192 protein-coding genes, 2 tRNA genes and 2 CRISPR repeat arrays are annotated in these 222,748 nt (G+C 70.4%); of the genes, 94 read left to right on the top strand and 100 right to left on the bottom strand.

Translation table 11 applies throughout. The annotated features are described in order from the left end of the window. Positions 1 to 687: 687 nt before the first annotated feature. A CRISPR array of direct repeats spans positions 688 to 2,119; the repeat unit is 29 nt; unit sequence GGGTTCATCCCTGCGGGGGCAGGGGCGAC. A gap of 407 nt (positions 2,120 to 2,526) precedes the next feature. The 5 genes from cas6e to RC1_RS20920 are packed head-to-tail and all read right to left on the bottom strand — an operon-like array spanning position 2,527 to position 7,866. Further along, on the bottom strand, positions 2,527 to 3,315 hold the full coding sequence (gene cas6e, locus RC1_RS15975) for a type I-E CRISPR-associated protein Cas6/Cse3/CasE (protein WP_012568474.1): 789 nt from the start codon (positions 3,313 to 3,315) through the stop codon (positions 2,527 to 2,529). After that, positions 3,312 to 4,154, bottom strand: a complete 843-nt coding sequence (gene cas5e, locus RC1_RS20355) for a type I-E CRISPR-associated protein Cas5/CasD (protein ID WP_012568475.1) — start codon at positions 4,152 to 4,154, stop codon at positions 3,312 to 3,314. Before cas5e ends, cas6e begins: the two co-directional genes overlap by 4 nt. Then, positions 4,151 to 5,458: a type I-E CRISPR-associated protein Cas7/Cse4/CasC gene (locus RC1_RS15985; RefSeq protein ID WP_012568476.1), complete on the bottom strand. Its 1,308-nt coding sequence runs from the start codon at positions 5,456 to 5,458 to the stop codon at positions 4,151 to 4,153. Before RC1_RS15985 ends, cas5e begins: the two co-directional genes overlap by 4 nt. Beyond that, complete coding sequence (gene casB, locus RC1_RS15990) at positions 5,451 to 6,071, bottom strand: type I-E CRISPR-associated protein Cse2/CasB (RefSeq protein ID WP_012568477.1); 621 nt, start codon at positions 6,069 to 6,071, stop codon at positions 5,451 to 5,453. Before casB ends, RC1_RS15985 begins: the two co-directional genes overlap by 8 nt. Further along, on the bottom strand, positions 6,064 to 7,866 hold the full coding sequence (locus tag RC1_RS20920) for a type I-E CRISPR-associated protein Cse1/CasA (protein ID WP_012568478.1): 1,803 nt from the start codon (positions 7,864 to 7,866) through the stop codon (positions 6,064 to 6,066). The genes casB and RC1_RS20920 overlap by 8 nt, the downstream gene beginning before the upstream one ends. 115 nt (positions 7,867 to 7,981) lie before the next feature. Here RC1_RS20920 and cas3 point away from each other — a divergent pair, with 115 nt between their 5' ends. Next, positions 7,982 to 10,840 carry a CRISPR-associated helicase Cas3' gene (gene cas3, locus RC1_RS20360; protein WP_184446354.1) on the top strand — a complete coding sequence of 953 codons (2,859 nt, stop codon included), beginning with the start codon at positions 7,982 to 7,984 and terminating at the stop codon, positions 10,838 to 10,840. Between the two features lie 27 nt (positions 10,841 to 10,867). Here the strand turns inward: cas3 and RC1_RS16005 are convergent. Next, positions 10,868 to 10,944: transfer RNA gene (locus RC1_RS16005), tRNA-Arg, on the bottom strand. 165 nt (positions 10,945 to 11,109) lie between these two features. After that, positions 11,110 to 11,556: a hypothetical protein gene (locus RC1_RS21565; protein WP_148213479.1), complete on the bottom strand. Its 447-nt coding sequence runs from the start codon at positions 11,554 to 11,556 to the stop codon at positions 11,110 to 11,112. Positions 11,557 to 11,904: 348 nt separating this feature from the next. On the opposite strand from RC1_RS21565, the gene RC1_RS20365 reads away from it, so the two are divergent. Next, on the top strand, positions 11,905 to 14,385 hold the full coding sequence (locus RC1_RS20365) for an ATP-binding protein (protein WP_148213480.1): 2,481 nt from the start codon (positions 11,905 to 11,907) through the stop codon (positions 14,383 to 14,385). A gap of 32 nt (positions 14,386 to 14,417) precedes the next feature. Here the strand turns inward: RC1_RS20365 and hppD are convergent, their stop codons facing one another. Then, positions 14,418 to 15,551 (bottom strand): 4-hydroxyphenylpyruvate dioxygenase, encoded by a 1,134-nt coding sequence (gene hppD, locus RC1_RS16015; RefSeq protein ID WP_012568481.1) that lies wholly within the window; start codon positions 15,549 to 15,551, stop codon positions 14,418 to 14,420. A gap of 278 nt (positions 15,552 to 15,829) precedes the next feature. Between hppD and RC1_RS16020 the strand changes: the two genes are divergently transcribed. From RC1_RS16020 to RC1_RS16040, 5 genes are all read left to right on the top strand, one after another. Further along, on the top strand, positions 15,830 to 16,303 hold the full coding sequence (locus tag RC1_RS16020; protein WP_012568482.1) for an Lrp/AsnC family transcriptional regulator: 474 nt from the start codon (positions 15,830 to 15,832) through the stop codon (positions 16,301 to 16,303). Positions 16,304 to 16,409: 106 nt separating this feature from the next. After that, positions 16,410 to 17,411: an alpha/beta fold hydrolase gene (locus tag RC1_RS16025; RefSeq protein WP_012568483.1), complete on the top strand. Its 1,002-nt coding sequence runs from the start codon at positions 16,410 to 16,412 to the stop codon at positions 17,409 to 17,411. A 256-nt stretch (positions 17,412 to 17,667) separates the two neighbouring features. Further along, complete coding sequence (phhA, locus tag RC1_RS16030) at positions 17,668 to 18,612, top strand: phenylalanine 4-monooxygenase (protein ID WP_012568484.1); 945 nt, start codon at positions 17,668 to 17,670, stop codon at positions 18,610 to 18,612. 183 nt (positions 18,613 to 18,795) lie between these two features. After that, positions 18,796 to 22,176 (top strand): SIS domain-containing protein, encoded by a 3,381-nt coding sequence (locus RC1_RS16035; protein WP_012568485.1) that lies wholly within the window; start codon positions 18,796 to 18,798, stop codon positions 22,174 to 22,176. Positions 22,177 to 22,300: 124 nt separating this feature from the next. Further along, positions 22,301 to 22,915, top strand: a complete 615-nt coding sequence (locus RC1_RS16040) for an ATP-dependent Clp protease proteolytic subunit (RefSeq protein WP_012568486.1) — start codon at positions 22,301 to 22,303, stop codon at positions 22,913 to 22,915. Between the two features lie 27 nt (positions 22,916 to 22,942). On the opposite strand, the gene RC1_RS20370 is transcribed toward RC1_RS16040, so the two are convergent. The 5 genes from RC1_RS20370 to RC1_RS16065 all read right to left on the bottom strand — a co-directional run bounded on the left by RC1_RS20370 (position 22,943) and on the right by RC1_RS16065 (position 28,581). Continuing rightward, a complete protein-coding gene (locus RC1_RS20370; protein WP_148213482.1) occupies positions 22,943 to 24,898 on the bottom strand; it encodes a sensor histidine kinase in 1,956 nt (651 codons plus the stop codon). Positions 24,899 to 25,030: 132 nt separating this feature from the next. Beyond that, positions 25,031 to 25,699 carry a methionine ABC transporter permease gene (locus RC1_RS16050; RefSeq protein WP_012568488.1) on the bottom strand — a complete coding sequence of 223 codons (669 nt, stop codon included), beginning with the start codon at positions 25,697 to 25,699 and terminating at the stop codon, positions 25,031 to 25,033. Then, a complete protein-coding gene (locus RC1_RS16055) occupies positions 25,696 to 26,712 on the bottom strand; it encodes a methionine ABC transporter ATP-binding protein (RefSeq protein WP_012568489.1) in 1,017 nt (338 codons plus the stop codon). The genes RC1_RS16050 and RC1_RS16055 overlap by 4 nt, the downstream gene beginning before the upstream one ends. After that, positions 26,709 to 27,527 (bottom strand): MetQ/NlpA family ABC transporter substrate-binding protein, encoded by an 819-nt coding sequence (locus tag RC1_RS16060; RefSeq protein WP_012568490.1) that lies wholly within the window; start codon positions 27,525 to 27,527, stop codon positions 26,709 to 26,711. Before RC1_RS16060 ends, RC1_RS16055 begins: the two co-directional genes overlap by 4 nt. A 160-nt stretch (positions 27,528 to 27,687) precedes the next feature. Then, positions 27,688 to 28,581, bottom strand: coding sequence for a LysR family transcriptional regulator (locus RC1_RS16065; RefSeq protein WP_012568491.1), 894 nt, complete (start codon positions 28,579 to 28,581; stop codon positions 27,688 to 27,690). 122 nt (positions 28,582 to 28,703) lie between these two features. Between RC1_RS16065 and RC1_RS16070 the strand changes: the two genes are divergently transcribed. Both RC1_RS16070 and RC1_RS16075 read left to right on the top strand, forming a co-directional pair. After that, complete coding sequence (locus RC1_RS16070; protein WP_012568492.1) at positions 28,704 to 29,696, top strand: aldo/keto reductase; 993 nt, start codon at positions 28,704 to 28,706, stop codon at positions 29,694 to 29,696. A 49-nt stretch (positions 29,697 to 29,745) separates the two neighbouring features. Next, a complete protein-coding gene (locus RC1_RS16075) occupies positions 29,746 to 30,810 on the top strand; it encodes an NAD(P)-dependent alcohol dehydrogenase (protein WP_012568493.1) in 1,065 nt (354 codons plus the stop codon). 89 nt (positions 30,811 to 30,899) lie between these two features. Here RC1_RS16075 and RC1_RS16080 read toward each other — a convergent pair whose 3' ends face one another. Together RC1_RS16080 and RC1_RS16085 are read right to left on the bottom strand one after the other, a co-directional pair. Further along, entirely contained in the window at positions 30,900 to 32,489 is a 1,590-nt protein-coding gene (locus RC1_RS16080) for a hypothetical protein (RefSeq protein WP_012568494.1), read from the bottom strand. Beyond that, the gene (locus RC1_RS16085) at positions 32,486 to 33,397 is read right to left on the bottom strand and encodes a hypothetical protein (RefSeq protein WP_012568495.1); all 912 of its coding nucleotides are present in this window, start codon (positions 33,395 to 33,397) and stop codon (positions 32,486 to 32,488) included. Before RC1_RS16085 ends, RC1_RS16080 begins: the two co-directional genes overlap by 4 nt. Positions 33,398 to 33,914: 517 nt before the next feature. Between RC1_RS16085 and RC1_RS20375 the strand changes: the two genes are divergently transcribed. From RC1_RS20375 to RC1_RS16105, 4 genes are all read left to right on the top strand, one after another. After that, a complete protein-coding gene (locus RC1_RS20375) occupies positions 33,915 to 36,614 on the top strand; it encodes a bifunctional diguanylate cyclase/phosphodiesterase (RefSeq protein ID WP_012568496.1) in 2,700 nt (899 codons plus the stop codon). A 220-nt stretch (positions 36,615 to 36,834) separates the two neighbouring features. Continuing rightward, positions 36,835 to 37,599 (top strand): phosphoribosylaminoimidazolesuccinocarboxamide synthase, encoded by a 765-nt coding sequence (purC, locus tag RC1_RS16095; protein WP_012568498.1) that lies wholly within the window; start codon positions 36,835 to 36,837, stop codon positions 37,597 to 37,599. A gap of 84 nt (positions 37,600 to 37,683) precedes the next feature. After that, positions 37,684 to 37,926: a phosphoribosylformylglycinamidine synthase subunit PurS gene (purS, locus tag RC1_RS16100; protein WP_012568499.1), complete on the top strand. Its 243-nt coding sequence runs from the start codon at positions 37,684 to 37,686 to the stop codon at positions 37,924 to 37,926. Between the two features lie 41 nt (positions 37,927 to 37,967). Beyond that, positions 37,968 to 38,213, top strand: a complete 246-nt coding sequence (locus RC1_RS16105) for a SlyX family protein (protein WP_012568500.1) — start codon at positions 37,968 to 37,970, stop codon at positions 38,211 to 38,213. Between the two features lie 98 nt (positions 38,214 to 38,311). On the opposite strand, the gene acnA is transcribed toward RC1_RS16105, so the two are convergent. Further along, entirely contained in the window at positions 38,312 to 41,020 is a 2,709-nt protein-coding gene (gene acnA, locus RC1_RS16110; RefSeq protein ID WP_012568501.1) for an aconitate hydratase AcnA, read from the bottom strand. 570 nt (positions 41,021 to 41,590) lie between these two features. Here acnA and oppB point away from each other — a divergent pair. The 7 genes from oppB (at position 41,591) to RC1_RS16145 (ending at position 48,233) form a co-directional block, all read left to right on the top strand. Next, positions 41,591 to 42,514 (top strand): oligopeptide ABC transporter permease OppB, encoded by a 924-nt coding sequence (oppB, locus tag RC1_RS16115; RefSeq protein WP_012568502.1) that lies wholly within the window; start codon positions 41,591 to 41,593, stop codon positions 42,512 to 42,514. Between the two features lie 116 nt (positions 42,515 to 42,630). Then, positions 42,631 to 43,542 carry an ABC transporter permease subunit gene (locus RC1_RS16120; protein WP_012568503.1) on the top strand — a complete coding sequence of 304 codons (912 nt, stop codon included), beginning with the start codon at positions 42,631 to 42,633 and terminating at the stop codon, positions 43,540 to 43,542. Positions 43,543 to 43,558: 16 nt separating this feature from the next. Next, positions 43,559 to 44,599, top strand: a complete 1,041-nt coding sequence (locus tag RC1_RS16125; RefSeq protein ID WP_012568504.1) for an ABC transporter ATP-binding protein — start codon at positions 43,559 to 43,561, stop codon at positions 44,597 to 44,599. Between the two features lie 5 nt (positions 44,600 to 44,604). Then, positions 44,605 to 45,330, top strand: a complete 726-nt coding sequence (locus RC1_RS16130; protein ID WP_012568505.1) for a hypothetical protein — start codon at positions 44,605 to 44,607, stop codon at positions 45,328 to 45,330. A gap of 136 nt (positions 45,331 to 45,466) precedes the next feature. Further along, positions 45,467 to 46,465, top strand: coding sequence for an ABC transporter ATP-binding protein (locus RC1_RS16135; protein WP_041785459.1), 999 nt, complete (start codon positions 45,467 to 45,469; stop codon positions 46,463 to 46,465). A 131-nt stretch (positions 46,466 to 46,596) separates the two neighbouring features. Next, positions 46,597 to 46,986, top strand: coding sequence for a hypothetical protein (locus tag RC1_RS16140; RefSeq protein WP_012568507.1), 390 nt, complete (start codon positions 46,597 to 46,599; stop codon positions 46,984 to 46,986). 167 nt (positions 46,987 to 47,153) lie between these two features. Continuing rightward, entirely contained in the window at positions 47,154 to 48,233 is a 1,080-nt protein-coding gene (locus RC1_RS16145) for a TerC family protein (RefSeq protein WP_012568508.1), read from the top strand. A 30-nt stretch (positions 48,234 to 48,263) separates the two neighbouring features. Here the strand turns inward: RC1_RS16145 and RC1_RS16150 are convergent, their stop codons facing one another. The 4 genes from RC1_RS16150 to RC1_RS16165 all read right to left on the bottom strand — a co-directional run bounded on the left by RC1_RS16150 (position 48,264) and on the right by RC1_RS16165 (position 50,645). Beyond that, on the bottom strand, positions 48,264 to 49,274 hold the full coding sequence (locus tag RC1_RS16150) for an alpha/beta hydrolase (protein WP_012568509.1): 1,011 nt from the start codon (positions 49,272 to 49,274) through the stop codon (positions 48,264 to 48,266). Positions 49,275 to 49,361: 87 nt separating this feature from the next. Then, a complete protein-coding gene (locus tag RC1_RS16155) occupies positions 49,362 to 49,907 on the bottom strand; it encodes an NUDIX hydrolase (protein WP_012568510.1) in 546 nt (181 codons plus the stop codon). Positions 49,908 to 49,980: 73 nt separating this feature from the next. Continuing rightward, positions 49,981 to 50,154 carry an entericidin A/B family lipoprotein gene (locus RC1_RS16160; RefSeq protein ID WP_012568511.1) on the bottom strand — a complete coding sequence of 58 codons (174 nt, stop codon included), beginning with the start codon at positions 50,152 to 50,154 and terminating at the stop codon, positions 49,981 to 49,983. 239 nt (positions 50,155 to 50,393) lie between these two features. After that, positions 50,394 to 50,645 (bottom strand): hypothetical protein, encoded by a 252-nt coding sequence (locus RC1_RS16165; protein WP_012568512.1) that lies wholly within the window; start codon positions 50,643 to 50,645, stop codon positions 50,394 to 50,396. 211 nt (positions 50,646 to 50,856) lie between these two features. Between RC1_RS16165 and RC1_RS16170 the strand changes: the two genes are divergently transcribed. The 3 genes from RC1_RS16170 to RC1_RS16180 all read left to right on the top strand — a co-directional run bounded on the left by RC1_RS16170 (position 50,857) and on the right by RC1_RS16180 (position 53,205). Beyond that, entirely contained in the window at positions 50,857 to 51,177 is a 321-nt protein-coding gene (locus RC1_RS16170; protein ID WP_012568514.1) for a DUF2934 domain-containing protein, read from the top strand. A 167-nt stretch (positions 51,178 to 51,344) separates the two neighbouring features. Then, entirely contained in the window at positions 51,345 to 52,724 is a 1,380-nt protein-coding gene (locus tag RC1_RS16175) for a sodium-dependent transporter (RefSeq protein WP_202795548.1), read from the top strand. A 49-nt stretch (positions 52,725 to 52,773) separates the two neighbouring features. Next, positions 52,774 to 53,205, top strand: coding sequence for a YccF domain-containing protein (locus tag RC1_RS16180; protein ID WP_012568516.1), 432 nt, complete (start codon positions 52,774 to 52,776; stop codon positions 53,203 to 53,205). Positions 53,206 to 53,225: 20 nt separating this feature from the next. Here RC1_RS16180 and RC1_RS16185 read toward each other — a convergent pair whose 3' ends face one another. Next, complete coding sequence (locus RC1_RS16185) at positions 53,226 to 54,290, bottom strand: patatin-like phospholipase domain-containing protein (RefSeq protein ID WP_012568517.1); 1,065 nt, start codon at positions 54,288 to 54,290, stop codon at positions 53,226 to 53,228. Between the two features lie 613 nt (positions 54,291 to 54,903). Here RC1_RS16185 and RC1_RS21870 point away from each other — a divergent pair. From RC1_RS21870 to RC1_RS16195, 3 genes are all read left to right on the top strand, one after another. Beyond that, positions 54,904 to 55,077 carry a hypothetical protein gene (locus tag RC1_RS21870; RefSeq protein ID WP_012568518.1) on the top strand — a complete coding sequence of 58 codons (174 nt, stop codon included), beginning with the start codon at positions 54,904 to 54,906 and terminating at the stop codon, positions 55,075 to 55,077. A gap of 154 nt (positions 55,078 to 55,231) precedes the next feature. Continuing rightward, positions 55,232 to 56,422, top strand: a complete 1,191-nt coding sequence (locus RC1_RS16190) for a phosphoglycerate kinase (protein WP_012568519.1) — start codon at positions 55,232 to 55,234, stop codon at positions 56,420 to 56,422. A gap of 135 nt (positions 56,423 to 56,557) precedes the next feature. Next, positions 56,558 to 57,070, top strand: coding sequence for an MgtC/SapB family protein (locus RC1_RS16195; RefSeq protein ID WP_012568520.1), 513 nt, complete (start codon positions 56,558 to 56,560; stop codon positions 57,068 to 57,070). Between the two features lie 21 nt (positions 57,071 to 57,091). On the opposite strand, the gene RC1_RS16200 is transcribed toward RC1_RS16195, so the two are convergent. Continuing rightward, on the bottom strand, positions 57,092 to 57,883 hold the full coding sequence (locus tag RC1_RS16200; RefSeq protein WP_012568521.1) for a M48 family metallopeptidase: 792 nt from the start codon (positions 57,881 to 57,883) through the stop codon (positions 57,092 to 57,094). 643 nt (positions 57,884 to 58,526) lie between these two features. On the opposite strand from RC1_RS16200, the gene RC1_RS16205 reads away from it, so the two are divergent. After that, entirely contained in the window at positions 58,527 to 59,489 is a 963-nt protein-coding gene (locus RC1_RS16205; RefSeq protein WP_012568522.1) for a DMT family transporter, read from the top strand. 1 nt (position 59,490) lies between these two features. Here the strand turns inward: RC1_RS16205 and RC1_RS16210 are convergent, their stop codons facing one another. The 5 genes from RC1_RS16210 to radC form a co-directional block, all read right to left on the bottom strand. Next, positions 59,491 to 60,150 carry a phosphoribosylanthranilate isomerase gene (locus tag RC1_RS16210; protein ID WP_012568523.1) on the bottom strand — a complete coding sequence of 220 codons (660 nt, stop codon included), beginning with the start codon at positions 60,148 to 60,150 and terminating at the stop codon, positions 59,491 to 59,493. Further along, a complete protein-coding gene (locus tag RC1_RS16215) occupies positions 60,129 to 60,950 on the bottom strand; it encodes an arylamine N-acetyltransferase family protein (RefSeq protein WP_012568524.1) in 822 nt (273 codons plus the stop codon). The genes RC1_RS16210 and RC1_RS16215 overlap by 22 nt, the downstream gene beginning before the upstream one ends. A 55-nt stretch (positions 60,951 to 61,005) precedes the next feature. After that, the gene (gene purB, locus RC1_RS16220; protein WP_012568525.1) at positions 61,006 to 62,301 is read right to left on the bottom strand and encodes an adenylosuccinate lyase; all 1,296 of its coding nucleotides are present in this window, start codon (positions 62,299 to 62,301) and stop codon (positions 61,006 to 61,008) included. A gap of 150 nt (positions 62,302 to 62,451) precedes the next feature. Further along, positions 62,452 to 64,404 carry a M10 family metallopeptidase gene (locus tag RC1_RS16225; RefSeq protein WP_012568526.1) on the bottom strand — a complete coding sequence of 651 codons (1,953 nt, stop codon included), beginning with the start codon at positions 64,402 to 64,404 and terminating at the stop codon, positions 62,452 to 62,454. Between the two features lie 102 nt (positions 64,405 to 64,506). Then, the gene (gene radC / locus RC1_RS16230) at positions 64,507 to 65,316 is read right to left on the bottom strand and encodes a RadC family protein (RefSeq protein WP_083759347.1); all 810 of its coding nucleotides are present in this window, start codon (positions 65,314 to 65,316) and stop codon (positions 64,507 to 64,509) included. A gap of 253 nt (positions 65,317 to 65,569) precedes the next feature. On the opposite strand from radC, the gene RC1_RS16235 reads away from it, so the two are divergent. Then, positions 65,570 to 65,983, top strand: a complete 414-nt coding sequence (locus RC1_RS16235; protein WP_041785462.1) for a hypothetical protein — start codon at positions 65,570 to 65,572, stop codon at positions 65,981 to 65,983. On the opposite strand, the gene map is transcribed toward RC1_RS16235, so the two are convergent. The 3 genes from map to sfsA form a co-directional block, all read right to left on the bottom strand. Continuing rightward, positions 65,926 to 66,792 (bottom strand): type I methionyl aminopeptidase, encoded by an 867-nt coding sequence (gene map, locus RC1_RS16240; RefSeq protein ID WP_012568528.1) that lies wholly within the window; start codon positions 66,790 to 66,792, stop codon positions 65,926 to 65,928. The genes RC1_RS16235 and map overlap by 58 nt on opposite strands. A 144-nt stretch (positions 66,793 to 66,936) precedes the next feature. Then, complete coding sequence (locus tag RC1_RS16245) at positions 66,937 to 67,908, bottom strand: glutathione S-transferase family protein (protein WP_012568529.1); 972 nt, start codon at positions 67,906 to 67,908, stop codon at positions 66,937 to 66,939. Positions 67,909 to 68,038: 130 nt separating this feature from the next. After that, positions 68,039 to 68,740: a DNA/RNA nuclease SfsA gene (sfsA, locus tag RC1_RS16250; RefSeq protein WP_012568530.1), complete on the bottom strand. Its 702-nt coding sequence runs from the start codon at positions 68,738 to 68,740 to the stop codon at positions 68,039 to 68,041. Between the two features lie 135 nt (positions 68,741 to 68,875). Here sfsA and RC1_RS16255 point away from each other — a divergent pair, with 135 nt between their 5' ends. The 3 genes from RC1_RS16255 to RC1_RS16265 all read left to right on the top strand — a co-directional run bounded on the left by RC1_RS16255 (position 68,876) and on the right by RC1_RS16265 (position 70,972). Further along, a complete protein-coding gene (locus tag RC1_RS16255; RefSeq protein ID WP_012568531.1) occupies positions 68,876 to 69,670 on the top strand; it encodes a competence/damage-inducible protein A in 795 nt (264 codons plus the stop codon). A 236-nt stretch (positions 69,671 to 69,906) separates the two neighbouring features. Next, positions 69,907 to 70,443, top strand: a complete 537-nt coding sequence (locus RC1_RS16260) for a hypothetical protein (protein WP_012568532.1) — start codon at positions 69,907 to 69,909, stop codon at positions 70,441 to 70,443. Next, positions 70,433 to 70,972, top strand: coding sequence for a hypothetical protein (locus RC1_RS16265; protein ID WP_012568533.1), 540 nt, complete (start codon positions 70,433 to 70,435; stop codon positions 70,970 to 70,972). Before RC1_RS16260 ends, RC1_RS16265 begins: the two co-directional genes overlap by 11 nt. Positions 70,973 to 71,022: 50 nt before the next feature. On the opposite strand, the gene RC1_RS16270 is transcribed toward RC1_RS16265, so the two are convergent. The 4 genes from RC1_RS16270 to RC1_RS16285 all read right to left on the bottom strand — a co-directional run bounded on the left by RC1_RS16270 (position 71,023) and on the right by RC1_RS16285 (position 74,547). After that, positions 71,023 to 71,511 carry a type II toxin-antitoxin system YhaV family toxin gene (locus tag RC1_RS16270; protein WP_012568534.1) on the bottom strand — a complete coding sequence of 163 codons (489 nt, stop codon included), beginning with the start codon at positions 71,509 to 71,511 and terminating at the stop codon, positions 71,023 to 71,025. Then, positions 71,502 to 71,828, bottom strand: a complete 327-nt coding sequence (locus tag RC1_RS16275) for a type II toxin-antitoxin system PrlF family antitoxin (RefSeq protein ID WP_012568535.1) — start codon at positions 71,826 to 71,828, stop codon at positions 71,502 to 71,504. Before RC1_RS16275 ends, RC1_RS16270 begins: the two co-directional genes overlap by 10 nt. A 115-nt stretch (positions 71,829 to 71,943) precedes the next feature. After that, positions 71,944 to 72,873: a 2-hydroxyacid dehydrogenase gene (locus tag RC1_RS16280; protein WP_012568536.1), complete on the bottom strand. Its 930-nt coding sequence runs from the start codon at positions 72,871 to 72,873 to the stop codon at positions 71,944 to 71,946. A 228-nt stretch (positions 72,874 to 73,101) separates the two neighbouring features. Then, positions 73,102 to 74,547, bottom strand: coding sequence for a porin (locus RC1_RS16285; protein ID WP_012568538.1), 1,446 nt, complete (start codon positions 74,545 to 74,547; stop codon positions 73,102 to 73,104). 370 nt (positions 74,548 to 74,917) lie between these two features. Between RC1_RS16285 and RC1_RS20380 the strand changes: the two genes are divergently transcribed. Then, on the top strand, positions 74,918 to 77,050 hold the full coding sequence (locus RC1_RS20380; RefSeq protein ID WP_012568540.1) for an ATP-binding protein: 2,133 nt from the start codon (positions 74,918 to 74,920) through the stop codon (positions 77,048 to 77,050). 30 nt (positions 77,051 to 77,080) lie between these two features. Here RC1_RS20380 and hisN read toward each other — a convergent pair whose 3' ends face one another. Together hisN and RC1_RS16300 are read right to left on the bottom strand one after the other, a co-directional pair. Further along, entirely contained in the window at positions 77,081 to 77,902 is an 822-nt protein-coding gene (gene hisN / locus RC1_RS16295; RefSeq protein WP_012568541.1) for a histidinol-phosphatase, read from the bottom strand. Between the two features lie 199 nt (positions 77,903 to 78,101). Further along, positions 78,102 to 78,704, bottom strand: coding sequence for a c-type cytochrome (locus tag RC1_RS16300; RefSeq protein WP_012568542.1), 603 nt, complete (start codon positions 78,702 to 78,704; stop codon positions 78,102 to 78,104). A gap of 232 nt (positions 78,705 to 78,936) precedes the next feature. On the opposite strand from RC1_RS16300, the gene RC1_RS16305 reads away from it, so the two are divergent. Both RC1_RS16305 and RC1_RS16310 read left to right on the top strand, forming a co-directional pair. After that, on the top strand, positions 78,937 to 79,710 hold the full coding sequence (locus RC1_RS16305; RefSeq protein WP_012568543.1) for a 3-deoxy-manno-octulosonate cytidylyltransferase: 774 nt from the start codon (positions 78,937 to 78,939) through the stop codon (positions 79,708 to 79,710). 10 nt (positions 79,711 to 79,720) lie between these two features. After that, positions 79,721 to 80,593, top strand: a complete 873-nt coding sequence (locus RC1_RS16310) for a prephenate dehydratase (protein WP_012568544.1) — start codon at positions 79,721 to 79,723, stop codon at positions 80,591 to 80,593. 33 nt (positions 80,594 to 80,626) lie between these two features. Here RC1_RS16310 and RC1_RS16315 read toward each other — a convergent pair whose 3' ends face one another. Together RC1_RS16315 and RC1_RS16320 are read right to left on the bottom strand one after the other, a co-directional pair. After that, the gene (locus RC1_RS16315) at positions 80,627 to 82,567 is read right to left on the bottom strand and encodes a hypothetical protein (RefSeq protein ID WP_012568545.1); all 1,941 of its coding nucleotides are present in this window, start codon (positions 82,565 to 82,567) and stop codon (positions 80,627 to 80,629) included. Between the two features lie 294 nt (positions 82,568 to 82,861). Next, on the bottom strand, positions 82,862 to 83,353 hold the full coding sequence (locus tag RC1_RS16320) for an RNA pyrophosphohydrolase (protein ID WP_012568546.1): 492 nt from the start codon (positions 83,351 to 83,353) through the stop codon (positions 82,862 to 82,864). A gap of 496 nt (positions 83,354 to 83,849) precedes the next feature. Here RC1_RS16320 and RC1_RS16325 point away from each other — a divergent pair, with 496 nt between their 5' ends. After that, a complete protein-coding gene (locus RC1_RS16325; protein ID WP_012568547.1) occupies positions 83,850 to 85,130 on the top strand; it encodes a hypothetical protein in 1,281 nt (426 codons plus the stop codon). A gap of 159 nt (positions 85,131 to 85,289) precedes the next feature. After that, entirely contained in the window at positions 85,290 to 86,336 is a 1,047-nt protein-coding gene (locus RC1_RS16330) for a hypothetical protein (RefSeq protein ID WP_012568548.1), read from the top strand. A gap of 38 nt (positions 86,337 to 86,374) precedes the next feature. Here the strand turns inward: RC1_RS16330 and RC1_RS16335 are convergent, their stop codons facing one another. The 5 genes from RC1_RS16335 to RC1_RS16350 are packed head-to-tail and all read right to left on the bottom strand — an operon-like array spanning position 86,375 to position 93,214. After that, entirely contained in the window at positions 86,375 to 88,444 is a 2,070-nt protein-coding gene (locus RC1_RS16335; protein ID WP_012568549.1) for a membrane protein, read from the bottom strand. Further along, positions 88,441 to 90,153 carry a DUF4159 domain-containing protein gene (locus RC1_RS22285; protein ID WP_234703785.1) on the bottom strand — a complete coding sequence of 571 codons (1,713 nt, stop codon included), beginning with the start codon at positions 90,151 to 90,153 and terminating at the stop codon, positions 88,441 to 88,443. Before RC1_RS22285 ends, RC1_RS16335 begins: the two co-directional genes overlap by 4 nt. Further along, a complete protein-coding gene (locus tag RC1_RS22290) occupies positions 90,116 to 91,216 on the bottom strand; it encodes a BatA domain-containing protein (protein WP_234703786.1) in 1,101 nt (366 codons plus the stop codon). Before RC1_RS22290 ends, RC1_RS22285 begins: the two co-directional genes overlap by 38 nt. After that, positions 91,216 to 92,148, bottom strand: coding sequence for a DUF58 domain-containing protein (locus tag RC1_RS16345; protein WP_012568550.1), 933 nt, complete (start codon positions 92,146 to 92,148; stop codon positions 91,216 to 91,218). Before RC1_RS16345 ends, RC1_RS22290 begins: the two co-directional genes overlap by 1 nt. Before the next feature lie 52 nt (positions 92,149 to 92,200). Further along, entirely contained in the window at positions 92,201 to 93,214 is a 1,014-nt protein-coding gene (locus RC1_RS16350; RefSeq protein WP_012568551.1) for an AAA family ATPase, read from the bottom strand. 313 nt (positions 93,215 to 93,527) lie between these two features. Here RC1_RS16350 and RC1_RS21180 point away from each other — a divergent pair, with 313 nt between their 5' ends. The 4 genes from RC1_RS21180 (at position 93,528) to RC1_RS16370 (ending at position 96,431) form a co-directional block, all read left to right on the top strand. After that, positions 93,528 to 94,028, top strand: a complete 501-nt coding sequence (locus RC1_RS21180; protein ID WP_012568552.1) for a DUF1285 domain-containing protein — start codon at positions 93,528 to 93,530, stop codon at positions 94,026 to 94,028. After that, complete coding sequence (locus RC1_RS16360; protein ID WP_012568553.1) at positions 93,983 to 94,663, top strand: CoA pyrophosphatase; 681 nt, start codon at positions 93,983 to 93,985, stop codon at positions 94,661 to 94,663. Before RC1_RS21180 ends, RC1_RS16360 begins: the two co-directional genes overlap by 46 nt. Before the next feature lie 57 nt (positions 94,664 to 94,720). After that, positions 94,721 to 95,056 (top strand): DUF6111 family protein, encoded by a 336-nt coding sequence (locus RC1_RS16365; protein ID WP_012568554.1) that lies wholly within the window; start codon positions 94,721 to 94,723, stop codon positions 95,054 to 95,056. Positions 95,057 to 95,192: 136 nt separating this feature from the next. Then, complete coding sequence (locus RC1_RS16370) at positions 95,193 to 96,431, top strand: CCA tRNA nucleotidyltransferase (protein ID WP_234703787.1); 1,239 nt, start codon at positions 95,193 to 95,195, stop codon at positions 96,429 to 96,431. A gap of 34 nt (positions 96,432 to 96,465) precedes the next feature. Here RC1_RS16370 and hemF read toward each other — a convergent pair whose 3' ends face one another. Beyond that, the gene (gene hemF, locus RC1_RS16375) at positions 96,466 to 97,395 is read right to left on the bottom strand and encodes an oxygen-dependent coproporphyrinogen oxidase (protein ID WP_012568556.1); all 930 of its coding nucleotides are present in this window, start codon (positions 97,393 to 97,395) and stop codon (positions 96,466 to 96,468) included. Between the two features lie 103 nt (positions 97,396 to 97,498). Continuing rightward, positions 97,499 to 97,960: a tRNA (cytidine(34)-2'-O)-methyltransferase gene (locus RC1_RS16380; RefSeq protein WP_012568557.1), complete on the bottom strand. Its 462-nt coding sequence runs from the start codon at positions 97,958 to 97,960 to the stop codon at positions 97,499 to 97,501. Between the two features lie 330 nt (positions 97,961 to 98,290). Here RC1_RS16380 and petA point away from each other — a divergent pair, with 330 nt between their 5' ends. The 4 genes from petA (at position 98,291) to RC1_RS16400 (ending at position 101,780) form a co-directional block, all read left to right on the top strand. After that, positions 98,291 to 98,860, top strand: coding sequence for a ubiquinol-cytochrome c reductase iron-sulfur subunit (petA, locus tag RC1_RS16385; RefSeq protein WP_012568558.1), 570 nt, complete (start codon positions 98,291 to 98,293; stop codon positions 98,858 to 98,860). Positions 98,861 to 98,891: 31 nt separating this feature from the next. Then, the gene (locus tag RC1_RS16390; protein ID WP_012568559.1) at positions 98,892 to 100,196 is read left to right on the top strand and encodes a cytochrome b; all 1,305 of its coding nucleotides are present in this window, start codon (positions 98,892 to 98,894) and stop codon (positions 100,194 to 100,196) included. After that, positions 100,196 to 100,990, top strand: a complete 795-nt coding sequence (locus RC1_RS16395) for a cytochrome c1 (protein WP_012568560.1) — start codon at positions 100,196 to 100,198, stop codon at positions 100,988 to 100,990. Before RC1_RS16390 ends, RC1_RS16395 begins: the two co-directional genes overlap by 1 nt. A gap of 232 nt (positions 100,991 to 101,222) precedes the next feature. Then, positions 101,223 to 101,780: a DUF924 family protein gene (locus tag RC1_RS16400; protein ID WP_012568561.1), complete on the top strand. Its 558-nt coding sequence runs from the start codon at positions 101,223 to 101,225 to the stop codon at positions 101,778 to 101,780. Positions 101,781 to 101,839: 59 nt separating this feature from the next. On the opposite strand, the gene ychF is transcribed toward RC1_RS16400, so the two are convergent. The 7 genes from ychF to RC1_RS20385 all read right to left on the bottom strand — a co-directional run bounded on the left by ychF (position 101,840) and on the right by RC1_RS20385 (position 107,331). Beyond that, complete coding sequence (ychF, locus tag RC1_RS16405; protein ID WP_012568562.1) at positions 101,840 to 102,937, bottom strand: redox-regulated ATPase YchF; 1,098 nt, start codon at positions 102,935 to 102,937, stop codon at positions 101,840 to 101,842. A 130-nt stretch (positions 102,938 to 103,067) separates the two neighbouring features. After that, complete coding sequence (locus RC1_RS21875) at positions 103,068 to 103,265, bottom strand: (2Fe-2S)-binding protein (protein ID WP_012568563.1); 198 nt, start codon at positions 103,263 to 103,265, stop codon at positions 103,068 to 103,070. A gap of 339 nt (positions 103,266 to 103,604) precedes the next feature. Next, on the bottom strand, positions 103,605 to 104,096 hold the full coding sequence (gene bfr / locus RC1_RS16415; protein ID WP_012568564.1) for a bacterioferritin: 492 nt from the start codon (positions 104,094 to 104,096) through the stop codon (positions 103,605 to 103,607). A 102-nt stretch (positions 104,097 to 104,198) separates the two neighbouring features. Beyond that, on the bottom strand, positions 104,199 to 104,657 hold the full coding sequence (locus RC1_RS16420) for a cupin domain-containing protein (protein WP_012568565.1): 459 nt from the start codon (positions 104,655 to 104,657) through the stop codon (positions 104,199 to 104,201). 5 nt (positions 104,658 to 104,662) lie between these two features. Next, a complete protein-coding gene (locus tag RC1_RS16425; RefSeq protein WP_012568566.1) occupies positions 104,663 to 105,274 on the bottom strand; it encodes a glutathione S-transferase N-terminal domain-containing protein in 612 nt (203 codons plus the stop codon). Between the two features lie 67 nt (positions 105,275 to 105,341). Beyond that, positions 105,342 to 106,115 carry a hydroxyacylglutathione hydrolase gene (gene gloB, locus RC1_RS16430; protein ID WP_012568567.1) on the bottom strand — a complete coding sequence of 258 codons (774 nt, stop codon included), beginning with the start codon at positions 106,113 to 106,115 and terminating at the stop codon, positions 105,342 to 105,344. Between the two features lie 64 nt (positions 106,116 to 106,179). Continuing rightward, positions 106,180 to 107,331 (bottom strand): GGDEF domain-containing protein, encoded by a 1,152-nt coding sequence (locus tag RC1_RS20385; protein ID WP_012568568.1) that lies wholly within the window; start codon positions 107,329 to 107,331, stop codon positions 106,180 to 106,182. Between the two features lie 254 nt (positions 107,332 to 107,585). Here RC1_RS20385 and RC1_RS16440 point away from each other — a divergent pair, with 254 nt between their 5' ends. The 3 genes from RC1_RS16440 to RC1_RS16450 all read left to right on the top strand — a co-directional run bounded on the left by RC1_RS16440 (position 107,586) and on the right by RC1_RS16450 (position 109,987). Beyond that, positions 107,586 to 108,614, top strand: a complete 1,029-nt coding sequence (locus RC1_RS16440) for an NADP-dependent oxidoreductase (RefSeq protein WP_012568569.1) — start codon at positions 107,586 to 107,588, stop codon at positions 108,612 to 108,614. A 183-nt stretch (positions 108,615 to 108,797) separates the two neighbouring features. Next, entirely contained in the window at positions 108,798 to 109,451 is a 654-nt protein-coding gene (locus RC1_RS21185; protein ID WP_012568570.1) for a hypothetical protein, read from the top strand. Next, positions 109,448 to 109,987, top strand: a complete 540-nt coding sequence (locus RC1_RS16450; RefSeq protein ID WP_012568571.1) for a GAT domain-containing protein — start codon at positions 109,448 to 109,450, stop codon at positions 109,985 to 109,987. Before RC1_RS21185 ends, RC1_RS16450 begins: the two co-directional genes overlap by 4 nt. 520 nt (positions 109,988 to 110,507) lie before the next feature. Here RC1_RS16450 and gcvA read toward each other — a convergent pair. Continuing rightward, entirely contained in the window at positions 110,508 to 111,422 is a 915-nt protein-coding gene (gcvA, locus tag RC1_RS16455) for a transcriptional regulator GcvA (protein ID WP_012568573.1), read from the bottom strand. A 551-nt stretch (positions 111,423 to 111,973) separates the two neighbouring features. On the opposite strand from gcvA, the gene RC1_RS16465 reads away from it, so the two are divergent. Beyond that, positions 111,974 to 113,815 carry an autotransporter domain-containing protein gene (locus RC1_RS16465; RefSeq protein ID WP_012568576.1) on the top strand — a complete coding sequence of 614 codons (1,842 nt, stop codon included), beginning with the start codon at positions 111,974 to 111,976 and terminating at the stop codon, positions 113,813 to 113,815. A 34-nt stretch (positions 113,816 to 113,849) separates the two neighbouring features. On the opposite strand, the gene RC1_RS16470 is transcribed toward RC1_RS16465, so the two are convergent. Continuing rightward, positions 113,850 to 114,485 carry an efflux RND transporter periplasmic adaptor subunit gene (locus tag RC1_RS16470; RefSeq protein ID WP_012568577.1) on the bottom strand — a complete coding sequence of 212 codons (636 nt, stop codon included), beginning with the start codon at positions 114,483 to 114,485 and terminating at the stop codon, positions 113,850 to 113,852. Between the two features lie 198 nt (positions 114,486 to 114,683). Here RC1_RS16470 and RC1_RS16475 point away from each other — a divergent pair, with 198 nt between their 5' ends. Beyond that, on the top strand, positions 114,684 to 115,454 hold the full coding sequence (locus RC1_RS16475; protein WP_083759352.1) for a TetR/AcrR family transcriptional regulator: 771 nt from the start codon (positions 114,684 to 114,686) through the stop codon (positions 115,452 to 115,454). 102 nt (positions 115,455 to 115,556) lie between these two features. On the opposite strand, the gene RC1_RS16480 is transcribed toward RC1_RS16475, so the two are convergent. From RC1_RS16480 to RC1_RS16500, 5 genes are all read right to left on the bottom strand, one after another. Next, positions 115,557 to 117,923, bottom strand: coding sequence for an efflux RND transporter permease subunit (locus RC1_RS16480; protein ID WP_012568579.1), 2,367 nt, complete (start codon positions 117,921 to 117,923; stop codon positions 115,557 to 115,559). Positions 117,924 to 117,977: 54 nt separating this feature from the next. Continuing rightward, complete coding sequence (locus RC1_RS16485) at positions 117,978 to 118,979, bottom strand: WD40/YVTN/BNR-like repeat-containing protein (protein ID WP_012568580.1); 1,002 nt, start codon at positions 118,977 to 118,979, stop codon at positions 117,978 to 117,980. Positions 118,980 to 119,047: 68 nt separating this feature from the next. Further along, positions 119,048 to 120,388 (bottom strand): DUF1329 domain-containing protein, encoded by a 1,341-nt coding sequence (locus tag RC1_RS16490; RefSeq protein ID WP_012568581.1) that lies wholly within the window; start codon positions 120,386 to 120,388, stop codon positions 119,048 to 119,050. Positions 120,389 to 120,434: 46 nt separating this feature from the next. Next, complete coding sequence (locus RC1_RS20390) at positions 120,435 to 122,585, bottom strand: DUF1302 domain-containing protein (protein ID WP_012568582.1); 2,151 nt, start codon at positions 122,583 to 122,585, stop codon at positions 120,435 to 120,437. Positions 122,586 to 122,958: 373 nt separating this feature from the next. Further along, positions 122,959 to 125,781 (bottom strand): EAL domain-containing protein, encoded by a 2,823-nt coding sequence (locus tag RC1_RS16500; RefSeq protein ID WP_148213486.1) that lies wholly within the window; start codon positions 125,779 to 125,781, stop codon positions 122,959 to 122,961. A gap of 306 nt (positions 125,782 to 126,087) precedes the next feature. Here RC1_RS16500 and RC1_RS16505 point away from each other — a divergent pair, with 306 nt between their 5' ends. From RC1_RS16505 to panE, 3 genes are read left to right on the top strand one after another with little or no spacing between them, the layout of a single operon-like run. Next, on the top strand, positions 126,088 to 127,503 hold the full coding sequence (locus tag RC1_RS16505) for a YcjX family GTP-binding protein (protein WP_012568586.1): 1,416 nt from the start codon (positions 126,088 to 126,090) through the stop codon (positions 127,501 to 127,503). 44 nt (positions 127,504 to 127,547) lie between these two features. Continuing rightward, a complete protein-coding gene (locus RC1_RS16510) occupies positions 127,548 to 128,501 on the top strand; it encodes a YcjF family protein (protein ID WP_234703788.1) in 954 nt (317 codons plus the stop codon). Between the two features lie 53 nt (positions 128,502 to 128,554). Further along, positions 128,555 to 129,478: a 2-dehydropantoate 2-reductase gene (panE, locus tag RC1_RS16515; protein ID WP_012568588.1), complete on the top strand. Its 924-nt coding sequence runs from the start codon at positions 128,555 to 128,557 to the stop codon at positions 129,476 to 129,478. 26 nt (positions 129,479 to 129,504) lie between these two features. Here the strand turns inward: panE and RC1_RS16520 are convergent, their stop codons facing one another. Then, positions 129,505 to 130,755: a DUF445 domain-containing protein gene (locus RC1_RS16520; protein WP_012568589.1), complete on the bottom strand. Its 1,251-nt coding sequence runs from the start codon at positions 130,753 to 130,755 to the stop codon at positions 129,505 to 129,507. A gap of 382 nt (positions 130,756 to 131,137) precedes the next feature. Here RC1_RS16520 and RC1_RS16525 point away from each other — a divergent pair, with 382 nt between their 5' ends. Beyond that, a complete protein-coding gene (locus RC1_RS16525) occupies positions 131,138 to 131,566 on the top strand; it encodes a CBS domain-containing protein (RefSeq protein ID WP_012568590.1) in 429 nt (142 codons plus the stop codon). Between the two features lie 49 nt (positions 131,567 to 131,615). Here the strand turns inward: RC1_RS16525 and RC1_RS16530 are convergent, their stop codons facing one another. Beyond that, the gene (locus tag RC1_RS16530; RefSeq protein ID WP_012568591.1) at positions 131,616 to 132,422 is read right to left on the bottom strand and encodes a PRC-barrel domain-containing protein; all 807 of its coding nucleotides are present in this window, start codon (positions 132,420 to 132,422) and stop codon (positions 131,616 to 131,618) included. Positions 132,423 to 132,614: 192 nt separating this feature from the next. On the opposite strand from RC1_RS16530, the gene RC1_RS16535 reads away from it, so the two are divergent. Next, positions 132,615 to 133,592, top strand: coding sequence for a magnesium transporter CorA family protein (locus RC1_RS16535; protein ID WP_012568592.1), 978 nt, complete (start codon positions 132,615 to 132,617; stop codon positions 133,590 to 133,592). 16 nt (positions 133,593 to 133,608) lie between these two features. On the opposite strand, the gene RC1_RS16540 is transcribed toward RC1_RS16535, so the two are convergent. Further along, positions 133,609 to 134,166: a DUF3224 domain-containing protein gene (locus RC1_RS16540; protein ID WP_202795549.1), complete on the bottom strand. Its 558-nt coding sequence runs from the start codon at positions 134,164 to 134,166 to the stop codon at positions 133,609 to 133,611. A gap of 232 nt (positions 134,167 to 134,398) precedes the next feature. On the opposite strand from RC1_RS16540, the gene RC1_RS16545 reads away from it, so the two are divergent. The 5 genes from RC1_RS16545 (at position 134,399) to RC1_RS16565 (ending at position 139,450) form a co-directional block, all read left to right on the top strand. Beyond that, entirely contained in the window at positions 134,399 to 135,223 is an 825-nt protein-coding gene (locus RC1_RS16545; RefSeq protein ID WP_012568594.1) for a DUF1194 domain-containing protein, read from the top strand. Between the two features lie 303 nt (positions 135,224 to 135,526). After that, positions 135,527 to 136,363, top strand: a complete 837-nt coding sequence (locus tag RC1_RS16550) for a response regulator (protein ID WP_012568595.1) — start codon at positions 135,527 to 135,529, stop codon at positions 136,361 to 136,363. 343 nt (positions 136,364 to 136,706) lie between these two features. Next, complete coding sequence (locus RC1_RS16555; protein WP_234703789.1) at positions 136,707 to 137,375, top strand: N-acetylmuramoyl-L-alanine amidase family protein; 669 nt, start codon at positions 136,707 to 136,709, stop codon at positions 137,373 to 137,375. A 160-nt stretch (positions 137,376 to 137,535) separates the two neighbouring features. After that, entirely contained in the window at positions 137,536 to 138,114 is a 579-nt protein-coding gene (locus RC1_RS16560; RefSeq protein WP_012568597.1) for a BON domain-containing protein, read from the top strand. Beyond that, complete coding sequence (locus tag RC1_RS16565; RefSeq protein WP_184446327.1) at positions 138,101 to 139,450, top strand: hypothetical protein; 1,350 nt, start codon at positions 138,101 to 138,103, stop codon at positions 139,448 to 139,450. Before RC1_RS16560 ends, RC1_RS16565 begins: the two co-directional genes overlap by 14 nt. Before the next feature lie 69 nt (positions 139,451 to 139,519). Here RC1_RS16565 and RC1_RS16570 read toward each other — a convergent pair whose 3' ends face one another. After that, complete coding sequence (locus tag RC1_RS16570) at positions 139,520 to 139,969, bottom strand: hypothetical protein (protein WP_012568599.1); 450 nt, start codon at positions 139,967 to 139,969, stop codon at positions 139,520 to 139,522. Positions 139,970 to 140,368: 399 nt separating this feature from the next. Here RC1_RS16570 and RC1_RS16575 point away from each other — a divergent pair, with 399 nt between their 5' ends. Continuing rightward, positions 140,369 to 140,854, top strand: coding sequence for a YajQ family cyclic di-GMP-binding protein (locus RC1_RS16575; protein WP_012568600.1), 486 nt, complete (start codon positions 140,369 to 140,371; stop codon positions 140,852 to 140,854). A gap of 24 nt (positions 140,855 to 140,878) precedes the next feature. Here the strand turns inward: RC1_RS16575 and RC1_RS20395 are convergent, their stop codons facing one another. The 3 genes from RC1_RS20395 to RC1_RS16590 all read right to left on the bottom strand — a co-directional run bounded on the left by RC1_RS20395 (position 140,879) and on the right by RC1_RS16590 (position 144,576). Next, positions 140,879 to 142,843: a hybrid sensor histidine kinase/response regulator gene (locus RC1_RS20395; protein WP_012568601.1), complete on the bottom strand. Its 1,965-nt coding sequence runs from the start codon at positions 142,841 to 142,843 to the stop codon at positions 140,879 to 140,881. 158 nt (positions 142,844 to 143,001) lie between these two features. Continuing rightward, positions 143,002 to 143,766 (bottom strand): metallophosphoesterase family protein, encoded by a 765-nt coding sequence (locus RC1_RS16585; protein ID WP_012568602.1) that lies wholly within the window; start codon positions 143,764 to 143,766, stop codon positions 143,002 to 143,004. Positions 143,767 to 143,829: 63 nt separating this feature from the next. After that, positions 143,830 to 144,576 carry an invasion associated locus B family protein gene (locus RC1_RS16590; protein ID WP_012568603.1) on the bottom strand — a complete coding sequence of 249 codons (747 nt, stop codon included), beginning with the start codon at positions 144,574 to 144,576 and terminating at the stop codon, positions 143,830 to 143,832. Between the two features lie 323 nt (positions 144,577 to 144,899). On the opposite strand from RC1_RS16590, the gene RC1_RS16595 reads away from it, so the two are divergent. Beyond that, positions 144,900 to 145,265, top strand: a complete 366-nt coding sequence (locus RC1_RS16595; RefSeq protein WP_012568604.1) for a hypothetical protein — start codon at positions 144,900 to 144,902, stop codon at positions 145,263 to 145,265. Next, a complete protein-coding gene (locus RC1_RS16600) occupies positions 145,262 to 145,699 on the top strand; it encodes a hypothetical protein (RefSeq protein WP_148213489.1) in 438 nt (145 codons plus the stop codon). The genes RC1_RS16595 and RC1_RS16600 overlap by 4 nt, the downstream gene beginning before the upstream one ends. A 15-nt stretch (positions 145,700 to 145,714) precedes the next feature. On the opposite strand, the gene dgcA is transcribed toward RC1_RS16600, so the two are convergent. Continuing rightward, positions 145,715 to 146,719 carry an N-acetyl-D-Glu racemase DgcA gene (gene dgcA / locus RC1_RS16605; protein ID WP_012568606.1) on the bottom strand — a complete coding sequence of 335 codons (1,005 nt, stop codon included), beginning with the start codon at positions 146,717 to 146,719 and terminating at the stop codon, positions 145,715 to 145,717. A gap of 163 nt (positions 146,720 to 146,882) precedes the next feature. On the opposite strand from dgcA, the gene RC1_RS16610 reads away from it, so the two are divergent. Continuing rightward, positions 146,883 to 147,716 carry a hypothetical protein gene (locus tag RC1_RS16610; protein WP_012568607.1) on the top strand — a complete coding sequence of 278 codons (834 nt, stop codon included), beginning with the start codon at positions 146,883 to 146,885 and terminating at the stop codon, positions 147,714 to 147,716. Between the two features lie 47 nt (positions 147,717 to 147,763). Here RC1_RS16610 and RC1_RS16615 read toward each other — a convergent pair whose 3' ends face one another. From RC1_RS16615 to RC1_RS16630, 4 genes are all read right to left on the bottom strand, one after another. Then, complete coding sequence (locus tag RC1_RS16615) at positions 147,764 to 149,635, bottom strand: DUF885 domain-containing protein (protein WP_012568608.1); 1,872 nt, start codon at positions 149,633 to 149,635, stop codon at positions 147,764 to 147,766. A 130-nt stretch (positions 149,636 to 149,765) separates the two neighbouring features. After that, a complete protein-coding gene (locus tag RC1_RS16620; RefSeq protein WP_012568609.1) occupies positions 149,766 to 151,112 on the bottom strand; it encodes a CRTAC1 family protein in 1,347 nt (448 codons plus the stop codon). 112 nt (positions 151,113 to 151,224) lie between these two features. After that, positions 151,225 to 151,650 carry a hypothetical protein gene (locus RC1_RS16625; protein WP_041786759.1) on the bottom strand — a complete coding sequence of 142 codons (426 nt, stop codon included), beginning with the start codon at positions 151,648 to 151,650 and terminating at the stop codon, positions 151,225 to 151,227. Positions 151,651 to 151,659: 9 nt separating this feature from the next. Continuing rightward, positions 151,660 to 151,914 carry a type II toxin-antitoxin system prevent-host-death family antitoxin gene (locus RC1_RS16630; protein WP_012568611.1) on the bottom strand — a complete coding sequence of 85 codons (255 nt, stop codon included), beginning with the start codon at positions 151,912 to 151,914 and terminating at the stop codon, positions 151,660 to 151,662. A 258-nt stretch (positions 151,915 to 152,172) separates the two neighbouring features. Here RC1_RS16630 and RC1_RS16635 point away from each other — a divergent pair, with 258 nt between their 5' ends. The 13 genes from RC1_RS16635 (at position 152,173) to cas2 (ending at position 172,022) form a co-directional block, all read left to right on the top strand. Continuing rightward, on the top strand, positions 152,173 to 154,038 hold the full coding sequence (locus tag RC1_RS16635) for a ribonucleoside-diphosphate reductase subunit alpha (RefSeq protein ID WP_012568613.1): 1,866 nt from the start codon (positions 152,173 to 152,175) through the stop codon (positions 154,036 to 154,038). A 368-nt stretch (positions 154,039 to 154,406) separates the two neighbouring features. After that, positions 154,407 to 155,918, top strand: coding sequence for a Wadjet anti-phage system protein JetA family protein (locus RC1_RS16640; protein WP_012568614.1), 1,512 nt, complete (start codon positions 154,407 to 154,409; stop codon positions 155,916 to 155,918). 19 nt (positions 155,919 to 155,937) lie between these two features. Then, positions 155,938 to 156,612: a DUF4194 domain-containing protein gene (locus tag RC1_RS16645; RefSeq protein WP_012568615.1), complete on the top strand. Its 675-nt coding sequence runs from the start codon at positions 155,938 to 155,940 to the stop codon at positions 156,610 to 156,612. After that, positions 156,609 to 160,058: an SbcC/MukB-like Walker B domain-containing protein gene (locus RC1_RS16650; RefSeq protein WP_012568616.1), complete on the top strand. Its 3,450-nt coding sequence runs from the start codon at positions 156,609 to 156,611 to the stop codon at positions 160,056 to 160,058. The genes RC1_RS16645 and RC1_RS16650 overlap by 4 nt, the downstream gene beginning before the upstream one ends. A gap of 3 nt (positions 160,059 to 160,061) precedes the next feature. After that, the gene (locus tag RC1_RS20400; RefSeq protein WP_012568617.1) at positions 160,062 to 161,195 is read left to right on the top strand and encodes a Wadjet anti-phage system protein JetD domain-containing protein; all 1,134 of its coding nucleotides are present in this window, start codon (positions 160,062 to 160,064) and stop codon (positions 161,193 to 161,195) included. Positions 161,196 to 161,815: 620 nt separating this feature from the next. Next, a complete protein-coding gene (gene cas10, locus RC1_RS20935) occupies positions 161,816 to 163,918 on the top strand; it encodes a type III-B CRISPR-associated protein Cas10/Cmr2 (RefSeq protein WP_083759355.1) in 2,103 nt (700 codons plus the stop codon). A 15-nt stretch (positions 163,919 to 163,933) separates the two neighbouring features. Continuing rightward, positions 163,934 to 165,025, top strand: coding sequence for a type III-B CRISPR module-associated protein Cmr3 (cmr3, locus tag RC1_RS16665; protein ID WP_083759356.1), 1,092 nt, complete (start codon positions 163,934 to 163,936; stop codon positions 165,023 to 165,025). Continuing rightward, complete coding sequence (gene cmr4 / locus RC1_RS16670; RefSeq protein ID WP_012568620.1) at positions 165,018 to 165,914, top strand: type III-B CRISPR module RAMP protein Cmr4; 897 nt, start codon at positions 165,018 to 165,020, stop codon at positions 165,912 to 165,914. The genes cmr3 and cmr4 overlap by 8 nt, the downstream gene beginning before the upstream one ends. Continuing rightward, positions 165,911 to 166,579 carry a type III-B CRISPR module-associated protein Cmr5 gene (gene cmr5 / locus RC1_RS20940; protein WP_188346934.1) on the top strand — a complete coding sequence of 223 codons (669 nt, stop codon included), beginning with the start codon at positions 165,911 to 165,913 and terminating at the stop codon, positions 166,577 to 166,579. The genes cmr4 and cmr5 overlap by 4 nt, the downstream gene beginning before the upstream one ends. Continuing rightward, positions 166,554 to 168,836, top strand: a complete 2,283-nt coding sequence (gene cmr6 / locus RC1_RS20945) for a type III-B CRISPR module RAMP protein Cmr6 (protein WP_012568622.1) — start codon at positions 166,554 to 166,556, stop codon at positions 168,834 to 168,836. The genes cmr5 and cmr6 overlap by 26 nt, the downstream gene beginning before the upstream one ends. A 107-nt stretch (positions 168,837 to 168,943) precedes the next feature. Continuing rightward, the gene (locus tag RC1_RS20950) at positions 168,944 to 170,548 is read left to right on the top strand and encodes a TM1812 family CRISPR-associated protein (RefSeq protein WP_012568623.1); all 1,605 of its coding nucleotides are present in this window, start codon (positions 168,944 to 168,946) and stop codon (positions 170,546 to 170,548) included. 10 nt (positions 170,549 to 170,558) lie between these two features. Further along, a complete protein-coding gene (cas1, locus tag RC1_RS16690; protein ID WP_012568624.1) occupies positions 170,559 to 171,611 on the top strand; it encodes a CRISPR-associated endonuclease Cas1 in 1,053 nt (350 codons plus the stop codon). Positions 171,612 to 171,641: 30 nt separating this feature from the next. Then, complete coding sequence (cas2, locus tag RC1_RS16695) at positions 171,642 to 172,022, top strand: CRISPR-associated endonuclease Cas2 (protein WP_012568625.1); 381 nt, start codon at positions 171,642 to 171,644, stop codon at positions 172,020 to 172,022. 225 nt (positions 172,023 to 172,247) lie between these two features. Continuing rightward, positions 172,248 to 174,325: a CRISPR direct-repeat array (repeat unit 37 nt; unit sequence TCCGCAGCCCTCTCCCCGCTACCGAGGGGACTGAAAC). 39 nt (positions 174,326 to 174,364) lie between these two features. Here the strand turns inward: cas2 and cas6 are convergent. From cas6 to RC1_RS16735, 8 genes are all read right to left on the bottom strand, one after another. Beyond that, positions 174,365 to 175,273 carry a CRISPR system precrRNA processing endoribonuclease RAMP protein Cas6 gene (gene cas6, locus RC1_RS16700; protein ID WP_012568626.1) on the bottom strand — a complete coding sequence of 303 codons (909 nt, stop codon included), beginning with the start codon at positions 175,271 to 175,273 and terminating at the stop codon, positions 174,365 to 174,367. Between the two features lie 165 nt (positions 175,274 to 175,438). Then, positions 175,439 to 176,014, bottom strand: coding sequence for a GNAT family N-acetyltransferase (locus RC1_RS20405; protein WP_012568627.1), 576 nt, complete (start codon positions 176,012 to 176,014; stop codon positions 175,439 to 175,441). Further along, on the bottom strand, positions 176,011 to 176,499 hold the full coding sequence (locus RC1_RS16710) for a DUF29 domain-containing protein (RefSeq protein WP_012568628.1): 489 nt from the start codon (positions 176,497 to 176,499) through the stop codon (positions 176,011 to 176,013). Before RC1_RS16710 ends, RC1_RS20405 begins: the two co-directional genes overlap by 4 nt. 157 nt (positions 176,500 to 176,656) lie before the next feature. Then, positions 176,657 to 178,804, bottom strand: a complete 2,148-nt coding sequence (locus tag RC1_RS16715; RefSeq protein WP_012568629.1) for a prolyl oligopeptidase family serine peptidase — start codon at positions 178,802 to 178,804, stop codon at positions 176,657 to 176,659. A 128-nt stretch (positions 178,805 to 178,932) separates the two neighbouring features. Then, positions 178,933 to 179,379, bottom strand: a complete 447-nt coding sequence (locus RC1_RS16720; protein ID WP_012568630.1) for a type II toxin-antitoxin system YhaV family toxin — start codon at positions 179,377 to 179,379, stop codon at positions 178,933 to 178,935. A 14-nt stretch (positions 179,380 to 179,393) separates the two neighbouring features. Beyond that, entirely contained in the window at positions 179,394 to 179,753 is a 360-nt protein-coding gene (locus tag RC1_RS16725) for a hypothetical protein (protein WP_012568631.1), read from the bottom strand. A 96-nt stretch (positions 179,754 to 179,849) separates the two neighbouring features. After that, complete coding sequence (locus RC1_RS16730) at positions 179,850 to 180,818, bottom strand: ribonucleotide-diphosphate reductase subunit beta (protein WP_012568632.1); 969 nt, start codon at positions 180,816 to 180,818, stop codon at positions 179,850 to 179,852. Between the two features lie 124 nt (positions 180,819 to 180,942). After that, positions 180,943 to 181,578, bottom strand: coding sequence for an EF-hand domain-containing protein (locus tag RC1_RS16735; RefSeq protein ID WP_012568633.1), 636 nt, complete (start codon positions 181,576 to 181,578; stop codon positions 180,943 to 180,945). Positions 181,579 to 181,898: 320 nt separating this feature from the next. On the opposite strand from RC1_RS16735, the gene RC1_RS16740 reads away from it, so the two are divergent. Next, complete coding sequence (locus RC1_RS16740; protein WP_012568635.1) at positions 181,899 to 182,534, top strand: HAD hydrolase-like protein; 636 nt, start codon at positions 181,899 to 181,901, stop codon at positions 182,532 to 182,534. A 114-nt stretch (positions 182,535 to 182,648) separates the two neighbouring features. Continuing rightward, positions 182,649 to 183,476 carry a 3-methyl-2-oxobutanoate hydroxymethyltransferase gene (panB, locus tag RC1_RS16745; protein WP_012568636.1) on the top strand — a complete coding sequence of 276 codons (828 nt, stop codon included), beginning with the start codon at positions 182,649 to 182,651 and terminating at the stop codon, positions 183,474 to 183,476. Between the two features lie 54 nt (positions 183,477 to 183,530). On the opposite strand, the gene minE is transcribed toward panB, so the two are convergent. The 4 genes from minE to RC1_RS16765 all read right to left on the bottom strand — a co-directional run bounded on the left by minE (position 183,531) and on the right by RC1_RS16765 (position 186,059). Continuing rightward, positions 183,531 to 183,824, bottom strand: coding sequence for a cell division topological specificity factor MinE (gene minE, locus RC1_RS16750; protein WP_012568637.1), 294 nt, complete (start codon positions 183,822 to 183,824; stop codon positions 183,531 to 183,533). Continuing rightward, positions 183,821 to 184,636, bottom strand: a complete 816-nt coding sequence (gene minD, locus RC1_RS16755; RefSeq protein WP_012568638.1) for a septum site-determining protein MinD — start codon at positions 184,634 to 184,636, stop codon at positions 183,821 to 183,823. The genes minE and minD overlap by 4 nt, the downstream gene beginning before the upstream one ends. Before the next feature lie 40 nt (positions 184,637 to 184,676). After that, positions 184,677 to 185,468, bottom strand: coding sequence for a septum site-determining protein MinC (gene minC / locus RC1_RS16760; protein WP_041785477.1), 792 nt, complete (start codon positions 185,466 to 185,468; stop codon positions 184,677 to 184,679). Positions 185,469 to 185,837: 369 nt separating this feature from the next. Further along, positions 185,838 to 186,059 (bottom strand): hypothetical protein, encoded by a 222-nt coding sequence (locus tag RC1_RS16765; protein ID WP_041785479.1) that lies wholly within the window; start codon positions 186,057 to 186,059, stop codon positions 185,838 to 185,840. A 393-nt stretch (positions 186,060 to 186,452) separates the two neighbouring features. On the opposite strand from RC1_RS16765, the gene RC1_RS16770 reads away from it, so the two are divergent. Then, positions 186,453 to 187,184 carry a PhoH family protein gene (locus RC1_RS16770; RefSeq protein WP_012568641.1) on the top strand — a complete coding sequence of 244 codons (732 nt, stop codon included), beginning with the start codon at positions 186,453 to 186,455 and terminating at the stop codon, positions 187,182 to 187,184. 68 nt (positions 187,185 to 187,252) lie between these two features. Here RC1_RS16770 and RC1_RS16775 read toward each other — a convergent pair whose 3' ends face one another. Beyond that, entirely contained in the window at positions 187,253 to 188,194 is a 942-nt protein-coding gene (locus tag RC1_RS16775) for an L-lactate dehydrogenase (RefSeq protein ID WP_012568642.1), read from the bottom strand. 274 nt (positions 188,195 to 188,468) lie between these two features. Here RC1_RS16775 and RC1_RS16780 point away from each other — a divergent pair, with 274 nt between their 5' ends. The 7 genes from RC1_RS16780 to RC1_RS16810 all read left to right on the top strand — a co-directional run bounded on the left by RC1_RS16780 (position 188,469) and on the right by RC1_RS16810 (position 192,744). Continuing rightward, entirely contained in the window at positions 188,469 to 189,104 is a 636-nt protein-coding gene (locus RC1_RS16780) for an SCO family protein (RefSeq protein WP_012568643.1), read from the top strand. Between the two features lie 14 nt (positions 189,105 to 189,118). Next, complete coding sequence (locus RC1_RS16785; RefSeq protein ID WP_012568644.1) at positions 189,119 to 189,694, top strand: copper chaperone PCu(A)C; 576 nt, start codon at positions 189,119 to 189,121, stop codon at positions 189,692 to 189,694. Between the two features lie 236 nt (positions 189,695 to 189,930). Beyond that, the gene (locus RC1_RS16790) at positions 189,931 to 190,335 is read left to right on the top strand and encodes an AtpZ/AtpI family protein (RefSeq protein ID WP_012568645.1); all 405 of its coding nucleotides are present in this window, start codon (positions 189,931 to 189,933) and stop codon (positions 190,333 to 190,335) included. Continuing rightward, a complete protein-coding gene (locus tag RC1_RS16795) occupies positions 190,328 to 191,074 on the top strand; it encodes a F0F1 ATP synthase subunit A (protein WP_012568646.1) in 747 nt (248 codons plus the stop codon). The genes RC1_RS16790 and RC1_RS16795 overlap by 8 nt, the downstream gene beginning before the upstream one ends. 71 nt (positions 191,075 to 191,145) lie before the next feature. After that, positions 191,146 to 191,370, top strand: a complete 225-nt coding sequence (locus RC1_RS16800; RefSeq protein ID WP_012568647.1) for an ATP synthase subunit C family protein — start codon at positions 191,146 to 191,148, stop codon at positions 191,368 to 191,370. Positions 191,371 to 191,530: 160 nt separating this feature from the next. Next, a complete protein-coding gene (locus RC1_RS16805; protein ID WP_234703790.1) occupies positions 191,531 to 192,262 on the top strand; it encodes a F0F1 ATP synthase subunit B family protein in 732 nt (243 codons plus the stop codon). Beyond that, positions 192,262 to 192,744: a F0F1 ATP synthase subunit B family protein gene (locus RC1_RS16810; RefSeq protein ID WP_012568649.1), complete on the top strand. Its 483-nt coding sequence runs from the start codon at positions 192,262 to 192,264 to the stop codon at positions 192,742 to 192,744. The genes RC1_RS16805 and RC1_RS16810 overlap by 1 nt, the downstream gene beginning before the upstream one ends. Before the next feature lie 142 nt (positions 192,745 to 192,886). On the opposite strand, the gene RC1_RS16815 is transcribed toward RC1_RS16810, so the two are convergent. The 4 genes from RC1_RS16815 to RC1_RS16830 all read right to left on the bottom strand — a co-directional run bounded on the left by RC1_RS16815 (position 192,887) and on the right by RC1_RS16830 (position 197,176). Next, a complete protein-coding gene (locus tag RC1_RS16815; RefSeq protein ID WP_012568650.1) occupies positions 192,887 to 193,867 on the bottom strand; it encodes a glucokinase in 981 nt (326 codons plus the stop codon). Continuing rightward, a complete protein-coding gene (gene otsA, locus RC1_RS16820) occupies positions 193,864 to 195,276 on the bottom strand; it encodes an alpha,alpha-trehalose-phosphate synthase (UDP-forming) (RefSeq protein WP_012568651.1) in 1,413 nt (470 codons plus the stop codon). The genes RC1_RS16815 and otsA overlap by 4 nt, the downstream gene beginning before the upstream one ends. Before the next feature lie 488 nt (positions 195,277 to 195,764). Next, complete coding sequence (locus tag RC1_RS16825) at positions 195,765 to 196,307, bottom strand: GNAT family N-acetyltransferase (protein ID WP_012568652.1); 543 nt, start codon at positions 196,305 to 196,307, stop codon at positions 195,765 to 195,767. Next, the gene (locus tag RC1_RS16830) at positions 196,304 to 197,176 is read right to left on the bottom strand and encodes an N-formylglutamate amidohydrolase (protein ID WP_012568653.1); all 873 of its coding nucleotides are present in this window, start codon (positions 197,174 to 197,176) and stop codon (positions 196,304 to 196,306) included. Before RC1_RS16830 ends, RC1_RS16825 begins: the two co-directional genes overlap by 4 nt. Positions 197,177 to 197,529: 353 nt before the next feature. Between RC1_RS16830 and RC1_RS16835 the strand changes: the two genes are divergently transcribed. From RC1_RS16835 to RC1_RS16845, 3 genes are all read left to right on the top strand, one after another. Further along, positions 197,530 to 197,604, top strand: a tRNA-Val gene (locus tag RC1_RS16835). 261 nt (positions 197,605 to 197,865) lie between these two features. Continuing rightward, complete coding sequence (locus RC1_RS16840; protein ID WP_012568654.1) at positions 197,866 to 198,348, top strand: helix-turn-helix domain-containing protein; 483 nt, start codon at positions 197,866 to 197,868, stop codon at positions 198,346 to 198,348. Positions 198,349 to 198,398: 50 nt separating this feature from the next. Continuing rightward, on the top strand, positions 198,399 to 198,953 hold the full coding sequence (locus RC1_RS16845; protein WP_041786779.1) for a VapC50 family PIN domain-containing toxin: 555 nt from the start codon (positions 198,399 to 198,401) through the stop codon (positions 198,951 to 198,953). A gap of 21 nt (positions 198,954 to 198,974) precedes the next feature. On the opposite strand, the gene RC1_RS16850 is transcribed toward RC1_RS16845, so the two are convergent. From RC1_RS16850 to RC1_RS16870, 5 genes are all read right to left on the bottom strand, one after another. Further along, positions 198,975 to 200,822, bottom strand: a complete 1,848-nt coding sequence (locus tag RC1_RS16850; RefSeq protein WP_012568656.1) for an AMP-binding protein — start codon at positions 200,820 to 200,822, stop codon at positions 198,975 to 198,977. A gap of 47 nt (positions 200,823 to 200,869) precedes the next feature. Beyond that, complete coding sequence (locus RC1_RS16855) at positions 200,870 to 201,688, bottom strand: enoyl-CoA hydratase (protein ID WP_012568657.1); 819 nt, start codon at positions 201,686 to 201,688, stop codon at positions 200,870 to 200,872. Between the two features lie 186 nt (positions 201,689 to 201,874). Then, positions 201,875 to 203,260: a spinster family MFS transporter gene (locus tag RC1_RS16860; RefSeq protein WP_012568658.1), complete on the bottom strand. Its 1,386-nt coding sequence runs from the start codon at positions 203,258 to 203,260 to the stop codon at positions 201,875 to 201,877. A 129-nt stretch (positions 203,261 to 203,389) separates the two neighbouring features. Further along, a complete protein-coding gene (locus tag RC1_RS16865) occupies positions 203,390 to 205,597 on the bottom strand; it encodes a TonB-dependent receptor (RefSeq protein WP_148213491.1) in 2,208 nt (735 codons plus the stop codon). A gap of 40 nt (positions 205,598 to 205,637) precedes the next feature. Then, the gene (locus RC1_RS16870; protein WP_012568660.1) at positions 205,638 to 206,489 is read right to left on the bottom strand and encodes an alpha/beta fold hydrolase; all 852 of its coding nucleotides are present in this window, start codon (positions 206,487 to 206,489) and stop codon (positions 205,638 to 205,640) included. A 152-nt stretch (positions 206,490 to 206,641) separates the two neighbouring features. Between RC1_RS16870 and RC1_RS16875 the strand changes: the two genes are divergently transcribed. The 3 genes from RC1_RS16875 to RC1_RS21985 are packed head-to-tail and all read left to right on the top strand — an operon-like array spanning position 206,642 to position 209,752. After that, the gene (locus RC1_RS16875) at positions 206,642 to 207,400 is read left to right on the top strand and encodes a TetR/AcrR family transcriptional regulator (protein ID WP_012568661.1); all 759 of its coding nucleotides are present in this window, start codon (positions 206,642 to 206,644) and stop codon (positions 207,398 to 207,400) included. Positions 207,401 to 207,449: 49 nt separating this feature from the next. Then, positions 207,450 to 208,961, top strand: coding sequence for an acyl-CoA synthetase (locus RC1_RS16880; RefSeq protein ID WP_012568662.1), 1,512 nt, complete (start codon positions 207,450 to 207,452; stop codon positions 208,959 to 208,961). Beyond that, complete coding sequence (locus RC1_RS21985; RefSeq protein WP_012568663.1) at positions 208,958 to 209,752, top strand: MaoC family dehydratase; 795 nt, start codon at positions 208,958 to 208,960, stop codon at positions 209,750 to 209,752. Before RC1_RS16880 ends, RC1_RS21985 begins: the two co-directional genes overlap by 4 nt. Before the next feature lie 16 nt (positions 209,753 to 209,768). On the opposite strand, the gene RC1_RS16890 is transcribed toward RC1_RS21985, so the two are convergent. Genes RC1_RS16890 through RC1_RS16920 form a run of 7 tightly spaced genes read right to left on the bottom strand, consistent with a single transcriptional unit; the run spans position 209,769 to position 218,978 of the window. Next, positions 209,769 to 210,650: a beta-keto acid cleavage family enzyme gene (locus RC1_RS16890; protein ID WP_012568664.1), complete on the bottom strand. Its 882-nt coding sequence runs from the start codon at positions 210,648 to 210,650 to the stop codon at positions 209,769 to 209,771. 31 nt (positions 210,651 to 210,681) lie between these two features. Beyond that, a complete protein-coding gene (locus RC1_RS16895) occupies positions 210,682 to 211,545 on the bottom strand; it encodes an SDR family oxidoreductase (protein WP_012568665.1) in 864 nt (287 codons plus the stop codon). Between the two features lie 11 nt (positions 211,546 to 211,556). Continuing rightward, positions 211,557 to 213,491, bottom strand: a complete 1,935-nt coding sequence (locus RC1_RS16900; RefSeq protein WP_012568666.1) for an acetyl/propionyl/methylcrotonyl-CoA carboxylase subunit alpha — start codon at positions 213,489 to 213,491, stop codon at positions 211,557 to 211,559. After that, on the bottom strand, positions 213,488 to 214,345 hold the full coding sequence (locus RC1_RS16905; protein WP_012568667.1) for an enoyl-CoA hydratase-related protein: 858 nt from the start codon (positions 214,343 to 214,345) through the stop codon (positions 213,488 to 213,490). The genes RC1_RS16900 and RC1_RS16905 overlap by 4 nt, the downstream gene beginning before the upstream one ends. 5 nt (positions 214,346 to 214,350) lie before the next feature. Then, on the bottom strand, positions 214,351 to 215,967 hold the full coding sequence (locus tag RC1_RS16910) for an acyl-CoA carboxylase subunit beta (protein ID WP_012568668.1): 1,617 nt from the start codon (positions 215,965 to 215,967) through the stop codon (positions 214,351 to 214,353). Next, positions 215,967 to 217,157 (bottom strand): acyl-CoA dehydrogenase family protein, encoded by a 1,191-nt coding sequence (locus RC1_RS16915; RefSeq protein ID WP_012568669.1) that lies wholly within the window; start codon positions 217,155 to 217,157, stop codon positions 215,967 to 215,969. Before RC1_RS16915 ends, RC1_RS16910 begins: the two co-directional genes overlap by 1 nt. Before the next feature lie 54 nt (positions 217,158 to 217,211). Beyond that, entirely contained in the window at positions 217,212 to 218,978 is a 1,767-nt protein-coding gene (locus RC1_RS16920) for an AMP-binding protein (RefSeq protein WP_012568670.1), read from the bottom strand. Between the two features lie 325 nt (positions 218,979 to 219,303). Here RC1_RS16920 and RC1_RS20960 point away from each other — a divergent pair, with 325 nt between their 5' ends. Both RC1_RS20960 and fusA read left to right on the top strand, forming a co-directional pair. Beyond that, positions 219,304 to 220,074, top strand: a complete 771-nt coding sequence (locus RC1_RS20960; RefSeq protein ID WP_012568671.1) for a TetR/AcrR family transcriptional regulator — start codon at positions 219,304 to 219,306, stop codon at positions 220,072 to 220,074. 274 nt (positions 220,075 to 220,348) lie between these two features. After that, complete coding sequence (gene fusA, locus RC1_RS16930) at positions 220,349 to 222,490, top strand: elongation factor G (protein ID WP_012568672.1); 2,142 nt, start codon at positions 220,349 to 220,351, stop codon at positions 222,488 to 222,490. Positions 222,491 to 222,748: the final 258 nt, after the last annotated feature.

Raw genomic sequence — 222,748 nt, forward strand, 5'->3', positions numbered from 1 at the left:
TAAGTCCGACCGCTCGGCGCCGGGGTTCATCCCTGCGGGGGCAGGGGCGACGGGAAAGGGCATCCCCGACCGGACGGGCTAGAGGGTTCATCCCTGCGGGGGCAGGGGCGACCGGCCGATGCCGGGATCGACGAAGACCTGATGGGGTTCATCCCTGCGGGGGCAGGGGCGACCGCTGCGCGGGGGCGGCGGCCATTTCCTTGTCATTGCGGCCTCAGCCCCCAACCCCTACAATATCCTGGGGCACGAGGCCGCCCATCTGAACCTGCGGGAGGGACGGGTCGATGACGGACAATACGGACGGTTCTTCCGCCAGGACGCCGGCTGGATCGACGAACGGTATCGACTGGACGAGGGTCTCTATCCACCCCGCCGGCTCGGCGAGGAGCGCTACGCACACCTCGCCGGGGAATTCATCGGCGGATGGGCCCCCGTTGGAGATCGTGGGCACGCTGTCGGCCCGCAGGACCTATCCCCTGAGCGACTGACCCCCCACCGGGATCTCCTGGAGGATCTGGGCAGCGGCCGTACCGGCGCGCTGGCTGGCCGGCCGGCGATCCGCGACGCCTACATCCACGAAGTCACGCGGGGCGTGGGCCCAGACGATCCGCGCCTGCCTACCCCCGGCCAAGTGGCCCGGCTCGGCCTCGGCGTCGGGCGCGGCGTCGGCTCCGGCGATCGGCCCCAGGGTGCATCCCTGCGGGGGCAGGGGCGACATCCGGCATTTCCTCAATCAGGCCGGACACCAGGGTTCATCCCTGCGGGGGCAGGGGCGACACCCTGCTCTGGCCGCGCCCGGTGCCTGTACAGGGTTCATCCCTGCGGGGGCAGGGGCGACTCCTCGGGGTATCGGTCCGTCTCGTCGCAGGCGGGTTCATCCCTGCGGGGGCAGGGGCGACGCCACCCTGACCGGCGTCACCCCGCGCATCCTGGGTTCATCCCTGCGGGGGCAGGGGCGACAGTTCCTTGGCGATGGCCTTCATGGCGCCGGTGGGTTCATCCCTGCGGGGGCAGGGGCGACTCCATGGTGACGCCGTAGATCCAGCTCTTCGCGGGTTCATCCCTGCGGGGGCAGGGGCGACCTCGTGGAGCGGTCGGAGGTGCTGACTGTCGGGGGTTCATCCCTGCGGGGGCAGGGGCGACGCAGGACGTGTCCATGGCCGCAGCCCCGCCGTCGGTTCATCCCTGCGGGGGCAGGGGCGACAAGCTGGTGCCGGTGGGGCTTACGCCGGCCATGGGTTCATCCCTGCGGGGGCAGGGGCGACGGTCTCGGCAGCGCGCATACCGCAGGCTTCAGGGGTTCATCCCTGCGGGGGCAGGGGCGACTGGATCTTCGACCGCGGCATCACCCAGGAGCAGGGTTCATCCCTGCGGGGGCAGGGGCGACCTGCGCGTCTCGAACTGCTTGCGCCCGGCGAAGGGTTCATCCCTGCGGGGGCAGGGGCGACGCGAGCACGTCCTCATAGGTGACCTGTCGCAGGGGTTCATCCCTGCGGGGGCAGGGGCGACGAACCACTCCCGGACCTTCGCGGCGTCAGTCAGGGTTCATCCCTGCGGGGGCAGGGGCGACCCCGAGCCCGGCCGCGCCTCACGCCCCCACCAGGGTTCATCCCTGCGGGGGCAGGGGCGACTCAAACAAACCCACTGTCCCGCGGGACGACCAGGGTTCATCCCTGCGGGGGCAGGGGCGACATCACGGTCATCGACCAGGATGGCCGGACCCTGGGTTCATCCCTGCGGGGGCAGGGGCGACAGCCGGCGCGTTCGGCCGCGCGGGCGATGATCGGGTTCATCCCTGCGGGGGCAGGGGCGACTCGGCGTCGTCCGCCTCCAGCACCGCGACCTGGGGTTCATCCCTGCGGGGGCAGGGGCGACCGGATCTGTTGTGCGACAGCCTCAGCGCCTGCGGGTTCATCCCTGCGGGGGCAGGGGCGACCATCGGTCGCCCTCCATGGCGTCCAGGAACGAGGGTTCATCCCTGCGGGGGCAGGGGCGACGATCTGGCCCGGACCGAACACGACCTCCGGCGGGGTTCATCCCTGCGGGGGCAGGGGCGACCCTTAGCGGCGCACGGCATGAAAAACACCCGCCGGTTCATCCCTGCGGGGGCAGGGGCGACTGTGGCGGCAAGGGGTTGGTCCAGAACAAACTTTCAAAGGAAGTCTTGCCTGTTCTATCCCCTTGTCCCGGGTTCTGCAAGTCTGGCAAGTCATGAGCGCTGTCGGGAGGTCGGGGTCCCGGTCCGGGGAGCGGGGATGGAAGTCTTTGCCGGGGTCTGGTCCTGGTTGTTTCTTTCCCTGCCGAACCGCGACGGGCAATGCCCCCAGGCCATCACCCCCAGGCCATCACCCCCAGGCCATCAACCCCAGGCCATCACCCCCGGATCATCACCCGGGGGCCGCCGCCCGGCGGGGATCGGCCGGGCGGCGGAGGGTCGGTATTCACGATGTCCAGGACCCGGTGCCCGCGCGCGCCGTGCCCCGTCCCCCTGCCGTCGGGCAGCGCCCGGCGGACAGGCGGCGGGGATCAGCGGGCGGGGGCGATCTGCATCAGGCCGTTGCCATAGGCGCGACCGGCGCCCAGACCCTGGACCAGCGTGGCGCGGAAGGCCTGCGGGTCCGTCACGGTCAGCAGGCCTTCATAGGTGACGGCGCCGAAGCGGATGGAGCGGTCGCGTCCGCCCAGCTTCGCGCCGGCGCGCAGGCTGGCACGGTCATAGTCCAGCACATCCACGGCCCCCTCGACGGGGGCGAAACCGCCCCGCCGGCCCTGGCGGGCCAGCCAGTCCAGGGCCGCGTGCTCTGCCGTCTTCTCCAGATTCTCCGGCGTGCGCTGCTCCTCCGGCAGGTCGCGCCAGGCGGCGACGATCACATCCTGCCGCCGGCCGCGCCGCTCGCCCGGCCGGGGCTGCCAGCGGCTGGCGACGGCCCTCAGGTGGAAGCGCAGGGTCAGGCCCGGCGCCAGCGCCGGGTCGAACGGCCGGGTCGTGATGGTCCAGATGCCGCCCAGCCCGTCCTCCGGCGGCACCCGCGACCGGACGATGGCGGAGAAGGGCCGTGTTCCCTCCACATGGAACAGGAACAGCCCCTCCCGCCGCGCCGTCGGGCGGTCGGGGAACAGGGTCCAGAGCATGCGGTGCGCGAACTGCCCGTCCTGGCGCCGCATGTCGGGTCCCAGGATGGACTGCAGGGCCGCCGGGCTGCGCGGGGCCAGGACGACCCGGCTCTCCCAGACGGGTCCCGTCACCGCCGGCACCCCGTCCGGCCAGCGCCCGGATGCCGTCTCCGGTGCGTCCTCCAGGTCGATGTCCGTCATGCCGCCCCTCCTGTCGTCGCCGCGGGTCGGGGCAGGGTGGCCACCAGCTCCGTCCGCTCCTGGAAACGCTGATAGATGCGACCGCCCGGCAGCGGCAGGGGATCGGGCCGGTCCCGCCGCCGCAGGGCGCGCAGGGCGCCCGTCGCCGCGTCCGCCACGGGCGCACCGGGATAGTCCTCGTCGACAGCCAGGGTCTGTACGGCCTCTGCCGCCTCCACCGCCCTGCGCAGCAGGAACAGCGGCCGGTCCAGGCCGGGCTTCCGCTGCCACGGCCAGCCATAGTCCAGCAGGACGGACAGGGGGCCGGGGCCGGTCCGCACCTCCGGATCGGGGGGCAGGCCCAGGGTGCAGGCCTTGCGCCCGGCATAGAGCGGCCAGTGCGGCGTGCGCAGCGCCTGCGCCAGCCGGTCCAGCGGCACGCCGGCAGGGTTCAGGGTGGCCACCGCCACGGTCCACAGGCCCAGGGACCAGTATTCCCGCCGGGACAGGAGCGCCCCCTCCTGTTTCCCGCCCGCCAGCGCGGGGCGCAGCTCCTCGAACCGGGACCAGTGCTCCCGCCCCTCCGGCCGGTGGGCGCGGCTGATGGTGTGGTAGTCGGGCTGCGGGTCACGGGTCGGGCGGATGCCGGTGCGCACGGCGAACCGCAGCGCCTCCGACAGGCGGCCGAGATGCGCCCGCTCCAGCCCCAGCGCCGCCCCCAGCAGGCCGGTGAGCGCGGAGCGGGACGGGTCCAGCTCCGTCGCCTTCCAGGCGGTGGTGGCCGACGACTGCGATGCCGCCCCCCAGGCGCCGTAGGGCGCCGCCAGCGTGAAGCACAGATGCGCGACCGGCTCCGTCATGCGCCCCGCCCCTGCACGAACCGCCGGAAGTCCTCCACCGTCCAGACCTCCGGCGCCCGGGGAGCGTCGTTGCCGCGGGCGGGGGGATAGGCGTTCAGAACGCAGACCGCGTTGCCCAGGCCGTAGGCGGCGGTCAGGGCGCGGTGGAAATCCGTCAGGCGCCGGATGGACGCGCACATCAGGTCAGTGACATCCTCCGTCGCCTTCACCGGGTCCAGGAAGGCCAGCCCCAGATTCAGGGCCGGATCGCCGCCGCGGGTCGCCAGGACATAGCTGGCGGCCACGTCGCTGGCGTGGCTGTTGCACTTGCCGCGCGGCTGGGAGAACAGCAGGCCGGTCAGGAACGTGTCCACCGCCTGTACGGTCAGCCGCTCCGCCTCTTCCGCGCTGCGGCCCCGGGACAGGGTGGTGCGCAGGTGGCCCCGGTCCAGCACCGCATGCTGATAGTAGACGCCGCCGCCGAAGAAGGCATAGCCGGTGATGACAGCCCCCGTGCCGCCCAGCACCTTCAGCTCCTCCCCGGCGGAGAAATAGTCCCCCTCCAGGGCGAATCGGTGGGTGGTGAAGGCATGGCCGACGGCGCAGGCGGCCTCCACGTTGAAGTTGGCGTTCGCCGCCACCATGCGCCCGAACAGGGCGGTGTCCAGGTCGTGGTCGGCCTTGGTCAGCAGGCTTTCCTTGCACACCTGCCGGACCCAGCCCTCCAGCACGGCGGGGAAGCCGTCGCGGTCCGCGGCCCAGGCGGCGGTCAGGTGGGCGATGCCCTCCTCGATCCGCGCGAATTCCCGGGTGGAGATGACGAGGCCCTGTTCCGTGCCGACCTGTCCGGTCAGCCACTCCTGTTCCGCGGCGGCCCGGTCCAGCCCCCGCTTCTCCATCATATCGGTGACGGCCTTTTCCTTCTTCTTGTAGGCGTCCTCCTGCTTCTTCGGATCGGGGGCGGCGATGGCCTGGGCATCCTCCGCCTTGGGGGGCTTGCCGCCGCCGCCGGTGGCATGGTTGACCGCCAGCGCCGCCCAGACGGCGGAGGTGGTGTCGATCCCGGCCGCGGTCAGTTTCAGGAAGGTGTGGATACCCGCCTTGCGCGTGCGGGTGGCGCGCTGGGCCGTGGGGAAATGGGGGGCCAAGCGCAGGGCCCGCTTCTTCGCCTGGCTGGAGATGCGGCCCCGCGTCACCCCGCCCAACTGGCAGGTCTTGGGCCGCCCGTCCTCGTCCCGGTTGACATTGTGCGGCGGGAACGCGGTCAGCACATGGAACTGGATCATGTCCGCGACGGCCACGGGGGGCAGCAGGCTGTCAGGCATCGTTGGGCTCCATCAGGTCGGCGAAGGCGTCATGGTTGGTCTGGAAATAGGACAGCAGGATCTGGCGCCGGGCCGCATCCCGGGCGGCCGGCCGGTGCCAGGCCTCGACGACACGGGCGATGTCGGCGACGGGCGCCTTTTCCTTCTCCAGCAGGCGGATGGCGCCGCGCAGCAGGCGCAGGAACTCGTCCGGGTCGTCCGCCGTACAGATCAGGCGCAGCCGGTCGCCGCTGACCCGCGGCTTCCCCGTGTCCTGCCTGCGCACGGCGAAGGCGCGGCCCAGAGCGGCCCCGGTCCGCACCGCCATCGCGCCCGTATCCTCATCCACCGTGGCGAGCGCCATGGCGATGCGGGCCACCGTCTCGGCCTCGGGGTGACGATCCATCCGGGCGTCCGCCATCAGGGCGGCGGGCAGGGCATAACTGGCGGGCACCATGCAGGCCTCCGTCACGGTCTGCGCCCGGCGCAGGGCGGCGCGGTCGCCGCGGGCCAGCGGCTTCTGCAAGGCGGCGAACCAGCGTTCGACCGCGGTGCCCTTTCTCTTCTCGGGCGTTCTCTTCTCGGGCGTTCCGTCCGGCGGGGTGTCCGCCGGGTCCTTTCCGGTCTCACTCATGTGTCGGACCCCGTTCAGTCGTCGGATTCACGATTTTTGCAAGTTCTTTCAGCAGCCAGTTGCGCACTGCCGGGATGGGGTGGCGCTCACCGGACGTCACTTCTTTGTCCTTGAGCTCTTTCGGAATCGTCTTGTCCGTTATGCCGGTCCAGTCGATGGGGAAGGTTTCGTCGAACAGCGCCAGCGCCAGACGGCCGGTCCGCTTCAGCAGCTTGGTCCGCGACTCCGCCGCCCCGGCCTGCCGCGTCGCCCGGTCGGGGATGTCGCGAGCCAGGGCGGCCAGAGTGGCGGCGTGCTCCGTCGCCTGCCCGTCCACCGCAGCCAGCAGGGCATCGTACAGAGCGTTGTCGAGTTCCAAGGATTGGTTGTTGGCTTTTTTCTTTTTGTTGTCTTTGGAAAGATTTTTTACGGCTTTCTTCAAATTTTCAGCGATGCGAACCAAACGGTCAACGTCTTCAGAGACAATTTCCCCCAGCCATGATTGGCCTTCATCTGGCAGGTGCCAGACGGGCAGTTCGTACTGGCTGGTTCCTCCTATATTTGATGACCCGTAACAATACTGCGCAAAACAGCGTACCTTTATGGCTCCGTCTTCAATAATAGCTGTTGTGCGTCTTCCATGTTCAGATAATTCTTCGGATGCTGAAAAAACACTTCTGAACTGACGCAGTGATGGAGGTTGGTGTATGATTATTTTTGAATTTTTGTTCTTCGCGTTGCTGAATATCGCTGTTTCAATCCAGTCATTGAATCGCAGTGGCCCGTTGGCAGACAGGAACTGAGGTTCATCGGGTTTCTTGGGGTTCTCGAGCCTGACCGCTGCGTAAAACCACCAATCCGGCGTCTCATACTGAAGTCCGCGCGGCCATCTGCTGAAAGATTTGAACGCTGGCCCGTCCATGCCTGTAAGATCGCAACGATCGATTACTGGCGGCGCCAGTAGGTACCGGCGGGTCATGGGAATATGAGCGGGGTGCAAGGTAGCGCGGCTCATCGACCGCGTGGCGCGCGCGTTGTTGCTGTCCAGTGACATGTCGCGCAGACCAGAATCCAGCCAGGGAAAGGCCGTGGGATCATCCGGCCGGGCTGGCCAGACAGCATCGCCGCCGCCCTCCGTCCCCCGGGTCAGGACGTTCAGCCAGATCGTTTCCCATAGAGTGCGACCAACCAGTTGAAATAATATGCAGGTGCGGCCATGTGGCAGAGAATAGTAAGACCCCTTCTTGTCAATAAATAAGACTTGGTTAGCATATAATATTGGTAGGACAGCGCCTGCGCCTATTGTTCTTATGCTGCCGCGTCGTGTAAAAAAATCCTTGTTTCGTTTTTCCGCATTTTTGGTGGGGAGATCCGGCAGCAATGCGCCTATCCCAACTGGTCCTTCCTCCTCCTCCTCCTCTCCGTCCTCTTCCGCCTCGGGCGCGGGTTTGCGCGATCCGGCCGGTTTCTTCGCGTCCGCCTCCGCCAGACGCTCCGGGGCGGGGCGGACCTGCAACGCCGGATGGGTCGGGTGGTCCAGCCGGAACGTCTCCCGGTAGGGTGCCAGGGCCGCGGCCAGCGCCTCCGGCCCCGGCGGCTCGACCAGCATCCGGCGCCACGCCGTCGCATCCTCCGGCGCCAGGGCCGCCTGCAGGATGTCCCGCATCAGGAACTCGAATCCCCGGTCCGCCAGCGGGTGCCCCAGGCGCACCCCCAGGATCGGGTCGTCCCCGTGGCGGGAGGTCAGCTCCAGCGGCGTGGCGACGCCGGGGCCGGAGCGTCGGTCAACGGGAATTTGGCAGTCGAACCAGTACATATCGCCCCCGTTCGTCGTCTGTTCACACTAAAGGCGGATGCGGTGGTAAAAGGGTACGTACTATGGTGGTAGGATGCGGCGCCGAAATATGCGGCGCAATGCCCAGGTGTCGGTGATGGCGGATATGTTCTCCCGCTGGGGCAAGGCCCGCAGCGGTCTGCATCTCCTGGTGTTCCATCTTCTGGACGTTGCCGCTGTTCTGGATGCGGGGTTCGAGCGGCGGCCGGCGCTGCTCGCCCGCCTTGCGGACGGGCTGGGCCTGGACCGGGATGCCGCGCGGGCGATGCTGCTGACCGTCCTGGCGCTGCACGACATCGGCAAGGTGGCGACCGGGTTCCAGGCCTCGGACCGGGAGGCGGCCGGGGCGCTGGGCCTTGCCCTGGCCGGGCAGGAGCGGATGCGGGAGCATCACAGCGCGGTCGGTCAGGCGCTGCTGCTGCGGCTGCTGACCCGGCACCGCGCCGGATCGGGCCTGCCCGACGGGGGCGCGGCGGCGCTGCCGGTGATGGAGGCGCTGTTCGCCCTGTCCACCGGCCATCACGGGCGGCCCGTCCTGGGCCTGCCGAAGGTCAGTCTGCTGATGGAGACGGGGGCGCTGACCGATGACGACATGGACATCGCCGCGACCCTGGTCCGGGCGGTGGCGGGGCTGTTCGGCTGGCGGCAGGGGATTCCGGACCGGGAGGGGCTGACGCGCCTGTCGCCGCTGCTGAACGGGCTGTTCACGCTCTGCGACTGGCTTGGCTCCTCCGACCATTTCGCCTGCCGGAACCAGCCGCAGGAGCTGCGCGCCTATTACGAGGGCACGGCCCTGCCGACGGCGCGGCGGATGCTGGACACCATCAGGCCGACGCCCTTCGGACGGCTGACGCCGCGGCCGCCCGCCGGCTTCGCCGCGCTGTTCCCCCGGCTGGGCCGGGACGGGGCGCCGGCGGTGCCGACGCCGTTGCAGGCCCTGGCCGACCGGCTGTTCACGGCCGACGCCCTGCCCGACGGACCGCTGCTGACGATCATCGAGGACCTGCCCGGTGCGGGAAAGACGGAGGCCGGGGACCTGATCACGCACCGGCTGATCGCGCTTGACCGGGCAGACGGCGCCTATGTCGGCCTGCCCACCATGGCGACCGCGGACGCCGCCTTCGCCCGCAGGTTCGACCGCGACGGCGGCCTGGATTTCGGGGCCGCCCTGTTCACGGAGGTGCCGCAGGTGGTCCTGGCCCACAGCCGCCGCCACCGCACCCCGGGTTACGCCGTCACCCCGACCCGCGCGGGCCTGGAGGAGGGGGAGGGCTATGCCCTGGACTGGTTCAACCGCTCCTCCCGCCGGGCCCTGCTGACGGATCTGGGGGTGGGCACGGTGGACCAGGCGCTGGCCGGCGCCCTGCGCGCCCGCTACGCCACGGTGCGGCTGGCGGGGCTGTGGCGCAAGGTCCTGCTGGTGGACGAGGTCCACGCCTATGACAGCTACATGCAGACGCTGCTGCACGCGCTGCTGCGCTGGCAGGGCCGGATGGGCGATCCGGTGGTGCTGATGTCCGCCACCCTGCCCGCCCGCCTGCGCCAGGACCTGATCCGCGCCTATGCCGAAGGGGCGGGCTGGGCCGACGTGGCGGCCATGGCGGAGCGGACCCGGCCGGGCGCCTATCCCCTGCTGACCCTGGTCAGCGGACAGGGCATCGCCCAGCACCCGCTGGCTCCCGTGCCCGGCCCTGGCACCCGCCCCGTGCGGTTCGAGGCGGCGCACGACCTGGACACGGTGGAGGACCGCCTCCGCGGCTGGCTGGCGCAGGGCCGCTGCGTGCTCTGGTTCCGCAACACGGTGGGCGACGCGGTGGCGGCGTGGGAGCGGCTGTGCGACCTCGATCCCCTGCTCTACCACGCCCGCTTCCTGCCGGCGGACAGGTCGCGGATCGAGGCGGCGCTGCTGGATGCCGTCGGCAAGGACAGTTGTCCGGCGGCGCGGCGGGGCCGCCTGGTCATCGCCACCCAGGCGGCGGAGCAGAGCCTGGACCTGGATGCGGACGAGATGGTGATCGACCTCGCCCCGGCGGACGCGGTGGTGCAGCGGCTGGGGCGGCGGCGGCGCCATGCCCGGATGCCGGACGGCGCGCCCGCCCCCGACGGGGTCGAGCGACGGCCCGACGGCCCGGTCCTCCTGCTGACGCCGCGGCCCGACCGACCCGGCCCGGCCTGGTACCGCAGCCTGTTCGGCGGGGCGGCGCAGATCTATGCCGACGATGCGCGGCTGTGGCTGACCGCGCGCTGCCTTCTCGATCCGGGCGCGATTCCAGGCCGTCGCCCCGGCCTGCCGCCCGATGCCCTGATCCTGGCCGACGATCTGCGCCCGCTGATCGAGGCGGTCTATGCCGCGGAACCGGCCGGGGTCCCCGATGCCCTGGCGGCCCGGCACCTTGCGGCGGAAGGCGCCGATATCTCCAGGAAGCAGCGGGGCCGGGTGGCGCGCCTCTCCTTCCGCCAGGGGCTGTGCGAGGAATGGGCGCAGTCCGGCGAACAGGCGGAGCCGACGGAGGACGACCCGCGGACCCGCCTGATCGACAGCCACACCGTCCTGCTGGCGACCTACGGCGACGGGCCGCCGCGCTTCCTCGGGGCCGGGGACGACCGGGCGCTCAGCGTGGTGGAAGCCTCCGAATGCCGCTGCCCCCGGCGGCTGGAGCCGCTCAGAGGCCAGGAGGCCCTGGTGCAGCAGCTTCTGACGGGCGGACTGGACGATACCGACCGGCGCAAGGCCGGCCGCGCGCCCGTGATCTGGCTGCGACCGGCGGGCGACGGCCTCTGGCGCGGCCGCGCGCTGGACCTTTCCGATGCGGAGGAAACCGGGTCTCGGCCGGGGTCACCGGCAGCCGCGACGGAGGTCATCGTCGAATACTGCCGGACACGGGGCCTGCGGGTCCTGCCGCAACGGCAGGCGGAGCCGCCGGCGCGTAGCGGGAAGGAAGCAGGGAAAGTGTAGTGGGAAGGGCTAAGCCCTTGAAGAAGCTGGCGGACCCGGCGAGATTCGAACTCACGACCTCTGCCTTCGGAGGGCAGCGCTCTATCCAGCTGAGCTACGGGTCCATGCCACGGGGCGAGGCGGCCGGGGCGCCGGCCGTCGCTGTGGCGCGGACCATAGCGCATCGTTCCGGCCCATGCAAACACTCCGATGCACTTCTCCTTACATCGCTGCCCAACGCAGCTTCCAAGGCTCCGCGTGGAGCAGCCACATCGGCATTGCGGGCGCTGTTATCCTTTGGCACTCATGATGGCATTCCCCAGCTTAGCTACATCCTCCTTAATCGCAGATTCGCCATCGCTTAATCTAATGATCATATAGTATACTCTGGGTGGAGCTCTGTTTGTTTGGAATCTGAATTTTTCATATAAAATATCCGGCCTTTCAGCTATAAATGTTTGATCGTCCATGGCGTCTTTTCTATTAAAATTGGAAAGGCTCTGTCTGCAAAGAAAATACTTACTGTCATATTTTGCCAGAAATCCAAGCTTATTGTGGTCGTGATCTGGAAATGGTATGGAAAATTTAACATTTCCCGGCTTCATGATGATGACAAAATTTTCAGAATTCTCTTTTACACTGAAGCGATAATTACCAAAATCCATATTTTTTAAAGGGCTTATTGATGCATAGATTTCATCTTTATTTGTTACTCGAACTACATTGCCAATTATCATAAATTTTCTCCGTTTTCAATTAGCGATGGCGCGTGTTGTCTGGTTTGGCAATACTCAAATTGCCTGTTTTTTCAAAATTGATCGACTGAGCGCCTCCATTTTGAGTTTTGGATATATGTCTAAAAAATTCTACATTGATACTCTACCGACTTTCCTCTGGTCTGTCGACTCTCACTACGGAGTTCTGTTCCCTTTCCTCCCCGCACCGCCATCCTGCCCCGGCCGGGGCGGTGCGCAAGGAGTGCGGTAACCCTTATTGGGGAGGGAAGCCTGCCGGACGGATACTGGAGACGGGAGAAGCGTCGTGCCATCTAGGGTACTCGTTTCCGCGTCCCCGTGGAGACCGATGTGAGGTGTACTCCGTCGAGCCTGCTCGACTTTCTTTCCGCCGCCGGGCGCCGCCTGGAGGCGTCCCTCGATCCCGAGGAGACGATCCGGGCCGTGGCCGGGCTGGCCGTTCCCGACCTTGCCGACGGTGCCGTCCTGGACCTGCTGGAACCGGGCGGGGGCCGCCGCCGGGCTGCGGTGGCGCACCGCCGGGCCGACGCCCTGGCTGCGCTGGGGCCGGTGCCGGCGGCCGTCGCCGCGGACGATGCGCTGGCTGCCCTGGCGCCCCTGGCCGACGGGATGCGGCCGCCGCCCTGCCTTGCCGATACCGGGCCGGGGGTGGCCGGACCGGGGGTGGCCGAGGCGGTGCCGGGCACGGCCTCGGCCCTGGCCGTGCCGGTGGAGGCCCGTGGCGAGATATTCGGCGTGCTGACCCTGCTGCGCGACCGCCGGCGCGCCCGTTTCGGGACCGAGTCGCTGGCCCTGGCGGCGGAGCTGGGCCGCCGCGCCGGTGCGGCCCTCGCCCAGGCCCGCGACCACCGCAAGGCACAGGACAGCGAGGCCCGCGAGCGTACCCTGTCGCTGGAACTGTCGGCACTGATGGCGGCCGTCCCGGCCGCCGTCTGGATCGCCGGCGACCGCGGCGACCGGGTCTGGATGAACGGGACGGCCGCGCGGCTGCTGCACCTGTCCCAGGCTGCCCCCCAGGGCGACCCTCAGGGGGCTTCCCAGGGCGTCGTGGCCGATCCGGACGTGGTGCTCCGCCAGGTGCGCCGGCTGCGCCGGGGCGGCGAGGATCTCACGCCGGCGGACCTGCTCGCCCATCTGGTCAAGCCGGACTGCCCGGAGGGCGGGCAGCGCAACGTGGAGCTGGAGCTGCGTGCCCGCGGCGGCAGCGTGCGTCACCTGCTGGGCAACGTCGCTCCCCTGGCCGGTCCGGCGGGCGGCTCCCGCGGCAGCATCGCCGCCTTCGTCGATGTCACGGCCATGCGCCGGGCCGAGCGGACCCTCCGGGCCAACGAGCACCGCTTCCGCGAGATGGCCGACATGGTGCCGGCCGTGGTCTGGACGGCCGACCGCCATGGCCGGGTCACCTATGTGAATGCCCGCTGGAGCGACTGGACCGGCACCCCGGCCACGGCCGCCGCGGCCGGCCGCTGGGCCGACTGCGTCCATCCCGGGGACCGCGACCGCGTGCTGGACCGCTGGCGGGCCTCGGTCGCCGACGGCAGCCCGTTCGAGGTCGAGTACCGGCTGCGGACGGCCGACGGCGGCAGCCGCTGGCACCTCTGCCGGGCCCTGCCGCTGCGCGGCGCCCGCGGTGGCATCGCCGCCTGGTTCGGCACCAGCGTGGACATCGAGGACCGCCGCGTCGCCGAGGAGGAACTGCGCGAGGCGCGCCGGGTGGCCGAGCAGGCCGACCGCGCCAAGTCGCAGTTCCTGGCCGCCGCCAGTCACGACCTGCGCCAGCCCTTCCAGGCCATGCGGCTGCTGCTGCACCTGCTGACCGACCGGCTGGACCGGCCCGAGCAGCGCGAGCTGGCGCACAAGCTCTCGGTCGCGCTCGGCTCGGGCGAGGAGCTGCTGCGCGCGCTGCTGGACATCTCCATCCTGGACGCCGGCACCGTCTCGCCCGCCATCGCCCCGGTGGAGCTGACCCCGCTGCTGGTCCGGCTGGTGTCGGAGGCGAAGCCGCAGGCCACGGCCAAGGGGCTTCGGCTGCGGCTGCGCATCCGCTCGGCCGCTGCCCTCACGGATGCGGTGCTGCTGGAGCGGATGCTGCGCAACGTGCTGTCCAACGCAGTCAAGTACACCGCCGCGGGCGGCATCTTGGTCGCCTGCCGGCCACGCGGTGACCGCGTGCGGGTGGAGGTCTGGGACACCGGCCGCGGTATCCCAGAGGACCGGCTGGACACCGTGTTCGAGGAGTTCGTGCAGCTCGGCAACCCGGAGCGCGACCGCAGCAAGGGGCTGGGGCTGGGACTGTCGATCGTGCGCCGGGCGGCGCGCATGCTGGGCCATCCGATCCGGCTGATCTCCCGCCCCGGCCGGGGCACGGTCTTCATGATCGAGCTGCCGGCCGCACGCAGCGCCGTGCGCACCCTGCCGCCGACGCCGACGAAGGCGGCGGCGCTGGCCGGCACCGTGCTGGTGGTGGAGGACGACGCGCTGCAACGGCTGGCGATGCAGCAGCTTCTGGTGAGCTGGGGGCTGACCGTGCGGGTCGCCGGTGCCGTGGCGGCGGTGCCGAAGGCGGTCGCCGGGATCGTGCCCGACCTCATCATCACCGATCTGCGCCTGCCCGGCGAAGCCAACGGCTTCGACGCCATCGCGGCGGTGCGGGCCGCGGCCGGCCGCCCGGTTCCCGCCCTGGTGCTGACGGGGGAGACGGGGGCGGCGGAACTGCGGCAGGCGGCGGAGCGGGGCCACCGCCTGCTGCACAAGCCCTACAGCCCGCGCGAGCTGCGCCGGGTGCTGGAGGATCTGCTGCCACGCGCGTGAACAGGGCGCGTGAGGGGGCGGCGGGGCCGGCCCTACTCCGCCACCTTCAGCACGCCGCGGCGGATCTGGTCGCGCTCCATGCTCTCGAACAGGGCCTTGAAGTTGCCCTCGCCGAAGCCCTCGTCGCCCTTGCGCTGGATGATCTCGAAGAAGATCGGGCCGATCACCGTCTCCGTGAAGATCTGGAGCAGGTACTTGCCGTCCTTGCCGTCCAGCAGGATGCCGCGGCGGCGCAGCTCCTCCACCGGCTGGCCGTGGCCGGGCAGCCGCTCCTCCAGCATCTCGTAATAGGTCTCCGGCGGCGGCGTCATGAAGCGCACGCCCGCCTCCTTCAGCGCGTCCCAGGTCTTCAGGATGTCCTGGGTCAGCAGGGCGACGTGCTGGATGCCTTCGCCACGGTACTGCTCGATGAACTCCTGGATCTGGTCCACCCGGTCGGAGCCCGGCTCCGACTTCGACTCGTTGATCGGAATGCGGATGCGCCCGCACGGCGCCGTCAGCGCCCGGCTGGTCAGGCCCGTATACTCGCCGGTGATGTCGAAGTAGCGGATCTGGCGGAAGTTGAAGAGGCGGCCGTAGAAGTCCGCGAAATGGTCCATCCGGCCCTTGCGCACATTGTGCGTCAGGTGGTCGATCACCTGCAGCCCGGCGCCCGCGGGACGCTGGTCCACACCGGGCAGGGGCACGAAATCCATGTCATAGAGGGTGGGGGCGCCGGACGGGTGGCCGTCATAGCGGTCCACCAGATAGAGCAGGCTGCCGCCGATCCCCTCGATGGCCGGGAGGGTCAGCTCCATCGGCCCGGCCTCGGGCGCGACGGGGGTGGCCCCCATCTCCACCGCGCGGCGCAGGGCCGCCGCCGCGTCGCGCACGCGGAAGGCCATGGCGCAGGCGCCGGGGCCGTGGGCGCGGGCGAACTCCGCGGCGCGGCCGGTCTTCTCCCCGTTCAGGATGAAGGTGATGCCGCCCTGGCGGTACAGGCCGACATCCTTGGTCCGGTGCCGGGCGACCTGGGTGAAGCCCATGGCCACGAACAGCCGGTCCAGGGCGCCCGTGTCCTCGGCCGCGAACTCCACGAACTCGAACCCGTCGGTGCCCATGGGGTTCTCCCACAGGTCGCCGTCCGTCCTGTCAGCCTCGTCGCGTCGTGCGGTCGCCGTGGTCATCGTTTCCTCCGGTGGTCCTGCTCGGGGGTATCCCCCGGTTTCCCTCAGGGGATTCCCCTCGGGAGACCGTCCGCCGCTTCTCATGCCCGGTCGGCCTCGGTCCGCGAAGCGTCCGGGCGGTCAGCGTGACGGCAGGTCGCACCCCCGGGATCGCCGATCCGGAAGCCCGACCGTTTCACATGATACGGTCTTCCCGGGGGCATTTCCTTGCGAATCGCCCGCCCGCCGGGCACGATCGCGCAACAATCAGCCCCGACCCGGAGGGAGGCCGGCAGAACATGGGGAAATCCGCGCTCGATGCGGCAGATCTGCGCATCCTGGAGGCGTTGCAGCGCAACGGCCGCCTGTCCAACGTGGATCTGGCGGACCAGGTGGGGCTGTCGCCCAGCCCCTGCCTGCGCCGGGTCCGCGACCTGGAGGAGGCCGGCTACATCCAGGGCTACGCCGCGATCCTGGATCGCCGCCGGCTGGGGCTGGGCGTCGTCGCCTTCGTGGAGGTGAAGATCGACCAGAACGCCGAGGGCGACACCGTCTTCCGCCGCGCCGTGGAGCGCATCCCGGAGGTGGTGTCCTGCTTCGTCATGACCGGCACCATGGATTATCTGCTCCAGGTCGTGGTGCCGGACCTGGACGCCTATGCCGAGGTCAGCATGAAGCGGCTGTTGCAGATCCCCGGCGTGAAGGACGTGCGCTCCAGCTTCGTGCTGGACGTGGTCAAGCACTCCACGGCCCTGCCGCTGCCGCCGGTGTGAGGGCGCGGCCCCGTTCCCGCGCCCCGTTCCCCGCCGGCCGCGTTATCCTGGGGCCGCCCGGTCCGTTATCCTGACACCGGGTGTCCCCCGACCGCGGAGACTGCCCATGCCCGCCGATCCCGCGCCCGCCCCGCCGGGGCCAGCCGTCTCTGACCCGCCGGGTTCCGCCGGGCCGGTTCCCGACCGGCGCGACGGGGTGCTGCGGCTGCCGGACGGGCGGTTGCTGGGCTATGCCGAATACGGCGATCCGGCGGGGCCGCCGCTGCTCTACTTCCATGGCTATCCCAGCTCGCGGCTGGAGGCCGGCCTGATCCCGCTGCACCATGTCCGGCTGATCGCGCCGGACCGGCCGGGCTACGGCCTGTCCGCGCCGAAGCCGGGCCGGCGCCTGCTGGACTGGCCGGCCGACGTGGCGGCGCTGCTGGACCATCTCGGCCTCGCCCGCGCGGCGGTGCTGGGCATGTCCGGCGGCGGCCCCTATGCCGCGGTCTGCGCCCATGCCCTGCCCGACCGGGTGACGGCCACCGCCATCGTCTGCGGCATCGCCCCGCCGGACGGGGAGGGCGACGGAACGGGGGAAAGGCCGGAGGACGGAACGGGCGACGGGCCAGGGAAGGAGACGGACTGGGCCGGCGGCAGCCCGGCCGGCTTCCTGCTGCGGCTGGGCCGCCGGCCGGTGGCGCTGCGGCTGGCGGCGGCGGCAGTGCGGCAGGTCGTGCGCAGCACCGACCCGCTGGCCGTCGCCACGATGCTGCGCGCCCGCGCCGGGCTGCCGGCCAGCGACCGGGTGCTGCTGGGGCCGGGCGTGGGCGACCGGGTCGTCGCCGGCTGGCGGGAGGCGCTGCGCAGCGGCATCGCCGGCCCCCTGTCGGACGCCGCCATCTATGCGGCCCCGTGGGGCTTCGCGCTGGAGGACATCCGGGGCCGGGTCGCCGTCTGGCACGGGACGGCGGACACCACCGTGCCGCTGGCGGCGGGCCGCCGCTTCGCCGCCCGCATCCCCGGGGCGACGGCGCACTTCCTGGCGGGGGAGGGGCACTTCTCCCTGATCTTCAGGCACCACCCCGCCATCCTGACGGACCTGCTGGGGGCCGACCGGCCGGCCTGACCGGCAGGGGTGAACGGCAGGCCGGTCGGGCAGGTCCTGCCGCGGCGCAGCGTTCTCCGCGGCAGGACGTTGCCGGCGGCGGGCTGCCGTCGGCACGATCTTGCCCGTGCGGGGGCACCGCCGGGGCCGTTCGCAAGGAAATGGCCCCCTTTCCGCGATAAACTTGCCGAACTTGCATCGGAAAACCGACCCTGCGCGGTAAAGCGGGGCGGCAGATCGGTGCGGCAGATCGGTGCGGTGGACAGGGGAGGACGCCATGGGTAACGGCAGTGCGGCAGCAGGTAACACCGCAGGCGGCGGCGCAGGCGACGGCTTCAAGCAGCGCACGGCTGGCTCCGGCAAGACGGCGAAGGAACTGCGCGGCGACTATTCCGCCATCGCCGGGGACTTCACCGTCGATCAGGGCTGGGAGCGCTACACGGTGGAGGAGCACGCGCTCTGGCGGGCGCTCTACCGGCGGCAGTCGCGCCTGCTGCCCCGCTACGCCGCGCCGGAATTCATGGACTGCCTCGCCCGGCTGGAGGCCGAAGACGGCATCCCCGACTTCCGCCGCGCCTCCGACCGGCTTCAGGCGGCGACCGGCTGGCGCCTTGTCGCGGTGCCCGGCCTGATCCCGGAGGACGCCTTCTTCGACCATCTGGCCGCGCGACGTTTCCCTGTCAGCACCTGGCTGCGCCGGCCGGAGGAGATGGACTATCTGGAGGAGCCGGACGTCTTCCACGACTTCTTCGGCCATGTGCCGCTGCTGCTGCATCCGGTCTTCGCGGACTATCTCCAGGCCTATGGCGAAGGCGGGCAGCGGGCCCTGCGGCTGGGCCGCATCGAGCATCTGGCCCGGCTCTACTGGTACACGGTGGAGTTCGGGCTGATCGCCGGGGCGGACGGGCTGCGGGTCTATGGCGCCGGCATCCTCTCCTCCGCCGGGGAGACGCCCTTCGCGGTCGAGAGCCCCAGCCCCAACCGCATCGGCTTCGACCTGGAGCGGCTGATGCGGACCCGCTACCGCATCGACGACTACCAGCAGACCTATTTCGTGATCGACAGCTACCAGCAGCTCTTCGACGCCACCGCGGTGGATTTCGCGCCCGTCTACGACCGCATCGCGGACCGGCCCGACCTGCCCCCCGACGCCGTGCTGGCGGGCGACCGCGTGCTGACCCGCGGCACCCAGGAACGGGTGCGGGCCCCGGCGGCGGAATAACGCCCCCGCCTGCGGCCGGTCCGGCCCTGTCCTGCCCCGTCCGCACCTTCCCCTTCGGGGCGGACCCGTCGCCGCGCGCACGGCACGGTTCCGCTTACGGGCCTTTGCGCCCGGCCGGACCGCGGTCTATCAAGTGGGACAAATCCCACACCGTTCCACGCCCAGCCCGCGGGGGTCCAGGTCATGTGCGGCATTGCCGGCTTCCTTTCCAACCGCCACTGGACCGCCGATCCGGACCTGTCCTGGCTGGACCGCGCGGCGGACGCGCTGGCCGCCGCCACGCCCGACGATCCGGCGGGGATCGATGCGGCGCTGGACCTGCTGGCCGGGCGCTTCGACGCGCTGATGTCGTTCGGCACGCATCTGGCCGCCGCCACCCGTCCCGCGGTCCGCGCCCGGCTGGAGGCGGCGGCGGTGCGGGCACAGGCGCTGGAGGCGGCCCTGCGCGCCGGCCCCCGCGCCCGCGAGGAGGCGGTGGAGCGGGTGGCCGAGCGGTTGCGCGACTACGCCTGGCAGCTCGGCACCGAGGTGGTCGCCAACATCGACCGCACCCTCGCCCTGATGCCCGACGCCTCCGCCGCCAACCGGGCGCAGCATCTGGTCGCCTGGGGCATCGGGCAGACGCTGGAGAACCTGGACCGGCTGGAGGTGCGCGGCCGCGACAGCGCCGGCATCGCCGTGCTGCTGCGGCTGGCGCCGGCGGCCCCCTTGCGCGACCTGCGGTCCCTGCAGGCCGTGGCGCGCGAGGCGGGACGGGAGTTCGGCGACCAGGACGGCGGCATCGCCCTGCACGCCCTGGCCGATGGCGGCCTGACCGCGCGCTTCACCTACAAGGTGGCGCAGCTCATCGGCCGGCTGGGCGACAACGGCGCCAGCCTGCGCGCGCGGGTGCGCGGCGACGCCCTGCTCTGGCGCCTCGCCGCCCAGGCCGAGGGGCTGAGCGCCATCGCGCACACCCGCTGGGCCTCGCACGGGGCGATCAACCTGACCAACTGCCACCCGCTGAACGGCAGCCTCGCCGGGGAGGCTGCCACGGAGCTTTCCGCCGACGCCGACGCGGTGGCGGTGCTGAACGGCGACGTGGACAATTACCGCGCCCTGAAGGAGACGCTGGTGGAGGCCGCCGGCCACGCCATCGCCGCCCCGGTGACGACGGACGCCAAGGTGATCCCGGTGCTGTTCCGGCTGCACCAGGGCAACACCCCGGTGGAGGAGCGGGTGCTGGCGACGCTGCGCCGGCTGGAAGGCTCCATGGCCATCGTCGTGCAGCACCCCGACGACCCCGAGCGCCTGCATCTGGGCCAGAAGGGCAGCGGCCAGAGCCTGTTCGTGGCCGAGGGGCCGGACGGGCTGATCCTGGCATCGGAGAATTACGGGCTGGCGCCGCGCGCCCGCGCCTCGGTGGCGCTGGCGCAGGTGGAGCGCGGCGGCCTTGCCGTCGTGCTCTCGACCCGGCCGGGCGACCCGGCGCTCGCGGCCCGCGGCATCGACGACGGCGCGCCGGCCGCGCTGAAGGCCGAGCCGATCGAGATCTTCTCGCGCGACATCTTCCGCGGCGGCTTCGAGCACTTCTTCGAGAAGGAGGTGCACGAGGCTCCCGCCAGCGTGCGCAAGACGCTCGCCGGGCGCTACCGCCGCGGCGGCCGCGAAGCCGCCTTCGAGACGGGCGAGGGCAGCCCCTGGGCCGCGCTGCGCCGCCGCCTGTCCGATCCCGACCGGCCGGCGGTGCGGCGCATCTGGGTCACCGGCCAGGGCACCGCCGCCATCGCCGCCATGGGGGTGGCGCACCTGATCCGGCAGGCCCTGCCGGGCAGCGGCATCCAGGTGGAAAGTGCGAAGGCGTCGGAACTGTCCGCCGACCTGGAGGGGGCGGGGCTGGAGGACGCGCTGGTCGTCGCCATCAGCCAGAGCGGCACGACAACCGACACCAACCGCACCGTTGATCTGGCCCGCGCGGCCGGCGCCTGGATCCATGCCATCGTCAACCGGCGCAACAGCCCGCTGGTGCGCAAGTCCGACAGCCACCTGTTCACCAGCGACGGCCGCGACATCGAGATGGCGGTCGCCAGCACCAAGGCCTTCTACAGCCAGGTCGCGGCCGGCAAGCTGACGGCGCTCTGCCTCGCCGACGCATCGGGAACGCTGCCGCCGGGCCAGATCCATGACGAGCTGGTCTGCCTGGAGTCGCTGCCCGCCCGCATCCAGGAGGTGCTGGACGAGGAGGCGGAGATCGCCCGCTGTGCGGAGGCCTATGCGCCCTTCAACCGCTACTGGGCGGTGGTCGGCAACGGCCCGAACAAGATCGCGGCGGAGGAGATCCGGATCAAGCTGTCGGAACTCTGCTACAAGTCCATCCCGGTGGACTACACCGAGGACAAGAAGCATATCGACCTCTCGACCGAGCCGCTGACGCTGGTCATCGCCAACGACATGCCGGCGCAGCTCGCCCAGGACACGGCGAAGGAGGTCGCCATCTTCAAGGCGCACAGCGGCAAGCCGATCGTCTTCTGCGCCAAGGGCGAAACCTGCTTCGACGCCTATGCCGAGGCGGTGGTGCGGCTGCCCTCCGCCGGGGCCGGGCTGGACTTCGTGCTGGCCACCGTGGCGGGGCATCTCTGGGGCTTCCACGCGGCCCGCGCCATCGACGCCCGCGCCCATGTCTTCCGCGAACTGGCCTCGGTGGTGAACGAGCGCGCGGCCCGGGACGATGCGCGGCTGGACGACGTGGCCGACCGGCTGGAGGCGGAGCTGGAGCGCATCGCCGCCGGCGAGATGGATGCCGCCCTGCCGCCGCGGCTGGCCGCCGGGCTGGCGCTGCTGGCGCCGAAGCTGCGCGGTTTCCACCAGCTTCCCCGTTGCGGCGCCGCGGAGCGCGAGGCCCTGGCCGGGCGGGCGGAGGCGCTGCTGCGCGCCGCCTTCGAGGAAACCAGCCGCCCGATCGACACGATCCGCCATCAGGCGAAGACGGTGACGGTGGGCATCAGCCGGCCGGGCAAGGAGATCGGGCCGGTGCTGCTGGCGGCGCTGGCCGCGCTCGAGGTCGCGCCGACGGCGCTGGCCGAGCACGACCGCCGCATGCTGGCGGCGCTGTCGCCGCTGGTGACGGCGGTGCCGGGCGGCATCCTCTACCGCCAGACGGGGGAGGGACCGGACGGGGCGCCGCTGTTGCAGGCCGCGCGCAAGTGCGGTCGCTCGGCCGTGCCGTCGGGCTACGACCGGCCGCGGCCGGCGGCGGGCAGCAAGCGCCGCGCCCTGCGCCTGGGCCGCGCCATCCTGTCGGGCGGGCCGCACGGGCGGGAGAGCCTGCTGCTGGTGCCGGTGTTCGACGAGGCCGACTGGGAGGTCACGGGGCTGGTGCTGCTGCATGCCGAACTGGCGCCGCAGGCGTCCCTGCAGCAGAAGACGGCGCTGCTGAAGGACCTCAAGCTCTACGAGGACCTGCTGGACGCCTTCAGCGAGACCAGCCACGCCACCGGCCGCACCGACTTCCCCGCCTTCGTCGCCGCGGCCAGCCCGCGCGACCTGCTGTTCCGCCCCGCTGCCGACCTGCTCCGCCAGCCCTGACGGGGTAGGCCGGCCGGGCGGGTCCGGCCTGCCGGGGATCGTTCCGCCCCGCGAAAGGTGAGGGACGTTAACGAATGGGCAATCTCCATCCGGGCACTCTGGCTTTGCCATGCCGGAGATTGCCATGCGACTGCCCATCCTGGTCACTCTGTTGCTCGTTGCCGCCGCCGCCACCGCCGCGCCTGTCCGGGGTGACGAAAGGCCGCTGCCGACCGCCAGGGTCAGCGTGCAGGAGGGCGGGCAGGCCACGGTGGTCCGCATCGACGGCATCATCACCCCGGAACTGGGGGACCGTTTCGCAGCCGTAATGGATGCGCTGCCCCCCGGCCGGCCGCTGCTGCTGGAACTGAACAGCCCCGGCGGCTACACCAGCGCCGGCTATGCCATGATCGACCGCCTGCTGGCCGAACGCGACCGGGGCCGGCGCATCGCCACCCGCGTCAAGGGCGGGGAGAACTGCGAGAGCATGTGCGTCGGGCTGTTCCTGGCCGGACGGCCCCGTTATGCCAGCGCCGACGCCGTCTTCATGGTCCACGCCCCCCGCGGGCTTTATTCCGGAACCGTAACGGTCAAGTCCACGGGCCGGATGATCGAGCGGCTGGTGGGCCTCGGCGCCTCCGCCGCCTGGATCGAGCGGGTGAAGGAACAGGGCGGCTTCAGCGGCAGCGTGGACCACCGCGAGACGGCGGCACAGCTCGTCGCCAACGGCTCCAACATCGTCACCGACCTGACCCCCTGAGGGGAAGGCCCCCGCGGTCCGCTCCCGTCAGAGGGGCGTCTGTGACGGGTGGCGGCGGTCCTCCGACGGGGCGGTCGCCAGCGGCACGGTGAAGCTGACGGTCGTGCCGCGCCCCACCTCGCTCTCCACCCGCAGGTCGCCGCCGTGGCGCAGCACCAGTTCGCGCACCAGCGTCATGCCCAGCCCCGTGCCCTGTTCCCCGCGGGTGCCGGGGCGAGAGCCCTGGCCGCCGCTGCCGGCCCGCAGCAGTTCCGCCACCTGCGCCCGCTCCATGCCGATACCGTGGTCGGTGACCGCGACCTCCACCCGGTCGCCCTCGGCGCGCGAGGTGACATGGACGACCCCGGCGGGGTGGCTGAACTTCACCGCGTTGACCAGCAGGTTGCGCAGCACCGCCAGCAGCATGGTGCGGTCGGCCAGGACCCAGCGGTCGCCCACCGCGTCCAGCAGGGCCACCTGCTTCGCCGCGGCCATGGAGGCGACGTCGCCCATCGCGTCCGTGACCACGGCGCGCAGATCGAACACGGCCGGGGCGAAGGGCTTGCCCGACATCTGCACGCGCGACCACTGCAACAGGTTCTCCAGCATGTCGAACGCCTTGCGCGCCGAGTCGTGGGTGCAGCGGGCGAAGTCGGCCACGGCGTCGGGGGACATCCGACCGGCATGGTCGGCCAGTTCCTGGGTCATGCCCAGCAGCGCGTTGAAGGGGCCGCGCAGGTCGTGGGAGATCAGGCTGAAGAAGCGGGTCTTCTCCCGGTTCAGGAAATCCAGCTCGTCATGCGCGGCGCGCAGTTCCTCCAGCGTCTTCTCCGCCTCGGCGCGGGCCGCGCGCTCGGCCGCGGCGGCCTGTTCGCGCTCGCGCAGGATGCGCTCCATCAGCCGGTAGGCCAGCAGCAGCGACCCCAGCAGCAGGGCCAGCACCGTGCCCAGCGACAGCACCGTCTCGGTCAGCACGGCCATCCGGAAGCCGCCCACCGGCAGTATCAGCACCAGCCGCCAGGGGGCGGCGTCCAGGACCTGTACGGCCACCAGACTGTCGCCGCTGCGGCTCAGCCCCGGGCCGTCAGGCAGCGCCTCCGCGCCGGGCAGCCGCTCGCCGGGGGCCGGTGCCGTCCGGCCCGGGGCAGCGTTGGCGGCCAGCACGGTCCCGTCGCGGTCCAGCAGCGCCAGCACGGTGCCCGGCGCCGGGGCGGCTCCCGGATCGGGCAGCGGCACCTCCTGCGCATAGATGCCCAGGAACAGCCCGTCCTGGTCCACCGGCGCCACGGCGGCGGCCAGCCGCCCCCCGGCCGTGTCGCTCAGCACCGTCCAGAACGGCCGGCGCAGCGGGTTCACCTCGGGGGCCGCGCGGCGGAACGGCTCCTGCGCCGCGAAGCCGTCCAGCAGGGCGGTCGCCCCTTCCGTATCCCCGGGATCGACATGCACCAGCCCGGCGGCGGAGGCGTAGTAGATCCGCAGCGTGTCCGGGTGGGAGGTACGGATGGCGTCGGCCAGCGGCGCCAGAGTCAGCGCCATCGCCGCCTCCCGGTGCCAGGCGACGGGATCGGGCCGGTACAGTCCGGTGCGGCGGCGGGCGGCCACCGTGGGCAGCGCCAGCAGGGTGCCGATGGTGCGGGGCGACGGGTCCAGCGAGAACAGGCGGTCTGCTGCCTCGTCGGGGTTGCTTTCCAGGAAGCGGGCAAGCGGGGAACCGGGAGCCGCCACCACGGGCGGCGGGTTCTGCGCCAGGAACAGCGCGGCGCGGCGGCTCAGCGTTTCCATCTGGCGCAGCCGCTCCGAGAGGATTCCGTCCAGCGCGACGGCCCGGATCTCCAGGGCCTGCACCAGACGGGCCCGGCGGTCCGCCAGCGTCTGCATGGCGTGGCCGTACAGCAGCGCCGTGCCCAGCAGGGCACAGGCGAGCATGCTCAGGGCCAGAATCCGGTCGGGACCGATTCTGCTGCCCCAGGGCGCCCCCAGCCGCATGATCTTACCGTAAGCCACCCCCACAGGATCGTTAGCGCTAGCACGACCGGTCGGGCATGGCAACGCCGTGCCCCGCCGCGGTCCGGTTCAACGCCTGTACGCCGGCCGGCGCCCCTGTCTCAGCGTCTGTGCGCCAGCCGGCGCACTGTCTTACCGTCTGTGCGCCAGCCGGCGCACGGCCCGGTCCCCCAGGGACTGCAGGAGCTGCACCAGCAGGACCAGCACCACGACGGTGGCCACCATCACCTCCGTGTTGAAGCGCTGGTAGCCGTAGCGGATGGCAAGGTCGCCCAGCCCGCCGCCGCCGACCACCCCGGCCATGGCGGAGAAGCCGACCAGCATCACCAGGGTCAGCGTCACCCCCGCCAGCAGCGCCGGCAGCGCCTCCGGCAGCAGGACCATGAAGATCAGGTGGCGCAGGGTGCCGCCCATGGCGACCACTGCCTCGATCCGGCCGCGGTCCACCTCGCGCAGGGCGGCCTCCACGACGCGGGCGAAGAAGGGGATGGAGCCCAGGGTCAGCGGCACCACCGCGGCCGAACTGCCCAGCGAGGTGCCGACGATGGCGCGGGTCAGCGGGATCACCGCGATCAGCAGCACGATGAAGGGCAGCGACCGGCCGATATTGACCAGGGTGGACAGCGGCCGGTGCAGCCAGGGCAGCGGGCACGGCCCCGCCGGCTCGATCAGGTAGAGCGCGACCCCGGCCGGCAGGCCGACGGCCAGCGTCACCAGCCCCGACAGCCCGACCATGTAGAGGGTCTCCAGCGTGGCGCCGGCCACCAGGTCCAGAAGTTCGCTCCAGCTTTCCGGGTTCATCGCGGCACCGCCCGTACCTTGTGGGCCGAAAGAAGCGACAGGGCCGCCGGCAGGTCGGGCGGCCCGCCGGCGCGCGACAGCGCCAGCAGCAGGCGGCCGACGCGGCAGCCGCCGATGCGCTCGATGCCGCCGCCCAGCAGGGTGACGTCCAGCCCCAGCTCGCGCGCCAGCGCCCCCAGCACGGGGCCGGTCGCCAGCGTGTCGGCCAGGGTCAGCTCGACCAGCCGGGCGTGCGGCGGCAGCTCCCCGGCGGGGACCGGCTCCTGCGCCGGCGGCAGCAGCCACTGCCCCAGGCGGGAGGCGGGGTCGGCCAGCAGGGCGGGCAGCGGCCCGCTCTCGCGCAGGCGGCCCGCCTCCAGCAGCGCGGCCCCGTCGCAGACCGCCTTCACCACCGCCAGCTCGTGGGTGATCAGCACCACCGTCACCCCCAGCCGGCGGTTGACGCTGTGCAGCAGCTCCAGGATCTGGCCCGTCGTCTCGGTGTCCAGGGCGCTGGTCGGCTCGTCGCAGAGCAGCATGTCGGGGTCCGCGGCCAGGGCGCGGGCGATGCCGACGCGCTGCTTCTGGCCGCCGGAAAGCTGCGACGGCCAGGCGTCGGCGCGGTCGGCCAGCCCGACCAGATCCAGCAGCTCCGCCACCCGCCGACGCCGCTCCGGTGCCGGCACGCCGGCAATCTCCAGCGGGGCCGACACGTTGGCGGCGGCGGTGCGTGCGTGCAGCAGGTGGAAGTGCTGGAACACCATGCCGATGCGCCGCCGCTGCCGGCGCAGCGCCGCCGGGTCCAGCGCCGCCAGATCGACGTCGCCCAGCAGGATGCGGCCCGCGGTCGGGCGCTCCAGCAGGTTCAGGCAGCGGATCAGGGTGGTCTTGCCGGCGCCGCTGTGGCCCAGGATGCCGAAGATGCTGCCGGACGGGATGTCCAGGCTGACATCGTCCAGGGCGACGACGGTGCGGTCGCCCTGGCGGTATTCCTTGCGCAGCCCCTCGATCCGGATGGGCGCGTGCTGGCTCATGAATGGACCGGGATCACGGACCCGGCATAGCGTTCGCGGATGAAGGCGGCCACCTCCGGCCCCTCCAGCAGGCGGGACAGGCGCTGGATGCGCGGGTCCTCGGCCTTTTCCGGCACAGTGACCAGCAGGTTGGCGTAGGGGTTGCCTTCCGCCGGTTCCAGCGCCAGCGCGTCCTTCGCCGGCACCAGCCCGGCCTGGAGCGCGTAGTTGCCGTTGATGACCGCCAGGGTCACGTCGTCCAGCGTGCGCGGAAGCTGCGCCGGCTCGATCTCCAGCAGCTTCAGCCGGCGCGGGTTGTCCACGATGTCGCGCGGCGTGGCGAGCTGGCGGCGCGCCGGGTCCAGGTCGGGGCGCAGCCGGATCAGGCCGGCGGCCTGCAGCAGCACCAGACCCCGGCTCAGGTTGGTGACGTTGCTGGAGAGCGAGACGGCGGCGCCTTCCGGCACCGCGTCCAGACCTGTCACCCGGCGGGAATAGATGCCCAGCGGTTCGATATGGACCGTGGCGGTGACGGCGAACTTCGTCTTCAGGATCGCCTCCTCCGTCTCCAGGAAGGGGCGGTGCTGGTAGAAGTTGGCGTCGGCGTCACCGGCCAGGGTCAGTTCGTTCACCCGCAGTTCGCCGGTGATCTCGATGATCTTCAGCCTGAGATCCGGCGCCAGCCTGCGCTGCACGAAGGTCAGGATTTCGGCATGCGGCACGGCGGAGGCGAGCACGCGCAAGGGCGCGTCGCCGGCACGGGCCGGCAGTACCGGCAACAGGGTGAGGGCGGCGGCGGACAGCAGCAGGTGCCGCCGGGTGGGACGATGGACCATGGCTCTGCGGAACCTCGGGCGGATGGGAACGGAACATCGGGGAACGCATCGGCCGACCATCCAACCACTGCCGGCGGACAAAATCCAGATCAATCGCGTTCTTATCAAAGAACAACACAAAAAGAATGTGCTATTATCTCCCGGCCGTCCCCCTGCCACCTCAGCCCCGGTGGCGCAGGGCTTCCACCAGCACGGCGAAGGCCGGGGTCGGCTGCCGCCGCGACGGGTAGTAGAGATGGTAGCCGGGAAACGGCGGGCACCAGTCCTCCAGCAGCACGACCAGCCGCCCCGCGGCGAGATCCGCCGCCACCATGTCCTCCGGCAGGTAGCCGAGCCCGAACCCGGCGAGCGCCGCCTGCCGGATCATCTCCAGGCTGTTGAAGACCAGCGGCCCCTCCACCCGCACCCGCAGCTCCCGCCCGTCGCGGGCGAATTCCCAGGCATAGAGCCCGCCCGAACTGGGCAGGCGGAAGTTGATGCACTCATGCCCGGTCAGTTCGTGCGGGGTCCGCGGCGGCGGCCGGCGGGCGGCACAGGCGGGGGCCGCCACCACGACCATGCGCAGATCGGGGCCGATCCGCACGGCCACCATGTCCTTGGCCACCTGCTCGCCCAGCCGGACGCCGGCGTCGAACCGCTCCGCCACGATGTCGGTCAGGCGGTTGTCGATGTCCACCTCCACCCGGATGTCCGGGTAGCGGGGCAGCAGCCGGGTCAGGGCCGGCCAGAGCAGGGAGGTCGCGGCATGCTCTCCCGCGGTCAGGCGGACGGTGCCGGCCGGCGTCTCGCGCAGGGCGCTCAGCGCGGCCAGTTCCGCCTCGATCTCCGCCAGCCGGGGACCGGCGCTGCGGAACAGCCGCTCCCCGGCTTCCGTCGGGGCGACGGAGCGGGTGGTGCGGGTCAGCAGCCGCAGCCCCAGCCGCTCCTCCAGGCCGCGGATGGTGTGGCTCAGGGCGGAGGGGGAGACGCCCAGCCGCGCCGCGGCCCGGGTGAAGCTGCGCTCCTCCGTCACCGCGATGAAGGCCAGCAGGTCGTTGACGGTGCCGCGCTGCATTGATGAATCCTGTTCACAGGTTCATGCGGATTTTACCAGCTTCTCCCATGGACGGGGGACTCCGATCATGCGGCCGCTCCGGAGCGCACCGCTTCCGGGACGCAGCACCGCGGAGGCATGGCATGGAAAAGCGCATTCTGGGACGCAGCGGGCTTGAGGTCTCGGCCCTCGGCCTCGGCTGCATGGGGTTCGATTTCGCCTACGGTCCCGCCACCGACCGGCAGCAGGCGGTGGCCGTGATCCGCGCCGCGGTGGAGCGCGGCGTCACCCTGTTCGACACGGCCGAGATCTACGGCCCCTTCAGCAACGAGGAACTGGTGGGGGAGGCGCTGGCGCCGGTCCGCGACCGCGTCGTCATCGCCACCAAGTTCGGCTTCGACATCGACCCCGCGACCGGGAAGCAGCGGGGCGTGGACAGCCGGCCCGCCCACATCCGCGAGGTCGCGGAGGCGTCGCTCAAGCGCCTGGGGACGGAGGTGATCGACCTGTTCTACCAGCACCGCGTCGATCCCGCCGTGCCGATCGAGGACGTGGCCGGCACGGTCGGCGACCTGATTCGCGAGGGCAAGGTCCGGCATTTCGGCCTGTCCGAGGCGGCGGCCGGGACGATCCGCCGGGCCCATGCGGTGCAGCCGGTCACCGCGCTTCAGAGCGAGTATTCCCTCTGGACCCGCGATCCGGAGCGGGAGGTCCTGCCGGTGCTGGAGGAACTGGGCATCGGCTTCGTGCCCTACAGCCCGCTGGGCCGGGGCTTCCTGACCGGCGCCATCGACCAGTCCACGGACTTCGCGGCCGACGATTTCCGCGCCCGCTCGCCCCGCTTCGCGGCGGAGAACCGCGCGGCGAACCTGACCCTGGTGGAGCGGGTGAAGGCGCTGGCGGCGGCCAAGGGGGCGACGCCGGCCCAGGTGGCGCTGGCCTGGCTGCTGGCCCGGAAGCCCTGGATCGTGCCGATCCCCGGCACCACCAGGCTGCACCGGCTGGAGGAGAATCTCGGCGCCGTGGACCTTGTCCTGACGGCGGAGGACCTGCGCGGGATCGACGCGGTACTGGCCGGCATCGCCGTGCAGGGGGACCGCTATCCGCCGCAGGCCCAGGCCCTGGTCAATCGCTGACCGATCCCCATCTCCTGCCCATCCCCCTCTGCCCTTCGACGGACTTTCCATGAAGACAATCGGTTACGCGGCCCAGGCCGCCGGCAGCCCGCTCGCCCTCTTCAGCTTCGAGCGTCGCGCCCTGCGGCCCGGGGACGTGGCCATCGAGATCCTCTACTGCGGCGTCTGCCATTCCGACCTGCATCAGGTCCGCAACGACTGGGGCTGGGCCCGCTTTCCCCTGGTGCCGGGGCACGAGATCGTCGGCCGCGTGGTCGCGGTCGGGGCCGACGTCGTCGGCTTCCAGCCGGGCGACCCGGTGGCCGTCGGCTGCATGGTGGACAGTTGCCAGGAGTGCGACCAGTGCCATGCCGGCGAGGAGCAGTTCTGCCGCAACGGCATGACCCAGACCTATGCCGACCGCGACCGGATCACGGGAGAGCTGACCCAGGGCGGCTATTCCCGGCACATCGTCGTGCGCCAGGAATTCGTGCTGGCCGTGCCGGAGGGGCTGGACCTCTCCCGCGCGGCGCCGCTGCTCTGCGCCGGCATCACCACCTACTCGCCGCTGCGCCAGTGGGGCGTGGGGCCGGGCAGCCGGGTCGGCGTGATCGGGCTGGGCGGGCTCGGCCACATGGCGGTCAAGCTGGCCGCGGCCCTGGGGGCGCACGTCACCGTCATCAGCCGCACCCGGGCGAAGGAACAGGACGCGCTGGCCCTGGGGGCGGACGCCCTGCTGGCCTCCGGCGACACGGCGGCGATGAAGGCGGCGGCGTCCGCCTTCGACCTGATCATCGACACGGTGCCGGTGCGCCACGACGTGACGCCCTACATGCCGCTGCTGGACGTGGACGGCACGCTGGTCATCGTCGGGCAGGTCGGACCGCTGGAACCGCCGGCGACGGTGCCCTTCATCATGGGCCGGCGCCGGCTGGCCGGCTCGCTGATCGGCGGCATCGCCGAGACGCAGGAGCTGCTGGATTTCTGCGGCCGCAAGAACATCCTGCCCGACTGCGAGATGATCCGCATGGATGAGATCGACACCGCCTTCGAGCGGATGGAGCGGGCGGACGTGCGCTACCGCTTCGTGATCGACATGGCCTCGCTGCCGGTCCCGGCGGACGCGGGTTTCTGATCCGGGGCGGCCTGCCTCCGGGCGGACAGGGAAACGGCGGCCGGAGCGATCCCGGCCGCCGTTCTCATGTCAGGGGTGTGCGCTCCGGCCTACTCGTCCAGGGCGGCGATGGCGGCCCCGGCGTCGGACGGGGTGCCCAGGCCCGGCAGGTGCAGGTCGCCCGCGCCCACCGTCACCAGCCGCGCCGCGGCTTCCGGTGCTCCGACATACTCGCCGTAGGCGGCGACCTCGTCCTCGCCCGGCACGCGGTCCAGCCAGCCGTTGCCGTAGATGACGACCGGGACGGCGATGCTGCCCGGCCGCGTCTGCTCCACCATGGCGGCGGCGTTCAGCAGCGAGCGCCAGACCGGGTAGCGCGGCGGCGAGGAGGGATGCTCCGTCGAGTTCAGGCGGCCGCCGTCGGCCGACAGCTCCCAGCCCTGGGCGCACAGATCCTCCACCGCCAGCAGGGCCACGACCAGCCCGCGCGGCCGCTCCCCGGTGCACAGCGCGACCAGGCCGGAGCCCTTCGCCACCTGCGGGGTGCGCACGCTGTCGTCCAGCCGGGTGGCGAGATGGGCCAGCGTCTCTTCGACCGTGCGGGTCAGGGCTTCGGCGCCCTGCGGCTGGCTCAGCCGCGGCCAGGCGGCGAAGATCAGCGTCGCCACGTCGCTGGGGGAGAAGGTCGGCTCCGTCACGGGCTCCAGCGCCGCGACCGGGGCGCGTGCCGGCGCGGCGACGGGCACCACGACCGGCGGCAGGGGCAGGGGCGGGGGAGGAGGAGGCGGCGGGGCCGTGACCTGTTCCGCCAGGGCGGCGACCGTGTCCTCCTGCGAGTCCAGCCGCTCGACCAGCCCCTGGAGCCGCGTCGCCTGCGCATCCAGCCGGCTGCCCAGCGACTCCAGCCGGCGCTCCAGCGCGGCGGCGTCGATCGCCGGGGCCTGGGTCATCACGGCAGGGCCGGCAGCACCGACGGCAGGGGCCACGGCACCGTTGCGCAGATCGCGGATGTCGAGCTGCATGTCGCGCACGGCGCCGACGACGCGCAGGATCGACTGGTGGAGCTGGTCAACCGCGCGGTCGAACTGATCCAGGGAGACGAGCCCGCCGCCCGTGCCGGCGCTCGGCAGCAGCGGCACCACGTCCTCCTCCTCCTCGCCCCCTGCAGCGGCGCGTCGGGCAGCGGCGGCAACCCAGCCCTCCAGCCCGTGGACCCGCTGCAACAGGTCGTTGACGGCGCGGACCAGCCGTTCCGGCTCCTCCGGGGGGCGGGAGGCCTGCTGGCTGACCACGCCGGCCAGATGCGCCACGCGCTCGCGCAGTTCCTGGATGCTCTGTCCCAGGGCCGGCAGCCGCATCTGCTCGGGAAGCTGGACGATGGCGTTGTGCATGGCCATCAGATCGGTCCGGAAGTCGCGCAGGCGCGTGCCGACATGCAGGGCCAGATCGCGGACGATGGCCTCGGCATAGTCGAAGGGATCGACCGTCTCATGGATCTCCCCGTCCATCGGCCGGCCGGCGTCCGTGGCGGCCACGGCCGTTCCCGCAGCCGCGTCGGAGACCGCCGGGGCATCCCCGGAGACCGCGTCCGGAGCGGGCGCCGCTGCGGCCTGTGCCGGGGCGATCCCGTCCCCCCCGCCCGGCGCCTGGGGCTGGCCGGCGGGGCGGATCTCCTTGGTGTCCGTGGACTGGATCGTCATCGGGATGTCTCGCTGGCGGAGAGGTGGTCCGTAAGGGTGTCGAGCAGGCGGGCGCGGCGTGCATCGGCCGCGGTGCGGGCCAGACGGGGGAGCAGGGCCGGTTCGTGGGCGGGCCGGGGATGCGGCAGCGCCGGCACGACCTCCTCCTCCGCCGCGGCGGCGGCCGCGAGCGGGGGGACCGGCAGCACCGCCGGCGGTTCCGGCACCGGGGGCAGGGCAGCGTCCGGGCCGGATGCCGCCGGGGTCTTTTCCGGGGGCGGGGCGCCGGCTTCCGTCTTCCCGGACGGGTCCGACGGCAGGTCCGTGCCGGTGTCAGCGCCGTCCGCTCCGTCTGTTCCGGGCAGTCCGGCCGTTCCGGTCTCCGGAATGTCCGCCTCGGAGCCGGCCCGGCGGGGCTCTCCGTCGGCACCGTCGGCACCGTCGGCATCCGCCGTGGGGTCCGAGTCGGTCCCTGCGGCGGCGTCGCCCTCCGCTTCCGCGGGGCGGTCAGGCCCCGGTTCGGGCGTTGCGATGCCGGCCAGTTCGTTCAGCGTGCGGCGCAGGCTGGCGGCCTTCACACCTTTTCCGCCGGCTGCCCGGTTGATGCAGTTCTGCACCAGCTCGGGACCCACGCTGATCTGAAGGAAGGCGAACTGATCCTTCGTCAGCCCGGCCAGCCGGTAGTCCAGATCCTCGACCGACTCGGCGCCAGCGGCGAACTTGCGCAGCGTCTCGATGGCGCCGGTCACGACCGCCGCATCCCGCACGGCGCGGGAGGAGAAGACGGGGCCGCGGCGCCGCACGCCCGGTTCGGCGGGCGGGCGCGGCGGCGGCGGTTCCGCCGCCGGGGCGGGCTCCACCACCGGCGCCGCGCGGGGCGGTGCCTCCGACGGGTTACTGCGCAGCCAGCTCAACACGCGGCCGAACATCTGCGTCCTCCGCCCGCTGCCATATCCGCAGCCATGCTGTGGGCGCGCAGAAGGGGCCGCCGGAGCGTCCGTTCCTGCGCCGCTATACTGTTGTCGCGCCCTGTCCACTGTGCCATGACGCTATCGTTATCATGTGGAACCGAACTATTCAATTTGGCTACCCAGCCAGGAAAGGGCGTCCCCTTGCGGAAGGAAGCGTTTTGTCACCGGCGATGCGCCCACGCAACTGCCGCGAAGACGCTTGAAATCCGGTGCGGGCTGGTCGAAAAGCTTCTGTCAACGGGGTGTTAATGGATCGGTCGGATGGTTTCGGGTCTTCCGGCCCGCCTGACCGGGGCCGGTCCGACGCTCCCAGGGGGTGTCCGAGTGACCAGGGTGCTCAAGTGATCCGGCAATCCAGAACGGGCGGAAACCCGCATGTCCGCTGTACAGGAGCGGGGCCGGACCTGCGGAGGATTTCTCCTTGACGCACGGAGCCGACGCATCGCCCGGACCGACTGCCCCCGGGGCCCTTCCGATGATCCAGCCCCACGGCTGGCTTCTTGTCCTTGACCGCGACACCGGGCGCATTGTCCAGGTCAGCGCCAACATCGCCGAGCTGACCGGCCGGGCTGCGGCGGATTGCCTGGGGCTGACGGTGGCGGACCTGCTGGGGCCGCCGGTGGCCGACCCGCTGGCCCGCGCCATGCTCGGTGCCGGCGACTCGGTGGGGCCCTTCGACTGCCGCCTTCCTTGCGGCGACAGGCCGCGGGAACTGTGGGGGCTGGGGCACCGTCAGCCGACCGGCCTGCTGCTGGAACTGGTTCCGAACGAAGACCCGGCGAATACCGGTCCCCTCCTGGCCGGCCTCTGCGGTGCCGTCCGTACCTACCGCTCCAGCCCTGGCATCGACGCCCTGCTGCGTGCCGCGGTCGCGGATCTGCGCCGCACCATCGGTTACGAGCGGGTGCTGGCGATCCGTTTCGACCGCCAGGGCAACGCGCTGATGGTCGTGGAGGATTCCGCCGTTTCCGCCGGCAGCATGCTGGGCGAACGGGTGGCCGCGGCGCTCATCCCGGCGGAGAGCCGGGCGCACTGGGAAACCACCCGCCTCTGTGCCGTTCCCGACGTGACGGAGGCGACGGTGCCGCTGGTGCCGGCACTGAACCCGTTGACCGGGGAGGCGCCGGACATGGCGCGGCTGACCCTGCGCCCCGGGTCGCCGGGCCTGTGTGCCTATGTGCAGGAGCGCGGCATCCGGGCCGTGCTGCTGGTGTCGCTGATGTCGGGCGGGCGGCTCTGGGGACTGCTGGCCGGCTTCGATCCGCAGCCCCGCCGGCTGTCCCCGTCGGTCTGCGCCCTGGCCGAAGCGCTGGGCGAGATCGCCGCGGCCCAGATCAGCGTGATGGAGGAGCGCGTCTCCGCCGGGGCGCGGCTGGCGGCCAGCCGGTCGATCGAACGGCTGGCGGCGGCCTTGCGCGCGAATCACGATCTGGCCGCTGCCGTGGAGGAGCGCCGCGACGACCTGCATGTCCTGTTCGCACCGGACGCCTGGGTCGCCTACATCGACGGCGAGATGCGCAGCGAGGGGACCCCGCCTTCTCCCGGCTGGCTGATGGAGATGCTGGAGCGCACCGACGTGGAGCGGCGCGACGGCGTCGTCGCCGCCTGCGGACCGGAGGCGCCCGGGGACTACCGCGCGGTCCTGCGGATCGAGGCAGCCCCCGATGCCTGGCTGCTGATCCTGCGCCGCTCGCCCGAGCCGTGGACCGCGGGCGATCTGGATTCAGCCCAGGAACTGCACCGCCTGATGGTGGAGCGCCACGCCGAACTGTACCGCGTGCGGACGGAGATGCGGCTGCACCGGCTGGCCTTCTACGACCCGGTGACGGAACTGCCCAACCGCAGTTTCCTGTTGCAGGACCTGCAACGCGCCCTGGCCGTGGGCGAGGATCCGGCCCTGCTGATCATCAGCCTGGACCGCTACAAGACCCTGGCCGGCAGCCTGGGCTTCACCGCCGCCGACCGGCTGGTCGCCGCTGTCGCGCGCCGGCTGGAGGGCTGCCTGGGGCCGGGCGACAAGCTGGCGCGGGTGGACGGCGGCGAGTTCGCCGTGCTGGTTCCCGCCACCCGCGGAGCGGAAGGGACGGGTCTCATCAGCCATGCCGTCCGCGAGGCGCTGCGCAACCCGGTGGAGGTCGAGGGGCGGGAGGTGTTCGTCACCGCCAGCCTGGGCGTCGTCTCCTCCGCGCAGGCGCACGGCCTGCCCATGGAGGTGCTGCGCAACGCCGAGATCGCGGCGCTGGAGGCGGAAAGCTCCGGCGGCGGCACCCGCTCCTTCGAGGCGGCCATGCGTGCCCGCCTGACGGAACGCTACGACCTGTACGACCGGCTGCGCCGCGCCGTCTATTTCAGCGGCGGCATCCGCACCGCCTATCAGCCCATCGTCGATCTGGCGGACGGCCGCCTGCTGGGGTTCGAGGTGCTGGCCCGCTGGCAGGACCCCGACCGCGGCGAAATCTCCCCCAGCGAGTTCATCCCGATCGCGGAGGAGACGGGCCTGATCGTCCCGCTGGGCAACCAGATCCTGATGCAGGGCTGCCGGCAGGTCGGGCGCTGGAACAAGCTGCGGCCGGACGCTCCGCTCTATGTCTCGGTCAATCTCTCCCCCTATCAGATGGACCCTGGCCGGATCGATCTGGCCCGCTGGGTCCGCGGCGTGCTGGAGCTGACCGGCGCCGACCCCTCCTGGGTCAAGCTGGAGATCACCGAGAGCGGCCTGATCGCCAATGCCAGCAATGCCGTGGAGGTGCTGCACCGGCTGCGGGACCTGGGCGTCGGGCTCGCCATCGACGATTTCGGCACCGGCTATTCATCGCTCTCCTACCTGCAACGCCTGCCGGTGGAATCGATCAAGATCGACCGCAGCTTCATCGCCGGCATGGGCGAGTCCGTGCAGGGCACGGAGCTGGTGCGCACCATCGTCCAGCTTGCCCGCATCCTGGGCTTCAGCGTCGTGGCGGAGGGGATCGAGACTCCCGACCAGCTCGAACAGGTGCGAGCCCTGGGCTGCGGCCGCGGCCAGGGCTTCCATTTCGCCAGGCCGCTGACGCCCGGGGAGGCCGAGGTGCTGGTGCAGGGGGCCGCTCCCTGGATCGGCCCCCTGGACACGGCGTCCGTCGCCGCTGCCTGTGCGGAGACCTCCGGTCTGGCCGGCGGCCGTCTGGCCCGGGCCTGACCGGCGGGACGGTGGCGTCCGTGATCCTTCGGGGACGTCCGCGCGCGCCGGCCCTGCCCTGCGCCCGGCGCGATTGTTTCGGAGGCTTTTGCTTGCTATATCCTGCCCCGATCGCACAGGGACCCGCGAGGCAGCCGCCCCGCGGGTCGTTGTTGCTTGTGGAACACCCCTTTCCAGCGCATCCCCGCCGCGGGGGCGCGCGAAGCTCGGACCGCGAACCATGACCCGACGCCGGCGCATTTACGAGGGCAAGGCCAAGATTCTCTTCGAGGGCCCGGAACCCGGCACCCTGGTTCAGTACTTCAAGGACGACGCCACCGCCTTCAACGCGCAGAAGAAGGGCGTCATCACCGGCAAGGGCGTGCTGAACAACCGCATTTCCGAGTACCTGATGATGAAGCTGGGGGAGATCGGCATCCCCACCCACTTCGTCCGCCGCCTGAACATGCGCGAGCAGCTCATCCGCGAAGTCGAGATCATTCCCATCGAGGTGGTGGTCCGCAACGTTGCCGCCGGCTCGCTGACCAAGCGCTTCGGCATTCCCGAGGGCACGCAGCTCCCCCGCTCCATCGTCGAGTACTACTTCAAGAACGACGAGCTGGGCGATCCCATGGTCTCGGAGGAGCACATCACCGCCTTCGGCTGGGCGGCCCCGCAGGACCTGGACGACATGCTGGCGCTGGCGCTGCGCGTCAACGACTACCTCTCGGGTCTGTTCCTCGGCATCGGCCTGCGGCTGGTGGACTTCAAGGTGGAGTTCGGCCGGCTCTGGGAGAACGAGGAGATGCGGATCATCCTGGCCGACGAGATCAGCCCGGACAACTGCCGCCTCTGGGACGTCAAGACCAACGAGAAGCTGGACAAGGACCGCTTCCGCCAGGATCTCGGCAATGTCGCCGAGGCCTACCAGGAGGTGGCGAAGCGCCTGGGCATCATGCCCGAGGCCGGACCCGGCGACATGAAGGCGCCCAAGCTGGTGCAGTGACGCGCCGGCCAGCAGCAACCCCCGCCGGCGGCCCCCCGGGCCGCCCGGCCGGTCTTCCCTCCCGCGATCCCGGATGAACACCCCATGAAGGCCAAGGTCATCGTCACCCTGAAGAACGGCGTGCTGGACCCCCAGGGCAAGGCCATCGGCCACGCCCTGCATTCCCTCGGCTTCGAGGGCGTGGGCGAGGTGCGGCAGGGCAAGCTGATCGAGCTGGACCTGGCCGAGACCGACCGGGAGAAGGCCCGGGCCGCGGTCGAGGAGATGTGCCGCAAGCTGCTGGCCAACACGGTGATCGAGAACTACGCGATCGAGCTGGTCGGCTGACGGCGGCCCGTGCCGCCGCCCAGAGCAGGGAACCCCGATCCGTGGATACCCGAACCGGCGACACCCGAACCGGCGATGCCGAGGCGCTGGCCGCGCGCGTGACCGAACTGGAAATCCGGCTGACCCACCAGGAACGCACCCTGGAGGAACTGTCGGACGTGGTGGCCGCCCAGGCCCGCACGATCGACACCCTGACGCGGCGCCTGCGCCTCGTGACCGAGCGCCTGCGCGACGCCGAATCCTGGCGCCCCAGCCCCCAGGACGAAAAGCCGCCCCCGCACTACTGAGGGGGCGCGTCCCTTCTTACCGGCATGGCGAGGAAAAGGCCGGCGGGATCGCTCCCGCCGGCCTTCGCATGTCCGCTTCCGCAGGAACGGTTGCGCCCTTACTCCGCCGCCACCTTCGGGGCGGCGAGGCTGCGCAGCACGTACTGCAGGATGCCGCCGTGCTTGTAGTAGTCCACCTCGTCCAGCGTATCGATCCGGCAGAGCAGGTCCACCGTCTGCTTGCTGCCGTCGGCGCGGGTGATGGTCAGGGCCAGGGTCATGCGCGGCTTCAGGCCGGCCTCCACGCCCGCGATGTCGAAGGTCTCGCTGCCGTCCAGCTTCAGGGTCTGGCGGTTGACGCCGGCCGGGAACTGCAGCGGCAGCACGCCCATGCCGACCAGGTTGGAGCGGTGGATGCGCTCGAAGCTCTCCGCCACCACGGCGCGGACGCCCAGCAGGCGCGTGCCCTTGGCCGCCCAGTCGCGCGACGAGCCGGTGCCGTACTCCTGCCCGGCGAACACCACCAGCGGGGTGCCCTCGGCCTGGTACTTCATGGCGGCGTCGTAGATCGGCATGACCTCGCCCGTCGGCACGAAGCGGGTGACGCCGCCCTCCACGCCCGGCACCATCTCGTTCCTGATGCGGATGTTGGCGAAGGTGCCCCGCATCATGACCTCGTGGTTGCCGCGGCGGGCGCCGTAGCTGTTGAAGTCCACGACGCCGACGCCGTGCCCGGTCAGGTACTCGCCGGCGGGGCTCGCCTTCTTGATGCTGCCGGCCGGGGAAATGTGGTCGGTGGTGATGCTGTCGCCCAGGATGGCCAGCGCGCGGGCGCCCGTCACGTCCGACACGTCGCCCGGCACCGGGGCGATGCCGTCGAACAGCGGCGGCCGCTTCACATAGGTGGACGCGCCCTCCCAGCGGTAGGTCTCGCCCTCCGCCGTCCGGATCGCCTGCCACTGCTCCGGGCCGGCGAAGACGTTGGAATAGCGGCTGCGGTACATCTCCGGCGTCAGATACTGCGCGATGGTGGCCTCGACCTCATGGTTGCTCGGCCAGATGTCGCGCAGATAGACGGGCTGGCCGTCCTTGCCGGTGCCCAGCGGCTCGCGGGTCAGGTCCAGGTTCATGCTGCCGGCCAGGGCATAGGCCACGACCAGCGGCGGGCTGGCGAGGTAGTTGGCGCGGACCTGGGCGTTGACGCGGCCCTCGAAGTTGCGGTTGCCCGACAGCACCGAGGCGACGGTCAGCTTGCCGTCGTCCACCGCCTTGCTGATCGGGTCCGGCAGCGGGCCGGAATTGCCGATGCAGGTGGTGCAGCCGTAGCCGACCAGATTGAAGCCCAGCCTGTCCAGCCAGCCCTGCAGGCCCGACGCCTCCAGATATTCGGTGACGACCTGGCTGCCCGGTGCCAGCGAGGTCTTCACCCACGGCTTGCGGGTGAGGCCCTTCTCCACCGCCTTCTTCGCCAGCAGCCCGGCGGCCACCAGGACGGAGGGGTTGGAGGTGTTGGTGCAGCTCGTGATGGCGGCGATCACCACATGGCCGTGGTCGATCGCGTAATCCGTGCCCGGAACCGGGGTGGGCTGGCTGGCCGGCCGGCCGGCCACGTCCTTCTCCAGGAAAGCCTTGAAGTCGGCGCAGGCGTCGGAGAGCTGCACCCGGTCCTGCGGCCGCTTCGGCCCGGCCAGCGAGCTTTCCACGGTCGAGAGGTCCAGCTCCAGCGTATCGGTGAAGACCGGCTCCGCCGCGTCGGGGGTCCACCACATGCCCTGGGCCCTGGCATAGGCCTCCACCAGCTCCACCCGGTTCGGGTCGCGGCCGGTGAAGCTCAGGTAGCGGATCGTCTCGGCGTCGATCGGGAAGATGCCGCAGGTGGCGCCGTACTCCGGCGCCATGTTGGCGATGGTGGCGCGGTCGGCCAGCGTCAGGTGCTCGATGCCGGGGCCGTAGAACTCCACGAACTTGCCGACGACGCCCTTCCTGCGCAGCATCTGCGTCACGGTCAGCACGAGATCGGTGGCGGTCGCCCCCTCCTTCAGCTTCCCGGTCAGGCGGAAGCCGACGACCTCCGGGATCAGCATGGAGATGGGCTGGCCCAGCATGGCCGCCTCGGCCTCGATGCCGCCCACGCCCCAGCCCAGCACGGCCAGCCCGTTCACCATGGTGGTGTGGCTGTCGGTGCCGACCAGCGTGTCGGGATAGGCGACCTCGGTCCCGGTCTGGTCGGTGTCGGTCCAGACGGTCTGGGCCAGGTACTCCAGGTTCACCTGATGGCAGATGCCGGTGCCCGGCGGCACCACGCGGAAGTTGGCGAAGGCCTTCTGGCCCCAGCGCAGGAAGGCGTAGCGTTCGCCGTTGCGCTGGAACTCAAGGTCCACGTTCTCCTGGAACGCGGTCGGGCTGCCGAAGGAATCCACCATCACGGAATGGTCGATGACCAGATCGCAGGGCGTCAGCGGATTGATCTTCTGCGGGTCGCCGCCCAGCGCCTGCATCGCCTCGCGCATCGCGGCCAGATCGCAGACGGCCGGCACGCCGGTGAAGTCCTGCATCAGCACGCGCGCGGGGCGGTAGGCGATCTCCCGGTCGCTGCGCCGGTCCTTCAGCCACTGCGCCACGGCCTTGACGTCGTCCACGCTCACCGTGCGGCCGTCCTCGAAGCGCAGCAGGTTCTCCAGCAGCACCTTCATGGAGAAGGGCAGGCGGGACAGGTCGCCCAGGCCCGCCTTCTCGGCGGCCTTCAGGCTGAAATAGTCGTAGGTCCTGCCCCCGACGTCGAGTGTGCGGCGGGTCTTCAGGCTGTCTTGGCCGGTGATCGTGGACACGGGGGACTCCTCCATCGGGTCGTCTGGTGTGCCACCTGGAACGGCGCTGGCGGCTTCCGGCTCCAGCGTCCGGAACGCGCACCCCCCAGGGATTCTCGCGGGCGTGATGTAGCGCGTTTTCCAGGTCGGATCAAATGCGCCGGGGATAGCTTGACAGGCACATCCGGACCTCTCTGCGGCATGAACCGGCGGTGTTCCCGGGTGTCACGGCGGGCGACGGGACTTCCCTGCAGGATTGCCGATCCCCTAGGGGCTGCCCGTCCTGCGTGTCTTGCGGGGCTCCGGACAGGGCGTCAGGGCATCGCGGCCGCTGCCGTCGGGCGCATCCTCCAGACCCCGCCCGGCAGCTTGTCCGGGCGGCAGATATGGCGTTTTCTTTCGTGTCGGGACGGGTTCCGGCGCGGCCGATTGCGCGGATCTGCGGTCGTTCCGGAATCTTGTTCTTCTGGCCCGGTTGCGGTTGACACCGGCCAAAATTTAACAGAAAGGTCACCGGCCGAGCGGGTTGCGCGTCTTGCATGCCTCTTGTGTGAAAAGCTACGGCGCGCGCGGGCGGAGGATTCCGAAGAGATGTTGTCCTATGCGGTCCGGCGTCTGCTGGAAGCGATCCCCACATTGCTGGTCATCGTCGCGCTGGCCTTCTTCCTGATGCACGCGGCGCCGGGCGGCCCGTTCGACGGCGAGCGCGTGCTGCCGCCGGAGATCGAGGCCAACCTGAAGGCGGCCTACAATCTGGACAAGCCGATCTGGCAGCAGTTCCTGATCTATCTGGGCAACGCGCTGCAGGGCGATTTCGGGCCCAGCTTCACCTATAAGGACTTCACGGTCAGCGAGCTGATCGGGACCGGCTTCCCTGTCTCGCTGCGGCTGGGCCTGTCGGCCATCTTCCTGGCCGTCGCCATCGGCTGCACCCTGGGCGTGCTGGCCGCCATGCGGCAGAACTCCCGCACCGACTATGCGGTGATGGGCGTCGCCATGGCCGGCATCACCATCCCGAACTTCGTCATGGCGCCCTTGCTGACGCTGGTCTTCGGCATCTATCTGGGCTGGCTGCCGGTGGCCGGCTGGGGCGACGGGTCGATCCAGAACATGGTGCTGCCGGTGATCGCGCTGGCGCTGCCGCAGATCGCCATCATCAGCCGCCTGACCCGCGGCGGCATGATCGAGGTGCTGCGCTCCAACTTCGTGCGCACGGCGCACGCCAAGGGGCTGCCGGAGCGCCTCATCATCTGGCGCCACACGCTGCGGGCGGCGCTGCTGCCCGTGGTCTCCTATCTCGGTCCGGCCATCGCCGGGCTGGTGACCGGCTCGGTCGTGATCGAGCAGATCTTCCAGCTTCCCGGCATCGGCCGCTACTTCGTGCAGGGCGCCATCAACCGCGACTACACGCTGGTGATGGGCACGGTGATCACCTACGGCTCGCTGATCGTGCTGATGAACCTGATCGTGGATCTGGTCTACGGCCTGCTGGACCCCCGGGTCCGCTATGACTGACGCGGGCGACCGGCCGCCGCCGGCGGCCGCCCCGGCGACGATCCCAGCCTTGATCCCGTCATGCCCGGCCCGGGCGGTGGCGGCAGAGTGACGGTAAGGGCGGAGTGACGGAAGCGATGGCACAGTTCAGCATCCGGGGCGGGGGCTCCGACCTGATGGAGAAGGCGACGGCGGAGGTCCAGGGCCGGTCGCTCTGGGACGATGCGCGCCGGCGCCTGTTCGCCAACAAGATGGCGGTCGCCAGCATGGTGGTGCTGGCGCTGATCGCGCTGATGGCGATCTTCGCCGACGTGTTGAGCCCGCACGAGTACGACGCCGTCTACTGGGAGGCGATCGGCATTCCCCCGACCTTCGAGAACAGCCACTGGTTCGGCACCGACGCCAACGGCCGCGACCTGTTCATCCGCACCCTCTACGGCGCGCGCGTCTCGCTCATGGTCGGCATCGTCACCACCCTGGTGGCGCTGATCATCGGCGTCAGCTACGGCGCCATCGCCGGCTATGTCGGCGGCCGGGTGGACAACATCATGATGCGCATCGTGGACGTGCTCTACTCGATGCCGCTGATGTTCTTCGTCATCATCCTGGTGGTGGTGTTCGGCCGCAACATCCTGCTGGTCTTCGCCGCCATCGGCTGCGTCGAGTGGCTGACCATGGCGCGCATCGTGCGCGGCCAGACCCTGTCGGTGAAGCGCAAGGAGTACATCGAGGCGGCCCGCGCCGCCGGCGTCTCCAACGCCTCCATCATCCGGCGCCACATCATCCCCAACGTGATCGGCCCGGTCATCGTGTTCATGACCCTGCTGGTGCCGGTCGTGATCCTGGTCGAAAGCTTCCTCAGCTTCCTGGGCCTGGGCGTGCAGGAGCCGATGACGAGCTGGGGCGTGCTGATCTCCGAAGGGGCGGCGCAGATGGAGAACGCCCCCTGGATGCTGGTCTTCCCGGCGGTGTTCCTGGCTGTGACCCTCTTCTGCTTCAACTTCATCGGCGACGGGCTGCGCGACGCCCTCGACCCGAAAGACCGCTGACCGGGGATCGCCAGCCATGACAGCCGTGCTCGAAGTCCGCGATCTCCAGGTCCGCTTCGCCACCCCCGACGGCGAGGTGAGCGCCGTCAATTCCGTCTCCTTCGACGTCAACGAGTCCGAGTGCGTCGGCATCGTCGGCGAATCCGGCTCGGGCAAGAGCCAGCTCTTCATGGCGGTGATGGGGCTGCTGGCCCGGAACGGCCGGGCCCTGGGCTCCGCCCGCTACCGCGGGACAGAGCTGGTCGGCATGCCGGTGGCGCAGCTCAACCGCATCCGTGGCGACAAGATCGCCATGATCTTCCAGGACAGCATGACCTCGCTGACGCCGCACATGCGGGTCGGCCGCCAGATGACCGAGGTGCTGATCCAGCACAAGGGCATGACCGAGGGTCAGGCCCGCGGCAAGGCGCTGGAGATGCTGGAGCTGGTCCGCATCCCCGAGGCGGCGCGGCGGCTGAACCAGTACCCGCACGAACTGTCGGGCGGCATGCGCCAGCGCGTGATGATCGCCATGGCGCTGCTCTGCGAGCCGGAGCTGCTGATCGCGGACGAGCCGACGACGGCGCTGGACGTGACGGTGCAGGCCCAGATCCTGGAGCTGATGGCTGATCTCAAGCGCGTCACCAAGGCGGCCATCGTGCTGATCACGCACGATCTCGGCACCGTCGCCGGCCTGTGCGACCGGGTCCAGGTGATGTATGGCGGCCGCTTCATGGAGACGGGCGACGTCCGCCAGATCTTCTACAATCCGCAGCACCCCTACACGCAGGGCCTGCTCTCCTCCATGCCGCGGCTGACCGAGGACCGGCGGGAGAAGCTCTATGCCATTCCCGGCCAGCCGCCGAACCTCCAGCGCCTGCCGGCCGGCTGCCCGTTCCAGGAGCGCTGCACCTTCGTCCATGAGCGCTGCGCTGCCGAACTGCCGCTCCTGCGCACCGCCGGCCCGGGCGGCCAGATGAAGGCCTGCCACCTGGACAGCCTGCAACACCCGGTTGACGACCCCGCCGCCGCGGCGATCCCGGCGGAGGCGCTGCCGCCGGTGAACGCCAGAGGCTGATCCCGATGGACTTCGCGCCCAGGGTGCCTTGGCCACCGGATTTTCCGGACGTCTTCGTGCATACGACCGTCAAGCTCCGGGACGGGCACCCCGATTATGCCGCCGCGAAGTCGGGCCGTGCGGATGCCGCCTTGCGGCTGGCCGCGGACATCATGGACGGGGCCGTGATCCGGGAACTGGGGGCGTTCTGTTCGGAAGACGCGCGCCTTCTGCCCGTATCGGCGAAGGAATCGACGGGCTTCAACGGCATCCCGGATGCCATGGCGGCGATCCTGTCGCGGACGCTCGGCATTCCGGCGGACCGGGATCAGGTGGTGCAGACCAACGTGGTTTCCCACACCCGTGCCGACGGCTGGCATCGCCTGAGCTCCCCGGCGACCTTCGACGGTGCGGTGCAGCCCGATTGTGCCTATATTCTCGTCGACGACCATGTCGGCCTGGGCGGGACGCTGGCGAATCTCCGTGGGTATGTCGAGACGCGGGGCGGCCGTGTGGTCGCGGCCACGACGCTGACCAAGAGCCGCGACAGTGACAGGCTGGCCCTGCGGCGGGAAACCCACGACGCGTTGCACGCACGATTTGGAGGCGACCTTGACGACTTCTGGCGCGAGATCTTCGGCCACGGACTCGACTGCCTCACCGAACCGGAAGCGGGCTATCTCCTCCGGAGCGACGGCCTTGACCGAATCCGAGATCGTCTGGCTCCGGGCGAGGAAGCGGGAAGTGCATGACGTCGCCGCGGCGTTCCCTCTGAGCCACGGTCGCATCGCGGATGTGGCTGTGTCCGGCCGGACAGGCTCCGGGTCCGGAGCCGACGAATAGTCCCTGTCAATCTCTTCTGCATCTGGAACAGTGGTGCCCGCCCCCATGACCGATCTCCTCACCGTCCAGGACCTGAAGGTCCATTTCCCCATCCGCACCGGCGGTCTGGTGATCGGCAGGTACACGCCGCTGAAGGCCGTGGACGGGGTCAGCTTCAGCCTGAAGGCGGGCGAGACGCTGGGCATCGTGGGCGAGTCCGGCTGCGGCAAGTCCACGCTGGGCCGCGGCATCCTCAAGCTGATCCCGCCCACGGCGGGCCGCGTCGTCTGGCTGGGCACCGACCTGGCCGGGCTTGAGGGGGAGGCGCTGCGCGCCAAGCGGGCAGAGATGCAGATCGTCTTCCAGGACCCGCTGGCCAGCCTGAACCCGCGCATGACCATCGGCGACATCATCGCCGAGCCGCTGACCGTGTTCCAGCCCCGCCTCTCCGCCGCCGAGCGGAAGGATCTGGTCAAGGACATGATGGCGAAGGTCGGCCTGCTGCCGCAGATGATCAACCGCTACCCGCACGAATTCTCGGGCGGGCAGTGCCAGCGCATCGGCATCGCCCGCGCCATGATCCTGCGCCCGAAGATGGTGGTCTGCGACGAGCCTGTGTCGGCGCTGGACGTCTCGATCCAGGCGCAGATCATCAACCTGCTGATGGATTTGCAGGAGGAGATGGGGCTGTCGCTGCTGTTCATCAGCCACGACCTCTCCATCGTCCGCCATGTCAGCCACCGGGTGATGGTGCTCTATCTCGGCAAGGTGATGGAGATCGCGGACCGCGACGCCATCTATGCCGAGCCGCTGCACCCCTACACCCAGGCGCTGATCTCCGCCGTGCCGATCCCGGACCCGGACCTGGAGAAGTCCAAGCAGCGCATCGTCCTGGGCGGCGACCTGCCCAGCCCGATGAACCCGCCGTCCGGCTGCGTCTTCCGCACCCGCTGCCCGCGGGCGACGGAAATCTGCGCGCAGGAGGTGCCGGTGCTGGAGCCGAAGCGGCCGGGCCATCAGGCCGCCTGCCACCACTGGGGCCCGCCGGAGCAGGCCCTCCTCTAGAGCCTCCGGAACGGCTTCCGCACCGCGTCCATCCACAAGCGTGGTGGGGGCCGGGGACAAGGCGGGGACGTTGACAGGGCCTTAAGACTTGGGGCGCAGGGTCGGAGCCGTCTTCGACGGAGGTCCGAGCCTTGTTCTTCCAGCTTCCCGGCGCCACCCGGGTCGAGGTGGCATCCCTGTTCGCCGTCATCGCCGCACCGGCCCTGGCCGGCTTCGGCGTCGCCGCCACGCTGCTGCTGCTGTCGCCGGAGGTGATGGCGGACAAGCCCTGGCCGGTCTTCGCGCTCAACATCGTCAAGCTCTGCTATCTTGGCACGGCGGCGGCCCAGCTCGGCCGCTGGATCGCCGAACACACCGACGGCGGCCCGGGGAACCCGGGCTGGTGGCGCGGCGATCATGACGACCTGCCGGGGACGCCGGCCCGCGCCGATGCGACCGCCGCCTGGGCGCCGTTCCCCAATGCGCTGGACGCCAGCCTGCTGGCCGTGGCCCTGACGACCCTGGCGCACCGGCTGGGGTAGGCTCTGGCGCAGACGCATCCGGGGAGCGGCCGCGGCCGGGCTTGACGCTCCGGTCCCGGTTCCTACCTAAGAGGCGGTCCGGGCCCCTCTGGCAGTCGAGGCGTCGGCTGTGATGTCGGACTATTTCCTTCATCGCCGACGCACGGCATGTCCGCAAGAGGCATCCCTTGGAAGCTCTGCTCCTGCTGCTGTCCACCCCGATCCTGGGAAAGGCGGCCTGGCTCTGGTTCCTGTTCATCGGCATCGTCGCGGCACTCCTGGTCTTCGACCTGGGCGTGCTGAACCGCAAGGACCATGAGATCGGCGTGAAGGAAAGCCTCTGGCTTTCCGCCTTCTATATCCTGATCGCCGTCGCCTTCGGCGGCTGGCTCTGGTGGTACATGGGCCCGACGCCGGGCATGCAGTACTTCACCGGCTTCGCGCTGGAGAAGGCGCTGGCGCTGGACAACGTCTTCGTCATCTCCCTGATCTTCAGCTACTTCGCCATCCCGCGCCTGTACCAGCACCGGGTGCTGTTCTGGGGCATCCTGGGCGTGATCCTGCTGCGCGGCCTGATGATCGGGCTGGGGGCGGCGCTGGTCACCCGGTTCGACTGGGTGCTCTACATCTTCGGCGCCTTCCTCCTGGCGACCGGCGTGAAGATGCTGCTGATGAGCGGGGAGGAGGAGACCGACCTCTCGAAGAACCGGCTGCTCATGGCCCTGAAGCGTCGGGTGCCGGTGACCGACCGTCTGCACGGCAATTCCTTCTTCGTGCGGGAACCCGATCCGGTCAGCGGCCGGCTGAAGCGGGTGGCCACGCCGCTGTTCCTGGCCCTGCTGATGGTGGAGATCGCCGATCTGGTCTTCGCGGTGGACAGCGTGCCGGCCATCTTCGCCATCACGACCGACCCGTTCATCGTCTACACCAGCAACATCTTCGCCATCCTGGGGCTGCGCGCGCTCTATTTCGCGCTGGCGGCGATGGTCCACCGCTTCAGATATCTGAAGTACGCGCTCTCGCTGGTGCTGGTCTTCATCGGCGCCAAGATCTTCTGGAACCAGATCTACGGCAAGGTGGACCCGGCCATCTCGCTGTCCGTCACCTTCGCCCTGCTGGCCTCGGGCGTGCTCTACTCCCTGTGGAAGACCGGCCGCGGTCCCACCGACACGGAACACCTGCCGGTGCAGGACGCCCGGGCCGAGGGGACGCCGGACCGGCTGGCGCAGCCCCGGCCGGAGCAGGCCCGCGGCGGGGCGGCCGAGTAAGCCGCACCGGGGTTGCCGACCCTGTCCCGCCTACCGGGACAGGGCTTCGGCCAGGAAGGGCAGGCTGCGGTCCATCCGGTAGTCGATGCCGGAGTGATCGTCGCCGAATTCCTCGTAACGGTGGGCGATGCCCATGCCGTCCAGGAGCCGGTGCATGCGGCGGGCACCGTAGACCAGGTTGTACTGGTCGCGGTCGCCGCAGTCGATGTACAGCCCTTTCAGCGAGCGCAGCGCGTCGGCGTGCGCCTCCGCGATCACCACCGGGTCCCAGGCCAGCCAGTTGACCCAGCGGTCGGCGATCAGCTCGCAGGTGTCCAGCGTCACCGGCAGCCGCACGCCGAAGGGCTGCGACGGGTCGGGGTCGTAGCTGGCCGCCATGGCCAGGATCATCAGGGCATGGGTGTCCTTGCCGTCCACCTTGTCCGCCGTCTCCAGCGCCTGCATGAAGCGCTCGACGGAGCCGCCATGCTTCGCCAGCGCCCGCAGGGTGGCCGGCATGTCCGGCAGGTAGCAGAGGTCGAAGGCCATGTCGCCGGAATGGCAGGCGGCGGCCGACCACACGTCGGGCCGCTTCATGGCGTGGATCATGGCGCCGTAGCCGCCGGAACTCTTGCCGAAGATGCCGCGCCGGCCCGGCCCGCCGCAGCCCACCGCCGCCTCCACCGCCGGCAGCATCTCCGCGCACAGGAAGTCCATCCAGCGGCCCATGGCGGCGGAGTTGACGTACTGGTTGCCGCCCAGCCGGGTGAAGCAGTCGGGAAAGGCGACGACGACCGGCGGCAGGGTTCCCGCGGCGATCAGCCGGTCCAGCCGCTCCGGCACGTTCTCCCCGAAATTCTTCCAGTTGGTGTGCGACAGGCCCGAGCCCGTGTAGCCCACCACGTCCACCAGCAGCGGCAGGCCCCGCCCGTCATGCCCGTGCGGGACGTAGACGTCCACGGCGCGGGCGGGCAGGTCGCCCAGCAGGTTGCCTTTCAGCACCTCGCTGACGACGGTCAGGCGCTGGACGGTGCCGCGGGGCGTGTCGGGCGAACGGTGCATGGTCGGTATCCGGTTCCGGAGGGAGGGAAGGGAGGAAAGGGAAAAGAACGGCAGGAGGGAAGGCGTCGCGTCCGTGACGCGCCGCGGTCAGAGGCCGTGAACCGGGTCCGGCGGATTGCCGCCGGGCGGGAAGTCGCGCTGACCCAGCCGGGCGCGGTGTTCGTTCAGGGACCAGACTACGCTGGGGAAGGCGAGCTGGCTCCAGGGGATGTCGTCCCAGGCGAACAGGCCGACCTCCACGCTCTCCGGGCCGGGCTCGATCGCGGGCGAGAGCAGGCGGGCGCGGAAGATGAGCTGGACCTGGCTGATGCGGGGGATGTCGTAGACCGCCAGCAGGCAGTCGATCTCGATGCGGGCGCGGGCTTCCTCCCACGCCTCGCGGGCGGCGCCGGCCGCCGAGGCCTCGCCCAGCTCCATGTAGCCGGCGGGCAGGGTCCAGAAGCCGCGGCGCGGCTCGATCGCGCGGCGGCACAGCAGGATGCGTCCGTCCTCCCAGGTGGTGACGGAGCCGACGACGATCTTCGGGTTCTCGTAGGCGATGTAACCGCAGTCGGGGCAGACCAGCCGCTCGCGGTCCTCGCCTTCGGGGATGGTGCGGACGCTGGGTCCGCCTTGTTTCTGGCCGGGCGTCATGGCCCCCAGTGTGGAACGGGCGCGCCGGCCGGGCAAGGCCGGTGCGCGCCGTTCGCGGCGGGAAGTCCGCCCGTCAGTTCTTCACGTCCTTGGCCGTGTCCTCGACCGCGCGGCCGCCGGCCTGCAGGTCCTCGCCGGCCCCCTCGACGGTGTTGCAGGCGGACACGCCGCAGGCGGCAAGGAGAAGCGCCGCGGCCCAGAACTTCCTCCAGGAAAAATGCGTTGCCCAAGCGAGATGCGTCGCCATGTCTGTTCCTTTCGTTCGTGCCGGAGAGGCTCGTCCGGGTCCGTCGCGGCATCGGCCGCGGGACGGTCAAAGGAACGGCGGCTTGTCAACGAGGTTCCGGTGACCTTCCTGGGGTAAGACCCTCGGAAGGGGACGCCTCCGGAAGCGGACCCGGCCCATGGCGCCGGATGGCCGGAGCGCGTAACCGCAGCTCCGATGGCCGACGCCGGCCATCGGGCAATGTCAGTGCAGGCGGAGGATCAGGCCCGGATGTCCAGGAAGGCGCCGCGGCTGCGGCCCTGGTCCAGCGCCTGCTGGCGCTCATCCTCGCTGGGCGTGCCGGCGAAGGCCTGGACCTGACGCTCCTGCTGGTCGTCCTGCGCCTGCTGGGCGGTGGCCGCCGGATCGACCGGCTGCACCGGGGTGCGGACGAACTGCTCCGCCGGGCGGACGCCGTTCGCCTGGAAAGCCGACCCGTAGCCGGCCGAGTTGAAGATCGAACCCACGGCCATGATACACCTCACTCAGTTATCCCGAGTCTTACTCCAATAGATGGGCACGGTAAAGTCGCCCTTCACCCTGTATCCGGAAGTGTTCCGGCATGGCTGGCCTGCACGGCCCTGCGCGGATCCCGGCACCATGGCCGGAGCCCGACCCCGGCTCCGGCTGTTTACCGCCCGGACCCGCCCCGATCCTTCGGGGCCGACTGACAGGAGAGCCGTCATGGACGCCGCCCGGGAGCAGGAACACGAGGAGCGTATCCGCCGCAAGGCGCACGAGATCTGGGAACGCGAGGGCCGGCCGGAGGGCCGCGCCGCGGAACACTGGGACAAGGCCGCCGAGCTGGTGGCGCAGGAGGAGGGCACGACGGCCACGCTCCGGCGCAACCCCTCGCACGGGCCGGACGACGTGGCCCGGCGCGACCAGCCGGTGGAGCCGCTCCTGGCCGTGGAGACTCTGGGCGATCTGCCCAACCTCGCCGACCAGGGAGAGGAGCGCCAGTTCCCCGCCCCCGATCGCCGTACCGCCCGGGAAGAAGGCTGACCGCCGACCCGTCCCCGCCTGTCCGCCCCGCAGCGGCCCGGACACGCAACCGGACGGAACCCGGACAAGGGGTATGGCCCCCACGCCCGCAGTGGCGCTATTGTCGCGCACCAAGCGGTCCGGTTCATGCCGGCTGCCGGCAATAAAGCGTCTGGAGGGACGGGCAATTGACTAAGGTTGGTTCGGAGGGCGCGGAGGACGGGGTGGCCGTGCCGCACTGGTCGTCGCGTTTCGCCTTCATCATGGCGGCGGTGGGCTCCGCCGTCGGGCTGGGGAACATCTGGAAGTTCCCCTACATGACGGGCACGGGCGGGGGGGCCGCCTTCGTCCTTTTCTATCTGGGCTGCGTGCTCATGGTCGGGGTCCCCGTGCTGGTGGCGGAGCTGATGCTCGGCCGCCGGGCCCAGCGGGGGCCGATCGGGGCCCTGGTCGCGCTGGGGCGCCGCTACGGCGGCACCCCCGCCTGGGGGCTGGTGGCCGGTATGGGGGTGGTGGCGGCGTTCCTCATCCTCAGCTTCTACAGCGTCATCGCCGGCTGGGCGCTGGCCTACATCCCCAAGCTCGCGGTCGGCGCCTTCGCCGGGGCCACGGCCCAGGCCACCGGCGCCGTCTTCGACGGGCTCCTGGCCGACCCGGTGGCGATGGCGGGATGGCATACCCTGTTCATGGCCCTGACCGTGGTGATCGTGGCGCAGGGCGTGACCGGAGGCATCGAGCGGGCGGTCACGCTGCTGACTCCCGCGCTGTTCGTGATGCTGGTGATCCTGGCCATCTATGCCTCGGTGACCGGCGACTTCGCGCGCGGCATGGCGTTCCTGTTCACGCCCGACTTCTCCAAGCTGACGACGGAGGTGGCGATCAGCGCCGCGGGACAGGCCTTCTTCTCCCTCTCCATCGGGTTGGGCACCATGCTCGCCTACGGTGCCTATGTGGGGGACAATGTCTCGCTGCCGAAGATGACGCTGACCATCGCCGGCGCCGATACCGCCTGCGCGCTGGTGGCGGGCGTGGCGATCTTCCCCATCGTCTTCGCCAGCGGGCTGGACCCGGCGGGCGGTCCGGGGCTGGTGTTCGTGACCCTGCCCGTGGCCTTCGGTGCCATGCCCTTCGGCTCGCTGTTCGGGGCGGTCTTCTTCGTGCTGCTGGCGGTGGCGGCGCTGACCTCCTCCGTCTCCCTGCTGGAGCCGATCGTCGCCTCTCTTCAGGAGCGGGTGCGGCTGCCCCGCATCGTGCTGGCGCTGGGTGTCGCCTGCCTCTCCTGGGTCCTGGGCTTCCTCACCATCTTCTCCTTCAACCGCTGGAGCGACATCCACCCGCTGGGCGGCGGGCGCACCTTCTTCGACCTGATCGACTACGCCACCACCAACATCATGTTGCCGCTGGGCGGCGTGCTGCTGGCCGTGTTCGCCGGCTGGGTGCTGACACGGGAGGCGCGGGTGGAGGAATTCGGCATGGGCGAGGGCGTGGTCTACCGCGTCTGGCTGTTCCTGGTCCGGTTCCTGGCGCCTGCGGCCATCGTCATAGTGGCCCTCGACGCCCTGTTCTGACGGCGGCTACAAGGGGGGAGGTGATTCCCCCCTTGCGCCGGAGGTGCCGATGCTGACCCTGCTGCTCAACGTGCTCTGGCTGGTGCTGTTCGGCTTCGCCGCCGCGATCGGCTGGTTCACGGCGGCGCTGGTGATGCTGATCACCATCGTCGGCATTCCCTGGGCGCGCTCGGCCCTGACCATCGGCGTCTTCATGCTGTGGCCGTTCGGGCGCACGGCGGTGGACCGCCGCCTGCTGACGGGGGAGGAGGACATCGGCACCGGCGCGCTGGGCACGCTGGGCAACGTCCTCTGGTTCCTCTTCGCCGGCTGGTGGCTGGCGCTGGGGCATCTGCTGATCGGTCTGGCCTTCTGCCTGACCATCATCGGCATCCCGTTCGGCTTCCAGCACTTCAAGTTCGCCGGCCTGTCGCTGGCCCCGATCGGCAAGGAGATCGTGGACGCCCCGGTGGTGGACGCGATCCGCGCCCGCTACCGCTGACGCCGGCGGGGCTCCTCCCATCAGCCGGGCAGCGGCTCCAGCAGGTCGGGGGCGCGGCCGGTCTCCACCGCCTCGCTCCAGGCATCGGCCAGCCGCTGCGTCTCCGCCACCGCGGCCCGCCAGACGCGCAGCCGCTCCGGCGTCGGCAGGCGCCGGAAGTCGGTGCGGTCCGGCACCTTGCCGCCGGGCAGGGCGGCCAGGAACGCCGGGCTCGGGCAGACCAGCAGCGTGCGGGACAGGTTGCGCGGGTCCGGCCGGCGCCAGCGCAGGGCCTTGTCGAACCAGCCGGGCACGATCCGGTCGGAGAAGTGCGGGTACAGCACCAGCCCGGGTGCCTGATAGGGAATGTCCAGGTGGTAGTCCATGATGCCGCCGTCCAGGTACAGGCCCGGGCGCGCGCCGTGCAGCTCCGGCACCGGCTCGAAGACGAAGGGCACGGCGCCCGAGGCCAGCAGCGCCGGCACCAGATTCTGCGGCGTCAGCGGCACCGGCTGGGTCGGGAAACCCCGGTGGCAGTCGAAGGGCGGCCGGCTGCGGGCGTCGTAGATCAGGGTGCGCTCGAAGAACAGCGGCAGGCTGCGCCGGCTGATCCCGTTGGCGAGCGCCGCCGCGGCCAGTCCTGCGCCCATGCCGAGCGGATGCGGCCGGCCGATCGGCCCCTTGCCGCGCACCGCCAGGATGGCCAGCCGCATGGCGGGATGGGACAGGATCTCCTCCGCCCCCGTCTCCCCCAGGATCACCTCCAGGATGCCGCGGCAGTCCGCCGTCAGCCGGGCCGGGGTGACCGGCGGCTCCACCGTGTAGTCCAGATAGTACTCCTCGAAGCGGCGGCAGGCCTCCACCGGGTCGCGGCGGGCCACGCAGGCGAAGCGCCAGCCGCCGATCGAACTGGCGACCATGGCCAGCGGCCGGGTGCGCTGCCGGAACCAGCGGCCGAAGATGGCGCGGTCCAGCCGGGTCAGCGACAGCCACTTCGGTCCGCCCGAGGCACCGGCCACCACGTCGAACAGGTCCTCGTGCAGGCCCTCCTCCCGGATGCGCCGGATAGCCTCGGGTCCTGCGAGAAGGCGGAGCGGACGGTCCATGCGCCGGCGGTCCCATGCTGCGCTGCGGAAGGGCGCAGGGTAGGGCAGCCGCCGCGGCCCCCGCAACCCCGGCACAGGGGGGGCCGGCCGGCAGGCCCGACAGGCGGCCGGGAGGGGATCGGCGGGGGGAAGGTTGGTGCGGACGGCGGGACTCGAACCCGCACTCCCTTACGGGAACCAGATTTTCGTACCACTTCGGCTTTCGCCGCCGCGGGGGCCGTTCCTGCCGGGCCGGTCCCGCGTTCGTGGTCTGGACTATCCCTTCACCCTAGCCGCTTGCCGGCCTTAGGTGCCGCCCGTCTAGTCTCTACACCTTCCCGCCGCCGGGGTTGCCCCGGGGGCGGCGGGCTTGACTCGGGATCGGCATGGGTCCTGGGACCCGAAGCTTTCCCCGACTTTGGGCGGTTCTACTCCCCCGGTTTCCCGGGGGGCACTCCAAATCAAAGTCTGCTGCGTCTACCGGTTTCGCCACGTCCGCACCGAGGCGGGGGACCATGCCACAACCCGAACCGGATTTCGAGGGGCAGCGCCCGGCCCGGCCCGCCGGCGGGACCGGATGCCGCGGACCCCGCCTCCTTGATCCGCGGGGCCGGCGGGGCCATCTCGGCAGACCATGACCGAATCCCAATGGATGAGCCTCGTCTACGCATTGGCCCTGCTGGTCCTGCTGGTGCCGGCCTTCCTCCGGCTGCGCATGCCGGGGCAGGTGCTGCTGCGCAACATCGCCCTCTGGCTGGCGGCCTTCGCGGCGCTCGGTCTGATCTACAGCCTGTTCGGGCCGTTCTGACGGGAGACCGTGCCGCGCTGCGGAAGCCGCACATCCGCCGGTCGATGCCGCGCGGCGCTGGTTGAAACGGTCCGGGGGCTGTGCTTCCCTCGCGGCCGCGAACGGCACATCGCCAACCAGAATTCAACCAATCTCAAACACGGGGAACGCAGTCATGGCCTTCAAGACGCTCGACGACCTGTCCGTTGCCGGCAAGACCGTGCTGGTGCGCGGCGACCTCAATGTCCCGGTGCAGGACGGTCGGGTCAGCGACACCACCCGGCTCGACCGGCTGGCGCCGACCCTGAAGGAACTGGCGGGCAAGGGCGCCAAGGTCGTCGTGCTGTCGCATTTCGGCCGGCCCAAGGGCGGGCCGGACGCCAAGAATTCGCTGCGTCAGGTCGTGCCGGCGCTGGAGGCGGCGCTGGGCCTTCCCGTCGCCTTCGCCGAGGACTGCGTCGGCGAGTCGGCCCGGGCCGCGATCGCCGCGATCGAGCCGGGCCAGGTGGTCCTGCTGGAGAACACCCGCTTCCATGCCGGGGAGGAGAAGAACGATCCCGAGCTGGCGCGGCAGATGGCCGCACTGGGCGACATCTACGTCAACGACGCCTTCTCCGCCGCCCACCGCGCCCATGCCTCCACCGAGGGCATCGCGCACCTGCTGCCCAGCGCCGCCGGCCGGCTGATGCAGGCGGAGCTGGAGGCGCTGGGCAAGGCGCTGGCCCGGCCGGAGCGGCCGGTCATGGCCGTGGTCGGCGGCGCCAAGATCTCCACCAAGCTGGACCTGCTGCTGAACATGGTCACCAAGGTGGACATGCTGGTGCTCGGCGGTGGCATGGCCAACACCTTCCTGTTCGCCCAGGGCCGCCCGGTCGGGAAGTCGCTGGCCGAGAAGGACATGGCCGATCAGGCCCGCGCCATCATGGAGAAGGCCGCGGCCTCCGGCTGCGAGATCCTGCTGCCCCAGGACGGCGCCATGGCGAAGGAGTTCAAGGCCGGCGCGCCGCACCGCGTCGTCCCGGTGGAGCAGATCGCCGACGACGAGATGATGCTGGACGTCGGTCCGGCCACGGTGGAGTTCGTCGGGCTGAAGCTCCAGGGCGCGAAGACGGTGGTCTGGAACGGCCCGATGGGCGCCTTCGAGATCCGGCCCTTCGACAGCGGCACCAACGCGGTGGCCGGGCTGGTCGCCGCCCTGACCGGCGATGGCCGCGTCCTGTCGGTCGCCGGTGGCGGCGACACGGTGGCGGCGCTGGAACAGGCCGGCGTGGCCGGCCGCTTCTCCTACGTCTCCACCGCCGGCGGGGCGTTCCTGGAGTGGCTGGAAGGCAAGGAACTGCCGGGCGTGAAGGCGCTGGGCGCCTGATCCGGCCTCCGCGGCGGATGGATTTCCGAGGGGCCGGGCGGCGACGCCCGGCCCTTCCCCTGTCCGGTGTGCGGCGGGGATCGTTCCCCGCAGTCGGGTGTTGACCGGGGACCGTCCGCCACCGCCCGGTCGCCCATGCTCCCTGCCGAGATCGCTCCCGCCGACCTTGTCCACACGGCGCACCTGCCGCTGGCCGATGTCGCCCTGCGTCTGGGGACGGCCGCGCTGCTGGGGCTGATGCTGGGGCTGAACCGGGAACTGCGGGGCAAGGCGGCGGGGCTGCGCACCCATACGCTGCTGTCCGTCTCCGCGGCGGTGGCGACCCTGGTCGCGCTGGAACTCTACTACGACCTCGGGAGCGACGGGCAGGGCAACCCGCCGGACCCGATCCGCGCCATCCAGGGCGTGGCCCAGGCCATCGGGCTGATCTGTGCCGGCATCATCATCCAGGGCCGCGGCACCCGCGTGCGCAACCTGACGACGGCTGCGACGCTGTGGATGGCGGCGTCGCTCGGGCTCGCCTGCGGCGCCGGTCTCTACGGCATCGCCCTGCTGTCCGGCGGGATCGCGCTGGCCCTGCTGCTGACGCTCAGCGTTGTGGAGCGGCGCTTCTTCGGCGACAAGGAGGAGGAGGACGCGACGGACTGACGGCGGGGGGCTCCCGGGGCATCAGCCGTAGCGGTGCAGGCCCGCGCCGTGCGCCTTCAGCCAGGCGCGGGGGCCGTCCACCTCCGCCGTCAGGCTGGCGCACAGCGCCCAGAAACGCGCGGAGTGGTTCATCTCCCGCAGGTGCGCCACCTCGTGCGCGACGACATAGTCGAACACCGGCTCCGGCGCCAGGATCAGCCGCCAGGAGAAGGACAGCCGCCCCCCGGCCGAACAGCTTCCCCAGCGCGAGCGGGTGTCGCGCACGCTGACGGCGGTGACCGTGGCGCCCAGCCCCGCGGCCTTGGCCCGGGCGCGCTCGGCCAGCCGCCGCCGCGCCTCCGCCTTCAGCCACTCGCGCACGCGCCGGGACAGGAACTCCGCCCCGCCGCCCACGCGCAGCTCCGGCCCCTCCGGTCCCGCCAGCGGCCGCGGGGCGCCGCGGTGGCCGGGATCATGGCGGATGCGGTGCGGCACGCCCAGGATCGGCACCAGGGCGCCGTCGGCGAAGGGAAGCCGGGGCGGGATCGCGGCCAGCCGGCCGCGCACCCAGTCCAGGTGCCGGCCGACGAAGCGGGCGATCTCGGCATCGCCGACCCCGGCCGGCGCCACCACCTGGACCAGCTCCCGCGCCGCGTCCACCCGCAGGCTCAGGCGCCGGGCGCGGGGGGACAGGCGCAGTTCCAGGGGGGCCGGCACGCCGTCCACGGCCAGCGCGCGCACCTGGGGGCGCGGCGGCGTCCGGGCGGGGGATTTCGCCGCGGGCGTCCGCCGCGGCGGCGCCTTGGCGCGGGGTTTCAGCAGGCGTCCGAACATGCGTCCTCGGGCTGGCGCTTGCGGGCGGGCGGCAACGGGGGACAGGCCAGGGAAGGGCACTCTATCCCGGCGCCGCGCGGCGGGGAACCGGCCGGTCCGGGCGGCCCGGTCCACGCGGATACGCAAGCCGGCCCGCGCGCACACGCAAAGGCCCCCGGCGCATCTAGGGCGCCCGGGGGCCGGTTTGCGGACTGTATTCCGCGCCCGGACAGACGTCCGGGACCATATCCTGCTTGCTATCGGCTGGCCCGCTCACGGGGTCAGCCACACCTTATCTGGAAGAACCATGCCTTTATGCACCCTCCTCTCTTGTATTCTGAGCAGGAGTACTGGCGCTTCAAGCGCCCCGGTGACTGTCGGGGGGAGTAATGTCTTCCACGACACCCTCCTTCTGTTTTCCATGGACTTATGCTGCCCCCGTCGCTCACGGCCGTCAAGGGCTATTCTGTCAGCGGTCGTGGATGGATTACCCACTCCGGTATGCTTGCCGCGACGCCCCGTCCGCCGGCCCCTCCGGCCATCCCGCCCGCCGCGGCAGGGCCGGCGCGCCCGGCCGCAGGGCAGGCATCGCAATTTCCGGGTCGCGCCACCCCGGCCCTGTCCCTAGTGTCGCAGGGCCCGGACCGACCCGAGAGGCCCGCCGATGCACGCCCCCAGCGCCCAGGCTCCCGCTGCCCAGACGATGCGCGCGTCCGACTGGGGGCTGCTGTGCTTCCAGTCCGTCCTGTGGGGCGGCTCCTTCCTCTGGATGGGGCTGGCGATCCGGGAACTGCCGCCCTTCACCATCGTCGCCTGTCGCGTCTCCCTGGCCGCCGCCGCGCTCTACCTCGCCGCCCGCGCCATGGGACAGGCCATGCCGCGCGACAGGCAGAGCTGGCGCGACTTCTTCGTCATGGCCGCCGTCAACAATCTGGTGCCGTTCAGCCTGATCGCCTGGAGCCAGTCGCAGATCACGGTCGGCCTCGCCTCCATCCTGAACGCCACGACCCCGCTGTTCACCGTGGTGCTCATGTGGCTGCTGGCCGGGAACGAGCGGCCGGGACCGCTGAAGATGGCGGGGCTGGCGGCGGGCTTCGTCGGGGGCGCCGTGCTGCTGGGGCCGAAGGCGCTGACCGGGGCCGACATGGCGCTGCTGGGCTGTGCCGCCGTGCTGACGGCCAGCTTCTGCTACGGTCTGGCCGGGGTCTGGAGCCGCCGCTTCGCCGGGCAGCCGCCGATCGTCTCCTCCACCGGGGTGCTGGCCGCGGCGGCGGTGCTGACCGTGCCCCTGTCGCTGGCGGTGGACCGGCCGTGGACGCTCGACCCCTCCTGGGTGACGGTCGGGGCCGTGGCCATGCTCGGCCTGTTCAGCACGGGGCTGGCCTATCTGATCTACTACCGCATCCTGCGCACGGCGGGTCCCGGCAACGCCTCGCTGGTCACCTTCCTGGTGCCGGTCAGCGCCATCCTGATGGGGGCGGCGGTGATGGGGGAGAGGCTGGGGCCGAACGCCTTCGCCGGAATGGGGCTGATCTTTCTGGGGCTGGCCGCCATCGACGGCCGCCCGGTGGCCTGGGTCTCCGCCCGGCTGACCGGCCGGCGCGGCCGTCCCGTCACGGGGGCCTGAGTCAGACCGCCCCCAGGGCGGCGACCAGCGCCTCCAGCCGGGCCGGGTCCAGCCGGCCGTCCGTGCGCACGCCGGAGCAGAGGTCGATGCCGAAGGGCCGCACAGCCCGGACCGCGTCGGCCACGTTGGCGGCCTTCAGCCCGCCGGCCAGGAACACCGGCACCGGGCTCCCGGCCACGATGCGGGCGCTCACGGCCCAGTCGTGGACGCGGCCGGTGCCGCCCAGCTCCTTCACCGCCAGCGACGGCCGCCCGCTGTCCAGCAGCAGGGCATCGACCTGCGGGGCCACCCGCCGGGCCTCCTCCAGCGCCGCCTCGTCCTCCACATGCAGGACCTGCACGATGCGGACGGCGGGACAGTGCCGGCGCAGGGCGGCATAGGTCTCCGGCGCCACCGCATCCACGAGCTGCACCGTGTTGGTGCCGCAGCGCCGGACATGCTCGACCACGCCGTCGGGATCGGTGCGGCAGGTCAGCAGGAAGGTGGCGACGGGCGGGGGCACCGTGGCCGCGATCTCCGCGATCGCCTCGTCGGGGATCGGGCCGGGGCCGGACGGCATGGCGGCCACCAGCCCCAGCGCGTCGGCGCCGGCGGCGACGGCGATCCGCGCCTCCTCGACCGAGGCGATGCAGCAGACCTTCAGGCGGGTTCGGCGGGCCATGGTTTCAGCCTCATCTCTTCGGGCAGCACAAGCTGGAATTCCTCGACCAGGATACGGCGGTACTCTTCCCCGTCCGTGACGGCGCGCACGCTTGTCACCCCGTCGCGGGTGATCTTCAGTTCGCCGTCGTGCAGCGAGCGGCGGCAGCCCGGCGTGGCGCGCGCCACCACCCGGCTTTGCATGAACCGCGAGTCCGGGTGGCTGGACATGTAGTGGTTGGCGATGGCGATGTCGGCGTCCAGGGCCGGCTCGTCCGGGTCGAAGCGGTAGAGCGGCGCCCACACCCCGCCCAGCCGGACCTGGAGTTCCAGGTCGCGCGCCGTCACCGGCAGCAGCCGCCAGCTCTCCCCGTGCCGCACCGTCTCCACACCGGGCTCCAGGGGCAGGGGGCTGATCAGCCCGTGGCGGCCGAAGCCGGCGTCGGCCAGCCAGGGGCGACCCCCGGCCTCGACCAGCAGCAGCATGTGGGTGCGCCCGCCCGGCACGCCGGTCTTCCAGGACACCCGCGCCATCACCGGCCGGCAGGGCAGGCCCAGCGCCGTCAGCACGGCGCGCAGCAGGCCGTTCTGTTCGAAGCAGTAGCCGCCGCGCCGGCCCGCCACCAGCTTGGCGGCGATGCCGGCGGGGTCGATCCGCACCGGCCGCGGCGGGTCGGCCGCCACGTCCAGCGCCTCGAACGGGATGGCGCCGACCTGGGCGACGTGCAGGGCGTCCAGCGTGTCGGCGTCGGCCCGCAGCGGACCGGCAACGCCGATCCTCTCCAGATAGGCGTCCAGATCGACGCTTGGCATCTCTGTCATCGCAGTTCCCCGCGGCGGGGCCGCGTCATTCTCCGAAGACGCGGCGCGGGCCGCGTCACTCTCCGAAGACGCGGCGGAAGATCGTGTCCACATGCTTGGTGTGGTAGGCGAGATCGAACAGGTGGTCGATCCGCTCGGCCGTCAGGTGGCGCATCACCTCGGCATCGGCCTTCAGCAGGGAGCGGAAGTCCTTGCCCTCCAGCCAGACCGGCATGGCGTTGCGCTGCACGGCGCGGTAGGCGTCCTCGCGGCTCATGCCCGCCTGGGTCAGCGCCAGCAGCACGCGCTGGGAATTGTGCAGCCCGCCCAGCTTGTCCAGGTTGGCCTTCAGGTTCTCCGGATAGACCACCAGCCTGTCCACCACGCCGGTCAGGCGGACCAGGGCGAAGTCCAGGGTCACGGTGGCGTCCGGGCCGATCATCCGCTCCACGCTGGAATGGCTGATGTCGCGCTCGTGCCAGAGGGTGACGTTCTCCAGCGCCGGGGTGACGTAGGCGCGGACCATGCGCGACAGGCCGGTCAGGTTCTCCGTCAGCACCGGGTTGCGCTTGTGCGGCATGGCGCTGCTGCCCTTCTGGCCGGGGCTGAAATACTCCTCGGCCTCGCGCACCTCGCTGCGCTGGAGATGGCGGATCTCCGTCGCCAGATTCTCCACCGACGCGGCGATGACGCCCAGCGTGGCGAAGAACATGGCGTGGCGGTCGCGCGGGATCACCTGGGTGGAATGCGGCTCCACCGTCAGGCCCAGCTTCGCCGCGACATGCTCCTCCACCCGCGGGTCGATGTTGGCGAAGGTGCCGACCGCGCCGGAGATGGCGCAGGTGGCGATCTCCGCCCGGGCCGCCTCCAGCCGGGCGCGGTTGCGCGCGAAGGCGGCGTAGTGGCCGGCCAGCTTGACGCCGAAGGTGGTCGGCTCGGCATGGATGCCGTGGCTGCGGCCGATGGTGGGGGTGTGGCGGTGCTCGAAGGCGCGCCGGCGCAGGGCGGCCAGCAGCGCGTCCAGATCGTCCAGCAGCAGGTCGGCGGCCTGCTTGAGCTGCACCGCGAGGCAGGTGTCCAGCACGTCGGAGCTGGTCATGCCCTGGTGGACGAAGCGCGCCTCCGGCCCGACATGCTCGGCCAGATTGGTCAGGAAGGCGATGACGTCGTGCTTGGTCTCGCGCTCGATCTCGTCGATCCGGGCGATCTCCCACTTGCCGCGCTGCCAGACGGCCTCGGCCGCGTCCTTCGGCACCACGCCCAGCGCCGCCATGGCGTCCATGGCATGGGCCTCGATCTCGAACCAGATGCGGAAGCGGTTCTCCGGCTCCCAGATGCGGGTCATCTCGGGGCGGGAATAGCGCGGGATCATGGGCGGACTCTTCGCTCGGGTCGGCACGGAACGGCGCGACCATAGGGGCAAGCCGGCGCTTTGGGAAGCGCACCCGACGCAAGGGCGCCCCGCCCGCGGGGGTGGTTCTCCGGGTTGCCCGTGCCGGTGCCGTGCGGCCTCTCTGCCGGCCTAGGCGAGCCAGAGGCCGGTGTCTGCGGCGGTGGCGATGCGGTTTTCGCCGATGCCCCAGACGAGCCAGTGGCGCAGGGGATCGATGCCGGCGTCGGCGACATCGGGGTTGCGCTGAAGATAGGCCGACAGGTCGAACCAGGCGGAGGGATCGCGGTCCTCGCGCCAGCCGGAGTTGAGATAGTGCTCGTAGCCCGAGCGGACCTGCCCGGCCTCCACCGCCGCGCGCACGTCGGCCCAGCGGGCCAGGTACGCCTCTTCGTCGAACAGCGGGGTCGGGTCGCGCCCCTCGGCCTGACCGAACGCCAGATAGTGCTCCAGGCCGCTCATGACCTGCCCGGCATTGACCGCGGCCCGCACGTCCGCCCACCGGGCGAGGTAGAAGGCCTCGTCGAACGCCCCGCCACCGTCCGGCTGCACCGCCTCGAAGCGCACCGGCAGGGTGACATAGACCACCTGGTCGTCGAACCGGATCAGTTCGACCCCGCTGGCCACGTCCGTGCCCGTCGCCGCCCCGCTCAGCCGCACGCCCCAGGGGCCCGTCGCCTCCAGCGTCACCGCCGAGCGCGCCGCCTCGATGCGGATGACATCGACCCCCGAGCCGCCGTCGATCGTGTCGTCCCCCGTCCCGCCGGAGAGACGGTCATCGCCGGCGCCGCCCTCCAGCAGGTTCGCCGCGGCGTTGCCGATCAGCGTGTCGTTGCCCGCGCCGCCGCGGGCATTCTCGATCACGGCGCCGTAGGCGATGGCGAGGTTGTCGCGTCCGTCATAGGTCGGGGTGGTCAGATAGTCGGCATCCGCCGGCAGGTCCATGCGCTTCTGCGCCTCCGTCGCCCGGATGGCGATGGAGCTGAAATGGCCGTCGCGCAGGTCGATGACGCAGTCCAGCGTCTGGGCGGAGGCGTCGACCGTGTCCGTCCCGCCGCCGTCCCAGATCGTCTCGAAGAATCGCTCGTTCGGTTGCCAGGAATAGACCGTGTCGCCCGCGCGCGTGGCGGTGTTGACGCCATAGAGATACTGGACCGCCAGGATGTCGTAGAGCATCAGCGTGCGCGGCGAGACCAGCGCCGAACCCCACCTGTCCGGGTATTCCACCCAGATTTCCGAATTGTCCGGATAGGTGTAGGACATCACCGTGTAACGCACGCTGTCCTCTGCCACGGAGACGGAGGGCACGCCCTCGAACGGGTGCTTCAGGCCCAGCGCATGGCCCAGCTCGTGGATCACCGTGTTGAAGGCGTCCGTGCCCGGTGTGGGCGCGGCGTTCGCCGCGGAGGCCGCCAGCCAGGAATCGCCCGCGATCCCGCTGGGTGTCGCCGCGGTGATGATGTCGTCCGAGGTGCGGACGGCGAAGGAAGGGTAGTAGGCGTAGCCGGCCAGCGAGCCGTCCATCGCATGGCTGCCGAAGCGCAGCAGGGCGGCCTCCTCGTCCGTCACCTCGGTGAAGCGGATCAGGGAGACCTCTTCATACTGCGCCAGCGCCAGCCGGGTCGCCGCCCGCTGTGCTTCCGTCAGGGTCACGAAGGTCGCGGCCGTCGGCCTGTCGGGGTCCTGGAGCGTGTCGTAGTCCGCCGGCACCGCGGTCAGGAAGGCGTAGGGCACGGTGACGGCGGTGCCCAGCGCCACCGTCGGGGTGAGCGGCTGACCGACGGCGTTCAGCAGGTTCCAACGCGCCGTCGGCGAATCGTCGATCGCTGCCACCAGCGCGTCGATGCCGATCTGTCCCGTGGCGGGGATGGTGGCAAGCCCCCCCTTCGTCTGACGCTCGGCCCCGGCCACGCAGCCCGGGCAGCCGCAGGCCAGCCCCTCATACGCGGTCGTCCTGGTCAGCGCCTGCATCAGCAGGGTGCCGGCTTCCCAGACCGGCGGATCGGCCGGGTCCTGCGGCCGGGAGGAAGGGGCACTGCCGTCAAACGTGCTGCCGTCAAACGCGCTGCCAGTCTCGAAGGCCATGATCCGGTCCGGGACGGAAAGGGGATGCCGAGTATCCCTGTGCGGGAGAGGGACCTCAATCCGTTTGATCCGGTGTGTCCGTGCGGCGATTGCGACTGCGCCCTACATCAGCCCGATGCTCTTGAAGCTGACATGCCGGCCCTTGCCGATGATGACATGGTCGTGGACCACCACGCCCAGCGCCGTGGCGGCCTGGATGATCTGCTTCGTCATCTCGATGTCGGCGCGGCTGGGCGTGGGATCGCCGGACGGATGGTTGTGGACGAGGATCAGGGCGGTTGCGTTCAGTTCCAGCGCCCGCTTCACCACCTCCCGCGGATAGACGGGGGTATGGTCCACGGTGCCGCGCTGCTGCACCTCGTCCGCGATCAGGGTGTTCTTGCGGTCCAGGAACAGGATGCGGAACTGCTCCACCGGCTCGTTCGCCATCGCCCCGGCGCAGTAGTCCAGCAGCTTCTGCCAGGAGGACAGGACAGGCTTGCCCAGCACCTCCTGCCGCGCCATGCGCAGGCCGATGGCGCCGGCCACCTTCAGCGCGGCCACGGCGCCCTCCGTCATCTCCCGCTGGCGGCGCAGGGCGTCGGCCGGGGCGCTGACGACGCCCCAGAGCGAGCCGTGCGCCTTCAGCAGCGCCTTCGCCAGTGGCTTCACGTCGCGCCGCGGGATCTGGAACAGCAGCAGCTCCAGCAGCTCGTAGTCCTGCAGCGCCTCAGCCCCCTGCTCCAGGAAGCGGGCGCGCAGGCGTTCGCGGTGGCCGTGGTAGTGCGGCGCGTCTTCACCGGCCGCGCCTGAGCCTGCCTCCGAGGCGTCCGTGCCGGCCCCGCCGCCTGCGGGTCCGTCGGAGCCGTCGGTTGCCGGCAGGGGCGGGTCCTGCTCCTCCACGCGCGACGGGCGCCTGCGACTGCCTCCCATGCGGGGAATACTCCGGATCGGCTGCACCTGCCGGGAAGTCTAGCAGCAGGGCCGCGCCCCTTCCAGCCGCGGCGGCCGCGGCTGCTGCCAGCATCCCCTTGCGGCCGGCGGCGGTTTCCGGAATTCCGTCGCAGCCTGCGAGCGGCGGCGGCGGCCGTCCCGGAACTCCGCGGCATCCGGCAGGGCACGGCGCTTGCAGGAAACGGCGGATGGCCCGGTCCCCCCGCAGGGGACCCGCATTCCAGGACCTTCGATGACCGACTGTCGTGAGCGTCTCTTCCTGTCCCACCTGTCCGCCCTGTCGCCCGCCCGGCTGGACAGTCTGGCGCGCGAGCGCGGCCCGGCCGTGGTGCAGGAGGCCCTGGCCCGGTTCGAGGTGCTGGTCGTGGAGGAGGGGCGCGGGCTGGTGCGGGCGCTGGAGGCCGGCGGCGGGCCGGAGGCGCGCCGCCGCGCCTTCCTGCTGGAAGGCGCGGCGCTGGAGATCGGCGGGCAGCGGCTGGCCCGCTGCTGCCGCCTGCTGATCGAGCAGCCGGTGGCCGGGGATGCCGCCGCCCTGGTCACGGAGATGCTGACGGAGACGCTGGCCGCCACCGCGCAGGTGCGGTGGCGCTACGCGGTGGCTGCGCTGCCGGATGCCGTGGCGGCGCCGGTCGAGCCGGTGTCGTAGGGCGGCCTGTGCAGCCCGGCGGGGGAGAGGGTGAAGATCTCCACCCCGTCGGCCGTCACGGCGACGGAATGCTCGAACTGGGCCGACAGGCTCTTGTCCCGCGTCACGGCGGTCCAGCCGTCGGACAGCACCTTCACGTCGAAGCGGCCGGCGTTGATCATCGGCTCGATGGTGAAGAACATGCCTTCCTGCAACACGGTCCCCTCGCCGGGCTGGCCGAAGTGCAGGATGCTGGGCGCGTCGTGGAAGACCCGGCCCAGCCCGTGGCCGCAGAAGTCGCGCACGATGGAGAAGCGCTGCGCCTCCGCGAAGCTCTGAATGGCGTGGCCGATGTCGCCCAGCGTGGCGCCGGGGCGCACCACGGCGATGCCGCGCATCATCGCCTCATAGGTCACGTCCACCAGCCGCCGCGCCTTCACGCTGGCGTTGCCGGCGATGTACATGCGGCTGGTATCGCCGTACCAGCCGTCCAGGATGACGGTGATGTCGATGTTCAGGATGTCGCCGTCCTGCAACCGCTTCGGCCCCGGGATGCCGTGGCAGACGACATGGTTGATGGAGATGCAGGTGGCCTTGGGATAGCCCTTGTAGCCCAGCGGCGCGGGCACGGCGCCATGGTCGCGGATGAACTGCTCGCAGAGCCGGTCCAGCTCCTCCGTCGCGGCGCCGGGCACCACATGGGGCGTGATGAAGTCCAGCGTCGCCGCGGCCAGCCGCCCGGCCCGGCGCATGCCCTCGAAATCCTCGGGCGGGTGCAGGGGGATCTGGCGGTCGTCGGTCTGCGGCTCGGCCTCTGCGGCTCTGGTCATCGTCTCGGGTCCAACTGCGAAGGCAAGAAAGGCGGCGGCACGGGCGGTCCTGTGCGGGCCGCCCGCCGCGCGTGGAAATGGGAGAGTACCCTACACGGCCGTTCCCCCGCCGCAACGGCTAATCGCGGGGGCTAATCGCCGGGTCTAACCGCCGGCCAGCCGTTCCCGGCCGTGCGGCGTCCCGAAGTCGATCTCGGGACCGATGGGCACCACCTGCGACGGGTTGATCGTCCGCTGACTGACATAGTAGTGCCGCTTGATGTGGTCCAGGTTCACGGTCCCGGCCACGTCGCGGGTCTGGTACAGGTCGCGGACATAGCCCCAGAGCGCCGGATAGTCCCGGATCTGACGGCGGTTGCACTTGAAATGTGAATAATAGACAGTGTCGAACCGCACCAGCGTCGTGAACAGCCGCCAGTCCGCCTCCGTCGGCCGGTCGCCCAGCAGATAGCGGCGGGTCTCCAGGCGCTGCTCCAGCCAGTCCAGCGTCCCGAACAGGGCCTCCGCCGCCTCCTCGTAGGCGTCCTGGGCGGTGGCGAAGCCGGCCTTGTAGACCCCGTTGTTCACGGTGTCGTAGATGCGGGCGTTCAGCGCGTCGATCTCCGCCGCCAGCGCCGGCGGGTAGAGGTCCGGCACCGTGCGGGTGGCGACCGCGTCGAACTCCCGGTTCAGCATGCGGATGATCTCGCCGGACTCGTTGTTCACGATGGTCCGGCGCTGCTTGTCCCACAGCACGGGCACCGTCACCCGGCCGGACAGGCCGGGCCGGGCGGCCAGATAGACCTCGTACAGGTAGCGCGCACCCGTGAGCGGATCGCGCGCGTCGCTGCCGGGCGGGCCGAAGGCCCAGCCATGCTCCAGCATCAGGGGATCGACCACGCTGACGGTGATCGCCTCCTCAAGCCCCTTCAGGGCGCGGTAGACCAGGGTGCGGTGCGCCCAGGGACAGGCCAGGGAGACGAACAGGTGGTAGCGCCCGGCCTCGGCCGGGAAGCCCGAACTGCCGTCGGCCGTCACCCGGTCGCGGAACTGGCTTTCCGAGCGGACGAAGCGGCCCCCGGTCTTCGCCGTGTCGTACCATTCGTCATGCCAGATGCCGTCCACCAGCAGTCCCATGGTGCTCTCCCGTTCGGTTGCGCGCCGTCCTCTTGTCGAGGCTCCTTTCCAGATGGGCGGTGCGGCGCCCGGTGGCAGCCGCCGGCCTGCGGGACGCAGCGTCCCGCCGTCGGCAACGATCGCCCGCCCGTCAGGCCGACAGGCGCAGCGTCCGGTCGATCCCGATGCCGTCCGGCGTGAGGGCGCAGCCCAGCACCAGCGCCTCCACCCCGTGGTCGAGCGCGACGCGCAGGCCGGCGGCATAGGCCGGGTCGATGTCGGCGGCGATGCGGAACGTGTCGCAGTCGGCCCGCTGCACCAGATAGACCATCACCGCCCGGTGCCCGGCGGCCACCATCGCCGCCAGCTCCTCCAGGTGCTTGGCGCCGCGGCTGGTGACGCAGTCTGGGAACTCCGCCAGCCGGCCCTGGCGGCGCAGATGGACGTTCTTGACCTCGACATAGGCGCTACCGCGCACCGGGTCCTCCAGCAGGAGGTCGATGCGGCTGTTGCGGCCGTACTTCACCTCCCGGCGCAGCGTGGCATAGCCGGCCAGCGCCGGGATCTCGCCGGCCGCGACGGCCTCGGCGACGATGCGGTTGGGGTGGGCGGTGTTGCAGCCCACCAGGGTGCCGTCCGCCTCCACCAGTTCCAGCGTGTAGGGCAGCTTGCGCGCCGGGTTCGGGCTGCGCGACAGCCAGACCGGGCTGCCGGGCGCGTCGATCCCCAGCATGGTCCCGGAATTCGCCACATGCGCCGTCGCCGCCGTGCCGTCGGGCAGCAGCACGTCGGCCAGGAAGCGCTTGTAGCGCCGCACCAGGGTGGCGGGGATCAGCGGGGTCGGGAAGCGCATGGCGGGCCGGGCTGTGGTCGGAGCATGTCCGGGGCGGGCAGACAGCAATGTCCGCAAACCGGCCGGCGGTCTATATCCTTGTGGTCCCGCCCTCCCCGTAACCGCGCCGCGCAGGCCGCCCCCCGGAACCGCACCATGACGACCGAGAGCCAAGCCCCCGCCGCCGCCGATCCGGCGTCCTCCCCCACGGCCGCCCTTCTCATCATCGGCAACGAGATCCTGTCCGGCCGCACGCAGGACGCGAACCTCGCCCACATCGCCCGGACGCTGGGCGGGCTGGGCATCCCGCTGCGCGAGGTGCGGGTCGTGCCGGACCTGGAGGCGGAGATCGTGACGGCGGTGAACGTCCTGCGCACCCGCTACACCTACCTCTTCACCACGGGCGGCATCGGGCCGACGCACGACGACATCACGGCGGCGAGCATCGCCAGGGCCTTCGGCGTGCCCGTGGTCCGGCATCCGGAGGCGCAGGCCCGGCTGGAGCGGCACTATGCGGGTACGGGCATGCTGAGCGAGGCCCGGCTGCGCATGGCGGACACGCCCGCGGGCGCCAGCCTGATCGACAACCCGGTCAGCGCCGCGCCGGGCTTCCAGATCGGCAACGTCTTCGTCATGGCCGGGGTGCCGGTCATCATGCAGGCCATGCTGGCCGGGCTGGTGCCGCGGCTGGTGGGCGGCCCGCCGGTACTGTCGAAGGCCGTCGTCTGCGGCGTGCCCGAAGGCACGCTGGCCGATGCGCTGCGCGCCATCCAGGCCGACCATCCCGATGTGGATATCGGCAGCTATCCCGCCTTCCGGCAGGGCCGCGTCAGCACCAGCCTGGTCCTGCGCGGCACCGATCCGGCCCGGCTGGAGGCGGCGACGGCCCGCGTGGCGGCGATGGTGCGGGCGCTCGGCGACGAGCCCTCGGTGCAGGACGGGACCGGCTGATGGGAGCGGCAGGCGGGGGCGCTACCTGAGTGTAACGGTGCAGCTTTCGCGTCCGGGGGTGCAGTCCTTGCTCGCCAGTTCTTGCTCTGTGTTTATGCGTTAACATGCTGCGCAGAGTTGATGCCTGCCCGGCGTCAAATAGACCGGGGCAGTTGTTGACATCTCCAGTGGGATTTAAATAAATACAAAGAGACCGTCCTTCGACCGGGCGGCAACCATTTCCTGGGCTCTCCGCCGTGCCGTCCAGCCTCATCGAACCGATTCTCCTGATCTCGCTGCTGCTGTTCATCGGCGCGGCCTGCTGGCGTTACGGCGTCGGGTTGCTGTTCGAGATGCGCGGCCTGCAACGCTCCCGCGAGCTGGAGCGGCTGGTGGCGGAGACGAAGGGGATCGTGCGCCAGGCCGCGGAACTGGATCTCGCCTACCGGGAGCAGCGCCAGAAGGCCGATGCCATGCGGCGGGAGACCGGCATCATCAAGCGTCAGGTCGCCGATCTGGCCCGTAACCGCTTCACCATCGTGCAGCCGCTGGGCCGGCCCGCGCCGGAGCGGCGCTGCTTCGTCTTCGAACTGCTGCGGACCGACGCGCCGGGCGCCCGGCAGCCTCCGGGGCAACGCCCGCTGGCCGATCCGCGGTTCTGGCTGCACCGCAGCTATGCCGAAGTGTGGTCGGAGGATGCCCGCACGGCGGCCCGCCTCGTCGAACTGACCTTCGATGCCCGGTCCGGCTTCCGCCGGTCCTCGCTGCTGGAGGAGCGCGCCTTTGGACGCTGACATCGGACTCGGCCTGTTCGCCCTGCTGCTGGTCTGCGGGGCCACCTATTTCGGCATCCGCGCCTTCGTCGCCCTGGCCGAGGGGCGCGCGCGGCTGCGCCGGCTCGATCTCGACCTCGTGGATGCCCGCGCCGAACGGGCGGACCGCGAGGCGATCCGCCAGCGCAACGAGACCCTGCTGCGCACCACCGGAGAGCAGGTGGCCCAACTCACCGTCCAGCTCGAAACCGCCCGCGCCGAGCTGGAGGAGGCGAGGGCGCACAAGCCTGTCCGCGTCCATCTGCTGTCGCGCAAGGTGGAACCGTCCTGGCCCCTCTACATGGCCCAGGTGGATGCCGCGGCCGGCTTCGAGCCGGAACCGGGCAGCCGCGCGGACAGCCGGATCTATGCCGGCCCCGCCCCGGACGAGGCCGCCTTCCGCGAGGAACTGGCCACCCGTTTTCCCGCCGCCGGCGGCTTCACGGTCGGCAGCGTCAGCCTGTTCATGCCCTCGGAAACCGCCCTGGCCGCCCGCCGCGCCGTTGCCTGACGGCGGCGGCCCTGCTGCCTTGGAAAGAGGGGGCCGTCCTCCGGTGCGGATCAGGGACCCGGATCCCGTAACGCCCCCAGCAGGTCGTCGGGAAGCTCCTCCGCTGCCTTCAGCAGGTGGGGCCAGTCGTCGGGCGGGGTACCGCGCCCGAGCATGGCTCTGAACACCGCGTAGGGGTCGGTCCGGCTGCCGCGGGCGCGCAGGGTGTTCTCGTCGTTCACCCAGGCGAACACGATGATCCGGGCCCGGCTGTCGTAGCGGAAGAAGAGCCGGAACCGCTGGCCGAATTTTGCGCGCGACCAGTGCCGGTACGCCTCTCCCATCGTATTGCCGATGCGGTAGTCCGGTTTTCCGGGATCGGCCGGAATGATCTCCAGGACCAGCCTGGCCACGGCAGCCAGCACCCGGACATTGGCGTTCGCCCGGTAACCGTCCGGGTCCGAAGCCCGCGCCCGCGCACAGGCCTCGCTCAGGGAGCGGATCTGGCCGATCATCATGCCGTGGAAGAGCAGCGTCCAGCCGCCCGCGGTCAGAGGCACACGTCCCCCTCGATGGGGGCGTCGAGATCGACCTCGATGCCGTCCAGCGCCTGCCGCAGCGCATCGGTCAGATCGTCGGGCAGCCGCTCAACCCGGCCTGCGGCGATGTCCGCGGCCATCATGGCAAGGAAGGCGCCGATGGCGGGGTCGGTATGCTCCTCCTCCACCGCCTCCAGAACGATCCGGCGCTCTTCCGTCCGGACGCGGATGCGTCCACCGTCGGGAACGCCGAGCAACTGCCGGATGGCCAGCGGAAGCGTCGTCTGCCCTTTGCTGGTCACCGTGCAGATCTTCTCGATCCGTGCCGCAGGCGCCATGACATCCTCCCTGTCCGAGGGGAGAAAGGGTAATGGGAATTCATTACCTGTCAAGGCGCCTGTTGCGGGGCACGGTCCGCGGGGCGGCCACCCCGGGGATGGCCGCCCTCCGGTGTCAGTAGCCGCGGTCGCGGTCCACCACATGCTCCAGCGGCAGGCCGGCGCGGTGGCGGCGGATGCCCTCCACCACCTGCGCCACGGCCGTGCGCGGCTGGGTGATGGCGGCGATGTGCGGGGTGACCACCACCTTCGGGTGGCTCCAGAACGGATGCGTGTGCGGCAGCGGCTCCTCCCGGAAGACATCCAGGGTGGCCCCGGCAAGCTGGCCGGAATCCAGCGCCGCCAGCAGGTCCTGTTCGACCAGATGGCGGCCGCGGGCGGCGTTGATGACGACGGCCCCGCGCGGCAGGGCGGCGAACAGCCGGCGGTCCAGGATGCCGTCCGTCTCCGGCGTCAGCGGCAGCAGGCAGACCAGGATCTCCGTGCGGGCCAGGAACGCGGCCAGCCCCTCCGGCCCGTGGAAGCTCTGCACGCCGGGCAGGGACTTCGGGGTACGGCTCCAGCCGGCGACGTCGAAGCGCAGCGCGGCCAGGGTCCGCGCGGCGTCGGCGCCCAGGGCACCCATGCCCAGGATGCCCACCTTGCGCTCGCGCGCCAGCTTCTGGTGCAGCACGGGGCGCCACACCGCCTCGCGCTGCTGGCGCGCGAACAGGGGACCGCGGCGGTGCCAGGCCAGCACCTGCTGGCAGACATAGTCGGTCATGCCCTCGGTCAGGCCGGGCTCCACCATCCGGACCAGCGGCACGCGCGGCAGGTCGGGATCGGCCAGCAGCGCATCGACGCCGGCACCGACGGAGAACACCACCTTCAGGTTCGGCAGGGTGGCCAGAAGGCCGGGCGGCGGCGCCCAGACCAGGGCGTACTCGACGGCGTCGGGATCGGGCAGTTCCGGCCAGACCCGCAGCGGCACCTCGGTGAGCCGGGTGCGCAGTTCCGCCGTCCAGGCGGCGGGGTCCTCATGCGTGGAAACGAACAGAAGCGTCATGGCAGCAAGCCGTTAGCGGAGGAACACGTCACCGCTTATCCCACACGGGGGCGGAACGGGAAACCCCTGCCGGCCGGGGTCGGTCGGGGGCCTATCCGGGCGGATACGGCGCTGCTTTCCTGGTTGCGGTCTGAACCGGAACCGGATCGCTGCCGCCAAAGAAGAACCCCGCCGGGCAGGCCGGCGGGGTTCAAGGCTGCCTGATCGGAGCGGCCGATCAGAACCGCATCAGAACTGGAACTGTACCCGGGCGGCCAGGATGTCGGCCTCGACGTCCTTGCCGGTCGGCTTGTCGCTCTCCGCCATGATGTAGTTCAGCATGAAGCGGATGGCGGCGTTCGGATACCAGTTCAGGCCGAAGGTCCAGAGCGTCTCCTTGCCCGGCCGGTCGAAGGAGGAGCCGCTGCTGCCCGCACCGGCCGAGGCGTCCACGAGGTCGGCCTGGCTGTAGCGGACGGCCACTTCCCAGGCGCCGATGCCGCCGGTCGGGGTGAACGGCCACGCCGGCTTCACGCCGGCGAACTCGCCGACGGTGTAGTTGCGGCGCTCGCCGGTCAGCACATAGCCGGCCGACACGTAGAAGGCGTCGAACTCGGGGTCGTTGAACGGGTTGACCGCGTTGGTCCCCGGAACGCGCTCCTTGGTGTTGGCGCCGAACACGGTGTACTCGCCCGCCGCCCAGAGGTTGCGGTAGTTGCCGCCGACATCGACGCCGTAGCCATAGGCCGAGTCGATGTTGGTGATGTTGACCGAACGGGTCAGGCGCTGGGTGCTGGAGCCGATGCGCGCACCCGGCCGGTCGTCGAAGCGGATCGCGGTGCCACCGGCGCTGGTGGTGCCGGCTTCGGGCTGGACCTGATAGACGCCCGAAGCGCCGATGCCCATGCCGCCCATGTTGGTGTCGATGACGCGATAGGCGGCACGGCCCAGGATGTTCACCTGGTCGTCGCCGGTGCCGGTGCCGATGCGGTTGCCGGTCACGTAGGCGGCGACGATGTGGCGGTCGCTGCGGTTGGTCACGCCGATGGCGGTGCGGCCGTCGGACGCACCGATGTTCACGATGTAGTTGGCGGCCGGCGCCCGCTCCATGAACGGGATGTCGTTGGAGGAGGTGCTGTCATCCAGGGTGAACTTCGGCTGCATCACGCCGATGTCGAAGGTCCAGCCCTTGATGCCCCGGTAGGACACGTTGGCGGCCTGCAACTCGATGCCGTTGCCGCGGTTCGGGGCGGCGTTGAAGGTCAGCTCGACGGCCCAGTCATTGTACACGGTGCCGTTGATGCCGAAGAAGGCGCGGCGGATGTTGAAGCCGTCGGTCAGGTCGGGGATACCCTGGTCCTCCTCGGGGAACCAGGCGCCGTAATCGGCATGGACGCGCATGCGGATCGCCATGTCGAACGCCTTGTCGGCGGTGCGGAACCGCGGACGGCCGCCTTCCACCGAAACGGTCGGAGCGTCGGACACCTTCTTGCCGACGGCGGAGATGTCCTTCTGCAGCGACTCCTTCAGCGACGTCATCTGGCTCTGAAGCGCCTGGATCTGACGGTTCAGCGCTTCGATCTGGGCCTGCTGCGAGGCGGTCTGGCCCGCCGGGGTCTGGGCGAGGGCGGTGCCCGACGCCAGCGTCGCCACACCGAGGACGGTGCCGGCGAGCAAGGTGGTCTTGAACGTCATTGTTGTGCTCCGTTCGGGATTCAGACGCCGTGGTGCCCGCAACACCCACGGATTCCCGAACGCGATCCGGGCCCCCGATCGGAAATGGTGTTCCAGGCCGCCGAAGCCCTACCAAAGCTGTATGACACCTCTAATGAACTGAGATTTCAGTTTTGTTTCAACCTGACGGCGCGGCGCCACTGTGCCTGTCGCGCCACACATCCTTTTGCGCGGGGGACGGGTTACCCCGTCCGGCTGAGAATGTGACCAGGCATCCACGGGGGCGGAGAATCCGTCCGCACAAAAAGGTTGAGAACGCGATTCAGTCGAGCAATGTTGGCGAGCGCAGGGCCGGCGCGGGGAAACGGCGCAGGAAAACGGTGCGGGGACCATGGGTGGGGCGACGGGCGACGGGGGAGACGCCGACAGCGATACCGTGACCATGGCCGGCAGGGATGCGACGTCCCCCGGTGTGGCGGGGCCGCGTGCGTTTTTCCCGGCTCTTCCGGGCGGACCGGAAAAGGCGCTGCCGGGCGGGGGGGCGCAACTGCCGCTGCTCGTTCCCGTCATCCTGCTGCTTCTGGTCGCCGTCGCCGCGGTCGCCGGCATCCTGATCCTGGGTGCGCGCGAACAGGACCGCGCCATGGCGGTGCAGTCCCACCGCATGGTGGAGGTGGCCCTGGCCCAGGCCGAGCGTGCCCTGGGCAACAATGTCCGCGACTACGCCCTGTGGGACGATGCGGTGACCAATCTGCTGGTCGCCCCCGATCCCGGCTGGGCCCGGCGCAATCTCGGGGCCAGCCTGGACGCCTCCTTCGGCATCGCCGCCACGGCGGTGGTGGATGATGCCGGCCGGATCGCCCTGCTGCTGGAGCAGGGAACCCTTGTCGCCGACCTCACCGGCACCCCGGCCGACCCGGCCATCATTGCCCTGGCGGCCCGAGCCCGGTCGGTGCCGGCACGGACGGACGATCCGGCCACCGGCATCGTCCTCCACCACGGGCGGCCCGCCCTGGCCGCGGCGGCTGACATCCGCTGGGAACGCTGGGAGGACCGTCCCGCCCCGGGCGCCGTGCTGGTGATGATCCAGCCGCTGGAGGGTACGATGCTGGAGCGGCTGGCCGCCCCGCTGATGCTGGGACCGCTGAGGTTCGAACCGGCGGGAACGGCGACCGACGCTGCGATCCCTGTCGGGCTGGCGCTGGCCACCGCCGACGGCCGGCCCGCCGGTCTGCTGATCTGGTCTCCGCCGGCCCCCGCGCGGGACTTCCTCGGCCGCACCGGCTGGTTCCTGTTCGGCATCATCGCCGCCATGGTCGGGCTGACAGCCCTGTTCCTGGCCCGCGCCCAGGCATCCGCGGCCGAGGGGGTGGAGATGGCGAATGCCCTGCGCCACAGCGAGGACCGTTACCGCAGGCTGCTGCAGGCGCTGCCGGACATGGTGGCGCTGTTGCGCGACGGCCGCATCATGCTGATGAATCCGGGCGGCGGCGGCCTTCTCGGCCTGCGGGATCCGGAGGAGGTGCTGGACCGCCCCTTCGCCGACCTGCTGACGGAATCCGAACGTGCCGGCTTCCGCATCATGGCGGTACAGGCGGCGCAGGAGAGCCGGCCCGTCTGGTGCAGCACGGCGCTGCTGCGGGCCGACGGGACGGCGCTGCCGGTCGATCTGGCGCTGCTGGCGGTGGCGGACGGCAACGGGCCGCTGCTTCTGGTGCTGGCGCGCGACCTGTCCGAGCTTTCCGGCCTGCGCGAGCGGTTGCAGGAGGTCGAAGCGGCGGCCGAGCGCGCCGGTCGCGCCAGAAGCCGCTTCCTGTCCGCCGTGGGGCACGAACTGCGCACCCCGCTCAACGCCATCATCGGCTTTTCCGAGATCCTGCGGGACGAACTGCTGGGAAGCCTTGGCAACAACCGTTACCGGGACTACGCCCAGGACATCCACGACGGGGGGCTGCACCTGCTGCGGCTGACCAACGACCTTGTCGATCTGGCGCGCATCGAGGCCGGGCAGCTCGATCTGCGCGAATCCTGGACGGACGTCCAGGGGCTGGTCGATCGCTGCCTGCGCCTCGGGGCGACCCGGGCCGCCGGCCTGGGGGTGACCCTGGGGGCCGATATCCGGCCCCCAGGCCTGCGCGTTCTGGCGGACGAAGCCCGCCTGCGCCAGATCCTTGCCAATCTGCTCGATAACGCGATCCGCCACAGCGAGCGCGGCAGCCACGTTCAGGTCCGCGCCTCGGGAGAGGGCGGCATCTTCACCCTGCAGGTGGCCGACCAGGGGGTCGGCATGACCGAGAAGGAGGTCCGCGCCGCGCTGCGCCCGTTCGGGGAGGCCCCTGCCGCCGGGGAGGCGGAGGGGACGGCCCGGCAGACCGCTCCCGGGCTGGGACTGCCCCTGGTCCGGGGCTATGTCGAGGCGCATGGCGGTCACCTCGCCATCGCCAGCGATCCCGGCGCGGGCACCACCGTCACCGTGACCCTGCCGCGCGGCCGGATCTACCTGCCGGAAGCCGCCCGCGCCTGACGGGGGCGGCCTCCTGCCCCCCAGGGCCGTTCAGCCGGCCAGCAGCGCCAGCGCCTCGCGGTGGGTGCGGGCATCGCCCGCGGCGATCACCTGGCCGGAGGACCCCAGCCGCAGCGGCCGGCCCTGCCAGTCGGTCATGATGCCGCCGGCCCCCTCCACCACCGGGACCAGGGCGGCCCAGTCCCAGGTGTTCAGGCCCGCCTCCACCACCAGATCGACGAAGCCGCCGGCCAGCAGCCCGTAGCCGTAGCAGTCGCTGCCGTAGACCGTGTAGCGCGCCGCCTTCGAGAGCCGCGCGAAGGCGTCGCGCTCCCCGGGGCCGAACATGTCGGGCGTCGTCGCCGTCAGCACCGCCTGCGCCACCGCGGGGCAGGGGCGCACCCTCGCCGCGTCGCCCTCGAACAGGGTGGGGTGGCCGACGGCACCGACCCAGCGTTCCTCCAGCACCGGCTGGTCCAGGATGCCCAGGATCGGCACGCCGCCGCGGAACAGGCCGATCAGCGTGCCGAACAGCGGCCGCCCGGTCATGAAGGACTTGGTTCCGTCGATCGGGTCGATGCTCCAGACATAGTCATGGTCCAGTCCGGACGATCCCTGCTCTTCGCCCAGGATGCCGTCGTCCGGTCTCTCTTCGGCCAGGATGGCGCGGATCTCCTCCTCCGCCTTGCGGTCGGCGATGGTGACGGGCGTCTCGTCCGGCTTGATGTCCACGGGCACGCGGGTGCGCCAGTAATGCCGGATGACGGCGCCGCTGGCTTCTGCCAGCCGCTGGCCCAGGGCGATCAGCTCCCGCGGGCAGGGGGCGACAGGGGGCGCCGCGGCCGGATCTGTCTGGGGGGGTGCGCCGGTCATGATGGTCTCCGCGCCGGGGTGAACGGAAAGGGGCGGCCGTCTGGCCGCCCCCGATGTTAACCGGAATTCCGGTCCCGCGATTGCGACGGATCAAATCGACGGATCGCGCCGGAGGGCCGGTGCGACGGGTCGGGCTGCTGCCCGCGGGGGGTCGGGCTGCTGCCCGCGGGGGGTCGGGCCGCCGCCCGCGGGGCCGGGGTCAGGGCAGGGGCGCCGGCTCGTCCGACAGCGTGCGCAGCCAGGCGATCAGGTCGGCGCGGTCCTTCTGGTTCTTGATGCCGGCGAAGATCATCTTGGTTCCCGGCACGGTTCCCCGCGGGTCGGCCAGGAAGCGGTTCAGCGCCTCATAGTCCCACGGCTTCCCCTGCAATGCCTTCATGGCGTCGGAATAGGCGAAGCCCTCCATGTGCGCGTGCGAGGCATTGACGATGTTCCAGAGGTTCGGCCCGACCCGGGTGGGGCCGCCCTTCTCGAAGGTGTGGCAGGCCAGGCAGGGCCGGCTCGCCTTCTGGCCCGCCTGGGGATCGGCGGCGGCCAGCAGCGGCGCGATCGGTTCGGGCCCGCCCGCCTCCTGTCCGCCCGCCGCGGCGGGGGCGGCATCGGCTGCCCCGGTGCCGGACGCGGTCGCGCCCGGGGTGCTTTCCGCCGGGGCTGCCGCCGTCTCGGGCAGCGTCACCTTGTAGGCGTTCTCCGCAAGCTGCTTGGGCTTCACGATCTGGTCGGCGATGAAGCCGCACATCATGGCGAGCAGGATCGCTCCCAGCACCGCCATCATGATCCTGTTGAGGTCGCTTCCTGCCATCACTCCCGTTTCCCTGTCTGCCGGTGTGGTCCGGTCCATTTTGCGCTGGCGACAATACCGTTCCCATCCCGAACCGTCCACGCCCCCGGACATTCCGCCGCCATCCCTTTCCGGGCAAGCCATCCGGCATGTCCGGTGTGGCACCACCGTGTCGGCCCCGCGGCGGACATGCGGCCGCAGGCCGTGATTGGGGCTTGACCGGCGGGGCGGAATGCCGCAGGCAGCGGGGATCATGACCGCCGCTCCGCGCAACCCCCTGATCGTCATCCCGGCCCGTCTCGCCGCCTCGCGGCTGCCCGACAAGCCGCTGGCGGACATCCATGGCCGCCCGATGATCGCGCATGTGCTCGACCGCGCGCGGGAGGCCGACATCGGCCCCGTCGTCGTTGCCTGCGCCGATGCCGCCATTGCCGACGCCGTGGCCGCCGCCGGCGGCCGGGCCGTGCTGACCGACCCGGCCCATCCGTCGGGCTCCGACCGGGTGTGGGAGGCGGTCTGCCGCGTCGATCCCGACGGGCGGCACGATGCCGTCGTCAACGTGCAGGGCGACCTGCCGACCATCGACCCGGCGGCGGTCCGCGCCGTGTTCGGGCCGCTGGCCCGGCCGGGCACCGACATCGCCACCCTGGCGGCGGAGATCGTGCGGGTGGAGGAGCGGACCGACCCCAACGTCGTGAAGGCGGTGGTGGAACTGGCGCCCGGCGCCCGCGACGGCCGCGCGCTCTACTTCACCCGCGCCACCGCGCCGTGGGGCGAGGGGCCGCTGTTCCACCATATCGGCCTCTACGCCTACCGGCGCGAGGCGCTGGCCCGCTTCGTCGCGCTGCCCCCGGCCGCGCTGGAGCGGCGGGAGAAGCTGGAGCAGCTCAGGGCGCTGGCGGCCGGCATGACGATCGCGGTCGCCATCGTGGACACCGTGCCGCTGGGCGTGGACACGGCCGCCGACCTGGAGCGCGCCCGTGCCCTGCTCGACCCCCGGACCGGCGCACGGCCGGCCCTGCCCTGAGGACCCGACCGTGAGCCAGCCCGCCGACATCATCGCCTACCAGGGCGCCCCCGGGGCCAATTCGGACCTCGCCTGCCGCAGCGTCTTCCCGGAGATGGAGCCGCTGCCCTGCGCCGCCTTCGAGGACGCCTTCGCCGCCGTGCGCGAGGGCCGGGCCCGGCTGGCCATGATCCCGGTGGAGAACTCCGTCGCCGGCCGTGTCGCCGACATCCACCACCTGCTGCCCAAGGGCGGGCTGCACATCATCGGCGAGCATTACCAGCGCGTCGTCCACTGCCTGCTGGCGCCGAAGGGCGCCACGCTGGCGGGGCTGCGGCAGGTCCACAGCCATGTCCAGGCGCTGGGCCAGTGCCGCGGCTGGCTGCGCGAGCGGGGGCTGGCCCCTGTCACGCACGCCGACACGGCCGGGGCGGCGGCCGACGTGGCGCGCTGGAACGACCCGGCCCAGGGCGCCATCGCCAGCCGGCTGGCTGCGGAGATCTACGGGCTGGACGTGCTGGCCGAGGGGATCGAGGACGCCCGGCACAACACCACCCGCTTCGTCGTGATGGCACGCGAGCCGGTGGTGCCGCCGCGCGGGTCCGGCCCGTGCGTCACCAGCTTCGTCTTCCGCGTGCGCAGCGTGCCGGCCGCGCTCTACAAGGCGCTGGGCGGCTTCGCCACCAACGGCGTCAACCTGACCAAGCTGGAAAGCTATCTGGTGGACGGCCGCTTCACCGCGGCGCAGTTCTATGTCGAGGTGGAAGCCCACCCGGAGGACCGGCCCCTGCGGCTGGCGCTGGAGGAGCTGGCCTTCTTCGCCCGCGAGGTGACGATCCTGGGCGTCTATCCGGCGCACCCGTTCCGCATCAAGCAGGGCGAGGACGCCGCCGGGGAGGACTGATCCCGCCCGGCGGCGTCCGCGCAGCCCGGCCCGTCAGGGCCAGACCCCGATATCCTGCACCAGGAAGCCCAGTACCCGCTTGTCCGGGGCTGCGCGTGCCGGATCGATGCGGCTGTTCAGGCTCAGCCGGACCGTGACAGGCCCGGGCTCCGGCGTGGCCGGGCAGGTGATCGGTGCCTCGATCCGGTAGGCCCCCGGCTTCCGGACCGGCAGTTCCGCCTCGGCGCAGCCCGGGATGGAGAGGCGCAGCATCACCGGACCGCCATCCGGGGCGCTGCCGCCGTCCAGCCCGATGACGCCCTCCACCAGCGTGACGCCGGCCGCGACCCTCGTCTCCGACCGCCGTTCCAGGGTGACCGTCACCTCCGGCGTGGCCCAGCGATAGCCGGCCTCGCGCGGATGGACGCCGGCGACATGGGGATAGTCCTCCGTGCCCAGGTCCACGACCCGCTGCAGCCGGTCCGAGGGCAGGGCCTCTGGTTGCACGGGCAGGATTCGGAACACGGCCCCGCCATCGCTGCGGAACACCGGCTCCAGTGCGTAGAGACGGCGCAGTTCCTCCAGCCCGCCGGGGGCCAGCGCCAGGGCATAGCGGTCCCATACCAGATAGCTTCCTGGTCCGGCGCGGACCGCCTCTGGCGACCAGGTCTCGATATCGTCGATGCGGCGTCCGGACAGCAGCGCCACGACCGGCGCCTGCCACCAGCCCTTGCCGAACAGGCGGGCGTCCGCCGGCAGGGCCGCGACCGCTTCCGCCACGTCCACCTCGGCGGCGACGGCAGGCGGCGGCTCGGCAGAGCGGAAGACGAGCTGGCCGTTGAAGCCCAGCGCCGCCAGCGGCAGTGCCAGCAGCGGCACCAGCAGCAAGGGCAGCATCCGCGGCACCCGCCGGGGCAGCGCGGCTCCGCTCCAGGCGGCACGGGCGCAGGCCGTGGCGACCAGCAGGATGGTCACCTCCTGCAGCACCAGCCCGTTCATGATCCGGCGCAGCCAGGCCTGTTCCGTCGGTGTCACGAACAGCCACCACAGGGCATAGGCGGCCGCCACGCCGGCGACGCTGCCCAGCACCAGCAGCCGGCCGTACCGGCCGGCGCGCAGATCGGCCCCCAGCATCGCCAGCACCACCGGCGCCGGCAGGAGCCAGAAGAGCAGGAGCAGCGGCGAGGGCGTGCCGGTCTGTTCCGCCAGCAGTCCCAGATGGGTCCAGCCCTTGGCCAGCACGCCCGGCGTGTCCTGTAGCTCCGATTCCACGCCGGACTGCGACAGGATCTCCCCGATCTGCGGCATCCACCAGCCGACATAGGCGTCGAGGCCGCCCAGCGACAGCAGGCGGTACGCCTCCCAGAGCAGCACCGGCCCGGCCAGCCCCAGGGCCAGCGCCGCCAGCAGCCGCCAGCGGCCGGGGCGGCCCAGCGCCAGCAGCGCGAACAGCCCGGAGACCGGCAGCACCCAGATCAGCGCCACCGTCTTGGTCAGGAAGGACAGTGAGAGCGCCACGCCGCCCAGCAGCGCCAGTGCCGCGGCGCGCAGTCTGGCGCCGCGTTCCAGCGCGCGGGCCAGCGGCACCAGGGCGGCGAACAGGAAGGCCAGCGCCGGCACCTCGCCATAGCCGTTCATGGCGTACTCGGCCATGCCCGGCGCCTGCACGGCCAGCACGACCGCCAGCAGGGCCACGGCCGGCCGTTCGCGCCGGCGCAGGGCGACATAGAGCGCCAGCGCGAACAGCACGACATAGCCCAGGTTCACCACCTGGCTGCTCAACAGCCCCACCCCCAGCACGCCGAAGGCCAGCGCGGCGGGGAAGACGTAGGGCGCATTGGTCTGCGTCTCGATCGGGAACAGGCGGAAGCCGTTGTAGTAGCTCCCGTAGCCCGTCCCCTCCAGCAGCGAGCGGGCGACGTTCAGGTTCAGGCCGCCATCGAAGGAGGGCGGCGACCACAGCGCGGTCTGGACATAGAAGACAATGATCGACACCAGGCAAAGGCCCAGTACGAAGACTGTCACCTTACCGGCGTTGGCGTCATGGTTTTCATTACTCGGCATAGAATACACCAAGCTGTGGCAGGGGAGGTGATCCCGAAGGGACGGATTGGCGGCTTGAACAAAACTGGAGTGGCATGATGCAGTAGGCCCAAACCTCCGTTCGGCCGGATTGCATCGGCCGCCTGTCATCAGACCGCACGACCCGGCTGGACAGGCCTGCCGGACCCGGGTTTCTGATGCCGCGAGCCTCTGCCCCCGTTCATTTGCTGAGGTGGTGGCCCGCCGTCAGCCGCCGGCCGCCAGATCGCGGAACTCTGCCACCACCTTGGTGTAGATCTCCCGCTTGAAAGGCACGATCAGGCGGATCAGGTCGTCCATGGGCACCCAGCGCCAGGCGTCGAATTCCGGGTGCGCGGTGGCAAGGTCGATCTCCGCATCGGTGCCGGTGAAGCGGTACAGCACCCATTTCTGTTCCTGCCCGCGGAAGCGGCCGCCCCAGACCTTGCCCTGGAGATGCGGGGGCAGGTCGTAGCGGTACCAGTCGCGGCTTTCCGCCAGGAACTCGGCCTTGGCCGTGCCGATCTCCTCCCCCAGCTCGCGCAGCGCCGCCTCGCGCGGGGTCTCGCCGGGGTCGATGCCGCCCTGGGGCATCTGCCAGGCGTCGCGGGTGTCCAGCCGCCGGCCGACGAAGACCTGGCCCTCCCGGTTCAGCAGCATGACACCGACGCAGGGCCGGTAGGGAAGGGTCTCAGGGTCGATCTTCATGGCACGCGGCATCCGGTAACGGGAAGGGCGCACCCTACACCGATCGTCCGCAGGATGCAGCCGGCACGGTGGCGGCATGGTGGGCGGTTCCGCTGTCCCGCCATCGGTATCTGTCCGGGGTTGCAGCCGGCGACCTGTCCGGGTCGCGGGGGGCATCCGGGGCTGATCGCCTGGTCCCGATCCGACCGTGATCAACGCCGGCCCGCGCAGTACCGCATGCAGCGCGATGTTCCCGGATTTCACGCGCCTGCGTCTCCAGCCGGCAGACATCCCGCGACCGTCGGCGAGGTTTTCGCAGGACCGGAGGAACAGGTTACACTTTCCGACAATTTCGTATAGTTTGATGCATCGCGGAGCTAGTCCTGCCGACGGAACGGTGCATCGTGGGGACGACGCATGTAGAATGGACGTCGGCACCGGCCGGCGGAACGGGCGGTCGGGGCGCGGTTAAGGATCAGGGGCGGACCGGGGACGGACCGGGACGGATCACGGCGGGCCAGGAACGGAGATGAATCGTCCGAATGCACCCAAGCGCGACTGGGTCCGGGTCAAGCCGGGCGAACGGGCAGCGCCGCTTGCAGAGAAGCCGGAGCACGACGACCAGAAGCTTCTGACGCTCCTGCAGTCCGCCAAGCGTGAGGTGCAGGGCCTGCGCCTGATCCATCTGCACATGTCGCTGCTGAAGGACAAGACGCACCTGGACATCATGTCCATCCGCCGCGCCATGCAGGAGACGGCGGACCAGTCCGCCTATCTCCAGGTCTTCAACCTCTCCAACGACGACGTGATCGTCCTCTACAAGGGCATCAAGTTCTCCCTCATCTCCGACGTCTGCCAGAAGATCGAGAAGCTGATGCTGGCGCGGACCATCATGGTCCGGCGCAACCCCTACGGGGAGGACAGCCTCTACTCGATCATGGAGCTGTCGCTGAACTTCGTGAACGTCCTGCGCTTCGTGGAGGGACTGCAGAAGGACGTGAGCGGCGAACAGGCGGTGCAGCAGACCAAGCCGCCGATCACGCTGGAGGAACTGGGCAAGATCGAACGCGCCGTGCAGATGTTTGATCTGTCGCCCTTCATGCTGAACCAGCCGGTCATCAACATCCACAACGCCGAACAGAACGAATTCGAGTATTTCGAGCTGTACATCGCCGTGAAGGCGCTGGAGGAGCGGCTGTCGCCGCAGTTCGACATCACGGCCAACAAGTGGCTGTTCAGCTATTTCACCGCCAACCTGGATCAGTCGGTGCTGAAGGCGCTGAACTACGGGGTGGACTTCCTGCGCGGCCGCCGGCTGGGGCTGAACCTGAACCTCTCCACCATCCTGTCGGCCTCCTTCATCAAGTTCGACGAGCGGCTGACCACCGATCTCCGCGGCAACGTGGTGCTGGAGATCAACAAGGCCGATCTGGTCGAGAACATTTCTCTGTACAAGGAAGTGGTGGATTTCGCCGCCACCCGCGGCTACCGGATCTGCATCGACGGGCTGAACGAGTTCTGGGTCACGCACATGGACCTGGAATACATGGCCTGCGACTACGCCAAGATCATCTGGTCCGACGACATGGACCTGATGTCGGAGGACGAGTACGCGACCTTTTCCGAGAAGATCCGGGCCCAGCACAACTGCCGTTTCGTCCTGGCCCGCTGCGGTACGGTCAGCGGCCTGATGTTCGCGGAACGGGCCGGGATCGGCCTCGTGCAGGGCCGCGTCGTGGACAACATCCTGCGCAAGGGCGTGCTGATCCATGACGCCATCAAGACCGCCAAGGTCATGAGTGATGACTGAAGCGATGGCCGGTACCGCGGCCCGCCGCCTCCCTCAAACCTCCGCGAAGCCGGCCTCCTATGCGGAGGGGGTGCTTAACGGCGGGGCCATCCTGTCGTAACAGGAGGGGAGTCGCCGCCCGCGCGACCATCCGCCAGCCACAGGCATCCATCGACGGCCATGTCCACCGCCCCCGGCACCCCTTCTCCCGCAGATGGCGACGGCGCCCGGCCCGCCGGGGCGGAACCGCAGGTCCAGGCGCCGGCCCAGGAGCCTGCTCCGGCGCCGGAGGGGAGCGATCCGAGCACCCATTTCGTCTTCAGGAACAAGGTCTTCACCCTGGCCGGCGGGTATTTCAGCCTGGCCCGCGACACCGGCGAGGCGGTCTACAACGTCCATCTGGGCGATGTCTGGGGCAAGCTGCCCTTCCGCACCCTGCGCCAGACCTTCGATATCGACGAGCGCAGCGACGACGGCCGCCTGCTCCAGGTGGTCGAGCGTGGCCTGAAATACGTCAAGGAGATCCGGCCCGGCGACAGCATCCCGCGGGAACTGCTGGACGGTTCCGCCTCCTGGCGGGTGGACGAACGGCACCTGAACATCGCCCGGGGCCGGCTGGCGCTTCAGCTCGTCTCCTGGATCACCGGCAAGGAGACGGTCATCACCGAGCGTTACCAGCTCGAACAGATCGTCGAGGACCCGCAGACCAAGCAGCGCACGCAGGAGGCCTTCGCCCTGCTGGCCCAGCGCATGGGCATCCCGGAGGAGCGCAAGCAGGAGGTGGTGGACCGGGTGGACTCCCTGGCCCGCGAGTTGTCCTACATCGAGGCGCTGCGCGACCGCTTCGGGCTGGTGCAGAAGATCGTCTCCAGGCTCGGTCAGGCCAAGCGGGTGTTCCGCGGCGACCAGCAGCTCCTGTCGGACATCGCCCGGATGCAGACGCTGGTGAAGTCGCCCTATGCCCATTTCGAGGATCTGTTCCAGCAGCTCGACGGCCAGACCGGCGAGATCATGGCGGTGCTGAAGACCTATGACGCCCAGGTCGCCTTCATCCGCCGCATCCGCGACGAGCTGCACACCGCGCTGATGATCTGGGACGACCAGATCGAGGCCTGGAACGACCAGGCGATGGAGAAGACGCCGGAGGTGGAAGTCTTGCTCAAACGCTTCTACCAGTTCCTGGCGCAGAACTTCCTCATCAGCAAGGTCTGGCAGCGCGGCGGCTGACCCGTCCGCGCTGCCACCGTTCCGCCGGCCCTTCCGCCTCAGCGGCCCTCCCGCCGCCATGCCGCCAGCAGCAGCCCCAGCGCCAGGGCCAGCACGGCGATCCAGGGCAGCAGCGGCGCCTGGTCCACGCCCGTGACGACATGGTCGCCGTTGGCGCGCAGGCCCAGCCAGCCGCGCCCGGCGGCGTCGCGTCCGGGGCGCACGCGGCGGGTGTCCGGGGCGGCCTCGGCCAGCCAGAAGGCGCCGCCGCCCGTCCGCCGCATCACCGGCTCCAGCGGGTCCGCGGAGGTGCGCATGTCCGCCAGTTCCGGCGGGTTCACGGCGCCGACCACGGCCAGCGCCGTCCGCTCGCCGTCGCTGACGCGCCAGATGCCCGGCTCGGTCGCCAGCAGCGTCGCCGTCTCCAGCCCGTCGGCCTGTTCCTCCAGGCTCAGCTCCTGCACCGCATCGGAGGGGGAGGTGATCTGGACCGCCCGCGGGTCCGGCTCCAGCGCGCGGCGCTCCACGGTGATGCGGTTGCCCTCCACCCGGGCGCGCAGGTCGTTCTCCTCCAGCGCCGGTTCCTTCATCAGCCAGTGCGCCAGCCGGCGCAGCAGTTCCGCCTGCGGCCCGCCGCCCTCGAAGCCGCGGCTCCACAGCCAGATCTGGTCCGAGGTGAGCTGCGCCACCCGGCCCTGGCCGACCCGGTCCAGGATCAGGAGCGGCCGCCCGTCCAGCCCGTCCATCACCACGGTGCCCCGGCTGGGCGTGGTGGCGATCTGGCGGAACCAGCGGCCCCAGTCGCCGCGGCCGTCCGGTCCCGCCAGCCCGGCGGTCACCGGATGGCGGCGGCCGACTTCCGTCACCGTCGGCGTGAAGGGCTGTTCCAGCACCTCCCCGGTCGGCTCCGCCGGCAGCACGGTGCCCAGCGGCGTGCGGAACAGCGACAGCGGCGTGGCGAAGGTCGGGCCGCTGGCCTCCAGGAAGGCGCCGCCCTTCTCCACATAGTCTGCGATGTTCGCCAGATACATGTTCGGCAGCACGCCGCGGCGGCGGTAGCGGTCGAAGATGATGAGGTCGAACTCGTCGAGCTTCATCTCGAACAGCTCGCGGATCGGGAACGCGATCAGCGACAGCTCGCGGATCGGCGTGCCGTCGTTCTTCTCCGGCGGGCGCAGGATGGTGAAGTGGACCAGATCGACGGACGGGTCCGCCTTCAGCAGGTTGCGCCAGGTCCGCTCGCCGGCGTGCGGCTCGCCCGACACCAGCAGCACCCGCAGCCGGTCGCGCACGCCGTTGACGACGATGGCGGCGCGGTTGTTGGCCAGCGTCAGTTCCTCCGGCCCGCGGTCCACCTCCAGCTCGACGACGTTCTGGCCGCCGTGCGTCAGGGTGAAGGTGAGGGGGATCTCCTGCCCCACCGGCACGCGGTAGGGCCGGCCGGTCCCGCCGTCCTGCGTCACCACCAGGGTCGCCATGCCGCCCGTGCCGCCGGGCAGATCGTCCACCCGCACGGTCACCGTCACCGGCCGGTCCACGATGCCGAAGGACGGCGCCTGCACCACCGCCAGCCGGCGGTCGCCCTCGTCGCGCTCGCCGGTCAGCAGGGCGTGGACGGGGCCGAAGCCCTCCAGCGTCGGCAGTGCCTCTGCCACGTCATGGACCTGCCCGTCGGTCAGCAGCACGGCCCCGGCGAGGCGGCGGCGCGGCACGTCCGCGACGGCGCGGTTCATCGCCTCCAGCAGCCGGGTCTGCTCGATGCCCGCCCCCTCGGCCCCGGCGGCGTCGGCGGTGCGCACGACGCGCACCTCCAGATCGTCGTAGCGGGCCAGCCTGCGCTGCAGGTCCTCCAGGGCCCGTTCCGCCCGCGCCCGGCGCTCGCCCACGTTCTGGCTGGGCGACTGGTCCACGACGATGACGGCCACGTCCTTGATCGGCTCGCGCTCCTCCTGCACCAGGGCGGGGTTCAGCAGGGCCACGAACAGCACGGCCAGGGCCAGGGCGCGCAGCAGCGTGCCGCGCGCCCGGCGGATCAGGCCGAGCCCCAGGCCCGCCAGGGCCGGCACCGCCAGGATCAGCAGCACCGCCCAGGGCACCAGGGGCGAAAGGGCGATCGAGGTGCCGGTCATTGGCCGAGCCGCTCCAGGATGGCGGGGACATGCACCTGGTCGGCCTTGTAGTTGCCGGTCAGGGCGTACATCACGAGGTTCACGCCGAAGCGGTAGGCCATCTCGCGCTGGCGCTCGGCCCCGGGCACGACGGCGTTCAGGGCGCGGCCCTGCGCGTCCACGGCCCAGGCGCCGGCCCAGTCGTTGCCGCCGACGACCACGCCGGAGACGCCGTCATTGGCGCGGCCTTCCTCCGCCTCCACCCAGACCGCCCCGCCGACATAGCGGCCGGGGAAGTCCTGCAACAGATAGAAGGCCTTGGTCAGCACATGGTCGGGGGGCACGGGCGCCAGCGGCGGGATGTCCAGCCCGCGCAGCAGCTCCTCCAGGCGGGAGCCGCCGCCCATGGAGAAGCCGCGGTCGCGGGTGTCGATCAGGATCAGCCCGCCATGGCGCAGATACTCGTTCAAGCGCTGCCGGGCCGCGTCCGAGATGGCGGGCTGCGTCTCCGTCACCGGCCAGTAGATCAGCGGGAAGAAGGCCAGTTCGTCCGTCTCCAGGTCCACCGCCATGGCCCCCGCCGCCTCCACCGCCGTGCGGCGGTTGAGCTGCTCCGCCAGTCCTTGCAGGCCGGCGCGGCTGGTCGCGTCCACGCTGCGGTCGCCGGTCTCGACATAGGCCAGCCAGTTCTGCGTGCTGGCCTGCACGGCGCGGGCATCGGGGCCGCCGGTCACCGGCTGCGCCCGCGCCCCGTCCGCCCGGAGCCCGGCGGCAAGGCCGGCCGCCAGCAGCAGCACCAGCCCGGCCGCCATGCCGCCGCGCCGGAACCGCAGGCGGGGCAGCGGCAGCAGGCCGCGCAGGGCCAGCCCGATGAACAGGTCCAGCACCGCCAGGGCCAGCGCCGCGGTCAGCAGGGCCGGCTTCAGGTCCAGCTCGCCGCGGCTGCCGTAGAGCCCGCGCGCCACGTTGGGCGGCAGCCCTTCCAGCGGGCGCAGCTCCGCCACGGCGGCGGACAGGTTCAGGGCCCGCCGCGCCTCGCTGGTGCCGTAGAAGCCGGGCGGGTGCCGCGGCCCGATCAGGTCGCCGGGCGGCGTCTCCGCCAGCCGTTCGGAGGCCAGCGGGAAGGCGGTCGCCGGCGGGGGCACCAGCCGGCCCAGACCGTCGAGCAGTTCCAGCGGCGGCAGGGCACCGCCCGCCTCCGCCTCCCCGGCGACGCCGGCGGACAGCGCCACCAGCCGTTGCAGCATCTGCACGAACAGCCCCGAGAGCGACAGGTTCGACCATTCCGGGCTGGCGGTGGTGTGGACCAGCACGACATGGCCGCTGCCGCGCCGCTCCGCGGTCACCAGGGGCGTGCCGTCCTCCAGCCGCGCCCAGGTCCGCTCCCCCAGGTCCACGGAGGGTTCGGCCAGCACCTGCCGGGCCACGGTCACGTCGGCCGGCACCGGAAGACCGCCGAACGGTCCGTCGGCGGCAAAGGGGGCCAGCCGCGCCGGCACCGACCAGGACAGCGCCCCGCCCAGGGCGCGGTCGCCGGCCCGCAGCCGCACCGGCACCAGCGTGTCGGCGTTCTGCGCCAGCCGCGGCCCGGCGAAGCGCACCAGCATGCCGCCGCCCTGGACCCACTCCGCCAGCCGCTCCGCCTCCGGGACGGAGAGCGAGCCGACATCCGCCAGCACCAGCACGGCGAGGTCACGTTGCAGCAGGTCGGTGATGGTGCCGCGCCGCACCTCCGCGAAGGGGGAGAGGGCGCGCTCCAGATAATAGAGGTCGGACAGCAGCGGCTGCGCCTCGGCGTCCGGCCGGCCCGGAGACCAGCCCCACCGGGCGGCGGCGCCAGCGTTCGTCCAGCAGGATGGTGGCGCCGGCGGTGGACTGTCCGTCCAGCCGGACCTCCGTCACCTCGTTGCGCAGTTCCGTCGGCAGGTCCAGCCGCACCTCCGTCCGCCGCGCGTCGGCGGCGAAGGCACCGCTGCCCGCAGCCAGCAGCCGGCCGTCGGCGCCGCTGGCGCGCACCGCCACCGGCTGCGGCAGTCCGCTCCGGGCGCGCTCCACCGGCACCAGCAGCGACAACCCGTCCGCCACCGGCGGACGCAGCAGGAGGGCCGGCCGGTCGGGGCCGTCCTCCACCACCTCCACCCCGCCCAGCCGCACCAGCCGCGCGGCCAGATCCGCATCGCCGCCGGCTCCCGGTCCATCGGCTCCCAGCCCGTCTGACAGCCAGATGGCGTGCATGCTGCCGCGCGGGCGCAGGTCGTCCAGGGCCGCCAGTGCCGCCCGCCGGTCGCCGGGCCAGGGCTGCGGTTGCAGGGCCTGCGCCTCCCGCCGGGCGTCGGCGGCGACCATCGGTCCGATCAGGCGCGGCACTCCGGTCGCGGCGGCCGGGGCGGTGGGCAGGATCGCCACCTCGCGCCCGGTCCGGTCGGCCTGGTCGATCAGCCGCCCCAGCATCTCCTGCCGCGCCGGCCAGTCGCGGCCGGCGGCCCAGCCGTTGTCCACCACCAGCAGCAGCGGACCGCTGCCCGGCAGGGCGGCGTCGGGGTTCAGCAGCGGCCGTGCCAGCGCCAGGATCACCAGTCCGGCCAGCAGGATGCGCAGCAGCAGCAGCCAGGGCGGCGTGCGCTGCGGCGTCTCCTCCCGGCTGACCAGATCGCGCAGCAGGCGGATGGCGGGGAAGGCGACGGTGCGGGGGGCGGGCGGCGTCACCCGCAGCAGCCACCAGAGCGCCGGCAGCACGGCCAGGGCGAGCAGCGCCCAGGGGGCGGCGAAGGCAAGCGGACCCAGGCTCAGCATCACACGGCCTCCTGGGCCAGCGCCCCCCAGAGGGACAGCAGCGGCACCTGCGCCGGTCGGTCGGTGCAGTGGACGCTGTAGCTCCAGCCGGCCGCGCGGGCCAGATCGGACAGGCCCGTCTTCTGTGCCGCCAGCCGCTCCAGATAGGCGTCCCGGATGCCTTCGACGCGCGGCACCAGCAGTTCCGCCTCGCCTTCCAGCCCGGTGAACTCGACCCGGCCGCCGAAGGGCAGGGTCTCCTCCGCCGGGTCCAGGACCTGCACCAGATGGCCGCGCAGGCCGCGGTTGGCGTAGGCGGCGACGGTGGCCTGCACCCGCTCCAGCGGTCCCAGCAGGTCGCCCACCAGCACGATCCGGGCGTGCCGCGGCAGCGCCTCCACCGGCGGCACGCCGTCGCCGTCCCGGCCCGCGTCACTGCCCGTGTCCCTGCCGCCGGCCGCCGCGGCGGGGCCGGTCAGGTGCAGCGCCAGCCGCGGCAGGATGCTGCGCGCGGCCGACGGGGCGACGCCGCTGCCCAGCAGCGCCACCCGCTCGCCGCCGCGCACGAGCAGCACGGCCAGCGCCAGGGCCAGCAGGTCGGCCCGCTCCCGCTTGGTCGGCAGGTCGCGGTCGGAGCGCCAGTCCATGGAGGCGGAGTCGTCGCGCCAGATCCAGACGCTCTGCGCCGCTTCCCACTCGTTCTCGCGCACGAAGACATGGCGGTTCTTCGCCGACTGGCGCCAGTCGATCATCTGGGCGCTGTCGCCGGGCTGGTAGCGGCGGAACTGCCAGAAGCTCTCGCCGGTGCCGACGCGGCGGCGGCCGTGGACACCCTGCGCCACCGTGGCCGCGACCCGCTCGGCCGCGACCAGCAGCGGGGGCAGGCGCAGGGCCAGGGTCTCGGCCCGGTGCTGGGCGCGCAGGGCGGTGGCGGTGGCGGGGGGGCGGCTCATTCGGGTCCGGGACCTGTCACGCGGGAGCGGGGGCGGCGGCGCGGCGGCGCCGTCAGGCCAGGGGCGCGCACAGCCGGTCGATCACGTCGTCCAGGGTGACGCCGTCGGCACGGGCGGCGAAGTTCAGCGCCATCCTATGCTTCAGCACCGGCTTCGCCAGGGCCAGAACGTCGTCCAGCGACGGGGCCAGCCGCCCGTCCAGCAGGGCGCGGGCGCGCGCCGCCAGCATCAGCGACTGGCTGGCGCGCGGGCCGGGACCCCAGGCGACGTTGCGGCGCACCTCCGGCAGGTCGCTCTCCTCCGGCCGCGCGCTCCGCACCAGATCCAGGATGCCGTCCACCACGCTGTCGCCCACCGGCACGCGGCGGACCAGCCGCTGCGCCGCCATCAGGTCCTCCGGCCCCAGCACGGCGCTGGGCGCGGCGGCCTCCGCCCCGGTGGTGGCGATCATCATGCGCCGTTCGGCGTCGCGGTCGGGATAGGCCACGTCCACCTGCATCAGGAAACGGTCGAGCTGCGCCTCCGGCAGGGGATACGTCCCCTCCTGCTCCAGCGGGTTCTGCGTCGCCAGCACATGGAAGGGCCGCGGCAGCGGGTGGTAGTGCCCGGCGACGGAGACCCGCCCCTCCTGCATCGCCTGCAGCAGCGCCGACTGGGTGCGCGGGGAGGCACGGTTGATCTCGTCCGCCATCAGGAGCTGGCTGAACACCGGGCCGGGGATGAAGCGGAAGCCGCGGCGACCGCCCTCGTCCTCCTCCAGCACCTCGGACCCCAGGATGTCCGCCGGCATCAGGTCGGGGGTACACTGGATGCGGCGCTCGTCCAGGCCCAGCACGGTGCCCAGCGTCTCCACCAGCCGCGTCTTCGCCAGCCCCGGCACGCCGATCAGCAGCAGGTGCCCGCCGGCCAGCAGCGTCACCAGCGACAGATCGACGACCGTCTGCTGGCCGTAGATGACCCGGCCGATCATCTCCCGCACGGTGGCGAGGCGCTGGCCCAGCGCGTCCACCTCGCGCACGAGGGCCTGGGCGTCGGCGGTGGGGCGGGACAGGTCGAGGGCACTCACGATGGCTCTCCAGGGTGGCGGCGGGGGGTGTCCGAACGAAGACGGGCCCATTATGTTAACTCTGTGGCCGCCCTTCCGGGAACGCTGCCGGGGTTGCGTTCCCGGAAGGGCGGCCCCCGAACAGACGGCACGATAACAGATGGTCGGCAGCGCCATGGAGGAAAGCAAGAGACTTGCGGCAGACGGCGAAAAACCCGCCGACGGCCGCCTGCCTCAGCCTGAACGCTCACAGCCTGAACGCTCACAGCCCGGACACCCCCTGCCCGGACCTGACGCCTCCGGTGCCCTCGGCGGCTTCGGGGGCCTCGGGCCGATGGCGGAGGACGAGGCCTACGACATCCGCATCGGCATCGACGGGACCTGGTACTACCATGACAGCCCGATCGGCCGGCTGCCGCTGGTCAAGCTGTTTGCCAGCGTGCTGCGGCGGGACGAGGCCGGCGACTACTGGCTGGTGACCCCGGCCGAGCGGGGCCGCATCCGCGTGGACGACGTACCCTTCATGGTCGTCGAGGCGGCGTTCGAGGGGACCGGCGCGGACCAGACCGTGCGCTTCCGCACCAGCCTGGACGAGTGGGTGACCGCCGGCCCCGGACATCCCATCCATGTCCGAACGGACGCTAGGACGGGGGAGCCCCGCCCCTATATCCTGGTCCGGAACAATCTGGAGGCCCGCATCAACCGGCCCGTCTTCTACGAGCTGGTGGAGCGCGGCGAAAGCAGGCGGAGGCCCGGCGGACCCGGGTCCGGCGGGACAGAATTCGGACTATGGAGCGACGGGACCTTCTTTCCCCTGGGCAACCTGACGGACTGATCACCGAGGCGGACATCCGCGCGCGCTTCCTGCGCCGCCCCGGCCAGCCCGGCCGGATCATCGGCGTGCGCGGCGACCATGAGGGCAATCCCGGCATGGGGACGCCGGCGGCGCTGCGCGAGGCGGCCGTGCTGGTGCCGCTGATCGACCGCGACGCCGGGGTGACCGTGCTGCTGACCCAGCGCACGGCCCATCTGGCGGCCCATGCCGGCCAGATCTCCTTTCCCGGCGGCGGGGTCGAACCGGCCGATACCGGGCCGGAGGACACGGCCCTGCGCGAGACGGAGGAGGAGGTCGGGCTGCCGCGCACCAAGGTGGACCTGATCGGCCGGCTGGACACCTACGTGACCCGCACCGGCTTCCGCGTCACCCCCGTCGTCGGCATCATCCGCCCGCCCTTCACGCTGAACGCCCAGCCCGACGAGGTGGCGGACGTGTTCGAGGTGCCGCTGGCCTTCATCCTGGGACCCGGCGGGCGGGAGCGGCGCAGCGCCGAACTCCGCGGCACCCTGCGCCATTTCTGGGTGGTGCCCTACCAGGACCGCTTCATCTGGGGCGCCACCGCCGGCATGCTGGTCAATCTCTGCGAGGTGCTGACCGGCGAGGGCGCCGATCCGGCACCGCAGCCGGCCTGACCGGACGGACGGGGCAGGGCGGGAGACCGTGATGACGACCAAGGAAGGGAAGGCGCGATGCTGAGGCCGGTGCTCACCGTTCTGCTGCCGCTGCTGCTGCCGACGCTGGTCTTCGTCGCCTACAGCCTGTGGGAGGCGCGGCGGCTGCGGGCCGCGGGCCACGCCCCGGATCCCTGGCACGCCCGCGCCCCCTGGCCCTGGTTGCTGGCCGGCGGTCTGCTTCTTGCTCTCGCGGCGCTCGGCACGCTGGCGACCCGCGGTGCCGGGGTGCCGCACGGCGTCTATGTGCCGGCGCATGTCGGGCCGGACGGGCGCACCGTTCCCGCCCGCACCTATGCCCCCGGCGCGGTCCCGCCGGACGGGGCGGTTCCTCCCGACGCATCGGGTCGCTGAGCCCGCCGGCGCATTGGGCTGGCAATCGGGCCGCCGGGGCGGGTAGAACAAAGCTCCGTTCCGTCTCCTCCGGCGCTGCGCCGCGCCCCCTACCCACCCGATGAAACCGGTCGGCACCCTAGAACCCGTCGGCCTGATGGCCACCGTCCAGGCCCGTCTCGTCCTCCAGGCGCTGATGCGTACGGGGCAGGAGGCGCGCTTCGTCGGCGGCTGCGTGCGCGACGCCGTGCTGGGTCAGGAGGCGGACGACGTGGACATCGCCACGCCGCTGCCGCCGGACGAGGTGATGCGCCGGCTGAAGCAGGACGGCATCCGGGTGGTGCCGACCGGCATCCGGCACGGCACCGTCACCGCCATCCGGGACGGCCACGCCTTCGAGATCACCACGCTGCGCCGCGACGTGGAGACCTATGGCCGCCATGCCCGGGTCGAGTTCACGGACGACTGGCTGGAGGATGCGCGCCGGCGCGACTTCACCTTCAACGCGCTCTCGCTGTCCAGCGAGGGCGATCTCTACGATCCGTTCGGCGGGCTGGCGGACCTGTCCGCCGGCCGTGTCCGCTTCGTCGGCGACGCGGAGGCGCGCATCCGCGAGGACGTGCTGCGCATCCTGCGCTACTTCCGTTTCCATGCCCGCTTCGGCAAGGGCGGGCTGGACGATGACGCCATCGCCGCCTGTGCCGCGCAGGCGCCGCTGCTGCCCACCCTGTCGGGCGAGCGGGTGCGGGAGGAGCTGCTGCGCCTGTTCGCCACCGACCGGGCGGTGGAGACCTGGCGGCTGATGCTGGAGCGCGGGATCATCCAGCACCTGCTGCCCCAGGCCACGCGGATCGACACGCTGGCGGCCCTGGACCGGCTGGAATGGATGGTGGGGGAGGCGGGACCGCTGACCCAGCTCGCCGCCCTGCTGCCCCGCGGCGGGGAGGAGGGGCGGGCCGCCGCCCTGGCCGTGGCCGACCGGATGCGCCTGTCCAACGCCCAGCGCGACCGGCTGCTGGTCCTGTGCGCCCCGCCGCTGGCCGTGGATGCCGGGCTGGACGTGCGCGGCCGGCGCCGCGCCCTGCAGACGGTGGGGCCGGAGCTGTTCCGCGACCTGCTGCTGCTGGACACGGCCACGCGCGGCATCCCCGCCTTCGAGATCCTGGAGTCGCTGGCCGAGGCCGCGGCCTGGCGCGTCATCCCCTTCCCGCTGAAGGGGCAGGACGCGGTGGACCGCGGCGTGCCGCAGGGGCCGGCGGTCGGCCGCCTGCTGGAGGCGGTGGAGGGCTGGTGGGCCGGGCGCGACTACCGGCCGGGGCGGGAGGACTGCCTGGCCGAGCTGGAGCGGCGGCTGGCCGCCCCGCCCGATCCGTCCTCCCCCGACGCGTCCCCCTGATCCTGCCCCCTGCTCCCGCCGGGCCGGACCGCCCTCAGGACCATTTCACCTCGGGCGGCAGGCTCATCATGATGGCGTCGATGTTGCCGCCGGTCTTCAGCCCGAACAGCGTGCCGCGGTCGTGGATCAGGTTGAATTCGGCATAGCGGCCGCGGCGGTGGAGCTGGTGCTCGCGCTGCGCCTCCGTCCAGGGCAGGTGCATGCGGCGGCGGACGAGGCGCGGATAGACCTCCAGGAACGCCTCGCCCACCGCCCGGGTGAAGGCGAAGTCCGCCTCCCAGTCGCCGGTGTCGTGGCCGTCGTAGAAGATGCCGCCCACGCCGCGCGGTTCGTTCCGGTGCGGCAGGAAGAAGTAGCGGTCGCACCAGTCGGAGAAGCGGGCGTAGAAGTCCGGCCCGTGCGCGTCGCAGGCCGCCTTCAGCGCGGCGTGGAAGTCGGCCTTGTCCTCCGCCGTCTCCCTTGTGTCCAGGAACATCGGGGTCAGGTCCGCTCCGCCGCCGAACCAGGCGTGGCTGGTGACCAGGTGGCGCGTGTTCATGTGGACGGCGGGCACCAGGGGGCTGCGCATGTGCGCCACGAGGCTGATGCCGCTGGCCCAGAAGCCACCGGACTCCGCCGCACCGGGGATGGAGCCGCGGAACTCCTCGGAGAAGGTGCCGAAGACGGTGGAGACGTTGACCCCCACCTTCTCGAACACCCGGCCCCGCATCACCGACATGACGCCGCCGCCGCCGGGCGCGGCGTGGGGGCCGTCGCCATGGCCGGGGCGGTCCCAGGCGGTGCGCTCGAAGCGGCCGGGCGGCAGCCCGGCGTGGGGGCCGTCGGCCAGGTCGTCCTCCAGCGCCTCGAAGGCGGCGCAGATGCGGTCGCGCAGGCCCTGGAACCAGGCCTCCGCCCGTGCCTTGCGGTCCGCCAGCACGTCGGCGGGGGGGAGCGGGGTGGGGACGGGGGATGGAGTGGACATGTCTCTGAACGCCTCCGGGTTTTTCCCGATGGTGTAGCGCGCCCGGCGCCGCCGGGCCATAGGGCTATGTCCTTACAAATGTTAGGGAAATGGCGGTTCCGGGTTACCCCGCCGGAGCGTGTGTCCAGGCCCTTGTCTGGCGCAGCGCCTCGCCCAGCACCATGGCCGCGGCGATCGCCACGTTCAGGCTGCGCGCCCCCGGGTGCATCGGGATATGGACGGCGGCATGGCAGGCGGCCGCCACCTCCGGCGGCGTGCCCGCACTCTCCCGCCCCAGCAGCAGGGTGTCGTCGGGATGGAACGCGAAGTCGGTGTAGGGGACGCCGTGGTCCGTCTCCACCAGCACGATGCGCCCGCGACGGCTGGCCGCGAAGGCCGACCAGTTGACGTGGCGGGAGACCGCCGCCAGTTCACCGTAGTCCATCAGGCTCCGGCGCAGGCGGGTGTCGTCCAGGATGAAGCCGCAGGGTTCCACGATGTCCACGGGAACATCCAGGCAGGCCCCGGTGCGGATCAGGGTGCCTGCATTCTGTGGTATGTCCGGCTGGAAGAGGGCGATGCGCATGGCCGAACTCTCTGGCCTGCCGTCCGCGCCGCCGTCAACCCCGGAGCGAACCCTATACAGTCTCCGGGGTCGCACCCCCCGCGACAGAGTGTCCCTGATCATGCGAGGGAGATGGTTAATCGAGCGCTCCCGCTTTCCATCGGGCATCCTGGGATGTATATCGACAGTCCGCGACCGGGCCTGCTGTCCGGGCGCTACCCCAGGCATGTGTCCGGCCGGCTCTCGCCGTGGTCGCCGGCCGAGCGGGGGTCCCGCGGAAACTCAGCAAGAATGGCCGGGGCGCAGCGGTGCAGCGACCGTACTCCCCCGCTGCCGAGGAGATGAGACGTAATGGCGGACACGACGCATCCGGCCCCCCCAGGCGCCGGGCACGAGGGCGGGGACCCTTCCCGCCGTGACATCCTCATTCTGAGCACCGTGGCCGTCGGTGCCGTCGGCGCTGTCTCGGCCGTCTGGCCGTTCATCGACAGCCTGAACCCGGCGGCCGATACCCTGGCGCTGGCCTCCACGGAAGTGGATCTGACCCCCATCGCGGAAGGTCAGGCGATCACCGTGACGTGGCGCGGCAAGCCGGTCTTCGTCCGCCACCGCACGGCGGCGGAGATCGCCTCCGCCCAGAAGACGGACCTCGGCTCGCTGATCGACCCGCAGCCGGACAGTGCCCGCGTGAAGGAAGGCCATGAGCAGTGGCTGATCGCGGTCGGCATCTGCACCCATCTGGGTTGCGTGCCGCTGGGGCAGAAGTCCACCGATCCGCGCGGCGACTACGGCGGGTGGTTCTGCCCCTGCCATGGTTCGCACTACGACACGGCCGCCCGCATCCGCAAGGGTCCCGCGCCGCTGAACCTGGCGATCCCGGACTATACGTTCCTGGACGACACCCGCATCCGCATCGGCTGAGCCTGAGCCCAGGCCGGACAGGGAGAGCGCAATGGCTCACGCCCAGACTTCTGAATTCAAGAACCCGGTGGTGAACTGGATCGATCAGCGCCTGCCGCTGTTCACGATGATCCAGAAGGAGTACGGGGTTTTCCCGACGCCCCGGAACTTCAACTATTTCTGGAACTTCGGCGCGATCGCCTCGGTGATCCTGGTGGTGATGATCGCCACCGGTCTCGTGCTGGCGATGCACTATGCGCCGCACACCAGCCTCGCCTTCGACAGCGTCGAGCGCATCATGCGCGACGTGAACTACGGCTGGCTGCTGCGCTACATCCACGCCAACGGCGCCTCGATGTTCTTCATCGCGGTGTACATCCACATCTTCCGCGGCTTCCTCTACGGCTCCTACAAGCAGCCGCGCGAGCTGCTCTGGATCCTCGGCGTCGTCATCTTCCTGCTGATGATGGCCACCGCCTTCATGGGCTACGTGCTCCCCTGGGGCCAGATGAGCTTCTGGGGCGCCACCGTCATCACCAACCTGTTCTCGGCCGTGCCGCTGGTCGGCGGTGACATCGTCACCCTGCTGTGGGGCGGCTTCTCGGTCGACAACCCGACGCTGAACCGCTTCTTCGCGCTGCACTTCCTGCTGCCGTTCGTGATCTTCGCGGTGGTGTTCCTGCACGTCGCGGCGCTGCACATCACGGGCTCGAACAACCCGCTGGGCATCGAGCCGAAGGGTCCCCAGGACACGCTGCCGTTCCACCCGTATTACACGAGCAAGGACAGCTTCGGTCTGGCGATCTTCCTGATCATCTTCGCGGCGTTCGTCTTCTTCCTCCCGAACTACCTCGGCCACCCGGACAACTACATCCCGGCCGACCCGCTGGTGACCCCGCCGCACATCGTGCCGGAATGGTACTTCCTGCCCTTCTACGGCATCCTGCGCTCGGTCACCTTCTCCATCGGCATCCCGTTCACGGACATCGTGCTGATCCCGGCGAAGCTGGGCGGCGTGATCGCCATGTTCGCGTCGATCCTGATCTGGTTCGCCATGCCCTGGCTCGACAAGTCGCCGGTCCGCAGCTACCGCTTCCGGCCGATCTACAGCCAGTGGATCTGGATGCTCCCGATCAGCTTCTTCATGCTGATGTATGCTGGCGGCAAGCCGGCCGAGGCGCCCTATGTCCAGATCGGCCAGATCGGGACCGTGGCGTACTTCGCGTGGTTCCTGGGCCTGCCGTACATCACCCGGCATGAGAAGCCGCTGCCGCTGCCCTCCAGCATCGCCGAGGCGGTCCTGGGGTCTGAGGCGGCTGCCGCCGGTGCGACCGCCAAGCCGATGGAGAAGGCGTGATGCCGCGTTTCAATCTGAAGACCACCCTGGCCGGCGCCGTCTTCGCCGGGCTCCTCTCCCTGGCGGCGGCGTCCTCCCCGGCGGTCGCGGCCGGCAGCACGGTTCCGCCGGAAGAGGAATGGCCGCACGGCGGCGTCAACAGCTTCAGCTTCAAGACCTTCGACCGCGCCGCGTTGCAGCGGGGCTTCCAGGTCTACAAGCAGGTCTGCTCGGCCTGCCACGCCATGCATCTGCTCTCCTACCGTAACCTGGCGGCCCTGGGTTATTCGGAAGAGGAGATCAAGGCGATCGCGGCCGAGTACGAGGTGACGGACGGCCCGAACGACCAGGGCGAGATGTTCACCCGCCCGGCCCTGCCGTCCGACCGCTTCCGTTCGCCGTTCCCGAACGCGAAGGCGGCGGCCGCGGCCAACAACGGCAAGGCCCCGCCCGACCTGTCGCTGATCGTCAAGGCCCGCGAGCATCACGAGGACTACGTCTTCCACCTGCTCACCGGCTTCGTCGATCCGCCGGAGGGGGTGACGGTTCCGGATGGCGCCTACTACAACCAGTACTATCCGGGCCACCTGATCGCCATGCCGCCGATGCTGTTCGACGACGGCGTCACCTATGAGGACGGCACCCCGGCCACGGCCGTGCAGCAGGCCCGCGACGTGACGCAGTTCCTCGCCTGGGCGGCCGAGCCGCACATGGAGGCGCGTCGCTCCATGGGCGTGAAGGTGATCCTGTTCCTGATGGTCTTCGCCGGCCTGCTCTACATGACCAAGCGCCGGATCTGGGAGACCGCCCACTGATCTCCGCGCCGCGGCTCCGCCGGCCGGCCCTCCGGTCGGCGGTCCTGCGGCAAGGGATCCTGGGAAGCGGTTTCTGGTAACGACGGTGAAGGGGCGTCCCCGCGGGGGCGCCCCTTTTCCATTGGCCGGGCGGGCCTGGCCCTCCGCCCGCGCCCCCTTGTCAGGACGTGCTCCGCACCCCATACCCAGCCGGTCGCAAGGGCGTGCGCGCCCGCACCGCCGGAGGGGGATCATGGCCGGACACTATGCGGAGATCGTGCGCACCCTGCGCTTCTGGTTCGAGGAAGCGGGACAGGAGGCGTGGTTCAAGGGCGGGCCGGCGTTCGACGCGCTCTGCCGAGAGCGGCTGGCGGACCTGCACGGGCAGGCGGCGGCCGGCACGCACGACGCCTGGGCCGACACGCCGGAGGGCAGCCTTGCGCTCTGCATCCTGCTGGATCAGGTGCCGCGCAACATCTTCCGCGGGACCGCCCGCGCCTTCGCCACCGACGCGCGCGCGCTGGAGGTGGCCCGCGCCGCGCTGGAGCGGGGTTTCGACCAGGGCATGCGGGAGGAACAGCGGGTCTTTCTCTACCTGCCCTTCGAGCATTCCGAGTCGCTGGAGGACCAGCGCACGGCGGTCCGCCTGTTCGCCGGTCGCACGGCGGACCCGCTCTGGCTGGACTATGCCTGCCGGCATCTGGCGGTGATCCACCGCTACGGCCGCTTCCCCCACCGCAACGCCGCCCTGGGGCGGGAGACGACGGCGGCGGAGGCGGCCTGGCTCGCCATGCCGGACAGCGGTTTCTGACCTGCCGGCCCCCTCCGCCCGCCCCGCGGGGGGGGGGGGGGGCGGTCAGGGGGCGGGGATCAGACGTTGAAGCGGAAGTGGAAGATGTCGCCGTCCTGGACGACGTATTCCTTGCCTTCCATCCGCATCTTGCCGGCTTCCTTGGCCGGGCCTTCGCCGCCGAGCGTGACGTAGGTCTCGAAGTCGATCGTCTCGGCCTTGATGAAGCCGCGCTCGAAGTCGGTGTGGATGACGCCGGCGGCCTCCGGCGCCTTGGCGCCGCGGCGGACGGTCCAGGCCCGCGCCTCCTTCGGGCCGACGGTGAAGAAGGTCAGCAGGTTCAGCAGCCCGTAGCCGGCCCGGATCAGCCGGTTCAGGCCCGGTTCCTCCAGCCCCATGCTCGCCAGATACTCGGCCTTGTCCTCGGGCGGGAGCTGCGAGACCTCCGCCTCGATCGCGGCGGAGATGACGACGCTGGCCGCACCCTGCGCCTTCGCCATCGCCTCGACCCGGGCGGAGAAGGCGTTGCCGGCGGCGGCGCTGGCCTCCTCCACGTTGCAGACATAGAGCACCGGCTTGCCGGTCAGGAGCTGCATCTGGCGGAAGCCGGACACCTCTTCCGGTGACAGCTCGACGGTGCGGGCCGGCTTGCCGTCGCGCAGGACGGTCAGCGCCCGCTCCATCAGGTCGGCCGTCGCCTTGGCCTCCTTGTCGCCGCCCTTGGCCTTCTTCTGGAGCGGCGGCAGGCGCTTCTCCAGGCTGTCCAGGTCGGCCAGCATCAGCTCCGTCTCCACCGTCTCCGCATCGCGGACGGGATCGACCGAGCCTTCGACATGGGTGATGTCGCCATCCTCGAAGCAGCGCAGGACGTGGACGATGGCGTCCACCTCCCGGATGTTCGCCAGGAACTGGTTGCCCAGCCCTTCGCCCCGGCTGGCGCCGCGGACCAGGCCGGCGATGTCCACGAACTCAAGCTGCGTCGGGACCGTCTTCGCCGATTTCGCGATGACGGCCAGCCGGTCCAGCCGCGGGTCGGGCACGCCGACTCGACCGACATTCGGCTCGATGGTGCAGAAGGGATAGTTCGCCGCCTCGGCCGCCGCCGTGCTGGTCAGCGCATTGAACAGGGTGGACTTGCCCACATTGGGCAGCCCGACGATGCCGCAGTTGAAACCCATGGGTGGAGCGCCGGTCTGGTTGGAAGGCCGCGCAGGTTATGGGGGATCGCGGCCCGGAATGCAAACGCGCTGGGCGGAACGGGGACCCGCGCCGCCGCCCGGTCCGCCCCGAGTCGGGGGCGTGGGGCGCTCACTCGGCGGCGACGGCCAGGGCGTCCGGCGCCGGGGCGATCCGCTCGGCGATCATCTCGCGCATGGTGGAGAAGCACCTGCCGCACTGCGGCGTCTTGCCGGTGGCCTTGAAGACCCCCCCGATGGAGGCCGCGCCGTCGTCCACGCAGCGCTTCACGGTCCGGCAGTTGATGGCATTGCAGACGCAGACATACATGATCCCGCCCGGCTCCCGACTGGTTGCTTGCGGAAGGTAATGCAAATCAATCGCAGCCGCAACGCACTTTCGGGCAGCGTCCGGGGACGTTCCCCCGCCTGTTGTCGCTGCGGCCCTCCCGCTGCGCACAGGATGCCCGGCCCCGGCCTTCCCTTTCGTTGACGGGGCGCAACCAGCCGGCGCCGGGGCGGTGACATTCCAGGGACCGGCCGCCCGGGGACCGGCCGCCGGAATCGCGGCAGGCGGGGGCCGGAACGCGGACCGGCGCCGGATGGACCGGCGCCGGTGGCGAAGGGGCATGAGGGGAGGGGAAGGCGCGGACGGCCGGGACGGCGGGGATCAGTTCCCGCTGGTCGGGTCGCCGCTGCCCATCTGTTCCTGCAGGTAGTTCTGGATGCCCAGGCGGGCGATCAGGCCGAGCTGGGTTTCCAGATAGTCGATATGCTCCTCGGTATCCTCCAGGATGCGCCGGAAGATCTCCTTGCTCTGGTAGTCGCGCACGGCCTCGCAGTAGTGCAGCGCCTCCAGCAGGTCGGTGCGGTTCTTGGTCTCCGCCTCCAGGTCGAAGGTCATCATCTCGGGGACCTCCTCCCCGATCTTCAGCTTGTGCAGGTCCTGAAGGTTCGGCAGCCCCTCCAGGAACAGGATGCGCTCCATCAGCATGTCGGCATGCTTCATCTCGCCGATGGATTCCTCATAGACCTTCTTCGCCAGCCGCATCAGGCCCCAGTTCTTCAGCATGCGCGCATGCAGGAAGTACTGGTTGATGCTGGTCAGCTCGTTGGTCAGGATCGTGTTCAGGTGCCGGAGGACCTGCGGATCGCCCTGCATATGATGTTTCCCCGTCGTCTGTTGGGCAGTCTGGAACGAGTTTAAAACAACCCGGCCGGCCTTGCCCACCCCAAACACGGGGGGATGCCGCCCGCCCGCCCCCTAGCGGTCCCCGGGTTGCCCGCTCCCCGGCTCCCAGCCCGGCGGGGCCAGCTCGAAGGCGGCGAACTCGAAGGCCGGGGCGACGGTGCAGCCGACCAGGGTCCAGTCGCCCAGGCTGCGCGCCGTCTGCCAGTGGCCCGCCGGCACCACCGCCTGCGGCCGCTGGCCCCGATGCAGGGCCGGACCCAGCTCGTGGCTGCGCACCGCATGGCCGTCGGGGCTCAGGCCCAGGGCCAGCGGCGCCCCGGCATGCCAGTGCCAGACCTCGTCCGCGTCCAGCACCCGGTGCCAGGCCGACACCTCCCCCGCCTGGAGCAGGAAGTAGATGGCGGTCGAGGCGCCGCGGCCGCCATCCGCCGGCTGGTGCCGGTAGGTCTCGACATAGTGGCCGCCCTCCGGGTGCGGGCGCATTCCCAGCAGCGCGATGATCCGTGCCGGGGTCAGCTCCTGCCAGGGCATCGGGCTCACTCGCTCGGCGGGGCGGTGCGGCGGAAGCTCTCGCGCTCGGCCGCGGCGGCGAACCAGCGCGACAGGGCCGAGCGGCCGGCCCGCCAGCCTTCGTGCGCGAAGCGGAAGTCGAGATAGCCCAGCGCGGCCAGGATGGCGAGGCTGCCGATGGTCGGCCGGTCCGGCGGCGGCAGGTCGCCCGCCTCCTCCTCCAGCCGGTCCAGCGACCGGGCCATGGCGCGGCGCTGCCGTTCCGTCCAGTCGGCGGAACGCTGGCTCTCCGGTCGCAGCGTCTCCAGCCGGCGCAGCACGGCGGCGTCGCAGATGCCGTCCGCGATGGCCTGCTGGCGCAGCGCCACCCAGCGGGCGCGGCCCGGGGGCGGGAACAGCGACGGGCCGCTGTGCAGGCTGTCCAGATACTCGCAGATGACCGGGCTGTCGAACAGCACCAGCCCGTCCTCCGTCACCAGGGTGGGGATCTTGGACAGGGGGTTGTCGCGCACGATGGGGCTGTCCGGCACCCAGACATCCACCGGGTCGATCTCGATGCGGCCGGCAAGGCCGGTCTCGTGCGCGGCCATCATCACCTTGCGCACGAAGGGGGAGGTCTGGCTGTAGTGCAGCTTCATCTTGGCAGGCTCGGCAGGGGTTGACCGGCGGGTGCCGCCGGATCGGGAAGGCGGTCGGGCGAAAGGATCAGTGGAAGCCGTCCTTGCGTCGGCGGATCTCGGCGAAGACCGTCACCGGGTCGGCGCCGGCCAGCCCGACCGCCGCCGCCACGGCGGGATCGTCGGCCCGCAGGAAGGGGTTGGTCGCCCGCTCCAGCCCGATGCTGCTGGGCAGCGTCGGCTGGCCCTGGGTCCGCAGCCGCTCCACCTCCGCCGCGCGGGCGCGCAGGGCATCGTTGCCGGGGTCCACCGTCACGGCGAAGCGGGCGTTCGACAGGGTGTATTCGTGGCCGCAGTAGACGGCCGTCTCCTCCGGCAGGCGGCGCAGCTTCAGCAGCGACTGCCACATCTGCGCCGGCGTGCCCTCGAACAGCCGGCCGCAGCCCAGCGCGAACAGGCTGTCGCCGCTGAACAGCGCCCCGGCATCGCTGAACCAGAAGGCGATGTGGCCGCGGGTGTGGCCGGGCACGTCGATCACCTCCACCGGGCGGGCGCCCAGCAGGAAGCGGTCGCCCTCGCCATAGGCCTCGTCGATCTCCGGGATGCGGGCCCGGTCGGCCGCCGGGCCGATCACCCGCGCCCGGAAGAGCCGCTTCAGTTCGCCGTTGCCGGCCGTGTGGTCGGCATGGTGGTGCGTGTTCAGGATGTGCGTCAGCCGCCAGCCCAGGCGGTTCAGCTCGGCCTCCACCGGGAACGGGTCGGCCGGGTCCACCACCGCGACGGCGCCCGTCTCCGGGTCGCGCAGCAGGTAGACGTAGTTGTCGGCCAGGGCCGGGATCAGACGGATGTCGAGCGGGGCCATGACGGAATCCTATACGAAGGGCGCGGCCGGGCCAAGCGAGCGGGTGGCGGTCGGGGCTCCCGGCTCAGCAGGCGGCCAGCCCCGCGCTGCCGTGACGTGAGGACGGTCCTCCGGCGCGGCTCCAGCCATCGCCGGCTTCCGGGGCCGTCTCCACGCGGTTGCGGCCCGCCGCCTTGGCGCGGTAGAGCGCATCGTCCGCCGCCTGCAGCATGGCAGCCCATGACCGCCCGTGCGCGACATAGGTGGCGACGCCGATGCTGACCGTCGCCCCCACCGGCACCGGGCCGCGCAGCAGCGGTTCCGCTTCGACCAGGGTGCGCAGCCGCTCGGCCAGGGTGGTGGCGTCATCCAGTGCCGTTTCCGGCAGCAGCGCCACGAACTCGTCGCCGCCGGCGCGGGCGAACAGATCGGTCTGCCGCAGCGCCCGCCGGCACAGGGTCGCCAGTGCCGACATCAGCGCATCGCCCCGGGCGTGGCCGTGCTCGTCGTTGACGCGCTTGAAATGGTCCAGGTCCAGCATCAGCACCGACAGCGGGCGGCCGAACCGGCGGGCCCGCTCCACCTCCAGATCGGCCTGCTCCTCCAGCCGGCGGCGGTTGGCCAGTCCGGTCAGGGGGTCGATCCGGGCCTCCTCCTCCAGCCGCAGTTCCAGGGCGAAGCTCTGCCGCGCCGCCCGTTCCAGGGCCAGCGCCACGACATAGGCGGTGAACAGGCCGGTGCCGAAATGCGCCAGCACGTTGCCCAGGGTGAAGCCGCCGGCACCGCTGGCCAGCAGCACGGTCAGCACGACGACCGCCGGTGCGAGATTCAGCACCGGCACGTCGCGCGCCCGCGGCGCGGCCACGGCGGACACGGTGGGGAACAGCACCAGACCGGCGGTGCCGTAGTCGAAACCGCCGGGTGCCAGCGCCTGGGTCAGGGCCACGGCCCCGACCCCGGTGGTCAGGGCCAGGATCGTCAACGGCCGCAGCGGCGCCTCCGCATCGGCCGCGATGCGCCACGCGCTCCACAGCATGGCCGCGGCCGCGGCCAGCCGGATCGCCAGCGCCCACGGCAGCGATGCCGGGTGCAGCACCCAGTCCCACAGGGTGAACCCGACCAGGGCCAGGGCACCGATGACGATGGGGGTCGGCAGCAGATCGCGCAGCCGCTCGCAGCGCCACGCCTCGAAGCGCTGTTCCGCGGTTCCGTCGAAGGCATGAAGCGATCCCACCATCCGCCTTTCGGCCCCCTCACCGCCGTTTCGACCATGGGCCGGCGCCAGCGGACCTCTGATACCATGTGTATCGTACCTATTTCGAGGGTATCTACCAGAGAGTTCCGCCGCCGCCGACGTGCGGTCGGCCGCACCCATGCCGACTTATGCGCGTCGTTGCACCCTTGCTACACTCCGCGCCGGCCGCGACGGCGGCGTGACCGACGGCGGACGGACGCCGTCGGGAACCGCAAAGAAGAGAAGAGGGAGGGAGCATGACCGCCAGAATGAACCGCCAGTGGATTCTCACCGCGCGGCCGCAGGGCGATGCCTTCGAGGACTGCCTCGTCTGGCGGGAGGCTCCGGTGCCGGAGCCGGGACCCGATCAGGTGCTGGTCCGCACCATCTACCTGTCCATGGACCCGTCCAACCGGATCTGGATGCAGCAGGCCAGCTACATCCCCGCGGTGCCGCTGGGCGAGCCGATGTGGGGCGTGATCCTGGGCGAGGTGGTGGAGAGCCGCAATTCCCGTTTCCGGCCGGGCGATCTGGTCACCGGCATGGGGGCCTGGGCCGACTACTGCCTGAGCGACGGCAAGGGGCTGGGGCCGGTGCGGCGCATCCCCGGCCTGCCGCTCCAGGCCTTCACCGGCGTGCTGGGACCGACGGGGCTGACCGCCTATTTCGGGCTCTACGACATCGGCCGGCCGCAGCCGGGGGAGACGGTGGTCGTCACCGCCGCGGCGGGTGCCGTCGGCTCCATGGTCGGACAGTTCGCCCGTCTGCGCGGCTGCCGGGCGGTGGGCATCTGCGGCTCCGACGAGAAGGCGCGCTGGCTGGTGGAGGAACTGGGCTTCGACGCCGCGCTGAACTACCGCAGCGGTCCGGCCGAGCTGCGCCGTGGCCTGAAGGCGGCCTGCCCGTCCGGCATCGACGTCTATTTCGAGAATGTCGGCGGCTGGATCTCGGAGGTCGCCTACGGCTTCCTCAACCTGCGCGCCCGCATCCCGCTGTGCGGGCTGATCAGCCAGTACAACGCTGCCGAGCCGCAGCCGGGTCCCCGCAACATGGACATCCTGCTGGTCCGGCGCTGCCGGATGGAAGGCTTCATCGTCCTGGACTACATGGACCGCGCGGCGGAGATGCTGCGCGAGGTCGGGCCGTGGCTTGCCGATGGCAGGCTGAAGTGGAAGGTGGACGTGGACCAGGGCCTTGAGACGGCGCCCCGTTCCCTGCACAAGCTGTTCAGCGGCGGCAACACCGGCAAGCTGGTGGTCCAGGTGGGGGCGGAGCCGGCCGCCTGAAGCCGGGCATCTACCCTTCTGGCCTCCCTTGTCCGGTCATGAAGCGGTGCCATACTCCCTGCTCCGGGCGGCCTCGCGGGGCGGCGCCGGGCCGGAGCCGGCGTCTTAACGGGACGTTCAGGCCCGCGATCCGATAGTGACGGATGCGCCCTTGGTGGACGCGCCGTCCGGCGGCGGGAATGGATGCTTGAACAGCTTGCCAAGGCGGGAGCCGTCCTCTTCTCCATCGCGGGCCTCGCCTATCTGGCGGGCCTGGCCGTCGCCTACTGCGTCGAACGCCTCACCCTGCGCCGGATGAAGGCGGAAGGGGTGGAGGAGCGCATCCAGCGCGTGCTGAAGCTGATCTCCCGGTTCCAGCACCGGCGGGATCAGATGCTGCCGATGCTGGTCCGCCTGGACGATCAGGTGAAGTCCGCCCGCCGCCGCCATTACATGGTGAACAAGCGCCTCGCCGATCTGGCGGTCAGCCGTTCCCGGCTCCTGCGCGTGCTGGGGGAGGAAGAGGCGTTCGCCCGGGCCGAGCGGCCGGCCCGGCGCTTCATCGCCCATGTCATCAACCGCCATGTCCAGCGCGCTCACCTGGAGCAGAAGGCGCATCCCTTCCTCGCCCCCTCCTGGGGCCGGGCGCAGCAGGTGCATGCCTGGGCCGGCTCCATCGGCGATGCCAAGGTCCTGATCGAGAGGGTCTATCCGCCCTCGGCGGGGTTCGCCGTGATCGACATCTCGGAACCCGACGGAGAGGCCGCCGCCCTGGCCGATCCTGCCGCCATCCTGCAACCGGCGGACCCTCCGGCGTCCGCCTCCCCGGCATCCGGCGTCCGGGCCGCCGGGCGATGAGCGCCCAGGATGTCGCCGTCTGGCTGGGGATCATCGCCGGGGTCGGTGCCGCGGCTCAGGTCGCCAGCACGGTGCAGAAGCGGCTCCAGCGGATGCACCAGATGCAGGAGGGGCGACTGCGCCAGCTCCGCGAGGCGACCCGGCAGCTCCGCGACAAGGCCCGCATCAGCCTGGACCTGAAGCGGGAGGAGCGCGCCATGCGCCGCGAGCTGGCGGAGTTGCAGGCGCAGATCGAGTCCGGCGACGACACGGTGGCGCGCGAGACCAGCCAGGAGGCGTGGCTCTACATCTTCGACGACCGCTTCAGTCCCGGCGACAAGCCCTTCACCGTGGTGGTCAGCCACCCCGATTTCCGCCGCGTCTCGCGCAACGCCCCGGCGGAGGTGGTGGAGTCCTGGCAGGCCGGGCGGCGCTATCTGATGTTCGCCGCGGTGGACAAGCTGGCCCAGGCCAAGGCCACCCAGCGCCACCCGCCGGAGCGGGGCTTCGTGGTCGGTCCCGTCAGCCTCTACGAAGGCAATCTGGACGAGGTATGACCGCCCCTTCCGCGTGCGGGCTGCGGGCGGGAATGCCCCGGCGTCGCCGGGAGCGGGACAGCCTTTGGCCGCAATCCGGGTGTTGGATGAAGCCTGGGGTGGATGGGCGTGCGCCCCGGCGGTGATCGGCGCGCCCCGGGGTCGCACCATGTTCCTTGTCTCCACGAGAACGGCGCCGCTGCTGCTGCTGGCGCTCGCCTGCGGGGCCTGTGCCGGCCTCTGGGACCTGAGCGCGGCCGCGCTGCACGAGACGCTGGCGATCCGATCGCCGTTTCCGCCGCCCTGCTGGCGGCCGCAGCCCCCGCCGCGGCGGGCGCCGCTGCTGGCGCTGGCGGTGGCGGCCGGGGTGCTGCTAGCGCATCTAGTCTCGCCGCCGCCGCCGGAGCGCGCATCTTGGCCCGCTGGAAACGCGGGCTGATCTCGGCGGCCGTGGCGGCGGTGCCCGCGCTGGCCGGTGCTGCGGCGGGGGCGGGGGATGCGCGGCTGCTGGCCCGCCGCGGCCGGGCCCTGACGGGGACGCTCAGGCCGCCCCGGCGCAGGCCGTCACCTCCGACAGCACCCAGGCGCGGAAGGCGCGGATGTCCGGCTCCTGCGCCCGCCGACGGCTGCTCACGACCCAGAAGGCGTCGCCGGTGTCGAACAGCAGGCCGGGGAAGGGGGGCACCAGCCGGCCGGCGGCGATCTCCGGTCCGAAGAAGGCGGGGCAGACCATGGCCACGCCCTGGCCCATCATCGCCGCCTGCCCGCTGAACTGCTGCGTGTCGAACTGGATGCTGGCCGGCAGGTCGGCCGCCTCCACCGGCACGCCGGCCTGACGGAACCAGCCCAGCCAGAGCCGGCGGTCGTCGGGGTCCACCGTGTCCAGCAGCGGCAGCCGCAGCAGGTCCGCCGGCCCCGCCAGCCCGCCGGTGCGCTCCAGCAGGGCGGGGCTCAGCACCGGCGCCACCGACAGGTCGATCACCTTGTCCGCCGCCAGCCCCGGCCAGTCGCCGCGGCCGTTGCGGATGGCCACGTCGAATTCCCGCTCCAGGTCCACCATCCGCGGGCTGGCGTCCAGGCGCACGGCGATCTCCGGGTGCAGCACCTGGAAATGCCCCAGCCGCGGCACCAGCCACTGGCTGGCGAAGGTCTGCAAGGTGCTGATGGAGAGAACCGTGCCCGCCCGCCGCTCCGTCAGCCGCTCCACCGCCCCGCCGATGCGCTGGAAGCCGTCTGCCACGGCCTCGGCCAGATCGCGGCCGGCCTCGGTCAGCTCCAGCCGCCGGGTCAGGCGACGGAACAGGGGCTGGCGCACATGCTCCTCCAGCAGCCGGATCTGGTAGCTGACCGCCGCCTGGGTGACGCCCAGTTCCGCGGCGGCGTGGGTAAAGGACAGGCGCCGTGCCGCCGCCTCGAAGGCGCGGAGCGCGTTCAACGGGGGCAGGCGGCGGGTCATGGCAGAACCTCCGGGAACGCCCGGCACGGGCGCATGCATAAAAACAGCTTTTGCATTCTATCCGGATTTCTCGTTTGTCGTCCATCGGCCGACCCTGCGAAACTGGCCTCAATGGCCGGTTTCAGGGGTTCTGCCGGGACTGGCATCGGGTATTTCTGTCGAGTGGTGAGGCGACCATGCATAAGCGGACCTGCGCAAACCAGGCAGACTGGGCGACCGCCGAGACGGGCGCCGGCCTGCTCTCGGGATCCGCGGCCCCGGCCGGCGCCCTCGGCGCCCTGCTGGAAGGGGTTCTGCTGGGCCTGATGCGGAACTCCTGGCATCCCGACCCTCACACCGGCCGCGATGCTGCCCCCGGCCGGCCGATCGGCTGGGACGGTCCGGGCCACTGCGGCTGACCTGGGACCGGCCGGGCGCGGCCCCTCCGGTGCGCGCAGATGGCGCGCCCGGGGCGGGGACGTCCGCGGGGCTTTCGCAGAACGGTAACATTGGCTAGCCTGGGCTGAAACCTGCGGCCGGCAAACGGCCGTGACAGTGGAGGAAGCCCAAGGATGACCCGTCTTCTGGCGACCACGGCGCTTGCCGTGGTGATGGCGTCGGTGGCCGCCCCGGCCCTGGCGCAGCAGCGCAGCTACTCCTCGATCGTCGTCTTCGGCGACAGCCTCAGCGACACGGGCAACCTGCCGGCCCCCCTGCGGCCCGGCGCGCCCTATGTCGGTGGCCGCTTCTCCAACGGACCCGTCTGGGCCGAACAGCTCGGCACCCTGCGCGGCACGCCGGTGCAGAGCGTCGCCCTGGGCGGTGCCCGCTCCGGCCGGGTGCAGCCCATCGACCTCCAGTTCCAGCTCGACCAGTATCTCGCGGCGCGGCCGCAGCTCAGCGGCGATGCGCTCTACGCCGTCTGGATCGGCGGCAACGATTATCTGGCCTATGCGTCCAACCCCGTGGGCGATCCGTTCCAGGTGGTCGGCACCACGGTGGGCAACACCGTGGCCGGGGCCACCCGGCTGATCCAGGCGGGGGCGCGGAACCTGATCGTGCTGGGCCTGCCCGACCTGGGATCGACGCCCGGCGTGGCGGCGAACGGCTCCGCCGCGGCGGCGCAGGCCAGCCAGATCACCGACGTCCACAACGCCAATCTGCAACAGGCCGTGCGTTCCCTGCGCGCCGGCACCGGCGCCAGCATCACCTATGTGGACATCGGGGCGCTGATCCGCTCGGTGGTGGCCGATCCCTCGGCCTACGGGCTGTCCAACGTGACCGTGCCCTGCCTGGGCACCAGCGGCCCGACCGGCGCCTGCGCCACGGCGGACGCGGCGGCGGCGACGCTGTTCTTCGACCCGATCCATCCGACCGTGACGGGGCACCAGGGCATCGCCCAGTACGTCAACGGCACCTTCGCCGCGCTCTACGACGCGCCGGCGGCCTATGTCGCCACCAGCCAGCTCGGCCTGCGCCTGTTCGAGCTGGCGGCCCAGGGGGTGCAGTCGCGCATGGCCGCGGCCCGCACCGGCCGCGGCGATGTCGGCCTGCTGGGCTCGGCCCGGGCGGGGGCGGACGGGCGGTACGGCCTCTATGCCTTCGGCGGCTATGTGGACGGCGAGCGCGACCGTATCCCCGGTCAGTTCGGCTATGACTACGATGCCTGGAACGTGGGCGCCGGGCTCGACTACCAGGTGGACGAGAACTTCCTGGCCGGCATCGCGCTGGGCTATGCCGACGGCTCGCTGGATCTGGAGGGCGGCGCCGGCTCGGCCGACGCCAAGTCCTACAGCGTCCAGATCTATGGCACGGCCGCCTGGGGCCCGTGGTACGCCGACGGCAGCATGGGCTACAGCTACGAGGATTACGGCACCCTGGAGCGGTCCACCCGCTTCGCGCCCTATCCCCTGGCCGAGGCGGATACGGACGGCAGCACCTACGGCCTGTCGGGCCGGGCGGGCTACGTCATCCAGGCCGGAGGCTTCGGCATCGGGCCGGAGGTCGGGCTGCGTTACCTGAACACCGAAGTCGAGGGCTTCACCGAGGAGGATGCCGGGCCGCTCGCCCTGACCGTGGAGCGCAGCCGGGCGGAATCCCTGATCGGCTCCCTGGGCGTGCAGGCATCCGGCCGCTTCGGGGATGACGGACTGGCCGTCGTGCCCGCCCTCGGCCTCGCCTACGAGCACGAGTTCCTGGGCGACGGCCGCAGCCTCACGGCGCGGCTGGCGAACGGGGAGGTCGGGATGACCGAGGTCGGGGCCGGCGACCGTGGCCGGATCGTGCTGGATGCCGGCGTGACGGTGGAGACGGCGGCCGGCCTGCTGCTCTCCGTCGGCTACAGGGGCGAACCGTTCGGCGGCAGCGACCGCGAGGACCACGCCGTCGTCGGCCGGGTGCGGATCGGCTTCTGATCCGCGGGCAGTGCAGGGCGGGGCGGACCGGGCCTCAGCGCTCCGTCCGCTCCGCCGTCTGGGTCAGGGTGGGCTTCAGGCGCAGCACGGGTACGCCGTCATGCACCCTGTCCCCCACCTCGACCAGCACCGCGGTGACCGTGCCGTCGGTCTCCGCCGTCAGCATGGTGCGGTCCATCAGGGCGCGGGCCTGATCCAGCGCGGCATGGGCGTCGCGCAGGCGCTGCCGGGCCAGGGCCGCGTCCGCCCGGCGGGCCTCCAGCGCGTCGGCGTCGGCGCGGCCGTCGCGCAGCAACGCCGCTGTCAGGCGCACCGCACGGGCGGTACGGTCGGAGTCCGCCGCGGCTGCGGCCAGCGCATCCTCGGCGGCGCGGACCGACTGGTAATAGGCGACCGAGTCGAGTTCGAGCAGAAGCTGGCCCTTGCCCACCTGGTCGCCGACGGCCACATGCCGCCCGGCAACCGTGCCGGGAACGCGGAAGGCAACCGCCCCTTCCCCTGCGGCGAGGGGCTGCACCACGGCTGTTCCGTCGGGCCGGAGCTCGGCCCGGGCGGCGGCGGATGCCAGCAGAAGCGCGCCGGCCAGCAGAAGGCCGGCACCGGCTGCGCGCCGCGGGAGCCACGGGCAGGGCTGCGCAAAAGCGTTGGAAGCGACGGCGGGAACGGACATTCTGCCCTCCGGCTTACGCCGCCCGGTCGGACGGGCGGAGACTGCGGGATCAAGGTGCGGGTCGGAGTACGCGCGGGCAGCGCCCGTTGCCTAGGTCCGCACCGCTCTGGTACGCTGGGTACAGTAACTTGAACGCTGATAACTTACCGGGCGTGAAACTTATCATCGTTCATATGAGCGTCAAGGGGGAAGCGACAGGTGGTCGCAAGAGCGCGTGTGAAGCACGAGGACGGGCCGGGCGGCATCGCTGAAACCGTCGCTGAAACCGTTGTGGGAACCGTGGCGGACCCGGCCGGAGCCGGTCCCGGCGACACGTCCGGGGCTGCCGCCGGAAGCCGCCCCTACCGCAAGCGCAAGGGCGAAGGCCATGTCCGGCGGGACGAGATTCTGACCGCGGCCCAGCGCATCTTCATCGAGGACGGTTTCGAGCAGGCGACGATCCGCAAGATCGCCGCGCGGGCCGGCATCTCACCGACCGCTCTCTACCTCTATTTTCCGGACAAGCAGACGATCCTGGAAGAGCTGTGCGAGCACGCCTTCGCCAAGCTGGTGCAGCGGATGGATGCCATCCTGGCCGGGGGCGGCGGCGCCCTGGACAAGGTGCGCCGGATCATGCGCGCCTACATCGACTTCGGCCTTGAGCATCCCGACGAGTACCGCCTGACCTTCATGGTCAAGGCGCTGGGCCGGATGTCGGTTGACCATCGTGATCCCGGCGCCCGCCAGCCCGGCCAGCCGGGCTACAGCGGGCCGCAGGCCTATGCCCGGCTGCGCGACGCCATGGCCGACCTGATCGCGGAGACCGGGGCGGACGGCCAGGATGTCGATCTGGCGACCGAGGTCATCTGGATGAGCGGGCACGGCCTCGTCTCGCTCATGATCGGCAACTCCCCCCGCTTCCGGACGCACAAGGAGGAACTGGTGGAGGCCCTGATCCGGACCCAGCTCTACGGCATCCTGCGGCGCTGACGCTTCGCGCGCGACGGGAACCCCGGAAATGCCGACGGCCGCGGAGGGCATCCCCTCCGCGGCCGTTCTGCATCCGGGTGGATGGCCCGGGCGCGCGGTGCGTCAATGCTGGGCGAAGGTCCGCCTGGAGGCGCGCTCCACCTCCTTCTCGAACAGTCGCGGGAAGCGGCTGTAGAGCAGCGAGGCCACGGCCGGCAGCAGGATCACCGCCCCCACCATGTTGGCCAGGAAGATGAAGGTCAGCAGCACGCCCATGTCCGCCTGGAACTTCAGGTCGGAGAAGGCCCAGGTGGCGGTGCCCACGGCCAGGGTGATGCCGGTGAACAGCACCGAGCTGCCGGTCTCCTGCAGGGTGCGGAAATAGGCCTCCGCGAAGGTCAGCCCGTGCTTCAGGTACGCCTGGAGCCGGTTGAAGATGTAGAGCCCGTAATCCACGCCGATGCCCACCCCCAGCGCCGCCGCCGGCAGGGTGGAGATCTTCAGCCCGATCCCCAGCACCGTCATCAGCGCGTTGCACAGGATCGACACGACGATCAGCGGCAGCACCGTCGCCAGTGAGCCGACCAGCGAGCGGAAGGTGATCAGGCAGAAGAGCACCACCGTGGCGTAGACCAGCCCCAGCATGGGCTTTTCCGCCTCGCGCACGGCCTCGTTGGTGGCGGCCATGACGCCGACATTGCCCGTCGCCAGCCGGAACCGCACCTCGTCCGACGGGTTCGCCTTCACATAGCCTTCCACCGCCTGGACGATGCGGTCGATCGTTTCCGCCCGGTGATCCACGGTGTAGATCACGACCGGCATGACCGAGCAGTCGGCATTCAGCAGTCCGGTCGATGTCTCGATCGGGGTGACGGTCCGTACCAGGACCTGGCTGTTCCGCGGCAGCACCTGCCAGTTCAGGTTTCCCTCGTTCCAGCCGGTGTTGACCCCCTTCATCACCGTGGACAGGGAGAAGGCGGACTGCACCCCCGGCACATTGCTCATGTGCCAGGTGAAATCGTCGATCTGGCGGATCACGCCATAATCGATGCAGCCGTTCGCCGGCGCCTCCGCGATCACCTGGATCACGTCGGTGCCGATGCTGAAGCGGTCCACGATCAGGGCGGCGTCCCGGTTGTAGCGGGAGTCCGGCCACAGTTCCGGCACGCCCGCCTCGGTATCGCCGATGGTCATGTCCTTCTGGATGTAGAAGGACCCGCCCAGAACCAGCAGTGCTGCCAGCACCATGGGCACCGCCCCCTTGGGCGTCGCCAGCACGGCGATGCGCCGCCAGAGCGGGTCGAAACGGTCTACCTGCCCGGCGACGCGGGCGCGATAACGCTCGTCCAGCGGCAGGTAGCTCAGCAGCACCGGCAGGATGAACAGATGGGTCAGGATGATGATGACCATGCCCACCGAGGCGGAAACGGCCAGTTCCTGGATCATCCGGATCTGGATGATGGCGATGGTCAGGAAGCCCAGCGCATCCGTCACCAGCGCCGAGGAACCGGGGATCAGCAGGCGTTCGAAGCTGATGCGGGCTGCCGTATAGGCATCGGCACCGCGGCCCATCTCCTGGCTGATGGTGCCGATGTTCTGGACGCCGTGGCTGACGGCGATGGCGAAGACCAGGAACGGCACCAGGATGGACAGCGGGTCGATGCCGAACCCCAGCAGCACCAGCATGCCGAACTGCCAGACCACCGTGGTCAGCGACACCAGCAGCATCACCGCCATCATCATGAAGGAGCGGCCGTAGCCGTAGACCAGCAGGGCCGTGATGACGAAGGCGATGACGAAGAAGGTGACGACGCTGGAGGCGCCGTCGGCGATGTCGCCGATCGACTTGGCGAAGCCGATGATGTGGATGTCGATCTTCCCGTCGGCATGGCGGGCGCGGATGGCCTCCAGCTTGTCGGCCACGGCCTGGTAGTCCAGCTTCTCGCCGGTGCGCGGATCCCGCTCGATCAGTTGCGCGCTGACCAGGGCGGCATCGAACTTCTCCCCCACCAGCCGGCCGACCGTGCCCGACTTCAGCACGTTCTCCCGCACGACGGGCATCCACTCCTCGGTCGGCTGGAACTCCGCCGGGATGACGTTGCCGCCGGAGAAGCCCTCCGCCGTGATCTCCACGAAACGCACGTTCGGCGTGAACAGACTGGTCACGCTGGCGCGGTCCACGCCGGGGATGAAGAACACCTCGTCGGTGACCTTCTTCAGCCGCGCCATGAAGTCGGGAGTGTAGATGTCGCCCTCGTCCACCGACAGGGCGACGACGATCCGGTTCGCGCCGCCGAACTCCTGCTGGTAGGTGAGGAACGTGTCCATGTAGGGGTGGTCGATCGGCAGCATCTTCTCGAAGCCGGCATCGACCCGCAGCTTGGCGGCATTCCAGCCCATGAAGAGGGTGGCCAGCGCGAACAGGACCAGGAGCAGCGCCCGGTTCCGGAACACGAGCCCTTCGAGGTTCTGGAGGAACGGTGTGGACATGGTGAGGCGTCTTTCCGGGAACCGGGCGTCAGGGGGGCGGCAGGCGGCGCAGCATCAGTGGATCGCCGCGGGCGGGCCGGTCATCAGCACGCCGTCCTGGCCGAACAGGATCAGACTGCCGTCCGGCGCCTCGATGGCCTCGGCCAGGGCGATGCGGTCGGGCCGCTGCTCCAGCGTGAAGCTGCGGCCCTGGTCGGTGCTGGTCAGCACGATGCCCTGCATCCCCACCAGCACCACGCGCCCGTCCGACAGCCGGGTGCCACCCAGCAGCCCCGCGGTGGAGCGGTTCTCCACCGCGGTCCAGGTCGCGCCGGCATCCGTGCTGCGGTAGATGTTGCCCTGCAGGCCGAAGACGAGCACCGTCTCCGGCCCCACCGCCAGCGCACCGAAGTAGGACCCCTCATAGGGTGTCTGCATGGCCTCCCAGGTCCGGCCGCGGTCCCGGCTGACATGGGCCATGCCGAACTCTCCCGCGATCAGCCGCAGGTCGGGCGTGGGGGCGATGATGGCGTTCAGGTGGTAGTCATCCTCCTCGATCCGGCGCCGGGTCCAGGTCCGGCCGCCGTCGTCGGTCTCCAGGAACAGGCCGTAGGCGCCCACGGCCATGCCATGCTGCGGGTCGTCGAACAGCACGTCCATCAGCGGCAGTTCCCAGTCCGGCGCCGCGTGCTGGAGTGTCCAGCTTTCGCCGCCGTCGCCGGTGTGCAGGATCACGCTGTCGTGCCCGACGGCCCAGCCGTTGCGGGCATCCACGAAGAAGACGCCGGTCAGGGCGGAATCGACCGGAACCGGCATCTGCCGCCAGGTCCGGCCGTTGTCGTCGGACAGCAGGATGTGCCCGCGCTGGCCGACGGCGACCAGACGGTCGCCGGCACGCGCGGCGTCCAGCAGCAGCGAGCGGACGGCAAGGGGCGCCAGCGCCGCCGGCTTGAGGCTGTCGGCCTGAACCGGCGGCGGGGCGGCGGCAGCGGGCCCCTGCTGGGCCAGGGAGGGCATGGCGATGCCCAGGGCGAAGGCTGCGGCGGCCAGAGCCGCCGGGGCGCGGAATGGGGTCATGGCACCCTGTTCTTCCTACGAAGGAAAAGGGCCGGCCGGTTTCCCGGCCGGCCCGTCGGCTGCGTGGGTCAGCGCACCCCCGCCCGCCTCAGGGAGTCCGGGGCGAAGTCCGCCGCCGTGTAGTCCTGGTCGAAGCGGTAGGGCGGCTCCTGGTTGTCGAAGCCGTTGCAGGTGTAGCGCCCCGACGGCAGGTCGTAGGTGCATTCCAGCGTCGTATTGTAGCCCGGCAGATCATAGTAGTTGATGCCGTGGCTTTCGCTCACACGCCAGATCTGGTCGCGGACGTCATAATTGTCGGCCGCCAGGATGACCCAGCTGTCCTCGTCGATGTAGAAGCGACGCTTGGCGTAGACATGGCTGGTGCCAGGGCGCACCGTGCCGTCCACGACCCAGACCCGGTGCAGTTCGTAGCGGGTCAGATCCTGGTTGATATGGCGCGGCTTGATGATCTGGTCATAGCTGAGATCGCCGCTGTGCAGCTTGTAGGAGTTGTACGGCACGTACATCTCCTTCCGGCCGACGAGCGTCCATTCATAACGGTCGGGCGACCCGTTGAAGACGTCGAGCTGGTCGTTGGTGCGCAGCCCGTCCGACGCCGTGCCGGGGTTGTCGTAGGCGACGTTCGGGGCGCGGCGGACACGGCGCTGGCCCGGATTGTAGGTCCAGGCCGAGCGCGGTTCTTCCACCTGGTTGATGGTGTCGTGGACCAGCAGGATCTCGCCTGCCAGCCGGGCCGGCGCCACCACTTCCTGAAGGAAGAACAGGGCCAGGTTGCCGTCCGCCCCCTCCGGACGGGAGTACAGGTACTTCACCTTCTCCGTCAGGGTGATCATGGTATAGGCGCCGTTGGCCTGCGGATTCGCCTGGCCGTACTGGCGGAACACGTTCAGGCCGCGCCAGCGCAGCAGGTGATTCCAGACCGCTTCAACGCCTTCCTTGGGGATCGGGAAGGGAATGCCGGTCTTCGCCTCCAGCACGCCGTTGCCACCGGGGGCCAGCTTCGCCGTCCCGGCATTCTTCACGGTGGCGTCATAGATGAACTGCGGCGCCGAGGCGCTGCGGCGCGTCGGGTAGACCGGCAGCCTGTAGGTATCCGGATAGGTCTTGAGCAGGGCCTTCAGGCCGTCGGGCAGCTTGTCCGCATACTTGTCCATGTTCTCCGAGGTGATGGTGAACAGGGGCTTGTCGTCCGCGAACGGGTCGATGTGCTGCTTGCCGGGGGTGTAGCCCGGGGGCGGGGCGGTGATGCCGCCCGTCCATTCCGGGATGCTGCCGTCGGCATTGCCGGCCTTGATCGCCCCCATGGGGGTGAGCGTCTTGCCGAGGTCCGATGCGGTCTGCGCCTGTGCCGGCAGGGCCAGGGTGATGGCCAGCGCACCGCCGAGCAGCGCGGCCTTAACGCGATTCATGAAGTCTCCTCCTTTTTATTCGGTCCTTCCTGGCTCTTTCCGGCCGTTAGAAGGAGTACTTGACACTGACCGAGACGAAGTCGCGGTCGCGGATCAGGTTGCGCTGCCCGGCACCGAAGAAGGTCGAGTAGCTGATGTCCGCGGTCCACTTCTCCAGATAGAGCGCGCGCAGGCCGAAGCTCAGCGCCTTGCGCCCTTCGACGAAGTTACCGATCGGACCCGGCGTCACGCCGTTGACGTCGTGCTGCCAGGAGATGGAGGGCGACAGGTTCACGCCCGAGAACGCATTCAGGTAGTCGAAGCGCGCCGTCATCCGGTAGCCCCAGGAGAACCGGGTGGCGAAGCCATCCTCCACCGCCGGACCGGGGGCGGCGCCGCCCGCACCGGACTCCGCGAAGGCCGGGATGTAGGAGCGGTCGGTGCCCGGCCCGTCCAGACGGTACTCGTCCGCCCCCGGGAAGCCATGGACATAGTTGAAGCCGAACTCGCCCAGCAGCACCCACTGGTCGGCGCCGACCATCGGGCCGAACGCCTTGGTCGCCGTGAACTGGAGCTGAGAGATGTCGAAGAACTCGTAGCCCTGGAGCGTGCTGCCGAAGAAACGGCTGGCACTGGTCACGGGGTCGTTCAGGTCGATACCGCCCAGCCGCTGGATCATCGGGTACTGGTTGAACAGGGCGGCCGCCTGACGCGCACCGGCCAGCGCCCCCGCCTGGGCACCCGCCTGCAGGGCCGCGGCATAGCTGGCGGGGCCGCCCTGCGACGCGATGGCCGCCTGTACCTGACCCTGCACCGCGCCCGGCAGGCTGGTGAAGGAGGTGCCGACCAGCGACGGCGCGGCCACGGCCAGCACCCGGTTGACGGCCGCCTGATACTGCGACTGCGCCGCGGCCTGCCCGGCCGTCTGGCCCGACGCCGCGGCGCCCAGCACGGCCGGGGCGGCGAAGGTGGACTGCAACAGCTCCACATCGTCCAGCGCCAGCGGCTGGTCCTTGCGGAACGAGTATTCCGCCTGGAAGGAGATGCCGGCGGGCAGGGTCGTGTTCAGGCTCAGGCCGAAGAGCTGGATGTCCTCCGGATAGACCAGCCGGTAGCCGCTGGCCTCGGAGAAGGGGGCGGCCTGCGGGTTGGCGGCGAAGCGGTAGAAGTCGGACTGCGTGCCGACGATCGTCTCCAGCACCGGCAGGCGGGAATGGTAGTTGATGTAGTAGGCGCCGAACTCGGTGTTGCCCAGATCCGGCGAGAAGTAACGCGCGGCGAAGCCGAACTGGCCGCTGTCGCTCGGCTGGTCGTCCTCCAGCCGCGGCACGCGCGAGCCGACGGAGGCCGCCGCGTTCACGACCGAGCGGTCGATGTCCGGGATCAGCGGGTTGCCGAAGCCCAGCAGCAGGTAACGCGCGCCGGGCGAGCCCGAGTCCGTCGTGCTGAAGAAGCTGTTGGCGGCTTCCGGCTCCGTCTGGTCCCACTTGAACTGGTAGAAGGCTTCCAGGCTGAAATTGTGGCCGAGGCTCAGGGAGACGTCGGCGATCGGCACCGGCAGGAAGGATTCCTTCAGCTCCGAGCCCGGGATGCGCAGGGCGGAGACGTCGATCGGGTTGATCGTGTTGATGCCGTTGGCGATGAAGGTGCTCTCGCCCCAGCTCAGCACCTGGTTGCCCAGGCGGACGTCAAGGCCGGCATCGTCACCCAGGCTGAAATTGCCGTAGACCAGCGCATCCAGCAGCTTGAAGTCGCGCCCGACCCGCTCCACCGCCTCGCCGTCCAGCGGGAAGCGGCCGGTGCGCGCGAAGTCCGTGCTGTCCTTGTCGGCGTTGACGACATCGTAGAAGTAGGTGGCGCGGACGAAGGCGCCCAGATTCCGGTAGTTCAGCTTCAGCTCGTGCAGGGCACGGCCGGTCAGCGAGACAAGGCCCTTGTCGTAGTTCAGGTTGCCGTTGTCGCCATTGTGCGAGTTGAAGGTACCGCCGTTGACCCGCGCGATGATGCTTTCGTCGCGGTCCTGCACGCGGAACAGCGCGCCCAGGGTCAGGGTCGTGTCGAAGCTGCCGGTCAGCTCGCCGCGGTTGAACTGCACCGCCTGCGCGCTGCCCGCTGCCAGCAGCGGGGCCAGCAGGGCCGCGGCGCTGGCGCCGGCCAGCATGCGGCGGTTGAGCCTGCGACGATGTGGACGGATTTCGGGCGTGATCGTGCGTGCCATGGCGTTTCCTCCTCGCTCCACGTTTCTCTTTTTCGCCCGCGTTTGTTGGGGGCGCCGGAACGGAGGCAGCCCGATTTGCGGGAATTTCAAGGCTGTAGCAGTAAAGGCTGGCGTGCGCCTGCGTCAAGGTCTCTATGCCCGGAATGCAGGGCTCCGGCCCCGCCGGACAGGGTTCCGGAGCGTCCTTGAAAAGTCTGTCCGCACTGTGGATGTCAGCCGGCTGCCCCGTAAGTGCTTGATTCAAGGCTCCGTTGCATAAAGGGACCGGCCCGGCCGGAAGCCCGGCCCGGCGCTCCGCCGGCAACCGGGCCAGAACTGGGGCCGAGTCGGGGCGAGACCGCGGGGCGGGCGCGGCCCCGTCGGCTGCAGGGGGTCAGCTCGCGGCCTGGTTGCGCGCCGGCCGCAGGCAGCGGGCTTCCAGTTCGGCCGCCGGAACCGGAAAGCCGATGAGGAAGCCCTGTGCCTCGTGGCAGCGGTGCCGGCGCAGGAAATCGAGCTGCTCCTGCGTCTCGATCCCCTCTGCCACCACGGTCAGGCCGAGCTGCCGGCCCATGGCGATGATGGTGGCGGCGATGGCCCCGGTATCGGCGTTGCTGGGCGCCTCGCTGACGAAGGAGCGGTCCACCTTCAACGTCGTGATCGGCAGCCGGCGGAGATAGGAGAGCGAGGAGTAGCCGGTGCCGAAATCGTCCACGGCGATGCGGATGCCGCGGCCGCGCAGTTCCGCCAGCCCGTCGGCGATGAAGGCCATGTTGGACATCATGGCCGTCTCTGTGATCTCCAGCTCCAGCAGATCGGGCCGCACGCCGTACTCGTCCAGCAGGGACTGGATGCGGTCGGCGAAGTGGCTGGAGGTGATCTGGCGGACGGAGACGTTGACGGCGACCGGCAGCGGCTCCAGCCCGGCGCGCTCCCAGCGATTGATCTGCTCCAGCGCGGCGCGCAGCACCCAGTCGCCGATGGCCAGGATCATGCCCGTCTCCTCCGCCACCGGGATGAAGGTGGAGGGCGGGATCATGCCCATCTCCGGATGGCGCCAGCGCAGCAGCGCCTCCACGCCCACCGTCTGCATCGTCTCCAGGCTGGCCTTGGGCTGGTAGTGAAGCTCGAACTGCCCCTGGTCGATCGCCTCGCGCAGGGCGTGCTCCAGCGACAGCCGGGCCACGGCCGCCTCGTTCATCTCCGGCGTGAAGAAGCGGTAGCCGTTGCCGCCGGCCGACTTCGCCGTGTGCATGGCGGTGTCCGCATCGCGCAGCAGGGCGCCGATGTCGGTGGCGTCGCCGGGGAAGAGCGTGATGCCGATGGAACAGGTGATGAAAAGCTGCTGTCCGTCCAGGCCGAAGGGCTGGGACAGGCCGGCCAGCACCGTCTCGGCCACGCGGGCGGCCATCTGCGGTTCCGTCAGATCCTCCGCGATGATCAGGAACTCGTCCGCGCCCAGCCGGCCGATGGTATCGGCCGGGCGGACGGAGCTGGCCAGCCGCTGCGAGATGGCGCGCAGCAGCTTGTCGCCGACCTGGTGGCCCAGGCTGTCATTGACCAGCTTGAAGCGGTCCAGGTCCAGCAGCAGCACCGCGACCGAGTTGCCCTTGCGTTCGGCCTGGTCGGCGGCATGCTGGAGCCTGTCCTGCAACAGGGTGCGGTTCGGCAGCCCGGTCAGCGGGTCATGGGTGCTGACATACATGAGCTGCTCTTCGAACCGCTTGCGGTCCGTGACGTCCGTCATGGTTCCGGTGATCCGCACGGGGCGGCCCCGGTCGTCCCGGATCGCCTGTCCGCGCGCCTCGATCCAGATCAGGGAGCCGTCGCGGTGACGCAGCCGGTAGAAGGCGTGGTAGTCGCCGGATTTCCCGGCCAGATAGCGTTCGATCTGCGCCAGTGCGGCTGGCCGGTCGTCGGGATGCAGGATCTCGCGGAACAGCAGGTCGGCCTGACCCGGCGGGCTGCCCTCGTAGCCCAGCATCTCGATGAACTCCGGGCTCCACCAGAAGATGCCGTTGGCGTAGTCCACGTCGAACACGCCCGATCGGGTGGCGCGCACGGCCAGCTTCAGCCGCTCCTCGCTGTCGCGCAGGGCCTGCTCCGCCTGCTTGCGGCGGGTGATGTCCTGCACCACGCAGATGGCCGTGCGGCGGTCGCCCAGCCGCATCTGGCTGACGCCGAAGGCCATGCTGAAGGTCACGTTCCGGCCGGTCCGGCCCTGGATCTCCGACCAGGTTTCGCGCCGCCGCCCGTCGCCGCTCTGGCGCAGGCAGGCCATCAGCGCCATCGCCACGCGGGTCCAGTCTCCCTCGTCGATCAGGGTGACGAAGGGTTTGCCCACGACATCGGCGGCGGCATGGCCGAACAGCTCCAGCGCCGCCCGGTTCATCGTCTCGATCCGCAGATCCTCGTCCAGCGTGATGATGCCGTCGGCGACGTTGTCCATGATGCCGGACAGCCGCGTCTCGCGCTCGCGCAGGGCGGCCTCCGCCCGCCGGCGTTCGACCAGCGAGCGGTCGAACTGGGTCAGCAGGTCGTTGGTGATGCGTGCCAGCAGGCCCAGCTCGTCGTCGGCATGGTGCGACGGCACCGTCAGCGGCCGGCCGGCCGGCTGGGCCGGATCGACCTCTGCGATGGCGCCCGCCAGCCGCAGGAAGGGCTTGGTGATGCTGAGATAGAGCATCACCGCCAGCGCCGTCGCCAGCCCCAGCATCCACAGCGCGCTGGTCGCCAGCACCAGCTCCGCCCGGCGGAAGAAGTCGGCGGCGATGACGTAGCGGTCGATGCTGACCCGCAGCTCGCCCACCCGCAGCTCCTCCGCCCGGCGGACGATCAGGGGGATGGCGAAGGACTTCTCGTGCGGCAGCAGCAGTTCCGCCAGCCACTTCAGCCGCCCCTCGGTCGGCAGCCGCTCCTTCGAGGCCAGGACGTTGCCCAGATCCTCATAGATCGCCGCGCGGTAGACCGGCCGGTAGGCGAACAGCCCGGTGATGACCCGTTCCGCCAGCGCCTGATCGAAGGAATAGGCGGCCTCGGCCGCCGGCTCCTCCAGCGTGGACAGGACCTGCTTCACGAGCTGGTCCGTCTGCTTCTCCATGTCCAGCAGGTCCAGGGCGATCTGGACCGAACTGAGGAACAGGCCCAGCACCAGGGTGAAGACCAGGGTATTGCGGGCCTGCTTGTAGGACAGCCGCTTGCGCAACGGGATCTTCATCAGGGGGGGAGCCGGATGCAGTTCCCCTGCAACCGGGCCGGCGGGTTCCTCCCCCGGCGTCGGCGGAAGACCGCCGTCCTGCGTTTGCGCAGGAAAAGAAGCGTCCGATGCCCGCACCGTGCTGTGACCCGTCCCCCGTGTGCGTCCTTGAGACTAGACTGCCATCTCCGGTTTGGACATGACAATCGTGTTAACCGGTTCGGAGGGCACAGGGCGACGTGCCGGCGCAGGGGCCCCGCGCAGGTAACCGTCGCGCACCGCGCGGTCGTTTGCTAGGAGAGCGGAAGAGCTGAGCGGAGGAGTGGTTTGGCACGAGGCATCCTGGGCGAGATCGAGGGAGCGGGCCAGCGCGCGGCGGACGGGCTGGCGCAGGTCTTCGCGCGCCTGTCCGGCGGCGATCTGCGGCTGGGCGTGACCGGCCTGCGCCGGTCGGGCAAGACCGTCTTCGTCACCTCCCTGCTCCACAACCTGCTGACGGCCGGGCGGCTGCCCTTCCTGGACGTGATGTCCCAGGGCCGCTTCATCGCCTCGCGCCTCCAGCCGCAGCCCGACCCCGCCGTGCCCCGATTCGATTTCGAGGGCCGGCTGACCGAGCTGACGGCGGAGATCCCGCGCTGGCCGGAGAACACCAAGGCCGTCAGCGAGATCCGCGTCGCCCTGCGGTTCCGTCCGGTCGGGCTGATGCGCCGCAACCTGGGCGGCATCGCCACGCTGAACCTGGACATCGTGGACTATCCCGGCGAATGGCTGCTGGACCTGCCGATGCTGGGCCAGGGCTTCGCCGAATGGTCGCGGCAGACGCTGGACCTGTCGCTGCGGCCCCCCCGCGACGAACTGTCCCGGCGCTGGCGGGAGTATCTGCGCGGCGTCGATGCCACGGCCGACGCGGACGAGGCCGTGGCCCGCCGGCTGGCCGCCCTCTACACCGACTATCTCAAGGCCTGCCGGGCCAGCAGCGTCGGGCTCAGCCTCGTGCAGCCCGGCCGCTTCGTCGAGCCGGGGGAGATGGAGGGGGCCCCGGTGCTGACCTTCTGCCCCCTGCCGCCGCAGGAGGCCGCGCCGGCGGACTCCCTCTACGCCCTGATGGCGGAACGCTTCGAGGGCTACAAGGAGAAGGTCGTCCGCCGCTTCTTCCGCGACCATTTCGGGCGTCTGGACCGGCAGATCGTGCTGGTGGACGTGCTCTCGGCGCTCAACGCCGGGGCGCCGGGGCTGGAGGATCTGCACCAGTCGCTCGCGGCGACGCTGGAGAGCTTCCGCCATGGCCGCACCGGCTGGCTGAACTGGCTGGGCGGCTCGCGCATCGAGCGCGTCCTGTTCGCCGCCACCAAGGCCGACCATGTCGCCGCCAGCCAGCACGGCAACCTGCGCTCGCTGCTGGAGAGTTTCCTGGCAGGCTCGCTGAACTCCGTGCGCTATACAGGCGCCGCGGTGGACACCATGGCCATCGCCTCGGTGAAATGTACCGAGACCGTGCTGACCGAGTACCGTGGACGGCCGCTCGCCTGCGTGCAGGGCGTGCCGGCCGGCCGCACCGAACAGGCGGTGATCTTCCCCGGGGAGATCCCGGCCAGCCATCACGATGTCGGGCCGACGGGGGAGGGGCGCTTCAACTTCCTACCCTTCCTGCCGCCGCAGGGGCTGGGCCGCGACGGCCGCGGCCTGCCCAACATCCGGATCGATCAGGCACTCCAGTTCCTCGTGGGGGATCGCCTCGCATGACTTTGCGGACAGACGAGACAACGCGGACGCCCTGGGTTCCGCCCATGGAGTTCGACCCCGCGCGGGCGATGCCGGCGCCGCTCGACCAGCGCGACGCGCCGACCCCCCTGGCCGGAGAGCTGCTGCCACCGCCGACGCCGAACCCGCGGCGGTTCGCCGCCCGCGCCCTGGTCTTCTCGCTGGCCGGCCTGGTCGTCGCCGCCATCGGCATCGACACGGCGGATCTGGTGATCCGCGCCTTCGCCGTCTCGCCCTGGATGGGCGGGGTGCTCTGCGGGCTGGTCGCGGTGGCGGCCGGGGCGCTGGGCATGATGGCCGGCCGCGAATGGCGGGCCTTCTCCCGGCTTGCCAAGGTGGACGGGCTGCGCCAGCGGGCGGCGGCGCTGCGCGCCAAGGCCGGCCATGGCAAGGCGCAGCCGGTGGCGCGGCAGGTGCTCGCCCTCTATGTCGGCCGGCCGGAACTGGAGCGCGCGCGCGAGGCCTACCGCACCGCCGTCACCGACGCCCATGACGACCGCGAGGTGCTGGACCTTGCCGAGCGCACGCTGCTGACGCCGATCGACCAGACCGCCTACCGGCTGGTGGTGCGCGCCTCGCGCGACGTGGCGCTGGGCACGGCACTCAGCCCGGCCGCCCTGCTCGACGCCGCCCTGGTGATCTGGCGCAACGCGAGGCTGGTGCGCGAGGTCGCCAGCCTCTACGGCGCCCGGCCCGGCCTGTTCGGCTCCGCCCGGCTGCTGCGCCGGATGGCGGAGAACATCGCCATCGCCGGCGTGGCCGAGTCCGGCGACAGCATCGCCGTGGACGCGCTGGGCGGCACCGTGGCGGCGGCCCTGTCCGCCCGCATCGGCCAGGGCGTCATCAACGGCCTGCTGACGGCGCGCATCGGCCTCACGGCCATGCATCTCTGCCGGCCGCTGCCCTTCGCCCCGGAGCGGCGGCCCCGTCTGGCTGAAATCCGCAAGGAGCTGCTGCGCCTGCCTAAGGAAGTGCTGTAGCCTCGGTGGTCGGGATGGCGCCCGGCGGTGGCGGGCGCATGAGGGGAGAGGCCATGCGCATCCTGTTCCTCGGCGCCGGAGCGACCGGCGGCTATTTCGGCGGACGCCTGATGGAGGCGGGGGCCGACGTCACCTTCCTGGTCCGGCCCCGGCGGCAGGCCCAGCTCCGCGAGAACGGGCTGGTGGTGGAGAGCCCCGCCGGCAACATCCGCCTGCCGGCGCAGACCATCACGAAGGCCCGGCCCGGCTACGACCTCGTGGTGCTGACCTCCAAGGCCTACGACCTGGACGGCGCCATCGAGGCGATCCGGCCCGCGCTGGAGCCGCGGACGCTGGTGATGCCGCTGCTCAACGGTCTGAACCACATCGACCTGCTGGACGCCGCCTTCGGCCGGGAGCGGGTGCTGGGCGGCATGTGCCACATCCCGATCACGCTGGAGCCGGACGGCACCATCCGCCATCTCTCGCCGGTCCACCGGCTGGCCTTCGGTGCCCGCTCGCCCGGGCAGGACGCCATGGTCGGGCGGCTGGCCGAGGCCTTCCGCCCGACCCCGGTGGAGTGGCGGCGCAGCGACGCCATCATGCAGGACCTGTGGGAGAAGTTCGTCTTCCTGGCGACGCTGGCGGCGGCGACCTGCCTGATGCGTGCCCCGGTCCGTGCCATCGTCTCCCAGCCCGGCGGGGAAGGCTTTCTGCGCGCCCTGTTCGCGGAGGCGCAGGCCACCGCCCTGGCGGAGGGGTATCCGCCCTCGCCCGCCTCGGTGACGGACAGCCTGGACCAGCTCACCGACAAGGAGAGCGCCCTGACCGCCTCCATGATGCGCGACGTGGTCCGCGGCCACCGGGTGGAGGGGGAGCACATCATCGGCGACATGGTCCGTCGCGGCGAGCGCCACGGCCTCTCCATGCCGCTGATGTCGCTGGCGCTGCTGCATCTGCGCGCCTACGAGTCCGAGCGGCTCCGCCGGGCCGGCTGAGGGGGCGCCGGAGAAGGGGCGGGGCGTCAGGCCAGCAGCCCGTTCAGCACGTACAGCAGCCCGCCGATCATGGCGCCCAGGATGGTGCCGTTGATCCGGATGTACTGGAGATCCTTGCCGACCCGCACCTCCATCCGGCGGGTGAACTCGTCCAGGTCCTGGCCGCGCAGGGTGTCTGAGATGAAGTCGCGGATGCGCTCGCGCCAGCGCGGGATGGCGGCGACGAAGGCGTCCTCCACCGAGCGGTTGACGCGGCCGCGCAGCTCGGCGTCGTCGAGCTGGCTGGCGAGCGAGGCGACGGCGGCCTCGACCACGCCGCGGATGCGGCTGTCGGGCCCTTCCAGATCGTCCACCACCAGCCGGCGCAGGGTCGCCACCGCCTTGTCCAGCAACTGGCTGAAGCTGGTGTCCTGAAGCGCCATCCGGACGACGCGGGTCAGCCGCTCGCCCAGGGGGCCGCCCCGCTCCACCTCGTCGGGCAGCTCGCGCAGCCAGCGGCGCAGGTCGCGGCCCACGTCGGAATGCGGGCTGCGCAGGTCGAACAGGTGGTCGATCGCGGCGTCGGCCAGATTGCCGGCGACACGGCGGTCCACGGCGCGGGGAATCCACCAGCGCGAGCGCGCCTCCACCGCCTCCTGCAACCAGTTCCGTCGGTCCTGCACCATGCCGACCAGCCGGTCGGACAGTTCGGTCAGCAGCGCCTCCAGCGCGTCGCTCTCGACCACGGCACGCAGCACCCGGGCCAGCGGACGGCGCAGGTCCACCCCGCCCAGCGCTTCCTGCAGGGCGCGGGTCAGGGTGCCGCGGATGGCGGCCTCGCCGTCGCCGCGCACCAGCCCCGGCAGCAGGCGCACCACCACGTCCACGACGCGGGCGCGGCTCTGCCCGTCGTGCAGCATCCGGGCGATGCGGTCCGCCAGATCCATGCGGTGGAGCTGCTCCACCAGCATGCCGGGCTCCAGGAACTCGCGGTCGATGTAGGCGGCGATGCCGTCGGCGATGCGGTCGCGGTTCTTCGGCACCAGGGCCGTGTGCGGGATCGGCAGGCCCAGCGGGCGGCGGAACAGGGCGGTCACGGCGAACCAGTCGGCCAGCCCGCCGACCATGCCGGCCTCCGCCACGGCGCGCAGGGGATGCACCGCCTCCGGCGGCAGCGGGGCGACATGCGAGGCCACCCAGCCGGCCGCCGCCACGCCCAGGGCGGACCCGGCCAGAAGCCGGTAGCGCGCCAGTTCCGTCTCCCGCTCGCGCAGCGCCTGGTCATCCCCGGTCCGCATCCGCAGCCCCCGTCATGGTCGCATCCTTTCCCACGCTAATCCCCCGCCCGGCGGTGACCGGCCAGGATTTACCGAGGCGTTACAAAGCGAAAAGCCCGGGTAACGCGTTTTCCCCTAGAACGGCGTCCGGACAGGGACCGACTGCCTCCCCCGCCCGTTTCCGGGGGACGCCGGTCCTGTGACGGCGATCCCGCGGGCGGGGGTTATTCCCTTTCCACCGTCGGCGGGGACTGGACCCGGCGGCTGTGGCCGCCGGGTTTCCTTTTTCCCGTCCCGGAGTCCTGTCCGGCCCGCTCTCCGCCGCTCCCAGGAACTTCACCCGACCGCCCCGGTTGAACCGCAGCCCTCCGCGGCGGTGGGCGCGCAAGCCAGGGAGATCGCCATGCAGATCCGGGACATCATGACGAAGGACGTGGAGCTGGTGAACCCCGGCACCACCCTCAAGGAGGCCGCGCGCAAGATGCGCGACGCCGATACCGGGTTCCTGCCTGTCGGGGAGAACGATCGTCTGGTCGGCACCGTCACCGACCGCGACATCACCGTGCGCTGCGTGGCGGAGGGGGCGGACCCGAACAGCGCCGCCGTCCGCGACGCCATGACGGACGAACTGGTCTTCGTCTTCGACGACCAGGACAGCAGCGAGGCGGCCCAGCTCATGTCCGAACGCTCCGTCCGCCGCCTGCCCGTGCTGAACCGCGACAAGCGGCTGGTCGGTGTCGTCTCCCTCGGCGATGTGGCGGCCAGGGGCCGGGACGAGGACGTGGTCGGCCTGACCCACGGCGACATCGCCAAAGCGCCCCCGAACGGCTGAGGGCAGACGGCGAGGGGCAGACGGGCGAGGGGGAACGGGTGGGGTCCCCTTATGTCCCGCCCCCGCCCTCCAGCGGCTGGTGCCGGTGGACATCGTAGTCGGGGGCGGCCTCGACGCGGGACCGCGGAACCGAGACGCCCGCCCGGTTCTCCGCCCATTCGATGGTGCTGATCCAGTCGGTGTCGATCACCACCTTGCGGCCGGGCAGCCAGGTGCCCGTGTCCACCACCACCCGGCGCACCGTCCAGCGGTCGGTGTCCAGCAGCAGACTGTCGATGCTGCCGATGTCGCCGTCCGGCGCGCTCAGGGTGTAGCCCGCCAGTTCGCGGGTGCTGCGCAGGTGCGGGTCCCCGTCCGGCCCTGTCGTTTCCGCGGCGCCCGCCCCGGCTGCGTTCGCCTCTGCCGTGGTCCCGCCGCCCTCCTCTCCCGGTGGCCCGCCGGCGGCGGGGGGCAGGGAACCGGCCGGCGGGATGCCCAGGCCGGGGGCGAGGCCGGCGGCCATCCCCGCCGCACCGCCGACGGAACCGCCGATGGTCCAGTAGGGCGCCCAGCCGTAGTAGCGGTGCAGCAGCGCCTCCTGCTGGCGGTTGACCGGACGGTCCGTCTCGATGCTGGGGCTGGACTCCACCTGTGCCACCGTCAGGGCGACCTCGATCTCCTTCGCATCCGCGTCGGGCGTGCCCAGGACCGACGGTACGATCAGCACCCGCCGGCCGAACAGGAACGATCCCGTGTCCACCACCAGATAGCGCACGGTCCAGTCGCGGTCCTCGAACAGCAGGTCATGGACCCGGCCGATGCTGCCGTCGGCTGCGCGCAGCGTGTAGCCCTTCAGCGTGTCGAAGTTCCAGATCATCCGATGCCTCCCGTGGCCGCCTGCCGTGCCCACCCGGGGCCTTGACCCAGGGCAACCCGGACAGGGGCGGAGCGGTTCCCCGCGGGCCGACCCGGTCGCGCATGCCGGTCCCGCCCCTTCCGGCCTTTCCCGAGACGGCGGGGACGCGCTACACCCCTGGTGATCGGGTTGGTGGAACGGGAGGAGCCCGCGATGCTGCGCGCCTACCGGATGGTCGAGGGCCAGAACGAACGGCTGGAGGGCGCCGTTGCCGCCGATGCCCTCATGTCGGCCGCCTGGATCGACCTGTTCTCCCCCACGCCGCAGGAACTGGCGCAGGTGCAGGACGCCTTCGGGCTGGAGCTGCCGACGCGGGAGGAGATGCGGGCGATCGAGCTGTCCAGCCGCGTCTACCGCGAGGCGGGCGGCGTGTTCCTGACCGCGACCGTGCTCTGCCGCGCCGATGCGCCGGTGCCGGAGACGATGGACGTCACCTTCGTGCTGACGGGACGGACCCTGATCACGCTGCGGTTCGACGACCCCAAGCCCTTCTACGGCTTCCACAACCAGGTCCAGAAGCAGGGCATCCGGCTGGAGTCCGGGCTTGTCGCCTTCGTGCAGTTGCTGGAAGCCATTCTTGACCGCATCGCCGACGTGCTGGAGGGGACGGCGCGCGACCTCAATACCGTGGCGCAGCATCTCCTGCTCCAGGGGGATGAGCGGGCGCGGCTGTCCTCCGAGCTTCAGGCCGACCTGCTGCGCCGGATCGCCCGCGGCCACGACGTCACGGCCAAGGCGCGCGAAAGCCTGGTCACCCTGGCCCGCGTGCTGGCCTTCGTCGCCGCGCTGAAGGAGGTGGTGTCCGACAAGGGGTTGCGCGGCCGGCTGAAGACCATGCTCCAGGACAGCCAGTCGCTGTCCGACTACACGGCCTTCCTGTCGTCGAACATCAGCTTCCAGCTCGACGCCCTGCTCGGCCTTGTCGGGATCGAACAGAACAACATCGTGAAGATCTTCTCGGTCGCGGCGGTCGTGTTCCTGCCGCCGACGCTGGTCGCCAGCATCTACGGCATGAACTTCCACCACATGCCGGAACTGGACTGGACCTTCGGCTATCCGCTGGCCCTGGTCCTCATGGTCCTCTCGGCCGTGGTGCCCTATCTCTGGTTCAAGCGCCGCGGCTGGCTGTAGGGCCGGCCCACCCCGGTCAGGGGGCCGGGGTATCCGGCAGGCTGTAGTCCAGGGTGTAGGAATGCCGGCCCTCGGCGATGCTGATGCCCATGACGCCGCGGATGCCGGTCAGTGCTCCCGTGCCCGAATCCGGCACGATGGTGATGGACAGGGACTGTCCCCCGCGGTCCATGACGCCGCGATGGACCAGGGCGAAACCGCCGCTGCGGCCATGCAGCGTGCCGCTGAACCGTTCCACCGCGACATAAGCGGCGGACCCCTGGACCGGCGCCATGGCGGTCAGCATCTCCCCTTCGGAGGTTCCCTCAAGGTCGCCCTGGAACCGCTTGTCCAGGATCATGCGTCCCAGCTTCGCGCCCTCGCCGGACCCGCCACCGGCCTCGCCCGTCGCCTGCGGGGTGAGGGTGACCTCGAACCCACCGCTCGCCCGCACCGTCGCCCGTCCGTCCGTGCCGTCGTCCATGCCCGCCTCTCCACCTCTGTTCTCCGTGGCGGCCCCGGTCCGCGGAGCCTCCTGTGCCGCCGCCGTCAGCCCGACGGGCGTCAGCGCGGGCATCAGGAGCAGGACCGCCACGCCCGGCAGGCCCGCCCATGGGCGCCTTCCCGGCCGGTCCCGGGTTCCCGTGTCCGTTGCCCGCCGCATGCCCCCTCCCGATCCGCTTCCGTCCAGCCTAGCACGCGCCGTCCTTGGGGGAAGGGGGGAGGAGCCGCCCCGTCGATTCCGTGCCCCTTGCACCGCCCGGCAGGGTCCGGCACGCTTTGTCCCTTCGGCCCAGGGCTCCGGCCCGCCAGCGAAAGGCTTCCGCATGCAGGTGCCGCGCGTCCGACCGGGCCTCCGCCGTGTCCTTGCCGCGGTGCTGCTGGTTGCGCTGGGAACCCTGGTCGCCGTGCTCCCCGCCGGGGCGTCGCGGGCGCAGGAGCTGCCGGTGGACCTGGAACTGGTGCTGCTGGTGGATGTCTCCGGCAGCGTGGACGCGCAGGAAGCGGAGTTGCAGCGCCGCGGCTATGCCGACGCGCTGATGAGCGATCAGGTGGTCGAGGCCATCCGCTCCGGGCCGCTGGGCCGGATCGCCGTCACCTATGTGGAATGGGCCGACGACACCTATCAGGTGGTGGTCGTCGGCTGGACCGTGCTGGACGGGCCGGAGAGCGCCCGCGCCTTCGCGGAGCGGCTGACCGCCGCCCCCGTCACCACCGCCTTCTGGACCGCCATCGGCAGCGCACTGGACTTCGCCACCCGCCAGTTCGACGGCAACGGGGCGGAGGGCACCCGCCGCGTCATCGACATCTCCGGCGACGGCTACAGCAACCGCGGCCGACCCCCGGCGGAGGCGCGCGACGCCGCCGTGGCGGCGGGCATCACCATCAACGGCCTGCCGATCCTGAACAGCCGTCCCAACCCGTGGGGCGGGCTGCCGCCCCTCGATCTGGACAGCTACTACCAGACGCACGTCATCGGCGGTCCCGGTGCCTTCATCCTGGTGGCAGAGGACTTTCCGGCCTTCGGGGAGGCGATCCTGGCCAAGCTGGTGAAGGAGATCGCGCAGGCGCCCGGACCGGCTCCCGGTTCCCGGCTTGCCGGCGGGGTGCCGGAGGCGGCCGGACAGAACGGGGCCGCCGCGGCCCGGTGACCTTCCGGAAACCGTGGCGGCCCACCAGTTTCTGGCGGTTCAGGGAGGCAACGCACCAGTGCCCGCACCAACATCCCGCCCGGCGGGCGGTTCCGGGTCCGGGCTCCGTTTCTGCCGTCCCCCCCGGGGAAGCGCCCGCGACAAGGGTCGCTCCGCCCGGTTCCGCCCTTCCTGACGCGGCGGCGCGCCCCTCCTTCGGAGTGACCCCGTCTGTGGAATGGCATCCGCGGATAAAGTTCCCAAAATGGCCCTGGTCGATGATGCCGGAGCCGGTCCGGCGGAGAGGGGCGAGGACGCAAACCCATGGATGCAATTTCCGAGGCGCTGCTGCGGCAGGTGCCCTTCCTGCGCCGCTATGCCCGCGCCCTCACGGGGTCGCCGGAAGCCGGCGACGATCTGGTCGGCCGGGCACTGCCCGTCGTCCTTGACGATCCCGACGGCTACGGCCTGGGCGGGGAAGGCGAAGCCCGCCGCGGCGCCCTCTACGCGCTGCTGAACCGGTTGCAGGACGATGCCGGCCCGCGACCGCAGCCAGTGGAGACCAGCCACCCGATGGAAGCGGCCCTGGCCCTGCTGCCGGAAGCGGAACGCCGCCTGTTCCTGCTGGTCAGCCTGGAGGAACTGTCGTTCCAGGAGGCCGCCGCCGTGCTGGGCGTGGCGCCGGACCAGGCGCACGCCCTGATGGCCGATGCACAGGAGGCCCTGCGCGAAGCCCTGATCGCCAGCATCATGATCGTCGAGGATGACGCCATCATCGCCTTCGATCTGGCCGAGACGGTGCGCGGCATGGGCCATACGGTCTGCGGCACCGCCGCGACGATGGAGTCGGCCCTCACCACGGCCCGCGACTGCCGGCCGACGCTCGCGCTCATGGACCTGCGCCTTGCCCACGGCGACAGCGGCATCACGACGGCGCAGCGGCTGCGGCAGAGCAGCGAACTGCCGATCATCTTCGTCACCGCCTTCGGCGACGAGCTGACCCGGCGGGGGCTGGAACATCTCGGCCCCGTGATCCGCAAGCCTTTCACCCGCGAGCAGATCGAGCGGGCGATCACCCAGGCAGTCTTCGCCCCCCCGCGGGAGGCGCGCATTCCTGCCCTGGCGGCCTTCGCCCGCGACCCCGCCGGGGGGGCCGTCTGAGCCCCGGGCGGCAAGGGCTGCCTGTGACATTGTGCGGCATCGGTGTGGACGCCGGAACACAGTGTGACGCGCCCGCAAAAAGTTGCCAAGTTTCTGTTGCACGCCGATTCCCGGCGGTCCAAAGATACCTCAGCAGACAGGATCGGCAGTGGTACGGACAGTCGGTACCCTTGGGCCGATCCGGGCGCGGGTCGGGCACATGGATCGCAGGACATTGTTCCGTATCGCTGCCGGCGGGTGCCTCCTCACCCTCGGCGGGGGATGGTCAGCGGGCGCGTTCGCAGCGCAGGACAGGACGGTCCCGGCGCGCAAGCCGGAGCCGCCGCGTCCTCTCCGGCGCGTGGTGCTGGACCCCGGCCACGGCGGGCACGATCCCGGCGCCATCGGCGTGCGCGGCACGCACGAGAAGGACATCACCCTCGACATCGCCAAGGAGCTGGCCCGCCAGCTCCGCAAGGCCCGCGGCCTTGAGGCGGTGCTGACGCGGGAGACGGATGTCTTCCTCAGTCTCGGCAAGCGGGTGGAGATCGCGCGCACCGCGCGGGCCGAGCTGTTCATCTCCATCCATGCCGACAGTGCCCCCAATCCGAACGCCCGCGGTCTCTCCGCCTACACCCTGTCGGAGAAGGCGACCGACGCCTTCGCCGAGGCGCTGGCGCAGCAGGAGAATCTGGCCGACCGGCTGGGCGTGGCGGAGGAGCAGTTCGACGCCAACGTGCAGGCCTTCCTGGTCGATCTCGCCGCCGACTACACCCGCCGCGCCTCGCTCTCGGCCAAGCAGGGCATCGTGAAGGGGGTGGGGCGCGACATCCGCCTGCTCGACAACCCGATGCGGTCCGCCAATTTCGCGGTGCTGAAGGCGCCCGACGTGCCTTCGGTGCTGGTCGAGACCGGCTTCCTGTCCAACCCGGAGGACGAGAGGCTGCTGCGCGACGCCACGGCGCGCCGGCGGATCGCCGCAGTCCTGGCCCGCGAACTGGTGGCGGTGGTCAACGCCGCCCCCTTCGCCTGAGGTGCTGCCGCGTAACGACGCACCGGGCGGGCATGGCCCCGGCGGACGGGAAGCCCTACCTCAAACGAACTGGTTGGAGCCGGAGGCGCGTTGGTCGTGCGTCCGGCGGGAGATGACGGCGATGGGCGATGGGTGCCAGCAGGTCCGGGGAACGGCTCCGGTGGGTCTGACCGCGCGTGGCGAGGCGCGCGCCGGGCGGCGCCTGCGCGGCGCCCTTCTGGCGGCGCTTCTTCTGTTGCCTGCCTGCGCCCAGCTCGATGCGGGCGCGCCGCGTCCGGCCGCGACGGCGGCACAGACCCCCGCCGTGCCCGACGCCACCATCCGCAAGGAGATCGAGCGGCGCTGGCAGGAGCAGGGAGAGGCCGGCCGCGGCATCGATCTGTCCGTCAGCGGCGGCCGCGTCCTCCTGACCGGCCGCGCCCGCACGCCCGATCAGCGGGTGGACGCGGTGCGGCTCGCCTGGCAGGCGGACGGTGTGACCGAGGTCCTCAACGAGATCCAGATCGACGACGAGAGCGGCCTGACCGACAAGGCGACCGATCTCTGGATCAGCACCCGGATCCGGTCGAAGCTGCTGTTCGATCCCGACATCTCCTCGGGCATGTTCTCGGTCGATACCGTGAACGGCACCGTCTACGTCATGGGCCGGGCCCGCTCGCAGGTGGAGCTCGACCGCGTGCTTTCCCATGTGCGCGCCGTGCCGCGCGTCAGGCGGGTGGTCAATCATGTCGTTCTCTAGGGGCATACCGCATCCCGCCCAGGGATTCTGCGGCGTCCTGCTGATTCTGGTGGCGTTCGTCTGGCCGGGTGCCGCCTTCGCGGACTCCGACCCGGCGGCCCAGGCCAACCGTCTGTTCGTCCAGGCCATGCAGGCCATCCAGAAGGCCGACCAGACCTATGACCCGCAGGAGCAGGCGAAGTTCCTGATGGAGGCGGACAAGCTCCTGTCCGACATCATCACCCGTCTGCCGGAAAGCCCGCTGGCGGTGCAGCTCGTCACCAACCAGTTCATCGGCGACTTCGACTATGTCGCGTTCCAGAGCCGCATCCGCGGGCTGGTCTGCGCCGAGCCGCAGGCGACCGGCTGCTTCCTGCACCGGATCGAAACGATGATGCCGCCGCTGGAGTATCCCATCGCGGGTCCGCGCTGGGACTGGCTGTCGCTGGCGGTCGCCCATTGGCATCTGGGGGACAGGGGGCGGGTGAAACCGATCATCGCCCCTTTCGTGATGGCCCTGCGCCGGTCAGCGCCGCCGGCGGAGGGCAGCCAGGACCTTTTCCTGGGCCGGGCGCTCGCGCTTACGGGCGAGCCTGATCTGGCGCTGCGCATCACCCGCTCCATTGCCGACTGCTCCACCCGCATCTACAACCTGACGGACATCGCCGAGGCGCTGGTCTGGCAGGGGGAGGGCACCCGCGCCACCGCCGTGGCGGAGGAGGCGGCGGACTATGCCCGCGCCAATGCCTGCGCCTGGGAACTGGGGCTGGTCGCCCAGGCGCTGCTGCGCGTGGGCGACGAGGGGCGCGCCCGCACGCTGTTCCTGAACACGGTGGAGGAGCAGTTCTCGCGCTTCAAGGAGCGCCGGGGCACCTGCTGTCCGCCCGAACTGGCGGTGGCCGCAGGCGACCTGGGCGACGTCAACCTCGCGCTCGGGCTGCTGCGCACGGTGCAGGAGGAGAGCCCCTGGACCGTGCCGCAGGTGCTGGGCAAGCTCGGTGCCCGCGGGGAGAAGACCCTCACCCTCACCTTCGCCGACCAGATCGCGGACATGGAGCTGAAGGCGGAGACCTATGTCGAGCTGATCGGGGCTTCGCTCAAGGCCGGGGACCGCAGGCAGGCCGATCTGGTCTCCACCCGCCTGGACGGCATGCTGAAGGGAGCCGACAAGAGCCCGCTGGTGCTGATCCAGCGCGCCCGTGCGGACCGGCTGCTGTTCAAGGATCAGCGCTGGCGTCCGCGCTTCCAGCAGGCACTCGATCAGTCGGACAGAGAGGGGCAGGCGCGGCGCGACGTGGCCGTGCCCTTCCTCGCCGCCCTGGTGGAGATCGAGACCGGGCGCGCCATGCTGGAGTGAGCGGCGGCGGGGCGGGTTTCCCGCCCCGCGCACGACATCCTTCCCTCCTGCGCCCTGGCAGCCTGTACCCTACCGGCTGCCGGCCCGCGGCTTCAGCCGCCGGGCAAGCTGGCGGACATAGCGGCTGTCGGCCGGGCTGAACTCCCCGGCGGCGATGTCCTTGCGCAGGTCGGTCAGTTCCTGCCGCGTCTGATCGGACAGGACATAGTCCGCCAGCATCCGGTCGATCAGATCCCGGTCCTCCGGTCCCCCGGCGTCGCCCGCGCCCGTGTCCGTACCGTCCACGCCGGCTCCGTCCGTGTCGGTATCGTCCACCCCGGCATCATCCAGGTCCAGGTCGAGCCCGTCTTCCGCGTCGCCGTCCGTCCGCGGGGCGGGCACCAGCAGCGCATCCCAGCCGACCCCGGCATCGACCATGCGGCGGTGGACCGTCCGCGCCGCTTCCAGGGCCTTGGCGTCATCCGGATCGCCCAGGCTGTCCAGCAGCGCGATGAAGCTCTCGCGGTCCATGAAGGGCATGGCGGTTCGTCTCCTTTTTCGCCTTTCGCGTCCGCCCCTTAGGTGGGGAGCGACCGGGTCCCGTCAACCGCTGCCGTCAGCCGGATCCCGTCGGCCGGATCCCGTCAGCCGGCCGGACCGCGGGGACGATGTCCTGCCGCACCTTTTCCCAGGCCGTGCGGTTGAACGGGGCATGGAGGCAGGGTGACGCCGGGTCGCAGCCGACAGGAGCAGATTCGGCATCTTTTCCTGCCTGTTCCCGTTGCCCGTCTGCCGAGCGTTCCCGAAGGCGAAGCAGGGCGCGTATCCGCCGCAAGGCCGCACCCGCCTGCGGTTTCACCCGCTTGACAGGAGGGCGGAACCGCGCGACCCGTGGAGCCAAGGCGCCAAGCCATCCCAAGACGTTCCGACAGAGGCCCCATGCCGTCCTTCGACATCGTCTCCAAGACCGACCTCGCCGAGGTGCAGAACGCCATCGACGGCGTGCTGCGCGAACTCCAGAACCGCTTCGACTTCAAGGGCTCCAAGAGCACGATCGAGCGCAAGGAGAACGAGATCACCCTCCATACCGAGGACAAGACGAAGCTGTCCCAGCTCCAGGAGATGGTGAAGGGCTACTTCGTGCGCCGCAAGCTCGACCCCGGCGCTCTCGACTGGGGCCGGGAGGAGAACGCGGCCGGCGGCACGCTGCGCCAGGTGGTGACGGTGCGGCAGGGAATCGACCAGGACCTCGCCAAGAAGATCGTCAAGGCCGTCAAGGACAGCAAAATGAAGGTCCAGGCCTCGATCCAGGGCGATGAACTGCGCATCACCGGCAAGAAGATCGACGATCTTCAGGAGTGCATCCGGCTGGTCAAGGGGCTGAAGATCGAACAGCCCCTGCAGTACGTGAACTTCCGCGACTGACGCTTTGTCGATCTACGCCGGTCCCTATGCCCGCCGGCGCAGGTCGGTGCCGATGGCGGCCTCGATGGTGCGGCGCAGGCGGTTGGGGTGGATCGGCTTGTGCTCGATGGCGATGCCCAGCCGCCCGGCCTGCTCCAGCAGGTCGGGGTGGGTGTCGCCGGTCAGCAGCATGCCGGGGACCGCGGCGCCGAAGCGCGTCCGCACCTGGGCGATCAGGTCCGTGCCCAGGCCGCCGCCGGGCAGCCGGTAGTCGGAGATCACCAGTTCCGGGGCGCGGCCCAGCCGCTCCAGTGCCGCCAGCAGCCCCGGCGCGTCCGGGGCGGCAACGGGCCGGAGCCCCCAGTCGGTCAGCATCGCCTCCAGGGCGGCCAGTTGCAGCCGGTCGTCCTCGGCCACGGCCACGACGATGCCGCGGCTGCCGTCCTGCGCCTCCCCGTCGCCGCCCCCGCCGGCGGCGGGCGCGACAGCCGCCGCCACCGGCACCGTCACGCTGAAGCAGGACCCCTTGCCGGGGACGGAGCGCACGCCGACCCGGTGGCCCAGCAGCTGCGCGGTGCGCTGCACGATGGCCAGCCCCAGCCCCAGCCCCTGGCGGCGGTCGCGCGGACCGTCGTCGAGCTGGACGAATTCCTCGAAGATGGCCTGCTGCTTCTCCGCGGGGATGCCGCTGCCGGTGTCCCAGACCTCCAGCCGCAGGTGCCCGTCCTGCCGCCGCGCGCCCAGCAGCAGCCCCCCGCCGGCCGTGTTGCGCACGGCGTTGCTCAGCAGGTTGCGCAGCATGCGGTCCAGCAGCACCGGGTCGGAGCGGATGTCCACGGAAGCCGGCACCACCCGCAGGCGCAGCCCCTTCACCGCGGCCTGCGGCGCGAACTCCTGCGCCAGCCGGCGCAGCATCGGGGCGACCGGCACGGTGGCCAGCGACGGCGTGACGGTTGCCGCCTCCAGCGCCGACAGCTCCAGCAGCGCGTTCAGCAGGGTCTCGCCCGAATCCAGCGATTCGCCCAGCTTGTGGGCAAGGTCGATCTGCGTCGCGTCCTCCAGGCGGGATTCCAGCAGGTGCAGGAACAGCCGCATGGCCTGGAAGGGCTGGCGCAGGTCGTGGCTGGCCGCGGCCAGGAAGCGCGACTTGGCGCGGTTCGCCCGCTCCGCCTCCAGCTTCGCGGCCTCCGCCTCGGCCTTGCGGCGCATGTCCGCGGTGACGTCGATGGCGATGCCGGTCAGCCCGACGATGACGCCGTTCTCCCGCTGCGGTTCCACGGCGATGTCGGTCCAGTGATCGTCCGTCCCGTCCCGTGCCGGCATGCGGAAGGTCTGACGGTCGCCGCGGCCGCTCTCCAGGACACGCTTCTTGAAGGCGTACATCTCCGCCAGACCGACGCCCGGCAGGTCCAGCATCAGGTCGGTGCGGCCCAGGAAGTCCTCGTTCCGCAGGCCCTTTGGCAGATTGTAGACCCAGGTGTACCGCAGGTTGCGGTCCTGGGTGAAGATCGTCACCGGGGCCACCCGCAGCGCCAGACGCAGGCGCATCTCGCTCTGTTCTGCCGCCCGGGCCGCCATGCGCTCGTGGGTCACGTCGATGCCGATGCCGGTCAGCCCGACGACGCGACCATCCGGTGCCCGCATCGGCGTCAGGCGCAGGTCGAAGATCTGCCCCCCCTCCGGTCCCGAGAGCGGGAAGGACAGTCGCTCCGCCGTGCCCGTCTTCAGCACGCGCTGCTTTGTCGTGATCAGCAGGCGCTGGTCGGGGCTGGGGGGAATGTCATGGTCGGTGCGGCCGATCATGCCGTCGGGATGCAGGGACACGCCGTCGGTGGCCCAGAGATAGCGCAGATCGCAGTCCTGCACGAACAGGACCACCGGGCCGGCGCCCGCGGCTTCCCTCAGCGCGCCTTCCCAGGCACGCAGGGCGCGTACCGCGTGCTGGAGTTCCTCCGCCTCGGACGCGCTCACGCGGTTGGCGGGCATCAGGGCGCGAAACAGACTGAGCAAGGTCGGGGACTCTTCTGAACGACGGTTACCCGGTGGCCGCAAGGATTAGAAAGTTGAATGGAACGATTGGAAACAGCCGCTTTCGGGGCACGGTCGAAAGTAATAGTCTATGCAGTCGATAGCGCTTTCGGCCGAGGCTCCGGTTCCGAGACACCCTATCAGGTCACGATGAAGCGGCGGTCCGACTTTTCCAGGACAAGTGCCGTGAGCCGGCCGGTGACGTAGGCGCCGGTGTCGATGCCGATGCGGTTCGGCTGCACGTCCGGGGTCTCGCTGATCGAATGGCCGTGCACGACCAGGGCGCCATGGTCGGCGCTGGAGGCCAGGAAGGCGTCCCTGATCCACAGCATGTCGTCTTCCTCCTGGTCGTCCAGCGGTCGGCCGGGCCGGATGCCGGCATGCACGAACAGGTAGCCCCCGACGGCGACATGGGTGCGCAGCGTCGTCAGGAAGGCCAGATGGTGGCGCGGCAGTCTTTCGCGCAGGCCGAGTCGGGCCTCCTCCAGCCAGACGGTTTCGGGCAGGGCGTCGCGCCGGCGCACGCCGTAGCTCATCAGGGTGGCCAGACCGCCGAAGCGCATCCAGTCGACCCCGACGCCAGGGTCCTCCAGGAAGCGCAGCAGTGCATCCTCATGGTTGCCCTTCAGGCAGATCATGCCGAATCCGGGCGGCGGCCCGCCGGCCAGCCGCTCCACCACCCCGGCTGAGTCCAGGCCGCGATCCACATAGTCGCCCAGCAGCACCAGCGTGTGCTGAAGCTCGGGTGCCGCGGCGGCGTCCGCGCGAATGCGCTCCAGCAGCCGGTCCAGCAGATCGGCGCGGCCATGGATGTCGCCGATGGCATACAGGCGCTGGCCCTCCGGCACCGTTGCGATGCGCGGCGGCGGCTTCGCCGTCTGTCGCCGGAACCAGGAACCGATCACGCAGGTCCACTCCCGTTGCCGCCCGGCCGCCCCTTCCCCCGGACGGGCGGCGCGGTCCGCAGATTAGGGGAGGGGGGCCGGCGAGTCCAAGAGGATGTCCAGCCCCGCCAGGGGCACGCTCAGCGTGCGCCGGTCGAAGACCGTCCAGTGGTAGGGGGCGGGCTCCTCCTCCCGGCGGACATGGAAACTCAGATGCAGCATCCGGCCCCGGTGCAGCTCCGGCAGCAGCCTGTCGGTGCCGGGGCAGGCGACGCCCAGCCGCCGCGTCTCCTTCAGGAGGGCGAAGCGGGCCACCAGTTCGCTCGCGGCGTCCGTGCCGGGGGCGAGACGCCCGGTCGCCACCTCCTCCAGGAAGGCGGTGAAGGCCGGTGCCATCGGCGTCCGCGGGGCGCTCGGCCCCTCATCCACGGCGCGGGCCAGCGCGCCCAGCTCCCGGTCGGTGTGGAAGCCGTGGACAGGGCCGTCATCCACCTGGAGCAGCACCGGCCGGCGCACGTCGATGTCGCGGTCGAAACCGACATGGAGGCTGGTGCAGGCGGAGTCGCGGCGCAGGGTGATGCTGACCCGTCCGCGCCCGCCGCGGTGGTCGGCATAGGCGTGTCGGGCGGTGACGCTGCAGATCCGCGCCGCCCCACGCCCGTCGCAGGTGGCGTGCCAGACCCCCTGGCGGGCCTGCTCCTGCCGGCTCCCGTCCCTTGCGGCAGGACCGTCGGTCGCGGCGGCCGGCATCGCCGTCAGCCACAGCATCATGGCCAGGGCCGCAGGGCGGAACGCCGGCATGGCCGGGCGGCGGGGGAAGGGGACGCGCATGGCGTACTCCGTCGGGGCGTCCCCGACTCTTCCCCGGCGTCCCTTGCCGGGCCGTTAACGGGACCGCCACGGTCACAGCCGCGACCAATGGACGCCGGCCGGGCGGTCACGCCGGCCGTCGGAGAGGTTGCGGCCCGTGGCCGGCGGGCCCATATCGACGGGATCGGTTCCGCGGCGCTTCCCGCAGGGCGGGGGCCGCGCGACGAGGGGGCGTTCGGGGAGGGACGTTCGGGGAGGGGACGTTCGGGGACTTGTCTCCATCCTCGGCCGTTGGTGTCCACGGGGACAGGACCGGGACGACGGAACCGGACCAGAGGAGAACCATGAGCGTGCTGGACGATCAGCCGCCGGCCGGGTTCCCGATCCAGCCGGTGGCCTTGAAGATTCTGGGTGACGGCGTGCTCGCCGCCACCATCGTGCGGGCGTCGGACCTGCCGCCCGACCAGGGCCTGTGGGCGATGCTCCTGGCCTTCATCATCGCCGTGCTGGCCAGCATGGCGGCGGGGACCATGCTCGTCCGCCGCGGCCAGCGCGAACTGTGGGACGTGACCTCCGTGGCCTGCCTGGGCGCCATGGCCGTGCTGCTGTTCCTGAACGGGGCGCTGCTGGTCGGCCTCCTGATGCTGTGGCTGGCCTGGTACCGCTGGCAGCGGATCGAGGCGGGCGGCGATGGCGGGGACGGGGCGTGAGCGCCCGGTCATGTTCCGCCCCTGCACGCCCGGCCCCCGGCCGTCGGGCCTTGCTGGCGGGGGCGCTCGCGGCCCTGCCGCTGCTCCTGGCGGGGGGTGCGGCCCGGGCGGGCGGTCCCTACCGGCCGCCGCAGAACCATTTCCGGCTTCAGCCCTTCGCCATTCCGGTGCCGGCGCGCGGCCCCTTCGGCCTTGCCACGGTGGAACTGGACATCGTTCTCAAGGCCGATATCTGGCGCGACTACACCCGCTCGCAGCAGCCCCGGCTGCAAGGGCTCCTGCTGGCGGAGAACTGGAACCTCGCCGTCGGCAATGACGGCAAGGTGGGGGCGGAGACGGCGCTGCTTCTGAAGCAGCGGGCGACCGAGATCGCCCGCGACGTGCTGGGCGACATCGTGACCGAGGTGCTGATCGTCTCCCTGGTCGTGACCTGACCGGCGCGGGCGGCATCAGCCCCAGAGGGCCGGCTCCGGGGGCGATACCGTCGCTCCGACGTAGCGCAGGCCGGGATCGCGGTCGCGCGCCAGCAGCAGCGGCCCGTCCAGGTCCACGTAGCGCGCGCCCTGCGCCAGCAAGAGGGCCGGCGCCATGGCGAGCGAGGTCGCCACCATGCAGCCGACCATCACCTCCAGCCCGGCGGCCCGGGCGGCGTCGCGCAGGGCCAGCGCCTCGGTCAGGCCGCCGGTCTTGTCCAGCTTCACGTTCACCACCCGGTACTTGCCGCGCAGCCGCTCCAGGCTGTCCAGCCCGTGGACGGACTCGTCCGCCCCCAACGGCACCGGGCTCTCGTAGCCCAGCAGCGCGTCGTCGTCCGCGGCGGGCAGGGGCTGCTCGATCAGTTCCACCCCCAGCCGGTGGAAGTCGGGCGCGAGGCGGTGCAGCGTCTGTGGCGTCCAGCCCTCGTTGGCATCCACGATCAGGCGCGACGCCGGGGCATGTTCCCGCACCGCCGCCACCCGCTCCAGGTCCAGCCCGTCGCCCGCCAGCTTCAGCTTCAGCAGCGGCCGGTCCGACGCCTCCCGCGCCGCCCGCGCCATGGCGTCGGGCGCGTCGATGGACAGGGTGAAGGCGGTCGTGACGGGGCCGGGCGCCGCGTCCAGGCCGGCGCGCTGCCAGACCGGCAGGCCGGTCCGCTTCGCCTCCAGGTCCCAGAGCGCGCAGTCCAGCGCGTTGCGCGCCGCCCCCGGCGGCAGCGCCCGTTGCAGCGCCGCCCGGTCCAGCCCGGCTTCGACGGCTCCGGCCAGCCCCTCCAGCGCCGCGGCCACGCCCTCCACCGTCTCGCCGTAGCGGGCATAGGGGACGCACTCGCCGCGGCCGGTGACGGCGCCGTCGCAGACCTCCGCCACCACCACCCGCGCCTCCGTCTTGGCGCCGCGGGCGATGCGGAAGGTGCCGCGGATCGGAAAGCTCTCGCAGCGCACGGTCAGGCGGCGGACCACGTCGGACGACGGCATCGGATCGGTTCTCTTCCTGGATCGCTCAGCGAAGGCTGGACGGGGGAACGCCCCCAGTCTACGTCCTGCGGCCAGATGCGCCAGGGGGCCGCGCGACGGCATGGTTGATTGCCGCGGCGCGTCGTCCCACTTCTGGCCTGCGCAAGCGTGAAAGGGGGACTGAATGGCGGCGCTCGCAACCGTCTGGCCGGCGGCCCTGGCCGAGACGAAGCTGGCCTATGCGGCCGTTCTGGCCGATCCCGGCCGGCTGCTGCGGTTCGGCGGCCTGCCGACCGTGCTGGCGCTGGGGCTCTGGGCCTTCCTGTCGATCGCCCGCCCGATGCCCGAGTCGGAGGACCCGGCCGTCATGGAAGCCTGGATGGCGACCAATGCCGGGTACGTCCTGCTGGCCATCCTGACCGCGCTGTGGAGCTACGGCCGGCTGGTCGTGCGCTGGTCGCGCTGGACCGTCACGGGCGACGGGACGGGCGGATTCCTCGATCCCGGCCTGGGTGGGCGGGAGCTGCGGACCCTGGGCTGGTCGCTGCTGGCCGGCCTGTGCGCCATGCCGACGCTGCTGCTGCTGGTGCTGGTGGGTGATGCCTTCCTCTTCCTCGGCGCCGCCCTGTTCGGGCTGGCGGGGGAGGAGGCGGCCCTCACCGGGGCCCAGCTCGGGGCGGTGCTCGGGGGGCTGATCGGTCTCCTGCCCGCCTACTACATCACCGGGCGGCTGCTGCCTGGGGTGGCGCCCGTGGCGCTGGGCCTGCCGGGCGCGCTCGGCCCCTCCTGGCGGACGACGAAGGAGGCGGCCCTCACGGCCATGCTGACGCTGTGGCTGATCGCCCTGCCCGGTGCCATCGTCGGGACGGTGTTCCTCCAGCTCGACCTGGGGCTGGCGCTGAACGTGGTCGGCCCGGTCCTGAGCTTCCTCGCCTATTCCGCCACCGCCGTCTCCATGGCCCGGCTCTGGCAGGCCGTGGTGGCGCCGGCGGCCCCGGCGGCGCCGGAGCGGGACTGACCCCGCCCCGGCATCGCTCCGTCGCCCCGCCCTGGTCCCGAGAGCCGTCAGCCGGCCGCCGCCGCTCCTGCCGCCCCTGCCGGGACGGCGGGCGCGCGGGTCGCGGCGATCCAGTCGTCCACCACCCGCTCCAGCACGGTCAGCGGCAGGCCGCCGTTGCCCAGCACCACGTCATGGAAGGCGCGGATGTCGAAGCGGTCGCCCAGCGCCGCCCTGGCCCGCTCGCGCAGCTCCAGGATCTTCAGTTCGCCCACCTTGTAGGCCAGCGCCTGTCCGGGATCGACGACGTAGCGCTCGACCTCGATGCGGACGCCGTCCGGCTCCATGCCGGTGACGGAGACCATGTAGTCGATGGCCTGCTCCCGGCTCCAGCGCTTGTGGTGCAGCCCGGTGTCCACCACCAGCCGCGCCGCGCGGAAGATCTCCGACTGCAACCGCCCCAGGTCGCCGTAGGGATCGTCGGCGTAGAGCCCCATCTCCCGCGCCAGCCGCTCGGCGTAGAGCGCCCAGCCCTCGGCATAGGCGTTGAAGGGATAGACGCGGCGGAAGGTGGGCACGCCCTCGATGGTCTGCGCCCAGGCGAGCTGGAAGTGATGGCCCGGCACCGCCTCGTGATAGGTCAGGGTCGGCAGGCTCCAGCGCGGCCAGCGGTTCATGTCGCCCAGGTTGATGTAGAAGATGCCCGGCCGCGTGCCGTCCAGGGCCGGCGGGTTGTAGTAGCCGCCCGGTGCGGACTTTTCGGCGTGCTCCGGCACCCGCCAGACCTCGACCGGCTGCTTCGGCAGCAGGTTGAACCAGTCCGGCGCCTTCTTCATCACCGCTTCGGTCAGGCCGCGCACGTCCCGGAGCGCCGCCTCGCGGCCGGCCGCGTCGTTGGCGTAGCGGAAGCGCGGGTCCGCCGACAGCGCCGTCAGCCGCTCGGCCGCCGTGCCCTCCGTCAGGCCCAGGCCGCGCAGGATGGTGTCCATCTCGGTGGTGATGCGCTCCACCTCCTTCAGCCCCAGTTCGTGGACGGCGTCGGGGGTCAGGTCGGTGGTGGTCTGGCTGCGCACCATCAGGGCGTAGTATTCCTCGCCCCGCGGCTGGTGCCAGACGCCGGCGTCGTGCGTCGCCTTCGGGGCCAGCTCCTCGCGGAACAGCCGGGCCAGCGCGCGGTAGCCGGGATAGACGGCGGTGTCCACCGCCTCCACGGCCGCGGCCACCAGGGCATCCTTCTCCGCCGCCGGCAGGTCGGTCAGCTTCTCCAGCTTGGCGGCCAGCCCGCCGACCAGCGGGTTCTCCACCGCCGGGCTGGCGGTGAACGCCTCCATCTGCTCGGCGGTCCGGGCGACGACGAAGTCGGGCGGGATCACACCCTTCTCCGCCTGGAAGCGGACCCAGTGGGCAAGCTGGTCGAATTTGGGGCCGAAGGCGCGCAGCCGCTCGACATAGCGTTCGGCGCTGCGCCGGTCGATGACACGGTGCTGCGCCTCCATGAACTGCGGCAGGCTGACCGGCGCGCCGGAAAGCTGGTTGACGGGATAGAGCCCGCCCGGCGTCATCCAGTCGAACGCCTGCTGCGCGACCAGATCGCCGTAGAACGACTCCATCACCGCGCGGGTCAGCACCTGCTGGCCGTTCAGCGTCTCCGGGGCGTAGCTGCGGATCTGCTCCAGGTAGCGGCGCAGGTCGGCCTTTGATTCCTCGAACCGTTCGGGCGACAGGTCGGTCAGCCGGCCGGAATGGAAGTCCAGCCAGGTGTTGTCCACCAGCCCCAGGAAGGTCAGCGTCTCCGGGTCGTCCAGGACCTGGTAGAGGGTCTGGCGCTCCACCATCCAGTCGATGGTCGGCGGCTTGCCCCAGCCGGCCACATAGACGACCGCGCCCGCGGCGATGCCCAGCACCGCCGCCGTGCCCAGCAGGATTCCCTTGACGCTCATGTGCCCCTGTCCGTCGTTGCGCGCCGGTGGCTCCGGCGCATTTGCGGCACTGTCGCGCGGCGGCCCCTGCCCGGCAAGGGCCGCGTCGTCACGCCGGCCAGAGCCGGAAAGAGCCTGACCGGGAAGGGGATCAGCCGGGATGGCGCAGGGTCAGCATCCGGCAGGTCTGCGGCTGGTCGATCCGGACAACGGCGCCATCGGGCCAGCGCACCTCCAGCCGCTCCACCCGGGTCGCGGCGCCCAGGCCGAAATGCGCCACCGGCTCGCGCTGGCAGAAGGTGCCGCCGCCGTCGATGACGCGGATCTGCGTGCGCCCGCCCGCCGTCAGCCGCACCACCGCCCCGCGGGCGGGGGCGCCCATGCGGGTCAGGGGGCGCACCCGCAGCCAGTGGTGGCCGCGCGGTTCGGCCAGGAACAGGCTCAGCGGGTGCGGCCCCGCCCCGCCCGGTCCCAGCAGCAGCTCAAGCTGCCCGTCCCCGTCCAGGTCGGCCACGACGGCAGCGGTGCCGTGCGGGGCCGCGGCGTCGCCCGGGTCGATCCGGGTCCAGCGCTCGTCGCGCCAGGCGAACAGCCGGTTCGGCCCGCCCTGGACGGTGACCAGCAGCTCCTCGTGGCCGTCATTGTCGAAGTCGGCGGCGATCACTGTCCGCACCCGGCCGGGCTCGGCCAGCTCCGGCGGGGCGATGTCGGCGAAGCCGCCCCCGGCCCGGCGCTGGAACAGCCGGTGCGGCCCGTCCCCGTTCGCCACCACCAGATCCAGCAGCCCGTCGCCGTCGCTGTCCAGCAGGGCCGCGGCGCGGGCGGCGAAGCCCGGATCGGCGACGCCGTGGCTGCCGCCGATCTCCTCGAAGCCGCCGTCCCCCAGGTTGCGGAACAGCAGGTTCGGCCCCGTTCCGCCGACGACCACGTCCGGCGCCTCCCCGAACAGGGGGGCGGCCAGCAGGCAGGTCGCCGCCACCGGAACGTCCAGCCCGGCCTCCTCCGCCATGTCGTGCAGCCGGCCGCGCCGGTCCAGCTCGTAGAGCCGCAGCGCCCCCTCGCGCCCCGCCACCAGCACGCCGTAGCGGCCCTCGCCGCTGCGGTCCAGCACGGCCAGGGCGCGGCCGCCGTCGCGGTTTGCGGCCCCCAGATTCTCCGGCAGGGCGCAGAGGTCGATCCAGCGGCTGCCGAACCACGCGAACAGCCGGTCCGCCGCCGGTGCCGCGCCGGTCGCCGGCTCGCCGTTCAGGACATAGACCTCCTCCCGCCCGTCGCCGTCCAGGTCGGCGCAGGCGATGGCGACGGCGCGGCGCTCGGGATCGGCCAGGACGGGATCGGCCATGTCCGCCAGGCCGTGACCGTCCCATTTCAGCACCCGGTTCGGCTGGCCGGCCACCAGGATCTCGTCCCGTCCGTCGCCGTCCACGTCGGCCACCGCCAGACCCTGGGCATGGCCGGCGGGGTTGCGCGCGATCAGGTTCGAGCAGGCGATGAACATCCGGACCTCCGGACCGCGGAAATGCCTGATTCGATACACCCCGCGGCGGCGTCCCGGCAAGACGCCGGACCGGCGGAGGCCGGCACGCAGGGGCGGCGCGGAGAAGGGGCGCTCAGCGGCGCACGGCGGTGCTCTTCTTCTGCCGGGCCAGTTCCAGGAATGCGGCCTTGATCCGCGCGAACAGGCCCGGCGGGATGAAGCCGTAGGCGACCGACTCACCCTTGCCCGGGGCCGGCGCAAGCCCACCGTTGGGCCATTCGTCGATGTTGTGCTCCGACACGATCACCCAGCTCGGTGCATCATCAAGGCCGAGCGCCTGCTTGACCTTCGCCGGGATTTCGACACCGACCGTATCGCCCATGGGTGGTGTATGCGTGATAGGCAGCAGGACAACGTAACGCGGTTGCGTGGCACTGTCGCTGGCGGCCACCAGACAGGCCGGACGGTCCTTGCCCTGGTCCTGCCCGCGGGCGGCTTCGTGCGTCCAGAGATAGTCATACCGGACGACCAGGCCGGGTCTGGGGTCGGTGAGCCGCACCGACCCCACCTACTTCAGCAGATCATCCAGATGTCGGTGTTCGGGGGCCATCTCGGCCCGCTCAACCGCGGCCTGGACGATGTCGGCGACATCGACGGTCCGATGCGTCCGCTGCGCGGCGGCCTTCAGCCAGTCATAGTGCTCGGCCGTCATCAGCACATATTCGCGGCGTCCGTGCCGGGTGATCTCCACCGGTTCGCGCCGTGCTTCGTGCTGGAACTGGCCGATATTGCGCTGGAATTCGAGGACGCCGACGGTGGGCATGGCTGGAATCCCGATGCTGGAAGGTTGCCTCAATCCCCCGGATGATCCGTGTTCTGGCCGTGGCGATCAACCATCGACTCCGGGTCGGGTATGGTCCGACCGGACGGGCCGGCCCGCTCCGGGGCCAACGACCAGTTTTCCCTTGGCAGGGGTGCGACATCTGGTACGATGTCCGCTTGCCGCCTCTAGATGTGGTGGTGAAGCCCGGCTTATCCACAGACCGGGCATACCGGGGCTGGGGATAACGGGGACAGAGTCATGCGCGACGGCGACATCGGGGACGTGCGGCAGCAGGGAACGCCGGAAACGGGCGGCCTTTTCGCCCGGGTGCAGATGACCAAGCACCCGGCCGTGCTTGTGGATCATTCCCGGGACAACCTGTTGACGGCGTTCGGCAAGGCCACGCTGGACGACCGCTATCTGCTGCCGGGCGAGTCCTACCAGGACCTGTTCGCCCGCGTCGCCAGCTACTACGCCGACGACACGGCGCACGCCCAGCGCCTCTACGACTACATCTCGCGCCTCTGGTTCATGCCGGCGACGCCGGTGCTGTCCAACGGCGGCACCGACCGGGGCCTGCCGATCTCCTGCTTCCTGAACGAGGCGTCGGACAGCCTGGAGGGCATCGTCGGCCTCTGGAACGAGAATGTCTGGCTGGCCGCCAAGGGCGGCGGCATCGGCAGCTACTGGGGCAACCTGCGCTCCATCGGGGAGCGGGTGAAGGGCAACGGCAAGACCTCGGGCGTCATCCCCTTCATCCGGGTGATGGACAGCCTGACGCTGGCGATTTCCCAGGGCTCCCTGCGCCGCGGCTCGGCCGCCTGCTACCTGCCGGTCTGGCACCCGGAGATCGAGGAGTTCGTGGAGATGCGCCGCCCCACCGGCGGCGACCCGAACCGCAAGGCGCTGAACCTGCACCACGGCGTGGTCATCCCCGACGCCTTCATGCGCGCGGTGGAGGCGGACGAGGACTGGAAGCTGGTCAGCCCGAAGGACGGCGCGACCCTGCGCGTCGTCTCCGCCCGCCAGCTCTGGATCCGCATCCTGACGGCGCGGGTGGAGACGGGCGAGCCCTATCTGCTGTTCATCGACCATGTGAACCGCGCCATCCCGGAGCACCACAAGCTGGCCGGGCTGACGGTGAAGATGTCGAACCTCTGCGCGGAGATCACGCTGCCCACGGGGCTCGACCCCTGGGGCCAGCAGCGCACGGCCGTCTGCTGCCTGTCGTCTCTGAACCTGGAGACGTTCCTGGAGTGGCAGGACCACCCGACCTTCATCGAGGACACGCTGCGCTTCCTCGACAACGTGCTGACCGACTTCATCGCCAAGGCGCCGGACGAGATGGCGCGGGCGAAGTACGCGGCCATGCGTGAACGCTCGGTCGGTCTCGGCGTCATGGGCTTCCACAGCTTCCTGCAAGGCCAGGGCGTGCCGATCGAGGGCGTGATGGCGAAGGTGTGGAACAAGCGCATCTTCGCCCACATCAAGCGCCAGGCCGATGCCGCCAGCCTTGCGCTGGGGGCGGAGCGCGGGCCCTGCCCCGACGCCGCGGAGTATGGCGGCAAGGAGCGCTTCTCCAACAAGATCGCCATCGCGCCGACGGCCAGCATCTCCATCATCTGCGGCGGTGCCAGCCCCGGCATCGAGCCGATCGCGGCCAACGCCTACACGCACAAGACCCTGTCGGGGAGCTGGTCGGTCCGCAACAAGTACCTGGAGGCGGTGCTGGAGCGGCACGGCCGCAACGACGAGGACACCTGGTCGGCCATCACCCTGAACGGCGGCTCGGTGCAGCATCTGGACTTCCTGTCCCAGGACGAGAAGGACCTGTTCAGGACCGCCTTCGAGATCGACCAGCGCTGGCTGATCGAGCACGCCGCCGACCGCACGCCCTTCATCTGCCAGTCGCAGTCGCTGAACGTCTTCCTGCCGGCGGACGTCCACAAGCGCGACCTGCACCAGATCCACTTCCAGGCCTGGAAGAAGGGCGTGAAGAGCCTCTACTACCTGCGCTCGCTCTCCGTGCAGCGCGCCGAAAGCGAATCCCGCCCGGCCGCCGCCGCGAAGCCCGACACGCCGCCGGAACCGGCGAAGTACGAGGAATGCCTCGCCTGCCAGTGAGGGGCGGGGCGGCTGATCCTGCCGCGCACACGATCCAGACCGCGAGCAGGAACCTGGACGATGGCGGTCCGCCAATGGATGCCATGGTAATGGAGGATGGCGCCCGCCAGTCCTTTTTTTGAGCAACAGATGCGCTTCGATGTGGAAGGGGGGGGCAAATAACAACAAATAGTAGCAAATTTATTGCATAAATAAATTATTCATACAAAAATTTATATTACCTTTAAAGGAAATCTGGTTTTGCTTTGATAAAACTGTCGACACGATCCCTGTGGTCGTGGTTTTATATGACGTGTGCCCTCGTTGCTATTTTTTAAATTCGGTCACGGTGATTTGTGGGAATTTAATGTATTCATAGAGGTGTAGAGGTGAGCCTCTTCGGGGAACTTCACGAAGATGCCTTCCTACTGTTCAGTCGTGCGAACAGGCATCTCTACGCGCAGCTTGTTACCGACCTGTTCGAGCGATTCTTCAGCGACACGGTGACCTTTCCCAATCGCCTGGAAGTAGTTGGTTATATTTACGATCTGCTGCGCAATCAGCCCGAACTCTGGGCCGACGACGGGGAGGATTGGTCCGGGGTTGCCGATGTGAGAACCACAGGGCGCCGGATCCGACGCGCCCGTCCCGAGGACAGGCGGCAGGACCTCCTCCTCGACTGCGCCTATCGGGCTTACGGCCGCCTCATCGATACGGGATGGCTGGAAGAGGAGAGTTACGGCCTGAAGATCACGGTCGACATGCCGCCTGCGGCGATGCTTTTGGCCGAGCGGCTGGCGGCGATCCAGAGAGGACTGGCAACCTCGTTCCGTGGCGTGGTTGTCACCATTCGAAATGCGCTTGCCGCAGTAGTCAATGTCGATGGCCGCGTCAATGCCGTCGGCCTGAACAAGGCGGCTGAGATGGCAGTCCGCTTTTCCCGTGAACTGCGGGCGGTGTTGTCAAGTCTGCGCTCGATTGAGCGGGACATTCTCGCGTCGGAAAGCCTGAACGAGCGCCTTGCCACGTTCGTGCAGGATTTTATTGGTAAGCTCGTGCTCAAGGACTTCGAGTCCATCTACAAGACAAACCATCCCTACCGGTTCAAGCATGAGATCCTCGGCTACGTCGACGCCATCAGCGACGAGGGATACCTGCGTGACCAGATCATCGATGGCTATGTCGAAGGTGAGGTTTCGCTTACGCGAAGCGAAGCGGGGTTGCAGCTCGATCAGGACCTCTTCACCATCCGCAATGTCTTTGACAACGTCGACCAGACCTACGACCGGATCAACGTCTACCGGGTACGGCTGGAAGGACGGCTGCGCAATGTCTTGAAATACGCTGAGCTGGGTGACCATCGCCATTCCCAGCGGGTCACCGGACTGACAGCACGGCTCGACCGGGTCCTGACCGGACTCGGCGAGGTCGGCATGATGGGATGGCTTGATGACCGGCAGCCCAGAGGGTTCGTCCTGCCGGAGGTGACTCCCTGGGCTCCGCACTTGCTGGCCCAGCCGCGGGCTCCCAAACCACCGGTCGAGGCGACCGCCGTGCGGCGGCAGCAATTTGATCCCGTCCTTGCCGCCTTCCGCCGCCTGCTTCGTGACTACAATGATCTGTTTGTGGTGGAGACGGCCCGTGTATTGCGCTTTCTGGACTGCCGGGTGCCTCCAGGCTGTACCGGCGAAGCCCGATGGCTGTCCATCAATGGCGTTGAAGATTTCCTCGTTTTCGAACAGCTGCGCCGCCTCCGCTATAAGCCGTCGTCGGAGTTCGCGCAGCATTACGAAATCCTGCCATGCCCCGAGGGGGCTTGGCGGGATGACGAATGGATTCGCTGCAAGAATTTCCTGATCCGCACTAAGATCGCCGGTACAGCTATCGACAACGATGCGTAAGTGCTGGAGGTCCATCACCATGCTGAAGGATTTGGTCGACATAGAAGTGCGTTTCGGCGACCGGGTCGTGGACGACGTCCGGCAGGTCGCCAACCAACTCCTCCAGCGTCAGTTCCTGTTCGCCGGCGACCGCGGCACCACCCACGCCTATGAAATTGTGACAGGCCCGCGCTTCCGGAGCTATTTCACAGCGCTGTTCGATGCGTTGGGCTATCAGTTGCGGATCAGCGAAACTGAACAGTGGGTCGGCCTGCTACCCGATCCCGAGCTGGACCTTTTCCCGAAAATGCGGATGGACAAGACCATCGTGCTGCTGATCCTGGCGCTCGCTTGGCAGGATGCGGCAAACCGCGGCGCCGCGGAGGCCCGCGCGGTGGTGAAGACCACGCTCAATGAGGTGCTCGAACGCTACCGCGACATCGCAGGTCGTAACCGTAAGGAGGCCCTGATCTCGGCGCGCTTCGAGGATGCTCTACGCGAATTCCACCGGCGCGGCCTTGTCTGGCTCGGCGACTGGGATCCGGAAGCGGCCGACCGCGAAATCGAGATTCGCCCGATGCTGCATCTGCTGGTGGGCGGAAACGCGCTCGATCTCCTCGAACGCTTCGCCGCGGAAGCGGAGAGCGCGATTACACGGGAGCGGAGGACCAGATCGCCGCAGGACGACGGTGAACAGGAAGGAACGGAAGAGTGAAGCACCTCATCCGCATCGGCATGATCAACTGGCATCTGCTGCCCGCGACCGACATAGACGTGAGCGGCGACATCGGCGTGATCGGCGAAAACCGCAGCGGCAAGTCGACCCTCCTTGATCTCATCCAGGTGGTCGTCACGGGCAATAACGGGCGCTATCTGCGTCTCAACGCGAGCGCAACCGACGGCAACCGCAAGCGCAGCCTCCGCTCCGTCCAAGCCTACTGTCTCGGCCGACTTAGCCCTGACCAGGTAATGCGCTCACAGGCGCTTACATACATCTATCTGGTGTTCCAGGACACTGGGCTGCCTCATCACGTGACCTCGATCGGACTCGCGCTGGAAGCGAGCCAGAACGAGGCTGCCGAACGGCCACCGGTACAGTTCATCGCCGACGGGATCAGCCTGAGCCATACCCATTTCCTGGAACTGTCCGCTGACGGTGCCGAACAGCCGCGCGACTGGGCCGTGGTGCGCCCGCACCTGGAGCGCCTGTGCAGCGAGGCGGGCGGTACTCTGTTGACCTATCGCAACGAGCCGGGCAAATACGTGCAGGACTACATGAAGATCCTGTCGACCGGCGGCCGCTTCATCAACACCGATCAGTTCCTGAAGGCGTTTGTCAACGCGATTTCCTTCGAACAGATCCCCTCGGCTACAGACTTCGTGCGCCGCTACCTTCTCGAAGATTCCCCGATCCGCATTGGTCAACTACGCGAGTCCATCGCCACCTACCACTCCTTCCGCAAACAGGTCGAGGAGGCGCGGACCAAGCTGGCTCGGCTGCACGCTTTGCGCAGCGCCATTTCGACGTTCAAGGACGACCTCCTTGCCCAGGATCGTGAGCAGTGGATCGCCGCGCGGGCTCAGTTGGACCATGCCTTTGTCGAGAACCGCACGCTACGTCGTCGGCGCGATCAGAACCTGGCCGATCAAGCGGAGGCCAAGCGGGCGAGAACGCAGCTGGAGGCGCTGCGCGAGGAGCTCGGGAACGAGCTTGGGACGGTGCGCGACGCTATTGCTGCACAGAGCGGCAGTGCCCAGCGGCGCCAGCTCGAAAGCGAACGGGCGCTTGCAGAAACCCGGTTGAAGGAGACAGTCGGGCAGTTGGAGACCATCCAAAAGGCGGTCAACCAGGGGGCCCATGCCCTGAAATTCCGTATGCTTCTGCCAACCATGCCCGGGGAGCCCTTCGTGGTCGTGGAGCGGATGCGCCAAGCTGGCGGGCCGGCGCGGGTGCCCGTCTGGCCGAACGATCCTCAGGCTCTGGCCACCGCCCTCGACGACCCCCGTCTCCGCCTCCCTCCGTTGATCGATGCCTGCGAAAGGGCGGCCAACGAGGAAACCAAGGCTCAGGGCCTCAAGGAACAGGAACTGCGGGAAGTGGTCCGGCAGATCAAGGATATCGAGGCGACCGGCATCGCTATCGACAGCACCGTTGAGAGACTGGTGGCCGAGATGGAGGGCTTCGGCTGGCGACCGCGCATCGTCTGCACCCTTCTGCGTGTGATGGACGACCGTTGGCGCGATGCTGTGGAAGCCCTGCTGGGACGCGACCGCGAGGCTGTCATCGTCGCGGACGCCCACGTCGAGGATGCGATCCGTTACCTTCAGCACAACCGTGTCCGCCTGCGAGGCTGCCGCGTGGTGAACAGCCGCAAGCTGTCGCCGGCGGAGGGGCGGCCGGAACCAGGAACCTTGGCGGGCGTGCTCGCCTCGGACGATCCACTGGCGATGGCGTTCGTCGTTCGTCGCATCGGCGGGGTCAGGCTCGCCTACTCGGTCGAGGATCTGCACCGCCCCGGCCGGGCCGTGATGCAGGACGGCACCTACGACGATGGTCTGGTTGTCGAGATGCGCGCGGTTGCCGGAGGCTACAAGATCGGCGCGGGTGCTGGCCGTATCGGGCTGTCAGCCCTGGAACGCCGGCGGAATGCGATCAAAGAGGAGTTGGAGGAACTGGAAGGCCGCGCAAAGGACCTGCGCACCGCGGCCGGCTGTCTTACGGTGCTGTCGGCGGCGGTCGGCAGGGGCACGGACCTGATCGCCGCATTGGACCGTTACACTTGGTTGAAGGAAAAGCTCGACACGCTTGCCGAGGACATCCGCGCGCTGGAGCGGAACATCAATCCCGAATTCAAGGCGCGCATGGTGGAGATCGATCAGCAGATCCGCCTGTACACCAAGGGTATCGAGGACGCCGTCCGCGCCGAGGAGCGGGCTACGCAGAGCATCAGCACGGCCAGTATGACGCTTGGCGGTGGTGAAAATGCTGTGGGTTCTGAGTTGAGCGTCCAGTTTGCCCGCCAGAAGTTCCAGGCAGTGCGCCACCGGATCGATCGGCCGGCGTCGCGCGCCGCCTATCGCGCGGCCGTGGCGGCGCAGAAGGGAAACCTCACCCGGACCGCGGATCTCGCCCGCCGCAACGCCGAGGCCGCAGCCCAGCGGATCCAATCGGTAAGAATTGGCATCTTTGATGGCTATCTGGCCTTCAATATGGAGTTCGGGCTGAAGAACGAGTTCACCCGGGAGCAGGCCCAGGTCCTCCGCGACATTGCCCCCTGGGTCGAACAGGGTATCGCGCGCATCGAAGGGATCGATCTGGTGCGCCATCAGGCGGAAGCGGAGGCTGCGGCGGACCGTTCTCGTAACTTCTTCCAACACTCCTTTGCCTATGAGTTGCGACGCCGGTTCGACGCCCTTCACTCCGCTCTGGAGGACATGAACCGGACGTTGCGCGCGCACGACTTCCACTACGAGGTCTACCGCTTCGTTGCCCATCCTGTGGAGCCCTATCAGGCGATCATCAGGCTGGTAGAAGCCTCTCGGGTTGACGATTCCGTGTTTGCGCTGCTGTTCGACAGTCAGGCCGATGACACGCACCCGCATGCCATCGCGCTGAAAATGGTGCAGGAGCTGCTGTTGGATGAGAAGCGAGATGTGGCGGATTTCGAGGACTATCGCCACTATTACAGCTTCAATCTCATCATGAAGGACATCAAGACGAACCGCGAAGTGGATCTGGAAACCCGGCGGGGTACCGGATCCGGCGCCGAGCAGCAGGTGCCTTTCTATATCGCCATCGGCACCGCCCTTGCCGCTGCGTACCATGGTAAGGCGGCAGGTGACGTGGCAAAGGAGAAGGGGATCGGCCTTGCCGTGTTCGACGAAGCCTTCTCCAAACTCGATGGCAGGAACCAGAAAGCCTGCATGGATTATTACGAGAATCTGGGATTGCAGGTCATCGTGGCTGCGCCGTTCGAGAAGCGGGCAACGCTCTACGAGACCCTGGAGTATTTCGTCGAAACCTTCCGCAACGGGGACCTGATCCACGTGGATTGGTATGGGGTGGGCGAACGCACCCGGCAGGATCTTGCCGAGGCGAACCCGGCTAACCTCGGCCTCGACGGGTTCCGGCGGATGATGGCCGCTCAGGCGGAGACGTGAGCCGTGGCGAAGCGGTTCCGCGATGCGGTCGGCGCCCTGGAGCATATGCTGTCGACCATAGAGCGGGAGCCGGGGCGCACCGTCGTCCGTGTTTATCCAGATTATGAAGGCATGCGCACCGGCGAGGAACTGGAGCGCTTCGAACGCGTGATGACGGCGGCGGGGAAGGCCGGCGCCGTGCACATCGCCCTTGAACGACGGCCGAGCGGCCCCGCTTCGATCCGCTCTGTGGCACTTGCCGACGCAACGAAACTTGCGGCTCATCTCGGCCGCGTGCCTGCAACGGACGAAGCCGCTCGGGCGATCGACGTTCTCCGCCGCCTCACCGGCCCTCTGCCCGCCTGGGTCGGTGAGATCGTGGATGAAATCGCCGCCGCATGGGCCATTCGACGCGAGGGGTATCCGGGATTGGAGCCCGGTGATGTGGCAACGGCGGCCGGTTTCATTCGGCTCCTGTGTGCGGTGGATCGCGGGGAGCATGTCGGAGTGGACATGCGTACCTTCTCCCGACGCGCCTGCGGCGACAGCAAGGCGGCCGAGCTGGGCTTGCCACGTCTGGCACGCGCTCTGCGCAAGCGCTTTGATCTTCCCGACGCTCCTCCGCGCGAAGCTCTCGCAGCGTTCGGCATCGAGAAGTTCCCCCAGCCGGTCCTGCTGCGCGGGTCGCTGACGCTGTCCGGCGACACGCGGCTGGACGGACGGCCCTATGTCGGAGTGCCTCCGGAATGGCTGGACACTTTGGTGATTGTCGGCCGGCCAGGGTATTTCCTGGTTATCGAGAACCTCGCGTCCTTCAACCGTTACGTCCGGGAGGTGGATGATGGCGGCATCATCTTGTATTCCGGCGGCTTCCCTGCGCTTGCAACGCTGAAGGCCATCCGTCGTATGGATGCGCTCCTGCCCGCCGATGTGCCGTTCTTCCATTGGGGAGATGTCGATGCGGACGGCGTGCGGATTCTTCAGTACATCGCACGGTCCATCAGTCGCCCGTTGCGCCCTCACCTGATGGGGGTCGATGCGTGGAGCGACACGGCCGTTTCCGAGCTTTGCTCGCAGCTTGGCGAGCCTGCCTTCCTGCCGATGGAGCAGGAGCAACTGGATCCGGAAAGTCCTTTGGCCATCACTTCCGCATCGTAGCTTTGTGTCGCCAGGGCGCGGGCCGTACTGAACAAGATGATGCTGGGCACCCGCGTCCAAACGGTTTCGAGTTGAGCTTTGTCGAGCGCCCCCTGGCTGTCTTTGCGCTGGCGCTTTCTTTCCTTGCGATTCCCGATGGCCACGATGCTGTCTTCCGGGTTTCTGTACCGCTTGGAATGCTCCCTTTGTCACGGAGATCGCCTGCCGCCTTCCGGCGAGTGTCCGTAGCACTCAAGTGTCAATGTATGATCTTTCTGAATGATATCAAGATAATCAGCGTTATTTGCGGGTATTTTTATTGTCTATATTATTAATTTGTTTTAATTAATTGAAATTTTTATCTGGGATAATACACAGAGAAATCTTTAAATGGTGACTCTAATATTCGGGCCAGGATACGTCACGGTCTGCTGCAGCGCATAGCGGATGCTGCCGTCCAAGGGAGCTTCTAAATCTGGGATAGGACGGTGTAGCGTCCGAATAGAGCTTCACATACCTCTTTCGTGCAGGCATCATACGCTTTCTGATGGGTGCATTTGCCGTCAATGCAGCTTTTTGAGAACAGTTCAAAGGGGGCGGCCCACCCATGATGTTCCTGTGTCCCTAAAGGATGCGCCTTCATGGACAATAAACTTATAAATAATCAACCTGGTATTTCATCTCGGTCCGGCGTGCCCTGTCAGAAGGAAGTATCTTCTGCTGAATCGGATGTTGTTCGCCGGTTCTGCCATGAGGATGGTGATGCTTCCGATCCACAGCGCCACCCGTTTGGTGGTGCCGCACCTCCCGAACGGGCAGGGGGCAGGCCCGACCATCCCGGCCATTTCAGGATGGCGGTGGCGGCGGCACTTCAGAGCAGTGACCGGCTCGGGCTGCTCACCGTTGCCTTGGGGCCCGTACAGCCTTTCATCGCAGCCGCCCGATCGCTCCGCGATCTACGGACCGGCAGCGCACTTCTGTCCTACCTGTCGTTCTGCGCGATGCGGCCGGTGATCGACAGACTGGGCAAGCACAACCTGATATCGCCCAGCCTGTACGGAAACCCGTGGCAGAGATCTGGGCAGGGCGAAGAAACCATCCCCACGTCCGGCCTACCGCATCGGTTCCTGGCACTCGTCCCCTGGGGAGAGGAGGGGGCAGAGGCTGCGACCCTGGCGCGTGCCTGCGAGGCAGCTGCGAAGGACGCGCTGGTTGAGATTGCTGCTGCGGTGCGGGGAAAGATCGCTGAGCGGATGGACGATTTCCGCGGCTGGGATGCACTGTGGGATGCGCAGATCGACGCCATGCTGCATGTCCGTGCCGTGGCGGTCCCGTTGGATGTCGACGCATCAACGCTTTCCCGCCTTGGGATTCCGACGGATGCGGATGAAGGTGGAGGGGTGGGCTGGATCGGGCTGGTGGACCTCGCCGGCCGGGTGCTGGCAGCCCGACGATCAGTCCTGCCGGTGCCGGTGAACCCTGCGGCCGAGGCTACGGGAACTGTAGCGAAATGCACCCTTCTGGGCAGCTGGGAGCAGATGGGAGATGGGGTCTTCTGGAAGGTCGCCCCCGATCGGTTGAGAATGGGCGGCGTGCGGATGCGCCCGAGCGAACGGTTCTGCGCCCAGTCCCTGGTCAAGCGGTTCGCCTTTCCAGCTTTTCCTCAGATCACGTTCGGGTTTGAACCGAAGGATGTCCGCTTCCCTGATACCGCTACCGTGGCAGCCGCGGAGTGGCTGGAGGGTGCCGGACCGGATTTGCAGCGGTATGCTGATCGGGGTGAGTGGTCCGGGCAGTGGCTGCACTGGGTGCGGCAAGATCAGGATAAAGACGAAGCCCGCTGCCCGGACGAGGTCTGGGCGCAGATCTTGGAGGCTAAAAGAAATAGCAAAAACAATCCGCCGTCTTATTATGCAATTCTCGTCGCCGATGGCGACAATATGGGGCAGTGGTTGCGGGGGGATAAGCTTGACCAAGGCCGGCGCATGTCGCCCCTGCATCATATGGCGATTTCCGAAGCCTTGGCGAATTTTTCCGTCCATGCAGCTCCTGCCATCGTCACAAATCATAAGGGCTGGCTGATCTATTCCGGGGGAGATGACGTATTGGCCGTACTGCCGGCCGCGCGTGCCCTGTCCTGCGCCCTCGCCTTGCGCAATGCGTTCCGCGGCACCGGGGGGTGGTATGAGGGACGGCTCGCATTGGGTGACAAGGCCGGCCTGTCGGTCGGCGTGGCCGTGGTCCATCACAAGGAGGATCTGCGGGAGGCGCTGGACGCTGCCCGCACGGCGGAGAAGAAGGCAAAGGGTGATGGCCGAGACCGTCTGGCGCTGACGGTGCGCCGCCGGTCGGGGGAACATGCGACCAGCTTTCTGCGCTGGGAGAATGTGCCCTGGATGACCGCGCTGGTGGAGGCGTTCCGCGATGGTGCCTCCGACCGCTGGGCCTATCGACTGCGGGGCATGGCCGGCACCCTGGACGGGTTGCCGGTGGACGCGGGCACGGCAGAGCTGAAACGCCAGGTCGGCCGGTCGGAAGGAGAGACGCTGGAGAGACTGGCCCGGCTCGGGCCGATCCTGGACCTCGCGCCGGCAGCCACGGATGACGACACCAAGGCCATGGCCCTGGCGGCGCTGGCGGCTGCCTATGAGCGGTTCCGCCATGGCCATGATGGCCCGCGGATCGCTGACTTCGCCCTGGCCTGTCAGGATGCCAGTTTCCTCGCCCGTGGCCGCGACCGCTGAGAGGGGCAACGCGCGATGACCGGAAGAACTGTCACTTTGATCCTTGAGCCGCTGGACGGCCTCTTCTTCCGCGGCGGCAAGCCGTTCGGCGCCGGTACCGGCGCCACCAGCGGCCTGCCCCAGCCGCAGACCCTGGCTGGTGCGCTGCGGACTGCGCTGATGCAGCGTCTGAACTGTAATTTCGGGACGCTGAAGTCAGACCTGGAGCGCGGTGTACCGCTGGATGCCGCGCTGGCCGGTCAGGGCGCCGATCTGGGCGCCATCGCCGACCTGTCCGTCCGCGGGCCCTGGCTGGCGAAGGACGGTGCCCCGCTGCTTCCCGCGCCGCTGCATCTGCATCGGGAAAAGCATGGACAGGCGCTGCACCTCCTGACCCCGTTGCGCGATGACCTGCCCGGTTGGCGCGAAACCGCAGCGCCGGAGTGGGAGCGGCCGTTATGGGCGGCGACAGAGGCTGTCACCGAACCGGCGGGTGGCTTCATCACCCTGAAGGGCATGGCCGAAGTTCTGGAGGGCCGCCCGCCGGCCGCCGATACCCTCTGGCCCGGGGACTGCCTGTATGACATCGACCGTCGCGTCGGGCTGGCGATCAAGGGGGACACGCTGACCGGCGAGGACGGGATGCTCTATGGGGTGGGCTTTCTGTGCCTGCGAAAGGGTGTGTCCTTCGTCGCCCAGATCGACGGGCTGACCGACGCCCTCAAGGACGTCCTCAGCACCTCTGAGGTCATTGCCTGGGGGGGAGAGGGCCGGCGGGTCAGGGTCGGGATCAAGGACGGCGCTCTGCCTTGGCCCGAACCGCCCGACACGCCGGCGTCCGATCAGGGCGGAACGGTGCTGGTGCTGACCACGCCCGCCTTCCTGGACGGCGGTTGGCGGGGCGCGGACTGGCGACCGCTGGCGGCCGCCGTGCGCGACCCGGTCCCGGTCTCCGGCTGGGATCTGGCGCGCCGTCAGCCGAAGCCCACCCGCTTCGCCGTGCCGGCTGGAAGTGTCTTCTTCTTCGCGGGTGATCCGCCGGAGGATCTGGCCCTTGGGCCGGGCACGGCGGAGGACCGGCATCTTGGTTATGGATGTGTCCTGAAGGGAGTGTGGCGTCATGCCTGATGGGGCGAGAGCAAGCCTGTTCATTCATGCCTTGACCGGCCTGCACCCGGGTTCGGGCACCGCTCTGGGGGTGGTCGATCTGCCGGTCCAGCGCGAGCGGCACACCAATTGGCCGTTGATCCCCGCCTCTTCAATCAAGGGCGTGCTGCGGGCCGCGATGAAGCGCAAGCACAATGACGATGGACAGCTCTGGGCCGTGTTCGGCCCCGATACGGACAACGCGGCCGAGCATGCCGGTGCGCTGGCGCTGACCGATGCCCGGATCCTGGCCTTTCCGGTGCGGTCGCTGAAAGGCGTGTTCGCCTGGATCACCTGCCCGACGGTGTTGGCCCGGTTCTGCCGCGACCGGGCCCTTGTGGGCGAGCAGCCGCTGCCGGCCGTACCGACCGTAACGACCGGCAAGGTCCGCTGTCCGAAGGTAGGCCCGGAGCAAGAAAGCCCGCTGCTGATCGACAACACCGCGCTGATCCTGGAGGAGTTCGACTTCGACTACGAGGGCGATCCCGGACTATGGCCGGAGGTGCTGGCCCAGACGGTGGATGCGGCGACCGGGGATCGGATGCGCACCCATCTGGCGATCCTGTCGGATGATGATTTCGGTCATTTCGTACAGCATGCGACCGAGGTGGTCGCCCGCATCGGACTGGACGCGAAGACCAAGACGGTCAAGAACGGCGCTCTTTTCTATGAGGAGGTGCTTCCGGCCGAGACCCTGTTCCATGCCTTGGTCATGGCGGAATCCAGCCGCAGGGCAGAGGTGCCGATGCCGGCCGCCGAGGTGCTGGCGTGGGTGCGCCAATCTGAGCTGGACGTGGTTCAGATCGGCGCCGATGAGACCATCGGCCGTGGCATCTGCCGCCTGACATGGGCGGACGGAGGTGCGCGATGAGCAGGAAATCGAAGGGGCGCGGTGACCATCATCACCCCCGACAGGCGGTGCCGGCCGGACCGCCCCAGGCGGTCGCCGTGAGTCCCCCCCCGTATCACCCCACGATGGCTGCGCAGGCGTCGACGCCTGCGGGGGGCCCAGCGTCAGGGGGCCAGGGTTTTACAGGCGGATCGGCCGCGGCGGGCTCATCGCCCGCATCGCCGAAGTCCGTTACCGCCCGTGCCCAGGACGTGGCCCAGCAACGTGCCGCCCACGCCTGGGCTGTCATCAAGAAGATCGAGACATGCCCGGCAGAGGCGAAAAAAGACTTCGGCGGTCACGCCAAGAAACTGCCGATGCGCATCCGGGCCGCCGGGCTGGGCCAGGCCTTGGCCTTCGTGCGGGCCAAGGCCAAGGCCAAGGAGAAGGAGGGAAAACGAAAGGAGGGCCTTGTCCTGCTGCTGCAAACCGTCGGCGGGTGGGTCCTGCCCCGTCTCAAGTCTGATGCGGACATTACCGGCACTCCGGCCCTCGCATCCGACGACGCGCTGATCCGCGACATCCTGGGCGGCGACAGAATCTTTCTGCGCCGGGCCACGCTGGAGACGCTGGCCTATCTGGAATGGCTGAACCGTTTTGCCGAGGCGGAGGGGCTGGGCGATGGCGACGACACAGAATGGGATTGACGCCGGGCCGTTCGTGCCGGCTGGAACGCGGGCACGTTTCGACCGCATACAGCCACCGGAGCGCCATCCCGGCCTGCAACTGGACAAGTTCAGCGTCGGCGGAGCGCAGAAGGATCTACAGGCCGAGGCTCTGAAAGAGGTCTGTGCGACGAAGGGCGACAAGGCGGCGCTGGACTGGGCGCTGAAGCGCCGCAACGCGATGCTCGACGCGCTGGGCGCCACCCGGTTCGAGGCGACGACCGAGGGACCGCTCACCCTGCATCTGTCACGCGCCTCGGCGCTGGAGAATGCCGGCATCTGCCTGCACCCGCTTCATGGTTTCTGCTATCTGCCGGGCAGCGGCCTCAAGGGCATGGCGCGCGCCTGGGCGCTGACCGAAGCCGGCCTCACGGAGGATGATCCGACCTTCACGGCGATCTTCGGTCGTTCCCCTGACCCGAAGAAGAACGTTGCGGGCACTGCGGGCGCAGTCGTGTTCCATGACGCCTGGCCGCTGACCTGGCCCAGGCTGGTCCGCGATATCGTCACCAACCACCATAAGAAGTACTATCAGGACAGCGAGCCTCCCGGGGACTGGATGGAGCCGGTGCCGGTCCAGTTCCTGGCCGTGGAGCAGGGCTGGCGGTTCAGCTTCGCCCTGTCCGTCCGCTCCGGTGCCGATGCGGCCTTGGCTTCGGCCCTGGTCGCCACGGCGGCGGACTGGTTGCGCGCCGCGCTTACCGTGAAGGGGGCCGGGGCCAAGACCAACGCCGGCTATGGCACCTTCGTGCCGGTGGAGGGGCCACGCCCGGCGCCACCGGCGGAACGCTCGCTGACCGTCACGCTGGATCTCGTCAGCCCCGCCTTCTTCGCGGGTGCCACGCAGGACGGAAATGACTGCGATCTGCGCCCCGCCACCCTGCGCGGCCTGCTTCGCTGGTGGTGGCGCACCCTGCACGTGGCCCACGTCTCTCTTAAGGACCTGAAAAACCTTGAAACTCTGGTCTGGGGCGATGTCAAGACCGGAGGCTCCGTCAGAGTAGCCTTGACACCGATTGAGAAGAAGGGGTGCTTTAAGTTCGATAAAGATGACGCTGGATTCTACAATAAAAATAATCTCCAGAAGCCTTCTGGCAAAAAAACAACCCAAGGATTGTTCTATTCGTCCTATGGTATGGACGAAAAATCCAAAAATATACGCCGGCAGAGATGGTGCATGGAGGCAGGATCAAGATGGCAGCTTACCTTGACGGCTCGCTCCCCTCTGGTTCTTCGTCAGGCAGCCTCCGCATTGTGGTTGCTTTGTAATTTTGGGGGCGCTGGCTCTAAAAGCAGAAAGGGCTTCGGATCATTTGCAGATGTACAGATTCGGGTCGGATCAGAATCTCTTATAGATTCTTTGAACGACTGTAAATCTGCAGCGGCAGAGTTTCGTTCGATCTATCGCATTGTTTCAATGCCCTCGAAAGCCGAGACTGCTTCCATCGACGATCTGATGGGACCATTGGAGATAGACCTGCCATGGCGGAATCCCTGGTTCGCATTGGACCAGGTCGGTTATGCGACCCAAGCCTTTGCTCAGAAATATAAACACAACCCGGCAAAACAGGTGCTGGGTTTGCCTCGCAAAATTCATGGCCCTAAAGACGATGGCCCGATCACCAACAGAGATGGAATTCGACAGCAAGCGAACTGGGAACCGCCTGTCTGGCTTGGCCACGATCACCCGAGGCGGCCAAGGGAGGTGCTGCCAGAGCGGTTCCGCGATGCATCGCCTGTCCACTATCATCTTACTCGTAGCGCGAATGGCACGCTGGCACTGCGGGTCGTCGCGTTCCCGTCACGCAATCTAGGGGGCAAGGATGGCGGGCGCGCCCTGTTCGCCGACTTGTTCGAGCGCCTTCGGGAGGAGCTTGGCCGCAGGTGCTCTGATCCTGCCCTGTCCAGACTTGGTCAGTCAGCGCTCCGTTCGTCGAATCCTGCCCCTTTCCAGCAGAACAGCTTGCCCGCCCCAGGCACACGGGTCAGGGCAGTCCTGCTTGAGGAGAAGACGAAAAAGGGCGGGTGGAAAGCGCGCTACCCGCAAAACGGGACTGTTGGGCCGATTCAGAACACCCAGGATGTCCCGTCGAACTGTAAGGCAGGGGATGAGGTAGAACTTGTCATCCGCAGCAGGACCGATTTCGGATGGCCAACGCTGAGGGATGACGCACCGCCTAAATCGCCGATAACTTCACAGAATAGTGGGCCGAGCGGTGGAGCCGGTCGGCGACGATGATGGCCATTCTTCTGGCCGATGGATAATGAAGTCAGAACATCTTGTATATCCTTTCCTGAAATGAACTCTATCACTTTTGCCTAATTATTAATGATGGAGATGTCGACATGGCTAAAAATATTGATCGTCTTATCAGCTTTGTTGGACTTGGTTCGAAAAACGAATCGGGGCAGAATGATTACAAACCTACTCGCTATTTTTGGGAGGGACGGGGCGAGGGGCCGATTCAAACAAAGCATGTCTCCCTGGCGTTGACGCGTATTTTGCAGCCGGCTGAAACCGTACTGCTGACCACGGCAAAGGCCAGGGAGACGTGGCAGGAACGACTGCCCGCAGCCTTTCAAGAGGTCGGGCTGCCTGCGCCGAAGTTCGTGGACATCCCCGATGGCAAGGATCAGTCGGAACTGTGGCGGATCTTCGAGATCTGCCGCACGCACCTGGACCCGCCAGAGGCCATGTCGGGCGGAACGGTCATGGACATCACCCATGGCTTCCGATCCCAGCCCTTTCTGGCCGGTGCTGCGGCGGCCTTTACCCGCTTGACGCGAAACCTGGACGACAGCCGCTCGGTCACGCTGGTCTATGGCGCTTTCGAAGCCAGGGATGCAGAGGATCGAACCCCCATCATTGATCTCACTTCCTTCCTCGACATCGTCGATTGGGCTCAGGCGATCATGCTGTTCCTGCGCACCGGCCGCGGCAAAGATCTGGTTGCGCTGACGAGTCGAGACGCTGGGGCGCTGTTCCGCCGTTGGGATGAAGGGGGGCGTCCAGGGACGAAGCCCGGGCTCACCGGTTTGAAGAGGCCGCTTGAGGATTTCGCCGCTGATCTTGCCACGCTGCGTACCGGAAGCCTTCTGTTGCCGACCGGGACGGCGCAGAAGCTGAAAGCCAAGATCGACGAACTCGATACAGAGCTTAAGGGGCATCCCGCTCTGACAACCATCATCGATCGGCTGCGGACCATGGCGGCCGATCTGGTCCTGCCCGACGGTGTGGACACCCTGTCCGGTCCCGACGCCCAGAAGACCATGGCCGCCCTGGCCCGTCGCTATCTGGAGATGGACCGCTACATGGAGGCGGCGGCGATTGTCCGCGAGGGGATGGTGAGTCTCTATGCGCAACCTGAAGCCGGTCGGCCAGGGCAGAGCTTCTCCAAAAAAGCTCGAGACGAGGCGGAATGTCGTTGGCGCCGACTGGATTCAAACGCCAGGGGAGATGGACAGCTACGCAATGACCTGCTGCATGCCGGTTTCAATAGAGGTCCGGCTGGAGCGCCGCAGATTGCGAACGGTGTCAGGAAACTTGTGGAGAACCTTGCCACCGCTCAGATCCCTGAGGAAACTCAGTCGTCCCCTCTCTTCCTCAACCTTTCCAACCACCCCAGTGCCGAGTGGGAGGCCACCCAGCGGGAGGCCGCACGGAAGCTCGCGCCGGAAATCCGTGATCTGCCCTTCCCCGCAGTGCCGCCCGAAGCAGATGACGCTGCCATCAGTCAGATTGCCCGGGACCTTGCCAAGCAGGTGCCCCCCGGCACCACCCATGCGATGATCCAAGGCGAATTCACACTGGCCTTCGCGCTGGTGCGCGAGCTTTACAGAGATGGCGTTGTCTGTCTGGCGGCCACCACCGACCGGGAAATGGAGACGGAGCCGGACGGCAGCCGGCGCTATCGCTTCCGCTTCGTGCGCTTCCGCGCCTACCCCGTCTGAATCCCCGCCCGTGACCACCCTCTATGTCACCGTCCCCGGCGCCATCGTGCGCACCGAGTCCGGCTCCCTGTCCGTCTGGATCGAGGTGCAGGCCGACGACGGCGGGCCGGATGACGGGCCGATCCGCCGCAAGCGCCTGACCAGCATCGAACCACACCGGCTGGAGACGCTGGTGCTGCTGGGCCAGACGGCGCTGACGCCGAACGCCATGCGGCTGTGCATGGCCCACCGGATCACCGTGGCTCTGCTGGACGGCGGCGGCAATCTGGCCGCCCGGGTGGTCCCGCCCGAGGCGCGCACGGCCGATCTCCGCCTGCATCAGTACACGCTGCATCATACCCCGGAGGAGCGGCTGATCCGGGCGCGCGGCGTGGTGGCGGCCAAGCTGCACAACGCTGCCGAGGTGCTGCGCGCCGTCCGCAGCAACCAGTCCAACCCGGACATCGCACGGGCCATCGCGGAGGTGGAGCGGACCGCCGCCACGGTCGCCGATGCCGTCACGCCGGAAACCCTTCTCGGCATCGAGGGCAACGGGGCGCGCCAGTACTTCGCCGGCCTGCGCGCCGCCTTCGTGGGGGACATCCGGTTCACCGGCCGGGCCCAGCGGCCCCCGCCCGACCCCGCCAATTCCATGCTGTCCTTCGGCTATGTGCTGCTGGGCAACCGCATCGCCGGGCTGCTGGAGGCACGCGGGATCGATCCCTGTCTGGGGTTCTTTCATGCGTTGCGTCCCGGCCGGCCGTCGCTGGCTCTGGACCTGCTGGAGGAGCTGCGCCAGCCGGTCGTCGACCGGCTGGTGCTGCGCCTGTGCAATCTGCGCATGCTGAAGCCCGACATGTTCGAAGCCGATGCCGAACGGCCCGGGGGCGTGCGCCTGACGGTGGAAGGGCGCCGCACCTTTCTGGAGGAGTGGGAGGCCCAGCTCGCCCGGCCGCTGCGTGAACAGGGAACGCCGTCCGGGCAGCGGCTGGACGTGCATCGGCTGATCCAGCGCCAGGTTGACCGTCTGGTCGCCGATCTGCGCGGGGGCGAGCCGTACCGCCCCTTCCGCTTCGGCGGCTGACCGGCTGCGCACGCGGAGCGGGGCCGCATCATGGCGCTGTGGACCGACCCCGACGATGACGAGTTCTTCGAGGACCCGTTCGATGCCGATGTCGATACCCTTGCCACCCTGCTGACCGGGAAGCCGCCGATGAACCGCTACGTCGTCTCCTATGACATCATCGACAACAGGCGCCGCGTGAAGGTGTCCAACTGCCTGGACAGCTATGGCCAGCGGGTCCAGAAGAGCGTGTTCGAGGTGCTGATCTCCAAACAGCTCCATGCCCGCATGATCCGCGAACTGACCGCTCTGATCGACGCCGGACAGGATCGGATCAGCATCTATCCCCAGTGCGGCAGTTGTGATGCCCGCCGCGTCGATCTGGGGGTTGCGCCGGACAAGCCCGTACACCAGAATTGGATCATCGTCTGATCCTCAAGGAAACGGACGGTCGGCAGGCAAGGGGAATCGTAACCGCTGTGGCATGCCAGGGCCGGGGGGGCTCACGATTCGGGCCAGGGTCTTGAAACTGTGAAGAAAAAAACCTTCTTCCCGCGCCGACGGCGGCTGAAGAGGTGGGCTGCGGGCCGGGCGCCGGGCCGGTTACGAGAAACCGCCGGCCATGCCTTTGCTCCACTTTGTCTTTTCAGGGCTGCTTCCGCAGCCCTCTCCCCGCTACCGAGGGGACTGAAACGAGCACCTCCTCCATCTCGTCACGTCGCCAACGGTCGATCCGCAGCCCTCTCCCCGCTACCGAGGGGACTGAAACGCCACCTCGGCAAGCGCCACCAGCGTTTCCGCATCCAGTCCGCAGCCCTCTCCCCGCTACCGAGGGGACTGAAACGCGGTTGGTCCAACGTGCGTTACACCCATCGTTACGCCACTCCGCAGCCCTCTCCCCGCTACCGAGGGGACTGAAACATGCTGGACGATTTCGCGCTCTTCCTCGTCGGTATCATAAAAGTCCGCAGCCCTCTCCCCGCTACCGAGGGGACTGAAACGTCGTCGAGGTCGATGTCGTCCTCGGGATGGAGCCACCAGTCCGCAGCCCTCTCCCCGCTACCGAGGGGACTGAAACAGGAGCGCCGCGCCGAGCTACGATGATTGACGCTCGCTCCGCAGCCCTCTCCCCGCTACCGAGGGGACTGAAACGAGGTTGGCCTCCACGGTCAACGTGTCGAAGGTGAGCTTTCCGCAGCCCTCTCCCCGCTACCGAGGGGACTGAAACCATCGCGGCTTGCGTCGGAACGTCCGGTCTGCTAAGAAAACTCCGCAGCCCTCTCCCCGCTACCGAGGGGACTGAAACCCGGTCGGGTTCCTCTTCCATCAACTCAAGCAGAGCCGCTCCGCAGCCCTCTCCCCGCTACCGAGGGGACTGAAACTCCCCAGCCGTCACGACGGTGCCGCCGTCCGCGGGTGTTTCCGCAGCCCTCTCCCCGCTACCGAGGGGACTGAAACGCGGGCGAGCCCCCGCCGAAGAAACCGACGGTGATATCCCGCAGCCCTCTCCCCGCTACCGAGGGGACTGAAACCCAAGGGACGCGAGAGCAATAACGGAGTGGTGCGGGGACCCGCAGCCCTCTCCCCGCTACCGAGGGGACTGAAACAATATTCATGCTCGCTGACACATAAGAATTGCCGTCAACCGCAGCCCTCTCCCCGCTACCGAGGGGACTGAAACCACGTGCGGCGGACGCCATTACCCGAATGGCGGGCGACCCGCAGCCCTCTCCCCGCTACCGAGGGGACTGAAACGCGGGCGCAGGGTGTGAGCGTCAGTCCGCGGTCCGCAGCCGCAGCCCTCTCCCCGCTACCGAGGGGACTGAAACTCCTCTCGGAGATGCGCTCCAAGGGGCTGGACTTCGCCGCCGCAGCCCTCTCCCCGCTACCGAGGGGACTGAAACCCGTACTCCAGTACGGCATCCTGATTGAAACGGATGCTGTCCGCAGCCCTCTCCCCGCTACCGAGGGGACTGAAACGGTGCGGACGACGACCATCCTGCCGATCATGTCCAGACCGAGTCCGCAGCCCTCTCCCCGCTACCGAGGGGACTGAAACTCGCGCCGCTCGCCACCATCGTGATGTCACGACCAAATCCGCAGCCCTCTCCCCGCTACCGAGGGGACTGAAACCCGCGGCGATGCGCGTGCCGTCGGCTTTGGCGGCGTCCAGCGTCCGCAGCCCTCTCCCCGCTACCGAGGGGACTGAAACAGGTGCTGCCCCGTCGTGAGGCACGCGACGGCAATCGCTCCGCAGCCCTCTCCCCGCTACCGAGGGGACTGAAACAGGGCGTCCCCGACGCCCAGAGCCGCAACCGGGACGCTCCGCAGCCCTCTCCCCGCTACCGAGGGGACTGAAACACCCCGCTTCCTTTAGCCGCTGAAACAGTCCAGCCGGTCCGCAGCCCTCTCCCCGCTACCGAGGGGACTGAAACTTGAGCATGTCGGAGACGCATCCGTTTTCGAGCATGCAGTCCGCAGCCCTCTCCCCGCTACCGAGGGGACTGAAACAGGACGCGGGCCGAGGCGAAGGGGTCGGCCGTACAGAACCCGCAGCCCTCTCCCCGCTACCGAGGGGACTGAAACGACGAACGACGCGTACCGCCCGCACGGGGAAATGGTGTCCGCAGCCCTCTCCCCGCTACCGAGGGGACTGAAACACAGCGGGGCCATCCTCTCTATGTAGCTTGCCATTCAACCCGCAGCCCTCTCCCCGCTATCGAGGGGGGAGAGGCGCGGGCGGTTCGTTCTTGCGGGGATGGAGGGCGCGGGGGTCACTCCAGGGGCTGGATGAGCACCTGCCCCAGCCCGAACACCGTGGCCTTGCCCAGATGCACCCAGCCGAGCGCGGCCAGCAGGGGCCAGAGCGGCCCCGGTCCCTCCGGCAGGTCGAGCGAGCCTGTCACCCCGTGCAGGTCCAGTTCGCCCTGGTTCGCGGAATACCGGTGCAGGTGGGCCGGGCTGCCCCGCCATCGGCCGGCCGGCAGCGCCCGCGCCCAGGCGAGCGCCGGCCCGTTCAGGGCGGACAGTGCCGCGCCTCCGTTCCCGGCCGTGGCCCCGGCCAGCCGGGACAGCCGCCGCAGACCGACCGCCACGATGTCCGGCAGGGTGGGCTGGTCGATCAGCCGCCCCCGGCGCAGCATCCGCACCGGCACATCGAAGACCAGACGGCAGGGCAGCCCGGCCGTGGCCTCCCCTGCCGTGCCCAGGGGCCAGACCACCTGATCCAGGCCGAACGGGTCGGCCGTGCCTGCCCGTACCTGTCCGTCCGGCCCCAGTGACCGGATCGCCCGGACGGCGAAGGGTCGGCGCTCCGGCCCCAGCCCGCGCGCCGAGGCCAGCAGCCAGCCCTCCAGAAGGGCAGGGTCTTGGTGCAGGGCCTCTGCCATGCTGATCCACTCCACCGCCGGCCAGTCCACCGCATCCGGGGGCGCGGGGCGCAGCAGATACCGCGGATGCGCCTCTGCCCCCGATTCGGCACGCCCCTCGAAAACGGCGGCGTAGCAGCCCGGGTCATGGTCGTGCAGAGCCGCGCCCCAGACCCCGCGCAGCATCGGCACCGTGGTCATCACGCCCGGCGTATCCAGCACCAGTCTCCGGGCCTTGACATGCACCGAGGCGAGGGCGACGCGCAGCTCATCGGCCAGGGCGGAGGCCGGGGGAAGGTCGGCTGTCGGGAGCATGTGCAGGCCCGGGCTCCAAAGCAGATGGCTCAGAAGCCGCAGCTTTCATCGAGCCCGGCCGCGCGTCAACGTGCAGCGGTCGCTGACGGCATGCTGCGGGCCGGATGATGCGCGTCGGCGTCCGCGTCGAGCGCCCGTCCGGACACCGGCCGGACGGACCGCCCTTCAGTCCGCCAGGCGGTAGACGTACCGACAGGACGGACGCTGGCCGCCGCGCTGCGGCAGGTCGGAGACATAGTCGCCGTCATAGGCGAAGCCCATCCGCTCCAGCACCCGGCGGGAGACGTGGTTCTGCGCGAAGGTGTTGCCCACCACCTCGCGGTAGCCGCGCTCGCGCAGCAGGTCCAGCGCGAAGGCCACGGCCTCCTGCACATACCCCTGCCCGCGGAAGGGGAGGCCGATCCAGTAGCCGATCACGGCCACCGGCTTCGCGTCCTTCCAGCCGATGCTGCCCAGCACGGCGCCGTCCTCGCGGCGGCGGATGGTGAAGTAGGGGCTGGCCGTGCCCCGCCCCTCGATCCACCGGCGCATCGCCTCCTCCGTGCAGGGCCAGGGCATGGAGGCCGTCATCATGATGGCGTCCCGGTCCCCGCCCAGGAGGGCCGCAAAGGCCCCGGCATCGTCGGGCACCTGGGGGCGGAACTCCAGCCGCGCACTGTGGTAGGTCTCCGCCACCGCGGCCGCCACCAGACCGGCAGGGTCCGCATTCACGGGACCGGCGTTCACGGATTCGGTGCTCATGCAGCATCCCCCCGGATCAGCGCAGCCAGGGCATCGGGCTCGAACCCCTCGTCGAGCAGCAGGTCGAGCCCGGCGGGGCAGGGGGCGGGCAGGTCCGGGGCGGTCTCCCCGTACTCTGCAAGGTCCGCGAGCGCGTCACGCCGGGCCAGCCTCCAGGCCCGCTCCAGATCAAGACGCTGGCGCATGCCCTCGCTGAAGCGGGTCAGGGCATCACCCTGCCAGGTGCGGATCTCCCGCCGCCAGCCGGCCGCCGCCAACGCCTCGGGCGAGGCGGCGAGCTTGATGCCGTGGCCCAGGACCCGGCGCAGCAGGGATTCCACGGTCCGCAGTTCGGAGATGCCCAAATCCTCGATCTCCTCGGCCACATGCTGGAGGTCGAGGTCGTTGGGCAGGTCCCGCCGGCCCTTCGCCAGACCGCGGAGAACCTGCGCCTGATGCTGCGACCAGGCGAAGATGTCGGTGTCGTATCCCAGCGGATCGCGCATCGGTCCCTCCGGCCGCGATGGTAGCGTGGCCCCCGATGGCGGTCCAGCGGCTGCGGGGGGCCGGCCCCTCAACGGAAAACGCCGCGCGGGGGGCTCCCCCGCGCGGCGTGTTCTTCCGCAGAAATGTCGTCGCCGGACCGTCCGGCGACCCTGCCGGTCAGCGGTCCTTCGGCGGGTCCATCAGCTTTTGCATGAGGTAGACCCCCTGCAGGCCGGTGATGAAGGCGCGCTGCTTCAGGTTGGCCGCCGCCGAGTGGCCGCCCTCGATGTTCTCGTAATAGAGCACCGGATGGCCCTGGGCCTGCATCCGGGCCGCCATCTTGCGGGCATGGCCGGGGTGCACGCGGTCGTCCTTGGTCGAGGTGTAGAAGAAGACCTCGGGGTAGTCCTTGTCCTTCTTCACGTTCTGGTACGGGCTGTACTTCTCGATATAGGCCCGTTCCTCGGGGATGTCGGGATTGCCGTACTCGCCCATCCACGACGCGCCGGCCAGCAGCTTGTTGTAGCGCAGCATGTCCAGCAGCGGCACGGCGCAGATCACGGCGCTGTAGAGGTCCGGCCGCTGGGTGAAGGCGGTGCCGACCAGCAGGCCGCCGTTGGAGCCGCCGAAGATGCCCAGCCGCTTCGGGCTGGTGACCTTCGTCTTCACCAGATCCTCCGCCACGGCGGCGAAGTCGTCGAAGGCGCGCTGCCGGTTCTCCTTCAGCGCCGCCTGATGCCAGCGCGGCCCGTACTCGCCGCCGCCGCGGATGTTGGCGACGGCATAGACCCCGCCCGCCTCCAGCCACGCCTTGGACAGGGGCGAGAGATAGGACGGCGTCGAGCTGATCTCGAACCCGCCATAGCCGTACATCAGGGTCGGGGCGTCGCCGGTCGGCTCCAGCCCCTTGCGCTTCACGATGAAGTAGGGGACGCGGGTGCCGTCGGCGCTGGTGGCGAAACGCTGCTCGGTGGTGAAGGGGGCGGCGTCGAAGCGGGCCGGCAGCGACTTGATCGCCTCCGGCGCGCCACCGCCCGGCATCAGGTACAGCGTGTCGGGCTGCAGGAAGCTGGCGAAGTTGACCAGCACGTCGGTGCTGAAGCTGTCGGTGGAGACGATGCGGAGGCTGCCGGCCTCGGGCAGGGCCACGTCCTTGCGGACCCAGCCGTCCTTGCCCGGGGTCAGCGCCGTCAGCCGGCCCTTCACGTCGTCCAGCAGGGCGGCGTAGACGGCGTCCTTGGCGATGGCGACGGACTGGATGGCGACCGTGTCCGTCGGCGCCAGGATCAGCTCGGCGGTCTTCGGCGCGGCACCGCCTTCGATCTCCGCCAGCGGCACGGCGACCAGCGCGCCCTGCGGCAGGGTCTTCCCGCCCACCGTCCAGGCGGCGCGCAGCAGCAGCAGCAGCCGGCCCTGGAAGGTGCCCTGCAACTCCACGGTCAGCGGCAGCGCCAGCTTCGTGGTCTTGCCGTCCTTGCCGACCAGATGCCATTCCTCGGTGAAGAAGTCGGGGCCGCGGTTCAGCAGCAGCACCGTGCCCTCCGGCCGGTGGATCGCCAGCGGCCGGGCCCAGACGTCATCCTTCGCCACGGTCAGCAGCACGGGCGCCTTGGTAAGCTCGGTGCCGCGCTTCCACAGCCGGACCTGCCGCGGATAGCCGCTGTCGGTCATGCTGTCGGGGCCGAAATCGCTGGCGACCAGCAGCGTGTCCTGGTCGGCCCAGGCGTACCACTGCTTGGCCTCGAACAGGACGAAGCCGCCCTTCACGAACGCCTTCTTCTCGACGTCGAACTCGCGGATCACGGCGGCGTCCTTGCCGCCGCGCGACAGCCGGACGAGGCAGCGGCTGCTGTCCGGCGCCAGGCAGAGATGGCCCTGGTAGACCCAGTTCTCGTTCTCTTCCCTGGCCAGGGCGTCGATGTCCAGCACCACGTCCCAGGCCGGATCGGCCGTGCGGTAGCTGTCCACCGTGGTGCGGCGCCAGAGGCCGCGGACATGGTTCTCGTCCTGCCAGAAATTATCGACCACCCCGCCTTCCAGCGAGCCGTAGGGGATGCGGTCGCGCGCCGTCAGGATGCGCTCGGCCTCGGCCCGCAGCGGTTCGAAACGGGGGTCCTTCTCCAGCCGGGCGAGCGTCTTCGCGTTCTGCTCGCGGGCCCAGGCGATGGCCTTGTCGCCCTCGACCTCCTCAAGCCACTGGAACTCGTCCGCCGCCATGTCCTTGACCTGTGCCGTCTGCTGCTGTGCCAGGGCGGCACCGGCCAGCCCCGTGCCGGCCAGCAGACCGGCGGCCAGCGCCGCGAGAAGGGAACCCGTCTTCGCCATCGTTTCTTCTCCAAGCCTCCTGACGGGGGCGGCCGCCCCCCTTCCTCGGGGTTTACCATCCCCCGGAGGGTGGCGGAAGGACAGCTTCGGCCCCGGGTCGGGGGTCCGGTCGGGGACACGCCCCCGGCCTATCCTTCCCGCGCCGCGTCGCGGCAGGCCCGCAGCAGGGCGGGCCAGTCCTCCGGCGGGGTGCCCCGCGCGACCATGCGCCCGAACACGGCATAGGGATCGCCGGCATCGCCGTCCTTGCGCAGCCCGTCCGCTCCGTTCAGCCAGCAGTAGGCGATGATCCGGCTGCTGCTGTCGAAGCGGAAGAAGAGCCGCCAGCGCCCGGTCGCAACGCGCCGCCAGGGCGAGAGTGGCCCCTTCAGCCGGTAGTCGGCCCGGTTCGGGTCGGCCGGCACCTCCACCAGCATGATGGTCAGCAGCCGGCCCAGCAGCTTGGCGTTGGGATGGTGGACATAGTCCACCGGGTCCGCCGCGCGCAGCCGGCGGACGCTGTCGGCCAGCCGGTCCAGGCTCGCCGTCAGGGCGGGATATTCCAGCAGGCGCCAGCCGTTGCGGATGACAGGCATCGCCCCCGCGGCCCTCAGAACGACGCGTCGCCCAGGTCGTCGTCGTCGCCCACGGTGACGCCGACGACCAGTTCCCCCATCTCCGCCAGCCGTTCCTCGGACAGGTCGCGCAACTGGCGGGCATCGGCCTCGATGAAGGACAGCCAGGCTGCCAGCATCGGGTCGGCAGCGTCCTCCACCGCGGTCTCCTCGGGCAGCTCCTGCGCCACGACCAGCATGACGCCGGGTCCGACCACCCGCGCCTTCAGGGCGCCGCGGAACTCCGGATGGCGGCGGAACAGCGCCTTGTCGAAGCGCAGCGCTTCTGAATTGCCGGCGGTCGTGCCGCGACCCTGGTAGTCGGTGCTGTCGGTGTGGCCGCTGCGCCCGGTCATGTCAGCCTCCCCGCCGGCAGTGCGGATGCCGGACGTACGAACAAGAGTACGCACGCTGCCGGGCGAGGGTCAAGGACGCTCCCGTCCGCGGACGCCTCAGTCCGCGAATGCCTCGTCCCAGGTGCCGCGGGTGGCGGCCTTGCTGTATTCGGTGGCGCGGTTCTCGAAGAAGTTGGTGTGCTCGATCCCGTTCAGGATGGCGTCCATCCAGGGCAGGGGGTTCTTCTCGATGCGGTAGACCGGCTCCAGGCCGAGCTGGCCCAGCCGGCGGTCGGCGATCCAGCGGATGTAGCGCTTCACATCCTCGGCGGTCATGCCCTCCACCGGGCCCATCTCGAAGGCGAGATCGATGAAGGCGTCCTCGTGATGGACGATCGTCTCGCAGCAGACGGTCAGCTCGCGCTGGAACGCCTCGGTCCAGACCTGCGGGTTCTCGTTCACGAAGGTGCGGAACAGCTTGATCATCGAGAGCGTGTGCAGCGTCTCGTCGCGCACCGACCAGGTGACGATCTGGCCCATCCCCTTCATCTTGTTGAAGCGGGGGAAGTTCATCAGGATGGCGAAGCTGGCGAACAGTTGCAGCCCCTCGGTGAAGGCGCCGAACACGGCCAGGGTCTTGGCGATGTCCTCCAGGCTGTCGACGTTGAAGCCCTGCATGTAGTCGTACTTGTCCTTCATCTCCTTGTAGCGGAGGAAGGCCGAGTACTCGATCTCCGGCATGCCGATCGTGTCCAGCAGGTGGCTGTAGGCCGCGATGTGGACCGTCTCCATGGCGGAGAAGGCGGCCAGCATCATGCAGACCTCGGTCGGCTGGAAGACGCGGCTGTAGTGCCGCATGTAGCAGTTGTTCACCTCCACGTCGGCCTGCGTGAAGAAGCGGAAGATCTGCGTCAGCAGGTTCCGTTCGGCCTCCGTCAGCTTCTGGCGCCAGTCCTTCACGTCGTCGGCCAGCGGCACTTCCTCCGGCAGCCAGTGGATGCGCTGCTGCGTCAGCCACGCCTCGTAGGCCCAGGGATAGCGGAAGGGCTTGTAGACCGGGTTGGGCGTCAGCAGGGGGGAGGCCATGGCGTCCACACTATATCTAGGGGGTGGTGCGATAAGATAGCACAGGATAGGCCCCGGGGAAGGGCCTCCTCCCGTCGCGGCCCTGTGGAAAGCGGGGGCGGTTCCGCCCGCCCCGGCGCGGCGGTCAGCGCCGCCGCGGGTCCACGGCCCGGGCCGCGGCCTCCAGGGTGCGGGTGGCGAGCGCCTGCACCTCTTCCAGCGTCAGGCGGCCGTCGCCGTCCGCGTCGGCGGCGGCGAAGCGGGCCTCCGCCTGGGTCCGCAGCTCCGCCGCCGTGACCTGGAAGTCGGCATCCGTGTCGGCCGACATCACGGCATCCAGCCGGGGCCGGGCCCGGCTGCGGGCGGCGCGCTCACGCGGGACGACGCCTGCCGCGGACGGATCGCCGCCCGGCGTTCCCTCCGTCCCCGGCCGGTCGCGTCCGGTCGGTTCCGGCGGGGCGCGGAACGGGGAGCGCAGGCGGTACTCGGTCAGTTCCGCGGCGGTGATGCGTCCGTCGCGGTTCAGGTCGAAGGCGGCGAAGGCGCGGTCGGTGTCGGCCAGCAGTTCGATCCGGTCCACGGCCCCGTCGCCATTGCGGTCGGCCCGCCGGAACCAGTCGGTCAGCGCGGCGCGGTAGGCTTCCGGGTCGGGGGTGGGGGCGGAGAGCAGCTCTCCCGCCGGGCTCAGGGCGGTCAGGCGTGGGCGCGGGATGTCCGGGTCGGAACCGGCGCAGGCCGCAAGCAGCAGGGTCAGCGCGGCGAAGGCGGGAAGCTGGCGCATGGGCGGCGGGTCTCGGGCTTCGGCGCGGGAGCGCCGGGGAAGGGCAATGGCGCGACAGCGCCGGGAAAGGCGACGGCGCGACAGCGCCGGGAAGGGCGACGGCGCGACAGCGCCGGGGAAGGGCGACGGCGGAGCGCCGGGACGGCAGCGGCACGACAGCGCCGGGGAAGGGGTGGGACCTCAGCTTACACGTCGGCCGTGGCGGCGAGTAGCCTTCCGGACGGGCCGCCGGCACGGGACCGGCATTTCGCAGGTGCGCACGGGGGCGGCGCGGGGTAAAGCTGGCGACCCGCCTTCCGCATCCGCTGCCCGGCCTGCCCATGACCGTCCGACTGGCCATCTTCGACTTCGACGGCACGCTGGCCGACAGCTATCCCTGGTTCGCCGCGAATTTCAATTCGATGGCGGAACGATGGCGCGTTCCCAGGCTTTCGGCGGAGGAGCTGGAGGCGATGCGGGACACCGGCGCGCGCACCCTGATCGCGCATCTGGGCGTGCCGTCCTGGAAGCTGCCGCTGATCGCGGCCGACATGAAGCGGCGCATGGCGCGGGACATCGGCAGCCTGCCCCTGTTCGACGGCGTGCCCGCCCTGCTGGCCGGGCTGCGCGCCGCGGGCACCACCGTTGCCGTCCTGACCTCCAACTCCGAACCCAACGTGCGCCGGGTGATGGGACCGGAGGTGGCGGAAAACGTGGACCGTTTCGTCTGCGGAACAGCCTTGTTCGGCAAGGCCCCGAAGCTGCGCCGGCTGCTGCGCGACCTGCGCGTCCCGGCGGCGGAGGCGCTCTCCATCGGGGACGAGATCCGCGATCTCGACGCGGCGCGGGAGGCGGGGGTGCCCTTCGCCGGGGTCGCCTGGGGCTATACCCGCCCGGCCGCGCTCGCCGCGGCCGGGGCCGATCCGGTCTTCGACACCGTGGCCGGAATGGCCGCCGGACTGGGCGTCCGCCTCTAGCCTCGCGGCCCGGTGCTGGCACGCCGGGCGGGATTGGTGTACCTCACCGCCATGCTGCGCCGCGGGACCCGCCGGGGTCCGCCGGCGACCAGTCCGCAAGGGGAGGGACCCGCCATGAGCGCCACCGGTCAGTCCAAGCGCCTCGCCGTGCCCGACATCGCCGCCCGCAAGGGCCGGGAGCCCGTGGCCGTGCTGACGGCCTACACCGTCTCCATGGCCCGCCTGCTGGACCCGCATGTGGAGGTGCTGCTGGTCGGCGACAGCCTGGGCATGGTGCTGTACGGCTTCGACAGCACCCTGCCGGTGACGCTGGACATGATGATCGCCCACGGCGCTGCCGTGGTGCGCGGCTCGTCGCGCGCCTGCGTCGTCGTGGACATGCCCTGGGCCAGCTACCAGGAGGGCCGCGAGCAGGCCTTCCGCAACGCCGCCCGCATCCTGGCCGAGACCGGCTGCGCCGCGGTCAAGCTGGAGGGCGGGGAGGAGATGGCGGAGACGGTGGATTTCCTGGTCCGCCGCGGCATCCCGGTGATGGGGCATGTCGGGTTGACGCCGCAGGCGGTCAACGCGCTGGGCGGCTACCGCGCCCGCGGCCGCAGCGACGCCGAGCAGGCGAAGATCCTGGGCGACGCCCGTGCCGTGGCCGAGGCCGGCGCCTTCGCCCTGGTCGTGGAGGGGGTGGTGGAGCCGTTGGCCCGCGCCGTGACGGAGGCCGTGCCCTGCGTCACCATCGGCATCGGCGCGTCGGCGGCCTGTGACGGGCAGGTGCTGGTCTCCGACGACCTGCTGGGTCTCTACGGTGCCTTCACGCCGAAATTCGTCCGGCGCTATGCCGAGCTGGGGCCGGTGATCGAGGAAGCGGCCGCCACCTATGCCGCCGACGTGCGCGCCCGTCGCTTTCCCGGCACCGAACACGTCTTCGCGGCCCGGAAGGCGTCCTGATCCTTCCGGCCCGTTCCGTATCGGCCGGCGCGCCTCAACAAGGCGGCCGGCGGTTCAGCCGGCCGCCGTCGCGGCCGGCTGGCGGGGGGCGCCCTTGGTCGGTGCCGGCAGCTCGACATTCACCTCAAGCATGGAGCAGCCGCTTTCGCGCTCCAGCTTGACGGCGACCTTGTCGTCGTCGATCGGCACGTACTTCTTGATCACGGCCAGCAGTTCCTTCTGCAAGGCCGGCAGGAAGTCGGGGGCGTTGCGGTCGGCGCGTTCGTGCGCCAGCACGATCTGGAGGCGGTCCTTCGCGGTGGTGGCGGTCGGTTCCTTGTTCCGGCGGAAGAAATCCATAAGGTTCATGCGGACCTCCGCAGCAGCCGGTCGAAGAAGCCCTTGCGCTCCGGCTTGGCGAAGCGGTGCTCGATCTTCTCGCCCAGGAAGCGGGCCACCGCGTCCATGTAGGCCTGCCCGGCGGTGGACTTCTCGTCCAGGATGACCGGCATGCCGACATTGCTGGCCTTCAGCACGGCCGGGCTCTCCGGGATGATGCCGATCAGCGGGATGGCCAGGATCTCCAGCACGTCCTCCACCTTCAGCATCTCGCCCTTGTCCACGCGCTCCAGGTCGTAGCGCGTGACCAGCAGGTGCTCCTGCACCGGGTCGAGCCCCATCTCGGCGCGGCGCGAGCGGGCCTGGATGACGCCCAGGATGCGGTCGCTGTCGCGCACCGAGGAGACCTCGGGGTTGGTCACGATGATGGCGTGGTCGGCGAAGTAGAGCGCCATCTGCGCGCCCCGCTCGATGCCGGCCGGGCTGTCGCAGACGATGTAGTCGAACTCCTTCTTCAGCTCCTCCAGGATGCGCTCCACGCCGTCACGGCTGAGCGCATCCTTGTCCCGCGTCTGCGAGGTGGGGAGGATGAACAGGTTCTCGACCCGCTTGTCCTTGATCAGCGCCTGGCTGAGCCGCGCCTCGCCATGGATCACGTTGATGAAGTCGAAGACGACACGGCGCTCGCACCCCATGATGAGGTCGAGGTTCCGCAGACCCACGTCGAAATCGATGATGCAGGTCTTGAACCCGCGCAGGGCAAGGCCCGTCCCGAAGGCGGCGCTGGAGGTCGTCTTGCCCACGCCGCCCTTGCCGGAAGTCATCGTGATGATCTTGGCCAAGAGGCGTCTCCACTTCTTCTGGTTGACGGGCGCCCCGTGCTCACACGGCCACGGGGTCGATATGCAGGAAACCGTTGTCGAGATAGATCTGGACCTGCCGGCGCCGCAGCGACTTGTCCATGTCCTCGCTGACCCGGTAGAGGCCCGCGATGGAGACCAGTTCGGCTTCCAGGCTGTGGCAGAAGATGCGGGCGCTGCGGTCGCCGCCGACACCCGCCAGGGCACGGCCGCGCAGGGCACCATAGACATGGATGCTGCCGTCGGCCACCAGTTCGGCGCCGGGGCTGACCGCCCCGATCACGATCAGGTCGCCGCCCTCGGCATAGATCTGCCGGCCGGACCGGATCGGCTCGGTGACGATCAGGCTGCCGCGGGAGGGGGCGGGCGCCGGGGCCGGCTGCGGTTGCGGGGGCTGCTGCGGCTGCGCCGCCGCGGCCGGGGCGCCGCCGCCCAGCGCGCCCTGTGCGGCGCTGCGCCCGGAATCCGCCAGCGGCCGGATCGGTTCGGAGGCGCCGCCGCGGGCCGGCGGCACCACGGCCAGCCCGGCCGCCAGCGCCGCATCCTGCAATTCGCGGGTGCCGCCCTGGAGCCCGATGCAGATCAGGCCCAGATTGCGCAGCAGCCCGGTGAACTGGGCGAAGTCGAAGGGAGCGCCGGCCGGCAGGTCGTCCAGGTCCAGCACCACGGGGGCGTTGCGGAAGAAATTGGGCGCCTGCGCGATCTTGCCCGCCAGAACGGGGAAGAAATTCGGGTTGCGCGGATCGCCCACCTTCAGGACCATCAGGGTGAAGGTGCTTCCGCGCATCTGGAACGGCGCATCACGATAGGCCATCTGGGCGCTTGTATTCACTGGTCCCCACCCGTCATCCGCGACCCGGCCGGCGCCACTCTGTTCGAATCGAAACGGTCGCACTCCCGGATCGGTGCACCGGACCCCGTCCTCGGAATCCTGGCACCGACCTGTGCGGGAAGCGCCGTTCAAGCCCAAGCAGGCGCTGCCGTCAAGCGGGATCATCCGCCATATTTTGAGACAAAACCCAGGTCTTATACAAGATTTATGTTATTGCGTGCAAAGGCTTCGCAGGGGGCGGGAAAAGATCGCGGACCCACGGCCGTTCCCCCGAACTATGCCGTCCGGAAGGGCGGCGGCAAGCGCGGAATCGGGTAACCGGCAGGGCCACGGCATGCCCCTGGCGCGGGATCAGCCGCCGTGCCCGTCCCCGACCGCGCCGCCCAGACGGGCCAGACGCGCCCGGTACTCGGCTTCCGGGATCAGGCCGCGGCGGAACAGGGCGGTCAGCGCCTGCCGGGCGCGGCGGTCGTCCTCGTCCCGGTCCGGCGCCTCGGTCCCGGACTCCTCGTCGGTCACCGCGCCGGCCGCCGCCGGGTATCCACCGCCCCTGTGGCCGGGTCCTGCCGCCATTGCCGCCTCCGCCGCTGTCCTGACTCCTGCTGCCGCCGCGCAGTCTAGCCGAGCCCGCCCGGCCGGGCCACCCCGGGCCGGATGCGGGACCTGCTCCATGTCCCTTGCGCAATATCTTGTGTGAATCTTCCGTTGCCGCCGCAACACATGCTGACGTGCGGCATTTATTCCGGTACTCTCCTGACCGTGGTGCAGCCGCGAAATGGATACCGGGACTTGCGATACCGGGATTTGCCAGGCCCCCCGATCCCGCTCCAGGCGACGGAGCCCGCCCCCGATGGCGGTGCCCTTCCGGCCTCTGCCGCTGCCCCCTGCCGAAACCGCACGCCTCCGCCGGAGGGTGCGGTTTTTTCGTGCGCGCGTTTCCCCGACACCCTTGGAGGAGAAACCTAGATGGCCAAGCGCCAGTCCAGAGCCGCTGCTTCCGCCGATGCCAAGGTCCATCCGCTGTTCCCGCGCGGGGCGGCCTGGGACCCCCTGGGCGAGGACCGCCGGGAGCAGAGCTACGTCCGGACGGTCAAGCCGCAGAGCGAGGGGCAGAAGGACCTGATGGAGGCGATCGCCGGCCATCACCTGACCCTCGCCCTCGGTCCCGCCGGGACGGGCAAGACCTACCTCGCCATCTCGGCGGCGGTGGAGGCCCTGGACGCCGGCCGGGTGGACCGCATCGTGCTGTCGCGCCCGGCCATCGAGGCGGGGGAGAGCATCGGCTACCTGCCGGGCGACATGGGGGAGAAGATGGCCCCCTTCCTGCGCCCGCTCTACGACGCGCTGAACGACCGGCTGGGCGGCAAGCGCGCCCGCGCCCTGATGGCGGACGGCGCCATCGAGATCGCGCCCGTCGGCTTCATGCGCGGGCGCACCCTGAACAACGCCTTCATCGTGATCGACGAGGCGCAGAACTGCACCTATGCCCAGATCAAGATGCTGCTGACCCGGCTCGGCTGGCACTCGACCATGGTGCTGACCGGCGATCCGGACCAGTCCGACCTGCTGGACGGGCTTTCCGGTCTGGCCGACATCGCCCGGCGGCTGGAGCCGGTGGACGGCATCGCCGTCGTCCGGCTGGGCGACCGCGACATCGTCCGCCATCCGCTGGTGGCCAGCATGCTGACGGTGCTCTGACGGGCCGCTGACGGCGGTTCCGGATACGGGATGGTGCCGTGGCACCGTCCCGTTCCCGCCCCGCAGGGTTACAGCTTCACCCCGTCGAAGGCCGACTTCAGCACCTCGGCGCTGCGGCGGAGCGCCGCGGCCTCCGCCTCGTCCAGTTCTGGCGTCAGGGTGCTGATGATACCGGCTGCCCCCAGCAGGCGGGGCAGGGAGAGCGCAACCTGCGGCACGCCCAGGCAACTGTCCGTCAGCATGGAGCAGGTGACGAGCGCCCGCTCGTCGTTGGCGATCACCTGCGCCAGCCGGGCCAGACCGCCGCCGATGCCGTACCAGGTGGCGCCCTTGCCCTTGATGATGCGGTAGGCGACGCAGCGCACCTCGTCGTCGATGCGGGCCTTCACGGCTTCGGTCAGCGGGCGGCCGACCTGTTCGCCGACCACTGCCACGTTCAGCCCGCCGGCCTCGGCATTCGACCAGTGCAGCACCTCGCTGTCGCCGTGCTCCCCCAGGACATGGGCATGCACCGACTTCGGGCTGACGCCCAGATGCTGGCCCAGCAGCGCGCGGTAGCGTGCGGTGTCCAGGATGGTGCCGGAACCGATCACCCGGCAGGTCGGCACCCCGTGGCGGGCGGCGATGACGGTGGAGATCTGGGTCATCACGTCCACCGGGTTGGTCGCCACCAGCAGGATCGTCTGCGGCGCGGCCTTCAGCACCTCGGGGATGATGCCGCCGAAGATCTCGGCGTTGCGGGTCAGCAGCTCCAGCCGGGTCTCGCCCGGCTTCTGGTTGACACCGGCGGCCAGCACCACCAGCCCGGCCCCGTCCAGATCGGCATAGCTGCCGGCGCGGATCTTGGTGGGATAGGCGAAGGGCGTGGCGTGCAGGATGTCGCGCGCCTGCGCGTCCGCCAGTTCACCGTTGCGGTCCACCAGCACGATCTCGCTGCCGACCCCGCGCATCACCATGGCATAGGCGGCTGTGCTGCCGACGAACCCGGCTCCGACGATGCCGATCTTCATGCCGTTCTCCTTTTCTTCCTCTCGATCCCGGTAACCATAACAGCTCCAGTGGTGTCCGGGTGTTGAGTCAGGTCAAGCGGGGCGCTCCTTCCGTCGGCTCCCGCTCCCGCTCCGGCGGGCCTTTCCTCCCGGGAGCCGAGCGCGTAGGCTGCGGCCGGTCCCGTCCGGACCCGTCAGCCCCCTGGTGCCACCGCGTCCGCAGGACCATCTGACGGGACGCTTCCGGATGGTGCCGCCGGCCCTTTCCGGAAGAACGCCCCAGGAGAGAACGTCCATGACGCCATCCCGAGTTCTCCGCATCGCCATCGGCATCCTGGCCGGGCTGATCCTCGCCGCCCTGGTGGCGTTCTGGACCGTGCGGCAGGACGCCGGCCGGGCCGGCGGTGTGCCCGCAGGGGCCATCGCCACGCCGGGGGTGACCATCGGCGGCGATTTCCGGCTGGTGGACGAGACGGGGCGCGAGGTCACCTCGGCCGACTATGCCGGCAAGTACCGGCTGATCTTCTTCGGCTTCACCTTCTGCCCGGATATCTGTCCGACGGAACTGCAGCTCATCGCCCGCGCGCTTGACGCGCTGGGGCCGGACGCGGCGGCGGTGCAGCCCCTGTTCGTCAGCATCGACCCCGAGCGCGACGGCCCGGCCCAGCTTGCCGAGTACACGGACATGTTCCATCCCGCCATCGTCGGGCTGACCGGCACGCCGGAACAGGTGGCCGCCGCCGCCCGCGCCTTCCGGGTCTACTATGCCAAGGCGCCCGCCGCCGACGGCTCGACCTACACCATGGACCATTCCACCTACACCTACCTGATGGGGCCGGACGGCGGGTTCCTCACCGTCTTCCCCCGCGGGACCGGGGCCGGCGAGATCGCCGACGCCATCCGCCAGTACATCCGCTCCGCAAGCCGATAGGGAGAACCGCATCCATGTCCGCCAAGTCCGTCCGGCTGGCCGCCGCCGCCCTCTGCGCCCTGCTGGCCGGTCCGGCCCTGGCCGCGACCGATCCGCTGCCCCCGGTCAAGGCCGGGCCGCTGTCGCTGGAGGTGGTATGGGCACGCGCCACCGCCTCGTCCGCCAAGGCGGGGGCCGCCTATCTGACCATCGTCAACGGCGGTGCCGACGACCGTCTGACCACCGCGGCCTCCCCGGTGGCGGAGACGGTGGAGCTGCACACCCACATCATGGACGGCTCGGTCGCCCGCATGCGCAAGGTCGAGGGCGGCATCGAGATCCCCGGCGATGCCGAGCTGGTGCTGGAGCCCGGCGGGCTGCACGTCATGCTGATCGGGCTGAAGCAGCCGTTGAAGCCGGGCGAGACCTTTCCGCTGACCCTGACCTTCGAGAAGGCGGGGGCCGTCGGGCTGACGGCGCAGGTGCGCGCGCCCGGGGACGAGCCCGACGCCCATGCCGGCCACGACCACGACCACGATCATGAGCATGGCGACGACCATGACCATGATCACGACCATGGGGACGGCAAGGCCGCCGACCACCACCATTGAGGCCCCCGGGGCGGCGGCGGTGCGTCGCCGGCCGGCCGCGGGCTCCGGCAGCGCACCGGCCGTTCCCGGACGGTGCTGCCCGCTGCGCCGCAGCATCCCCTTGGAGTCGGAGACTAAACCTTGTCATTTCAGGTACTTAACGGAGAGTTTTCGACACTTGACAGGGGTAGGTGCGGCCCGTATGGTGCCGCCGCTTTCGCGCGGCGTCGAACTCGGCGGCGAAGGGTGCTCCCATCATGACGGATGATCCGGACATGACGGGGGACAGAACACCCCCCTCGCTGGAGGAGATCGAGGCCAGGCTGCGGCGGGCACGGCGGAACGCCGGCATCGTGACGTCGTCGCCCGATCCGGGCGCCGAGGTCGATACCCGCGGCGGGCTGGGGTTCGGTTTCCGGATCGGGGTCGAGCTGCTGGCCGCGATGGTTGTCGGTGTCGGCGGCGGTCTGATGATCGACCGCTGGCTGGAAACGGCGCCCTGGGGGCTTGTGGTGATGTTCTTTCTCGGCGCGGGCGCCGGGGTGATGAACGTCTTCCGGGCCGTCACGGGCGCCGGTTACGCAGTTGGGTTCCGGCATTCCGCCGAGGCGGAAGGGTCGGAAGAAAGTCGGCAGGACGAAGGGCGAGGACACCGTGGCTGATCCGCTGCATCAATTCGAAATCCAGCCGATCGTGCCGATCCAGATCGGCGGGCTCGACCTGTCCTTCAGCAATTCCGCGGCCTTCATGGTCGCCGCGGTGCTTGCCACCACGACGCTCCTGATGTTCGGCATGCGCGGGCGGGCCATCGTGCCGGGCCGGCTGCAGTCGATGGCGGAGCTGCTCTACGAATTCATCGCCGGCATGGTGAAGGAGAATGCGGGGCCGGAAGCCCGGCGCTATTTCCCGCTGGTGTTCTCGATCTTCACCTTCATCCTGTTCGGCAACCTCCTGGGCATGATCCCGGGGGCGTTCACCTTCACCAGCCATATCGCCGTGACGTTCGCGCTGGCGATGGTGGTGTTCCTGTTCGTGACGATCCTGGCGCTGGTGCGGCATGGCCTGCACTTCTTCTCCTTCTTCATGCCCCAGGGCGCGCCGATCTGGCTGGCGCCGCTGATCGTCCCGATCGAGATCGTCTCCTACCTGTCCCGGCCGGTCAGCCTCAGCATCCGACTGTTCGCCAACATGATGGCCGGTCACACGATGCTGAAGGTCTTCGCCGGGTTCACGGTCAGCATGGGCGCAGCCCTGGGCGGGCTCGGCTACGCCTTCGGTCTGATCCCTGTCCTTCTCAACGTGGCCCTGATCGGCTTCGAGATTCTCGTCGCCTTCATGCAGGCCTACGTCTTCACCATCCTGACCTGCATCTACATCCGCGACGCAATCGAACTGCACTGAGCGCTCGAACGCACAAGAAGCGGGGGTCGGGTTAACCGTCCAACCGTCCCATCGGAAGAGGAAGAGTTAAAATGGAAGCTGAAGCGGCAAGGTACATCGGCGCCGGGCTGGCCATGTTCGCCCTGGCTGGCGTTGGCATCGGTATCGCCAACATCTTCTCCAACCTGATCGCTTCGGTCGCCCGCAACCCGGCGGCCCGCAACCAGGTGTTCCCGATCGGCATTCTGGGCTTCGCTCTGACCGAAGCCGTCGCGCTGTTCGCGCTGCTGATCGCCTTCCTGATCCTGTTCGCCTGAGCCAGTCCCTTCCGGCTCGATGGAACGGTCCGCGGCGTGGGGATGTCTCCGCGCCGCGGTTTGTTGGGGCCGGCCCCGCCTTCGGGCAGGGGCCCGTGCTTCCCGGGATCGAGGCGGCTGCCGGGCCTTCCGGCGGTCGCGCACGCAAGGTGATCCTCGCATGGTGGATTTCAGGCTGACGTTGGCCCGGCGGGCCGGGGCCCTGGTGCTGGGTCTGGCGCTGGCCGCTTCCCCGGCCCTGCCGGCTCTTGCCCAGGATGCCGGGGCGCCGCAGGGCGTGACCCAGGAGGTGGCGCCGCCGGCGGCCGCCCAGGACGACGCGCACGGCACGGCGGAGCACATCGCCGAGGGCGTGGCGGCGGAGACGGCGGAGCACGCCAAGGGCGGGCTGCCGCAGCTCAACCCCGACACCTACCCGACCCAGATCTTCTGGCTGGCGGTGACCTTCGGCCTGCTGCTGTTCCTGATGTCCAAGGTGGCGCTGCCCCGCGTCGCCGAGGTGCTGGAAGCCCGGCAGGAGAAGATCGCCGACGACCTCGACCGCGCCGGTGCGCTGAAGGCCGAGGCGGACGCCGTCATCGAGAATTACGAGCGCGAGCTGGCCGAGGCCCGCGCCAAGGCGCAGAAGGTGCTGTCCGACGCGACCCTCGCGGCGGAGAGCGAGACCACGCAGCGCCTGGGTGAGCTGGCCGCCGATCTGGCCGAGCGCGCCCGTGCCGCCGAAGCCCGCATCGAGCAGGCCCGGCGCGCCGCCCTGGGCAACATCCGCGGCGTTGCCGCCGAGACGGCCGTCGCCGCCGCGGCGAAGCTGGCCGGTCTGGATCTCGATCCGGCTACCGCCGAGGCGGCCGTCGAAGAGGCTCTGAACCGCGTCCGGCAGGAGGTCGTGTGATGCTCCAGAATCCCACCTTCTGGGTTCTCGTCGCCTTCGTCCTGTTCGTCGCCGCCGTCTGGCGCATCGCCGCGAACACCATCGGCAAGGCGCTGGATGACCGGGCGGAGCGCATCCGCGAGGAGATCGAGCAGGCGCAGAAGCTGCGCGAGGACGCCCAGGCGGCCCTCGCCCAGTATCAGCGCAAGCAGCGCGACGCGCTGAAGGAGGCGGAGAACATCATCGCCGCCGCCCGCGAGGAAGCCGACCGCATCCGCCGCCGGGCCGCCACCGACCTGGAGGCATCCCTGCGGCGCCGTGAGGCGCAGGCGATGGAGAAGATCGCCCAGGCCGAGGCGCAGGCCGTCCAGCAGGTCCGCGACCTTGCCGTGGACATCGCCGTCGCCGCCACGGAGCGCATCCTGGTCCAGAACATGGACGCGACGCGCGACGAGGTCCTGGTCGGCAATGCCATCGCCGAACTTCCGGCCAAGCTGCACTGACCCCGGTTCCGCCGGTCAAGACAAAGGGCGTCCCTCGCGGGCGCCCTTTTTGTTCGTGCCCGTGCCGGCGCCGGGGTGGCGGCCCCCGGAATCGGCGGGTGCCGGCCTTCGCTCCCCGCACGCCGACCGACGTTCCGGCGACCTAGGCGGTGTGCTTCAAGCGGGCGGTCAGGCCCAGGAAGGCCGGGTAGGGGTGGGTGACGACATAGGTCGGCACCGGCCCCAGATAGTCCCGCATCCGCCCCTTCTCGACGAACCGCTTGCGGAACCGGGAATGGCTGAAGAAGGGCAGCAGGCGGGGCACGATCCCGCCCATGACATAGAGCCCGCCGCGCGCCCCCAGGCTCAGCGCCAGGTTTCCCGCCACCGTTCCCAGCATGGCGCAGAACGTCTCCAGCGCCTCGTGGCAGTAGACGTCGCTGCGGTCCAGCCCGCGGGCGGAGATGTCGGCAGGATCCAGCGGCTCCGGCTCGCGCCCGTCCAGCAGCATCAGCGCGCTGTAGAGGTTCTGCAACCCCATGCCGGAGACCACGCGCTCGGCCGAGACATGGTCGTAGATCTTGCGCAGTTCGGCCAGCACCTGCCCCTCGCGGTCGCTGACCGGGGCCATGGTGACATGACCGCCCTCCGTCGCCAGGGCCGTCCAGCCCGACGGGCCGGGGATCAGGGCGGAGACGCCCAGGCCGGTGCCCGGCCCGATGACGGCGACGGGGGCACCGGGCAGCGGGGTGCCGTCGCCCACCTGCACCCGTTCGTCCTCCGCCAGTTCGGGGACGGCGAGGGCCGCCGCCGTGAAATCGTTGATCACCTCCAGCCGGTCGAAGCCCAGCGCCCGCCGTACCCCGGAGATGGAGAACTCCCAGGTCAGGTTGGTCATGCGGATCAGGTCGCCCGTCACCGGGGAGGCGATGGCGAAGGCGCCGCGGTCGGGCCGCAGCGGGGCCGGAGCCGACTCCAGATAGTGCTCCGCCGCTTCGGCGGGGGACGGGAAGTCGGCGCACCGGAGGGTGCGTTCCGCCGTGACGCGGCCGTCCAGCACCAGGGCGAAGCGGGCGTTGGTGGCGCCGATGTCCGCGATCAGGGCCGGCGAGGGATGTCCGGTATCGGGGGCGGCAGGGCTCATGCCGCGGTACCCGCATCACCGAGCGGTGCGGCCAGCGTCTCCACATAGCTGCGCCGCCAGTGGGTGATGTCGTTGCCCTTCAGCACGCTCATCATCGCCTCGAAGCGTTCGCGCCGCTCCTGGAGCGGCATGGTCAGGCCGCGCTGGAGATTCTCCGCCGTGGCCCGGATGTCATAGGGGTTGACGATCAGGGCGGCGTCAAGCTCCTTCGCCGCGCCCGCGAATCGGGACAGCACCAGCACGCCGGGATCGGCCGGGTCCTGGCAGGCGACGTACTCCTTCGCCACCAGATTCATGCCGTCGCGCAGGGGCGTCACCAGCCCGATACGGGCATGCCGGAAGAAGCCCGCCAGCGTCCGGCGGTTGAAGCTCTTGTTCAGATAGCGGATCGGCACCCAGTCGAACTCGGCGTAGCGGCCGTTGATATGGCCGGCCAGGGCCTCCAGCTCGCGCCGGATGGCCTGGTATTCGGCCACGTCGCCCCGGGAGGGCGGCGCCACCTGCATGAAGCTGACCTGGCCCCGGTTGCCGGGATAGCTGTCCAGCAGCTCCTGGAACGCCTCGAACCGCTGCGGCAGCCCCTTGGAATAGTCCAGCCGGTCCACCCCGATGATCAGGGCCCGCTCGACCAGGCTCTCCCGCAGGCGCCGGGTCTGAGCCGACTCCGCCGCCTGCGCGGCAAGCTGGGCGAGCGGCAGCGTGTCGATGCTGATGGGGAAGGCGCGGGCCAGCAGATCGCGGCCATAGGCCCGGATGCGGCAGCCCCGGCCCGATCCCAGTTCCTCCACGCTGCCGCCGGCCTCGTACTTCACGTAATGGACGAAGCAGCGCAGGTCGCTCTCTGTCTGGAACCCCACCAGATCGTAGGCGCACAGGCCGCGCACCAGCGACTCGTGCGCCGGCAGGGCGACCAGGATCTCCGGCGCCGGAAAAGGCGTGTGCAGATAGAACCCCATGCGCTGGCTCAGCCCCATGGCGCGGAGCTGTTCGGCGAACGGGATCAGGTGGTAGTCGTGGACCCAGACCATGTCGTCGGGGCGGAGCAGGGCGGCCAGCTTGCCGGCGAACAGGCTGTTCACCCGCTGATAGCCGGCATAGGTGCGCCCGCTGAAGCTGGCCAGATCCAGCCGGTAATGGAACAGGGGCCACAGGGTCGAGTTGGCGAATCCGTTGTAGTACTCGTCCAGGTCACGCTGGGTCAGGCCCAGGGTGGCGTAGGTGATGCGGCCTGATTCGGTGATGCGCGGGGGGCCGTCGGTCCCGTCCACGATATCGCCGCTCCAGCCGAACCAGATGCCGCCGCCCCGGCTCTTCAGGGCTTCCTGGACGGCCACCGCCAGGCCCCCGGCCTGGCTCTTGCTTTCATCCACCGGGGCGACGCGGTTCGAAACGACCACCAGTCGGCTCACGGGTTCGGTTCCTCCGGATTCTTCGGGACGGGTCGGGGACAGGACGGGCCCGCAGGCCCGCGGCACCTCGCCGCAGACAGGTGCCCGGAAGACGGGCACGCCGAATAATCCGACCGCAGCAGCACGGCCGAAGTAACGGCACGATAACGGGCAGGGGAGCGCGACATCACCCGGACTGACGGCGTATGTCCTTGGCCCTAGGGGTGTTCCGGGTCGGTTTCCGCAGTGCAGCGAGGCGGTTGCGTCGGACGGGAACATTTCGTCGGCCCAACGATGTCGGCAAGGGCGTACCCCGCGCGACACTTGGTCCGGAAATTAGGCCTTGCGGACTTCGGCCCTGGCGAGCATATTGTGCAGTGCGACATTGATCGCGTCTTTGACCCGATCGTGTCGTAACGCACTTCTTGGGCGTTTCCTCCCTAAACTCAGGCCGTGCCCTCTGGCACGGCCTTTTTCTTTGGCCGTGTCCCCCGCGGGACTCACCGCCCTCACGGCGGGCTCCTGTCGCCCTCGCCCAGGGGACGGTGCAGCATCAGCCAGTCCAGCCAGCGCCCATGCTTGAAACCGGCGCCGGGCAGCAGCCCGACCTCGGCGAAGCCCAGCGAGCGGTGCAGGCGGACCGACGCGGCGTTTCCCGCATCCCCGATCACCGCCACCATGCGGCGGTAGCCCAGTGCCGTGCAGCGCCCGATCAGGGCTTCCAGCAGCAGCCGGCCCAGCCCGCGGCCTTGGGCTCCGGCGGCGACGTAGACGGAGTCCTCCACCGTGTAGCGGTAGGCCGGGCGCTGCCGGAACGGGCTGGCATAGGCGTATCCCAGCACCTGCCCCGCCATATCGGCCACCAGGAAGGGCAGTCCGCAGGCCTCCACCGCGGCCAGGCGGCGGGCCATCTCGGCCGCGTCGGGCGGCTCAAGCTCGTAGCTGGCGCAGGCGTGCAGCACCTCGGGCGCGTAGATGGCGGCCAGGGCGGCGGCATCGGCCGCCGTGGCGGGGCGCACCCGCACGCCGGCGACGCCCGGGACAGGGCTCACCGGCGCCCCCTGTGCAGCCGCTCCGCCGGGACATGCGCCAGGGCGGCGGTCAGCCGGCGCATGTGCTGGGCCAGGGTCGCCAGATAGGGGCGACGGCGCAGCCTGTGTTCGTCCATGTAGAGCGATCGGTTCAGCTCGATCTGGAGGGCATGGACGCCCCGTTCCGGGTGGCCGTAATGCCGGGTCGTGTAGCCGCCGGCATAGGGCGCGTTGCGGCCGACCAGATAGCCCAGCATGGTCAGGGTCGATTCGGCCTGCGCCGTCAGGGCGGGGGCGCAGGCGCTGCCGTGGCAGTCGCCCAGGATCATGTCCAGCCGGCCCCCGGCGGCGGCCTCGGGCGGCAGGTCGATGGACGGCATGGAATGGCAGTCCAGCAGGATGCAGTAGCCGAACCGCTCCCGCGTCTCCGCCACCAGGGACTGGAGGGCGGCGTGGTAGGGCCGGTAGCAGCGCTCCACCCGCTCCAGCGCCTCGCCGAAGCGCAGCTTGCGCCGGTAGATCTCCTCACCGGTGGCGACGATCCGGGCGATGGTGCCCAGCCCGGCGGCGACGCGGGCGCTGCGGCTGTTGACGTAGGGCGGCACCGGCCCCTCGAACATGCCGGGGTCCAGTTCGTAGGGCTCCCGGTTGGGATCGACATAGGCACGCGGGAATTCCGCCGCCAGCAGGGGTGTGCCCAGCTCCGCCGCCTCGGCGAAGATCTCGTCCACGAAGCAGTCCTCGGACCGGCGCAGGGTATGCGCGTCCAGCCGCGCCTCGGCCAGGAAGCTCTCCGGATAGACACGCCCGCTGTGGGGGGAGGCCAGCACCAGCGGCAGAACCTGCTGCGCCGGCCGCCACAGCCGGTAGACGCCGGGCACCGCCTCCATCCGCCCGGGGTCCGCCCGGCCCGCCTCCGCTCCGCCCCGCTCCGCCCGCGGGGCGCGGGTCGAGGCGGCGCAGGGGTCCGGGTCGGGCTCGGGGCGGGGGAGCGTGCTGTCCATGATTCCAGATGTAACGGAGTTACCGGTTCCTGTCATCGCGCCGCCGTGCAGCGTGCCGCCGCACCTGACCTTCCGCACCGGCCCTTCCGGTGCGGTTTCCGCGGCGCGACCGGCACCGTCCGGGGCGCTCCGGAAAAAAGTGCGCGTCCCCGCAACGGAAGTGTTGCCAAGCCCCGCCGGCGATGCTAAACCCCCGCTCCACGCCGCGGGGGTTTCCCCGAGGCGGACCCGCAAGGGATGGGCGCGTAGCTCAGCGGGAGAGCACTACGTTGACATCGTAGGGGTCACAGGTTCAATCCCTGTCGCGCCCACCATCCCTTCCTCGATCCAGATATCCGGGTGCATGACCAGGGCGTATGGCTCCGCCCCCTGCAGGGGACGGACAGCCCGTGCCAAGGGCACCCGCTCTGTGCCATTCCGACCGCGCTGTGCTCTGTCCATCTCCCCGGCCGCGGCCCATGGCTGCGCCATGATCTTGGCGCTTGCGTTTATAGCGTTCAGGTCCACATGCTCGTGCCATGACAGTGCCCGGCCGGCACCGGCGGGCGGAACGACCGGGGCCGGGGGAGGGACGCATGGACGCGGCAGCAGAACAGATTCGCCGGCTTGAGCCCATCGCACCGCAGGAGGACGAGCGGAGCGAGGTCCGTAGGCTGTCGGCCCTGCTGGACGACGCCCTGAAGGGCGTGGAGGCCGGCACGGGCCGCTGCCGGCTCGTCGGTCCGCTCGGGGAGACTGTCGATCTGCCTCCCTCGGTCTTCTATGTTCTGGAGCGGGTGGCGGAAGTCATGGCCCATGGGGATGCCATCACCATCGTACCCGTCGGCCAGGACCTTACCACCCAGCAGGCTGCCAATATCCTCAACATTTCCCGCCAGCATCTGGTGACGCTGCTGGATGGTGGGCGGATTCCGTATCGGAAGGTGGGCAGCCATCGGCGTCTGGACATCCAGGATGTGCTGGCATTCCGGCAGGAACGGGCCCGGCAGCGCCGACAGGCCCTGGACTCCCTGGCGGCCTTGAGCGAAGAGGGAGAAGGGTATCCCGAACTCGACTAGGGTACGAACTCAACCGGGGGGTGTTCTTGATTCCAGCACCGTTCCGGGTCGTGCTTGATGCGAACGTCCTGTTCCCCTTCACGGTACGGGATACGTTGCTCCGGGCGGCCGAGCAGGATCTGTACCTGCCCGGATGGACCGACGGAATCCTGGAGGAGATGCGCCGCAACCTCGTCGCCCGGGGCCACACGAGGGAGGACCAGTCGCACCGTCTTGTCGCGACGATCGCGGCCGCTTTCCCGGAAGCACGGATCACCGGCCATGACTGCCTGATCCCCTGCATGCCGAACGAACCGGAGGATCGACATGTAGCTGCTGCGGCTGTCAGGTCCGCGGCCCAGCTTATCGTAACCGGCAACCTCCGGCATTTCCGTAGCCTTCCCGACGGGATCGAAGCCAGGACCGCGGAGGATTTTCTCTGCGATCTCCACGACCTCGCACCCGACCGGATGGCGCAGGTGATTGCCGATCAGGCGGCGGCTCTGACCCGGCCGCCGCGCACGGTGGATGACATCCTGCGGGCCTTCGACAGGCTGACGCCCCGCTTCGCCCGCCTTGTGCGGGCCACGCGGGCCACGCAAGCGGGCGGGTTGGCCAGCGGGTGAGCGGAGCCCGCGTCCCGTGCCTCACCCCGGCTCCACCCGCACCGCCAGCGGCAGGCGGCCCAGGGCGCGGCGGGCGGTTTCCTCGGTCTCCGCGCCGCCGGGGACGCGGACGACGACGACCATGCCGCGCTCCGGCTCCGTCACCGCCACCACCTCCGCCGCCACGCCGGGCAGGGCCAGCGCCAGCTCGTCGCGGCAGGCGCGCTCGGCCGCGATCTGGCGCAGCTTCGGCTTGAAGATCTTGCCCACCGGGGTCAGCGGCATCTCCGGCAGCACCACCACCTCGCGCGGCTTGGCCGGCGGCTCGTCCACCCTCTCCTGGAGGAAGCGGGCCAGCGCCTCGGCGTCCAGCGGCCCGGCGGAGGTGACGAACAGCATCGGCACCTCCCCGGCATAGGCGTCCGGGCGGCCCACGGCGGCGGCCAGGGCGACGCCGGGGAAACCGGCGGCCGGGTCCTCCAGCATGCGCGGGTCGATGTTGTGGCCGCCCCGGATGATGACATCCTTCAGCCGCCCGGCGATGTGGACGCAGCCCGCGGCATCGATGCGGGCGAGGTCACCCGTGCGCAGCCACTCGTTTCCCGCCTCGTCGCGGTAGAAGGCGCCGGCGGTATCGCGCGGATCGACATAGCCGGCGAAGACGCTGGGGCCGCGCACCAGCAGCTCGCCCAGCGGGCCGGGCCGGTCGCGGTGCAGCACCCCGTCGGCCAGCACGGCCAGTTCCGCCAGCGCCGCGCGCGGCCCCACGGCGGTGCTGTCCGGCGTGCGGTAGTGCGGCCACTGCGCCACCGCTCCCGACAGTTCGGTCATGCCGTAGACCTGCCGCACGGCCCCGCCCCAGATCGCGTTGAAGCGCCGCTCCACCTCCGGCGGCAGGGTGGCGGCGCCGACCCCGACCAGCCGCAGGCTTGAGATGTCCAGCCCCTCGCGCGGCACGGCGCAGAGGGCCCCCAGCACCGTCGGCACCACGCCCAGCACGGTCAGCCGGTGCCGGTCCACCAGTCGCCAGACGGCCTGCACCATCTTCGGGTCGCGGTAGCCCGCGGCGGTGGCGATGTAGAGCGTGGCGCCGGCGGCGAAGGTGGGGATGCTGCCGGTGAAGGCACCGCCGACATGGAACAGCGGCAGCCCCAGCAGCAGCCGGTCCTCCGCCCGCGTCCCCGTGGACAGCATGGACGCCACCGACGCCGCCACCATGGAGCGGTTGGTCAGCTTCGCCACCTTCGGCCGGCCGGTGGTGCCGCCGGTGGGGTAGAGTGCCGCCACCCGCTCCGCCTGGGCCGGGTCGCGGCCCGCGGCCAGGGTGGCGCGCCAGTCGGGATCGGGCTCCAGCCCCTCCTCCCCGAAGGCGACGCTGCCGTCCACCGGCAGGGTGACGATGCGCTCCAGCGTCGGCACCTCGCGCTCCAGCCCCGCCACCTTCTCGTACAGCCCGCCGGGCAGGCCGGGCGGCGGCACCAGCAGCAGGCGGGCGCCGACGGCGTTCAACTGGGCGGCGATGGCCTCGCGGGTGAACAGCAGGTTCAGCGGCTGGGCGCGGCAGGCTTCCACCGCCGCCCACAGGGCGACCTGGGTGGCGGGCACGCCCGGCGCCAGCACCGACACCGTGTCGTCCTGCGTCAATCCCTGCGCCCGGTACCAGCGGATCGCGGCGGCCAGCAGGCCCATGAAGCGGCCGTAGCCGATGCTCGGCGGATCGGGGTCGTCCGGCACCCGCAGATAGACCAGCGCCGTCCCGTCCGGGTTCGCCTCCGCCCCGGCGGCGATCAGGTCGATCAGCCGCGGATGCCGGTCGATCAGTTCCGCCGCCTGCCGGTCGATCTCCGCCTCCTGGGCGTGGATGCGCTCGCGGCCGTCCTCGATGTCCATGCCGTTCCTCCCTGGTGTGTCCGTGTCCGTCGGGGACTTCGCCCGTGTCAGCGGCCGGGAAAGGCCGGGGGGCGCTTTTCCAGGAAGTGGGCGACGCCTTCGCGGAAATCCTCCGAACCCAGGCTCGCCAGCATCTCCTCGTCGGCCAGGACGGACGCCTCGGCCAGCCCGTGCAGCAGGCCGGCATAGACCTGCCGCTTGATCACCGCCAGCGAGCGGGGGGAGACGCCGTGCGCCAGATCGGCGGCATAGGCCCGCACGGCCTCCGCGAAGCCTTCGTCCGGCAGCAGCCGGGCCAGCCCCAGGGCGGCCGCCTCCTCCGCCGTCAGGGTGCGGGCGGTGTAGAGCAGGTCCAGCGCGTTCATCGGCCCGACCAGCCGCGGCAGCATCCAGGCCGAGCCGTATTCCGCGATCAGGCCGCGGCGGGAGAAGGCGGTGGTCACCTTGGCGCCCGCGGCGACGAAGCGGATGTCGCAGAAGAGCGCGAAGCACAGCCCGATGCCGGCCACCGGCCCGTTGATGGCGGCGATCACCGGCTTGGGCGTCTTCAGCGGATAGGTCAGGGGCTGGTCGAAGTCCCGGCCCGGCGTCGGATCGTGCGCCAGGTCGGGGAAGACCTCGCGGCCCGGCGCCGTGCCCGACGCCAGCATGCCGCCCATGGCCACCATGTCCGCCCCGGCGCAGAAGCCGCGGCCGGCACCCGTGACGACGATCACCCGCACCCGGTCGTCCGCACCGGCCTCGGCGAAGGCGGCCTTCAGGTCCTGCGCCATGGCCGGGGTCCAGGCGTTCAGCCGGTCCGGCCGGTTCAGGGTGATCGTCGCCACCCGGTCGGCGACGTCGTACAGGATGTCGGTGAAGGCCATGCGCGTATCCTCCCAGGGCTCCCGCGGCCGTCTGCCGTCGGGGCCGTTCGTTGTTGCCTGGGATGATTACCCGGCACCCCCGGGGGGCGCGACCGGGTTCGCGCCGGGATGCGCGGGCCGTCCGCGCTGCGGTGGGCGGCCTCCGCCTGCCGGGCCGGGGGCGGGAAGCGAGAAGGGGGGGCGGGATCAGCCGTGCCAGTCGCGCGCCAGCCGGCGCGAGGCCAGCAGCATCAGCAGCGCCGCCAGCAGGTAGAAGCCCAGGCCGTAGAGGATGGACCAGCGCAGGCTGTCGTCGCCGTAGACCGCCGCCAGCCGGTCGGACATCCAGCCCAGGAACCAGATGCCGAAGCCGATGCCGATCAGGTTGTTCACGAACAGGAAGACGGCCGAAGCCGTGGTCCGCATGGCCGGCGGCACCAGATGCTGCACGGCCGACAGCACCGGCCCCAGCCAGATCAGGGCCAGGGCCTGCGGGATCAGGAACAGCACGAAGGAGACCGTCAGCGACGGCGACAGCAGCCCCGCCGCATAGAAGGGGGCCGCCAGCAGGAAGGACGCGGCCGGCACGGCGGCATAGGCGCCGCGGTTCGCCGCCCCCAGCCGGTCGCCCAGCCAGCCGCCCAGCCAGACCCCGACAATGCCGCCGAAGAAGACGATGGCGGCGAAGAACAGCGAGCGGTCCACCAGACCCAGCCCGTAGGTCCGGCTCAGCAGCGAGCCCAGCCAGAACAGCATGCCGTAGCCGATGATCGAACTGCACGAGGCGCCGAAGGCCAGGAACCAGAAGCTGGACTTGCCCGCCAGCACGCGCGCGACCTCGCGCAGGGGCGGGGCCTCCGGCCGGGCCGCGGGCGGGTCGAAGCGGCCGCGCACCGGCTCGCGCACCGTCAGCTTCAGGAGCGGCGCCAGCAGCAGCCCCACGGCCCCGACGATGACGAAGGCCGCCCGCCAGTCGATGTAGGCGGCCACCAGCCCGCCGAACAGCAGGCCGGCGGCCGAGCCCACCGGGATGCCGAAGGAGAAGACCGCCAGCGCCCGTGCCCGCTCCCCCGGCGGGAAGTAGTCCGCGATCAGGGAGTAGGAGGGGGCGACGCCGCCGGCCTCGCCCACGCCCACGCCCAGCCGGCAGAGGAACAGGGTGAGGAAGGAGTTGGCGGCCCCGCACAGCATGGTGAAGCCGCTCCAGACCGAGAGCGCGATCGTGATGATCCAGGTGCGGCTGCTGCGGTCGGCCAGCACGGCGATGGGGATGCCCAGCGCCGTGTAGAACAGGGCGAAGGCCCAGCCGCCCATCCAGCCCAGCTCGCTGTCCGTCAGCCCCAGCTCGTGCTTGATGGGCTCGGCCAGGATGCTGATGATCTGACGGTCGATGAAATTGAAGATGTAGACCAGGAACAGGACGAACAGCACGTAGTAACGGTAGCGCCGCTCCGGGTGCGCCGGATCGTCCGCCCCGGACTGCACCTGGGCCTGCACCCGGGCCTGCACCCGGGACTGCACCTGGGCCTGCGCCCCGGCCTCTGCCGCGGCCTTCGTCGTCCTCGTCTCGCCGCCTGCCGCCATCTCGGCCATGCGCCTGTCCTGCCTTGTGCAACGGGAATGGGGGAAAGGGGGTGGCCCTGACGGGTCGTAGCGCAGGGCTCCCCCCCGGGGCAAGGCGGCGGCAGCCGGGCCGGACCCGGTTGCCGCCGGGGATCAGCCTCAGAAGCGCACCTCCACCGTGCCGGTGATGGTGCGTGGCGGGCCGTAGAAGGCGGTGATGGAGTCGCCGTAGAGCGCGCCCGGGAAGCTGTAGCCGCCCACCTTGTACTCCTTGTCCGTCAGGTTGCGGCCGTGCAGCCCCACCCGCCAGCGCTCGTCGTCGGAGGTCCAGACGATGGAGGCGTCGAACAGGGTGTAGGCGTCCTGGTCCAGCAGCGGGCTGGGGATCTCGAACATGCTGGCGTCGTCGCGGAAGGCGGCGGACCCGCTGAAGGTCAGCGACCCGCGCTCGCCCATGTCGTGCAGGTAGGTCAGGATCACGGCCGCGTTCCATTCCGGCGTGTTCTGGAAAACGCGCTGGTCGGACACGTCCACGAACTGGCCGGTGGTGATGTCGTAGGTCAGGAACTCGTCGAACTCGGCATGGGTGTAGCCCAGCACGAAGCTGGCCGAGAGCGCATCGGTGACCGAGAGGTTGCCCTCCGCCTCGAAGCCGTAGATCTCGGAGCTGCCGACATTGTCCACGAAGCTGGCGATGCCGGATGTGGCCGGGACCTGGGTCGTGATCTGCTGCCCGTCATACTTGGAATAGAAGCCGGCGAGGTTCAGGGTCAGCCGCTCGAAATACTGGCCCTTCAGGCCGATCTCGTAGCTGTCCACCGTCTCCGGATCGTAGCCGTTGACCGTGTTCGGCGTCAGCACGGCGTCGCCGCGCATGTCGAAGCCGCCCGACTTGAAGCCCCGGCTGTAGGAGGCATAGGCCGTCAGGTCCGCGGTCGGCTGCCAGGTCAGGCTGAAGCGGGGGGTGAACTCGTCGAAGTCGCGGTCGTTCGTGTAGTCCGTGCGGATCAGCGCCGGCGGCTGCGCGATGCCGCCGAATTCGGGGCTGCGGATGCCGGCATAGTTGGCGCGGAAGACGGTGCCTTCCTTCTCGTCCAGCGTGTAGCGCAGCCCGACGGAGGCGGAGAGCTGGTCGGTCAGGTCGAAGCTGACATCGGCGAAGGCGGCGTAGCTCTCCGTCTTCACCTCGCCTGCGGTCAGGATGGTCAGGCCCAGATTGCCCAGCACCGTGTCGAAGGCGCCCGAGGCGTTGGCGTCCAGGTAATAGAGCCCGAACACCCCCTGCCAGCCGGCTCCCTGGTAGAGAAGCTGGAGTTCCTGGCTGAACTGGTCGTCCTTGTAGAAGGCGGGCACGTCCAGGATCGGGCCGGGCGTGCTGTCGAAGTCGATCAGCGTGTCGGTGTCGCCCTGGCGGTAGGCGGTGATGGACTTCAGCGTGATCGTGTCCGTCGCCTGCCACTCGCCCAGCAGCGACAGGCCGTCATTCTTGACGCTGTTGTCGTCGCCGGCGCCGGCGCGGGTGTCGAACACGTCGTCCAGCACGGGGGCGGAGCCGCCGGGCAGGGGCGTCAGGCGGTGGCCGTGCTTGGCGTTGGAACCGTCCTCCGTCCGGTCGTAGGACAGGCGGAAGAAGGTCGTCTCGGTCGGCGTCAGCTCCAGCGCCAGCCGGCCGGCGCCCACGTCCTTGTCGTAGTGGTCGGCCCCGCTGAACAGGTTCTCGCCGTAGCCGTCGCGGGTGTAGAGCGCGAAGGCGCCGCCGATGGACAGCTTGTTCTCCACCAGCGGCAGCCCGCCCGAGACGATCAGGTCGCGCTGGCCGTCGGTGCCGATGTTGGTCTTGAGGCGCAGCTCGCTCTCGTTGCCGATGCGCCGGGTCACGTATTTCACGGCGCCGCCGATGGTGTTGCGGCCGTAGAGCGTGCCCTGCGGCCCGCGCAGCACCTCGATCCGCTCGATGTCGAAGATGTCCAGCACGGCGCCCTGGGGGCGGGCGACATAGACATCGTCCACATAGAGCCCCACGCCCGGCTCGAAGCCCCACAGCGGGTCCTGCTGGCCGACGCCGCGGATGAAGGCGATCAGGGTGGAGTTTGAGCCGCGCGCCACCTGGAGCGTCATGTTGGGGGTGGTGCGCTGCAGTCCGGTGATGTCCGGCACGCCGCGCAGGTCCAGCGTCTCACCCGTGAAGGCGGAGACGGAGACCGGCACGTCCTGCAAGGATTCCTCGCGGCGCCGGGCGGTGACGACGATCTCCTCCACCGGGCCGGCGCGGGGCGCCGTCCGGCCCGTCTGGGCGGCGGCCGGCTGGTGCAGGCCGGCGACGGCGGTGGTGGCGAACAGCAGTCCCGTCAGGGTTCTCCGCAGCATGGTCATTGGGCGTCCCTTCCTGTTGGGCGCGGGTCTTTCGTCAGCCCGCGCGTTGTGAGCCGCGGAGGGGCAGCCCCGCGGCGAAGTCCCGGATGGTGCGGTTGAAAAGCTCCGGCTCCTCCAGATGCGGCGCATGGCCGGAGCGGGCGAACGCCACCCGCCGCGCGCCCGCCCCCAGCGCCGCCTCCAGCCAGTCGGCGGTCTCCGGCGGGTAGAGCCGGCTCAGCGCGCCGGAGGCGATCAGCGTGGGCAGGGTCGGCCCGGGCAGGTGCGCGCGGAAATCCTGCGCGGTCAGCGATCCCCACAGCGCCGCCATGGCAGCGGGGTCGTTGTCGCGGATCTGCGCCGCGGCCCAGGCGGTCAGGTCGGCGCGCTCGGCCTCCAGCCCGGCGGCGAACAGCCGCCGCGCCACCCGCGGCACCAGGGCCGGCCAGTCGGCGGCCATGGCCTCCAGCACCTGGGCGGTGGGCCGGCGGGACTGGCTGCCCGGCAGGCCGAGCGTCCAGCCGTCGCCGTTCAGCACGCGGGGAGCCATGTCCACCACCACCATCCCGGCGAGGCGGGGGGCGGCCCCGTCCAGCAGCGCCCGCCACAGCACCATGGCGCCCATCGACCAGCCGACGGCCAGCGCATCCTCCAGTCCCAGCGCATCCAGCAGGGTGCGCAGGTCGTCGGCCAGTTGCTCGATGGTGGGGCGCTCCGCCGGCCGGCGCGAGCGGCCGTGGCCGCGCAGATCCACCGCGATCACCCGGAAGCCGTCCACCAGCCCGGCGCGCTGCGGCCCGAAGAAGCCGGCATGCGTGGCCCAGCCGTGCAGCAGCAGCAGCGGCCTGCCGCTGCCGCTGTCGTCGAAAGCGATGCGTGCGCCGTCGCCGGCGACGATCTCACCCATGGGCGCCTGCCTCCCCTGACCGTCCGTCTCCGGCGGTGCGGGCACCGCGGGCGGAGGGCTTCCCTGCAGGAACTGCTTGTGCATTTTCCCCATGCTTGCGACAAACTGAAACCTGAGTCAATGTTCAAGTCAGGGAGCCGGAGGGGGCACGGGTGCGGTCACAGGGAACGGCACGGGGCGCGGCGCAGGCCAGGGCGCAAGGTACGACGCAAGGTACGGCGCAGGGGGGGGCGGCACCGGACAGGCCCGCGGCGGCGCTGCGGGGCACGGACCAGGACGCGGCGGCCGGCAAGGCCCCCCGGACCGAGCGCGGCAAGCGCACCTTGCAGCGCCTTCTTGACGCCGCGGCGCAGGAGTTCGGGGAGCGCGGCTACCACGAGGCGTCGATCAGCGGGATCACGCAGCGGGCCGGGGCGGCGCTGGGCAGCTTCTACACCTACTTCGACAGCAAGGAGCAGATCTTCCGCGCCCTGGTCGGCCACATGGGCCGGTTGACCCGCCGCCGCATCGCCGAGAAGGTGGCCCGCGCGCCGGACCGGCTGACGGCGGAGCGGCTGGGGATCGAGGCCTTCATCGAGTTCGCGCGCAGCCACAAGGACCTGTACCGCATCATCATGGAGGCGCAGTTCGTCGCGGAGGACGCCTACCGCGACTACTACGCCTCCTTCGCCGAGGCGTACCGCAGCAACCTTGCCCATGCCGCCGATGCCGGGGAGATCCGGCCCGGCCCGGCGGAGGAACGGGCCTGGGCCCTGATCGGGATGAGCGTCTTCCTGGGCCTGCGCTACGGGGTGTGGAGCCAGGACCGCTCCCCGGCGGAGATCGCGGCCGCCGCGGCGGAGATCATCTCCCACGGGCTCGCGCCCGCGGGCGGGGACAGCGGCCCCGGCGGAGGAACGCCGACGGACTGAGGCGGACGGAAAAGGACGCCCGCAAAGGGCGCCGGAACGGGGGAAACGCATGACGCTGGATCTGTTCGACATCACGGCGAAACGCGCCGCCCTGCGGCCGGACCGCTGTGCGCTGGAGGAGCTGGAGACCGGCTTCCGCCTGACCTACCGCGGGCTGGAGGACCGCTGCGCCCGCGCCGCGGCCGTGCTGGCGGATGAGGGGGTGGGGGAGGGCGACCGGGTGGCGGTGCTCTGCCGCAACCGCATCGACTTCTTCGTGCTGCTGTTCGCCGTGGCGAAGCTGGGCGCCATCCTGGTGCCGCTGAACTGGCGGATGCCGGCGGCGGAACTGAAGCCGTTGCTGGCCGACTGCACGCCCCGGCGCGTCGTCGCCGGACAGGAGGACATGGCCACGGCCGCCGCCGCGTCCGGCACGCCGCCGTTGGGGCTGGACGATCCCGGCCCGCACGGCTTCGCGGCCCGGCTGGCCGCCGCCGTCCCGCATCCGGGCCGGGAGCGCTGGCCGGGCGGGCAGGTCTGGTATCTGATCTACACCTCCGGCACGACCGGGCGGCCGAAGGCGGTGATCTACACCTACGCCATGGCCCTGGTGAACTATGTGAACATCGGGCAGGCCATCGACCTGCGCGGCGACGACCGCACGCTGAACTTCCTGCCGCTGTTCCATACGGCCGGCATCAACCTGCACACGCTGCCGACCCTGATCGCCGGCGGCACGGTGATGATCCTGCCGGGCTTCGACGCCGATGCGATGATCGGGCTGCTGGCCGCGGGGCGGCTGGACACCTTCTTCGGTGTGCCGGCGGTCTACCAGCAGCTCGGCCTGCATCCCGCCTTCGACACGGTGGACCCGGCCCGGGTGCGGAGCTGGGGCTGCGGCGGCGCGCCCCTGCCCGACGCCCTGGCGGAGCGCTTCTTCGCCCGTGGCGTCCGGGTCTGCAACGGCATGGGCATGACGGAGACGGGGCCGACCGCCTTCCTGGTCGATCCGGCCGACGCCCCGCGCAAGATCGGCAGCGTCGGCAAGCCCCAGCTTCTCTGCGCGGTCCGCATCGTCGGACCGGACGGGCGCGACGTGCCGCCGGGGGAGACGGGGGAGCTGTGGTTCTCCGGACCCGGCGTCACGCCCGGCTACTGGAACCGGCCGGACGCCACGGCGGCGGCCTTCGCGCCGGGCGGCTGGCTGCGCTCGGGCGACCTCGCCCGCTGCGATGCCGACGGCTACTACTACATCGTCGGACGGCTGAAGGAGATGTTCATCTCCGGCGGGGAGAACGTCTATCCGGCGGAGGTGGAGAACGTGCTGGTCCGCCACCCCGCCGTGCTGGAGGCCGCCGTCACCGGCGTGCCCGACGACCGCTGGGGCGAGGTCGGCCGCGCCTTCCTGATGCTCCGGCCGGGCTGCGCGCCGCCCGATCCGGGGGACCTCGCGGCGTGGTGCCGCGAGCGGCTGGCCGCCTACAAGGTGCCGAAGAGCTTCGTCTTCCTTGACGACTTCCCCCGCACCGCGGCGGGCAAGGTCCAGAAGCACCGGCTGCACGACGCGGGAGGAAAGTCATGACGGCACTGACGGCTTCGGCGGTCCTGGACCGCACCCTGACCCAGGCGGAGTTCGACCGCTTCGCCCGCCTCTCCGGCGACGACAACCCGATCCATGTGGACCCGGACTTCGCGGCCCGCACCCGCTTCGGCCGGACCGTGGCGCACGGGGTCCTGCTCTGTTCCATCCTGCGCGGGCTGGCCGACCGGATCGCGCCCGGCGCGCGGCAGCTTTCCCAGGCCGTGCGCTTCCCCGCCCCCACCTACGCCGGCGAGCCGATGCGGTTCGAGGCATGGCAGGATCCGGCCGGGCCGGCGGGGGCCGGCATTCCCGTCAACCTCCGGGTCAGCCGGATCGCGGACGGCACCGTCACCTGCGACGGGACCTGTATCCTCGACCCGGACGGACGCGCCGGCGCCCCCCCGCCGCCGGACACGCTTGCGCCGGCCACGGCCACGGCGGCGGAGATGACGCGCCGTTTCGGCGCGGCCGACGTGGCGGACTGGCTCGCCCTGGGTGGGGCGGCCCCGTCGGGCGGGGTGCCGGAACCGCTGATCGGGGCGCTGTTCTCCTGCCTGCTGGGCGTCCGGCTGCCGGGGCTGGGCACCAACTACCTGAAGCAGGAGACCCTGTTCCACGCCTCCGCCCCGCTGGAGGAGGCGCTGACCGCCCGCGTCGCCGTCACCCGCGTGCGGCCGGAGAAGGCGCTGGTCGATCTGGAGACGACCTGCCGCACGGCGGACGGAACCCTGGTCGCCAGCGGCCGCGCCCTGGTCTATGTCGGGGACGTGGCCGACCCTCCGCGCGCTTAGGCCGGCCCCGTCCCGCTCAGGCAGCCGCCTGGACCGTCTTGCCGAGGCCCAGCAGTGCGCGCGCTTCGGCCGGGCTGGCGATCTCGCGGCCGGCCTCGCGCGCGATCCCGGCCAGCGCCTCGATCAGCCGGGCGTTGCTGTCCGCCCGCGCCCCGTCGGGCAGGTAGAAGGTATCCTCCAGCCCGGTGCGCAGGTGCCCGCCCAGCTCGGCGGAGCGGCGGTGGACCGGCCAGATCTCCTGCCGCCCGATCAGCGTCGTCTGCCAGGGCGAGCCGTCGGCGATGTAGCGGGTCAGGACCGGCAGCAGGTCCGCGTCCGCCGGCATGCCCGACGCGACGCCCATGACGAAGTTGTACTGCGGCCGGCCGCGGACCATGCCGGTCTGGCGGTAAAGCTCCACGGAGCGGACGATGCCCACGTCGAAGCACTCGAACTCCGGCACCGAGCCGATCTCGTAGATCACGTCCAGATAGCCCTGCACCTTCTCCACCGGGTTGTCGAACACCATCGGCGGCCAGGCCCAGCGCCCGTCGGACGTGGCCTTGAGGTAGTTCAGCGTGCCGGCGTTGGCGGCGGAGATCTCCGGCCGCACCGCCCGCAGGCAGGAGAGGGGGCCGGCGATGTCCGGCCCGACATGGCCGCTGGTGGAGTTGATGATGAGGTCCGGGCACTCCGCCCGGATCGCCTCCACCACCGCCGCGGCGACGGCCGGGTCCCAGCTCGGGAAGTGGCCCATGCCCGGCTCCTGCCGGCGGTAGTGGATATGGACGATGGCGGCCCCGGCGTCGCGCGCGCCGCGGGCCGCAGCGGCCATCTGTTCCGGCGTCACCGGGACGTTGAACCGCGTGGGGTCGGTCAGCACGCCGTTCAGGGCGGCGGTGAGAATCACCTTGCTCATGGCGCTCGCTCCTCTGTTCGGGCGGGGCGGTTCAGTCCTCGGCCAGCACGCGGGGCGTCACCGCCCGGTGGAAGCCGTCGAAGGCCGGGGCGGGCTTCGCCTTCGGCATCGGCCAGTTGGGCTTGACGTTGGGGGCGGCGCCGTCCACCCGCAGGGTGGAACCGGAGACGAAGGACGCCGCCGGCGACAGCAGGAAGACGATGGCCGCCGACACCTCCGCCTCCAGGCCCAGCCGACCCAGCGGCACGCTGGCCGCCAGCGTGCGGATGGTGTCCTTCATGTGCGGCGGGTATTTGTCCATGCCGCTGGAGGCGATCCAGCCGGGGGCGACGGCGTTGACCCGGACATGGCAGGGCGCCCATTCCAGGGCCGCCGTCTCGGTGAAGTTGACCATGCCGGCGCGGGCGGCGCCGGAATGGCCCATGCCGGGCATGCCGTGCCACATGTCGGCGACGATGTTGACGATGCTGCCGCCGTTCTCCGCCATCCAGCGCAGGAAGCAGGCCTTCGCCATCAGGAAGCCGCCGGTGAGGTTGGTCTTCACCACCGCTTCCCAGCCCTTCAGGGAGATGGCGGCGAGCGGCGCGGGGAACTGGCCGCCGGCATTGTTGACCAGCCCGTCGATGCGGCCGAACCGTTCCAGCACGCGGCCGACCGTCTCCTCGACGGGGCCTTCCTCGCGGATGTCCAGCGGGAAGCAGGCGGCGCTGCCGCCATCCTCCGCGATCTCCGCCCGCACCGTCTCCAGCTTCTCCGGGTTGCGGCCGATCAGGGCGACGTCGGCCCCCAGCGCCGCCAGTTCGTGCGCCGTGCAGCGGCCGATGCCGCTGCCGCCGCCGGTGACGATGACGGTCTTGCCCGCGAACAGCCCGTCGCGGAAGACGGAACGGTACATGCGTTACCTCCCTAGGCGAGCGCCAGTTTCACCAGCAGCGACCGGGCGGCGACCTGCTCGCCCGGCCGGGCGCGCACCTCCTCCACGGTCCCGTCGGCGGGCGCCTTCAGTTCGAGCTGCATCTTCATCGCCTCCAGGACCAGCAGCTTCTGCCCCTTGGCGACGGCCTGTCCCGGTTCCACCGCGACCTCCACCACCGTGCCCGGCATGGGGGCGGTGACGCGGTCCCCGCCGGCCCCGGCACCGCGGCCGGCGGTCTTCGTCAACGGCGCCTCCTCGAAGGCGAAGGTGGCGCCGTCCAGGTCCAGCAGCAGGCACTGCCCGTCGCGGGTCGCCGGGACGGTGCGGCGGATGCCGTCCAGCACCACCGACGCCATCCCGTCCGCCACGCCCAGCACGCGCACGGCATGCACCGAGTCGCCCAGCGACACCGACAGCCCGTCCCCGCCGGGGACGATCTCCACCAGTTCCTCCCCGCCGGGCCAGGCCAGCCGCAGGCGGAAGACGGCGCCGCCATGGCTGTGCCAGGGCTCCGGCCCGTCGGCGTCGGCCAGCATCACGGCGGCCAGGGCGCGGGCGGCGGGGGCCGGCTGCGGCGGCGCCAGCTCCATCCCGGCCAGCATGCCGGTGGTGGCGCGGCCCTCCGCGAAGTCGGGATGCGCCAGGATCCGGCGCAGGAAGCTGCGGTTGGTGGTGACGCCGTGCAGCACCGTCCGGTCCAGCGCCCGCAGCAGCAGCCGGCGCGCCTCCTCGCGGTCGCGGCCGTGGGCGATCAGCTTCGCCAGCATCGGGTCGTAGAAGGACGTGACCTCGCCCCCCACGGCGATGCCGTGATCGACCCGGATGCCCTCGTCGGTGGGCGGGTGCCACGCGCGCACCGTGCCCGTCTGCGGCAGGAAGCCGTGATAGGGGTCCTCGGCGTAGAGGCGCACCTCGATGGCGTGGCCGTTCAGGCCGATCCGGTCCTGGGTCGTGGGCAGCGGCTCCCCGGCCGCGACCCGGAGCTGCCATTCCACCAGATCGAAGCCGGTGACCATCTCCGTCACCGGATGCTCGACCTGGAGGCGGGTGTTCATTTCCATGAAGTAGAAGCCGCCGTCCCGGTCCAGCAGGAACTCCACCGTGCCGGCGCCGACATAGTCCACGGCGCGGGCCGCCGTCACGGCCGCCTCCCCCATGGCGGCACGGATCTCCGGCGTGACGGCGGGGGAGGGGGCCTCCTCCACCACCTTCTGGTGGCGACGCTGTACCGAGCAGTCGCGCTCGCCCAGATGCACCAGGGTGCCGAAGCGGTCCCCGAACACCTGGATCTCGACATGCCGCGGCTCGATCAGCGCGCGCTCCAGGATCAGCTCGCCGTCGCCGAAGCTGCTCTGCGCCTCGGCCCGGGCGCGGGCGATCTGGCCGGGCAGGTCGGCCGCATCGGTGACCAGCCGCAGGCCGCGCCCGCCGCCGCCGGCCGACGCCTTGACCATCAGCGGCAGGCCGACCCGCTCCGCCTCCCGCAGCAGCGTCTCCTCGTCCTGGGCGGCGCCGGAATAGCCGGGCAGCACCGGCACACCGACGGCGGCCACCCGCTCCTTCGCCAGCCGCTTCGAGCCCATCGCCCGGATCGCTTCCGGCGAGGGGCCGACGAAGACCAGACCGGCGTCCCGGCAGGCCTGGGCGAAGTCGGCATTCTCCGACAGGAAGCCGTAGCCGGGATGCACGGCGTCGGCGCCGGTCCTGCGCGCGGCCTCGAGCAGCCGCGGGATGGACAGGTAGGACTGGCCGACCGGCGCCGGCCCGATCTCCACCGCCAGATCGGCCAGCCGGACATGGCGCGCATCGGCATCGGCGGCGGAATGGACGGCCACGGTCTCGTAGCCCAGCCGGCGGGCCGTGGCGATCACCCGGCAGGCGATCTCGCCCCGGTTGGCGATCAGAAGCCGCGTGAAACGGGTCATCCCAGGTCCCCTCCGGCCACCGCCCAGGGGGCGGGCTTCTTCATCAGGAAGGCGGGCAGGCCCTTCTGCCCCTCGCCCAGCACGGCGTCGGCAAAGCTGTGGGCGGCACGGTCCAGCAGCGCCGGCAGGTCGCCCCGCTCCACCTCCAGCAGCAGCCGCTTCGTCGCCGCGACCGCACCGGGGGCGGACAGGCGCACCCCGTCCAGCACCTCGGCCAGCCGGGCCTCCAGCGCGTCGGCGCCTTCGACATGGTGCAGCAGCCCCAGCGCCTGGGCCTCCACCGCCTTCAGCCTGCCGCCGGTCAGCGCCAGCCGGCGCGCCTGTGGCAGGCCGATGCGGCGGACGACGAAGGGGGCGATCTGCGCCGGCACCACGCCCAGGCGCACCTCCGGCATGCCGAAGCTGGCGTCGTCCCGGGCGATGGCGACGTCGGAGACGCAGGCGAGACCGAAGCCGCCGCCCATCGCCGCCCCCTCGATCACCGCGACCAGCACCTGCGGCACGGTCTCCGCCGCCTGGAGCATGGTGCCGAAGGCGCGGTTCATCGCGGCCAGGGCGGCGGCCGGATCGCTCCCGTCCTGACCGCCCCCTGGCCCGCTGCCCCCCGGCCCGCTGCCCCCCGGCCCGCTGCCCATGTCGCGCAGGTCGCCGCCGGCGCAGAAGGTGCCGCCGGCTCCGCGCAGCACGATGGCGCGCAGGCCGGTGTCGGCGGCGGCCGCCTCGAACACGGTCAGCAGTTCGGCCACCATGGCGCCGGACATGGCGTTGCGGCTTTCCGGCCGGTTCAGGGTCACGTCCAGGCGCCAGCCGTGGCGGCGCACCAGCAGGGTCTGGAACTCGTCGGGCATGCTCATGTGCGTCACCCCCGGGCCACGCCGAAGCTGTTGGGCCGCAGCGTCCGCGCCGCGGCTTCGGCCGTGGTGGCGAGGCACCAGGCCAGGACCTGCCGCGTGTCGCGCGGGTCGATGATGCCGTCGTCCCAGAGCCGGGCGCTGCCGAACAGCGCCGTCGTCTCCGGCTCCATCTTCTTGACCATCTTGGCCTTCATGACGTCGAGCACGGCCTTGTCCGGCTCCGCCCCCGACCGGCGCATCTTCTCCTCCATGATGATCGCCATCACGGTGGCCGCCTGTTCCGGCCCCATCACGCTGGTGCGGGCGTTCGGCCAGGCGAAGATGAAGCGGGGGTCGTAGCTGCGCCCGCACATGCCGTAGTTGCCGGCCCCGAAGCTGCCGCCGATCAGGAAGGTGAAGTGCGGCACCGTCGAGTTGGCGACGGCCTGGATCATCTTCGAGCCGTGCTTGACGATGCCGCCGCGCTCGGCCTCCGTCCCGACCATGTAGCCGGTGGTGTTCTGCAGGAAGCAGATCGGCGTGCCCGACTGGTTGCAGAGCTGGATGAACTGCGCCGCCTTGACCGAGCCGGCCGGGTCGATCGGTCCGTTGTTGCCGATGAAGCCGCAGGGCCAGCCCTCCACGGCGCCGATACCGCAGACGGTGGCGGCGCCGTACTCCGCCTTGAAGTCCAGGAAGTCGCTGTCGTCCAGCAGCCGCGCCAGCACCTCGCGCACGTCGTAGGGCCGGCGGTAGTCCACCGGCACGGCACCGGCCAGCCCGTCCGGGCTGTGGCGGGGCGGCCGCGGCCGGCGGGGCGGGGCGGCGGTCTGCGGCTGCCAGCCGATCTTGTCCATCACCTCGCGGGCGATCTGGATGCCGTGCCAGTCGTCCTCCGCCACGAACTCGGCCGTGCCGGCGACGCCGGCGTGCATCTCGGCACCGCCCAGCTCCTCGTCCGTGGCGATCTCGCCGGTGGCCGCGCGCAGCAGCGGCGGCCCGGCCAGGAAGATCTTCGCCTTGCCGCGGACGACGACCACATAGTCGGACAGCCCCGGCAGGTAGGCGCCGCCGGCCGTGCTGGAGCCGTGGACGACGGTCACCTGCGGGATGCCGGCGGCCGACAGCCGCGCCTGGTTGGCGAAGGTGCGGCCGCCCTCCACGAACATCTCCGACTGGTAGGTCAGGTTGGCGCCCGCACTCTCCGCCAGCGTCACCAGCGGCAGGCGGTTGGCCAGGGCCAGCTCCTGCACCCGCAGGCTCTTGCGCATGCCCATGGGGCTGATGGCGCCGCCCTTGATGGCGCTGTTGGAGGCCGCGACCATGCAGCGCCGGCCGGCGACGTAGCCGATGCCGGCGATGATGTTGCCGCCGGCCACCTCGTCCTTGCCGTCGTCGTCGTGCATCCCGGTGCCGGCGAAGGGGCACAGCTCCAGGAAGGGAGAGCCCCGGTCGAGCAGCGCCGCCACGCGGTCGTGCGGCAGCATCTGCCCGCGCTTGGCGAACTTCTCCTTCTGCCGTTCGGAGTTGCGGCGGATGCGGGCCTCGATGTCGCGGATCTCCGACACCAGGGCCAGCATCTCCTCCCGGTTCCGGGCGTACTCCCCGCTGCCGGGGTCGATGCTGCTCTCCAGGACGGGCATCACTCGGCCGCCTTCTGCTCCGGCGCGTCCGTGCCGAAGCGGACCTTCGGCAGCGTGCCCATGTACTTGCAGATGATGGAGAGCATCACCTCGTCCGCGCCGCCGCCGATCGAGGTCAGGCGGCTGTCGCGGAAGTAGCGGCTGATCGGCATCTCGTTCATGTAGCCCATGCCGCCGTAGTACTGCAGGCAGCCGTCGGCGACCTCGCGCAGCAGGCGGCCGGATTTCAGCTTGGCCATGGAGGCCAGCATGGTCGCGTCCTTGCCGTTGATGAAGGTCTCCACCGCCCGGTAGGTCAGGGCGCGCAGCGCCTCCACCTCGGCCTTCAGTTCGGCCAGCCGGAAATGGATGTACTGGTTGTCGATCAGCGGCTTGCCGAAGGCGATGCGGTTGCGCGTGTAGGCGACGACATCGTCGATCATGATGTCCATGCTGCGCAGCGAGCCGGCGGCCCCCCACATCCGCTCCTCCTGGAACTGGAGCATCTGGTAGGTGAAGCCCATGCCCTCCTCGCCGATCAGATAGCGGCGCGGCACCCGCACATCCTCGAAATGGATCTGCGCCGTGTCGGAGCAGCGCATCCCCAGCTTGTCCAGCTTGCGCGCGACGGTGACGCCCTTGGTCTTCATGGGCAGCACGATCAGCGACTTGTTCTTGTGCGGCGCGCCGTCGGAGGTGTTGGCCAGCAGGCACATCACATCGGCCTGGGTGCCGGACGTGGTCCACATCTTGCCGCCGTTGATGACGTAGTCGTCGCCGTCCTTGCGGGCGGTGGTCTTGACGCTGGCCACGTCGGAGCCGGCGCCCGGCTCCGACACGCCCAGGCACCAGACCTGATCGCCCGCGATCATCGGCGGCAGGAACTCCCGGCGCAGCTCGTCCGAGCCGAAGCGGGCGAGCGCCGGCGTCGCCATGTCGGTATGCACGCCGATCGCCATGGGCACGCCGCCGGCGCGGCAGGTGCCGTAGGCTTCGGCGGCCACCGCGGCGTAGGAGAAGTCCAGGCCCAGCCCGCCGTACTCGGTCGGCTTGGTGATGCCCAGCAGCCCCGCGTCGCCCAGCTTCTTGAAGACCTCATGGGCGGGGAAGATGCCTTCCTCCTCCCACTGGTCCACATAGGGGTTCAGCTCCGTCGCCACGAACTTCTCGACGGTGCGGGACAGTTCCTTGTGCTCCTGGGTGAACAGCATGGCTTCCTCTCGGGACGGCTGTCTCTGATGGGATTCGGTCTGGCGGCAGGTCGCTCAGGCGGCGCTGCGGCCCGGATCGCTTCCGGGGCGGTCGCTTCCGGAGGACGCGCTTCCGGCGGGGCTGCCGGTTTCCTGGTCGCGCAGGCGCAGTTCGCGTTTCAGGATCTTGCCGACGGGGGACTTCGGCAGCTCGGGCACGATCTCGATCTGCTTCGGCACCTTGTAGCCGGTCAGCGTCTCGCGGCAGTGCCGGCGCAGCGCGTCCACCGTCAGGGCGGGGTCGCGGGCGACGACGAAGACCTTCACCGTCTCCCCCGTCTGGCCGTCGGGGATGCCGATGGCGGCGCACTCGGTGACGCCGGGATGCTCGGTGATGACGGCCTCGATCTCCGACGGATAGACATTGAAGCCGCTGACCAGGATCATGTCCTTGCGGCGGTCCACGATGCGCAGCGTGCCGTCGGGGTCGCGCACCACCACGTCGCCGGTATGCAGCCAGCCGTCGCGCAGGGCGCCCGCCGTCTCCGCCGGCTGCTGCCAGTAGCCCTGCATCACCTGCGGCCCGCGCAGGATCAGCTCGCCCGGCTCCCCGTCCGGCACGTCGCCGCCCTGAAGGTCCACGATGCGGGACTCCAGGCTCGGCAGGATGCGGCCGATGGTGCCGGTATGGTCGCGCCCGTCCAGCGGCGTGCAGGAGGCGAGGCCGCACTCCGTCATGCCGTACAGTTCGTAGATCGGCTGGCCGAACGTCTCCATCCAGCGCTTCTGCGTCGCCGGGGCCAGCGGCGCCGCCCCGCTGAGGCAGAGCTTCAGGCTGTCCTTCGCCGCGGCGACGAACCAGGGTTCGTTCAGCAGGTTGGCGAACAGGGTCGGCACGCCGGGCAGGTAGGTGGGACGGAACGTCTCCACCGCCGCCTTCAGGTTCGTCAGCGGCCGTGGGTTCGGGATCAGGATGACGTGCCCGCCCAGGTCCGCGGCCTGCAGCAGCATGCCGATGCCGAAGATGTGGTAGAAGGGCAGGATCAGCAGCGTCCGCATCGGGGCGTCGGTCCAGGGACCGTTCAGCGTCCCCTGGATCTGCGTCAGGCTGGCCAGCAGCCCGCGATGCGTCGTCACCACGCCCTTCGACCGGCCGGTGGTGCCGCCGGTGAACCAGCAGGTCACCATGTCGTCCGGCCCGATCCCGTCGGCATAGGCGGCGATGCCCTTCCTGCCCAGGCGTCTGGCGTGTGCCTCGCCGGCCGTCAGCACCTGCCGCAGCGGGATGTGCGGCACCGGGAAGGCCGGCACCAGCCGTTTGACGTGGCGGGCGACCAGATTGATCAGCGCCGCCTTGGCCGGCGGGAAGAAGTCCGACACCGACAGCCGGACAACCGGCATCGCCCCGGTCTTCGCCAGCACCCCCGGCAGCTTGCCCGCCAGCGCATCCAGCACGAACAGCGCCCGCGCGCCCGACGCGCTCAACTGCGACGCCATCTCCCGCTCGGTATAGAGCGGGTTGACGGCGGTGGGGACCAGGCCGGCCTTCATCACGCCGATGCAGACCACCGGGAAGGCCAGGCTGTTGGGGGCCTGGATGGCGACCATGCTGCCCGGCGGCAGCTTCAGCTCCTCCCGCAGCCAGGCGGCAACCGCGTCCGACCAGCGGTCGAGGTCGCCCCAGGTGAGCGACGCCGTCATGCCGTTCGGCAGGGCGCAGGTCAGACCGACCTTCGCCGCGTGGCGCGGCAGGCAGGTCCGGAAGAACTCCGGGATCGTTCGGTAGCCGGGCGCCGATGTACCGGCCGGCCCGGCCTGCTGCGGCCGTTGCAGTGCATCCATGGACGCTGCCTCCCGATGGTCGCTTCCCGGCCGGTCCGGCCGGGGTGCCGCGGCTTGGTCCGGGTCCGGCCTGCCGTCGGTCGCGCTTCATTTGCAATCAGCCTGGATTGTTTGTCCGGCCCTGTCAACAGCACCCGGCGGGGCTGCTCCCGCTGCCCGCAGAGCGGGCGCAGACGCTCCCCACGCCATGAGAGCCAAGGGGATCGGGACGCTATCCGGCCCGCGCCTGCTGGTCGCCCGGACTCTGGAAACCATCAGGGCGTATTGTTTTTCACCCGCTGGCGACGCACACTGCCGGCGGTGGGAGCGGAAGGGTGGCGGCAGCATGCCGGACGAGACGGCGGGAGCCCCGCAGCGGGGGCGGACAGAAGCGGGGGCGGAAGCCGGGCAGGCGGCAGTGTCTCAGGCTGCCGTGTCTACAGCGGTGCCGGCCGTGCCGGTGCGCCGCCGGCAGCAGGAGCGCAGCGCCGAGGCCCGCCGCCGGCTGTGCGAGGCGACCATCGACTGTCTGGCGACCCACGGCTATGCCGGCACCACCACCCAGCGGGTGGCGGAGATGGCGGGCCTGTCCCGCGGGGCCATGCAGCATCATTACGGCTCGAAGCTGGATCTGGTGACGGCGGCGGCCGAGTATCTGCTGGACGGGGCCCTGGCCCGGACCGTCGAGACGGTCCACCGGCTGAAGCCGGGGGGGGACGACCGGTTCCGTACCCTGGTCCACCTGCTCTGGCGCCGTCTGGTGGCGAGCCCGCGCTATGATGCGGTGCTGGAGGTGTTCGTCGCCGTGCGCAGCGATGCCGATCTGCGGGCGCGCATCGATACGGTGCTGCGGCGGCTGTCGCTGAGCCTCGCGGAGGCGATGGGCACCCTGTTCCGCCCCCGGCCGGGGGCGGAGGCCGATCCGGCGCTGCTGGTCGGCATGACCTTCACCCTGCTGCGGGGGCTGAGCCTGGAGGCGGGCATCTACCGCGATCCGGTCCTGGTCGAGCGGGTGCTGGACTGCTGGGCCGCCATGCTGGCCGACCGCCTGCGCTTCGCCGACGAGGTGGAGGGAGCCGCGGAGACCCTGCCCCTGCGGCGGGCCGGACGGGGCTGAGGAGAGCCGGCCGGAAGGCGCCCGCGGGCCGCTTTCCCCCTGGTTCCGTGGCGACATTCCGGCGACATTCCGCCGGTGATGCGCTGTGCAGGGGAGGCATGATGCATCGAACCCTTGGAAAATCGGGACGAACAGGTTATTTGATCGCGCGCCGGGACGCTGCCCGCACTTGACGGGCAGCCTTCCGGTTTTTTTCGTGCGGGCTTAGTCGGGCGTTACGCCCTCGTCTCGCACGGTTTCCATCGAGATCGAGACGACGCCGGACGGAGCCCCTATGCCCCGCACTACTCCCCTCTCCGACATCCGTAACATCGGCATCATCGCCCATGTGGATGCCGGCAAGACGACGACGACCGAGCGCATCCTGTATTATACGGGGCGCAAGCACACGATCATCGACGTCCATGATACCAAGGACCTGAAGACGTCGACCACGACGGATTACATGGAGCAGGAGCAGAAGCGCGGCATCACCATCCAGTCCGCCGCGGTCTCCTGCTTCTGGAACGGGAAGAAGATCAATCTGATCGACACCCCAGGCCACGTCGATTTCACGATCGAGGTGAACCGCTCCCTGCGCGTGCTGGACGGTGCCGTGGTCGTGTTCGACGGCGTGGCGGGCGTGGAGCCGCAGACCGAGACGAACTGGCGCCTCGCGGACAACTACAAGGTTCCGCGCATGTGCTACGTCAACAAGATGGACCGCTCCGGCGCCAACTTCCGGCGGACCGTGCAGATGGTGCGCGACCGCCTGGGTGCCCGGCCCGTCTGCATCCAGATGCCGATCGGCTCCGAGGACAACTTCTTCGGTCACATCGACCTCGTGACGATGCAGGCCCGCGTCTGGTTCTCCGACGAGAAGGACTCGAAGTGGGAAGAGTGGCCGATCACCGACGATCTGGCCGACAAGCTGAAGATCTCCAACGCCTACGACCGTGAGCTGCTGGGCCAGATCGCCCAGTACCGCACCGAGCTGGTCGATTCCTGCCTGGAGCTGGACGACGCGGCGATGGAGGCCTACCTCGAGTCCGGGGAAGAGCCGTCCGTCGATACGCTGCGCGCCTGCATCCGCAAGGCGACCATCACCGGCGCCTTCGTTCCTGTCCTGTGCGGCTCGTCCTACAAGAACAAGGGCGTGCCCCAGCTTCTCGACGCCGTGGTCTGGTATCTGCCGGCCCCGACGGACGTCGAGAACATCAAGACCGTGGACGTGGACGGCAATCCGGTCGGCGAGCGCAAGTCGTCGGACGACGAGCCCTTCGCCGCCCTGGCGTTCAAGGTGCTGAACGACAAGTACGGGTCGCTGACCTTCGCCCGCGTCTATTCGGGCGTGGTGCAGAAGGGTGTCTCGCTGCTGAACAGCACCCGCGGCAAGCGCGAGCGCATCGGCCGCATCGTCGAGATGTTCGCCAAGGACACCAACGACCTGGAAGAGGCCCGCGCGGGTGACATCGTCGCCTTCGTCTCCCTGCAGGAGACGGATACCGGCGACACGCTGTGCGACGCCAATGCCCCGGTCGTGCTGGAGCGCATGCGCTTCCCGGATCCGGTCATCAGCGTCTCGGTCGAGCCGAAGAACCGTACCGACCAGGACAAGTTCTCCGTCGCGCTGGGCAAGATGGTCCGCGCCGATCCGTCGCTCCGCCTGGAGACCGACATGGAGACCGGCCAGACCATCCTGCGCGGCATGGGCGAGCTGCACCTGGAAGTGACGCTCGACCGCCTGCGCACGGAGTTCGGGGTGGAGGGTGTCATGGGCCGGCCGCAGGTGGCCTACCGTGAGACCATCACCCGCCCGGTCTCGCACGTCTACACCCACAAGAAGCAGACGGGCGGCGCCGGCCAGTTCGCCGAGGTCAAGATCGAGTTCGAGCCGCAGGAGCGCGGCGCGGGCTACAAGTTCGTCGACCAGGTCGTCGGCGGCACGGTGCCGCGCGAGTACATCCCCTCCGTCGACAAGGGCCTCCAGGTCCAGAAGGAGGACGGTGTCCTGGCCGGCTACCCGACCGTGGACTTCAAGGCGACGCTGGTGGACGGCAAGTACCACGACGTCGACTCCAACGCCCTGACCTTCGAAATCGCCGCCAAGGCCTGCTTCCGCGAGGCCATCAAGCTGGCCGGCCCGGTCCTGCTGGAGCCGGTGATGAAGGTCGAGGTCGTGGTCCCCGAGGAGTATCTCGGCGACGTGATCGGCGACGTGAACCGCCGCCGCGGCACCATCCTGGGCCAGCTCGAGCGCGGGACGAACATCGCGGTCGAGGCCCATGTCCCGCTGTCGGAGATGTTCGGCTACATCGGCCATCTGCGCGGCATGACGTCCGGCCGCGGCTCCTTCAGCATGGAGTTCTCGCACTACGAGCCCGTGCCGAAGAACGTCGCGGACGAGGTCATCGCCAAGCAGGGCAAGGCCGCCTGAGCGACCGCCCGTGTGGGCTGACCCTGGTGGTCAGCCGATGATCCAGTCGACGGCCGCGCCCCCACCGGGGCGCGGCCGTTCGCTTTTGCACTGCCGGCCGGGGGCAGTCCGGGTGCTGCAGACGGAAGGCGCCCGGCCCCCGTGAGGGGGGGGCCGCGGCGCGGCAGCGCAGAGGGAACAGCTCCCCGCCCGACGGCGACGGGCAGGAGGCTGTACAGAAGGGCAGGGAAGGGCCGTGCCACGGTTTCCGGAGGCGGG

Origin of the sequence: Rhodospirillum centenum SW, assembly GCF_000016185.1 — a bacterium.
Taxonomy (GTDB): domain Bacteria; phylum Pseudomonadota; class Alphaproteobacteria; order Azospirillales; family Azospirillaceae; genus Rhodocista; species Rhodocista centena.

What these genes read in the sequence shown, in the direction of transcription:
- cas6e (WP_012568474.1), bottom strand. Translation starts at nt 3,315, where the DNA reads ATGACGGACATCGACCTGGAGGACGCACCGGAGACGGCATCCGGGCGC.
- cas5e (WP_012568475.1), bottom strand. Translation starts at nt 4,154, where the DNA reads ATGACGGAGCCGGTCGCGCATCTGTGCTTCACGCTGGCGGCGCCCTAC.
- RC1_RS15985 (WP_012568476.1), bottom strand. Translation starts at nt 5,458, where the DNA reads ATGCCTGACAGCCTGCTGCCCCCCGTGGCCGTCGCGGACATGATCCAG.
- casB (WP_012568477.1), bottom strand. Translation starts at nt 6,071, where the DNA reads ATGAGTGAGACCGGAAAGGACCCGGCGGACACCCCGCCGGACGGAACG.
- RC1_RS20920 (WP_012568478.1), bottom strand. Translation starts at nt 7,866, where the DNA reads ATGTACTGGTTCGACTGCCAAATTCCCGTTGACCGACGCTCCGGCCCC.
- cas3 (WP_184446354.1), top strand. Translation starts at nt 7,982, where the DNA reads ATGGCGGATATGTTCTCCCGCTGGGGCAAGGCCCGCAGCGGTCTGCAT.
- RC1_RS21565 (WP_148213479.1), bottom strand. Translation starts at nt 11,556, where the DNA reads ATGATAATTGGCAATGTAGTTCGAGTAACAAATAAAGATGAAATCTAT.
- hppD (WP_012568481.1), bottom strand. Translation starts at nt 15,551, where the DNA reads ATGACCACGGCGACCGCACGACGCGACGAGGCTGACAGGACGGACGGC.
- RC1_RS16020 (WP_012568482.1), top strand. Translation starts at nt 15,830, where the DNA reads ATGGGGAAATCCGCGCTCGATGCGGCAGATCTGCGCATCCTGGAGGCG.
- RC1_RS16025 (WP_012568483.1), top strand. Translation starts at nt 16,410, where the DNA reads ATGCCCGCCGATCCCGCGCCCGCCCCGCCGGGGCCAGCCGTCTCTGAC.
- phhA (WP_012568484.1), top strand. Translation starts at nt 17,668, where the DNA reads ATGGGTAACGGCAGTGCGGCAGCAGGTAACACCGCAGGCGGCGGCGCA.
- RC1_RS16035 (WP_012568485.1), top strand. Translation starts at nt 18,796, where the DNA reads ATGTGCGGCATTGCCGGCTTCCTTTCCAACCGCCACTGGACCGCCGAT.
- RC1_RS16040 (WP_012568486.1), top strand. Translation starts at nt 22,301, where the DNA reads ATGCGACTGCCCATCCTGGTCACTCTGTTGCTCGTTGCCGCCGCCGCC.
- RC1_RS16050 (WP_012568488.1), bottom strand. Translation starts at nt 25,699, where the DNA reads ATGAACCCGGAAAGCTGGAGCGAACTTCTGGACCTGGTGGCCGGCGCC.
- RC1_RS16055 (WP_012568489.1), bottom strand. Translation starts at nt 26,712, where the DNA reads ATGAGCCAGCACGCGCCCATCCGGATCGAGGGGCTGCGCAAGGAATAC.
- RC1_RS16060 (WP_012568490.1), bottom strand. Translation starts at nt 27,527, where the DNA reads ATGGTCCATCGTCCCACCCGGCGGCACCTGCTGCTGTCCGCCGCCGCC.
- RC1_RS16065 (WP_012568491.1), bottom strand. Translation starts at nt 28,581, where the DNA reads ATGCAGCGCGGCACCGTCAACGACCTGCTGGCCTTCATCGCGGTGACG.
- RC1_RS16070 (WP_012568492.1), top strand. Translation starts at nt 28,704, where the DNA reads ATGGAAAAGCGCATTCTGGGACGCAGCGGGCTTGAGGTCTCGGCCCTC.
- RC1_RS16075 (WP_012568493.1), top strand. Translation starts at nt 29,746, where the DNA reads ATGAAGACAATCGGTTACGCGGCCCAGGCCGCCGGCAGCCCGCTCGCC.
- RC1_RS16080 (WP_012568494.1), bottom strand. Translation starts at nt 32,489, where the DNA reads ATGACGATCCAGTCCACGGACACCAAGGAGATCCGCCCCGCCGGCCAG.
- RC1_RS16085 (WP_012568495.1), bottom strand. Translation starts at nt 33,397, where the DNA reads ATGTTCGGCCGCGTGTTGAGCTGGCTGCGCAGTAACCCGTCGGAGGCA.
- RC1_RS20375 (WP_012568496.1), top strand. Translation starts at nt 33,915, where the DNA reads ATGATCCAGCCCCACGGCTGGCTTCTTGTCCTTGACCGCGACACCGGG.
- purC (WP_012568498.1), top strand. Translation starts at nt 36,835, where the DNA reads ATGACCCGACGCCGGCGCATTTACGAGGGCAAGGCCAAGATTCTCTTC.
- purS (WP_012568499.1), top strand. Translation starts at nt 37,684, where the DNA reads ATGAAGGCCAAGGTCATCGTCACCCTGAAGAACGGCGTGCTGGACCCC.
- oppB (WP_012568502.1), top strand. Translation starts at nt 41,591, where the DNA reads ATGTTGTCCTATGCGGTCCGGCGTCTGCTGGAAGCGATCCCCACATTG.
- RC1_RS16120 (WP_012568503.1), top strand. Translation starts at nt 42,631, where the DNA reads ATGGCACAGTTCAGCATCCGGGGCGGGGGCTCCGACCTGATGGAGAAG.
- RC1_RS16125 (WP_012568504.1), top strand. Translation starts at nt 43,559, where the DNA reads ATGACAGCCGTGCTCGAAGTCCGCGATCTCCAGGTCCGCTTCGCCACC.
- RC1_RS16130 (WP_012568505.1), top strand. Translation starts at nt 44,605, where the DNA reads ATGGACTTCGCGCCCAGGGTGCCTTGGCCACCGGATTTTCCGGACGTC.
- RC1_RS16135 (WP_041785459.1), top strand. Translation starts at nt 45,467, where the DNA reads ATGACCGATCTCCTCACCGTCCAGGACCTGAAGGTCCATTTCCCCATC.
- RC1_RS16150 (WP_012568509.1), bottom strand. Translation starts at nt 49,274, where the DNA reads ATGCACCGTTCGCCCGACACGCCCCGCGGCACCGTCCAGCGCCTGACC.
- RC1_RS16155 (WP_012568510.1), bottom strand. Translation starts at nt 49,907, where the DNA reads ATGACGCCCGGCCAGAAACAAGGCGGACCCAGCGTCCGCACCATCCCC.
- RC1_RS16160 (WP_012568511.1), bottom strand. Translation starts at nt 50,154, where the DNA reads ATGGCGACGCATCTCGCTTGGGCAACGCATTTTTCCTGGAGGAAGTTC.
- RC1_RS16165 (WP_012568512.1), bottom strand. Translation starts at nt 50,645, where the DNA reads ATGGCCGTGGGTTCGATCTTCAACTCGGCCGGCTACGGGTCGGCTTTC.
- RC1_RS16170 (WP_012568514.1), top strand. Translation starts at nt 50,857, where the DNA reads ATGGACGCCGCCCGGGAGCAGGAACACGAGGAGCGTATCCGCCGCAAG.
- RC1_RS16180 (WP_012568516.1), top strand. Translation starts at nt 52,774, where the DNA reads ATGCTGACCCTGCTGCTCAACGTGCTCTGGCTGGTGCTGTTCGGCTTC.
- RC1_RS16185 (WP_012568517.1), bottom strand. Translation starts at nt 54,290, where the DNA reads ATGGACCGTCCGCTCCGCCTTCTCGCAGGACCCGAGGCTATCCGGCGC.
- RC1_RS21870 (WP_012568518.1), top strand. Translation starts at nt 54,904, where the DNA reads ATGACCGAATCCCAATGGATGAGCCTCGTCTACGCATTGGCCCTGCTG.
- RC1_RS16190 (WP_012568519.1), top strand. Translation starts at nt 55,232, where the DNA reads ATGGCCTTCAAGACGCTCGACGACCTGTCCGTTGCCGGCAAGACCGTG.
- RC1_RS16195 (WP_012568520.1), top strand. Translation starts at nt 56,558, where the DNA reads ATGCTCCCTGCCGAGATCGCTCCCGCCGACCTTGTCCACACGGCGCAC.
- RC1_RS16200 (WP_012568521.1), bottom strand. Translation starts at nt 57,883, where the DNA reads ATGTTCGGACGCCTGCTGAAACCCCGCGCCAAGGCGCCGCCGCGGCGG.
- RC1_RS16205 (WP_012568522.1), top strand. Translation starts at nt 58,527, where the DNA reads ATGCACGCCCCCAGCGCCCAGGCTCCCGCTGCCCAGACGATGCGCGCG.
- RC1_RS16210 (WP_012568523.1), bottom strand. Translation starts at nt 60,150, where the DNA reads ATGGCCCGCCGAACCCGCCTGAAGGTCTGCTGCATCGCCTCGGTCGAG.
- RC1_RS16215 (WP_012568524.1), bottom strand. Translation starts at nt 60,950, where the DNA reads ATGACAGAGATGCCAAGCGTCGATCTGGACGCCTATCTGGAGAGGATC.
- purB (WP_012568525.1), bottom strand. Translation starts at nt 62,301, where the DNA reads ATGATCCCGCGCTATTCCCGCCCCGAGATGACCCGCATCTGGGAGCCG.
- RC1_RS16225 (WP_012568526.1), bottom strand. Translation starts at nt 64,404, where the DNA reads ATGGCCTTCGAGACTGGCAGCGCGTTTGACGGCAGCACGTTTGACGGC.
- radC (WP_083759347.1), bottom strand. Translation starts at nt 65,316, where the DNA reads ATGGGAGGCAGTCGCAGGCGCCCGTCGCGCGTGGAGGAGCAGGACCCG.
- RC1_RS16235 (WP_041785462.1), top strand. Translation starts at nt 65,570, where the DNA reads ATGACCGACTGTCGTGAGCGTCTCTTCCTGTCCCACCTGTCCGCCCTG.
- map (WP_012568528.1), bottom strand. Translation starts at nt 66,792, where the DNA reads ATGACCAGAGCCGCAGAGGCCGAGCCGCAGACCGACGACCGCCAGATC.
- RC1_RS16245 (WP_012568529.1), bottom strand. Translation starts at nt 67,908, where the DNA reads ATGGGACTGCTGGTGGACGGCATCTGGCATGACGAATGGTACGACACG.
- sfsA (WP_012568530.1), bottom strand. Translation starts at nt 68,740, where the DNA reads ATGCGCTTCCCGACCCCGCTGATCCCCGCCACCCTGGTGCGGCGCTAC.
- RC1_RS16255 (WP_012568531.1), top strand. Translation starts at nt 68,876, where the DNA reads ATGACGACCGAGAGCCAAGCCCCCGCCGCCGCCGATCCGGCGTCCTCC.
- RC1_RS16275 (WP_012568535.1), bottom strand. Translation starts at nt 71,828, where the DNA reads ATGGCGCCTGCGGCACGGATCGAGAAGATCTGCACGGTGACCAGCAAA.
- RC1_RS16280 (WP_012568536.1), bottom strand. Translation starts at nt 72,873, where the DNA reads ATGACGCTTCTGTTCGTTTCCACGCATGAGGACCCCGCCGCCTGGACG.
- RC1_RS16285 (WP_012568538.1), bottom strand. Translation starts at nt 74,547, where the DNA reads ATGACGTTCAAGACCACCTTGCTCGCCGGCACCGTCCTCGGTGTGGCG.
- RC1_RS20380 (WP_012568540.1), top strand. Translation starts at nt 74,918, where the DNA reads ATGGGTGGGGCGACGGGCGACGGGGGAGACGCCGACAGCGATACCGTG.
- hisN (WP_012568541.1), bottom strand. Translation starts at nt 77,902, where the DNA reads ATGACCGGCGCACCCCCCCAGACAGATCCGGCCGCGGCGCCCCCTGTC.
- RC1_RS16300 (WP_012568542.1), bottom strand. Translation starts at nt 78,704, where the DNA reads ATGGCAGGAAGCGACCTCAACAGGATCATGATGGCGGTGCTGGGAGCG.
- RC1_RS16305 (WP_012568543.1), top strand. Translation starts at nt 78,937, where the DNA reads ATGACCGCCGCTCCGCGCAACCCCCTGATCGTCATCCCGGCCCGTCTC.
- RC1_RS16320 (WP_012568546.1), bottom strand. Translation starts at nt 83,353, where the DNA reads ATGCCGCGTGCCATGAAGATCGACCCTGAGACCCTTCCCTACCGGCCC.
- RC1_RS16325 (WP_012568547.1), top strand. Translation starts at nt 83,850, where the DNA reads ATGAATCGTCCGAATGCACCCAAGCGCGACTGGGTCCGGGTCAAGCCG.
- RC1_RS16330 (WP_012568548.1), top strand. Translation starts at nt 85,290, where the DNA reads ATGTCCACCGCCCCCGGCACCCCTTCTCCCGCAGATGGCGACGGCGCC.
- RC1_RS16335 (WP_012568549.1), bottom strand. Translation starts at nt 88,444, where the DNA reads ATGACCGGCACCTCGATCGCCCTTTCGCCCCTGGTGCCCTGGGCGGTG.
- RC1_RS22290 (WP_234703786.1), bottom strand. Translation starts at nt 91,216, where the DNA reads ATGCTGAGCCTGGGTCCGCTTGCCTTCGCCGCCCCCTGGGCGCTGCTC.
- RC1_RS16345 (WP_012568550.1), bottom strand. Translation starts at nt 92,148, where the DNA reads ATGAGCCGCCCCCCCGCCACCGCCACCGCCCTGCGCGCCCAGCACCGG.
- RC1_RS21180 (WP_012568552.1), top strand. Translation starts at nt 93,528, where the DNA reads ATGGCGGAGGACGAGGCCTACGACATCCGCATCGGCATCGACGGGACC.
- RC1_RS16360 (WP_012568553.1), top strand. Translation starts at nt 93,983, where the DNA reads ATGGAGCGACGGGACCTTCTTTCCCCTGGGCAACCTGACGGACTGATC.
- RC1_RS16365 (WP_012568554.1), top strand. Translation starts at nt 94,721, where the DNA reads ATGCTGAGGCCGGTGCTCACCGTTCTGCTGCCGCTGCTGCTGCCGACG.
- RC1_RS16370 (WP_234703787.1), top strand. Translation starts at nt 95,193, where the DNA reads ATGGCCACCGTCCAGGCCCGTCTCGTCCTCCAGGCGCTGATGCGTACG.
- hemF (WP_012568556.1), bottom strand. Translation starts at nt 97,395, where the DNA reads ATGTCCACTCCATCCCCCGTCCCCACCCCGCTCCCCCCCGCCGACGTG.
- RC1_RS16380 (WP_012568557.1), bottom strand. Translation starts at nt 97,960, where the DNA reads ATGCGCATCGCCCTCTTCCAGCCGGACATACCACAGAATGCAGGCACC.
- petA (WP_012568558.1), top strand. Translation starts at nt 98,291, where the DNA reads ATGGCGGACACGACGCATCCGGCCCCCCCAGGCGCCGGGCACGAGGGC.
- RC1_RS16390 (WP_012568559.1), top strand. Translation starts at nt 98,892, where the DNA reads ATGGCTCACGCCCAGACTTCTGAATTCAAGAACCCGGTGGTGAACTGG.
- RC1_RS16395 (WP_012568560.1), top strand. Translation starts at nt 100,196, where the DNA reads ATGCCGCGTTTCAATCTGAAGACCACCCTGGCCGGCGCCGTCTTCGCC.
- RC1_RS16400 (WP_012568561.1), top strand. Translation starts at nt 101,223, where the DNA reads ATGGCCGGACACTATGCGGAGATCGTGCGCACCCTGCGCTTCTGGTTC.
- ychF (WP_012568562.1), bottom strand. Translation starts at nt 102,937, where the DNA reads ATGGGTTTCAACTGCGGCATCGTCGGGCTGCCCAATGTGGGCAAGTCC.
- RC1_RS21875 (WP_012568563.1), bottom strand. Translation starts at nt 103,265, where the DNA reads ATGTATGTCTGCGTCTGCAATGCCATCAACTGCCGGACCGTGAAGCGC.
- bfr (WP_012568564.1), bottom strand. Translation starts at nt 104,096, where the DNA reads ATGCAGGGCGATCCGCAGGTCCTCCGGCACCTGAACACGATCCTGACC.
- RC1_RS16420 (WP_012568565.1), bottom strand. Translation starts at nt 104,657, where the DNA reads ATGCCCTGGCAGGAGCTGACCCCGGCACGGATCATCGCGCTGCTGGGA.
- RC1_RS16425 (WP_012568566.1), bottom strand. Translation starts at nt 105,274, where the DNA reads ATGAAGCTGCACTACAGCCAGACCTCCCCCTTCGTGCGCAAGGTGATG.
- gloB (WP_012568567.1), bottom strand. Translation starts at nt 106,115, where the DNA reads ATGGCCCCGCTCGACATCCGTCTGATCCCGGCCCTGGCCGACAACTAC.
- RC1_RS20385 (WP_012568568.1), bottom strand. Translation starts at nt 107,331, where the DNA reads ATGGTGGGATCGCTTCATGCCTTCGACGGAACCGCGGAACAGCGCTTC.
- RC1_RS16440 (WP_012568569.1), top strand. Translation starts at nt 107,586, where the DNA reads ATGACCGCCAGAATGAACCGCCAGTGGATTCTCACCGCGCGGCCGCAG.
- RC1_RS21185 (WP_012568570.1), top strand. Translation starts at nt 108,798, where the DNA reads ATGCTTGAACAGCTTGCCAAGGCGGGAGCCGTCCTCTTCTCCATCGCG.
- RC1_RS16450 (WP_012568571.1), top strand. Translation starts at nt 109,448, where the DNA reads ATGAGCGCCCAGGATGTCGCCGTCTGGCTGGGGATCATCGCCGGGGTC.
- gcvA (WP_012568573.1), bottom strand. Translation starts at nt 111,422, where the DNA reads ATGACCCGCCGCCTGCCCCCGTTGAACGCGCTCCGCGCCTTCGAGGCG.
- RC1_RS16465 (WP_012568576.1), top strand. Translation starts at nt 111,974, where the DNA reads ATGACCCGTCTTCTGGCGACCACGGCGCTTGCCGTGGTGATGGCGTCG.
- RC1_RS16470 (WP_012568577.1), bottom strand. Translation starts at nt 114,485, where the DNA reads ATGTCCGTTCCCGCCGTCGCTTCCAACGCTTTTGCGCAGCCCTGCCCG.
- RC1_RS16480 (WP_012568579.1), bottom strand. Translation starts at nt 117,923, where the DNA reads ATGTCCACACCGTTCCTCCAGAACCTCGAAGGGCTCGTGTTCCGGAAC.
- RC1_RS16485 (WP_012568580.1), bottom strand. Translation starts at nt 118,979, where the DNA reads ATGACCCCATTCCGCGCCCCGGCGGCTCTGGCCGCCGCAGCCTTCGCC.
- RC1_RS16490 (WP_012568581.1), bottom strand. Translation starts at nt 120,388, where the DNA reads ATGAATCGCGTTAAGGCCGCGCTGCTCGGCGGTGCGCTGGCCATCACC.
- RC1_RS20390 (WP_012568582.1), bottom strand. Translation starts at nt 122,585, where the DNA reads ATGGCACGCACGATCACGCCCGAAATCCGTCCACATCGTCGCAGGCTC.
- RC1_RS16500 (WP_148213486.1), bottom strand. Translation starts at nt 125,781, where the DNA reads ATGAAGATCCCGTTGCGCAAGCGGCTGTCCTACAAGCAGGCCCGCAAT.
- RC1_RS16510 (WP_234703788.1), top strand. Translation starts at nt 127,548, where the DNA reads ATGGAGTTCGACCCCGCGCGGGCGATGCCGGCGCCGCTCGACCAGCGC.
- panE (WP_012568588.1), top strand. Translation starts at nt 128,555, where the DNA reads ATGCGCATCCTGTTCCTCGGCGCCGGAGCGACCGGCGGCTATTTCGGC.
- RC1_RS16520 (WP_012568589.1), bottom strand. Translation starts at nt 130,755, where the DNA reads ATGCGGACCGGGGATGACCAGGCGCTGCGCGAGCGGGAGACGGAACTG.
- RC1_RS16525 (WP_012568590.1), top strand. Translation starts at nt 131,138, where the DNA reads ATGCAGATCCGGGACATCATGACGAAGGACGTGGAGCTGGTGAACCCC.
- RC1_RS16530 (WP_012568591.1), bottom strand. Translation starts at nt 132,422, where the DNA reads ATGATCTGGAACTTCGACACGCTGAAGGGCTACACGCTGCGCGCAGCC.
- RC1_RS16535 (WP_012568592.1), top strand. Translation starts at nt 132,615, where the DNA reads ATGCTGCGCGCCTACCGGATGGTCGAGGGCCAGAACGAACGGCTGGAG.
- RC1_RS16545 (WP_012568594.1), top strand. Translation starts at nt 134,399, where the DNA reads ATGCAGGTGCCGCGCGTCCGACCGGGCCTCCGCCGTGTCCTTGCCGCG.
- RC1_RS16550 (WP_012568595.1), top strand. Translation starts at nt 135,527, where the DNA reads ATGGATGCAATTTCCGAGGCGCTGCTGCGGCAGGTGCCCTTCCTGCGC.
- RC1_RS16565 (WP_184446327.1), top strand. Translation starts at nt 138,101, where the DNA reads ATGTCGTTCTCTAGGGGCATACCGCATCCCGCCCAGGGATTCTGCGGC.
- RC1_RS16570 (WP_012568599.1), bottom strand. Translation starts at nt 139,969, where the DNA reads ATGCCCTTCATGGACCGCGAGAGCTTCATCGCGCTGCTGGACAGCCTG.
- RC1_RS16575 (WP_012568600.1), top strand. Translation starts at nt 140,369, where the DNA reads ATGCCGTCCTTCGACATCGTCTCCAAGACCGACCTCGCCGAGGTGCAG.
- RC1_RS16590 (WP_012568603.1), bottom strand. Translation starts at nt 144,576, where the DNA reads ATGCGCGTCCCCTTCCCCCGCCGCCCGGCCATGCCGGCGTTCCGCCCT.
- RC1_RS16595 (WP_012568604.1), top strand. Translation starts at nt 144,900, where the DNA reads ATGAGCGTGCTGGACGATCAGCCGCCGGCCGGGTTCCCGATCCAGCCG.
- dgcA (WP_012568606.1), bottom strand. Translation starts at nt 146,719, where the DNA reads ATGCCGTCGTCCGACGTGGTCCGCCGCCTGACCGTGCGCTGCGAGAGC.
- RC1_RS16610 (WP_012568607.1), top strand. Translation starts at nt 146,883, where the DNA reads ATGGCGGCGCTCGCAACCGTCTGGCCGGCGGCCCTGGCCGAGACGAAG.
- RC1_RS16615 (WP_012568608.1), bottom strand. Translation starts at nt 149,635, where the DNA reads ATGAGCGTCAAGGGAATCCTGCTGGGCACGGCGGCGGTGCTGGGCATC.
- RC1_RS16620 (WP_012568609.1), bottom strand. Translation starts at nt 151,112, where the DNA reads ATGTTCATCGCCTGCTCGAACCTGATCGCGCGCAACCCCGCCGGCCAT.
- RC1_RS16630 (WP_012568611.1), bottom strand. Translation starts at nt 151,914, where the DNA reads ATGCCCACCGTCGGCGTCCTCGAATTCCAGCGCAATATCGGCCAGTTC.
- RC1_RS16635 (WP_012568613.1), top strand. Translation starts at nt 152,173, where the DNA reads ATGCGCGACGGCGACATCGGGGACGTGCGGCAGCAGGGAACGCCGGAA.
- RC1_RS16645 (WP_012568615.1), top strand. Translation starts at nt 155,938, where the DNA reads ATGCTGAAGGATTTGGTCGACATAGAAGTGCGTTTCGGCGACCGGGTC.
- cas10 (WP_083759355.1), top strand. Translation starts at nt 161,816, where the DNA reads ATGGACAATAAACTTATAAATAATCAACCTGGTATTTCATCTCGGTCC.
- cmr3 (WP_083759356.1), top strand. Translation starts at nt 163,934, where the DNA reads ATGACCGGAAGAACTGTCACTTTGATCCTTGAGCCGCTGGACGGCCTC.
- cmr4 (WP_012568620.1), top strand. Translation starts at nt 165,018, where the DNA reads ATGCCTGATGGGGCGAGAGCAAGCCTGTTCATTCATGCCTTGACCGGC.
- cmr5 (WP_188346934.1), top strand. Translation starts at nt 165,911, where the DNA reads ATGAGCAGGAAATCGAAGGGGCGCGGTGACCATCATCACCCCCGACAG.
- cmr6 (WP_012568622.1), top strand. Translation starts at nt 166,554, where the DNA reads ATGGCGACGACACAGAATGGGATTGACGCCGGGCCGTTCGTGCCGGCT.
- RC1_RS20950 (WP_012568623.1), top strand. Translation starts at nt 168,944, where the DNA reads ATGGCTAAAAATATTGATCGTCTTATCAGCTTTGTTGGACTTGGTTCG.
- cas2 (WP_012568625.1), top strand. Translation starts at nt 171,642, where the DNA reads ATGGCGCTGTGGACCGACCCCGACGATGACGAGTTCTTCGAGGACCCG.
- cas6 (WP_012568626.1), bottom strand. Translation starts at nt 175,273, where the DNA reads ATGCTCCCGACAGCCGACCTTCCCCCGGCCTCCGCCCTGGCCGATGAG.
- RC1_RS20405 (WP_012568627.1), bottom strand. Translation starts at nt 176,014, where the DNA reads ATGAGCACCGAATCCGTGAACGCCGGTCCCGTGAATGCGGACCCTGCC.
- RC1_RS16710 (WP_012568628.1), bottom strand. Translation starts at nt 176,499, where the DNA reads ATGCGCGATCCGCTGGGATACGACACCGACATCTTCGCCTGGTCGCAG.
- RC1_RS16715 (WP_012568629.1), bottom strand. Translation starts at nt 178,804, where the DNA reads ATGGCGAAGACGGGTTCCCTTCTCGCGGCGCTGGCCGCCGGTCTGCTG.
- RC1_RS16720 (WP_012568630.1), bottom strand. Translation starts at nt 179,379, where the DNA reads ATGCCTGTCATCCGCAACGGCTGGCGCCTGCTGGAATATCCCGCCCTG.
- RC1_RS16725 (WP_012568631.1), bottom strand. Translation starts at nt 179,753, where the DNA reads ATGACCGGGCGCAGCGGCCACACCGACAGCACCGACTACCAGGGTCGC.
- RC1_RS16730 (WP_012568632.1), bottom strand. Translation starts at nt 180,818, where the DNA reads ATGGCCTCCCCCCTGCTGACGCCCAACCCGGTCTACAAGCCCTTCCGC.
- RC1_RS16735 (WP_012568633.1), bottom strand. Translation starts at nt 181,578, where the DNA reads ATGCGCCAGCTTCCCGCCTTCGCCGCGCTGACCCTGCTGCTTGCGGCC.
- RC1_RS16740 (WP_012568635.1), top strand. Translation starts at nt 181,899, where the DNA reads ATGACCGTCCGACTGGCCATCTTCGACTTCGACGGCACGCTGGCCGAC.
- panB (WP_012568636.1), top strand. Translation starts at nt 182,649, where the DNA reads ATGAGCGCCACCGGTCAGTCCAAGCGCCTCGCCGTGCCCGACATCGCC.
- minE (WP_012568637.1), bottom strand. Translation starts at nt 183,824, where the DNA reads ATGAACCTTATGGATTTCTTCCGCCGGAACAAGGAACCGACCGCCACC.
- minC (WP_041785477.1), bottom strand. Translation starts at nt 185,468, where the DNA reads ATGGCCTATCGTGATGCGCCGTTCCAGATGCGCGGAAGCACCTTCACC.
- RC1_RS16765 (WP_041785479.1), bottom strand. Translation starts at nt 186,059, where the DNA reads ATGGCGGCAGGACCCGGCCACAGGGGCGGTGGATACCCGGCGGCGGCC.
- RC1_RS16770 (WP_012568641.1), top strand. Translation starts at nt 186,453, where the DNA reads ATGGCCAAGCGCCAGTCCAGAGCCGCTGCTTCCGCCGATGCCAAGGTC.
- RC1_RS16775 (WP_012568642.1), bottom strand. Translation starts at nt 188,194, where the DNA reads ATGAAGATCGGCATCGTCGGAGCCGGGTTCGTCGGCAGCACAGCCGCC.
- RC1_RS16780 (WP_012568643.1), top strand. Translation starts at nt 188,469, where the DNA reads ATGACGCCATCCCGAGTTCTCCGCATCGCCATCGGCATCCTGGCCGGG.
- RC1_RS16785 (WP_012568644.1), top strand. Translation starts at nt 189,119, where the DNA reads ATGTCCGCCAAGTCCGTCCGGCTGGCCGCCGCCGCCCTCTGCGCCCTG.
- RC1_RS16790 (WP_012568645.1), top strand. Translation starts at nt 189,931, where the DNA reads ATGACGGATGATCCGGACATGACGGGGGACAGAACACCCCCCTCGCTG.
- RC1_RS16800 (WP_012568647.1), top strand. Translation starts at nt 191,146, where the DNA reads ATGGAAGCTGAAGCGGCAAGGTACATCGGCGCCGGGCTGGCCATGTTC.
- RC1_RS16805 (WP_234703790.1), top strand. Translation starts at nt 191,531, where the DNA reads ATGGTGGATTTCAGGCTGACGTTGGCCCGGCGGGCCGGGGCCCTGGTG.
- RC1_RS16810 (WP_012568649.1), top strand. Translation starts at nt 192,262, where the DNA reads ATGCTCCAGAATCCCACCTTCTGGGTTCTCGTCGCCTTCGTCCTGTTC.
- RC1_RS16815 (WP_012568650.1), bottom strand. Translation starts at nt 193,867, where the DNA reads ATGAGCCCTGCCGCCCCCGATACCGGACATCCCTCGCCGGCCCTGATC.
- RC1_RS16830 (WP_012568653.1), bottom strand. Translation starts at nt 197,176, where the DNA reads ATGGAGGCGGTGCCCGGCGTCTACCGGCTGTGGCGGCCGGCGCAGCAG.
- RC1_RS16840 (WP_012568654.1), top strand. Translation starts at nt 197,866, where the DNA reads ATGGACGCGGCAGCAGAACAGATTCGCCGGCTTGAGCCCATCGCACCG.
- RC1_RS16850 (WP_012568656.1), bottom strand. Translation starts at nt 200,822, where the DNA reads ATGGACATCGAGGACGGCCGCGAGCGCATCCACGCCCAGGAGGCGGAG.
- RC1_RS16855 (WP_012568657.1), bottom strand. Translation starts at nt 201,688, where the DNA reads ATGGCCTTCACCGACATCCTGTACGACGTCGCCGACCGGGTGGCGACG.
- RC1_RS16860 (WP_012568658.1), bottom strand. Translation starts at nt 203,260, where the DNA reads ATGGCCGAGATGGCGGCAGGCGGCGAGACGAGGACGACGAAGGCCGCG.
- RC1_RS16865 (WP_148213491.1), bottom strand. Translation starts at nt 205,597, where the DNA reads ATGCTGCGGAGAACCCTGACGGGACTGCTGTTCGCCACCACCGCCGTC.
- RC1_RS16870 (WP_012568660.1), bottom strand. Translation starts at nt 206,489, where the DNA reads ATGGGTGAGATCGTCGCCGGCGACGGCGCACGCATCGCTTTCGACGAC.
- RC1_RS16880 (WP_012568662.1), top strand. Translation starts at nt 207,450, where the DNA reads ATGACGCTGGATCTGTTCGACATCACGGCGAAACGCGCCGCCCTGCGG.
- RC1_RS21985 (WP_012568663.1), top strand. Translation starts at nt 208,958, where the DNA reads ATGACGGCACTGACGGCTTCGGCGGTCCTGGACCGCACCCTGACCCAG.
- RC1_RS16890 (WP_012568664.1), bottom strand. Translation starts at nt 210,650, where the DNA reads ATGAGCAAGGTGATTCTCACCGCCGCCCTGAACGGCGTGCTGACCGAC.
- RC1_RS16895 (WP_012568665.1), bottom strand. Translation starts at nt 211,545, where the DNA reads ATGTACCGTTCCGTCTTCCGCGACGGGCTGTTCGCGGGCAAGACCGTC.
- RC1_RS16900 (WP_012568666.1), bottom strand. Translation starts at nt 213,491, where the DNA reads ATGACCCGTTTCACGCGGCTTCTGATCGCCAACCGGGGCGAGATCGCC.
- RC1_RS16905 (WP_012568667.1), bottom strand. Translation starts at nt 214,345, where the DNA reads ATGAGCATGCCCGACGAGTTCCAGACCCTGCTGGTGCGCCGCCACGGC.
- RC1_RS16910 (WP_012568668.1), bottom strand. Translation starts at nt 215,967, where the DNA reads ATGCCCGTCCTGGAGAGCAGCATCGACCCCGGCAGCGGGGAGTACGCC.
- RC1_RS16915 (WP_012568669.1), bottom strand. Translation starts at nt 217,157, where the DNA reads ATGCTGTTCACCCAGGAGCACAAGGAACTGTCCCGCACCGTCGAGAAG.
- RC1_RS16920 (WP_012568670.1), bottom strand. Translation starts at nt 218,978, where the DNA reads ATGGATGCACTGCAACGGCCGCAGCAGGCCGGGCCGGCCGGTACATCG.
- RC1_RS20960 (WP_012568671.1), top strand. Translation starts at nt 219,304, where the DNA reads ATGCCGGACGAGACGGCGGGAGCCCCGCAGCGGGGGCGGACAGAAGCG.
- fusA (WP_012568672.1), top strand. Translation starts at nt 220,349, where the DNA reads ATGCCCCGCACTACTCCCCTCTCCGACATCCGTAACATCGGCATCATC.